The following is a 230686-nucleotide window of genomic DNA, read 5'->3' on the forward strand; positions in this document are numbered from 1 at the left end:
CCGTTGAAACGCGGCTGAAAGTCTATAACAGCGAGATTCGCACGTTACTGCGCAAGGAGCGCCTGCGTTACCGTTCCGCCCCGGAACGTGACAATGGCGCGCGCCAGTTGTCGTTTGCCACTGCCCAAATTCGTGATGATGCGGTAAGCCGTATTCGTGATGAGTTTCAGGAGCTGGAGGTGGATAGCAACGATGAAGAGGGCGTTTATCTTCTCAGCTTTACCCTGAAGGCGACGCAGGTGCGGGAGATCGAGGATTATGCGATCAAGCAGAACCTTACGACCGTGCGCAACCGGGTTAACGAGCTGGGAGTGTCCGAGCCGCTGGTACAGCGCCAGGGTCGCAACCGTATCGTGGTGCAATTACCGGGTGTGCAGGATACCGCTGAGGCCAAACGTATACTGGGCAAGACCGCTAACCTGGAGTTTCGCCTCGAAGCGACAGCTGATGCGAGTTCCAGTTCGACCGAAAGCTTCCCTTTCAAGGAGAACCGGCAGTCTCCGGCGCGCCTCGAGCGGAATATTATTATCAGTGGTGACCGGGTTTCCAATGCCCAGTCCAACTTCGATGAGAATGGCCGCTCGCAGGTGAATATTCGTCTCGATAGTAGCGGTGGTCAGTTAATGAACCGGGCTACCCGTGACAACGTGGGTCGTCGTATGGCGGTGCTCTTTATCGAGCAGAAGCCGACCACCCGCATCGAGACCCAGCAGATTGACGGCAAGTCGGTACAGGTTCGAGTGCCCGGGTTCCGCGAGGAGCGCGAGATTATCAGCCTGGCGACCATCCAAAGCGCCTTGGGGACCAGCTTCCGTATTACTGGCCTTGATGGTGTTGGTGAAGCCTCTGAATTGGCGCTGTTGTTACGAGCAGGAGCCTTGGCGGCCCCGATGTATTTTGTCGAGGAGCGTACGGTCGGGCCCAGCCTGGGTAAAGACAATATTCGCATGGGGGTTAACTCGGTGGTGATTGGTTTCACCCTGGTTCTGATCTTTATGCTGGCCTACTACAGGGTGTTCGGTCTGTTTGCCAATATCGCCCTGACGTTGAACCTCGCTCTGTTGGTCGCCCTGATGTCGATGCTGTCGGCAACGCTGACGCTACCGGGCATTGCCGGTATCGTGCTGACCGTGGGTATGGCCGTGGACGCCAACGTGTTGATTTTCTCCCGTATAAAGGAGGAGATTAAAAATGGTTTGTCGCCACAGCGGGCGATCCATGAGGGCTACGATCGTGCCTTCGTAACCATATTCGATGCCAACATCACCACCTTGCTGGTCGCGGTGATTTTGTACGCGGTAGGAACCGGGCCGGTGAAAGGTTTTGCGGTTACCCTCTCATTGGGCATCATTATCTCCATGTTTACCTCGATCATAGTAACGCGGGCCATGGTAAACCTGAGCTTCGGCGGTCGCCAACTGAAGCGGTTGTGGATCTAGTGGTCGCGGAATAGGGAAAGACACTTATGTCAGCCAATAAAGTAGTTAATTTTATGGGGGCACGGATGATAGCCGTGGCCCTCTCCTCTGTACTGGTGCTGGGATCACTGGCCTCACTGGCCATCAATGGTTTGCAGTTTGGCCTCGATTTTACCGGAGGTACCCTGGTTGAGTTGGGGTATGACCGTGCCGCCGATCTGCAAAAAATCCGTAATGATCTGGATAGTGCCGGTTTCCAGAATGGCGTGGTGCAGGACTACGGCAGTGCCAGCGATGTGTTGATTCGCCTTCCGGGGGACGACCCCAAACTGGGGGACGCCGTTGTCGACTCCCTGCAGGCGGTTTACGAGGGCAAGATTGACCTGCGTCGGGCCGAGTTTGTCGGTCCTCAGGTGGGCGAGGAGCTGCGTGAGCAGGGCGGTCTGGGAATGTTGCTGGCGCTGGCGCTGGTGATGGTCTATATCGCGGTGCGTTTTCAGTACAAGTTTGCCGTTGGTGCCGTGGTAGCGTTGGCCCACGACGTGATCATCACCCTGGGTGTATTCTCCTTGCTGGGTATTGGTTTCGACCTGACGGTGCTGGCAGCGGTGCTATCGGTGATCGGTTACTCGCTTAACGACACCATCGTGGTATCCGACCGGATTCGTGAAAACTTCCGTAAGATGCGTAAGGGAAGCGAAACGGAGATTATTAACTCTTCGCTGACCCAGACCTTTGGTCGTACCATCGTTACCTCCTTGACCACGATGTTGGTGCTAGTCGCCTTGTTCTACTTCGGTGGTGAGATGATTCATGCCTTCGCGCTGGCGCTGATTATCGGTGTCGGAGTAGGTACCTACTCGTCGATCTATGTTGCCGCCAATATTCTGCTGTTCATGGGGCTTACCCGTGAAGACCTTCTGCCGCCGCAGAAGGAGGAGAATGAAGTGGACCAGTTACCCTAGGGGTGACGGGGCTACAGCCGCTGTAGCCCCACCTGTCGTTCTTTGCTATGACCGCCCTTCCAACTGACCCCGTAACCAGCGACTCTGATGATGAGCGGTGGATGGCGCGGGCGCTGGAGCTGGCGCGCAAGGCTGATGCTGCAAATGAGGTGCCGGTGGGCGCGGTCGTCGTGCGCGAGGGGCGTGTCGTGGGGGAGGGATTCAACCAGCCTATCAGCGGCTGTAATCCGATCGCTCATGCCGAGATGCTGGCGCTGCAGGAGGCTGCCCGTTGTGTTGGCAACTATCGCCTGCCGGGTTGCACCCTCTACGTTACCCTGGAACCCTGTACCATGTGCGCGGGAGCCCTCGTGCACAGTCGTATCGATCGTTTAGTCTATGGTGCGACCGAACCCAAAGCCGGAGCGATTGTCAGCGCTGCACGGGTGCTGGAGCTGGATACGATGAATCATCGTATTGAGGTGGCTGGAGGCGTACGAGGGCAGGAGTGTGCGGACTTGATTTCCGGATTTTTCCAGCGCCGGCGCGCAGAAAAGCGCGCTGCACGCGGCAAAAACTGAACGCCCTTTGCTCACTGTGTGAGTTCGGGTTCCTCAGCGATACCGGGTTGGTGGGAGGTTTGCGCGAGCTGGGTAGCTTCGCTCTGGGGGGCTTCGAGCCACTGCAAGATATCGTAGTAACGGCGAATGTTTTGTACGTAGATAACCGGCTCGTTACCCCGCGCATAGCCATAGCGAGTGCTTTTGTACCACTTCTTCTGCGCCAATAGGGGCAAACTCTCCTTGACGTCGATCCAGCGATCCGGATCACCGCCTCTTTGTTGGGTAATAACCCGGGCGTCCTCCAGATGCCCGCGTCCTACATTGTAAGCGGCGAGCGACATCCATGTGCGGTCCGGCTCGGGAATGCGCTCCGGTATGCGGCGCTTGATCTTGGCAAAATAGCGCGCCCCTCCGCTGATGCTTTGCTGGGGATCGAGGCGGTTATCGACCCCCATCTCCTTTGCTGTTGGCAGCGTGAGCATCATCAATCCACGCACCCCGGTGGGGGAGCGAGCCTTGGCGCGCCAGTGTGATTCCTGATAGCCCATCGCAGCGAGCAGCTTCCAGTCCAGCTCCTGCTCCAACGCGGCCTTGATGAAATCTTCGCGGTATTTGGGCAGGCGCCTATCGAGTTGGCGCATGAAAATACCTGCGCCTACGTAATCGAGCTGATTGACGTGACCGTAGAAGCGTTCGTTGAGCTGCGCCAGGATACCCTCTTGCTCCATGCGGGCGAAAAACTGTTCGGCTTTCTCCAGTAAGCTTCGGTCCTCCCCCTTGGCGAAGGCCCAGGCTAGCTGCTCTCCGGGCTGGAAATCAAAGGCGATGCGGGCGTTGGGGAAGTAGATGTAGTTGGTGGCCCAGAGGTTTGAGTCGACCAGGGTGTAGGCGATCTCACCGTCATTGACCATCTGTAACAGGTCCATGCTCTCCAGTTCGTCACTGCTGCGCCATTGGGGTTCAAACTCACCGATCAAAGAGCGCACTCGCTCTTCATGGTGGCTGCCCTGTTCGACCACCAGCTCGCCTTCGGTCAGTTGAGAAAAGTCGGTCGGCTTGGTTAGCGACCGGTTGTAAACCAGATGCAGGTTGATGTTCTTATAGGGGGAGGAGAAGGCGACCCTGCTCTGCCGATCGGGGGTGATACTGAGCCCTGCGGCGGCAAAGGTGACGGGTTGCTCGAATGCGGGCCTGATCAGTGTTTGCAGCAGGATATCGATCGAGTTGATGACCCGTACCTCGAGCTCGACACCCAGTTCATCGGCAAAGCGTCGCGCCAACTCATACTCGAACCCGCTGGGTTCGTCGCGATCGTTGAAATAGGTCGTGGGAGTGTTGCGGGTTAGCATCAGCAGCGTATTCTGCTGCTTGAGCTGCGCCAGTTGGGAGGGTTTATCACAGCCTCCTAGCAGTAGGCCCACCACGGCAGCCGCCGCTAGTGTCCATACTGGTAGGGAGCTAGAACTACGACCTCTTCCCATACTCACCTGCGGCTTAATTGGATACTGGCAACATCATACTGTGTTCGTGCGGCGGGAGGAACCGTGGCTGGTTGTCGGCAGGGGAATGGAGTATGATACGCGCAATTTTTAACCCCCCTGATTGTGCTGGTGATCCTCCGAGTTACGGGGGCTGTGGGTCGCTAATCGCCGCCCTTAACCAGCCGTTTGAGATGCCTGCCAGAGGATAGTTTACCGATGCTTGAGTTGCGTGGCGCACCTGCCCTTTCAGAATTTCGTGCCAATAAACTGCTAACGCTACTACAGGCGCTGGTGCCTGAAGTCTCCGCTGTCTATGCCGAGTATCTTCATTTTGCGGATCTGGATGCGCCTATCTCGGCGCAGCAGCGCGAGGTGCTGGAGAGATTGCTACGCTACGGGCCGGCAATCCCGGCCCATGAACCTAGCGGCCAGCTATTGCTGGTGGTGCCGCGCCCGGGAACCATTTCACCCTGGTCCAGCAAGGCGAGTGATATTGCCCATAACTGCGGGCTTGAGGTCGTGCGTCGTATTGAGCGCGGTATCGCCTACTTTATTGATGCCGATACTCCGCTGAACCCGCAGCAGCAGCAAAGATTGTTGCCTGCCCTGCACGACCGCATGACCGAAGCGGTTTTTGGTGATACCCAGGAGGTCGCGGCGCTGTTCAGTAAGGCAGAGCCTGCGCCGATGGCACGGGTAGATGTGCTCGAGGGGGGGCGTGAGGCGTTGGCCGCGGCGAATCGTTCCCTGGGACTGGCACTGGCCGAAGATGAGATCGATTACCTGGTAGAAAATTTCCAGCGCATGGGGCGCAACCCATCCGATGTTGAGCTGATGATGTTTGCCCAGGCCAACTCCGAGCATTGCCGCCACAAGATTTTTAATGCGAGCTGGGATATTGACGGTCAGGCGCAGGAGAAATCCCTGTTTGCGATGATTCGTAACACCCATCAGCTGCACGGTGAGGGGGTGCTTTCTGCTTACAAGGATAACGCGTCGGTTATCGAGGGCTTCGGTGCCACACGCTTCTTCCCAAATCCAGACACCCGCACCTACGAAGCGTCGGAGGAAGCGGTTCATATTCTGATGAAAGTGGAAACCCACAACCATCCCACTGCTATTGCCCCCTTTTCCGGCGCGGCAACCGGTTCCGGTGGTGAGATTCGCGACGAGGGAGCCACCGGTCGCGGCTCCAAGCCTAAGGCCGGACTAACCGGGTTCACCGTCTCCAATCTTAATATTCCCGGATTTCGACAGCCCTGGGAGGGCAACTATGGCAAGCCGGAGCGTATTGTCTCGGCGCTGGATATCATGGTCGAGGGCCCCATTGGAGGCGCCAGCTTCAATAATGAGTTTGGTCGCCCCAACCTGTGCGGCTACTTCCGCACCTTCGAAGAGCTGGCTCCCGGTGTAAACGGGGTCGAGATGCGCGGTTATCACAAACCCATCATGATTGCGGGTGGCCTCGGGAATATTCGTGCAGACCATGTCGAGAAGGGAGAGATCCCCGTCGGCGCCCAGTTGATCGTACTCGGTGGACCTGCGATGCAGATCGGCCTCGGTGGAGGTGCTGCCTCCTCCATGGCAACCGGGACCAGCAACGCTGACCTGGATTTCGCCTCGGTGCAGCGGGGTAATCCGGAAATGGAACGCCGCTGCCAGGAGGTGATCGACGGCTGCTGGCAGCTGGGTGACGCTAACCCCATCGCCTTTATTCATGATGTGGGAGCGGGCGGTTTATCCAACGCCTTCCCGGAGCTGGTAAATGATGGTGGGCGCGGGGCTAACTTTGAACTGCGTAACGTGCCCAACGACGAGCCCGGCATGAGCCCATTGGCGGTCTGGTGTAACGAGTCCCAGGAGCGTTATGTTATGGCGGTAGCGCCTGACGACCTGGCACGCTTCGTCGAGATCTGCGAGCGCGAGCGTTGTCCCTATGCCGTTATTGGCGAGGCCACCGAAGAGCAGCATCTGCGAGTAGGTGACCGTTATTTTGGAAATAACCCGGTGGATATGCCCCTGTCGGTATTGCTGGGCAAGCCGCCACGTATGCATCGCAGCGTAGAGCGCAAGAGCTTTGTCCCCCAGGAGTTTGATGCCGGGGCGGTGGATCTGGCCGACGCTGCCGAGCGGGTTCTCAAGCTCCCCGGCGTTGCCAGCAAGAGCTTCCTGATCACCATTGGCGACCGCTCTATTACCGGTACCGTTGCCCGAGACCAGATGGTCGGCCCCTGGCAGGTTCCCGTAGCCGATTGCGCCGTGACCGCCACCGACTACTGCGGAGTGACTGGCGAGGCGATGGCGATGGGCGAGCGCACCCCCGTGGCGTTGCTGGATGCGCCGGCTTCCGGGCGCATGGCGATTGCCGAGGCGATCACCAATATTGCGGCCGCCCCCATCGCGGCGCTGGGTGATATCAAACTATCGGCCAACTGGATGGCCGCTGCCGGACACCCGGGAGAGGATGAGAATCTCTATGACGCCGTGCGAGCAGTGGGCATGGAAACCTGTCCCGAGCTGGGTATCTGCGTACCGGTGGGCAAGGATTCGATGTCCATGCGCACCCAGTGGCAGGATGGCGACGAGGATAAATCCGTTACTGCGCCCCTATCCCTGGTGATCTCTGCTTTTGCTCCGGTGCAGGATGTTCGGCGCACACTCACCCCTCAGCTGCGAACGGATCAGGGTGATACCGATCTGATTCTGCTGGATCTGGGTAATGGCCAGAACCGCTTGGGTGGCAGTGCGCTGGCGCAAGTTTACAAAAGCGTGGGCGCCACCCCCGCCGATCTGGACGACAGTGAAGACCTAAAAGCGTTTTTCGCGGTTATTCAGGGCCTCAATGGTGACGGCAAGTTGCTTGCCTACCACGACCGCTCCGATGGGGGCTTGTTTGTTACTTTGGCTGAGATGGCGTTTGCCGGTCGCGCCGGCGTCGAGATCCACCTCGAACGTATCAGTGATAGTCAGGAAGAGTTGGCCGCGGTGTTGTTTAGCGAGGAGCTGGGTGCCGTGATTCAGGTGCGCCAACAGGATACCGAAGCCGTACTGCAGCAGCTCACCGCAGCGGGGTTGGGCGAGCACAGTAGTGTGATTGGTTCTGTTGAAGCCAGCGACAGCCTCAGCTTTTTGTTTGCCGGTGAAACAATACTGGAAAACTCATTGCAGCAGTATCAGCGCTGGTGGGCAGAAACCAGTTATCGTATCCAGTCGATGCGTGACAACAGTGCCTGTGCTCAGCAGGAGTTCGATGCCATTGCCGACCGGGATGATCCGGGGCTGCACGCCGAGTTGAGCTTCGATCTTAATGAGGATGTGACCGCACCCTATGTTAATGCGGGAGCGCGCCCCGAGATCGCGGTGCTGCGGGAGCAGGGCGTTAACGGTCATATTGAGATGGCGGCCGCGTTTGATCGGGCCGGATTCGCCAGTGTGGATCTGCACATGAGCCAGATTTTGAGTGGGCAAGTGGACCTGTCACGCTTCAAGGGTCTGGTGGCCTGCGGTGGCTTCTCCTATGGTGATGTTCTGGGCGCGGGTGAAGGTTGGGCCAAATCAATCCTGTTTAATGAACGCGGCCGACAGCAGTTTGGGGATCTCTTCCAGCGCCCGGATAGCTTCGCGTTAGGCGTTTGTAACGGTTGCCAGATGTTATCTAACCTGCACGAGTTGATTCCGGGGACCGAACACTGGCCTCACTTTGTTCGCAACCGCTCCGAGCAGTTCGAGGCGCGAGTGGCGATGGTTGAGGTTCAATCCAGCCCGTCTATTCTGCTCAAGGGTATGGAGGGATCCAGAATGCCGATCGCGGTGGCCCATGGTGAGGGCTATGCGGAGTTTTCCAGCCCTGAGCAGCTAGCCAGCCTGAACCAGCAGTCGGTGACTGCCCTGCGTTATGTGGATAATTACGGAAATCCCACCGAGCGTTATCCCGCAAACCCCAATGGATCCCCCGAAGGTATTGCGGGTCTGAGCAGTATTGATGGTCGCGTCACGATCATGATGCCGCATCCGGAGCGGGTGTATCGGACCCTGCAAAACTCCTGGGCACCGGACAGTTGGGAAGAGGATGGTGCCTGGTTGCGGATGTTCCGTAACGCCAGGGTTTGGGTCGACTGATGGAGTCGGCCCTACCTTGGGGGCTATCCGTCATGCAAATGCGATCCCGCAAACAACACACCCCGCTTGCAGCGGGGTGTGTTGTTTGGGCTTTTAAGCGGGCGCTGAAGGCTGCAGATTGATCTGTTATCGCAAATCCAGCCTCGATCCTAGTGCGATCTAGCTCAGTTGGTTAAGGATCAGGTAAAGGCTGCTGCACAGGGTAATAAAAGCGGTGCCGAGTAGTAGAATCTCCCTTCTGCTTAACTGGTCGTCCATGGTGTACTCCTTTTGACTGCATCCATGGATCGATTATAGGTGGTTCAGTTTTGTGATCAAGTTCACCTTTGTCTAGTAGCGTCAGTATTTTGTTGTTTCGTATGTAGGAGATCGCCCTTTGTTATGCAGAGGTCAGGGAGCGCTTGCACCGGTTCTGCGGAGCTGTCATCGTGCCCCCATGAGTGGGGTAATCGGGAGTAGTACAGGGTGAATACTTTGTTGTTAAAAATTGTGGTATCGAGTTTGGGGTTGATGCTCGTATTGGGCGCGTCCGGCGCGCGGGCGCAGGCGATTGCCGATCTCTATGCCAGGGTGGATCCCAGTGTGGTCACTATCCGCATCAGCGAACAGGTGATAGACCCCGGAAAAAATGGCCTTATGCGCAGCAGCAGTGGCCTGGGTACTGGTGTGGTGATATCCAGCGATGGGCAGGTGATGACCGCCAATCATGTGGTTGAGCTGGCCGACGCCGTAGTGGTGGAGTTTGCCAGTGGGGAGCTGATCAGTGCCAAGGTTATCTCCGCCAATGCGTCAAGCGATGTGGCGCTGCTGCAGCTGGACTCGTTGCCCAAGTCATTGTCGGTTGCCAAACTAGGTGATTCGGACAAAATTCGTGTGGGAGAGCAGATCTTTGTTATCGGCTCCCCCTACGGCGTTGAGCATACCTTGTCGGTGGGCTATGTGACCGGCCGTCGGGAGATCGGTCGGGTACGAGGGCAGCTGACCCCGGTGGAGTATTTGCAAACCGATGCGGTAATCAACCAGGGCAACTCAGGTGGTCCGATGTTTAACCTGCGCGGCGAAGTGGTGGGTATCGTAAGCCATATCCGCACCCGCTCTGGCGGCAACGAGGGGCTGGGCTTTGCGGCGACCATAAATCTGGCACGCAGCCTGCTTCTCGACGAGCCCAGCTTCTGGGCCGGGGTTGAGGTGATGGTGCTGGGTGAAACCGAAGCCAAGGCGCTTAACGTGCCCCAGAATTTTGGGTTGCTGGTACAGCGCGTGGCGCGAAACTCTCCCGCCTACTTTCTGGGTCTAAAGCATGGCACGCTGCCAGTGAGAATCGGCAAGGAAGATATCCTGCTCGGTGGTGATGTTATCCTGAGTGTAATGGGGGTTCAGCTTACGGAAGACCTGTTGGATTCGTTGGACTCGCCTATTCGCAAGCGCATGTCACAGCTTAGCAAGGGCGATCGAATCGAGATGATGGTGTACCGCGAAGGCGAGGTCATTAAACTGTTCAGCAGTTTCTGAGGGGGAGCGATGCATAAGATTGCGTTCTTTGTCCCGCAAAGCCACCTTGAGGTGGTCAAAGGGGCCCTGTTTGCAGCGGGTGCCGGCACCATTGGAAACTATGGTCATTGTGCCTGGCAAACATCGGGCGAGGGGCAGTTTATGGCGCTGGATGGAGCCGATCCGTTTCTGGGCAAGGTGGGCGAACTGGAGCGAGTCCGCGAATTCAAGGTTGAAATGGTGTGCGCCGACTCCCAAGTGGTGGCTGCCATTGACGCGCTGAAGCGATCGCACCCTTATGAAACCCCTGCTTACGAGGTTTGGCTGCTAGCTGATTACTAGGAGGGGAGGGCAGGCCCTGGTCGCTAGTTGGCGCGCACTGGCCGCAGCAGGGCTTCCGAGCGCATAGCGAAGTGACCCTCCTTGCGGTCGGCGAAGAAGTAGCGCAGCGTTCGGCCGATGGTGGGGAATGCCAGCTCATCCCAGGGGATCTCCTCCTCCAGCAAGAGCTGGGTTAGCAGGCTTTCGCTTCCCGGTGCGTAGTGCTCGTTAGGCATATCCGCCAGATAGAATAGGTGCACCTGGTCAATGTGGGGCAAACTGAACATCGTATAGAGCCGAAGGTTGGTGACCTCAGCACAGGCCTCCTCTTCGGTTTCCCTCGCGGCACCCTCTTCGCAGCTTTCACCGTTCTCCATAAAGCCCGCTGGCAGGGTCCAGTAACCGTAGCGGGGTTCGATGGCGCGCTTGCACAGCAGGACTTTATCTCCATACACCGGGAGGCAACCGGCAACAATCCTCGGGTTCTGGTAGTGGATAACGTTGCAGCTGGAACAAACGTAACGGGGGCGATTATCGCCCTGTGGAATGGTTAGACTTACGGCTGCCCCGCAATCACTGCAAAATTTCATCGCTCCCCCCCTAAATGACTGTGCTGTTCAAGTATAAGGGGTGGTGCGGGAAATGAAACGGATCAATAGCCCCTTTGCGCGCTACCCGGCAAGGTTGGCACCTAGCGAACGGGGCCGAGTGGGTAGATGTTGCTGCCGTTACCAAGGCTGCTGGAGGGGGATCGAATAATGTCCCCGAGAGACGCCAGGGCGTCGTGCATCAGGCCGGAAAGGATAACGCAGCGGCTAATCGGGTTGGTGCTGTGGCGGGTTTTTATCTCGGCTTGAAATTGAACGCTGCGCAGGCGGGGTTGGAGGTGGCTCGGCGCATGGCGGATCTGCTCATCGATCAGCTGTGCCTTGAGTACTTCGAAGCGGCTTGGGTCGGTCTCTGCCAGCTGCAACAGTTCATCAAATGGTGGTATCTCGGTCATAATCGCCCCTAACACCCTGAATGACTCTACCTATTGATACTAGGAAGCATTGATCTGCTTGTATAGGCGCGCAATTGATCGTTTGGTTATAAGCGCACCCTGGGTGGGAGAGACTTTTTTCTATCCTGGGCGCGAAATTGGGGCAGTGATTGAACTCCTCGGCGCTTATCGCAATAATGGTTGACTACTAAACTTGGCTGAACGCTGTTGTATCGGCCGGGAGAATACCTGTGCAAGGTCATGATCGATAAACTCAAAACTCGCATGCAGCAGCATCAGCCCCGCGCCCTGATTGGCGGTACTGTAGGCGATCCGTTGCCAGAGGCTGGAGTGTTAATCCCGTTGTGGGAGCGTGGTGGCGAGCTCGAACTGGTTTTGACCCTGCGCTCCGCCAAGCTTTCCACCCATAGCGGTGAGGTGGCTTTCCCCGGCGGTAAGCGGGATCCGGGGGATCGGAATCTGTGGCATACGGCGCTACGTGAAAGCCACGAAGAGATTGGCCTTGACCCGTCCAGTGTGGCGCGCCTCGGAGAGCTGGGTTCATTGGTCTCGCGTTTTGGCATCAAGGTGACTCCCTTTGTGGGAATGATCCCCTCGGACGCTGAGCTGGAAGCCAACCCCGATGAGCTCGACAGTATTTTTTCGGTGCCACTGGCCTTCTTTCTCGATGACAAACGGTTGCGCACCGACGCTATTTGCTTTCGGCAAGAGACTTACTACGTTCCTGCCTATGAGTATCAGGGATACCAGATATGGGGTTTGACTGCCGTCATGCTGGTGGAGTTGTTGAATGTGGCTCTCGATGCGGATATACCGCTGAATGTTCCCCAATTTAGTACCGACAACCGGCGTCGTTAATACGGTGTCTGATACCCCACCCAATAATTTATAAGGAAGCTTTATGATTTATCAGTTGGGAGAGCGGCAATTGGAAACCGCTACTGACGACTATTTTATTGCTGATACCGCCACCCTGATTGGTTCGGTGAGGCTTGAGGCAAACGCCAGTGTCTGGTTCAACGCCGTAATTCGGGGTGACAACGAACTCATCACCATCGGTGAAAACAGCAATGTGCAAGATGGTTCGGTCCTCCATACAGACCCGGGTTTTCCGCTGATGATAGGGGCTAATGTGACCATCGGTCATAAGGTAATGCTACACGGCTGCGAGATCGGTGAGGGGTCGCTGGTTGGAATTAATGCGGTGGTACTCAATGGTGCCAGAATTGGGCGTAACTGTATTATCGGCGCCAATGCCCTGGTGCCGGAAGGCAAAGAGATACCCGACGGTTCTGTTGTTATGGGCTCCCCCGGTAAGGTGGTTAAACAACTCAGTGACAGCCAGCAGCAGATGTTGGCACTGGGTGCTCGGCACTATGTGGAAAATGCCCGTCGTTATCGCAGGGAGTTGCGCCCGGACTCCCGTTTTCGGCAAGAGGATTCTGTATGAGTGTACGGCCTGTTATGTCCCCCTGCGTCAGTATCTGTGCCCTGAACGAAGAGGATGTCTGTGTGGGCTGTTACCGTACGGACCGGGAGATTGTTCGCTGGCGCGAGATGAGTGATCCCGAGCGCAGAGAGGTCATTGCAAACGCGAATCAGCGTGCATTGGCGATGGGGCGAGGGTTGGATCGTGCCCATTAGGCGCTATCACCTGGCTTGGTACGCAGGTCTCGTTTTCGCTCCATTACTGCTGTTGCAGGGCCTGTGGTTGCGGCGGCGAATCGAGCGCCTACCCGATGCCCAGGGTGATGCAGTGGGGCGCGTTGGTGACCCCACCACAGCGGTGTTGCGTTTGAATGTCGTTGGTGAGTCGCCGGTTGCTGGTGTTGGGGTGGCCAATCACACCGAAGGTTTGGCCTGCCAGGCGGCGCAGCACTTGGCGGGCTTTATAGGCGGGCAGGTCGAATGGTCGGCAGAGGGTCTTAGTGGAAGCAACGCCCAATACTGGGTCAAGCAGTTTGGAGCCCTATCGAGGGAGCCTGTCGCCAACGCCGATGTCATCGTTGTGGTGTTGGGGGTAAACGACACCACCGGGTTGGTGCCACTTGGGCGGTGGCGCCGCGACATCGAGCATTTGATAGACCAGCTTCGGGGACAAGCCGCGTTGCTGGTTTTTTCCGCGGTCCCCCCTGTGGGGCATTTTACCGCGTTGGCGGCTCCCCTGCGGTGGTGGCTTGGGTGGCGGGCGTTGATGCTGGATCATGCGCTGAAGCGTGTAGTTTGCGGTGTACAACCCAATAGCGGAATACGAGTCAGCCACCTCGACTCACAACCGAGCCTGAGGCCGGAGATGCTGGCCCGTGATGGGTTTCACCCATCCGCACGGGGGTATCGTCAGTGGGGGGAGCGGCTGGCCGAGCATATCGTCACTGAAATGCGATCGCCAGACCGGGTTTCATCACCGACGAAAAGGGATGCAGGGTTGTTGGGCTCAAATTGAGAACGCGCAGAGCCATTTCAACTTGCACCTGTAGGGGCAGTCTATCAAACTACGGCACAGCAGCATCGCGGTGGCTTTGTGGCCGGAGCGTAGGAGCCTGTATTAGGTGTGTTGGTTAGAACTGAAGGGTCTTTGAATGAAAAACAATGCAGGACGAGGGCTATTTGCGCCATTACTGATAGCTTCCACGGTGGCCTGGGCGGCAGAGCGGCCGGCCAATACCTATTTTTCAATGGCGGTCACCGAAAACTCCCATAATCACTACGGTGAAAACCTGCTCTACCTGGATTTTTCAGCCACGGCCGAGGATGCGCAACTGCATCCGCGGACGGTAAAGTCAGTTCGTGTCGAGCCGGGGCAGATCGTGGCAGATGGCGTGGCCGATGAGTGGGAATCCTCTGCATTCACTCAGATTAAGCCGCGAGTGATGAACAACTACCCCCTGAGCAATCATCGTGACGCAACCCCGACGGATATTTTTCTAGCCTCTGCCTGGGATGGTGAGTACCTCTATTTTGTCGCGCAGTGGGAAGATGCTAACCGGGACGCCTCCATTAATCGTAATCGCTGGATCTTCAAGGACGGACAGTGGAGTTCCATGGCGCATACTGCTGCGCGGCCCGGAACTGCGGCCGCCACGGCGGTTAATCGCGATGATCTGATGCAGGGTGTTGAAAGTGAAGACCGTGCCTTCTTTATGTTTCCTATTGTTGATCAGCAGGGTAACTTCAAAAGCGGTGGGCAGGGCTGCGGGGGGTATTGCCACGCAAACCTGGCCGTGAGTGGTGACCCGGCTAAGGCGGCGGTCGGTGACGGTTCTGCTGCCATGCATACGACACTGGATGGTGATCTGGCTGACTTGTGGCATTGGACCACTACGCGCCATCTGCCCATGAATACGCTGTGGGATGGTCGCGTGGAGTACGGGCTAGAGAGCTATAACGGCCGCAAGGGCGATGCGGGTAACGAGCCCTTTATCGACAACGCGTTGACCAAACCGTTCCGGCCTCAGTATGTACACCGGGGCGATCTGGAGGCGGGTTCCTATAGTACCCCCGGATTTAGAACAGAATCCCTGCGTGAGGACGAGCTGGTTGCGATTACCGATGAGATGACCTTCGCCGAAGGGGTTTCGCTTCCCTACTATATCGGTACGCCGGGGACGGGCAGTCGAAACGATGTTTTCAGTGCGGCTACCTTCGATACATCGTCGGGACGTTGGACCCTGGAGTTGAAGCGCAAGCTGATCACCGAGGATGCAACCCATGATCGCCAGTTTACGGCTGGGGTTGATGCGCCTGCGCCCGCGGACACCCTCATTGTGCGGGGCGATATCGAACGTGGAAAACGGTTGTTCAGGGAGAAGGCCTGCGCCGCCTGCCATGGCGATGAAGGGGAGGGCTCCTTCAATGGTGAGACCTGGGATTATCCGCGTAATCAACGCACGTCGGCTCAGGCGATTCTGAATGCAGCGTCAATTTTGCGTCCCCATCGACAGGAAAACGTTGTTCATGAACTCAAGAAGTGGGAGGACGAGCCGCCAACAGCCCTCATGCCGTATATCATCCTGAGCCAACAAGAGGCCGAAGATATAGCCGCCTGGCTGCAGACACGCTACATACCCTTTGGGCAATAGAGACAAAAAAAACGCCGTGGTTACGGCGTTTTTTTTGCTTTGCGTTTTCTTTGTTTCTGCTCAGTCGCTTGCCTGTTTTTCCGGGCGAATAAACGTGCTGAACACATACTCAGTCACGTGCGCCACCTCCTGATAGGTTAGCACCTTGTCCCAGGCGGGCATCTCTGAGCCGTGGCTGCCCTGGGATATCAACTTGAACAGCTCTGGGCGGTTGAGTGTTTGCTGGGCCGCAGGGTGGTGAAAGTCACGAGGCTTGGGGAAAATAAAGGTAGAGCGAGGTCCATTCCCGTCTCCCTCTGTGCCGTGGCAGTTGGCGCAGGTGCTGTTGTAGAACGTCTCTCCCCATGCTGTTTTGCCCTCCAGCCCCATGGGCATCTCCAGACTCATGTCCGCAACTTTGGAATCTTTCTCGTCCGGGGTTTCTGTGACGGGGGCGGCGTTAGTGGCCGCTTGGGGGAGCTGGTCAAGGGGCATAAAGGTGCTGCGAATATGATCCACTACGACCTCGATTCGCTCCTGACCCAGGCGATTGATCCAGCTGGTCATCGGGGTGTTGGGGCGTCCGTAGGAGACGGAAAAGATCATCCGTTCGCGACTCAGCTCCTGGGCAGAGGCTAGTGAGGTAAAGTCGCGCGGTGGTACCGCAAGCCCTCCCGTGGCTCGTGACTGACCGTTGCCTTTTTCGCCATGGCAAACAGAACAATAATTTTGGTAGATGTCATGGCCATCCATCGAGTCGGTGGTATGGCTATTGGCAGCGAGCAGCGGTTGGCTGACGCCAAGGCAACCAAAAATGGTCGTTAACAGAAAGGGGAGAGGATACTTCATGTTGTCTCTTTTCGATGTGTCATTTCGAGGTGGGCTTCCCGGCACTCTAGATTACACCCTGCGTCTCTCGATGGGGAGAGCGGGACGGTATTTTTTACAGTAACTTAATTTGCGTGGGGTGCCTGTCACAGGACTATACTCCAAAGCCCGCTGTTTTATGGCATCAGCGACGCCGTTGAGTTGTCTAGAGGCGTATCAGCCTGTATTGTTTGGGGATGTTTCATAGCGTAATTACGGGGGTATTTTCCCTGCTTTATGAATAGTTTTGATCACCTGCTAACTCTGGAGGAGCGCCGCCACCTAAAGCGGCAACAACTGCGTGATTTCCTTTACTGGAGTGCGGTGCTGGTTGTGGTGGTGGTGGTACTGGCTAATATCGCACTGAAGCAGGTACAAAAAATCGAAACCGAGCGGCTTGTACGCTCCTCGCAGGTTGAGTTGCAAGCCTACACCGCTTTCGAGGGGGAGCGGCTGGGCAATCTGGCCAAAGAGGTGGTGGCGTTGTCCCGCGACAACTCTTTGCTGACCTACGTTACCCAGGGGGATGATCAGTCTCGGCGAGCGCTGGAAACCCACTGGGTTGGTGTCGCCTGGTTTGAGGGGCGTTATAGTCAAATTAGCCTGCTTGACCCTTACGGCCTGGAGATGGTTCGGGTTGAATATGACGCTATTGATAACCGAGCCTTTGCTGGCACCCAGCTCGACTATCAGGGGGATAGCTACTTTATCGAGGATGCTGCGACCCTGGAGGTCGGAGAGGTCTATTTTTCGCGAATAGATCTGGCGCAAGGGGATATGATTCCGCAGATCGTGCTACGAGCAATTACCCCGGTGGTTGACCTTTCCGGGCATAGGGACGGGTTGCTGGTGTTATCGCTGCGAGCGGAGCAGATGCTGGGGGGCTTCTACCAGGGCTTGGGGAGTAGTTTTTACAGCAACGCGATGGTCGATGATCGCGGCGAGTATGTCATCGGCAGTCAGGCTATTCCGGCCGAGGGGGGCTTGTCTGATAACCTGAGTGTGGATCATCCCGTTGTGTGGCGCTCCATGCAGGTGCTCGACAGCGGAAGCGTAAAGATACCAAGTGGAATGGTGGTGTTTCAGGCGGGGAACTTCGGCTTTGCCGAGAACTCCCGCAAACGCTACCTGCTTTCTTATATAGCGGATGAAACAGTAGCGTCAGCGACCAGCTATCAGCGTCAGGTAGTACTGGGTGGCGCGGTGGTATTTAGCCTGTTGGCGATGGGCTGGTTCTGGTACATCAGCGGTGGGTTGCTGCACCGTACCATGCGCCGACGTATGCTCGATGTGGTTTCGGGTGTTTTTGAAAGCAATGAAGCGATCTGTATTACCGATGGTGAGGGGCGAATAGAGGCGGTGAATGGTGCCTTTAGCCGCACCACCGGCTACCTCACCGATGAGGTGTTAGGGCGCAAGATCAGTATCCTCAATTCGGGGTATCACGACGCCGATTTTTTTGCGGCCATGTGGAGCTCGCTGAAGGAGCAGGGTTTCTGGAAAGGTGAGGTGATGAATCGCCACAAGAGTGGAGAGGTGTTTCCGGAGCTGCTGTTGATTAGTGCTGTGCGGGGAGTTAAAGGCGATATCGTTAAATACGTCTCCCATTATGTTGATATTACCGAACAAAAGAAGCAGGAGCGTGAGCTAAAGCTTGCTGCCGCGGCCTTTGAGACCAATGTCGGCGTCGTTGTAACCGACCCTGAAGGCGATATTCAGCGCGTCAATAGTGCGTTTTCCCGCATCACCGGCTATACCGCCAAAGAGGTTATTGGTCAAAATCCAAGAATTCTACAGTCCGGCTATCACGATGCCGAGTTTTACCAGCTGATGTGGCAAGCGATACGGGAGAACGGTTACTGGCGGGGGGAGGTGTGGAATCGGCGTAAAAGCGGCGATATTTTCCCGGAATGGATCACGATTACCTCGGTGCGGGACGAAGATGAGGAGATCATCTACTTTGTCTCAACCTTTGAGGATATTACCCGGCGTAAGGAGCTGGAGGCCGAGCTGGAGCGGTTAGCAACCACCGATAGCCTGACCGGTCTTTGGAATCGGCGTCGATTCGAGCAGGAGTTGCGCAAAGAGCTGCATTACACCCAGCGTTATGGTGGAGGTTTTACCTTCGTCATTTTTGATATCGACCACTTTAAACAGGTGAATGATCGTTATGGTCACGATGTGGGGGACGAGGTGATCCAGCGGGTCGCCAACACGGCGTCGGGTATGTTGCGGGCGGTGGACAGTATCGGGCGCTGGGGTGGTGAAGAGTTTGTATTGTTGTTACCAAAATCGAACGAATCCGATGCGGGTATTATCTGCGAGCGATTGCGGGTTGCCATAGAACAGGATACCGGTGAGCCTGGCGTCACCTGTAGCTTCGGAGTTTCCCATTTTATGGAAGGTACTACCGAAGATGGCATCATAAAAAGTGCCGACCAGGCCCTCTACCAAGCGAAAGAGTCGGGGCGTAACCGTGTATGTACCGTATCAGAGGCGGCAGGGGATGGAGAGGGGAGTGAGGCCAGCGCTTGATGTGTTGGCATCCCTTTTGCTTTTCTCTTGGGTTGAGGCTCCCCGGGCAACGTGGGCCTCTTTTACTTTGGGTGTGTTATACAAAAGGCTTGGGATATTGACTGGCTTATAGGGGGCCTGCGGCAATGCAGGCCGGTATGGCAAGGTAGCGTGGAGATAGCAGGGTATCCGTTGGCAACAGCTTTTCAGGAGTAGGCTGAATGATTGAACCTGAACTCGTAGGTGAGCCATTTTTGGTCGCGGCCCAGTCGCAGCGACCGGACGAGGGGTATTGGGATATCGATGAGGCGATCTCAGCCTTGAAAAGCGCACCCCGTGTCGGAACCTATCTGGTGGACGGCAGCTTTCAGGTGGATAGGACCGCATCGCTTCGGTATCGCGATCTCTTCCCCGAAATGATTGATGGTATTGGGCGCTCTCCCAGAGACCCTCTGTACCGTAAATACAAGCTGGCTTCTTTGGAAAAGGGATCGTTGATGCTTCACCTGGAGTGGCTGCCGGAGCAGGTGATGGGAGTCAGTGATTGCAAGTTTTCGTTTGCTCGTACCATCTGTCGGGCGATGGGGCTGGAGGTACTGTTACTGGATCTGCACGGCCCGACATACGAAGTACTGATGCCCGCGTCGGTGGAAGCGATGCTGAGGGGGCTCAGCTTTAAGGCCAAACGGAAAATAGTGGATCGTTTGCGAATGAAGCGAGAGTTTTGCATGCACTCTCAGTTCAATGATCAGCGCGATGAAACCATCACCATTGGTGCCTTTGGTTGGCATTGTCACCGTTGTCCACAGCTTTGCGATGCCTGAAGTCATGAATTATATCGTTCGGCAAGGGTCTATGTGGCTCTCTTAAAAGGAATCTGGAACGCAGTATGAGATACAGATTACTATCGGTGCTGATCGCGATTGCAAGCTTTACCGCTGTGATGGTGGGGGTTTTGTGGCTCAACGACGTTGATCAGCAGGCTCATCGTCAAGACTACCGCAGTCAGATCGTCGAAAGACTCAGTAGAAAGCATGCAATGTTAGAAGCGGCGATTAATCGCCGGGTAGCCTTGGTGCAGGGCTTGGCTGCCTTCGCCAAAACCCAGCTTTATACCCTCACAGACCCTAAGTTCAGAACCTTTGCTACTGAGTTGTACGGGCGTGTGGAGGGGGTGCGTAGCCTCCAGCTGGCGCCGGATGCCGTCGTGACCTACGTCTACCCGGTCATGGGTAACGAAAATGTTATTGGGCATAACTTGCTCGGTGACGTGGTTCGCAAAGACGCGGTGCTGAAGACTATTAAAGAGCGGGCCTTTGTCCTGGCCGGCCCCTTTCCTTTGCTGCAGGGGGGAGAGGGAATAGTTGCCCGCTTGCCGATTTACCATAACCGGCATGGAGAAGAGGCCTTCTGGGGGTTTGCAACCATGGTGCTGGATGTGGAGCCTCTGCTGCAGGAGGCCGGGTTATTGGACGACGAAACCATTCACTACTCTCTTCGTGGTCGAGACGCCACCGGCGCTGAGGGCGAGGTCTTTTTTGGTCCTTTGTCCGTTTTTCAGAAAGAGGCCCTGATTCAAACCGTTGACCTACCTTGGGGAAGTTGGCAGCTGGCGGCCTACCCCAAAGGTGGTTGGCTCGTTGAAGACCCCTTTATGCGTCACCTGCTTCCTCTCGGTGTGCTGGTTGCGACACTGCTCGCGTTGATCGTTTTTGCGTTGCTGGAGGCTCCGAGGCTACTGCGCAGGGAGGTGCAACGACGAACCGCGGAATTGGTCGACACGACCGAGAAGCTTGCTCGGGGAGAGGCGCGTCTCAGCTCCCTGATCAATTCGATTCCTGACATGATCTACTTTAAGGATATTAAAGGGGTTTATCAGGGTTGCAACCAGGCCTTTGCCGACTATGTCGGCCAACCGATTGCTGCGATTATCGGACATACCGACGGGGAACTGTTTCAAGGTCAGCCCGGTAACTATTTTCATGAAATTGACTACGAGCTGCGCCGGGATCAGGAGGCGCGCCGTGACGAGGAGTGGGTTCGGATCGGGCGGCACCAGCGTTTACTGGATACCCTGAAGCTTCCCTATCGCGATGAGCGAGGCGGGGTTCTCGGTTATATAGGGGTTTCCCGGGATAGTACCGAGCATAAAAATAGCGAACTTACCCTGCGTTCCAGCGAGCAACGTTACCGGGAGATGATCGAAGGGCTAAACGCGGTGGTCTATCGAATCAACCTTCCCGACGGAGATGTGGAATATATCAGTCCATCGGTTGGCCGGGTTTTTGGTGTACCCGCTGACGAGTTCCTTAATATTTTTGATGTGATGGACAGGCAGCGATTCTCGGTCAATGGCTTGGAACCAGGCCAGAGCATGAAGGCATTTACCTGGGCGTTCGAGGGAAAACAGAGCCAGGAGGGCGAGCTTCGGATTCTGCATGCTCAGAGCGGTGATATTCGTTACTTGCACCACTTCGATCGAGTTCGATATGACGAAAAAGGTGACCTGCTGGGTATTGATGGGATCTGCGAGGATGTTACCGAAAGCAAGCAGCAAGAGCATCGTATGCGACAGATTGCCGAAGGCGTCTCCGGCAAAATTGGAGAAGACTTTTTTCATTCGCTGCTGAGTTATCTTTCGAGTCTAAGTGGTATGGATATCGCGTTTATCGCGACGGTTAATGAGAATGAGAGCGAGGCCAAGACCCTGGTGTGTTACGAGGATGGCCGTCCGGTGGATAATTTCGTTTACTCGCTTTCGGGCACCCCTTGCCATGATGTGCTGAGCAATGAGGTCTGCTATGTCGAGTCCGACGTGGTTGCACGGTACCCGGAGGATAAACTACTTGAGGATATGGGGCTCGAAAGCTACGTCGGGGCACCGCTGACCGACAGTGAGGGAAAAAACTGTGGGTTGCTGGTTTTGCTCGGTCGAAGCATCATCAAAAAGCCCAAAGAGATCGAATCCCTGCTAAAAATCTTTGCCGTCAGGGCCTCTGCAGAGATGGAGCGCCAGCGGCAGCAGGAGAGTTACAGTAAGGTGCTGCAGGCGGTGGAGCAGAGTCCTGTATCGGTGGTTATTACCAATACCAGTGGCCTCATCGAATACGTTAACCCGGTATTTTGCGAGATCAGCGGCTACAGTCACAGCGAGGTCATCGGTCAAAACCCGAGCATTATTAAATCGGGTAAGCAGGATGAGGCTTTTTACCGGGATATGTGGGCGGATATCGCTGCCGGCCGCGAATGGCATGGTGATATGGTCAACCGTGCCAAGGATGGTCGAGAGTATTGGGAGCATGTATCCATCTTCCCGCTGGTGGATGAGCGTGGAACCCCGACAAACTACGTAGCGTTGAAAGAGGACTTGACCCTGCGCAAACAGCAGGAGTCACGTTTAAAACTGGCAGAAACCGTCTTTGATGTAACCAGTGAGGCGATCATCCTGACCGATGCAGAGAATCGTATCGTCACCGTTAACCCGGCCTTTACCCGCATTACCGGCTATACGGCGGAGGAGGTGGTGGGAAGGGACCCTGGCCTACTCAGCTCGGGTCGTCAAAGTCCTGACTTTTATACCCAGATGCAGGAGGGGTTAGAGCGTTTCGGGCATTGGGAGGGTGAGATCTGGAACCGGCGCAAGAACGGTGAGGTGTATCCCGAGTGGTTATCGATTGTGGTGTTGCGGGAGAAGGACCGGAGCGTTAAATACCACGTCGCGGTCTTTAGCGATATTACCCGTCGTAAGGAAAACGAATCCCTGATCTTTCATCAGGCCAACTACGATGCATTGACCGACCTGCCCAATCGACACCTGTTTTTCACCCTGCTCTCCGATGCCCTGCTTAAAGCATATCGGAACAGCACCCAGGTTGCGGTGCTGATGATCGATCTGGATCGCTTTAAATGGATCAACGATACCCTGGGGCATAACCGGGGGGACGAGTTGTTGCTGGAGGTAAGTCGGCGACTGAAGCTATGCCTTGGGGAGAGTAAACTGTCCCGACTGGGTGGGGATGAGTTCGCGGTGATTCTTCCTAAAATGGGCAATCCTGACAAGATAGCCAAGCTGTCGCGCAAACTGCTCGAACAGGTTGTCGAGCCCTATACCATAAAGGGTGAAGTATGCCATATGACGGCGAGTATCGGCATCGCCCTATTCCCGTCGGATACCAAGCCATCCAACGATCCCGCCGAAACCGTACGTGAGCTATTGAAGCACGCCGAGAGTGCGATGTATCGAGCCAAGGCCGATGGCGGCAACGGGTATCGTTTCTTTACGCCAGAGATGAATGCGCTGGTGGTCCAGCACCGCCAATTGCAAGCGGAGTTGTTCCAGGCGATCGAGCGCAACGAGTTCTGCGTGCACTACCAGCCGATTGTCTCCACAAAGACAGGAAAACTCTCCAGTGCAGAAGCGCTGGTGCGCTGGCAGCATCCGGAGCGAGGAATGCTCTACCCCGATGGGTTTATTCCTTTTGCCGAAGAGAGTGGCCAGATCCTGCGTATCGGGAACTGGGTGTTGCGTGAGGTTTGTCAGCGCATCCAGCAATGGCTGCAGGATGGGTGGCAGCCACTGCGGATCTCGGTTAATGTCTCCCCGCGCCAGTTCCATGATCCGGACACGGCCAAGGAGATCCTGTCGATCTTGAAAAAAGCGGATGTCGCCAGGGATTATATTACCCTTGAGATCACCGAAGGGATGATTCTGGAAGATGACCATCGAGTGCTCGAACTGATGGATAATATTCGCAAACTTGGGGTCAAATTCTCGATTGATGACTTTGGTACTGGATACTCGTCCCTGGGCTACCTGAAGCGATTCCCGGTAGATTATCTGAAAATTGACCGGGCCTTCATCACCCACTTGAGCACCAGTGAAGACGACCGCCAGATCGTGAAAGCGGTGGCGGCTCTGTCGGATGCGCTGGATCTGCAAACCGTTGTGGAGGGGGTGGAAACCCCCGAGCAGTATCAGTTGTTAAGTGGAATGAATGTAGATTATCTGCAGGGCTATTTGTTTAGTAAGCCGGTAGGCGTCTCAGATTTCGAGCAGCTTATGAGAGAGTGGGATGATAAGCGCGCATCGCTCAGCTTTATCATATAGAATCCTCCACTGAATTTTAGGCTTTCAACTCAATAGAACGGGCAGGATAGATATGTTTCTGTTTTGGTTAGTTACGGTGCTGATGGTTGCAGCAGCGCTGGGGTTTATCTTAATACCGCTGATGCGGCCAACAAAAGTTGATGCTGACGCATTGGATGAGTCGGCCGTCAATCTCGCCGTTTACCGTGAGCGCTTGGCTGAGCTGGAAGCGGATCGCGCAGAGGGAAAAATCGACGATAAAGAGTTCTCAAGGCTCCAGTTAGAGCAGCAGCGAGCCCTGCTGGAGGATGCCTCCATGGTATCCGATACCAAGGCTGGCGTTGAGGGTGCGCGTTGGATGTTGCCGGTGTTGGTGTTGCTGCTGTTACCCCTAAGCAGCTACGGCCTCTATTTGAAATTGGGCGCCAGTGATCTACTGACCATGCAACCTGCAGCCGAGGTACAGAGCAATCCCCACGGCGAAGGCAGTATGGAGGGGATGGCGATCACGTTGTTGAAAGAGCTGGAAGAGAATCCGAATAACTCTCAGGGGTGGTTTACCCTGGGGCGGACCTATATCTCGATCGGTCGTTATGAGCAGGCCGCTGACGCTTTCGATCGTGTGAGTCAAATACTTGGCGTCGAGCATGCAGAGATCCTCGCGCAGAAGGCGCAGGCGCTTTACTTTGGCACCGATAACCAGATGACCCCGGAAATTCAGGCGATTATCGATAAGGCTATCGCTGACGATGCCTCTGATCCGGGACTTAACGGGCTACTGGGCATGATCGCCTACGATGGTGGGGATTTTGCCGAGGCGATTATTAGCTGGGAGAAAATGCTGGCCAATATTCGCCCGGGAATGAGCGAGGAGGGCGTTCGTCAGGCGATCGAGATGGCGCGCCAACAACTGGCGAGTAGCGGGGGGGAGATGCCAGCAGTAGCGCCTCAAGGGCAGCCTGCGGCAACGCCTGCTGAATCCCAGGGAGTATTGGGTGATAAGCCCTTAAAGGTACTGGTTGAAATAGACTCGGGCCTTATGGGGCAAGTAGACGGCTCCAATACGGTGTTCGTGGCGCTTAAGCATGCAGAGGGACCCCCTATGCCGATCGCTGCGGTGCGGTTGCGTGCCGATCAACTGCCCACGCTGGTGTCCATTGATGACAGCAATCTTTTGGGTGGCGGTGCTCCGATCGCTGCAGATAAGCCGCTGGTTTTGGCGGTAACACTCTCGAAATCGGGAACCGCCGGTGCTAAATCCGGAGATTTGCGCGGGGTAACGCCCCCCATGACCCTATCCGAGATGGGCAAAAAGGTGATCCAGGTCAATATTAATGCGGTTGTACCCTGATTTATTATGTGAACTGGTTCATGGTTCAATTTTTGCTTAGTTAGATTCGTATGCGACGTTAGCCGAAGTCGCATACGGTTCTCGTCATAAGGTATTAAGTTACCAATGCGATAGTTTGTGTCGGGAACGCCAGCAGAATTACTGCAGCCATTAGGGATAATGTTCGGCGTAACACGAGGCACACTATTATGCGTTTTCATCTAGTCCGTTACTTTCTGTTGACGAGTCTGGTGGCATTTTCCATCGTTGCTGGTAGCTTGGCCTACCTGCAGAACAAAACCGCTCTGGACAACCTGATCACACAGGCAGAAAGTAGTAACGTCAACCTGGCGCGAACTTTTGCCAACTCTCTATGGGCCGAGTTTGAGCCCCTTGTGACCCGTGCCTCGACCCTTTCTCGTGAGCAGCTGCAGGGCGCCCCTGAGCAGCCTCACCTGTATGGCCTTGTGCAAGGCATGATGGCCGGCACTAACGCCCTGAAAGTAAAAGTATTTAATCTTGAAGGTCTGACGGTCTTTTCCACTGAAGCCTCGCAGATAGGTGATGATAAGAGTAAAAACGGTGGCTACCTGTCCGCCGTGGGTGAAAGGGCGGCCAGTGAGCTGACTCACCGTGACACTTTTAGTGCTTTCGAGCAGGTCGTTGAGGATCTGGATGTTATCTCCAGTTATGTTCCCCTGTATGCGGGTGGCAAGTTGGTAGGGGTGTTTGAGATCTATTCGGACATGACACCCCTGATCGACAAAATCGACGAAACGAAATACTTGGTACTGGGTGCCGTTGTTGGCCTCTCTATCTTGCTTTACATCGCGCTGTTCTTGATCGTACTGCGCGCAAATAACATCATTAAGGATCAGGACGCTGCTAATACCAAAGTTCAGGGTCAGCTTGCCAACTCGGACAAAATGGCTTCTCTGGGTCGTATGGTTGCCGGGGTTGCACACGAGCTGAACACACCACTGGCGTTTGTTGGCAGTAACGTGTCCATGATGAAAGAGGTATTGGAGGATATTGAGCTTCCTAATCGTTGGGGGGCCCGTTTAATTGAGCTGACCCAGCAAAGCGATAAGCCCGAGGTTGTGGTTAAGCTTAATAAGCAGCGCTTTAGCTCTGAGATCGAAGCCTACGAGCCTATGGATATGGGCGAAGTCCAGGAACTACTGGATTCTACCCTCAGCGGTGTCGTACAAATGCAGGAGCTGGTGGTTAACTTGAAAAACTTCACTCGTCTTGATCGCGCCAAGGTGAGTGAGTACAACCTGAACGATGCGATTAAGAACGTGTTTTACATCGCCCGCAGCTCCATCGCTACGACGATCGAATTTGAACAGGATTTGGGTGAGATCTACCCCGTATCCTGCATGCCGTCCCAGATCAATCAGGTATTGATGAATTTGATGATCAATGCCGGCCAGGCACTGGGCGATGAGGGCAAGATGACCCTGCGCTCACGTATGGATGGTAATGACGTAGTGATTGATGTGGCCGACAACGGGCCGGGTATCAAGCCCGAAGATCGGGAGCATATCTTTGATGCCTTCTACACCACTAAAGGTGAGGGTGAGGGTACCGGATTAGGGTTGTCTATTTGTAAGGATATTATCACCGAGCATGGTGGTTCTCTTACAGTGGAGACCGCGGTGGGTGAAGGCACATGCTTTACGATTCGCTTGCCCGTAGCGGACCTGCCCAACTAGCAGAGCATCTATGATGACAGGAGTGAGAATATGGTAACTCGACGTGCAAGGATTTTGTTTGTTGATGATGAGCCCAAGATTCTACACGCCCTGAAGTGGCTGTTTCGCAAAGGGTACGATGTTGCGGTCGCCGAAGGTGGACAGGAAGCGCTGGAGCAGGTCAAAAGCTTCAAGCCTGATGTCGTGGTAAGCGATCAGCGTATGCCCGGGATGACCGGCACTCAGTTGTTGAATCAGGTCAAGATGATCTCACCTGGCACCATGCGCTTGCTGCTGACGGGGTATTCAGATTACAAGGCGGTGGTTAACTCCGTGAATGAGGGTGAGATCTACCGCTTTGTTCACAAGCCCTGGGTCAATAGCCAGATTCGCAGTGTGGTGGAAGAGGCGGCCAATACCGCGCTCAATTGCCCCGAGCTGGTTGAGACGCCCGAAGGCGAAGAGGTCGCGCCTGCCCAAGGTGTCTCTGCGGCCGAGCGGGGCAGTATTCTGGTCATTGATGACGACGAGCAGCCCTGCAGTGAGCTGCAGGATGTGTTGGGGGCCACTCATAATCTTCTTTTTGCCCGCTCGCTGGACGAGGCGATGGATCTGCTGGAAAACAATCCGGTTGGAGTCGTGATCTCCGAGGTGACTATCGGGGGTGGAGATGTTACCACGCTTATTAAACTGCTCAAGCGCCATTACCCGGAGATCGTATCGGTTGTGATGACCTCCCAGGAGGACGCCAATATTATCATCGAGCTGATTAATCAGGGGCAGATCTACCGCTTTATGAGTAAGCCGATAAAGGCGGCCCAGTGCCGGATCAATGTTGAGTCTGCACTGCGCAAGCATCGTATGCTCAACCGCAATCCTGAGCTGCAAAAACGTCATAAAGTGGTTGAGGTGCGGAGTGCGCCTGAGGCGGCTGCAAGCGGAGCCGATATGAGCGCAGGATCCGAGAAAGTGGCTGTGCCGAAGGTGAGTCCGGGAATGTTTGACAGCATGCTTAGCCGCGTGCGTCGCCTCGGAGGGCTGTGGCGCTAGTTTTAGGTCCGAGCAATAGAAAGCAAAAAGCCCGGAGAGTCCGGGCTTTTTTGTGGTGGGTTGTTTATTGAGGCTACTTTTTAGCGGGCAGAAGGGCTCCACGTTCCATGCTGGCAGAGACCTGTTCAACCAGCTCTTCCAGTAGCGCCATCTGGTTTTGTGGATCAAAAGCCTCGGAAAGGATCGACCATACCAGTTCCTTGTTGGTGGTTTCGTAGAGGTTAAATTCGAGCTTGAAGACCGTGTAATCTACATAGTAGCCACCGGTTTGGGTGTAAAGTGTCGGGTAGTCGCGATCGAATCCACGGTTGCCTCGATCGTAATAATTGTAAGGTCTGGAGCCGCTAATTTCGGTGCGGGGGGGGATATAATCCTGTCCCTCTTCGGTGCCCACCAGGCGCGATACCATCACGCTGTCTGCTCCAATACGCGCGGCGGTACTGACGACGGCTTCCTTGTTGATGCTGCTTACCTCCGGCTTTCCGCTGGCTTGGTACCAGGCTGTTGCCTTGATTCCGCGGTCAATAAACATCTTGGTAAAGCGGTCTTCTATCATTCTGCGATTGCGCGTCTCTTTGGCCGTTGAGATCACCAGGACGTGCTTCAGTGGGGCGGAGAAGCTGGGGTCTTTCCATTCGGAGGTCATTTGGGAGCTGGCGCATCCGGTTAGCAAGGCGATAGCGCCGATTCCTATGGCAATGAGTATCTGCTTCATAAAATCCATCTCGGTAGTTGTTTGATCTTGCTTGAGTATACTGCCTGACTTCTCAAATACCACCTTGAGGCGAAGAGTTGAGCGCTCTATCTCGTTTGTCGGGAGTAGCTGGCACGGTGTTTGTAGTGATTCAGCCTAGAGTGTTAAAACAGTTGCCTTGAGTGTGACAAGTGCACAAAATATGGACGAAAAGTTATGGCAAGTAAAAGGATGGAGTTAATGAGAACTGTGTTTAGGCGTTTTGTGGTAGGGCTTGGGGTGGCGTGTGTCGCTATGATGGCCTCTTTTGTGGTCGCTGAAGAGAATCTGGCGCTGGGGTATTATCTGCCGATGGCTGAGCAGGGCTCCCCTTATGCCCAGCTTACGATGGGTGAGCTCTATATGCAGGGGGAGGAGATAGCCAGGGATCATGTAGAGGCTTATGCGTGGCTGAAAACGGCGTTAGCCCAGGGGGTGGATGAGGCGGAGCCGTTGCTCGAAGAGCTGGATAAGCAGCTGGTAGGGGAGGCTTTGCAAGCAGCGCAGTTGCGTGCGAGCCAATACATAGAGGCGTACAGCCTTCCCTAGTTATGGGGCTGGCCCCGGCAACAAAAAAGGCCACCTCGGTGAGGTGGCCTTTTTTGTTGGGCGACCCGTTGAGTCGCCCGCCATAAGCAGCTTTACTTGCTCATGAAGTCGATGGCTGCTTTATAGTCATCGTCAGAGCAGTCGCCGCACATTCCGCCGGCAGGCATAGCGCCTTTACCCGCTTTAACGCTGGCCAACATAGCATCCATGCCTTGCGCTGTACGAGCACTCCAGGCTGCAGCATCATGTGCAACCGGGGCGCCGGCTACTCCGGCAGCGTGGCATACCTGGCACGCCTTTTCATAAACAGCTTTTCCGTCAGCTGCGAATACGGAGGTTGACAGCAGCAGAGCTGCAGCGCTAGCAATTACTTTTTTCATCAGATCTACCTTTTCGTTGTAGTTAGCCACACTATTTGGGTGGCGGTTCACTATAGCAGCAAACGTGCCATGCTGCCCTTTTAAGCTAGCCTAGTTCACCATCGTTTGATGACAATCAATATTGGACGATGGTCGAGACCGGGCTAGTTTGCGACGCTAATAGATGCCGCAAAGAGGATGCTCTCAAAGGTGCGTTGCAGGCTTTTGCTGGTAAAGTTATGCATCTCGGACGCCGAGCCCCATTGCACGGTATCGTTGACATTAACTTTGACGGCGGGAGCCGCGACCCATACGGTTTTTGCCCCGGTATTAACCTCAAGATAGCTGTAACCACCGGCTTCCTGTACCGAAAGGACCTTGCCGCGAGTGGCAGATGCCTGGCGAGCCGCTAGTTGTTCGTCGGTCATATAGTTGGACACGAACAGTATCTGATCGAAGGTTTTGCCCAGAGATTTGGAGGTGAAGTTGGTCATCATTGCGCCCTGGCCCCAATAGAGGTTCTCGCCCGCTTTGACGGCTGTCTGGGGCCCTGCGAGCCAGAGCTCCTGACCCTGCGCGTTGCTAACCTGGGCGTAGGTATAACCGCCGGCATTCATCGAGCTAATGACGCTGCCCTGATTGAATCCGGCTGGGATGGAGGGGTGGGCGGCGGGGGTGTCTGTTGCTGCCTGGCCACCGTTCTCCGCCGAGGGTGCAGGGGTGGTATCGATAACAGCAGTAACGGCAAACCACGCAGCGGCGGCGGCAATGAAAATATAGCGTGTCTTAATCATAATAATTCCTGATGGCTGGGTAGCTCCATGGGCCAACTCCCGGAGCGCATTGGCAGTGTCTAGTGTACCATAGGCTGGTCTTTAAACACGGCCTCGGGGGCTTCGTCAGGGGGTCATTTAAGTGGTGAGCCTGATGAAGGAAGCGAGCAGCACAGTATGCAATTAACATACCCTTGCATGCCTATGGCACGCTATTTGAGTGTGTGGTCGCTCAGCAGATACAAAACGGTATTGGAGTGTTTTTTTTGAGTCATCGTTTCCCTTTCCCGGCCGCTCCCTCCTGGTTAGTGCTGGGTACCCTGGCGTTTTTAATGGCGACTCTGCTCGCGGTGGTGTTGGTGGTTAGCCGTATGCCGTTTCCAGGGGAGTTGCTTGCCAATGAGCAGCTATTTCGTACCACCCTGGTATTGCATGTCAATATGGCGGTGCTGATCTGGTTTGGCGCCTTTGTCGGCTATCTATGGAGTGAATCGCGCGACTCTTGGGGGCGCTGGTCTCTAGTGCCTGTTGGACTGGGTAGTGGCGGGGCCTTGCTGCTGCTGGTGGCGGCGACACTGCCCGCCGAGCCGATTTTGAGTAACTATGTTCCGGTTATAGATCACCCGCTTTTTTTGCTGGGTCTTAAGCTCTTTGTTGCGTCCCTCGTGCTGCAAGGTGGGTTGTGGTGCTTAGCGAATCTTCACTGTTGCCATCGCCGGTTCTCGGCGCTCGACATCTGCCTGCTTTCGATCTATCTGCTGCTGCTGTTATCGCTGATAACGGTTGCCGCTGCCGCCTGGAGACTGCCTGGGGAACTGCCTCCGGAGCTGTTTTATGAGTTGCTTTTTTGGGGGGGAGGGCACGTTGCACAGGTGCTCTATGCGCAGCTGTTGATCGCTATTTGGTTGCGTCTGCTGGGCGACTCTGCGCCTGCCGGTTCGGTGATGTTTATCGTTTTGCTGGTACCCGTCGCTGCGGTGCTGCTGTCGCTGTGGCCAGCGTTTACAGTCGACCCCCGTGACGCGGGTTACCGGGACTATTTTACCCAGCTGATGCGCTGGGGGAGTTGGTTGGCGGTGCCCTATGTTGCATGGCACCTGTGGCGGCAAAGAGCGCGCTTTAACTCGATTCTTAAGGTGGTGTTTGCAGGCTCCCTCACGCTCTTTGTGTTGGGGCTGTTGGTGGGTTCTATGATACGGGGGGACAATTTAATGGTCCCCGCTCATTACCATGCGACCACCGGAGCGATTAACCTGGCGTTGATGGGGCTCAGTTATGCCTGGGTCCAGCGAGCCGGGGTGATCACTCTCTGGTCGATGCACCAGCTCCGGCTCTACGCGGTGGGAGTTATGATGATGGTGATGGGTTTGGCGCTATCGGGATATATGGGGGTTAGCCGCAAAGTAACGGCCAAGGGGCATCTTTTGGATGGGTGGTCGGAACAGATGGCGATGACCCTGATGGGGGTGGGCGGATTGACGGCGATCGGGGCTGTTTTCCTGTTTGTGGGAATTTTGTTTCTGCTTTTAAGAAATAAAACGTCACTTTTGAAGTCGTTGGATCGACGTGTGAAGGGTTGAGTGGGAGAGGCAAGAGTGAATAAAAAAACTAATTCAGGCACTTTGGGGTGGCAGCGTCACCGGCCACTATTGCTGCTCGCGGTGATCGGGATGATTGCATTGGTTGCCTTGGCGATAGAGCTTGTACCGGAGAGGTCGGCTACCCCTGCGACCTATAGCGACCCTGCTATTGAGAAGAGCCTCGCAGAGGAGCCGATGGATCTGGAGACTCATGTTCACCTGAAGCAGCTGCAGCTGGCGTTTCAGCAGGCGGTGGCGATGCTCCATGCCAGAGAGTATGAACACGCCATCGTGGCGTTGCACAAAGTGATCGAGATGGAACCGACGATGCCGGAGGCGCACACCAATATGGGGTTCGCCCTGCTCGGGCTGGAGCGGTACGGTGCGGCCAAGGATTTCTTTATCGTGGCGACCGAGCTGGATGAGTTGCAACTGAATGCGTATTACGGCATGGCGCTGGCGTACGCGGGCCTTGAGCTTTACCCGCAGGCGATCGGTTCAATGGTGACCTATGAGCACCGAGCCGAAGATGGGGATAAGTATCTGCTCAATGCCCGACAGCTCATCACCCGCTGGCGTGATGCCGCCGATTGGCGCACGGCAGATGAGCGCTTTATTCAGGAGGTTATTGATCCAACCCTTAATAAGGCGGTGGATGAGGCTATAAAGCTGGCGCAGGATAAGGAGGAGGACCAGAGTGCTAACCCGGTCGACAGCGAAGGGGGCCGGGGATGAGGTTGGTGCGGGTACTGGCTGGGGGGCTTTGCAGCATCTTAATCGGCGTATCGACAGGGTTAAGCGCGCAGGAGTGTATGGATAGCGGGCGTGCCAGCACGCCGGTCGAGCGTTTTGTTATTTTTGATGATGGCACCCTGCGCGATCGCGTTACCGGCCTGTTGTGGCAGCGCTGCGCCGTCGGTCAGAATTGGGATGGAGTGACCTGCATTGAGGCGCCGCGCAAGCAGGTAAAGGGTTGGTTCTCCTGGCACGATGCCAACGATATGATTGCTCGCCTTGAAGACCCAACACAAGAGCAGCAGTGGCGTATGCCCACGATCGCGGAGCTTAAAACATTGATCGAGGCGCGTTGCCAAAAGCCTTCAATAAACCTGGAGCTGTTTCCCAACGCGCCCGCATGGACATTCTGGAGTGCGAGCGAGCTTTCGACCAATCGGGATTTCGTGTGGAGGATCGATTTTAATACCGGCAAACTGGGGACGGAACTGAAGTCCAATTACACCTATTATGTGCGACTGGTGAAGGGGGAGACCCCCAAGCTGGATGGGCGCACGGCGGCTGATCTGGCAACGCCCGAAGAGCAGGAGCTGGCGGTATGGAATGATGGTATCCATGACATAGAGAACCCGGATATCACGTTGTTGCAACGCTATGACCGGGCGACCAATGAGTTTCCGCTGGATTCCCGTGACCAGGTGGATTGGGCGAAGCTGTTGCTCGATGGGGTGATTGAGCCGCGTACGACTCGCGATGGCGATCAGGTGTCGATGGAGGTGTGGGATCACACCATTATCTTCAAGGATACCCAGGGTATGCCCTGGGTACGCTTCCCTCACAAATTACACAGCATGTGGTTAGCCTGTGAAAACTGTCATGATCAGTTTTTCCAAACAAAAACCGGCAGTGTTGATATCAGTATGCAGAGTATTTATACCGGTCAGCACTGCGGTGCCTGCCATGGCAAGGTTGCTTTCAGCCCTAACAGTTGTGAGCGCTGCCATAGCGAGTTGTATCCGGGGGTGCAAAAATGGTGGTAGTCGCGTTGTTTTTGGCACCATGAGCCTATCGCTGGTCATGGCGCCAAAGCAGATCACTCTTCGCGTTTGATGCTTTCCCTAAGAACCTTGAAATAGCCATCATCTTCCCCCACGGCAGCGGGGCGGAATACTGCGATTTTGCTAAAAAACTGATCGACCATGTACACCCTGCCATCTTCGTCAACATCAAGGCCTGCGGGAAGCATGAACTGTCCCGGACCTCCCGAGCCTCCACGTCCTCCGACGAATAGGAGTAGCTGTCCTTCAGGGTTGAATATTTGGAAATTACCGAACGCGGAGTCCGCAACGTAGAGATTGCCATCTTTACCAACGGCAATTCCTTTGGGGCGGGCAAAATTACCTGTCTGGCGGCCAATAGAGCCTACGCTACGGATAAAGCTTCCGTCATCCGGGTTAAAGATCTGGACCCGGAAGTTGGCGCTATCATTGACGTACAGCAGCCCGTCAGAGCCTATTTCAGCATTTTTAGGTAAGTTGAATTCGCCATCCTTTTGCCCTCGAGAGCCTATATCGAACAGGTGGTCGCCACTGGCGACGTCGAAAACTCTGACTCGGTGGTTAGTTGATGATACGCCGGCGGTATCGACGATAAAGAGGCGGCTGCCATCATCGGTAACGGCGATGCCGGTAGGGCGGTCAAACATATCCTCTGTGCCGATGGTCTTGATAAAGGCCCCGTCAGGGTCATACATAAAGGCTTGTTTGTTGGCGCCATCAATTACGTAGAGATTGCCCGCATCGTCCAGATCAATACCAAAGGGCTTGCGTAGCTTCCCTTTGCCTTGGCTGCCAATTTTTCGGTAGCTGTATCCGGGGCGGTCGAACACCAGAACCTCTCTGAGAACGGTGTCGGAAACGTAAACTTGCCCCTTGTGGACGCTGACATCAAAGGGTTTACCTAAACCGGAGCCTGAGCGTCGCTTACCGGTCAACCAGCGCTCCATAGCTTTGTCTTCGTCTTCCTGTTCTACGTTAGTGTTGTTCGTTAGCATCTCTTGCCAATAAAAACGCGGTTCATCGGGGGCCTTCGGGTAAACCGGCTTTTCGAACTCAACCTGTTGTTGCGTAGGGCCGATACTACAGCCCGCCAACAGAGCACTTAAAATAAGAAAAAGGAGTGGGTTCGCTGTGGTCTGGTGATGCATAAAGTAGGAATCCTTTTAATCTTTCGCGTTTGGCACATATTGTAACTTGTTTCAGGATACTAACAGGCCAATTCCATGGCGAGGACTGGCGATTAGGCCGGTTCCATATAGGAGTGAAAATTTGCAATAATTGTACCGGCTGTGCCGGTCATTGTGGGGGCTGTTTTCAGCCTCTGTTGCCGAGTCGCCGCAGCCCAAACGAGAGAAGGTTTAATTTGAACCGTATGCTAACAAAGATAGTTGGAGTTTGCTCATGACTGGGGTCACAACTTGGGTGTATCCTCCGGAGCCTCGGTAAGGAGTGTTTTGCAGTGAGAGGTATCTGTAGTTTGGATTACGCTATAGGCGTTGTAGCTTCGGTTCGAAGAGTAATAGCGCTCGTGTTGAGTGGCGTATGTATCTTCATGTTAGGCACTTCGATAGTGCAAGGTTCAAGCGTCCCGAATTCGCTTGATTTTCATGAGCAAGGACGAGAGCTGTATAACTACCGCTGCTATTACTGCCACGGTTACTCGGGAGATGCCAACACCCTTGCGGCAACCTACATGAATCCACCCCCAAGGGATTTTACAGCGCTATCGCCAGGGGATATGAGTCGCGAGCGAATGATTGAGGTCGTGACCCGCGGCGTGCCCGGAACGGGTATGGTGGGCTTTACCCAATACCTCGATAGTGATGAAGTTGAGTGGGTAGTCGATTTTATTCGCAGTGAGTTTATTGAGTTTAAGCGTGAGAATACCCGTTATCATACCGAAGCCAATGGATGGCCGGATCATAACCGTTATGCCTTAGCGTTTCCCTTTGCCCGCGGCGAGCTGCCTCTGGATATGTCGCAGCAGAAGATGAACAATCAGCAGTTAGCCGGGTATCAGTTGTTTATGACTAGCTGTATCAGCTGCCATGATCGAGCCGTTGTGCGCGATGAGGGCGAAATCTGGAGGCCAAGGAGCATCTCCTACCCCCGTAACAACTTTTCGTTCACCCAGCCGGCTAAGCCTGATGCAATGACGTCGGCCAGTGTTTATGCGCAACATGATCAGTACGCCCCCCTTGACAATCCAACTCCGCAGGAGGCGTTAGGGGAGCAACTGTTTCAGGATAACTGCGCGTTCTGTCATGCTGCCGACGGCAGTGGCAAAAACTGGATTGGGGCGTTTTTGGAGTCGGCGCCCCGTGACCTGACGGATTCGCAGTTTATGCAGACAATGGATGTCGACCGGTTAGCGCAAGTTATTGCAGAGGGGGTCCCCAACACCTCCATGCCGGCCTGGCGTTCGGTGCTCACGCCGGAGCAGATTGAGGCCCTTGTTCACTATATAGGCCGGGCGTTCCACCCGTTAGCCGCGGGAGGGACAAAATGAGAAAACGGCTGCCTGCAGAGCAGGCTCGCCGGGTGATGGCGATATTTTTTGGGGCAGTGGTGGGGGTTGTATTGCTCTCCTACTGGCATTCCCAGCGCATGTTCGAGGGCTACAACGCACCCTTGCCGATGCTGGAATTGAATCGCCTCGATGGATCCACATTGATGGTTGACGAGCTTTACGGGAAGCCGCTGATTATTAATATTTGGGCGACTTGGTGTGAACCCTGCAGGGAGGAGATGCCTGCGCTGCAACGCCTCAAAGACAAGATGGGGGATCGGGTGCAGGTTATCGGCATCTCGGTCGATCAGGATACGAACCTGATTCAGGAGTTTAATCGTCGTTACGGCCTCGATTTTGCCCCCTACTGGGATCCCGATGGTCGTTTGGCTGAGCGTTTGGGGGTTACCCTGTATCCCAGTACGTTGATGGTCAGCGCAGAGGGCGTATGGCTGGACCTGATGGTGGGCGACAGGGAATGGGACTCGGATGAGATGGTAGACTACATCAATGAACTCTACGACGGGACGTGGCAATGACCCAAGAAACTGATAGCCCGGTGTATCTGGGACTTCCCGGTTCGCTAAGAACCCTCAAGGGCAAAGGCTGGCTTTTTGTCTGCTTTCTGATGGTTTTTGTCGGAATCGTTGCCCAGTACGTGCTGCAGCAAAAAGAGGTCCTGTTTAACCAGTTTGCCCACTACTCCGAGCTCCAGCAGACCGAAACCATCCTGATCGAGGCCGATTTGGTGGTTTTTGAAGCCTATACAGACCTCTTTCTTATGGTGGGTAACCCTGGCCGTCAGGAGGTGCTCAACAATGTCCATCAGCACTTTATTGCGCTAAGAGAGAAATATCAGCAACTGGAGATGTTCTTTCCCGACCGGGCAGAGAGCTTTAAGGGCGTCGTGCAGTTACTGGCCGATGCCGTGGTGTCGCCCGACGCCGAACGCTTGATGGTTTTGAAGGAGCGCCTGTCATCCAACAAGCAGGAGCTGGAGGCCTTGCTGCAAGCTAACCGGCAGATGCGGGTGGAGGTGGTGCGAGAGTTCCAGCAGCACAGTAATCAGGTCGCCTGGGAGGCGCTAGGGCTGGGCCTGCTGGGGTTGCTCGGGGCCGGGTTGGTTATTTCACTCTTTTTTGGTCGCATGGCACGGGATATTGGCCAGTTGAAGCGCAGGGTGCAACAGATCACACGAGGTTATCGGGGGGCGGCGCTGGAGATCAAACGCCGGGATGAGTTGGGCGCCTTGATTCGAGGCGTCAACCAGATGGCGAGCCAGTTGCAGCAGCGTGAACAGGAGTTGGAGCTGGAGCGCCGGAATCGATTTAACCGCGAAAAACGCGGCGATATGCAGCAGTTGGTCGCGGGGTTGGTGCACGAGCTGGGGAACCCGGTGGCTGCGGTATCAGGCTTGGCCCAGGCGCTGGTTGAGGAGGACAGTGAAGAGGAGCGACGACTGTATCTCGACCAGATCAACCAGTATGCCGGGCGAATGGTGCGGCTGGTGGAAGATTTGACGCGTATCGGCCAGCCGATGCACAGCAGCTACCATATGGTCGATCTCAACGAGGTCGTTCAACACAGTGCGGGTCTGTTGCGTTATGACGAGCGGTGGCAGGGTATCGATGTGCAGTATGAGCTTGATACCACTATTCCCCCTATGCCGGGACGCAGTGAGCAGCTGGAGCAAGTGGTCATTAACTTGCTGACCAATGCGTTTGATGCTCTGGAGGGAATACCCGATTCTCGAGTCGATATCCGCACCTATCAGCGTGATGGGCAGTGGGCGTGCCTTGAGGTGGAAGACAACGGCTGCGGTATTTCACTCGATCAGGTAGGAAACGTGTTCGATACCGGCTACAGCACCAAGGGCGAGGGGCGAGGTCTTGGCCTGCCCCTGTGCAAAGCCCTGGTGGGCTCGCATCACGGAGAGATCAATATTGAGACCGGAGCCGGGCAGGGGAGTCGTATCCTGATTACCCTGCCGCTGCAACGTGAAGAGGACGAATCGACCGTCGAGGAACCCGCGGCATGAAGGTGACAGACGTCTCTTTCGTTGATGTGTTGCGCAGCATGACGGGGTCCTTGCTGGTGTCGCTGGTGCTGCTCATGCTGTTTGCGGTGACCTTCTTTCATTTCGATGTGCAGATGCGGCGTGAACATTTTAGTCAGGTGGAGTTAACCTCACTTGCGGTGCAGCGCCACTCTATTGTGCGTACCATCACAGCGATTACCCAGGACATGGCGGGTCTGCAGGAGCATCAGTCGCTCTATGGGTTTCGGGACTGGCTCGATCCCCGCTATCGAACCATGATGTCGTTCGAAATGGAGACCCTGTGCAGGATTCGCCGCCAATTTGACCAGTTGCGTATTTTGGACAACAAAGGGCAGGAGCGTATCCGCGTTGACTGCCTGAACGGTTTCCCCCAGTCCGTGGCCGACGATCAGTTACAAAACCAGTCTCGCCGTGATTACTTTAGCAGCGCCCTGGTTTTGGGGCAGGGTGAGGTGTTTATTTCTCCGCTTTCGGTACAGCAGGAGGCCACCACTAACTCTGCTTCCGGCAGGCCGGTGTTGCGCCTCTCGACTCCCCTGACGGCTCCAGATGGTGCTCGCACGGGTATCCTGGTGATCAACTATCTCGCCGATGAGCTGCTCACGTCTGCTCGCAACGATGTGAGCTCCAATCTTAAGCGCTCCCCCCAGGGTGGCTATCTCTATCTGGTCAACAGCTCCGGGGTGACCTATAACAGCCTGCCCAGTGGTTACCCCCGCGCTGCGGACGGCGGCTACAATCTGGCCACACTATTTCCACAGCTCTGGGAGCAAATTGAGCTATCCGAGTCTGGAAGCATTCCGGTGACCCAGGGGCTGTTAAATTTTATTACCTATCGACCCTTGCAACAGGTGGATAGCTATCTTCCCGATTACCCGGAAGATTTGGCGAGTGACAATGAGTACAGCTCCCGAATCGAATGGAAGCTGCTCTCTTTTGTGCCCGACCAGCAGCTTCAGTTTGGAGTTGAGCAGTACATTCTTAAGATGGCGATCATCGTACCTTTGGTACTGCTGATTTTGTTACCGATGCTTTACCAGATTAAGCGTTCCCGGTTGCAGCGCAGCCTGATGATGGCGGAGATGGAGGCGCAGCGCATCTTCCTCCAAACCATGATGGATTCAATGGGCGACGGAGTGGTCGCAGTCGATACCCATGGGAACATGCAGGTGAGTAATGACTCACTCGAGGAGATGTTCTGCTACGCACCTGATGAGTTGGTGGGGCATCCCGCCACCAAGCTGCTCGGCAGGGTGGTCGAACAGGAAGCGGATAGCGCGCTGCAATGGATGGAGCGATTGCTGGAGCGGCATCCCGACGGCAGAGAGTTAATCTGCCGTAACCGCTACTCCGACGAGATTTCGATGGAGGTTAGTGTTCGACCCTTTTCCCAGGGCGATCAGGAGTTTTTCCTGCTGGTTTTTCGCGATATTACCGAGCGTAAGAAGGCGGAAAAAGAGGTCGAAAGTCTCCACCTTAAGTATTGCCATCGTGAAAAAATGGCCGAGGTTGGGTTGCTGGTCGGAGGGATTTTGCATGAGGTGGCCAACCCCATGGCGGCGATTCAGGGTTTGTTGCTGGAGCTGATTTCCGATGATGAGAAGGAGAATCCGCTGCTGGACGAAGATGGTCGCGCCCGTATCCAGTTGATTATCGATCATGTCGATCGCGTCAAGGGGATCAGCCGCGAGGTGTCGAGTTTCCTCAGGCCTGCCAGTTACAGTTTCGAGTTATCGGATCTTAATGGTATTGTGCAGACCACTACACGCTTGATCCGGTTTGATAAACGGTGGCGCGATATCGAGCTGCAGGAGCAACTTGACCCATCCTTGCCGCCGGTCAATGCCATCGCGGACCAGTTGGTTCAGGTGATTATGAACCTGCTGGTGAATGCTGCCGATGCCTGCGGGGGCGCACCTGAACGTAAATCCCAAGTGTGTATCAAGAGTTGTAGTGTTGGTGATATGGCGCTGTTTGAAATTATTGATAATGGCAGTGGTATGTCAGCTGATACGCTGCAACAGATTTTTGAGCCTTTTTACACAACCAAAGCAGATGGTCAGGGCACCGGCTTGGGAATGCCTTTGTGTGAGGGTATTATCAATGATCATGGTGGCAGTCTGGAAGTAGAGTCCAGCCTGGGAGAGGGTACCCAGGTGCGAGTGTATCTGCCATTGGCATCGCTCGATTGAATCTGGCCAAGGAGCCGATTAAATGAAAACACTGAATGTGCTGGTGATCGATGACGAGTTGGCGTTGCGCCATATTTTGGCCAAGGCGATCGAAAAATCCGGACACGTTGTCGATACGGCTGGCAGTGGCACCGAAGCGTTGGAAAAACTCACCTCTGGCGAGTTTGATGTCGCCGTGTCCGATATCCGCATGCCGGATATTACCGGAATTGAAGTGATCACCCGCGCGAGGGAAAAAGGAATTGAGACCTGCTTCTTGATGATGACGGCGTTTGCCTCGGTTAACACGGCAATCGAGGCGATGCGTGCGGGCGCTTACGATTATATGGTCAAGCCGGTACGCAACGACGATGTCATCAACCGGCTTTCGCAGATATCAGATATTCTGGAGTTGCGCAGCGAAAACAAGGTGCTGCGTAACCTGGTGATGGCGACCAACGAAAACCAGTGCCGCATGGTATCCGATGCGATGGCGCGCACAGACCGTTTGGTCAAGAAAGTGGCGGTGACAGACAGTACGGTGATCATCACCGGTGAAAGTGGAACAGGTAAAGGTGTTACGGCGCGTAGTATTCACGAAAACAGCTTGCGCGCCAATGCCCCCTTTATCCCTGTGAACTGCGGGGCTATCCCTGAAAACCTGCTGGAGAGTGAGTTCTTCGGTCACGCAAAAGGGGCGTTTACCGGCGCCCATAAGGTCAAGAAGGGGCTTTTTGTCGAAGCGGACCAGGGTACCATCTTTCTCGACGAGATCGGTGAGCTACCGTTAAATCTACAGGTTAAATTGCTGCATGTGATCGAGGATGGCAGTGTACGGGCCGTGGGCAGCGAGCAGGCGAAAAAGGTCGATGTGCGCATCATTGCCGCCACCAACCGAGACCTTGAAACCATGGTAGCTGAGGGGACCTTCCGTGAAGATCTCTACTTCCGTCTCAATATTTTTAATATCGAGATCCCGCCACTGCGCGAGCGACTGGCCGATATTCCCCTATTGACCGAATTTTTTATTAAACGTGAATCTAAAAAACTGGGACTTGGGGAGCAGATTGAAATTGAACCCGAAGCGCTGGAACTACTCAAAAGCTACGGTTACCAGGGTAATGTGCGAGAGCTGGAAAACATTATCGCCCGCTCTCTTATCCTTTCCGAGGACAACCTGATTCGGGTCACCGACCTGCCGACCCAGGTGATCAAGAGTGGTGGCGCGGCACCTATCAACGGAGAGATGCTGCTGCGCGACCAGGTGCGACAGTTTGAGATCAGGGTGATCAAGCAGGCGATTGATGAAGCCGGTGGCGATCGTCGGGCCGCGGCCAACAAATTGGGCTTGGGGCTATCCAGTCTTTACCGTAAGTTGGAAGGGGCTGAGGAGCAGTGACACTCTCTTGTAGATGTGGGTACCGGTCGTCTTTATGTGAAGTTAAGAGGTTGAATAGTTGATGAATGGTTTTCGATTAATGATGGTGTTGTTGTTTTCGATGCTGGTGACGCCTGTTCTGGCCGAGGAAGCACTGAGCGCGGATGAGCTCGAAGCCCTGTTTCAACAAGCTCAAAAGGTAGAACGCGAAGGGCGCTTTATTGAAGCGATGGGTCTGCTGGAAAAAGCCGCCAAAATGGGGCACCCAGGTGCCCAAAATAGCTATGGTTACATGATGCATAAGTCGGGTTTTTTTGAGCAATCTTTTGCGATGTACCAGAAATCTGCCGATCAGGGTAACAGTGAGGCGATGATGCGGCTGGGGTTACAGTATTTTTCTGGTGAAGGGGTTGAAGTGGATATGGAGAAAGCTCGTACCCTCATCGAACAGGCTGCCCGTGCGGGTAATTTCTACGCTTACAATGCGATATATGAGGCGTATAAACATGGCTCTTTGGGGTACGAGCTCAATGAGGCTCAGGCGCTACGTTGGTTGACGGCGGCGTCCGACGCGGGAAGCGCAACCCATCGTCGGCTGCTTGCGCAGGCATACGAGAATGGGGCGCTGGGTTTGGATGTGGATGTGTCCAGGGCGCTGGACAATTATAAGCAGGCGGCGGCAGCAGGTGACCGGCCTTCGATCCAATATCTATATCGGGTGTATACCGAAGGACTGCTGGAGCAGGTTGTTGATCCGGGGATGGCCGAGCAGTGGAGCCCGAAACCTAAACAGCAGTAGAGGAGTGGTACTATGAAAGTTAGATTGATCGTGTTACGAGCAGCTTCGATCATGCTAGTTTTGGCAATGCCGGTTCAGGCTGCCGATGTCTTTAAAGGGCAGCGTTTGTACGCGCAGGAGTGTGAACGTTGCCATGGTTCCGATGGCAGTGGGGTGATGGCGGGTGGTGTGGACTTTAGCTTGGGAGATGGTCTGAGGGTAAGCAACAAAAGATTGCACGATCACATAGACCGCGGGAAGGGGGGGTGCCCGTCATTCTTCGGGATCCTTGAGTCCGAAGAGATTCTGGATGTGGTTGCATATTTAAGGACACTGTATTGATGCGCAAAACGTTTTTGTTGTTGCTACTTGCCGGACTGGTGGGTTGCTCTGACCCGGAATCAAAGATCGACAATGATGCGAAGGCTGTATCGGATGCACCCTTTCAGATACTGGATAACTTTGGTGTGGGGGAGAATGTATTTGTTCGCTCTTTGGCCGTGGAAAATGCCGCCAACAGTCTCTGGGTGGGAACCTCCGTTGGCGTTAACCAGATATCGCTGGATGATTTCAGTATGACTAATAGCTTCACCCGTGCTGATGGCTTGGCTAATGAGTATGTGTTTGCTATCGGTATCGACGATGACGGTTATAAATGGTTTGGCACCAATGCCGGAGGGATGAGCCGCTATAAAGAGGGTGAACCCTGGCGCACCTTCTTTCCCATGCATGGGTTGGCCGACTACTGGGTTTACTCCTTCGCGAATCATCCCGATGGGGCGCTTTGGGTCGGCACTTGGGCGGGAGTCAATCGTCTTGATCGTACCACCCTAAAGATGCAAACCTACGTCAAGGAGCTAATCAACGAGTGGGTCTATGGTCTCGATGTTGATGCTCAGGGTCGTCTCTGGTTTGGTACCGAGGGGGGCGTTTCACGCTATGATCAGGTCTCCGGCGAGTGGGTGTCCTGGACCCATCAGGATGGCTTGGGTGCAGAAAACGAAGATGCGTTGCCTTTTAGCACCAATACTGGCCTGGGCACCCGTGAGCGGCATGACCTGGGGGTGCTGGCTGCGGGAAAAGAGACCTACAATCCTAACTACGTGTTTACTCTGCAGGTAGCCGATGACCAGAGTGTCTGGGTGGGTACCTGGGGGGGAGGGGTTAGCCAGTTTATTGATGGCCGCTGGAAGAACTACACGACGGATGATGGCTTGATGGGCAATATTGTCTACAGCTTGATACAGGCCAGTGATGGAGCTTTCTGGTTTGGTACCAATTATGGGATCTCTCGCTTTGATGGTGAGAACTGGCAGAATTTTGGTCGCCACCAAGGTTTAAGCAATATCAACGTATACGCATTGGCGGAATCTCCCAACGGTGATATTTGGGCGGGAACTCGCGGTTCGGTGGTTCGTATAGGTCGTAAGCCGGCTGAGGCGCAATAGGTCGCTTTTGAGCGGTATCTCCGTGAACAGCCAAGGCCGCTCACGGGCTAGAAGTAGGAGTTGATGAGGTGAGTTGGAAAATAAAGGCAGGGGTAGCGCTTGGCATGGCCGGATTGGTGGCGATGGTGCTGGTTAATAATAACCGCACTGCTACGGTGCCGGTGCCATCTACAGGTATGAGTGCAGCAAATCTTCCCCAGGGGGCGGCCCTGCCCCCGGGGCATAGGTCCATTGATGCTATCCAGACTCCGGCGACGACGACACCGGTGGATCACCCGACGATTCCCCAGGGTAAGTTTACCCAGTTTGAGATGGGGAACCGGAATGTGAAATCGATCCTCCCGGTGGGTGACTCGGTTTGGGTCGGCTCCTCAGGCGGTGCGCTGCGGTACGACCTGAAAAAAGATGACTACCAGCATTACAATACCCAAAATGGTCTGCTGGCCAACGGCGTGTTTAATATCGCCAGGGTGAACGGCAAAATTGCCGTAGGCACCTATGGAGGGGGGCTCGCCATCCTCGAGGATGAAGCAGAAGGGCGCTGGAAAATCTATAACGTGCCGGAGGGGTTGGGGGACGCCTTTGTCTACGGCACTTTGCAGATGAGCAATGGCGATATCTGGATTGCAACCTGGACCGGTGCCAACCGAATAAAAGGCGGCAATATTGATGATCCCGCTGCATGGGAGGTGTTTACCGTCAAAAACACCGACGGTGGTGTCCCCAACGACTGGGTTTATGGGTTGGCGGAGGGGCTTAACGGGGATCTGTGGATGGCCACTGAGGGTGGTCTGGCACTATACCGCAACGGTAAATGGAAAAACTGGAATCACCAGACCGGGCTAGGCGCGCCTTACGAACAGGTGGAGGCGCAAAACCCCTTTAAGCGGGATCCGGCGCAGTTTTCCGAGCACCATGCCCGGCAGAAGATCGAGATGGGCTTGCAGGGGGTTAGTACGGCCTATAACCCCAATTATATTATCTCCCTTGTGGTCGATAGCGAAGGGGTCGTTTGGGCGGGTACCTGGGGTGCGGGCTTAAGCCGGTTTGATGGAGAAAACTGGACAACGCTCACCATGGATGATGGCCTTCCCAATAATCATATCTTTGCTCTCTATATAGATAGCCGAAAGCGCCTGTGGGTGGGTACCAGCAAAGGCCTTGCCCGCAAAGAGGCCGATGGCAGCTTCAAAGTGTTCACGCGCGCGGATGGATTGTACTCCGATGCCGTATTCTCCATGAGTGAAGAGGCGGATGGAGTCTACTGGGTGGGCAGCTTTGGTGGAATCTCCAGAATTAAGGGGTTGGAGTAACCCCTGAATAGTGTCGTCAGGCGGCGTCCGCTAATAAATCGTGCTATTACTGTAGAGGTGGCCCGACCGCAGTAGCAACCCGCTAATCGATAGAAGGTGCATTCATGCCCCAGCAATCAGATCGTCATGCATCAGGAGAGTCCCATATTCTCTCTCCCCTCAAACAGGTCGGGAAAATCAGCCTGTTGACGGGGCTGTTTGCGGTGATGGGGATCGCCTTGCTGCTGGGTTGGGTGCTCTACAGTCTGCCCCGGGGTTATGAAGAGCTTGGTGTGGAGCTGATGGAAACCCAGCGACACCTGCCCTGGTTAATGTCCCTCACCGCGCTGTTACTAATTGTGGGAGCCGCTGCGACCACCTGGGTTATTAGCCTTTACGCCAGCTTCCGCATTGCAGGCCCCCTGTATCGGTTTGCCCGTAACCTGGAGATCCAGTACCGCCATAGCGGCGAGCCGGTACTCAGCATTCGTCAGGGAGACGCATTGCAAGCGGAGAGTGATGCCCTGATGGCCACTATAGAGGTTCTCCAGCGCTACCGGGAGGGGGTAGCCCGGGATATCAACAGGCTCAACGGGCAGCTCGAGGTTTCCGAGGGCGCGCCTGCTGATATCAAGCCACTCGCGGCAGATCTGCGCCAGCAGATTGACCCGCTACGGGTCTGATACCTGTCGTATCAATCTCCCTGCTAATAGTCCTGCTTGCGGGCTGAATGCTGCCGTGGGGCGTTTGCCCTTTGGGCTCGCTGACTGAAGGCAGTAGATGGAGCGACTATTTTCCCAATCGCTGGAACCGGGTCTCCCGAAACAGGAATCCATATTCTCGAAAACCAGAAATTGACGTCTCATTTTGTCATATTGGGTGGTTAACGTGCCCAATATTGGCAGGGATGTTCTGGGTTGAAGGGATCTGTAACAATGGGCTTGACGAGCGACGCTATATTAACTTGTTGAAAACACAAGAGAAAATTAGCACGCTTTTGATTATTTAAATATTTGAAAGTATGGTTTGTAAAGTTGGCACAGCATTCGCTTTATAGTTAGCGAAGTCGAGAGAAATCTCGCGCAGTTATCAGAATCGATACGCCGTGAAAGAATTAGGAATGAGGATACAAGCCATGTTCAAGTCAATTACAAAAAATGTCGGGCTGGCCGCTCTGGGCGGTGCCCTGTTGGTTGCCAGCGCCGCAAGTTTTGCTGGTATTTCAACCACCAAGCACAACCTGGGTAGCAACGGTACCGGAGACAACTCGTACTCTGGTACTGGAGAGATCTGCGTGTTCTGTCACACACCTCACGGTGCTGACACTGGCGCTCCGGTTCCACTGTGGAACCGTAACCTGCCCACAGGTACTACCTACACTACCTACGATTCACTGGGAACCAGCTCTCTGGACGGTACCATTATCTCCGTAGGTTCTGTCTCTTTGGCCTGTCTCTCCTGTCACGATGGTGGTCAGGCTATGGACTCCATCATCAACGCACCCGGCTCCGGTTTGGCGGGTGATAATACTTGGCAGGCTGGTACCTGGACCGGTAACGACCGTCCACAGGGCATCGCTAACATCGGAACCGATCTGCGGGATGACCATCCGATCGGTATCCAGTACGGCGGTGGTGGTGTAGTACAAAGCACGTGTACCAACGACGGCGCTAACTGTACTGCAACTCTGGGTGATGCGGACTTTTTCCAGCCCCGTATGCGTGTAATCAACACCCAGCCTATCTGGTGGGTAAGCACCGACGGCAACAACGCGACGCGTGAAAAGACCGATATCCAGCTTTATACTCGTAGCGATGCGGCTGCTGCCAACGAAAACGAGCCCTTCGTAGAGTGTGCCAGCTGCCACGATCCGCACACCGATAACACCACTTTCTTGCGGGTAGTGAATACCGACAGTGCTGTATGCCTGGCATGTCATGACAAGTAAGTAGTTGTGAGTTAACAAAAACCGGCCTCGGCCGGTTTTTGTCTTTAGCTTCACCGAAAAGCCGAATTGCAGTAGAGTTCGGCTTTGAGTGCAAACCGTGATCCTGATGTGGGAGGTTGAGAGTGCGTCGAATGGGGATGTTGCGTTCGTTGGGTAGGTGGGTTGCTGCTGCGTTGGCGCTGAGTGCCGGTTCGCTGCACGCACAGGAGTGTGTGTCGGTGGATGCGGACAGTGTATCCCCTGAGGTCTCCAGCATGGCCGTGGTTGACGGTATGCGTATCGGTGATACCGAGTTTCAGGCTTCGGTTCAAATTATGGCGCGGGAGCGGTTCTATCACTTCAATATGCCCGAAGGTGAGGCGGCTCAGTTTCAGCGGGAGGTGATTCAGACCCTGATCGATGCTCGGCTTCTCGCCAAAGAGGCGCAGCGGCGCGGTATGGCGGCAGACCTGGCGTCAGTGGATGCTCAGTTGGAGCAGATGGATGCGGCCAATAGTGAAAACCCCTCCTGGGCAGAGCAGCGTGACCAGGTGCTGGCGTTTCATCTTTGTCGAGCTGAGCGTCAGCAGTTACTGGAGCAGTTGAAGGCCGATGTTGAAGGGTCAATTGAGCTGTCCCGGGATCAAGTAGAAAACTACTACCTATCCCACCCTGACAAATTTACCTCGCCACCCCAGTTTAAGGTTCAGGTTATCGTTATCGGGGTGAATCCCTCAATGCCGAGTGCCACCTGGAAAGAAGCGGAGGAGCAGGCGCAAACGCTTTATATTGCTCTATCGGATGGTGCGGACTTCGCGGAGCTGGCCTCCGAGTTTTCTACCGACGCCTCTGCGTCCAGTGGTGGTGAGATGGGCTACATCCATCAGGGGATGCTCGGTTCGGAGGTAGAGGCTCTGCTGGCGGAGCTCGCGGTTGGCGAGATGGCAAAGCCGATGCGGGTTCTGGAGGGGTGGATGATTATACGTCTGGACGACCGCCTTGAGGCAGAGTTGAACCCGCTGGATAAGGTGTTTGAACGTGCATCGGCGTTAGCCAGTCGAGATGCGCTGGAGGTCGCCTGGGAGCAGCTGGCCGAGACGCTTCGTGCCGGGGTTAAGATTGAGATAGAGGAACAGCGGATGTTGCCGTTGCCCGTGGAAGCGGATATTGACGCTTCGCAAGGATGATCTGTAGGGGCTCCGCGCGGGGAGTCTTTTGCGATGTTGCTGGAGAGTCAGGGATGGTCTTGGTTGGGTGTGTGTCCGTCTTCGGGCTTGTGGATTAATGGTGTTGATAAGGGTGCTGATGTTGATAAACGCCTGTCAACGCCTCCTTGTATTGGGGGCGCTGCTGTTGCTCGCTACTCAGGTGCATGCCGCAGCGATTATTATGACCCAGCCCAGATTCGGCCTTGGAGGCTCGATCGGGCTAAGTTATGACGAGACTCATAATCTCCCGGACGATGGTGATAGCTCTAGCATCAAGCGGGGGTCTACCGATCTGCAGTTGCGGGGAAGGGGGCAGAGTACCGGCTATATCTGGAAACCCTGGTACTCCAGTTTGGTGCTGAACGGCGATCTAACCCTGAATTTTCGCCAGTACACTGGAGATTATGACTCTACAAATACCAGCTTCACGGGTCAGGGGCAGAGTCTTTTTACGCTCTACCCGAGTAGCCGATTCCCTTTTAGCGCTGACTTGAAAGTAGGCGGCTCTGAACTTCAGCGCAGTAATAGTGAAAACGATCAGTTGCGGTCGATCAGCCTGGAGTTGATCCAACGCTACCGCCCTCTAAATTCACCCGATGATTATAATGGCGGCTTATTCGTTCAGCGCCTCGATACCGACCTGAGTGGAAGTCAGGACCTATATCGTATGGAGCTGGGGGCGAATAACGATTGGCGCAGCCACAGCCTGCAGTCGGAATACTATTTTGAGCGGCAGGAGAATAGCGATGATATCGGCATCGATAACAATAACGTTCCCGAAACCGAAGATACCAGTCGCTTCTATAGCCGGCACCGCTTCAGTCCTGATGCCGAATTCTCCGCTGATAGTTTTGTCTCGCTGTTTGACACCGATGAAACCTACCGTAATCGTAAGATCGAGGATCAAAATTGGCAGTTGAATTCAAACCTGGTGTGGCAACCGATCCGCTATAGGCGTTTGCGGGTGACCGGGTTTGGGCGGGCCTCCACCCGCAGTCAGGAGCGTACGGGCGATGGCGGTTTCGATCGCGATACCCTGGATGTTGGTAGTACCCTGAATTACGACATCACTCCCGCGCTTCGGGCTGATGGAGGCGTGGTATTTGGGGGGGAGCGGCAAGAGGGAGATACCAGCAGTACTCACGCCGAAAGGGCGGGGTTATCCTATCGGCCGGCAACAGTTTTGTGGCGAACTTATCAGTATGATTACTATGCACGAGGCTCGGTGAGTAACAATAAAGATGTTAGCGAAACCTACCAGCAGGCGAATGGAGGGATCGGGCACTCGCTGAGTCGAGAGTTTGATTTTAGCTATGCCCGCGACACCAAGATGCAGGTGTGGCAGCAGTATCTGAATGATTACACAAACGACTCTTCTACCGACAGTCGTTCCAGTATTTTGCACCGGATGTCCCTTACATTTCGCCAGGTTGAGCCTGGGGTGTCGAGTTTCTTGCGGCTGACTCTCGAGGATGATCGCGGCCTTAAAGGGGGGGATACTGACCTCAAGTATTCGCAGAGTTTCTATGCGCAGATTAATCGAACTCGCACCCTGACCCGTTACCGCAACTGGTATGCAGACCTTACCCTTGAGGTGCGTGATGAGGAGGAGCATGGAGGGTTGGAGCGCACCGACTACTTTGCAACAGGGTCCGCCGGCTATAGCGATAACCGGGCGTTCAATATTCGGGGCCTGCGTTTTACCTCCACGCTGCGCTTGAATCGAAGTGATACCCTCAGCTCGAATAGCAATACCCGATTCGAAGATGATTTAGATTACGAGGCGCTCTGGGAAAATCTATTGCTATGGCGGGTTGGGCGTCTGGAGCTGGAGGCTGAAACGGAGGTTCGGCGTGTTAGTGGCGGAACCAATTACTCTTTTGGGGTAAGCGCCCGCCGCTACTTCGGCGATTTCTAATTCCCCGATTCCGTTCTCTGGGGATGTTTCCCGATTTTGGGAGCCGCGATAATCTCCCTCACCCCATCTGAACCCTTCGACTAAAGTACCCAACCGGCTGCAACCCATTGTCACCCCTCTATTTTGTGACGGGGTGGTCGTCGATACCCTGGTCAGTAGTGTGAACTGGCACTCATATTGCTTTGTGAGTCTTTCGCAGGAGTACGCCCGCGGTTTGGGGTCGAAGGGAAGCGTTTTTCTTTTCTATACGAGGTATACGCCATCACAGGAGTTGTGACGGTGTAAAGAACAGGAGCCGGCCTTATAGGCCCAGAGAATTTTGACCATGACGATGACACGTAAGAACGCCTTGGGTTTTTTCCGACGTTTGTTACTGGTGCTAATGACAGCAACAGTGATGGGCGGCTGGGTAGCTCCCGCCAACGCTGAGTACGCCGATATTGTAATCAACAACTATTCCGATGATGCGGGTATGCGCCCGGCTATCTTTCCCCATTGGTTTCACCGCATTCGTTTTCGCTGCAAGGTATGCCACGCAGACCTTGGCTTTAAGTTTCAGGCCGGTGGCAACGACATCAATATGCTGAAAATCATTGATGGCCAGTTCTGCGGCGCTTGCCATAACGGCGAGATCGCATGGTCCGTAGAAAACTGCAATCTGTGTCACTCCGGAAAGCCGGGGACTCCGACCCAGGTTCACCAGAGTACCGTGCAGCAGTTGGTTGCGCCCAAGAAAAAAGCGGCCGAGTAACAGGGGTAGTAGACGTGAAAAAATTTAATATTCAGCTGGGTAAATCCCTGCTTATGGTCCCTGCCCTGGCTTTTGCTTTGATGGGTACGGTGCAAGCGGCGGACACCGCCAAAGGTAAAAAGATCGTTGACGCCAACTGTGCCGGTTGTCACAGCGTGGGTGTGATGGGTGCTCCCAAAATTGGCGATAACGCCGATTGGAATAAACGCTTACAGCAGGGCTATGGCATTTTGGTCGACCACGCGGTTAACGGTAAAGGCAATATGCCGGCCAAGGGTGGTAACCCGGCGCTGAGCGCAGGTGACATCGAAGACGCGGTTGCCTATTTTCTGGAAGCCGCCAAGGTGAAGGTGAGCGGAAAGCAGGCCACCAAACCAACGGTTGCCAAGGCTGCCGAGGCCAAGCCTAAAAAAGAGGTAAAAGCGGCACCTAAGGCCGATCCTAAAGTAGCCGCTGCTGGGAAAACGGCTCCTGCCAAGAAGAAAACACTGAAGTCGAACAGTTTTAACCGTCTGATGAAATCTCGCGCCGATTGGAACCCACCACCGGCCGAAGATGGCATTCACGATCCGGAAAACGAGGACAGCTATGCCCTGCAGCCGCCTAAAGAGGCTTTTGAAGGGCTGCCTTCCAACGCCTTCGGTAATCATATTGACTGGGTGAAGGCGCTCGAACAGGGCGATATCAATCCACGTTTTGATCGTATGGACCCTGATAAAAAGCCTTTCGTAATGGACCTCAATATTGTCCGAGAGGTAAAGGGCTCCATGCCTAATGTGGTTTATCCTCACAAGCAGCACACAGAGTGGCTAGACTGCTCCAACTGTCACCCCGCTATCTTTATTCCCAAGAAGGGCGCCAACCAGATCAGCATGGCGTCTATCTTGTTGGGCGAAAAGTGCGGTGTTTGCCACGGTAAGGTCGCCTTCCCGGTGTCCGAGTGCCGTCGCTGTCACTCCCAGAAGAAGAAGTAATTGAAAATGTTTGCCGGCCCTATCACTCTACGTTGGTTGTTACTCCCGCTATTAGCGGGAGCGCTGATGGTCAGTGCTGTTCATATTGCGGCCACAGATAATGATGAAGCCGCTGCCCGACAGAAGCTGCAATTGGTGCAGAATATGATGCAGGGCAGTGAAAAGATTCAGGCGATTGAAGAGAGTGAGAATGGCGGGGCTAAATCATTGTTGTCGATGGCTCGGCAGACGATGCACGCCGCCCAGATCCAGTTGGAGCTGGGCGCCTACAAGCCTGCGGCGCAATTGGCCGATGAAACCCTGAGGCTGCTGTCCGGCGCAACCGGACGTATCACTGCAAAGCCCCAGCAGGTAAGCAGTGGCGAGTACCTCTCGCTACGTGAAAGCATCCTGGCGTTTTTGGGCTCGTTGGAAAACCAGCCCCTGACGCCGATGGTGCAGCAGCATCTGCAGCAGGTTCAGGATCGGCTCGATTTAGCCCAGCAGCAGCGGGCCGCGGGTGAAAGTGTTCAGGCTCAGGAAACCCTGCAGGGCGCCTATACGTCGTTGGTTAACTTCATCTCCGAGATTAAAGACAAGCAGACCGTGGTACACAGTCTAAATTTCGATACGCCGAAAGATGAATACGAGTATGAGCTTCGCCGTTTGAAAAGTTACCAGGCGCTGTTACAGATGACGCGCTCTAGCGGAAAAAGCACCTCTAGCGACGGGAAAATTTCTGAGTACCTGAAACTGGCAGAGCAGCAAAGAGAGCAGGCTCAGAACTTTGCAAACAAGGGCCAAATGGAACAGGCCATCAACAGTCTGGAAGGGGCCGCGAAAGAGATGTCGCGAGCGCTGCGTACGGCTGGCGTTATGGTGCCTTAAACATTCGACCTTTGAATATTCGAGATAACTGATGAACAAGCAAACAACATGTAGATCGTTGATTCAATCGTTGACCCTGATGGCGACGCTGTTTTTCGTCACCATGGGCTCTAATGTGGCGGCCCAGTCATTGATGGTGGCGCAGGCCGGTAGTGATCCCCGCATGGGCTTTGCCAGTAACCTGATCTATCGTTCTACAGCGGCGCAGCAGATCGAAGCCAGCAATGACCCTGAGGCGTCCGAATTACACCAGCAGGCGAAGAGCCTCTACGAAAAGGCGAAAGAGCTTCAAGGTGACGACTCCAAGAAGGCGCTGGATGAAGCCTTGCGGGTGATGTTTCAGGCGGTAAAGTCTGCAGAGCCGGCTGAAGTTCGTGACGCCAAGGCCAAAGCCGATTATGAAAAAAAGCGTGAAAGTGTGCAGGCGTTGTTGAAGGCGTTCGATACCGTGGCCACCGAAAAAGGGGCTAAAGAGATCGCCGTCCAGACCCACAATGAAGTCGACAAACTAATCGTTAGCGCCCAGCAGTTATTTGATCGGGGCCTCTTTACCCAGGGCAAAGGTGTGCTCGAGGGCGCTCTCAACACCATCAAAACCAATATCGAAGGCCTGCGCGGCGGCGATACTTTGGTGCGTAGCCTGAATTTCGCGACCAAAGAGGAGGAGTATCATTACGAGGTTGATCGCAATGATACTCACCAGATGCTGGTCAACGTTTTGCTGAAGGAGAAGCGCGAAAAATCTCCTCGAGTGGCCCAGGCCGTAGATGCCGCTATGGAAATTGCAATGGGGTTTCGGAAACAGGCTGAATCCTTGGCCTCCGATGGCGATTACGCGGAAGCGATCGAACAGCTTGACCTCTCCACCAAAGAGCTGGTGAAAGCGATTCGCCGTGGTGGGGTCTATATTCCCGGATAATCGTCGCTCCCAGGCACCCAGCGCGAAAATCTGTTGCCCTCTGTCAAAAACACTCTGGCAGGGGGCGGGTCAGGATTGACCTCGTACGGCTCCCTGTTTTTTAATGCAACTCCACTTATGGAAAGAGATCAGGAGAGCCCCCGGTGTTGTCGCGCCTCGTCAATTCACTGAACACCCATTTTCACCTCGCCGACCTGATCGCCGCGAAAAATCACTCCGACGATTTCAACTATACTCGCGCCGGTTATATCGCCCGTCGGGTTAGGGTATTGACCTTCTCTTTCGCGCTGCTCGGACTGATGTGGATCCCCGTTGATCTGGCAACCCTGGAAAGAGAGCACGCACTACCGATTATCGTTGCAAGGGTGGCGCTGGCGCTGCTGCTGCTGATGGTTGGGGGTGTCTCCTTCAAGCTGCGTTCCCTCAACCATAATCGCGCTCTGTTAGGCACGTTGTTGCTGGCACTGGGTGGTTTCTATTTTTATGCGCAATGGGTGCTCGGTGATGCCGGCCGTGAAGGGCTGGCCGTCGGCTACTCCTTTTTACCTTTCGTCTATATCGCGACGCTCACCATCTTTCCCCTCAGCTTGCGGGAAGGCTTTGTCGCCGGCGCGCTGGTGGTGGGTTGGCTGATCGCCCATCATCTGGTGCACGGAGAGCTGACGAGTAATGAATCCCTGCTGGATTTCTGGCTTATCTCCCTGCTGATGATGATCGCCTTGTGGGCGCAGGCCAGTTATTTGAATCTATTGTTAAGGCTCTACCGTCAAGCGACCACCGACCCGCTGACCGGGCTTTTTAACCGTGCGATGTTGATGAGCAATATGGAGCTGGCGATCTCGGAAGCGCAACCCGACGAGCATTTTGCCATTGTTATGTTTGATCTCGATTACTTCAAACGCATCAATGACACCCATGGTCATATGACCGGCGACGAGGTGCTGCGCCAGTTCGCTCGGCTGATGAAAACCCACCTGCGCGCTAGCGATGTGCTAGGGCGCTACGGCGGGGAGGAGTTTGTCGCCCTGCTGCGTAACGTCGATGAAGCGACGGCCCGGCAGATGGCCGAGCGCCTGCGCCTGGCCTGCGAGGAGCACCGGGTTAAGGCGGTGTCGGGAGAGATGATTAGTTTCACCACCAGCATCGGTGTGACCCTGAGTGACCCGGGCAATAGCATTCAAAGCCTGCTGGAGAAAGTGGATGACCTGTTGTACGAGGCCAAACACAGTGGCCGTAATCGGGTAACCTTTCTCTCTCTGGCTACGTAGAGTGCGATCCGGATGATTACAGCGCATCAGCGCAAACCTGATCGATAGTTCTTATGCTATCAGGGCTCGTTCATTCCAGTCTGCGTTATTTTGCTGATGCTTTTAAATGGAAAGATGCGCAGGCTAAAAGGGCTCCAACTGTGGTCGAACAGGAGCTGCACGCATCAGATTCAAACGCCTAATCGGATCCAGGGCTATGGGGAGTAAACGATGCGGAAAAGGGCAATAAAAACCCGGGTCCTAGGGTTGATACGTCGAGGCTTTTTGGGTGACTCGGTGATCATCGCTTTCCCTTTGCTGATGCTAACCCGGGCGCTGCAGGTTGATAGCAACTTTGGTGGCCTGACCGATTGCTATTCCTGTTTTTTTTGGGCTGCCTTGCAGAGCGATATCAGTCTCTTTGTTTTGCTGTTGCTGTTTTACGGGGCGGTTCTGCTGACGCCTGTGTTGGCTTTGCGACTGCTTCTAAAACTGGCGATGTTATCGCTGTTGCTGTTGTATGTAGTGGATCTGGTGCTGCTCGACTTGATGGCAATTCGGCTGAATTTTTCGGAGGCGATAAAATACGCTTTCGCGGTTGGCCCGATATACGATATTGCGAAGGCCTATATCAGCGAAAGCAATCCCTGGTTGCTATTGTCTACTGTGTCAGGGGTGGTTCTGGTATCTGTGTTTTTGATCGCTCCAGTCTCTCTTGAACGTTGGCGTACGAACACATTGCTGTTAATGCTTCCGGCGCTTGCCTTGGCTGCGTGGCTACCGTCGAATGTGGGGTATGTTCACTCCTGGGGATATGAGAATGTTCTTAGGGTTAATTTATCAAGTGGCGTTACCGAGCCCTATAGCGCACCCTTTATTGAAGCTCTTGAGCAGAGAAACCGTGACCGCCCTCTCCTTCAGTGTAATAAAACAGATGGGACAGGGGCCGGAAGAAACGTTGTATTGGTGATTCTGGAGTCGTTTTCAGCTTACCATAGCCGTTTCTTTTCGGGGTTAAATGACCTCACCCCTCAGATGGACCGTATTGCCAGAGAGAACCGGGCGCTAACCAATTTTCATGCTAACGGATTTACCACCGAAGCGGGGTTGCTTGCCCTGTTGACCGGCCGAATCTCCCTTCCTGTGGTGGAGGAGAACAGCCTTGGCGCGGGTGTGAGTTTTAAGGGGGGCTTTAATCTGGATCATACCCTTCCCAAGATGCTGAGCAATGAGGGTTACTTCAGCGCATTTCTGACCAGCGGCGATCTAGGTTTTCTTGACAAAGGGAAGTGGTTGAAAAGCATCGGCTTCGACCATGTTGAAGGTCATCAACATCCATTCTATCGGCCCTGGCCCCGCTTTCATTTTCAAGCAGCACCGGACCGGGCGCTATATTTACGCTCTTTACAGGCAATTGAGAAATTAGAGACACGCCCGCGCCCTTTCTTTCTCACCGTAGAGACGGTGAGCACGCACCTTCCGTTTATTAACCCCGAAACGGGAATAAAAACCGAAGCTGCGGCGGTATCCTATGCCGATAAGGCGTTAGGGGAGTTTTACGACCGTATCGTCAAAAGTGGTTTCTTCAAGCGTGGAGGGATGCTATTGATCGTATCGGATCACCGCAGCATGACACCGATTAAATCTGCCGAACTGGAGCGTTTTGGCGAGCGCGCCGAGTCGCTTGTGCCGATGATAATAGTTGATCCTTTGCAGAACTTCACCGGAGAGGATGATGCCCTTGGTCAGCAAACTGATCTGGTAGGGTCTCTACAGTCGCAGGTCGCTGGGGTATCTTGCCAGGGGCGCTTCCAAAGTGATCTGTTTGACCCTTCCAGTAATGCCGATTGTGTGTTCCATAGCTCGGGTGTGGTGCGCGATCGAGTCTCGGTATTGTGTCATGGAGAGCCGGAACAGGTGGTGATTCTTAACGGTGACGACACCGGGTTTGAAGGTAGCGCCCCACCTCAGGCGCTGCGTATTCTGGACTATATTAATGGCGAGAGAGTACGGCGGCTTTCGGGTCGTTACGATAGTCCTTAGACGGCACCATCTATCTGGATGGGATATTAGGTCACAACTCACACTATACCGCCCCCTGGTGGGGGACCTGGTTGATAAAGGGAATACCAAAGAAGGTCATAAAGGAGATCGCAAACACCAGAATCGCCAGCATCGCCGAGTACATCGGTTGCGGGCGGTAGGTGACGCGAAAATGCAGGGTGAAGGCCAGTAGCAGCCAACTGACAAAGGCCCAGGTTTCCAGCGGATCCCAGGACCAGAAACGGCCCCAGGCATCCTGCGCCCAGATCGCCCCGGCGACCAGCATCAGGCTGTCGAACACCAGTGCCAGCAGGATAAAGCGATAGCTCAGTTCATCCAGCGAGGCGTTGCCCGGAAGGCGGGCGAAATCCGGCGCGATAAAGGCACCTTCGCGCAGCAGTACTACCAGCGAGAGCGCAAAACTGACCAGTAGGGCACCCATGAATACCTTGCCGAAGCCGACGTGGACATAGAGCCAGGGGGTCAGATAGCTGGCGGGTAGAATACTGTCGTGGTCGGGGACCGACATCATCCAACCCATCATCATAAAGATCACCGGTAGGACGAAGGCGGCGATGGGACGGATGGCCGCGATGCGCCAGTAGACGATCGAAAAGAACAGGGTCAGGCTCCAGATGTTGCTGGAGAGAATTTCGAACATGGTGTTGAAGGGGCCGTGTCCCAGTCGCTCCCAGCGCAATCCGATGGCGACACTGTGCATCGCCAGGCCACCGAGTATCAACAGCAGCAGGGTGCGGTCGGGGCGTTTGCGAAACACGGTGGAGATGATGGCAAGACAGCCCGCCGCCACGTAGATCAGCACGCAGCCCCACAGGATCCAGGTTTCCAACAACATGTTTATCTTTCTCCCTCTTTGGTGTCCAGGTTCCAGCGACTACTGGTGGTTTTTTGCCACAGGTACCAGCCCAGGCAGAGAATACCGAACAGGCAGGTGGCCAATAACCAGTTCATGGTCCAGTCGTAAAAGACCTCGTAGCCGATCCAGCGCTCAAGCCCAAGAAGTTGCAGCTGTGCCCCCTTCAGGTTGAGGTTTTCACCGGGCTTCAGGATCAGCCTCTGATCATCGAGCCGGAGGATCAATTGGTAGTTATCCGGTACCCTGAACTCGGGTTCGAAAAAGTGGCGCCGTTCATCCAGTACCTCTAACCCCATCCAGATTTGACCCTTTCCATCGGGGCGTGGCCAATCGACCGCCTGACCATCGGGTTGCGTAATCTGGGAGGGAAAACGTAAGGCCACCAATTGTTCACCGGAAGGGTCCCGCCACCGTACCAATGCCGAGAAGCCGATATTGCGTGACAGTGTAAAGCGGTAGCCAGAGACTTTGAGGGGCTTCTGCGAGCCCACCATCAGGCGCTGTTGCTGATCCGGCAGGTACACCTCGCTGGTGGCATCAGTGCGTCCACCGTCAGGCCCGAAGTAGATGGAGAAAGGTCCCTGATAGAAACCCAGCGAGCTGTGGTCCTCAGGGTGAAACCAGCCCTGGGATTTGATGCCGGCGAAGCCGGTAAACTGCTCCCCTTCGGCCAGGGTTACCCAGCCCTTCATATAGGTGGCGCGACTGGCGATTACCAGAAGCATCAGTACCAACAGAGCGATATGGAACAGTAGCAAGGCGATGCTGGAGCGTATCTTTTCCTTGACCAAAATGGCGAACACCAGATTGAGCAACAGCAGGCAGAAGCCCAGTGCCAGAGCCGGGGTCGGGGGGGAATCGAACTGCAAAATGGCGCCCACGCCAGCACCGAAAGCGATCAGTGACAACAGCGTCAGGCGCATAGACCCCAGCCAGTTTAGCAGGCGGTTCATGAGTGTACTTCCCTGATCAACCTAGTGCTCTTCATGGTAATCCTCTTCGCTATTGACCGCCCAGATTGAGGATCGATCCCCAAGACCCCGACGAATCAGGCGAACGGCTTCTCTTGCCGTAATCATGGAGTGATCCTGATTGTTGTATCGGTGGGTCCCGTTGCGGCCAATAAGATAGAGATTATCAATACGGTCGGTATAGCTGCGGATACGATCGAACGACCCATAGCTGCCGAAATAGGCGGGATACGCGTAGGGAACCCGCAATACGTGGTGGTCGGTGATAGCGCTCTCGGTTGCTAGCCCCAGTTTTTCCAGCTCTGCAGTGGCGAGCAGGGCCAACTGGCTATCCTCCAGCGCCCACAGCGCGTCCCCCTGCTGGCAGAAATACTCCATCCCGAGCCATAGCATGCCGGATTGTGCGACCAGATAGGGGCTCCAATTATGGAATAACTGGATGCGGCCAACCTGAACATGAGGTTCTTGAATATAGAGCCAGTTGTCCTCCATCCCCTGTAGTCGCGATTGCTTACCTTGAGTGGGTAAGCTAGTGGGGTCGATCAGTACTCCGACCACAAGCATGTCCCGGTAGCGCAGTCCTTCGGCAACGGCAGTCACCGCCGAAGGCGGCGGCGGTGACAGGGAGGCGATCAGGGTTTTCACCGGCATGGTTGAGATCACAAAGTCGATCTCAATGCGCTGGGATTGGCCATCAGGCCCATGGGCCAGGGTTGCCGCACAGACTTTGTTGCCATCGGTTTCTATTGCGACCACCCGGTGTTGTAATCGCAACTGCGCACCACCCTCTACCGCGCGGTCAGCAACTCGCTGCCACATTTGACCGGGCCCGCGAGCGGGGTAGATAAATTGTTCAATCAGGCTGGTTTCGGTACTGTTCTGTTCGATGGCGCGAGAGCGAAACGGAGACACCAATGCATTGGCAAGCAGGGAGCGGACGGATACGCCCTTGACCCGTTGTGGACCCCAGGATGGATCGATCTCTTGGCAGGGAACGCCCCACACCTTTTCGGTATAGCTTTTAAAAAAGGTGCGATAGAGTTCCCGGCCAAAGCGATTGATGAAAAAATCCTCCAGCGATCGCTCGGGTTTTATCGGGTGCAGTTGGGCTCCCAGATAGCTCACAGCCACTCGCAAAAGGCGCTGAATGCCCAGCTGTCTAAGGGTGTTTAGGCTCAGGCTCAGGGGGTAGTTAAAGAGCTGGCCCAGATAGAGGATGCGCGAGCGGCGCTGGCGCTTCAGCAGCGCTTCGGGACTTGCCGGGGCAGCTGCTGTCTGCAATGGCATCATGTTTTGCCACCACTGCATCACCCATGGGGATTTGGAGAAAAACCGGTGGCCACCGATATCCATAGCGTTGCCGCGATGCTCTATGGTGGCAGACAGCCCACCGACGTAGTCCTGTTGTTCTACCACAATGGGATGGATATCCGTGTGTTGCAGAAGCTCCCAGGCTGCGGTTAAGCCTGCAGGCCCTGCGCCAATAATCAGTGCTTGTTTCTGACTCTTACGCATCGGGTAGCTGTTCACCAACGGCCGGTTTACGGTAGGGGGCGATGAAACGTGAAAACAGTTTTGACTGCACAAAACGAAGGCAAAGGAGTGACAGGCTCTGCGCCAGTGTGGTATCCAATGCGCTCAGGTAGCGTTCCAGTTGCTCTTCGCTAATCACCAGGGAGGGTGCCGCCATCAGTAGTATCTCCCGATTATCCGCGTAATAGGTAAGAATGTCGTGTTGTTGGTACAGCTCCTGAATAACCGCAGCGGTGATCAATTTTTGCAAAAAACGCTCATCATTGGCGACACTCAGCGGCAGTAGTCGAATCAGCGAAGCCAATAGGCCGGGCCCGCCTTGTAATGCTAGCCCTTGCAATGCACCGCAGCCGCGTCGTGCAGAAATTTTTTCGGGGTAACGCTGTAGCAGTTGCTCCAGTCCCTGTTCTAATTGCCCCCCGATCGTCTGTGCTCGTTCGACTAATCCCTCATCTACCAGAGTGTTGATCGCCTCCAGTGCGGTCACGCACTCCTCACCAAAGCCATTATAGGTGCTGCTATGGAGCAGGGCATCGCGCAGGTTACCGTAGGCCGTTTTGAAAACGGGGGTGCGCGTAACGAAAGCAGAGAGGGAGGCTTTTCCTCCACCCAGTGACTTGGAGGTCACCAGTACATCGGGCAGCAAGCGTTCCGCCTGTGCATAGCGCATAAAGTGAAATAGCTCGCCGGTTTTCCCCCATCCGGTGAACACCTCATCGTAGATTAGAACGATACCCTGTTGATCACATAGACTCCGCAACCGGATTAAAAAATTCTCATCGCACTGTTGCAGGGTGCTGGCGCTCATTGGCTCGATAATAATGCCGTAGATATCCGAGCTACCATCGCTTTTCTGGTGGGATTCAACCATTGAGGTGACTGAGTCCAGATCGTTATAGTGAAAGCTGTGACAGCCTGGAATCTCGGGATAACGAAAATGTAACTCGGCCGATGCCGATGCCGAAGCGGCGCCCAGAAGCTTGCCGTGGTAGGAGATGTCCGAGTGCAGCAGCACGGAGCGCCTTCCTTGATGCGCCTTGTAGGCCATTTTTATCGCCCCCTCGACCGCTTCGGCACCCGAATTCGCCAGGTAGCTGATCTCCAGGTCCCCCGGTAGCAAGGCCGCAATATTGTGGCTCAGTGCGGCCAGATAGGGAGAGAAGTAGTTTTTATGAACTTCCATCGCATCTTTTGCTGCGAAGCGCTCTCTTGCCGCGAGAATTCGCGGGTGATTGTGGCCATGGTTGAGTACGCCGATCCCACCAGTAACGTCGAGAATCTGCTTGCCCTGGTGTGTGGTCAGAGTGCAGCCTTTGGCCGAGCGAATCAGCTCCTGACCAAAGCCGAAGCTACTAATCAGCTCCACCTGCCCGGGGTTGATCGTGCGACGGTAGTGTTTCCACACCTCGCTTATTGCCAGGTTTTCGCACTGCTCGACAGAGATCAGTTGGGGAGTGGGGGGCATTGCGTGGGGTTCCGCTAGAAAATGGTGTGGGTGTGCAGAGGCAAGGGTACCGGATCAACGCGCCCGGCGGTAGACCAGAAACTGCTCAGCCAGCTCAGGAGGCAGTGGAGCCTCCTCTAGCCAGTTTGGGGGCTCGTGGCGGCCGAGCCGGGCGAGCAGCGAATCCTGGCTCTGGGCCAGGGCGGCTTGCCGGAACTTGAACAGACTGCGACACACCACCACGTATTCTACCCGGCGCTGACGGCGCAGCTCGTCCAGCCCCGGTTCATCAGGACTCATCCAGCGCAGGATGAAGCTCTCCTCGATCCCCTGCCGGTTGCGGTGGTAGGGGCTGGCGATCACCGGGGTGCCGGTTTTGTAAACCAGCTGTGGGCCCTGAAAGCTGGAAGCCAGCAGGGTGCCACTGTGGGGCGGTTGCTGTTTATACCACTGTGCCAGCGCATCGATACTGCAGGTGCCGGAAGCGTAGGTGTGCGCGTTACCGCTGGGGATGAGCAACCCAATCCAGCTGAGGCAGTGAACGAAAGCCATAGCCAAAACTCCAGTGCGAGCCGTAGAGGTGCGCATGGCGTTCAGGGTAACCAGTACCGCTTCCCACCAGGGCAGCAGCAGTGCGATCTGTACAAACACGATGGCGCGTCCCTTCAGCATCAGAAAGGGCAGGTACACCAGCAGGCACGCGAGGTAGATCATGGCCCGTTGTCGGCTCCGTGAATCCCCCCGGGTCAGGCTCCAGGCGAGAAAGGGAAGTACCCACAGCAGCGGGCCCAGCTCTAGCAGGGCGATCAACCAGGGGGCACTGCTGAAATAGGGCAGTTCCGCCTTCTGGTTCTCCTGCAGCAGCTCAAGAAAAGGGCCCAGCTCCTGCTGAGGGTGGCCCAGCAGCGCCGGGAACAGCAGCAGCAGGGAACCCGCCACTGGCAGGGTGCAGGCGGTCAGGATCAGCAGGCGGGGCAGAACACGGCTTGGTGCAACGTAGGACTCGAACCCTTTAAGCAGCATCAGGATCAGGTAGCCACTGCCCCCTAGCAGCAGGTGGAGGAAGGAGAGGCGGTCATACTCGACCCTGAGCCAGTGAGCCGGGGGGCGTTCCAGCACCAGGCAGAGGGCTAGGCTGATCACCAGGGCAAACCCGAAGGCCTCCGCCTGTGCCAGCGCCTGGCGACGCCTGATAACCCAAAATAGCGCGAAGAGCAGGGCCACCGGCAGCATTAACAGAATAAACTCGACACTCAACCAAATTCCCAGGGCGCAGACGATCCCCAGCAGGCCGGGGTAGGCGGAGGGGGTGTCATCATCCGGCAGGCGCAGCATCAGTCCCAGGTTGGCGAGCACCAGTAACACCAGTAGGCCGTGGTAGTCGATAAAGCCGGTCAGGTGGATCACGCTGATCTCGTTGAGGCTCAATAGCATCGCCACCAGCAGCAGGAAGCTAGCGACTCGGGTGTTGGGGGCGACAATCCAGTAGAGCAGAGGCACAAATAGCAGTTGGATGCCGGGACCGATCACTACTGCCGACCACCCCTCCAGCCCGCGGCGCAGATCCCCGCTCCACTCCCCCAGCCAGGCGCCGGGAAGCAGTAGTAGGTCGAGCGCCCGGCTCCAGTGCATCTCCAGTCCATAGGGGGCGTTGAACCAAGGGGCGCTACGATCGTACCAGTCACCGCTCAGATAGAGCGCCTCCACCTGCAGCAGGCGGCTGTAGGAGTCGGTGTCCCAGTTGCGATACCAGTCGCTATCACCGGGTCCCGGAGCCCAGCCCAGCAGCGCGGCTATCAGGTGGAACAGCACCACAAGCAGGGTGCCGGCCAGTAGCATTGTAGCGGGCGAGTAGTGGCGAGGTGGCGATGGGGAGTCGTGCATGATCGGAAGACGCCGGATGGTTGGGGTAGCGAAGAGAGAGGCTCAGCCGATACCGGCCGGAATCACCCGGCCGGTATCCCGGCTCAGTAGCTGGCGCTGTTGCACATGGAGTTGATCATAAAATCCTTCCCGCCGCAGTTGCTTGCACTCCAGCTGCCGCTGCTGCCAAAGGAGGTGATCTTCAAGCGCGCATTCACGTAGTAGGGAGGGTTGTTGTACCCCTCGTTGTCGTTTTGGCCCTCGTCACCGCCGATCCGCCGGCCCACGAGTGTGCCCACCGGCACCGGCTGGCCCTGGGTACAGTTGAGATTATAATGGCCGGTATCGTCGGCGCGGCAGAGGGCTTCGGGGCCCACATCGCGCAGGTTAACCAGAAAAGCCTTGTTCTTCCAGCCGTGCACCACCGCCACATGGCACCACATGCAGTCGAGGCTCCCTACTTTGTTACGATGGTAGCTGTGAAGGTCACCCCTACCTCCACCATAAAATCCGGTGCGACCGCCACCCGTCGAGTTGTAGGTGCCGGTATCGTGGCATTTTGAGCAGATAGCATTGTCGCCATCGGCCCTCACGCTCCCTCGGGGCCAGGTACCCCGTAGGATAAAGTCGTTGTCCGAGCCGTGGGGGCCCCAGGGGGTGCCGGCGGGCGGCTTGGAATCCGCCGCGGGGTTGTTGGCTCCGTGGCAGTCGGTGCAGTACATGGTCTGGTTGCCGACGTTGTTATCCCAGGGGGGGAGCCAGTTGCTGGCGCTGGCACCGCCACGCTCGGAGGTAGTGCGGCCGGTGGGACCCATCACCGGGTGCCAGCTGCGATGGTTGTTGTTATTGAGATCGGCGCCGCCATCGGTTCCCTGGCTGACCTGGCCCTGATGGTTGCCAGGCGCCTGAAACTCCATCGCCTGGTTGGTGTAGTACGCCATGCTCGCCGGAGTCGTGGCGCGGCGAGTGCCCCCGGCACTGGGGGTGCCTGGAGCTCCCAGTGCCGGGCGGGTGGGGCTTTCGGGCAGGCCGTCGTCGTTGTAGCCATAGTTGGAGTGGCACTTGAGGCAGATCTGGTACTCGGCGGTAACTCGGTCGTTACCGGTACCGTATTTGATCGTGAAACGGATCGGCATGGCGTCAACGGTGCCGAACTTGCGTCCGTTGCTACCGGAGTTATAGACCGGCTCTACTCCCCAGGTGCCGTACAGTACCCCCGAAACCTCGTTGGTGTGGCTGGTGCTGTCGGTGTGGTCGTGGGTGCCCTGGCCCGCGGTGCCGCCGCCATCGCCCTGACTATTGCTGATCATACGGTGGGGGTTGTGGCAATCGGTGCATTCGACGTGGCGGTTACCCAGGTTGTTGTAGCCCAGTTTCACATTGCCATTGCTATCGTCGGGCAGCTCGACATCGCCCTCGAAGAAGTCGGCATTGGTTATGTCGTGGACCTCACTACCGACGCCCTGATCACTATTGGTGATCGGCATTCGACGTAATTTAGTGGTGAATTCGTCCTTGATGTTGGGGGCACTGGTACCGGCCTTGAGGGCATTGGTGTTGGCATCCTCGGTGTGGCACTGGTAGCAGGTCTCCTCGATCGCCGGATTACCACCCTGTTTGGGTTGTTGGGCTGCCGGTATATTATCGGTTCCCTCGCGCAGCAAGCGGCGGGAACCCTCCACGGTATGGGTGTCGTGGCAGTTAAGGCAGGCGGCCTGCCACACGCTGATGTTGCGCGGGAACTCCCGAAGGTCGGCGGACCAGTTGCGATACTGATCTGCGGCGGTGTTGGCTGCGTGAACCGAGTTGGACCAGGTCTGCCCCTTTTTATCGTGACAGGCGAGGCAGACAATATCAGAGTCTTCATCGAAGTCGCCGCCTACCGGAGCGCTCATCTGGAAACGTCGGGTTCGCAAAAATTTTGCGTTGTTGGGATCGGCGCTGGCGGTCAGGCTGGTACCGCTGGGCAGATCCTGCCCGGATATGTGGGGGTCGTGGCAGCTCGTGCACTGGACTTTTCCATCCTTGTCCAACGGAACCAGTGGGCGGTTTCCGGGGCTTGGAATTTGAATATGACTGCCATCGCTGTTGATGGGGTCGCGCAGCTCGCCGTCAGCGGCAGCTAGCCTGCCGCCTGTGCGGCTGGTATCGAAATCAAATGAAATAGGGTGATCGTTGGTTAGATCTGTGCCGAGGTTGCGGGTGAATCCAGATTGGGCCCCTTCACCGTCGGGTACGGTCCCGCCTGCTCCAGTGCCGCTCATGGTAATAGAAACGTCGGTGTTGCCTTCGAGAACGTTGACGTTACCGATTGCCAGAGTGCCGTCATGGCAGGAGAGGCAGAGCTTGGAGGCCCCGCCGGGGTTAGCATCGACATTGGCCTGCATTGAGCTGGAATCGTACTTTATATAGGTCTCGTTGGAGATGTTGCGGTTCCAAAGCGGCCCCTCGGCGCTCAAGTTTGCACCGTGGGGCGTGTGGCAAAAGGCACAGATTTGACTTTCGCTAGTGGCCTTGACCGTTCGCGGGTCAGTTCCCGGAAAGTTGCTCGACAGATTATGCTTGGTGCTGCTGATGTCGGCGCTGCGAGGGATGGTGGTCGAGGGGGCTGCCAGCAAAGCAGCGCTAAACACTAGCGCTGAAATGGCTGCTGACCAGGAACTGAGTTGGGTGCTGTATCGGTTAATCATTCCCGCTTCCTAAATACTGAAAGATGGCAATCCGGCCATTCATCATGTCTGCAATGTAGAGTCTGTCCTGTTGGTCTATCCAGATTCCCGCGGGCAGGTAGAAATGTCCCGCCTCTGCTCCTGTCCCTCCGATAGGCAACAGAAATCGGCCTTGACTGTCAAAAACTAATAGGTGGTCGTAATAGGATTCAATTGCGTAGATGTTGCCTTCACTGTCGCTGGCAATACCTTTGGGGCGAGAAAACTGCCCCCGGTTTATCCCTCGCTCGCCGATGCTTGATATCAGGTCGCCTTGAGTATCAAAGAGTTGAATGCGGGCGTTTAGTGTGTCGGACACATAGAGTGAATTATGCTGGAAAGCCAAATGCGTTGGCGCGTTGAACAGCCCTGGAGCCTCCCCCGCGGAACCGATGGTATCGATCAAGCGACCGTCACTATCAAATAAAACGATATTGTCAGCCTGCGTATCGGCGACGTAGATGGTACCGGTGACAGGGTCTTGGGCTATGCCTGTGGGTCGCTGCAGCACCCCTTTGCCAAAGCGTGAAACCGGTTCGCCCTTGATGGTGAGTTCAAAAACCTCTTTGTGCTCAGCGTCAGTGATGAACAGGGAGCCTCGGTTGGATAGGGTAATACCTACTGGAGTCACAAAGGGAACGGCGCGGTCAGCATTGAACCAGATATCCATGACGCCGGTAGCGGGTTGAAAACTCACCACAGCCTGTTGTCCAACATCGGTTACAAAAATATTACCCTCTGCGTCGGTCACGACACTCTGAGGGCGTTTCAGAATCATTGGTTGGTATTCGTTGCCGACAATACCGGCGATAAATTCCCAGATCGACTGTGCGCTGCTGCTGGCCTGATCCGTTGTATTGTGGAAATTTCGTTCGCCGGTGAGATCTCCGATATACGCGTAGCGAGCTTTGGCCGGTGGCGCGGGCCACATGTTATCCCTGCTGGCAGTGTTGTCCGGCATGTCGAACGTCATTACCCGGGGTTCGGTTGCACAAGCCCCCACCAGCAGGCAGCTGACGATCAGCGCAATAGTGCGAAGAGAGTGCAGCGCCATCGAACGGGTTACCATCGGCCTGGCCCCGAAGTTTCACTATCACCACGGATACCACTTTTTAGCCCCGGAAGCCCTGTGTGACAGCGGTCGCAATGTTCGGTTGACCAGGCGATCTGGCCGTTATGGCACATGCCGCAGAACTTACCGTCGATGATTTCGGCCATGGTGACATCGTTGGCGCCGGCGCGCATCTCAAACCCCAGTTCGTTGTGACAAACTTTGCAGCGAAAGCGGATGCGATGAAACCAGTGGGGGTAGATGACCGGGCGCATCCCCTCGGCTTCTGCTCGCTTGTTAAGCACCACGTCGGCGTATTCCGCCTGCAGCGGCGTGCTGACCAGTAACAGGGTACTCGACATGATAACCGCGCAGAGCAGCGTAAACAGGGAACGCGTCATAGTGGGTTCTCCACTTTGTAGTTTTCCCGGCTTTCACCCTCTTTGTATTGGCCGCCGTAAGAGCCTTTAAACGTGCTGCGTAAAACACTGTGGCAGCGATTGCACTCTGTAAGGGGAAAAGCGACTGCGCCGTGGCATCTGCCGCAATACTCGCCCTGTAAAATAGCGAACATGTTGACCGGTGTGGCATCAACTTCATCGATAAAAATCTTGTTGTGGCAGTTGTTGCAATCGAGCCATTCGGTGTGTTGTCGATGGGGAAATAGCACTAATGGCATCTCCCCGGTTCGATTCATGATGATATCGAGGTCGATCACTCGAATCGTGGTATCCGGGAAAAGGTTGGTGCGGGGCTCGATAAAGCCTCCTCGCAACGCCTCCACCCAGTTTACCTGATTGCCTGGGTTATCAAAGGGAAGCTGTGATAGGGCTTCACCAGGCTGCTGTAGCTCTTGCAGTGTGTCGTTGGAGGGGTCGTGTAGTCCATCGTCTTGCAGGGTTTTCCATAGGTCCGGCTCTGCGGCGGTAACTGTTGTAGCACCAAGGAGCAGCAGAAAAAAAGTTGTGATAACTGTCACGTATGGTGTGGTTATTGCTTGCGTTCGCATGGTTGGTTTGGAAGCGCCCTGCTCATTTTTTGAGGTGATCCCGGTCTGTGGGACGTTTTGTCTTAACGTTACGCAAAAAATATGCCGTTGTAGTGACCGAGTGGTTTGTTAATTATTTTCTACTATAAAGAAAATAACCGGGCAGTGCAGTATTTGGATAGGTTTGGGGTGGGTTCTTTGGTTAGTGGGGTTCAGGGTGCAAAAAGAATGACCGGACAGGGTATAAAGCGGTGGGTGTTGGCTCAGTTTGTTTTGGCTGCGCTGCTGCTGGTCGCTCTATTGGTCTGGCGGGGGACCTCTGCGGTTGAGGGGCATCTCGCCGGAGTTGCCTGTAGCAGTTGTCATCTGACGCAGGACAGCGGTGCGGTCGATCCTGAAATGGCAAAATTGTTGATGAGCGCGCAGGAGAAGATCTGCGAAAGTTGTCACGCCGGCGCCACACTTGCCAGCCATCCCAGCGGGTTTATTCCGTCGGCCCAGCTGGGTGAGGTGTTCCCCCTCGATTGGAAAGGGGAGATGACCTGTAGCACCTGTCATGATGTTCATGGTCAGGCTCGCGGCCTGCTGCGCGTGGCGGAGGCGGGTAAAAAATTCTGTGAGGCTTGTCATAATCCGGAATTTTTCCTGAATATGAGAGATCGAGGGCAGTCGCTGGTTAACTCCGGGCACCTCGATACCCGTCTGGAAGAGATGCAGGCAGGAGATCTCGACCCCTACTCCAGGGCCTGTATCGAATGCCACCGTAAGCAATCCGACCAGTTGGGCGCGGAGCCCGTGACGCTTGGAGGAGGGGGGGTTGTGAAGCACGATTCCAGTCGTTTCAGTCATCCGGTGGGGCGCTCCTATGAGGCGGCGGCATCCTATGGGGGGTACCGGCCGGCTTCACGCTTGCCCTCAATCGTTCCGCTGCCCGGCGGGGTGGTGAGTTGTATCTCGTGTCACGAGGTATATAGTGATCAACATGGTAATTTGGTGAGCTCGAATCAGGGTTCCAAGCTCTGTTTTATGTGTCATGATATCTAGGGTTGAAAAGCATGCGGGTGGCGAGGGAGTATAATGAGAGCTGAAGGGCAAAACCTGCGTCGGCGTCATTATGTCAGTTACCACGTGCAGGGTCGCTTGCTGGGCGCGCTGGTGCTGCTCGAAGTGCTGATGGTGTTGGTTGCGGTCATCTACCTTTATGGTCGTTTTGACGCGCTGTTGGAGACCCAGCTGTACAGCATTCATCGGGCACCCGCCGGTACGTTGGCGTCACAGATGTTTTACGAGTTGGCGGTGACCGTCGTCGCGATGACCGTTGTAAATGCCATCGCTTTGCTGGTGGCCCACCTGATTTGGCAAAACTATGTCGAGCGGGTACTGCTGCAGTTTCGCGCCCAGCTGGAGCGCATGGCGGAGCTCGATTTCCGTCTTCATAGTGATCTTGATTCGGATCTGCATGAGAGTGTCGCTATGTTGGCGCGTTGGCTTGACGCCGAGCGCGCGGTGGCGACCGAGTTGCGCGAGTTGGTGCCATTGCTGGATCGAATCGGGGAGATGACACCCGAGGAGCGAGAGGCGTTGTCGGCGCGACTGGTGAAGGTGGAACGTTTGCTGTCGTTGTAAGGGGCTTGCTCTTAGTTCGAGACCTTGCGGTTGACGTTGGCGGTTTTGATCATGTTGTCCTTTATGAGGACGGTTTCGATGCGGTACTCGTTAACGCTCAGGCAGATATTGTTTTCAGGAATCGACTCCAGCTGCTCCACGATAAGGCCGTTGAGGGTCTTGGGTCCGTCGCTGGGTAGGTCCCAGTCCAGGGTCTTGTTGATTTCACGGATGGTCGCTGTGCCGTCAATGTAGAAGCTTCCGTCGCTGCGGGGGGTGATATCCTGGTTAATATCGGCTACATCGGTGGTGAACTCACCCACAATCTCCTCAAGTATATCGTCCAGGGTTATCATGCCCTGCACATCTCCGTACTCGTCGACCACGAACCCCATGCGGTGCTTCTCTTTCTGGAAGTTGAACATCTGGGTGTGTAGCGGGGTGTTTTCGGGCACGAAGTAGGGGTCGTTTGCCTCTTGTAGCAGGGCGGCTTTGGTTTGTTCCTCGCGCATTAAAAAGCGGGAAAAGTTGCGCATGTGCAACACGCCGATCAGGTTGTTGATGTCGCCCTTGAAGATCGGCATTCGTGTGTGTTGGCAGGCGCGCAGTTGCTCAATGATGGGTTTCAGTTCGTCCTCGATGTCGACACCGTTGATCTCATTGCGCGGGATCATGATATGTTCCACCGACACCTTTTCCAGGTCGAGAATATTGATCAGCATGCCCTGGCGTTTTCGGGGTAGTTTTTGCTTCGATTCGTGCACCACCGTGCGCAACTCATCGGCATTCAGGTGGTGTTCGGTGTTGGTGTGGGGGTTGATGCCGAGTAGGCGCAGAAGAGCGTTGGCAATACCATTTACCAGCCATACCGCAGGGTACAGGACCCACAGTAGCGGAATTAACAGGATGCTGGCGGGGAAGGCGATCCGTTCCGGGTGCAGCGCGGCCAGGGTTTTGGGGGTAACTTCGGCAAAGATAAGAATGATCAGTGTGAGGGCGCCGGTGGCGATGGCGATGCCCGCGTCTCCCCATAGCCGGACCGCAATGACAGTGGCGATGGCGGAGGCAAAAATATTGACGAAGTTATTGCCAATAAGAATGATGCCGATCAGGCGGTCAGGTCGCTCCAGCAGGCGGCTTGCGCGCACGGCACCCGGGTGTCCCTTTTGGCTAAGGTGTTTGAGTCGATAGCGGTTTAGCGCCATCATTCCGGTCTCCGAGCTGGAGAAGAATGCGGAGCAGAGAATTAGCAAGCCCAGGGTGGCAAACAGGTAGCCCAGGGGGATGTCGTTCAAGCGGGAAGTTCCCTTTTCATGTTTCGGGTGGGCAGTGTAGTGAAAATGGGGGCTTTATTGAAGTAGCAGGTCGAGAACAAATTTGCTGCCAAAGTAGGAAAGCATCAGTAGCAAGAAGCCTGTGAGAGTCCAGCGTGCTGCGGTATATCCGCGCCATCCCCACTGGTGGCGGCCCCACAATAGTACCGCATAGACCAGCCAGGCGAAGATAGAGAGTACGGTTTTATGTACCAGGTGCTGGGCAAAAAAGTCCTGTATGTAGATGAGTCCGGTGGCGAGGGAGAGGGTGAGCAGGAGCATGCCGGCCCAGATAAACTCGAACAGCAGCAGATCCATCGTTTGCAGGGGAGGGAAAATACGCCCAAGACCCTTGGGGTGTTTGCTTTTTATTCGATGCTCCTGATAGGACAGGAGTAGTGCTTGCACGGTAGCGATAGTGAGTAGGCTGTAGGCGGTGATCGACAGCAGGATGTGAATAATGGTGGGTGCCTGGGTATTTTTCAGGATCGCTTCGGGGGTGGTGCTGATGGTTGCTAGTAGCACGCACAGTGCGGCGACGGGTATCAGTCCGGCGAACAGGCTTTCTACCGGCTTTTTGAGGCTGCTGACCAATACCACCAGAATGATGGACCAGGAGATCAGGGAGCCAACGTTGAAGAAGCTCAGGTTGATCCCCTGGGGGGTGTGCAGCGTGAAGTAGATGCTGAAGGTCTGGGCGAGCGCTCCGCCGAAGGCGAGCAGCTGCAGGAGAGGCTTCTTAACCGGGCGCGAGTGCAGCAGGGCGGGTATCTGGTAGCCGGCGGCGAATATGTAAAGAGCGATAGCGATGGTGCTGGGGATGATGATGTTCATGGTTGGCCATTGTCTTTTTCAGGTCGCAAGTGTGGCACAACCGCGGCGGGTGGTGAAGCTGGAGAAACGAAAAAACCCCCGGATCTCCTCTGTAGTGAGGCGTTGTTGGCGTTTATCCGGGGTGGATGTCGGAGTGGCGGGGAGTAGCGGGTGTTGGTTTTGGTCTTGTCGTTGGCTTCGGGTATAATGCCCCGTTATTTTTATCTGTTCACACCCAGGTCAGCTCCAATGGCCGCAATAAGGTAGATCGATGTTTGAGAATCTAACAGACCGCCTTTCCCATACGCTGAAAAATGTAACCGGCAAGGCGAAGCTGACCGAAGACAATATCAAGGATACGTTGCGCGAAGTTCGCATGGCGTTGCTGGAAGCAGATGTTGCACTGCCCGTGGTCAAGGATTTTGTAGAGCGAATCCGTCAGCGGGCGGTGGGTCAGGAGGTGCAAAAGAGCCTCAGTCCGGGGCAGATGTTTGTTAAGATCGTCCAGGGCGAGTTGGTTAAGGTCATGGGCGACGCCAACGAAGAGCTGGACCTGGCAACGCGTCCGCCAGCGGTCATTATGATGGCGGGCCTGCAAGGGGCGGGTAAAACCACCTCGGTCGCCAAACTCTCCAAGTGGCTGAGTGAACGCAAGAAAAAATCAGTATTGGTGGTGAGTGCCGACATCTATCGCCCGGCGGCTATCAAGCAGCTTGAAACTCTGGCGTCCGAGGTTGGGGTTAACTTTTTCCCCAGTAGTGCGGACCAGAAGCCGGTCGATATCGCGCAGGGAGCGATCACCGAGGCGCGCAACAAGCATTACGATGTGGTGATTGTCGATACCGCGGGTCGGTTGCATGTCGATACCGAAATGATGACCGAAATCCGCGACCTGCACAGCGCTATCGATCCGGTCGAAACGCTGTTTGTGGTGGATGCCATGACCGGTCAGGATGCGGCCAATACGGCCAAGGCGTTCAATGACACGCTGCCGTTAACCGGTGTTATTCTGACCAAGGCCGATGGCGATGCGCGGGGCGGTGCGGCGCTGTCGGTACGTCATATTACCGGTAAGCCGATCAAATTCCTGGGTATGGGAGAGAAGACCGATGCCCTCGAACCCTTCCATCCGGATCGTATCGCGTCGCGTATTCTGGGTATGGGCGATGTGCTGTCGCTGATCGAGGAGGCCGAGCAGAAGCTTGATAAGCAGAAAGCGGAAGGCCTTGCTCGCAAAATTCAGAAGGGCAAGGGGTTCGATCTCGAAGATTTTCGCGATCAGCTGCAGCAGATGAAGAAGATGGGTGGAATGGCCTCGATGCTGGATAAGTTGCCGGGCATGGGCAATATGGCGGCGGTCGCACAGCAAAAAATGGCGGATGAGAAGCCGTTTATTCAGATGGAGGCGATCATCAACTCGATGACGCCCAAAGAGCGTCGCTTTCCTGATGTGATCAATGGTTCGCGCAAAAAGCGAATAGCTGCCGGTTCCGGAACCCAGATTCAGGATATCAATCGCCTGATCAAGCAGCACAAGCAGATGCAAAAGATGATGAAAAAGGTATCGCGCAAAGGCGGAATGGCCAATTTGATGCGCGGTATGGGGGGCATGAAAGGTGGTCCCGGAGGCATGGGTGGAATGGGTGGTCCCGGCGGAATGATGCCGCCAGGGGGTCGATTCCCCGGTATGTAGGGGTGTTATCGGATTATTTTGTCCGTTATATCCCTGTTATGGGTTTAAAAAGAGTTTGCATTGGCGGGCCTATGCCGTAAAATGTGCGCCCTTTAAGGGCTCCGGTCCGTTCGTTGTTGGTCGAAGAGGCGTCGTGCCTCCTGTTTAACTTTAGGAAATACTGATTCATGGTAACTATTCGTTTGTCGCGTGGCGGCTCCAAAAAGCGCCCGTTCTACCACTTGACCGTGGCCGATTCTCGTAACGCTCGCGATGGTCGTTTTATCGAGCGTGTTGGCTTCTTTAATCCTGTTGCTCGTGGCCAGGAAGAGCGTCTGCGTGTTGATCAAGAGCGTTTTGACTTCTGGGTTTCCCAGGGTGCGACTCCTTCCGAGCGCGTAGCCAAGCTGTTGAAAGACGCTGTTGCTGCCTAACGTGTTGCTAAAACGGGTCTAAATTGTGGCGTCCGTCCAGAAGAAAGAGCAGGTCGTTCTCGGGCGCATAACCACGGTTTACGGGGTTAAGGGTTGGGTTAAGGTGCACTCCTATACCGAGCCAATGGATAATATCCTTAACTATCCCCAGTGGACTCTCAGGCAGCAGGGCCGCTTGCAGACGGTCGAAATTGATCAGGCCCGCCAGCATGGCAAGGGGTTGGTCGTACGCCTCAAGGGGTGTGATGATCGGGAGGTCGCGCGAGCCTATACGGCGAGCGAGATATTGGTCGAACGATCGCAGCTACCGGAACTGGACAGTGGTGAATACTACTGGAATCAGTTGCAGGGGCTGAAGGTTATAGTCGACAGTGAGACCGAAGACGGTAGAGTCGAAGTGTTGCTGTTGGGGAAAGTTGCTCAGCTGATGGAAACCGGCGCCAACGATGTACTGGTGGTGCGGGCTAGCAAAGAGAGTATCGATGAGCGGGAACGCTTGGTGCCCTATTTGCCGGATCAGGTGATCAAAGAAGTAAATCTCGATGAGGGATTTGTCCGGGTCGATTGGGATCCGGAGTTTTAGTTGTGTGGTTTGGAGTTGTTTCACTCTTCCCGGAGATGTTCAAAGCCGTAACGGAGCAGGGCATAACAGGGCGAGCAGTGAAGCAGGGCTTGATCGAGGTGGATCTCTGGAACCCCAGGGATTTTACTCAGGATAAGCACCAAACGGTGGATGATCGCCCTTATGGCGGTGGTCCCGGCATGTTGATGAAAGTTCAACCTCTGCGTGACGCTATCCATGCGGCCAAAGCGGCTGCAGGAACTGAGGCCAAGGTAATCTATCTTTCGCCGCAGGGTCGAAAACTCGACCAGGCAGGTGTGATGGAACTGTCCAGCTACAAACGGCTGGTATTGGTCGCAGGGCGATATGAAGGCATTGATGAGCGGGTTGTCGAAACCGAGATCGATGAGGAGTGGTCCATAGGTGACTTTGTCCTCAGCGGTGGAGAATTGGCAGCCATGACCTTAATCGATGCGGTCTCACGCTTTGTTCCGGGAACCCTCGGTCATGAGGACTCTGCCCAGGAAGATTCGTTTTCAACGGGTCTGCTCGACTGCCCACACTATACTCGTCCCCCTGAGATTGCAGGAAAAAAGGTTCCTGATGTGTTGCTTAGTGGCAATCATCAGATGATCCGGCAGTGGCGATTAACGCAATCGCTGAAACGTACCTGGTTACGGCGCCCGGATCTGCTGCAAGAGCTGGATTTGAATCCAGAGCAGCAAAAGTTGTTGGATGAGGTTATTCGCGATCATCACGGTAAAGAGGCCTAGCCCTTGCTAGCGTGCATTGATCAGGGTGGATTTAATTGCTTTTTAAAGTGGAGTAGACCATGAGCAAGAACAAGATCATCGCTGCGATTGAAGCGGAGCAGATGTCAAAAGAGATCCCTGTATTTGGCCCCGGTGATACCGTTGTCGTACAGGTTAAGGTAAAAGAGGGTACTCGCGAGCGTCTGCAGGCGTTTGAAGGCTTTGTTCTTGGCAAGCGTAACCGCGGCCTGAACTCTGCGTTTACCGTTCGTAAAATATCCAACGGCGTCGGCGTTGAGCGTACTTTCCAGACCTACAGCCCGCTGGTAGATAGCATCACTGTCAAGCGTCGTGGTGACGTTCGTCAGGCCAAGCTTTACTACATGCGTGACCGTACTGGTAAGAAGGCTCGGATCAAGGAAAAGTTGGGTTAACCCATCGCTTCCCGTGATGTGCAAAAAAGGCAGCCTATTGGCTGCCTTTTTTTGTTATGAGGGAGTAAGTTGGAATGAAAACTGCTATCGATTAGGGTTTGCGTTGGGTGAGAGTCTTGATATGGATAGAGGCAGTAATGGATAAAATGGAGAGGTTAGTGCTGATCTTGACTGAGAACCGATGTCGTCAGGCGCTGATGGTGTTGCTTGCACTGGTGGCTGCAGCTTATGGTGCAGCCGATATTGTCGATACCGATGCATGGATGCATCTATCACTCGGGCGTTATCTGCTCGACAATGGAATCCCCGCCGTTGAGCCCTTTGTGTTTACAGCTCCCGAGGAGTCCTTTTTCTATAGTTCATGGCTTTTCGGCGTCTCTACTTACTGGGTTTATCTAGTGGCGGGTATGGCTGGGTTGGTTATTGCCAAGGCAGTGTTGTCAGGCGGGCTGTATGCACTTCTGTACCGCTATGCTCTGGCCCGATCCGGGGGGGCGTGGCTAGCTTTTGTCGTGTTGATGTTATCTTTAGTATGGGTGGCTCCCCGCTTTGTGCTACGCCCTGATTTACTGTTTTTTTTCTTTCTTCTGAGTTCATTGCTGTGTGTCGAACTCTCCCGCGACCGACCCTGGTGGCTACTGGGTTTGCCGCCAATTTTTATCTTGTGGGCCAATACTCACTCGAGTGTCATATTGGGCGTGGTTCCGGTTGGATACGCGGTTCTTTATCACTTTTTTACCAAGCCGCAACAGTCCTGGAGCTTAAAGCGTTGGGGGAGGCATGAACTGCTGCTGGCTTTGGTGCTGCTCGTGACCCTTGGTGCCCCGCTGCTCAATCCCAATGGTGCAGAGCAGTTCCTTTATGGTGCTAACGTGGTGACGTTGGAGTTTTTCAAAGAGGAGATCGGAGAACTGCGGCCACCGACGTGGGAGCGGGAGGCTAGTGTCATCCTTTACGCTTTGGGGGTGTTGTGTCTTCAGCTGGGAATCGTACTGATCGGCTTGCTAAAAAAACGCTTGTCGCCTGCCCGGTTAGCCGATGCGTTGGTGGTGATGCTTTTAGTGGCCCTTTTTTTTTACAGTCGCCGTTTTCAGTATCCTCTGCTGCTGGTATCTCTTCCGATACTGGTGGCGCAACTCTCCTCGATGCAGAGGTTCTCACAGAAATTTACAATTCCGGCCGCAGTGGGTTGGGCTATAGCGGGTATTGCCCTGGCCATCGCAGTAGCGGGGGTGCCGAGCACCCGGCTGGATCAAAGTCTGGAACATACACCGGAGAATGCACTTCAGTGGATGCAGGAGCGTGGTATTAAGGGGGATCTCTTCAACACGTTCAGGTACGGTGGTTATATCGTTTGGCGAGATTACCCCCAGCGCAGGGTGTTTATCGATCCTCGGGGAAAAATACCTGTTCAGTTGATGGAGTCCAATCGCGCTGCCCATACCGATTTTTCCGTGCTAACGCAATTATCTGATCGTTTCGACTTCAACTACGCGCTATTGAGTCGCGCCACTATGGGATTTGATTATCTTGACCCCGAAGTGAATGGGTTTCCCAATAAGGATTGGGCGCTTGTCTACTGGGATGATCAGTCCGTGGTGCTGGCCCGGAGAGGGCGAATGCAAGCATCGCTTGCGCGCTATGAATACGAGCTGTTTTCGCCTGCCTTGTTACAGCACTTGACGACGCGGTACTTTCGGGGCGAGAAGGGCAGGCGGCTTCTGGATGAGGTTATGAGAAATGCCCGTCAGTCCAACAATGTCGATGCGCAGGTCGCCCAGGCTGTATACTTGATTAGCGTTCAGCGTTTTCAGGAAGCGCAGTCGCTGCTGTTTCCTTTATTGTCTAATGCAAATGGCCGAGCCAGAGTCGTGGCGTCCTATATGATGGCGTCAATTTATCGACTACAGGGTGAGTTCGGGGCTGCGCAAACCCTGTATTTGTCGACGTTAGATAGTGTTGCTCACCTTAAGGGGGCGCTTCTGGAGCTGGCAGGCATCAGCGTCGCCCAAGGTAATTACAGGCAAGCGCATCTTTACGTCGACCAACTGCTTGAGAAATACCCGGATAACATCAAGGCGATAGAGACTAAACTGTCGATTTTCAGGGCGAGCGGTGCCGCAGGTAAAGATCCGGAGTATGGACGCTGGGCGCAACAGTTTCAGAAAATGCAGCAGATCGCCAGTATTCTGGATCTTGGTGCAATGGCCTATACACGCGGTGATCTCGACGCTGCTCGAAAGTCGTTTCATGAGGTATTAGTGCTTCAGCCCGATAATGCCCAGGCGAACTTTAATCTGGCGTTAGTGGATGTTCAGGATCAGCGCTTAGGTAGTGCAGCGAGACATTTTTTGAAAGCCGCTCGTAAGGACGATACGCTGGCTTACGGTTATTATCGGGCTGGCGTGATAATGATGGACGAAGGTAATGACGCAGAGGCGATTGGTTTTTTGCAGGAGTACCTTCGTAATGTTGACCAAGGACGTTACGCCCGCGATGCGAGGCGACGTATTCGGCAATTTGATTTAGCCAATGGAGAGATAAAGTAGATGGCGAGCGAACCCTATTCTAGGCAGGCGGACGAACTAGAGCTATCCATTGTCATGCCCTGCCTCAATGAAGCTGAAACACTGGCCATCTGCATCGATAAAGCTAAAGGGTTTCTGCAGCGTTACGGTGTTGATGGTGAGGTAGTTATCGCCGATAACGGCAGTACAGATGGCTCCCAGCAGATAGCGACAGAGCATGGTGCTCGCGTGGTTAATGTGGAAACCAAGGGGTATGGTGCGGCGCTGATGGGCGGAATTCAATCCGCTGAGGGTCGGTTTGTGATCATGGCGGATGCCGATGACAGCTATGATTTTTCTGCTCTGGACCTGTTTGTCGATAAGCTACGCGACGGTTTTGATCTTGTGATGGGAAACCGGTTTCTTGGCGGTATTAAACCGGGCGCCATGCCACCGCTTCATCGCTATTTGGGGAACCCGGTTCTGACCGGTATCGGTAAACTGTTTTTTGGCAGTAAAGCGAGTGATTTCCATTGTGGGTTGCGTGGATTCCGTCGTGAAGCGATTCTTGCGCTTGGGCTTGAAACCAGTGGTATGGAGTTCGCTAGCGAGATGGTGGTTAAGGCGACACTGCATGGTCTAAATGTGGTGGAGGTTCCCACCACGCTTTCTCCCGACGGTCGCAGCCGCGCCCCCCATCTGCGCAGCTGGCGCGACGGCTGGCGCCACCTACGCTTCCTGATGATCTACAGTCCGCGCTGGACCTTTCTCTATCCGGGTATGCTATTGGCTCTGGTGGGGATACTGCTGATGTTATGGTTGATCCCTCAGCCCCGTCAGCTGCTGGGGTTGACGCTGGATATTCACTCACTCCTTTACGCATCGGCCGCTACGCTGCTGGGGTTGCAAGCGGTGAGTTTTGCACTTTTTTCCAAGGTGTTTGCGGTAGGGGCAGGACTGTTGCCGCCCGATGATCGGGTGGTTAATTTTATGCGCCGCTTCACACTCGAAAAAGGTCTGGTGTTGGGACTGTTGCTTTTGCTGGGGGGCATTATCGGTTCCCTGTCGGCGGTGTGGGTCTGGGGGGGGGAGGATCTTAATCCTGCACAGATGATGCGACTTACCATTCCTTCACTAACCGCTTTAGCAGTGGGAGCTCAGTTGATACTTACCAGTTTCTTTCTTGGTATTTTAGGGTTGGCGCACAAATGAGCTGGTTGGAATCGATCCATAAGAAACTAATCTTTGGTGGCCGTGTTGCAGCGTTGGTAGAGGGACTTTCGCCTTTGCTTCCTGAGAATGCTTCAGTGCTGGATGTGGGGTGTGGCGATGGTTTATTGGCCAGGCAGTTGATGGACAAGCGTGGTGATTTGTCCCTGCAAGGCATTGATGTTCTGCTGCGAAAGCAAACCCATATCCCCGTAACCCTCTATGACGGAGATCGCTTTCCCCTTGATGATAACTCGGTCGATGTCGTGATGTTTGTGGATGTTTTACATCATACCGATAACCCACAGGCTCTACTTGCCGAAGCTAACCGGGTAGCTCGAAAAGGGGTTGTGATTAAAGATCATCTTGTTAGTGGGGCTTTTGCGTGGCAGTTGTTATGGTTAATGGATTGGGTCGGTAACTCGCACCAGGGAGTCGCGCTACCCTGTAATTACTGGGAGCCGTCACGTTGGCGACAAGCGTTCGATCAGCTAGACCTGGAAGCGGTTGGCTGGAATACGAGGCTCGGGTTGTATCGCTGGCCGTTAAATTGGATCTTTGAACGCAACTTGCATTTCGTTTGCAGGTTGGAGGCCGATCTCTCCCCTAAGGTAGCCAAAGTCTAGTATGGCGCTACCTCGTTTTGCCCGGTACCTAATTGTAGGTAGTGTCGTTGGTATTAGTGCTGTCCTGTTTCGGGAGCTGCTGGCGCTGCTAATGCCCGCGCAACACACGGGCTATTATCTGTTTACCGTGGTTGTAACCTATGCGGTGGCGATTGTGGCAAGCTACCTGTTGCAGCGTTTGTTTACCTTTAACTATGAGGTGATCGATAGCCATCGGCGAGTATTTGTCAGTTATATAGTGGTGGCACTGATTGGTGGCAGTGTTACTTCGATGCTCTCTGTTGGTGTACGAGCACTACTGCTTGATGTTGGACCTCTGGCCCATTTCGCCGATACGTTGGCCTTTATCGTAGGGGCGCTGGGTGCCTCAGTGGTAACCTACCTACTTAACCTGTTATGGGTATTCCGTCGCACTCATTAGGCACTTTAATGCTGCACTCGATACAATAAAAACTGTCGTTGCAGATGACGTGGTAGGGATATACGTTCAATCCCTTTGGGTGGGCGGTTACGCACGAGTCTGCCCAGCAGCGTCGAGGGAGAGCGAATGATTCGGTCATACCGCCATAGCGCTGAGCGTGGCAATAGAATGTAGCGAACTCGGTGTTTTTTTAGCTCAACATAGCTTTCAGGTGATAAGGCTGAGTTGGCGAGCAGGGACCGGCTGAGGCGAATCCCTCTGGTATCAATATGGTAGGGTGCGGCCAACACCTGATAATTACTCTTGTACGCCAATTCCGGTCCGCTGAAGGTATCGCTCAGAATGGTATCGCTGCCTGGATTCGGGGTGCGCGGTAGATATTGTAGTAGTTCGCTGTAGTGGTAAGGCAGGGGGTTACGATAACTCGCACCGGGGAAGTAATGCCCTGCTATATTCCAGCCGACTACCCAGTGACTGCACAGTACGAGTCCCGCTAGCAGGAGGTAGAAACTGCCAGCCCTGCGTTGCTGGCGTCGTAGCAAATTAATGCACTTGTGCCCAAGAGTCGATAACAGCTCAACCCAGGCGGGCAAGTAGGCAAGTACCATAAAGGGCACGCCACGAGAAGAGTGCAGGCAGTATGCGCTAGTAACACCCATCCAACATAGGTAATAAATCCAGCGTGCACCGGTTTGCTTCCGGGAATAGGCGCGTATGAGTTGGTAAATAACGAAGGGGCCGGTAAACAGGAGCGGCCCAGTTTCAAGGATAAAATTAAACCAGGTAGCAGGAGTGTTGGGGAGAAACGAGGACTCCGCGTAGATGCTGGCAATAAGGCTCTTCACCTCAGCCGACTGTTGGGCACCGTAGGGTGAAATAAGGTAAGGAAACAGTCCGATTAGCATCGCCGATAGTAACGTTGCGGCTAGAATTCCGGCGCCAAAGCGCTTCAACAGACTATTGAGCCGCTTCTGAACGGACTCCGGCGAAAGCAGTAAAATAGTCAACAGGGATGCCAGGGATATTACCAGGTGAAGCAGGGATAGGCGGTCGTAGTCAATCAATACCCACTGTGATGGAGGGCGCTCAATGATCAGTGCCAGCGTGACACCTATCGCCAGGCCAGTCGCAAACCGGCGCAGACCTGCAACCGTAGGGCTGTGTTGGAAAACCCATAGGCCCCCCAGCGTCACCATCGAGGCGAGAACCAAAACAAGCCCTTCAACACTGACCCATAGTTGGATCGCCGATAGTATGCCGGCAACAAATAGAAGCCGAGGGTTACTTTGGACTGCCAGTGAGCGAGCCATCGTGGCCATTACTGCGGCCATTAGCATCAGTTGCGTCGCGTGATGGTCTGGAAATCCGGCAACGAAATTGAGCGCGGTGCCTCGTTGTAAACAAAATAAAACGATCAGTAATAACGAGCCCCACTTACCTAGTAGTGGCCTGAATCCCCAGCATAAAATGGCAGCGGAAAGCAGTTGCAAAGCAGGTGCTAGAAAAATGCCCCAGCCGTGCAGGGCTTGATCAAACGGCCATAACGCGGTGCCGATCCAGGCTCCGGAAATTAACAGCAGGTCCTGTGCGCGAGACCAGTGTAGCTCGGTGCCCACTGGTGGGTTAAATCGGTCGATTGTAGAATCGAACCACGCGCCGGTTTGATGGAGTTCCAGAACCCTGAGTAGATGGGTGTAGCTATCAGGGTCCCATAACAGATCCCAGTTTTCAGTGTCATTGACTGGAGAAACCCCCAGATAAAGGTAGAGCGCCTGAAACAGCGTGGCAATGCCAACTGCCGTCAATGTCAGGTGGAGGGGGCGTCCGGATTGCACAGTTCTAATGTCCAGGGTCATCAATGGGCGTCAGTCTACATTATCCACTAAATGTAGCTGTGATGCTTAGGGAACTCTGCAGTCAACGCCTGAGTGATGTCATCGGGCTCTGGAACGACCACCACGTCTGAGCATGATGAATAAGCATATTATGGCTTATGGCCCAGTGATAGGATCCGGTATAATTGCCGGCAATTCGTTGTGTATTGAATCAGGAGCAGTAGAGTTCATGGCGCAGTTTCAAGGTATAGAAAAAGAGATGGCCGAGTTGATGGTCGAGGTACTCAACCTGGAGGATATCCAGCTTGATGAAATTGATCCTGAGGAGCCGTTGTTTGGTGATGAGGGGCTCGCACTCGATTCCATCGATGCGTTGGAGATCGCGCTGGCGGTATCACAAAATTATGGTATTCAGTTAAAGTCTGATGATCCTGATAATTCGCGTATCTTCGCCAGTCTGCGCACTCTGTGCGCCCATATTGAGCTGCACCGCGCCTGATGTGGAGCGGCTCGGGGAGCTTAGAGCGACGTTGCCCGGCGCACCTTGGCGACGCATCCGTTTGTGGGTACTAACGGGGTTGATGTGAGGCGCTTGTTTGCAGCGTTCGAGGCCACGGACGCAGTACTGCTTACAGGGGCCGGGCTGGGTTCCAGGGTTAGTAGTGCAGCCTTAGTCGCCCAGGCTCAACGGTTTTCCCATAGGCTTCCCGCCACCCACGGGGTCGTTAATCTCTGTCGTCATCATCACAGCTTTTTGGTGACATGGATGGCTGCTATGTTGCGTGGCCAGCAGATGATCTTGCCCTGCGATGAAAGCCCCGAGGTATTGGAAGCGTTGGTGCAGCCCGGTCGTACGCTGTGCCTGGTAAGTGACGGCGCCGATCTTGCGGTGTCCGGTAATCTGCCTCACCTGGTTTTTGACAGCGATGAGCTGGGTGTAGGGGAAGATGTTGTCGGTGCGCCGTTGGTGTTGGATGAGGGCTACTGGACGCGGCCCGATGCCGTGGTGTTGTTTACCTCCGGCTCCACGGGTGCCCCCAGGCCGCAGCCCAAATCACTGCAGCAGCTTTTTTTGCGGGCACAACAAACCGCTACAGCGGTGTTGAATGCCGATCTGGAGCGGGTTGTTGCGACAGTGCCGCTGCAGCATATGTACGGCCTGGAAAATGGCCTGTTACTGCCGCTGGTCGCGGGTTTATGCGCGGTCGATTACCGCCCGTTTTATCCGGCTGATATCGCAGCGGTCGTGACCTCCCGTACCTTGCTGGTGAGTACGCCGGATCATCTGCGCTATTGTGTGCAGAGCAACCAGGAATTTGTCGCGGGCCGCGTATTGAGCGCTACGGCGCCGCTCTCCCAAGAGTTGGCGGCTGCCCTGGAGGCGAGTTGCTCGTGCTCGCTGATAGAGATCTACGGCAGCACTGAAAATGGTGTCATGGCGACTCGTAAAACCGCATCTGAAGCAGCCTGGACGCTGTTGCAAGGGCTCGGCTTGCAGCGCGAGGGAGAGCGGTGCTGGTTAGTCGGTGGAGGGCAGAAGCAGCTTTTATCCGACCGTATAGAGTGCCTCAATGATGGCCGTTTTTTGCTGCAGGGGCGCGATCAGGATCTGGTCAAAATATCGGGTAAGCGCCACTCCTTTTCCGCGCTCACCCGGCTTGTTCAGTCCATAGAGGGGGTAGAGGATGCGGTTGTGTTTACAGAAAATGACGACTACTCCCGTTTGTGCGCACTGGTGGTGTCGAGTGTCAGCGTGGAGCAGGTGCGTGCCGGCTTGCGCCGCAAGGTAGATCCGGTGTTTTTGCCCAGGCCCCTGCTTCGGGTAGAGCGGTTACCTCGCAATAAAGTGGGAAAGCTCCCCCGGAGCGCGTTGTTGGCAGCCTTGGCAGACGCACGAAAGGTGCTCCGTCGCGGCCACAAGGAGGAGTGACCGGTGACGGACAACGAAACCAGTATTGAGATGAAAGTACCCTCCGACCACCCCAGTCTGCCCGGGCATTTTCCCGCGAATCCAGTGGTGCCGGGCGTGGTGATACTCTCCTGTCTACTCGAAGGATACTCCCGTGCGATCTCTGCACCGCTGCGGTTGCAGCAGCTGCCCCGGGTTAAATTCCTGCGCCCCCTGTTGGCCGAGGTGGCGTTTCAGGTCACCTACCGGGAATCCGCAGGAAAACTGAAGTTTAGGGGCACTATCGATGGCGAACCCTTCGTGGTGGGGGTAATGGGGATAAGCCGCGCCGGTGAATAAGGGGGGTACTCGTGCCGGAGGGATTCAGCCGTCGTGGCGAGTCTCTGCGGTGCTGCTCCATCCCATCGGTTTCTATCTTTACAGCCATTATGCTCCCTGGCCTTAACGGGTGGGAATAGACGTTAATGGCACTAAGGTACTTCCGCTGGTGAGGGGGGGTGATTATACTGGGCGTCCGTCCAGATACTTACGACCCTATGCAGCCAATACAGATCACCGCTTATACCGCCAGCAACAGCGCTGGAATCGGTAATCGTCGACTATTGAAGGCGCTGCAGGCCGACGCCAGTGGCTTGGCGGTCAATGATTTCAATGAGCTGCCTACCTACATCGGACGAGTTCGAGAGCTGGATAACTATTCGCTGGGGGCGCAATATCGCGACCTCGATTGTCGCAATAATCATCTGGCCGATCTGTGTCTGCGTCAGGATGGTTTCGAGGAGCAGGTATCCGAGCTACGCCAGGCGGTGGGTGCTACTCGTTTAGGACTTTTTCTCGGTACCAGCACCTCGGGAATCTATGACTTCGAGCAGGCTTATGTGAATCAGGGCAGCGGCGAAGAGGGGACCCGGGCGCCCCTGAACCCCGGAGTGCCCTATATGGGAACCGTGAGCAATTACTCGCTGGTTGATTTCGTGTCCCGTCGCCTGGCTATCACCGGCCCCCAGTTTTGTGTCTCAACCGCCTGCTCCTCCAGCGCCAAGGTGTTTGCGATGGCCCAGCGGATGCTGGAGGCGGGGTGGATCGACGGAGCTGTTGTCGGCGGAGTGGATAGCCTCTGCAACAGTACACTGTACGGGTTTAATTCTCTCTCGCTGATCTCCTCCCATCCCTGTCGTCCCGGAGGCCTGGGGCGCGATGGCATTAATATCGGCGAAGGGGGAGGGTTCATGTTACTGCAGCGCTGCGAATCACCAGAGCAGGGGCCGCTGTGCCTGTTGGGAGTTGGAGAGAGCAGTGATGCGTATCATATCTCCAGCCCTCACCCTGCCGGGGATGGGGCGGTGAGCTCTATGACCCAGGCACTGGACAGTGCCGGATTGCAGGCAACAGATATCGACTACATCAACCTTCATGGCACGGCCACGCCGGTCAATGACGCGGTAGAGGCGTTGGCGGTTAGCCGCGTCTTTGCTCCGGCCCCCCTGTGCAGCTCGACCAAGGGCTGGACCGGACACACCCTCGGCGCAGCGGGGATTACCGAGGCGGTTATCTGTGCGCTGGCGATTGAAAAAGAGCTGGTACCGGGCAGCCTGAATCGAGGCACGCTCGACCCCGAGCTGCCGATAGCGGTGGTGGATGCTACGCGCAAGGGGAATCCGCGGCGAGCGTTGAGTAACTCCTTTGGCTTCGGTGGCAATAACTGCAGTCTGATACTGGGGAGGCCCTGATGCGGCTCTACGTTGAGGGGGTGGGTTTGTGGGCGCCGGGCATGCAGGGCTGGGAACAGGGTTCCGAACGTTTGTGCTCGCTGCCGGGTAGCCTGCTGCAGCCGGTCGAGGCTCCGCGTCCGGAACTACTCTCCTCGCGGGAGCAGCGGCGCAGCGGCAATACCGTTCGCCTCGCGCTGGAGGTCGCGTTGCAGGCGGTGACCGGCGCAGGACTCGGGTCGGCATCAATGGCGTCCGTATTTGCTACCGCTCACGGCGACAGCGATATTCTCAACTACATGTGCCAAACCCTGGCCCGCGCTCCCGAGGCGGTGTCGCCAACCCGCTTTCATAACTCGGTGCACAACGCCGCCGGTGGCTACTGGAGCATCGGCAGGGGGTGTCGTAAACCGTTGAACTGCCTCTCATCAGGGCGCTTTACCGTTGCCAGCGGACTGCTCGACGCTGCCATGCAGCTCTCTGCTGGCGAGCCCAGGGTATTATTGTGCGCCTACGACGTACCAGCCCCTGAACCGCTTCATAGTGGGATGCCGATCGAATATTTTTTTGGCGCCGGGCTGGTGCTCTGTGGGCAGGCCACAGCTGCATCCAAAGCTCGAATTGACCTCAGTACCGTCGCGGCAGATAGCGCATCCCCGATCGCCGACGCACCGCTGCAGCAGTTGCGCGAAGATAATCCTGCCGCTGAGCTATTACCGTTATTGATCGCCCTGGCCCAGGGCAAGGCGGAGGACGTTGTTCTCGCGCTGAACCCGGAGCTGGGCCTAAAGCTTGAGGTGGCACCATGCCCTTGAATGCGTCGGTGCCGATCGAAGCGAGTGAGCTATCACGGCTACTCCCCCATGGGGGAGCAATGTGCCTGTTGCATTCGGTCGATGACTGGGACACTGGGCAGATTCAGTGCACCGCGCGATCCCACCGGGCAGGGGACAATCCTTTGCGCCACGCCGGGCGCCTGGATGGGCATGTGGCCATTGAATACGCCGGACAAGCGATGGCTATTCACGGCTCACTGTTGCAGCGGGATAGACTCAATAGCGAAGGTGGGGCCTTTGTTCCGTCCGCAGGGTATCTGGCAGGGGTTAACCAGTGCGAGGTTTATTGTGAGGATCTTTCAAGGGTAGGGGAGGATCTGGAGATCTGCTGCCGCCAGCTGTTGTCCGACACCAACGGTCACCTGTACGGCTTTGAGGTTAAGGCCGCGGGTCGATTATTGGCCAGCGGACGTGCTACTGTAATTCTGAACCCCGCTCAACGGCACGATCAAGGAATGGCTTTCCAGGGTGAATAGCGTCGATCCACAATCAGGCAGGCAGCTGCGCTCTCAGGCGGATGAGATCGCGGTGGTGATTCCTGCATACAACGAAGCGCGCACCATCGCCTCTATCGTGACCAAGGCAGGGGGCTATGCAGGGCTGGTGATCGTGGTTGACGATGGCAGTACCGACAACACGACCGAGTTGGCGCGTGAGGCTGGTGCCAAGGTGCTATTGCACGACCATCGACAGGGTAAGGCGGCCGCGTTAAGGAGCGGATTTGGCTACGCCCTGGGCCTGGGTGCCGCCGGTGTGATCACCCTCGATGGCGACGGCCAACATAACCCCGACGAAATTCCCCGTTTACTGCGATTGTCACGTTACTATCCCGGCAAGCTGCTGGTTGGCGCTCGTCTGCAAAGTAACGAGCTGGCGCCCCGGGCACGACGCCGCGCCAATCGCATTGCGGATTTCTGGATCTCCTGGGCCGCCGGTGCCCCGTTGCTTGATACGCAATGTGGGTTACGCCTCTACCCGCGCTCCTTGCTGGAACATTTCCATCATGGGCATGGGCTGGGGGGAGGGTTTGTGTTTGAGAGCGCTATCCTGATCGAGTCGGTGCGGGCGGGGTTCGATGTGATCGCTTTACCGATTCGCAGTCACTATGCGATCGACGCCCGTCCCAGCCATTTCCGGCCAATACTGGATATCGCTCTGATTACCTTTATGGTCTCGATGAAGCTGTTGGGCCGAGGGTTTGCGCCACTGGGGTTATGGCGCAGCCTGAGTCGGGTGGCGATTGTGGGCTCAACCCTTGAGTGATTGCTGGACGTAGTAGCGGGCGCGCTCTACCTTATCGATGCAGTTAGGGTACTTCTCGAACTGCTGCTGCACCTTGGCAGCGGTTAACAAGCCCGCCGCCTTTCCCCAGGCTACCGTGCCGTCAAAGCCCTTACTCTGGGCGAAATCCAGCTCCGCATAGGCGGTATCCAGGCCGCTCGCGCATTGACTCGACAGTTGCTGGTTGCCATGGCCTGCACAACCGCTGAGGATCAGGGCAGATAGGGCAGTGATCAGGGCGAAGTAACGTGATGACATAATAATAAACCTCGTGGATGACCGGTTAGCGGGTACCCTTTATACGGGGCGGGCGCAAAGATCCGGGTGCAAGTAGTGGTGCTGGCGGTGTACTCTAAAGCAGCATTTGGCGATTCGAAAGTGAAATTTTCCCAGCATGACAACCGCATCACAGCTATCCGACGGCACCCGTACCTGGATTGATCTCTATCTCGATAGCGCCTGGATGGAGCGAGGCCTCAGCGAGAACTCCCTCTCCTCCTATCGGCGGGATCTGCACGGGTTTGCACTTTGGTGCGCCCGTCAGGGAGAGAGTGATCTGCTCAAGGTTCAACGTGGGCAGCTGTTGGAATACCTCGGCTACCGTCTCTCGCAAGGGTACAAGGCGCGCTCGACCGCGCGCTTGCTCTCCTGTCTGCGTGGCTTTTATCAGTACCTGTTGCGGGAAAAGCACCTGAGCCTCGATCCAACCCTCAATATTGAGTTGCCGAAGCTGGGACGACCGTTGCCAAAAACCCTGACCGAAGAGGATGTAGACGCGTTGCTGGAAGCGCCCGATACGTCCACCGTGCTGGGGCTGAGGGATCGCGCGATGCTGGAGCTGATCTATGCCTGCGGTTTGCGGGTTTCCGAGCTGGTGGGGTTGGAGCTGTCGATGCTCAACCTGCGTGCCGGGGTCGTGCGCATTCTGGGCAAGGGGGGAAAGGAGCGCCTGATACCGATGGGGGAGGAGGCGTTGGAGTGGCTCAGCACCTATCTCAAGGAGGGGCGCCCACAATTGATTGGCGATGGTCAGGGACCCGTATTGTTCCCGAGCTTGCGGGGCAGTTTTATGACCCGCCAGACCTTCTGGCATCGCCTCAAACGCTATGCGATCGACAGTGGCATCACCAAGCCCCTCTCGCCCCATACCCTGCGTCATGCCTTTGCCACTCATCTGCTCAATCACGGCGCCGACCTGCGGGTGGTGCAGTTGTTGCTTGGGCACAGCGATCTTTCGACTACCCAAATCTACACTCATGTCGCCCAGCACCGCCTGCAACAGCTCCATGCCAGCCATCACCCCAGGGGATAGCGGCGGCATCGTTTTTCTGGGTAAAAAAATCGAATCTGTTAGAATAGTTTCCCCTGATCTGCGGTCTAATGCTCTGAGGCTGTGTAAGATCGGCACCTACATCGCAGCGATTACCGACATAGAGGTCCTAAATGAACAAAACAATTTCACTGCTGGGCGGGCTGTTTTTCTGTCTGTTCAGCGTCCAGGGGTTTGCCGATGCGGCGGCCGATGCCAAGGCAGAAGCGGCGATTCGCGCACAAATGCAGCAACTGGATCACAGCATCCAGATAAGCGATGTGACCCCCACGCCTCTCGCAGGAATTTACCTGGTGACCATCGGCAAGTCGGACCTGCTGTATGTTAGCGCCGACGGCAACTATGTGCTTCAGGGTGATCTGCTGAGTGTGGGTGGCAATCAGGTGGTGAATCTGACCGACGCCGTGCGGAGCCAGATTAACGCGGAGCTGCTGGATGGATTTGCCCGTGACAAGCAGATCGTGTTCGCGGCGGAAGGTGAGCAAAAAGCCTCAATTACTGTGTTCACCGATGTCGACTGCACCTACTGTCGCAAGCTGCACTCCGAGGTGCCCCAGCTGAATGCCATGGGAATAGAAGTGCGCTATATGGCGTTCCCCCGTGGCGGTAAAAACAGTCCGGCCTATGCCGTCATGCAAAGCGTTTGGTGCGCCGATGACCCTCTTCAGGCAATGACCGACGCCAAGAGCGGTAAGGATGTGGCGGATAAGAGCTGCGACAATCCGGTACAGGAGGAGTATGAGCTGGGTATTCAGCTCGGCATTCGGGGTACGCCGGCGCTGTTTCTCGATGATGGCACCATGATTCCCGGCTATCGTCCTGCCGAGGCCCTGGCCCAGGACCTGGGTATTCTCTAGCACGACCAGGAGAGCCAGCGTTCAGCCTGGCTCTCTGTCCCCCGCCGACACGCCAAACTCTCCCGTATCAATCCAGTGCTCGACGTTGCGTCGTGCCAGTCCCATCAGGGTGCCCTGGGGGTTGGCGGTGGGCATCGAGGGTAGCAGGCTGGCGTCACTGAGATAGAGTCCGGGGTGACCCGTTACCCGGCCGAAGGAGTCGCACCCACAGCGACGGTGGTTTTCACCGCCAGGACAGCTGGAGGAGAAATGCAGCGCGGTTAGCTGGGGTCGACATTGGATGAGCGGGGGCATCTGCTCCAGTTCCTCTGTATCCGATAGCTTCAGGGGGACTTCAAACCCGGGGAAGAGCGCCTGAGCGCCAGCGGCAAACAGCAGTCTACCCAGTTGGGTGAACCCGCGCTGCAGTAAACGCCAATCTTGCGGGCTAAGGGAATATCGTACGAGGGGAGCGTCACTGCCCGGGGTGTTGCGTATCTGCCCGTCGCTTGGGCTGTGCAGCATAAGGGAGTAGATCGCCAGATTGCTCGCCTGCTCTGTGACCAGGCGAGGGCCCTCCGGGTAGGGTTCGAGCAGCTGCGCAAGTTGTTGTGGTGATGCGATGGCGCAGCCGAAACTGTAGTCGGGGCAGAACTCCTTCACCTGGTGATCACCCATTCCGCTGCTGCTATCGGTCACCGCCTCGTTGAATAGCGCCGCCACCTTGAGGATCGGTTGCATGCGCAGTTGGTTGCCGATGTTGCGTCGCAAGCCGCTGCGCCGCAGTAGGGCGGGTGTCTGCAACGATCCGCATGCGATTACCAGCCTGGGGCTCGAAAGCGTAAACGCCTCATCCCGGGTACTCAGCCTGATACTCCAGCGCCCCTCAGCGTAGCTCATTTTTTCTGCCCTGCAGTCGCTTAACAGGGCGCCCCCGGACGTTGTGAAACGGGGTATCAGGGTGCTGCGCATGGTGCGATAGTGTTTGCGTTGGCTGTCCTGCCACTTATCTCCCTGGGGCAGTGTCAGGCGGGATACCCGCTGCCACTCCCAGCCCAGAGACTCGGCCCCTTGCTGCAAGCGCAGTGATGCGGGGGCGACCGCGATAGGGGGGGCGCTGACGCCAAGCTCCTGCTCGTTTTTCTCTAACCAGGGGGTCAGGCCTTCGCGGCCGAGGATGAGCCCGTACTGCTGCTGCCAATGGGCCAAGAGCGAGGAGGTCGGGCGCAGGTAAAGGGCGCTGTTGATTTCGCTGCCGCCTCCCAGTGTGCGGCCCTCGGCCAATGCAATAGGGGGAGACCCGATGCTCAGGTTGATCCCCTTATGGCGCAGGTGTGGGGACATTTCGGCGAAACTGAACAGCTCACCACGAACCGCCTCAGTCGCACCCTCTTCGATTAGGAGTACCCGATAGCCCGCTTCGGCCAGGCGAGTGGCCGACAGGCAGCCCCCGGGGCCGCTGCCCACCACAATCGCGTCGAAAATTGTGCTTTGCGCCCCATTCACCGACAGGGATGGCCAGCGCTTGTCGGTCTCACAGCTATTGTCGGGGCTGTAATCATGCAGTAAGCACAGGCGCTTCAGGTAGCGGAGCCCCCCCCGCAGGGGCATTACACCCTGCTCCAGCTGGTGGTTGAGTAACCTTTGCAGCTGCGTATCCCCAAGACGTAGGATCGACCGCTGGTGCCTGCCCAGAACCAGTAGGGGGAGTAGTTGCAAGCCTGTTTGAATCGACAGTCGCAGCGTCCAGGGGAGGTTGCCTATCTGTGTATCGGCAAAGGCTACCAGCGACGTTATCTCCTCCTCACTCGGTGTTACCCAGGGGGCGACCAGAGCCGGGCAGAGGGTGCGCAGAAGTGTTTTTTGCTCCATGGAGGGTCGCGTTGCCAGCAAAAGGGTGGTGGTCAGTATATCCCGACTGGCCGGCTGGGATAAGCGTGTTGAAACCTGCGCCCAGGATTGTTTTGCCTGGACTCACGATTTCCTATCATCATCGCGCCCTATTCCCTGTTAATGGTCTCTTAATGCGGTTGTCGGGGGTCGCTGAGACGTTGAATCTCTGTATAATATTCGCCTCATTTATGGCCTTGGGCCAAGACCGTTAGCTGAATCGGGGAAACTGGTTTGAAACCTATCAAAGTGGGTATCTGTGGATTGGGCACCGTTGGTGGTGGCACCTTCAATGTTTTAACCCGCAACGCCGAAGAGATTCGTCGTCGCCTGGGTCGTGAAATTCGGGTGGAGATGATCGGCGCTCGCCGACCTAACCCCGACTGTGATACGGCCAGTGTCCGCACCAGTGCCGACATCTTCGATGTGGCGCGGGATCCCGATGTGGATGTGGTCGTTGAATTGATCGGTGGTTACGATACTGCCCGCGAACTGGTGTTAACCGCGATCAAAAACGGCAAGCATGTGGTCACCGCCAACAAGGCGCTCATTGCTGAGCACGGTAATGAAATTTTCGACGCCGCGGCAGCCAAAGGTGTCAGCGTGGCCTACGAAGCGGGTGTGGCTGGGGGAATCCCGGTGATCAAGGCTGTCCGCGAAGGCTTGTCCGCGAATAAAATCAGTACCATCGCGGGTATTATCAACGGTACCGGCAACTTTATTCTTAGCGAGATGCGCGACAAGGGACGCGATTTCGCCGATGTGCTCGCCGAGGCGCAGGCGCTCGGTTATGCCGAAGCCGACCCCACCTTTGATGTGGAGGGGATCGATGCGGCGCACAAGCTGACGATTCTGGCTGCGATCGCCTTCGGTATTCCCCTGCAGTTTGAGAAGGCCTATACCGAGGGCATTAGCAAGGTAAGCCCTGAAGATGTCAGGTACGCCGAAGCGTTGGGGTATCGGATCAAACACCTGGGCATCGCGCGTCGTCGCGCAGAGGGCATCGAGCTTCGAGTGCATCCAACCCTGATTCCCAGTAGCCGCTTGATCGCCAATGTGGACGGGGTGATGAACGCCGTTATGGTTGACGGGGACGCTGTGGGCCCCACCATGTATTACGGTGCGGGTGCCGGTGCCGAACCTACTGCCTCAGCGGTGGTGGCCGACATTGTCGATGTGGCTCGTAGCTTCGAACACCCTGAATGTGCCGTCACCGGGTTGGGTTTCGGCAGCAATGAGTTGCAGGACCTACCAATATTACCGGTGGATCAGATCGAAAGCGCCTACTACTTGCGCCTTGATGCCAGCGATAAGCCCGGCGTTATGACCACCATAACCGGTGTGCTTAGCCAAGCGGGTATCAACATCGAGGCAATTCTGCAAAAAGAGGTGAGGGCCGATGAGCAGCTGGCCCATATTATTATGCTGACCCATAGCGTGCAGGAGTCCCAGATGAACAGTGCGATCACCGACCTGGAAGCACTGGATGTCGTTAGCGGACAGGTCACCCGCATCCGCATGGATCACCTGGACTAACCCCATACTCTCGCTGGTAGCCCGCATTTACAAGTGGGCGCCAGCCTCCATAGAACGAGCGAACATATCGTGAAATACATCAGCACTCGGGGTCAGTCCCCCGCCCTCAATTTTGAAGACGTATTGCTAACTGGCCTGGCACCCGATGGTGGCCTTTATGTTCCCGAATGCCTGCCTCGCTACACTCCTGAGCAGATCGCCAGTTGGGCGGGTCTCTCCTACGCTGAACTCGCCAAGAAGATCATCGCACCCTTCGTTGCAGAGAGTATTCCGGCGGATGATCTTAGCCGAATTATCGATGAGACTTACGCCGAGTTTAGCCACAGCGCCGTCGCACCCCTGAACCAGATCGCCAGCAACGAGTGGGTTATGGAGCTGTTTCATGGCCCCACCCTGGCGTTTAAGGATTTTGCCTTGCAGCTACTGGGACGCCTGCTTGACTATATTCTAGAGCGTCGCAACGAGCGCGCCGTGATTGTGGGGGCCACCTCTGGAGATACTGGCTCGGCGGCGATCGAAGGCTGTAAACGCTGCGACAACGTCGATATCTTTATTATGCATCCTCACAACCGGGTTTCCGAGGTGCAGCGCAAGCAGATGACCACCATCGCCGGTGACAACATCCATAACCTGGCCATCGAGGGCAACTTTGATGATTGTCAGGCGATGGTGAAGGAGAGTTTTGCCGACCAGTCTTTCCTTGAGGGGAAAGCGCGACTGGTTGCGGTCAACTCCATCAACTGGGCACGGATCATGGCTCAGGTGGTTTACTACTTTGCTGCGGGTATCACCCTGGGCGCACCCCACCGTAGCGTCGCTTTTTCTGTACCGACCGGAAATTTCGGAGATATATTCGCAGGTTACATCGCTCGTAATATGGGGTTACCGATCAGCCAGTTGATCGTGGCCACCAATAGCAACGACATCCTGCACCGGTTTATCAGCAAGAATCACTACGATAAATCTACCCTGGAACACACCCTGTCGCCGAGTATGGATATCATGGTGTCGAGTAATTTCGAGCGCTTGCTGTTCGATCTGTACGGCCGCAACGGTGCCGCGATAGCCGAGCTGATGGATAACTTCAAAACGACGGGTGAGTTGTCGATTGAGGAGCATCGCTGGAACTTTGCCCGCGAACTGTTCGATAGCGCCCGGGTCGACGATGAGCAAACCTGCGAAACCATCAAGCAGGTGTTTGCCCAGAGCGAGTATCTTCTCGATCCCCATACCGCAATCGGCGTGCGGGCCGCGCGCCAGTGTCGCCGCGATCCATCAGTGCCGATGGTGACTCTGGCCACCGCCCATCCGGTTAAATTCCCGGAGCCTGTGGTCAAGGCGGGTTTGCAAGCCCCCGAGCTGCCTTATCACCTGCGTGACCTGTATGAGCGTGAAGAACGTATGAGTGTGCTGAAGAAAGATATCGCTGCGCTGCACGAGTTTATACGTGAGCACAGCCGCGCGCTCTAAAACCGTCCCGCGAGCAAGCAGCAACAAAGCCAGCGTAAATGCTGGCTTTTTTGTGAGGCTTCATAAGGTTTGTCTTCGGAGTACGCATGTGGTGCTGTTTGGCGTTGTTGAGGCCGGGAGGCAGGCTGTTATTGAGTCTGGCCACCCTTGCTCGCCGGCATGGGTTTGGCGATCGGTTGCATCGGTTTATGAGCCGGCACCTGAACCGGCTTTTGAGCTGACCTGTATTTTTCAGTGCCGCAAATTCAGCTTCAATGGCAGCGCTTTGCAGTTGAACCCGCTACACTGCGCCTCTATTTGGAACCACCCTTTAAGCCAACAAGAGCAGCCCCATGGCCCTCAAACCCACCATCTATAAAGTCGATCTTTCCCTCAGCGATATGGATCGGCATCGCTATCAGCAGCAACGATTAACCTTGGCACTGCATCCGTCGGAGACCGAGGAGCGTTTATTGGTGCGCTTGCTGGCCTTCGCTGATCGTTACGGGGAGGGGATCGAGTTTACCCGAGGGATCTCTCAAACGGATGAACCGGATGTTTGGCAGCACTCGCTGGATGGCGTCTTGCAGCAGTGGATCGAGGTGGGGCAGCCGGATGGAGACCGTGTGATCAGCGCCGCTCGTAAGGCGAAGCGGGTGGTTGTCTATGCTTATGGTTCCTCCTGCCGGGTGTGGCAGCAGAAACAGGCTGCCAAGCTGGGGTCGCTGCGCAATCTGGAGTTGTGTGTGGTTCCTTACGAGCCCTTGCAGGCTCTCCTAAAGGGGTTGTCGCGAAATTGCGAGTGCTCGGTAATGATCAGTGATGGTGAATGGATGGTGACCCTGGGGGATGCCAGTGAACAGCTGTCCCCTGAGTGGTTGCAACGCAGTGAGGGGTAGGTAGCAATGGCAGTAGATATTCAGCGCAGGGCGTTGCCCGGGGAGGTCGACCTTTCCGGTTTTTCACCTCTGCTGCAGCGGCTCTACGGCGCGCGCGGTGTCGATAGCGTTGATCAGTTGCAGCGAACCCTGCAACAGTTGCAGGGTTTTGAGGGGCTGAAGGGGATTGATGTCGCCGCTCAGGTGCTGGCCGACGTAGTGCAAGCTGGCGAATCCGTGCTGGTGGTGGGGGATTTCGATGCAGACGGAGCGACCAGTACTGCGCTGGCGGTGTTGGCGCTGCGCGGACTGGGGGCCCAAGCGGTGGACTATCTGGTACCCAATCGTTTTGAGTATGGCTACGGCCTTAGTCCCGAGCTTGTGGTCGAAGCGCAGAAGCTAAATCCTAGTCTGATCCTCACCGTCGACAACGGCATCTCCAGTGTTGAGGGGGTCGCCGAAGCCAATCGGCGGGGTATTCGCGTGGTGGTGACCGACCACCATTTGGCGGGCGATCAGCTGCCGGCCGCCGCTGCTATCGTTAACCCCAATCAGCCAGGGTGCGAGTCGATCACCAAGAACAGCGCCGGAGTCGGGGTGGTGTTTTACGTGCTCTGCGCGCTGCGTGCCGAGCTCGCCCGTCGGGGTTGGTTTGATGGACAGCGCTTGCAGCCGAATTTGGCGGAGTACCTCGATATTGTGGCGCTGGGCACCGTTGCCGATGTGGTAGCCCTGGACCACAATAACCGTATTCTTGTGCACCAGGGGGTTCAGCGGATCCGTGCGGGTGTTTGCCGTCCCGGTATTCGTGCCCTGCTGGAGATTGCGCGGCGTGAGTTATCCAATGTCTGTGCCAGTGATCTGGGGTTTGCGGCGGCACCGCGTTTAAACGCCGCCGGGCGCCTGGATGATATGTCCCTGGGCATCGAGTGTTTGCTGTGTGATGATCCGCTGCAGGCCCAACAGCTGGCCCAACAGCTCGACGCCCTGAATCGGGAGCGGCGCGATATCGAAGCGGGGATGCAGGAGCAGGCGCTGCAGATTCTCTCCGCCACCGAACTCGATGCCAGCGGTGCTCTGCCCAATGCCCTGTGCCTGTTTGATCCCGAGTGGCATCAAGGCGTGATCGGCATTCTGGCCTCCCGTATCAAGGAGCGGGTGCACCGCCCGGTAGTCGCGTTTGCTGATGGTGGTGATGGATTTCTCAAAGGCTCGGCCCGCTCGATCGCGGGCTTCCATATGCGCGATGCGTTGGAGCGGGTCGCCACCCTCAATCCAGGTATGATTCCAAAATTCGGTGGCCACGCCATGGCGGCGGGACTGACTCTTCCTGCTGAACATTACGATGGGTTTGTAGCTTCATTTCAGGCGCTGGCCAACGACTGGCTGGGCGCCGAGCAGTTGCAAGCGCGTTTGCTCAGTGACGGTGAGCTGGGTTCCGCTGAGTTCAGTCTCGAGGTGGCCACGGAGCTGCGCGATGCAGGTCCTTGGGGGCAGGGTTTTCCCGAACCCCGTTTTGATGGTGAGTTTGAGATCCTGGGTCAGAAGCTGGTGGCCGACAAGCACCTGAAATTGGTATTAGCCTTGCCCGATAGCGGTGTCTGTGTCGATGCCATTGCGTTTAACGTTGATCTTGAGTGTTGGCCCGATCCACAGGTAACGCGGGTGCAACTGCTCTTTAAATTGGATATTAACCATTTCCGGGGCCGCCAGAGCGTGCAGTTGATGGTGGAGCATCTGGCGCCCGCCGGTTAAGTACTGCAACTACCACGCACATAGGTACAAAACACAGTGAAAGCGCCGAACTGATCGGTTAAAATGGCGCGCTTTTTGACGACAGAATTCAGCTAAGGGATATCCATGCTCGAAGTAAACCCGATTGTACAGGCTATTAAGGATCTGCAGGCGCGCACCGACGTGCTTAGGGGGTATCTTTGACTACGCTGCCAGAAAGGAGCGTCTGGTAGAGGTAGACCGGGAGCTGGAACAGCCTTCGGTTTGGGATGACCCCGACACGGCGCAGGCGCTGGGGCGCGAACGAGCGGCGCTGGAAGCGGTGGTTGCTACCATCGACAACCTCGATGAGGGGCTGGTTGACGCCCGCGATCTGCTGGACATGGCGGTGGAGGAGGATGACGCCGACACCGTTGCCGACGTTGAAAACGATCTGGGCGATTTAACCAAGCAACTTGAACTGATGGAGTTTCGGCGGATGTTCTCCGGCGAGATGGACCCCAACAACGCGTTTCTCGATATCCAGTCCGGTTCCGGTGGCACCGAAGCCCAGGACTGGGCCAATATCTTGCTGCGTATGTACCTGCGTTGGGGGGAGAGCAAGGGCTTTAAGGTTGAGCTGATCGAAGTCTCCGCTGGCGATGTGGCGGGTATCAAGAGTGCGACCGTGCAGTTTAGCGGTGAATACGCCTTTGGTTGGTTGCGCACGGAAATCGGCGTGCACCGACTGGTGCGTAAGTCCCCCTTCGATTCGGGCAACCGTCGTCACACCTCCTTCGCGGCGGTGTTTGTCTCCCCGGAGATCGACGACAACATCGAAATTGAAATTAATCCATCGGATCTGCGTATCGACACTTACCGCTCCAGCGGTGCCGGTGGCCAGCACGTTAACACGACCGATTCCGCAATCCGTATTACCCACGAACCCTCCGGCATCGTGGTGCAGTGCCAGAATCAGCGTTCCCAGCACCAGAACAAGGATAAGGCGATGCAGCAGCTCAAAGCCAAGCTGTACGAAATGGAGATGCAAAAGCGTAACACCGAAGCCCAGGCGTTGGAGGAGACCAAGTCCGACATCGGTTGGGGCAGCCAGATTCGCTCCTACGTGCTGGATGATCAGCGCATCAAGGACCTGCGTACCGGCGTCCAAACCAGTAATTGCGGCGCGGTGCTGGATGGCGATATTGATGAATTTATCGAAGCCAGCCTGAAAATGGGACTCTAGCTTACAGCCTCCCCAACCCAGCGCTAACTCAATAACGAATAACGTGGCCGGGCCGTTTGTCCGGTAGTTTGTTTAACAGGAAAATGACCATGACCGATGATACTCAAACCGCTCAATCCCAGGCTCTCGAGGAGAACAAGCTGATCGCGCTGCGGCGTGAAAAGCTGGCGGATATTCGTCAGAAACGGGTGGCTTTTCCCAATAATTTTCGCCGCGATGCGCTGGCGGCTGATCTCCAGCAAACTTACCTCGAACAGACTAAAGAGGCGTTGGCCGACGCGGGCATTCGAGTCAAGGTTGCGGGCCGAATCATGCTCAATCGTGGCGCGTTTATGGAGCTTCAGGATGTTTCGGGGCGCATCCAGGTGTACGTTAACCGTAAGGTGCTCGATAAGGAGTTGCTGGCTGAGATCAAGCATTGGGACCTGGGAGATATTATTGGCGCCGAAGGTACCCTGGCTCGCTCCGGTAAGGGTGACCTGTACGTGGATATGGACTCTGTGCAACTGCTCACCAAATCCCTGCGTCCCCTGCCCGATAAGTTCAAAGGGCTTGAGGATACCGAAATGCGTTACCGTCAGCGCTACGTCGACCTGATCATGAATGACGAGTCACGGGCTACCTTTGTGGTGCGCTCCAAGGTGGTGGAAGCGATTCGAACCTTTATGGCCGACAAGCAGTTTATGGAGGTCGAGACACCCATGCTGCAGGTGATCCCCGGTGGCGCGGCGGCCCGTCCCTTCGTGACCCACCACAACGCGCTGGATCTGGATATGTACCTGCGTATCGCGCCGGAGCTTTATCTCAAGCGCCTGGTGGTCGGCGGGTTTGAGCGGGTGTTCGAGATTAACCGTAACTTCCGTAACGAAGGGCTTTCCACCCGCCACAACCCTGAGTTCACTATGATCGAGTTCTATCAGGCCTATGCCGATTATCGCGACCTGATGGATATGACCGAAGAGATGCTGCGCTACGTAGCACAGCGGGTACTGGGTAAAGCCGAGCTCCCCTGCACCATCAAGGATAATGAAGGTAATGTGGTTGAAGAGCGGGTGTACGACTTTGGCAAGCCGTTCGAGCGCCTGAGCATGGTCGATGCAATTCTCCGCTACAACCCCGAACTCAAACGCGAGCAACTGCTCGACTACGATGCTGCCAAACAGGTGGCCGAGGCGCTGCACATCAAGGTGAAGCCGATCTGGGGGTTGGGCAAGCTACAGACCGAGATCTTCGAGGAGACGGCCGAAGAGAAGCTGATTCAGCCGACCTTTATCACCGAGTATCCGGCCGAAGTATCGCCCCTGGCCCGCCGTAACGACGACAACCCAGAGATCACCGACCGCTTTGAGTTTTTCGTCGGTGGTCGCGAAATAGCAAACGGTTTCTCCGAGTTGAACGATGCCGAGGATCAGGCCGAACGTTTCCGCCGTCAGGTAGAGGAGATGGAAGCGGGTGATGATGAAGCGATGCACTACGACGACGACTACGTGCGTGCCCTCGAGTACGGTTTGCCACCAACGGCCGGTGAGGGTATCGGTATCGACCGTTTGGTGATGCTGTTTACCGACTCGGCCTCTATTCGCGATGTGCTGCTATTCCCCCACATGCGTCCTCAGGCATAATAGAAATCCTACGAATACCGCCGTGCCAGGGAGGGTGCGGTCGCGCATAGATCAGGATGACTCATCGCGAGGCCCGCTAAAAATCAGTGGATGAACAGTGTAAAGGGGGAGCGCACTTTGGTTGGTGAAGAGGGCAAGGCTGGCGAAAACCAGGCTGGCGTGAGAGATCTGGTTAAATACCGTGGTCGCAAGACCAGCCGCAGGGGCAGCGAACAGCGTCGTAAGACCATTCTCGAAGCAGCCCTGCGGGTTGCTATTCGTGAGGGTGTGCGGGGCATCCGTCACCGTGCGGTGGCGAAAGAAGCCGACGTGCCACTGTCGGCGACTACCTATTACTTTAAAGATATCAATGACCTGATCAGCGATACCTTTGCGCTCTTCGTCGAGCAGACGATGGCTGAGGTCAACCGTTTCTGGGTTGAACATAGCGCCCAGCTTGAACAGCTTTATAACCAGCTCGATGATTCCGTCGCCAGCCATCGTATCTTCGTGGCCAATATCACCGATATCGGGCAGGCATTTATTCGCATGCAACTCAGCACCCAGCGGGAGCGCCTGCTGGCCGAGCACGCCCTGCATCAGGAAGCCCTGCGCTCCAGCAGCTTGCGCGAGATGGTGCTGGGGTATCGTCAGGATCTGCTGGTTGAGCTGGTGCGCTTTTACCAGCGCCTCGGCACCAGCGAACCGGAACTGGATGCGAACCTGACCAACGCGGTGATCATGGATTGCGAATACCAGTGTCTTCTTCATGGCGAGGCGGAGCAGGACCGGGTGCCGGTGCGGGCGATTTTACACCGCCACTTTTTGCAGACGCTGGGTTTGGCCGAGTAGCCATCGGCTGGATTGCGCGCAAGTGGCCTGCTGAATCGGGCGCTGTCTGCTAGAAATAGAGTACGAGTGTTCAACGGGTTGATCTGCTCCTCAGGGGGCGTTTTACCCAAGAGTGCAGGGTAACAGGGAGAGAGATATGCAGAGTCACGAAGTGGATTACAATATTATTGGCCACGATATGCAGATGGTCGAAGTGGAGCTGGACCCGGCAGAGGCAGTGATCGCCGAGGCCGGGGTCATGACCTATATGGAGCAGGGGATCGCCTTCGAGACCCGCATGGGTGATGGTGCCGACGCGGATCAGGGGATGATGGGCAAGCTGTTTAGCGCCGGCAAGCGCATGATCACAGGGGAATCTCTTTTCTTGACCCATTTTACTAACGAGGGAGAGGGTAAGCAGAAGGTCGCGTTCGCGGCACCCTATCCGGGCTCGGTCATTCCCGTCAACCTCGCCGAAATCGGTGGCCAGTTGACCTGCCAGAAAGACTCCTTTCTCTGTGCGGCCCGTGGCACCAAGGTGGGAATTGCACTGAATAAGCGTATCGGTTCCGGTTTTTTTGGCGGCGAAGGCTTTATCCTGCAAAAGCTGGAGGGCGACGGCATGGTGTTTGTGCACGCCGGGGGTACGGTGATGCGCAAGGAGTTAAACAACGAAATCCTGCGCCTCGATACCGGTTGCCTGGTGGCGTTCTCTCAGGGAATCGAATACGACATAGCCCTCAGTGGCGGCCTCAAGAGCATGCTCTTTGGTGGCGAAGGCATGGTGATGGCAACCCTCAGTGGCACCGGCTCGGTGTGGATTCAGAGCCTGCCGTTTTCGCGTCTGGCTGATCGTATTTTGGCCCATGCGCCTAATGCCGGTGGTTCCAGTAAAGGGGAGAGTTAGTCCGTCGTTGTTTGGCTATCGCGCCGGGCGACGGTGCGAGTGGGCTGCGTGAGTCAATAGGGTACCCCCAGGAGCGGGTAGGTTATTTTATGGGAGTTGGAATGAAGACGTTGTTGTTGGGTGTGGTACTGGGTCTGGTCGCTGGCTTGTGGGTGGGGGTTAACCTGGGTAAGGGGCAGGATATTTGGGAAAACCCTTTTCAGGATAACTCTCTCAAAGGGCGTCTGGAGCAAAGCGGTCGCACCATCGGGGATGCACTCAAAGACAGCGCCGATGCCGTGCGTGACTCGGTGAAGTAGGAGGCTGCCATGGACAGTTCGATAAAGGATAATCGGCCCTTGCAGTTGATTCTGACCGCTCTTGGCACGGTGCTGGTCACCGTAGCCATGCTACATTTTAAGGGCTTTCTGAAACACTCCTCGGTAGAGGACGGTATCGTCTACGAGGGCTTTAGCATGATTTTGAATGTTCCCGAGATGGATCAATACGTCTCTGCCAGGGCCGCCAAGCAGCGGGCCGTCTGTGCACAGGGTTTTTTGATGATCGAGTCGGTCGAGGGGCCGGCCAAAATCGGGTTGCTGGTGGATAGCCAGCGTCGTGCTATACGTTGCGATTTCTGAGCGTAGGAATAACCGGGCGGCGCGGGGTCGGTGGTGGCGGTGGCGTCAGGCTCCCCCCCAGCAACAGCAGCACCTCTTCGATCTCCGGGCGCAGGTGTTCAAATAACCCCAGCCCACGGGGCATTCGCATCAGCGCAAAGATCGATTTGTTGTAGATCGGCATCGACTCCAGCTCAGGAAGGTTAAAACGTTGGGGGCTATGGCCCAAAGCCAGGTGGCGCGCAAGGATCGAAAGATCCACCAGATCGTAGGGCAGCCGACTATCCCGTAGCCAGTGGTTGCGCTGTCGGATAGCATCCACGAAAAGCCCGTCCAGCCCCCAGAATTTGAGCAGTACCACGCCGATATCTCCCCCCACCTCATCGAACATTCGATACACTTCGCTGGGCTCGTTTAACAGATCGGGCTGGTCTTCCAGGTGGACCAGTAGTAACAGGCAACCAATCTCCTGCATGAGCCCTGCCAGCATCGCCTGATCGGGCTCGATCACTGTACTGTGTTTGGCCAGCACCGAGCAGATGGCTGCGGTTCTTAGGCTACGGTGCCAAAGCTCGCGCATATATTGCATAAGCTGCGGGCTGCGGGAGAAAAACAGGTTTTTGATGCTGTAGGTGGTTGCGATGTTGCTGGTCGCGCTGGCCCCCATGCGCTGAATAGCGGTTTTCAGGTCTCGTGCGGGGGTGGGCTGGCGGTAGAGGGGGGAGTCGGCCATCTTCAGCAAGTGACCGCTTAAAGCCGGGTCGCCCAACAGCAGCTGCACCAGATCTTGCAGGTGGTAGTCGCTATGGGCGATGGTTTGGCGAATGCGCAGGGAAACGTCGGGCAGGCAGGGTAACTCCACTTTGCCATCCAGAATTCGTTTGTACAGCGTCAGGTGAAACCCTTTTCCCGTGGCCATCAGCTCCCCCATCGCGACTACTGCCTGGGCTCCGGTCAATTGTAGCCCTCTACCCGGGGTTGTGCATCAGTCGCCGAGTTCGTTTTCCCAGACTACGGTATCCGCCAGTTTGAGATCGAGCAGGTGTCCGTAACGACTCTCCAGCTTATCGCGCTTGATTTTCAGGGTCGGGGTGAGCAGTCCGTTGTCAATGTCCCAGCTCTCGTCAGATACGATCAGGTGATCGAGCTTTTGGTGGCTCTCCAGCTCGGCGTTAACGGCCAGGAGGGTCTTTTTTAGCCCCTGCTCCAGGGCGGAAGTATGTTCTCGCGCCTGTTCATTGAGGACGATAACCGCCACCGGCTGTTTGCGACCCGACCCCATCACACAGACCTGGTCGATATCGTGGTTGCGCGCCAGCTTGCTTTCAATCGGCACCGGGGCGACATATTTGCCTTTGCCGGTTTTGAACTGCTCCTTGACCCGCCCGATGATCTCCCAGGCGCCATCGGCGCGGTGGTTAGCGCGATCGCCGGTGCGGAACCAACCATCGACAAACGCCTCTGCGGTGGCCTCGGGATTGAGGTAATACTCGCGGAACACAGCATCGCCGCGAATCAGTACCTCGCCCTCGTCGGAGAGCTTCATCTCGACGCAGCTCTGGGGTACGCCGATGGTGCCTAGCCGACTCATGGAGAAGGGGTTGTTACCGCAGGAGAGCCCCGAGGTTTCGGTCATTCCCCAGCCCTCTGAAATATGGATATCCAGCGCCGCGTACCAGCGCAGGATCTCGGCCGAGATCGGGGCCGAACCGGAACCGAACAGGCGCGCTCGGTTTAATCCCAGTGCGGTGCGAATCTTGCGCCGCACCAGGGTGTTGAGAAAAGGGATTTTGAGCAGTAGCTGCAGCTTTTTCTGGGGCATCTGTGCCAGCACCTGGCCCTGGAACTTAGTCCACAGGCGGGGTACGGAAACAAACAGCGACGGCTGGGCGTGTTTGACGTCATCGATAAAGGTGTCGAGGGACTCCACAAAGTAGATCTCGACCTGCGAATAGAGAGAGGGCAGCTCAACCACGCAGCGCTCGGTAATATGGGCCAGCGGCAGGTACGACATGGTGCTGTCGTCGGGTTCCGCTGTATATATTTTGGTAAAGGCGCAGGCGGAGGAGGAGATGTTACGGTAACTGAGTACAACCCCCTTGGGTAAACCGGTGGAGCCGGAGGTATAGACCAGGGTTGCGATGTCGTCGGCCTCGGGTTCATGTACCTGTTGCAGCGGCTCGTAGCGGGTTAGCCAGTCGCTCCACTGCTGCTGGCAATCCAGTGTTGGGTAGGGGTAGGCGATGCGCAGCAGCTCTTCGGGTATCGCCTCACGGCCAGCATCCATGCCGTCGAGCTTACCCACGAAGACCGCCCGGGCCTGACTATGCTGGAGTATATGACGGATCGTTTCGGCCCCTGCGGTGGCGTAGATCGGCACACTGACCATACCTGCCATCATGATGGCGAAATCACTGATAAACCACTCGGCGCTGTTTTTCGCGAAGATCGCGATGCGGTCTCCCGTTTCAAATCCCTGAGCTCTTAGGCCATTGGCGATACAGCGTGCCTGATGGTCCACTTCACGCCAGTTGAGCGTTGTCCACTGGCGATTGCTGGGTTGGTGCAGATAGGGCTTGTCGGGGCAGTTGGCGACGTTGTGGGCCAGCTGTGCTAACGGAAGTCGGTAGTCCATAGGATGCTCACTGTTATTTTTATGGTGATCGCACAGGGGCGACGCTCCTCTCATTGCAGCAAAGGATGGGGAGGAGGGCAAGGTTCAGGGGCAAACTATCTATCTGGTGAATGATGGATCAGGGTGCCGTAGTGATAGTCTGCACCGGCTTTGGCTATAATCGGACGCGTCTGCGGCGCAATTGACCACTCAGGAAATCCAAACAATGATGAGATCGACTCAGCTTGAACCGGGTTGGAAGGCGGTGTTGGGAGGGGCGTTCGACGACCCCTATATGGTGAACTTGGAAAACTATTTACTGCAACAGAAGCAGGCGGGTAAAACCATCTATCCAGATGATGGGGAGATCTTCAACGCGTTCAATACCACCCCCTTCGACCAGGTTAAAGTGGTGATTCTGGGGCAAGATCCCTACCACGGCGAGGGACAGGCCCATGGCCTTTGCTTTTCGGTGCGCCCTGAGGTTCGTATCCCTCCTTCGTTGATAAATATTTACAAGGAGCTGGAGCGCGATCTGGGCATCGATCGGGTGGGGCATGGCTACCTGATCTCCTGGGCTCGACAGGGGGTACTGCTGTTGAACTCGGTGCTGACGGTCGAGCAGGCGCAGGCGGCCTCCCATCAAAAACAGGGTTGGGAAACCTTTACCGACCGCGCCATCGCCGAGCTGAACGCCCGGCGTGACGGATTGGTCTTTATGTTGTGGGGTGGCTACGCCCAGCGTAAGGGGGCCTTTATCGATGAACACCGTCATCTGGTGCTCCGCGCTCCTCATCCCTCGCCACTGTCCGCCCATCGCGGGTTTCTGGGGTGTGGCCATTTTTCCGCTGCCAATCGTTGGCTGACGCAACGCCACTGCGAACCCATAGAGTGGCAGTTGCCCCAGAACCCCGATGATTAAACGGGCTCTGCTAAACCTGTCGCAATAGACGACAGGTAGGTGGGAGACCCTATGGTCAAGCTGCACCGCCTCGGGTAGCCTGTAGCACTATCTTTTAAGGGTCTGGACCTGCGATGCTTTACATTCATCACTCCAATTTTGCCGAAATTCACCAGGCCCTGATTGCGGATAAAATTCGCGAAGCCCCGTTGTCCAATCCATTGGCCGATGAGGTGGTGCTGGTGCAGAGCCCAGGTATGGCGCAGTGGCTCAAACTGGGATTGGCTGAAAATCTGGGCATCGCTGCCAACATCCGCTTTCCGCTCCCCTCCAGTTTTATCTGGCAGCTGTTTACCCGCGTCATTGAGGGTATGCCCGAGGAGTCGGCGTTCAATAAGGAGTCGATGGGCTGGGCGTTGATGCACCTGCTGCCCCGGTATCTGTCCGCACCCGAGTTTGCTCCTCTGAGGGGTTACCTCGCGGAGGATCATCGGCAACGCAAACGCTACCAGCTGGCGATGAAGGTGGCGGATATTTTCGATCAGTACCTGGTGTACCGGCCCCAGTGGATTCTTGACTGGGAGCGGGGCGAGCCGGGTACCGATGGGGTAGCGGAGCATCCCTGGCAACCGATCCTGTGGCGTGCCCTGGTCGCATACAACCGCGAGCGCAACAGTAACGGTGCACACCGGGCCAACCTGCAACAGCGCTTTATTGATGCGCTCCCAACGGCTTCGGAGCTTGATCTTCCCGAGCGACTGTTTGTCTTCGGCGTCTCGGCATTGGCGCCGCAATATCTGGAGATACTGCACCACCTGGGCCAGCGCTGTGATGTCCATATTATGCAGCTGAACCCCTGCCGCCATTATTGGGGGGATCTACAGGATTCCGCGCACCTTCGTTGGCAGCAGGTGGTGGAATCCACAGGGGGGGATAATCCGCTGCTCGCCTCCATGGGAAAACTGGGGCGGGACTACCAGGCCCAGTTGCATAGTCTCGATCCTTCGCTCCCAGTGGAGCACGACGAGCGCTTTGTCGCACGGCCCGAGGATAGCCTGCTGGGTATGCTGCAGCGTGATTTGCTGGACCTGAACAACCGGGGAGAGCTACCGCCGGCGACCCCCCTGCCCGATAACAGCCATCATAAAACGCCCCTGCAAGCCGATGATCGTTCGCTGGAATTACACAGCTGCCACAGTCCGATGCGCGAAGTGGAGGTGTTGCACGATCGTCTGCTGGCGCTGTTCGATGCCGATCCTTCGTTGCAACCGAGGGATGTGCTGGTGATGGTCCCCAATATCGACAACTACAGTGCGTCTATTCAGTCCGTGTTTGGTAGCGGCACCGGCAATCGCACCCAGGATATTCCTTGCTCCATCGCGGATCGTGGTGTGCAGCAGGAGAATCCGTTACTGGTCAGTTTTTTCCAGCTACTGGCGGTACCGGGCAGTCGTTTCGAGGTGACAGCTTTGTTGGATATTCTCGAAGTGCCGCAAGTGATGCAGCGCTTCGAGTTGCAGCAGGATGAGTTTGATGAGCTGCGCGACTGGATTCGCGGTAGTGGTATTCGCTGGGGGCTGGACCCGCAACAGCTGCAGCGGGCCGGACTCTACCCCCAGCACCAGAACAGCTGGCGCTTCGGATTGCGGCGGATGTTGCTGGGCATCTCCCGCCGAGAGCGCGAAGGCAGCTTCGCAGGCATCCAGCCCTTTGATGGTATTGAGGGGCTGGGGGCGCAGAAGCTGGGTAAGCTGATCGATTACCTGGAACAGCTCGACCAGCTGCAGCGATCCTTGGCTACCCCGGCCACCGCGCCTGTGTGGCAGCAGCGCTGTCACGATCTGCTACAGGCATTTTATAGCGATGATAGCGATACCGAGTTCAGCTTTCGGGTGATTCGCCGTGCCCTTGATCAGCTGGTGGTCCGGTTGAGATCGGTTGGTTTTGACGAGGAGCTGTCCCCGGAAGTTTTTCTGGAGCATTTGGAAGGCATATTGCAAGATGACGGAGGCTCACACCGGTTCCTGGCAGGGCAAGTCAACTTCTGCACCCTGATGCCGATGCGCTCGATTCCGTTTCGGGTGATCTGCCTACTGGGTATGAACGACGGTGCCTATCCGCGATCGTTGCCCCCGATGGGATTCGACCTGATGGCACTCAAGCCTCGCCTCGGCGATCGCTCCCGGCGGGACGATGACCGCTACCTGTTTCTGGAAGCACTATTGTCTGCTCGGGAAAAACTCTATATCAGCTATGTTGGACGCAGTATCCGCGATAACAGCGATCAGGTGCCATCGGTCCTGGTGACCGAACTGCTGGAATATTGCCAGCAGGGGTTTGTTACCCGCAACGCGCTTGAATTACCTCAGAGTAACAGCGCGAAGGCGTTGCTAGATAGCCTGCAAAGGCAGCACAGCCTGCAGCCGTTCGGGGTGGAAAACTTTATTAGTGATGCGGATGCAACCAACCATGATGTTAGCTACGATCAGCGTTGGTTAAGCGTGGCCCGCACGCTGGATGAACACCATCGGGCAGGCGTTGGCCAGCCGCAGCCGCCTTTTTGTGGCGAGCCTCTTCCTATTCCCGAGGGAGAAGCGCTCAGTGGTAATGTGATAGTAGAACTGCCGGCGTTTAATCGGTTATTCGAAAATAGCGCGCGCTATTTCTTCAACCATCGACTTCGCGTATTTTTCGATGATGTCGAGGCGATGGAGGAGGACGATGAACCCTTCGCCGAAGACTACCTGTTGCGCTATCAGGCCTGTACTGAACTGGTGGAGCAGCAACTGCAAGGCGATAGCACACCGGGATGGGAGCAGAAACTACGTTTGTCCGGGGCGCTGGCCCATGCCGGTTTCGGGCAGGCACAGATGAACGGGTGGGTACAGCGCGCCCAGAACCTGAGTGAACCTCTGCGGGAGTTGCGCTGCGGACCCGAGCACACAAAGCCCCTGGACCTGCAGCTGCCTTCGGGGCGCTTGGTGGGACGAATTGGCAACCTGTTTGCCGGCGACCGTCTGGTGTTGTGGCGGGCCGGTAACCTGCGCGACGCTGACAGCTTGCGCCTGTGGTTGCAGCACCTTGCGTTGAATGCCAGCGGAACACCCACCCAATCCTGCTTTGTCGCCATCGACAACTGTGCCCATCTAGGGGCCATCGATGATCCCCTCTGGGCGCTGGAACACCTCGAGAAACTGATGCAACTCTATCTGCAAGGGCAGCAGCAACCCCTCGATCTACCGTTGAAGTCGGCCATGGCCTGGGTGCGGGCCCACGACAAAGAGGAAGATGAAGAGGCGCGCTGGAATCGGGTAGCCGGTGCCTGGGATGGAGACTTTAATCCCGGAGACTCTGCCGATGACTATTGGTCGCGGGTGTTTCCCAGCCTGGGCGCCCTGCGTACCAGTGAGTTTACATCGTTGTCGGAGCAGGTGTTGCTGCCCATGCTGCAGCAACTTGAGGTTAAGAGATCCAAAGCGGAGAAACGCTCATGAGGGGCAATACCCCGACTCGTCCTCTGGACCCGCGACAGCTTCCGCTGCAGGGCGTCCAGTTGATCGAAGCCAGTGCCGGTACCGGCAAGACCTATACCATCACCTTGCTTTATCTGCGGGCGCTGTTGGCGGTGGGCCGCGACCAACCTTTAAGCTGTGATCAGATTTTGGTGGTGACCTTCACCGAAGCCGCCACGAGCGAGCTACGCGACCGTATACGCCGCCGCATAGTGGAAGCGCGTCAGGTGATACTGAGCGGCCAGTGCGAAGATGCCGCGTTACAGGATATCCTCGCCGCCTCTCCCCTCGATGACCGTGAAAAAACAGGGCGGCTGGAGCAGGCCGCGCGGCAGATGGACGAGGCTGCCATTTACACTATTCACGGTTTTTGCTGGCGAATGCTGACCCGTAATGCCTTCGAAAGTGGCGTCCTGTTTAGCAGCGAATTCACGATGGATGAGCGCCCGCTCAAAGCCCTTGCGGTGAACGACTTCTGGCGCCATAACTTTTATCCCCTCGACGATGAGCTGGTATCTATTGTTCACGGTCTGTGGAAAACACCACAGGAGTTGTTGTCTGATATAAACAATATGATCAGTGCTCATGATACTGAGTTGGTGCCCAAGCTTGAGGGGGCTGATTTGCTATCGTTGCACAGCGCCCACCGGGAGCGGATAGAAGCGTTTAAAGCTGCATGGCTGCAAGCTTGCGAGGATATCCAGAGTTTGATTGGAGCATCGGCAGTAGATAAACGCTCCTACTCCAGTAGATATTTACCAACCTGGTTGCAGGGCGTCAGCGACTGGGCGCTTTCCGCTGAGCTAACGTTACCTAAGAGCCTCGATAGATTTAGTCAGCAGGTGTTGATCGAAAAAACCAAAGAGGGAGGGGAGCCGCCGCGCCACAAATTGTTCGACAGCGTCGATGAACTGCTCATTGAGCAGCCTCCCTACAAAGCGCTGCTACGGGGGCAGGCCATTAAATTTGTGCGCGAGCACCTGCAACGACAGAAAGAGCATCACGCGTTAATGATGCCCGACGATTTGCTGAGTCGTTTCGCCGAAGCGTTGTCCGGTGAACGTGCCCAGGAGTTGGCCCAGCGCATCCGCTCGCTTTATCCGCTGGCGCTCATTGATGAGTTTCAGGATACCGACCCGTTGCAGTATCGTATCTTCAGTGCCCTGTATGACTTCAAACGCGCGAGTGATACCGGGTTGTTGATGATCGGTGATCCCAAGCAGGCGATCTACAGCTTTCGCGGTGCCGACATTTTTACCTATATGCAGGCCCGCGACAGTGCCGCAGGCGCCTACAGTATGGGGACCAACTGGCGCTCGACCCAGGCCATGGTGGATGGGGTCAACGCGCTGTTCGGTTTCTCCCAATCGCCCTTTATCTACGACCAGCAGATCGCCTATGAGCGGGTGAAGGCCGCCGGAAAATCCGATACCGCGCCACTGCTGGTTGAGGGTGCCGTGGTTAGTGGCCTGTGTATCTGGCAACATCCTGCCGGCGATACGGGTGTGGCTGCCGGGGATATTCGTCAGACCTTTGCCCGATCCACGGCGCTGGAGATCAGCCGTCTGCTGGCCCAAGCCTATGCTGGCCGAGCCGTTATCGGCGATCGTGCCCTGCAACCGGGGGATTTCGCGGTACTGGTTCGATCCCGCTTTGAAGCCCGCATCGTGCGAGAAGCGCTGGCGGCCCAGCAGATCGACGCGGTGTTTCTGAGTCGTGATACGGTGTTTGCGACCCCGGTCGCGCGGGATCTTTTTCGGGTGCTGATAGCGGTGAGCGAGCCTACCAACGAGCGCCTCTTTAACGCCGCCCTGGCGACCTCGTTGCTGAACTACAGTGCAGCAGAGCTGGATCAGTTAACCCGTGATGAGGCGCGCTGGGAGTCGATGCAGCAGCTCTTTATCGATGCCCGAGCCCGATGGCAGAAGCAGGGAGTGCTGCCGATGCTGCACCAGTTGATGCGCGAGCTGGGGATTGCCGAGTCGCAGGTGGCAAAAGATGAGGGCGAGCGTAACCTGACCGACCTGCTGCACCTGGGGGAGTTGCTGCAGCAGGCAAGCCTCGAGATGGAGGGCGAGCACGGTTTGTTACGCTGGTTTGTGCAGCAGCTGGCGGCGGAGGGTGAAGGCACCGACGATCAGCAGCTGCGCCTGGAAAGCGACCGCAAGTTGGTAAAGATCGTTACCATTCACAGCAGCAAGGGGTTGGAGTACGGGGTCACTTTTTTGCCCTTTGTCAGCTGCCATAAAGACCGGAAAAGTTCCCACTACCATGAAGCGGGACACCGTTATTGGGACCTGAGCGACAGTAAGTCGGCGCAGGAGAAGGCCGACAAGGAACGCCTTTCGGAAGATCTGCGCTTGCTCTATGTTGCCCTGACCCGCTCGATCTACGCCTGTTATATGGGGGTGGCCAACCAGGGCAGCAAATCCAGTAGCAACCTGCCCGACAGCGCAATCGGGTACCTCCTTAACAGCGCCGGTCAGGGCTCGCTCGCAGAGGATGGGTTGGGCCGTCAGTTGCAACGCCTGCAGCAGTACGCGCAACAGGAGTTCGGCGACAACGGGTTGCAGCTTGCACCGGCACCGCTAGAGGATTGCCCCCCGCCACAGCCTCCGCGTACAGCAGCACCGGTGCTGGCCGCCCGTACCTTTAGCGGCAAGATTACTCGTGACTGGCGTATTGGCAGCTATTCGGGGCTGATTACCTATGGCGCGCCGGCACCGGTCCGGGCAGCCGACCTGCCAGGTTACGACCCGGAGTTGCAACACGAACAGGTGCAGGGTGCTTCCGGGCCCGCGCTGCCAACCGAGATGAGCGCGTTCAACTTTCCCCGTGGAGCCCAGGCGGGTACCTTTCTCCATAGTCTGTTTGAGGAGATGGAATTTGATACGGCCGATGGGGGTGAGCTTCATAGCATGCTGGCGTCCAGGCTGCAGCGGGAGGGTTACGATTCGGCGTGGGTGGAGCCGCTCGGTGATTGGCTACTCAAGGTATTAGCCAGCCCGCTGCCCGATCATGCCGATAGGTTTTCACTGAGCCGCGTGGCGAACAATAAAAAACGGGTCGAGATGGAGTTTCTGCTACCGGTGGCAGGACTCGATGCCCTTGAACTTAATGGGTTGCTAAAGCGCTACGGTCACCTGCCTGTCGGTGCCGTCCCCCCCCTCAGCTTCCAGCGCCTAAAGGGGATGCTCAAGGGTTTTATCGACCTGGTTTTTGAGCACGAGGGGCGCTATTTCGTGCTCGACTATAAATCCAACCACCTCGGAGATCAGCTGCAGGATTATTCCCTCCCGGCCTTGCAGCAGGCGATGCTTGAACACCGTTATGATCTGCAATATGTGATCTACACGCTGGCGCTGCACCGCTACCTGAAAACGCGGTTAGTCGATTACGACTACGAGCAGCACATGGGGGGGTGTTATTACCTGTTCTTGCGCGGCATGGCCGATGGTAGCGGGGAGCAGGGGATCTATTTTGATAAGCCCGACGGCGAACTGATTGCGGCCCTCGATGCACTGTTGGAGACTGGCGATGAGTGATAATGGATTCGAGCAGGCTCGGGATAGTGGTGCAACGGCTAGCGTTAACACGACGCCGGCCTCCAGCTCCTCGCTCGCCTTGTCGCTACAGGCGCTGCGCAGGGAGGGGCGGATCAGCGCCCTCGATTGGCACTTTGCCCGTTTTATGGTTGAACTGAATGGGCAACCCTGTGACGAACTGCTGCTGGCCTCGGTGTTGCTCAATACCGAATTGGCCAAAGGCAATGTCTGTATTGACCTGGGGACGATCGCAGGGGATTGCGGCCTGCCGTTGCGGGAGTGGCCCGATGTGGGTCGCTGGCGTGGGGCGCTGGCCGCGGTTGCGGCGTACACCGATGGTGTGGTGTATGAGGTTAAGGGAAGCTGGCAGCAGGCGGCACAGGATTCTATTTCCCAACCGCTGGTGCTGGATGGCTCACGTCTTTATCTCAATCGTTACTGGCAATATGAGTGTGGTCTGGCGCTGAATCTTCGCAAGCGCGCCATGGCCCCCTCACTGGTTGATGCCGCCTCCTTGCAGGCATCGCTTAAACGCCTCTTTGGCTCGGACAAAATTGAGCTGGATTGGCAGCAGGTGGCCGCGGCTATTAGCGTAACCCGTCGTTTCAGCGTCATCAGTGGCGGGCCGGGGACCGGAAAAACCACCACGGTCACCAAGCTGCTACTGGCGACCGTAGAGCAGTATCGCGAGGCTCATCGAGGCGCTCCGCGAATTCGATTGGCGGCTCCCACCGGTAAAGCAGCGGCGCGGCTTACCGAATCGATCAAACAGGCCAAATCCTCCCTGCAGGCAGACCCGCAGTTGCTGGCTGCCATTCCCGAAGAGGCGTCCACCCTGCATCGATTGTTGGGGTGGCAGGGCGGCGGTGGCCGTTTTCGTCACCATCGGGACAACCCCTTGCTGATCGACCTGCTGGTGCTGGACGAGGCCTCTATGGTGGACCTGCCGATGATGGCACACCTGCTGGAAGCGTTGCCGGACGATGCACGCCTGATTTTGTTAGGGGATCGTGACCAGTTGGCGTCGGTAGAAGCGGGCAGCGTACTGGGCGATATCTGCGGTCAAGGCGTTCCCGCTTATTCAGAGCCCCAGTGGCAGCAGTTGGCGGCACTCTGTTCCGACCCTCGCCTGGCAGAGCCTTCAGCGCAGATGCCCCGTGCACCCATCGCGTCGATCAACGACAGCATCGGCCTGCTACGCCACAGTTACCGCTTTGCCGGTGACAGCGGTATCGGTCGCCTTGCGGTAGCGGTTAACGCTGGCGACGGTCTCCAGGCTCGCCAGCTACTGGACTCCGGCCCCGCTGACCTGAACCGCTTTCAGGTGAGCCAGCAGGACTATCGACAGATGCTGGAACGGGCGGTGGAGGGTTACGCTCCCTACCTGCAACAACTGCAGCATGAAGATGGATTTGATCCGTTGGCGGTGCTTGGCGCCTTCGGTCGTTTTCAGCTCCTGTGCGCTCTGCATCAAGGCGACTATGGCGCAGAGGGGTTAAATCTTCGGGTCGAGCGGGCGCTGCGCCAGCACGGGCTCATTGTCGGGGACGGCCTTTGGTATGTGGGGCGCCCGGTGATGGTAACCCGCAACGATTACGGTATGCGGTTGTTTAACGGCGACATCGGCATCGCCATGCCCGATCCACAGCGCGGCGGAGAGATTCGGATCTGTTTCGAGAGTGCCCAGGGGCAGCTGCGCTGGATTACCCCTGGTCGTTTGCCCCAGCACAGTACTGTTTTTGCGATGACGGTACACAAATCACAGGGCTCGGAGTTTGATCACCCTCTGCTGGTGTTACCGCCGGAGCACTCTGCGTTGATCAGTCGCGAGCTGCTTTATACCGGTATTACCCGAGCGCGCAAACGGCTGGATCTGTTTGTCAGTGATGCGGTACTGGAGCGGGCCCTGCGCACCCGTACCCACCGGGTGTCGGGGTTAGCGGAACGGTTGTGGCGGGAGAAGCACTAGGGAGTTGACGCCCTGCTGGCCGCTTCCGCCGAGATCGAGTTACAGGTAGTTGCCCCAAAGGGTTTCCATCGCCGGTTGCAGGCTGCGGTATTTGCCGTAGGGCTCGACGCCGACGATCTGCAGCCCATCTGTTTCCAGGTCGCGAGGCTGGGGCTTGGCCAGAGGATGACTGTTGGCGGCCACCAAAGCGGTCACTTTGGGTAACTTCATCTCTTTGTTCTGTTCGACAACCACCGCGACCTCGCGGTTGCTTAGGCGCACCAATGAACCACAGGGATAGATACCCACCCGTTTGATAAAGCGCTCCACCAGATGTCGGTCCAGTTTCTGGTCGCCTTCGGTGTAAAGCACTCGCAGGGCGCTGTTAACGGTGCTCTCTTTGCGAAAAGCGGTAGGGCGGGTTATGGCGGTGTAGGTGTCGGCGATGGACATGATGCGTACCGGAATACTGAGTTGGGCACTGCCAACACCATCGGGGTATCCGCTGCCATCGAGACGCTCATGGTGGTAGCGTACCAACGCCAGCCATACGGGGTCGTCGATGCCCTGTTCCCGCAGCAGAGCTTCCCCTTTATCCGGGTGCTGGTGAATCAGCTCCCACTGCTCATCGCTGGGTTTTTCTGCTTGCTGGTGCAGGGCATCCTGCATGGAGATAATGCCGAAGTCGTGGGTCAGGGCACCCGCGATCATCGATACCCGCTCCAGCTGGGTGATGTGTTCGCCTTTAGCGATCACCTCGCAGATCACCGCACAGTGAAGAGCGTGGATCAGGCCGTAGTGGTTATCGTGGTCCATCTGCAGCGCGGCCAATACGGTATCGGAGCGTCGCTGGCACTGCAGCTGAATATCCAGTGCCAGCTGTAGCACCTGATAGCTGAAATCGACGTTTTGCTCTTTTTGCGAGAGATTGAATAACTGGAACAGGCGATTCAACCACTGGCTCACGAGCAGGAAGATGTCCTCATCCTGCTCTTTTCGGTTACGGCTGCTGCTGGTTGCGGCGGGACGGTAGCTGTCGTGGTTCTGGTTGCTTCTGCTAAAGCTGGATCCCGCCGACACGCGATCAACGTATCCTTGCTTGAGCAGGATGCGTTGCTGGCGATCGGTGGTGATCATGCGCCCTTTGCGCAGCAACAGATCTCCGCCGGAATTAAAAATGGACTCGGTGAGGGGGCTACCGATTTCGATATCGCTAACGCTCACTCGAACAAATCGTTGACTCATGGGTATCCAGACAGCAGTCATTAACAGGCGACCAGTATAAGATAAAAATCGAGCGCCGGTCATGTGTTCATTGTTGGACTATAATCCCAGCGATCACTTCTTCAGGGACGAGGAAGTCGTTGTTGAGACGAGGACAAAAACATGACAATCCATGGATGGATGGCAGTGGCGACTCTTTTTATTGGACCCCACGCCTTGCCTTGCTACGGAACGGATACCGATTCAACACGGGTAGCCCCCCGTTGGCAGCAAAAGGAGTACCGCATTTTGCCGCATTCGGTGTGTTACAACTATCGTGTTGGCAGCATCGACTATCGGCGTTGTCGGGTATTGGCCAAGCAGCAGTTTAAGCAGCGCTGCCGAAGCTATGGTGATAAAGTGAAAAACACTCAATATCCCTACAATGCCGCGTATCAGCGCAAGCAGCAGATGTACTGCACCGCAGCCCGCACCTTTAATCCACTGAACTTGTAACCCGATGGGGCAGCGGCGATGAGTCGCTAGGGAGTGGCCAAGGGACTATCCTGGGTCGTTCTCAGCAGTGCGTCGATCTCCGAGCAGGCGTGTCGATAACGGACCAGCGCACGCCATTGTAGCCATAGCAGATAGGAGAACTCGGCGCACAGAGCGAGGCCGCTGAGGGTGGCCGGTAGTAAACCGGCCATGCCCGTGAGCAACAGCAGCAGTGCCGCAAGGTGTAACAGCAGTAGCCGACTCCCCTGTTCGCGGGCGATAAACTCATGCATTTTGGGTAGTTTCCCAAAGGCCTCAAAACAGAGACCGCAACGCTGTTGCAGGTGCAGGTAGAGAAGGAAGGCGCTGATCTTCAGTAGCATGCCGATCACTACGCTTAGAATACCGCCGTAGAGTAACAGCGTAAAAGCCAGGGAGGCGGGTAGCCATCCGTAACGCTCAAGCCAATAGCAGGGTACCGCCACTAGCAGGCTGGTCGCCGCCAGTTGCCAGGCGCGCAGGGTTGCATCGGCAACACGGCGTCGGCGCTGCCCCAGATTCCAAAGTAGCGCTCCGGCCAGTGCCAGAGCATAGAGCGAGAGCAGAATCTCCAGCAGGGGGGACGCACTGATGGCCATGGGCAGGCTGAGCCCGGCTAGTAATGCGATCAGTAGCGGAGCGCTGCTCCACTGGACGACTTTGGGTACCGCCGGGGTGGTGTGGAACATAGGCACCACCTGATAGGCAACCGCGCCGATCAGCAGCAGGCACCAACCAAGAACTCCCCAGAGTGCATGCAGGTCTGTCAATGTTCGGTTAAGGGAAAACTGGGCGGGGAGGTTCCATCCCAGTAGTTGCCATATTCCCAATAGCAGGGTGACGGCTAACGCCAGCAGTGCCCAGCTGGCTTGGCGCAGGCTGGGGTTGTGACCCATGGCGGAGAGTACCGGAGGCAGGTAACTCAACAGCGCCAGTAACAGAGCCGCTGGTAGCAGCACCATGGCCGCCAGCAATGCCCCTTGAGCAGCGTCGCTCCCGAACCACCAGAACCCTCCGCCAAGGGAGAGGGTGCCGCAGCACAGTAGGGGGTGGATCAGCCATGCTCGCCAGCGCGCGTTGGCCACCGCCGGTGCACCAACCACGGGAAGGATCTGGAACAGTGCACCGAACATCACCATTATGATGACCCCCAGGGTGATAAGGTGAGTAATGCTGAATAGGGCCGGGTGCCAGCGATTTCCCAGCAGCTGACCGCTACCCTGATCGGGTATCTGGGTGGGCAGGAGTAGCAGGGCAATACCGGCGAGAATGCCAAACAGGCTGGCGCTGATAAAGAAACGAAAGGGGACCGAAAGCGGAGGGATATGGTCGAAATCGAGGCCCGCGGTATTCATGACCCTAACAGCCACTGGCAGGTACTGGCAGATTCGGTGTCGGAGCTGTTCCATACCAGCAACCAGTATTGGGCTCGCGGGGGAACGGCCCCCAACTGTTGGAGCTGCTCCACGCTCAGTGCGCTGACGGGTATGCAGTGGTAGTTCAGTCCCAGCCGTTTCAGCAAGCTCCACAAGGGGATCGGTTCGCGGTGATGCCACAGTTGCAGCCAATCGCCCTGTTGCAGTTTGGGCAGTTGCTCAACGACTCGCTCCCAGGGGTGCGGCGGTTCAAGCTCACTGAGGTCCAGCTCGATGGCGGCCATGGAGGGGATGCCGCTCAGGCAGATTGCATCAGTTGCAGGGTTGTCCCGGCATCTGGCAGGGAGCGATCCGCCATCGGGTAGAGGATCTGCTCCTCCTTCATATTGTGTTGCTGCATCATGATCATCAGGGTTTCACAGCCGCTGAGAAACGCACTGCGTTCCTGATTGCCAGCGGCCTCGGAAATCTCGGCCAGCAGGGCGCGCATCTGTTGGTGTTCCATCCGCATGACCGCCGTCGGACCTGCCGTCATCCCGGTGGCGGATTCAAAGGCTGGAAACAGGACCTGCTCCTCCATTCCAAAGTGAGCCTGCAGCGCCTCATCAAACTGTTGCCAGGCAGAAATTGCCTCGGGCCATTGGCCGGCATCGGCGTGGTTTTCGGCGCTACTGAACAGTTCGTCGCAGCGGCGATGGTCGGCGCTCATATGGTCGGTGATGGCGGGCATGGGAGACTCCTGATGAATTCAGCTCCATTGTGACCGATCTATGGGGCTGGAAACATGATCCCTATCAAGAACCGTTCTCAATACTCCAGTAGTTTGCCGCCCTTGCGGAAGGCCAGGGAGTGGGTGCCGGCGATCTTGGCGACTGTGTGCCCGGGGCGGGTCATTTTGTCCCGTCGGCGCGCAAAGAGAATGCCCGGGGTCTTGGCGTAAACCGGTACTCGTTGGCTATGGTGGGTATCGGCGTAGGGGTTAACGATCCAGGCTACGCGCTCACCCTCCTCGATAAGATCCCCGACCGCCTTGCAGTACTCCACCAGACCCGCCTGGGGCGCTTTAACGGCGTCCAGTCCGTCCAGTGGGGTGCCCGCGGTCAGCGGCTCGGGTTGTCCGGGGTCGCCCGCGAGCACGCCCTGCTGCTGCAGGAAGCGGTAAATACCGTCGGCATCGCGCGAGGCCAGCTCGGCATCGACATCGGTGCGTCCGCGCAGCTCCACCGTGCAGGCGAAGCATCCGTCGGCGATGGGGTGCTCGGGAAACTGCTCCTGCAGTTGCCACCAGGGGGCGGCATTGGCGTCGTCGAAGGGGGCACCTTCGGTAGACTCTTCCAGTAGCAGCACCGGTGAGGCGATAAAGGCGGCGAGTTTTGCAGCGGTTTGCTGGTGTCGCCGGTTCGCGTAGAGGTGAAGGGTCGCTTCGCTATCGCAGTGCAGGTCGAGCACGATATCTGCCTCCAGCGATAGTTCCAACAGACGTTGTTTGAGCAGCTCAGCTTCCAGCTGCGGGCTGAGGTCGTCGAGGCACTCCCGCAGGGTGGCACGCACCAGGCGCCCATTCTCTGCGGCATCGCTGCCCAGTTTATCCTCCAGCAGAGGGATCGCCATCGGTGCCAGACGGGGGAAGTTACGATTGAAATTGCCGCTGTAATCGAAATCGAAACGGCCAATGGTGTAGCCGTTCAGGTGCTGCCCTAACCCGATAGGGTTGGCCACGGGCACCATAACAATGGTGCCCAACAGTTCGCCGCGCGCCAGTGCGTCGTCGATCAGGGGCTCGAGGTAATGCAGGCAGTGGATGCCTCCCCACTCGTCTGCGTGTAACGCCGCCTGCAAGTAGGTGATGGGTCCTGCGCCACCCTGCCAGCGAATCACCTTGAGTGACCGCTCGCTTCCCAGCGAGGGGGAGAGCAGGGGAATCTGGCTAATCGACTTACTCATGGCAGGGCTCCGGTCAGGGTTGTTCAACGAGCCACTATAATACAGGTAGGGGTTATTGGTAGTGTATAAGCGCCCCGATGCCGCCTATACAAAGGTTTGTTGAACAAATACAGAACTTGCAACGGAACCCATTGTTATTATGAGTCATTCCGAACTTTCCAGCGCCGATCAGTTGCTTCAGCGCCTTAGTGCCATCGATGGTGCGGGTTATAAATCCTACAAGCGCATTGAAGGCCGTTACACCATGAGCGGGTTCGAGTTGAGTGTTGATCATGTTCAGGGGGATCCCTTTGCTGATCCCAGTCGTTGCAGCCTGCACATTGACGAGGAGGCCCTACCTCTTCCCGCAGCGTTGCAACAAACGACCGCTCAGCGGATCGCGGTGGAAGATTTTCTCGGACGGCGCCTGTCAGCCGCGATGCAGAATCATCAAGGGCGCGTGCGCGGGTCGGGCAATAGCGGGGTGATTCGCATGGCGCGCTATGGCCAGCAGGTGCTGCGCCGCAACGCCGTGCTACTCCAGCGTGGCCAGTGCGCTGGCGTAGGTGGCATTGAGATTCGCATCCAGGTGGGTTTACCCGCTAACGGCCGCCGGGTGGCGGCGCGGCAGGCCCAACGCCTGTTGTGTGAAGAGTTGCCGCAGTTGGTGGCGGCGGTACTATTGCCCCTCGACCGCTACTTGCCAGCGTTGCTCCAACACGTGCAGTCGGTGGTGGACCAGCAGCACCTTCGTGCTCAGTTGGCCCCCCGGGGTTTGGTCGCATTCGTGGCCGATGGTGCGATTTTGCCTCGGGCCAGCGGTATTGACGATCGGCCGCTGGCGGGCGCTGTGCCCTGGTATGCTCCCGATAGCCTGGCCGTTGAGCTGGAGCTGGCCGACGCTGGTGTGGTGCGTGGGTTGGGGCTGGCCGAAGGTGTCAGCTTGATCGTGGGGGGCGGGTTTCACGGCAAGTCGACGCTACTGCACGCGCTGGAGCGGGGTGTCTACGATCATCTCCCTGGTGATGGCCGCGAGCGGGTAGTGACCGTCAGCGGCGCGATGAAAGTTCGTGCCGAGGATGGTCGCTCCATCCGCCAGGTGGATATCAGCCCCTTTATCGGCGAGCTACCCGGGGGCCGATCAACCGATGCGTTCGATACCGATAATGCCAGTGGCAGTACCTCCCAGGCCGCCAACATTATTGAGGCGTTGGCCAGCGACAGTCGCTGCCTGCTGCTCGACGAAGACACCTGCGCCACCAATTTCATGATCCGGGATCAGCGTATGCAGGCGCTGGTGAGCGATGCTTGCGAACCCATTACGCCACTGGTTCAGCGAGTAGCGGATCTGTCCCGGGAGGGGGTTTCCGTGGTGTTGGTGATGGGCGGTAGTGGTGACTTTTTCGCCGCCGCCGACCGCGTGCTGATGATGGATCATTATCTGCCACGGGATCTGAGTGTGCGGGCTCGGGAGCTGGCTGATCCCTCCACGACCCTCTGTCGTGGCACGCGGCCCCCGATTCTGGCGGCGGCATCACGGAAACGGCGCCTGCGGGCGGAAGCCATCGCCAACCGCGATAAGGTCAGGGCGTTCGATACCCGTTTGCTACGCCTGGGTTCCGAGGAGATAGACCTGAGCCGGGTAGAACAACTGGTGGATGAGGGGCAGCTGCTGGCGATCGGTTATCTGCTGCAAGCCTTTGCCCGTGGCGAAGGGGTCGGGACCGCGCCTGTGGAACGTGAGCTGGTGGGGGAGTTACGTCAATTACTGGCGCGCACTGCCGAGCAGGGGCTCGACCCCTTGCCTCCCTACATTCAGGGTGTACTGGCGATGCCGCGCTTGCAGGAGCTGATCGCTGCACTCAATCGCCTGCGCACCCTGGGGAGTGCAGGCGATTGAGTGATCCACGGCTCCGTAAATGACAAGGAGCGCGCGTCACTACTTTTGTTGCTGGGCCATCGCCGCCACAGCCGCCAACAGATCCATTTCGACCAACTCGGCCTCGATCAGGCGTGGGCCCCTCTCGGCCATCGCCTCGCCAAACTGTTCGCGGAATTCGGCCACGGTGCGGGCGCTGCTCGCCTTGACCCCCATGCTCCGGGCCAGGCTGACCCAGTCGATGATGGGGTTTTCCAGGTCGAGCAGGCTCCTGGCCTGTTCCGCCTGGCCGCTGGCCCCGGTGCGCATCAGCTCGAGGTTGAGGATGGCGTAGCTGTTGTTCTTGTAGATCACCACGGTGATGTCGAGACTCTCCCGCGCCATGGACCACAGCGACTGCGGGGTGTACATGGCGCCGCCGTCGCCATGGAGGCAGAGCACCTTGCGCTCGGGCGCGGCTAGTGCGGCTCCCACCGCAACGGGCAGTCCCTGGCCGATAGAGCCGCCGGTGACGGTTAGCACCTCGTGGGGTGCGGCACCCTGGGTCATGGGGTAGAAGCCAAAACTGCCGGTGACCGCTTCCTCGGAGACGATACAGTTTTCCGGCATCAGCTCGGCAATGACGGACCCCACCCCCATCGGACACAGTTCCGCGCGGGGTGGAGGGGGCGTAAAGCGTTCGGGCAGGTCGGGGGCCTCGACGGCGCCCAGCAGGTCGGCCAGCTTCTCTAGTGCGTCGTCGATATCCTCATCGACACTGGCCAGTTGCGGTAGTTCGGTGGTTTCTTCGCTCAGGCGGCTGGGCAGGTTGGGGTAGCCAAAGAAGGCCACCGGTGCCTTGGCGCCTACCAATACCAGATTATCCAGCCCCTTGAGTGCCCCCATTGCCATCTCGGCCAGGTAGGGGACGGTATCGGGGCTAAACAGCCCGGCACCTCGCTGCCAGCGGGCGGGAAAGGTTTCACCCAGAATCCGGATCCCCAGCTTTTTGGCAATACGCCCGGCGGCGTTCAAGCCCCGTTTGCGTAGCGCGATCCCCCCCAGTAGCAGGGCGTTATTGCCCCCGCCGCGCAGTCGCTCGGCGATCTCCTCGATGCGACTATTGTCCACAATGGCGCGGGTCGGCGTGGGCAGCGGCTTGGCCTGCTGGCTCACCGGGGTCCAGGCGCAATCGGCGGGGACAACCAGCGAGGTGACCTTGCCGGCCCCCTCCATCGAGGCTTGCACGGCGGCCATCGCACTGCTGGAAAGATCGTCGGCAGATTCGGCAACACGCACCCAGTCATTGACGGTCGAGGCCTGGCCGACGATGTCCGAGGCCAAAGGCGCATCGAATTGGGCGTGAGAGCTGGTGTGGTCACCGATCAGGTTCACCATCGGCGTATGGGCGCGGCGGGCGTTGTGCAGATTGGCCATGGCGTTGGAGAGGCCAGGGCCCAAGTGCAACATGGTTGCAGCAGGCTTGCCGGCGATACGGCCATAGCCATCGGCGGCACCACTGGCGACCCCCTCGAACAACACCAATACCGGGCGCATACCCTCGACCTTGTCCATGGCGGCCACCATCTGCATCTCCGAGGTGCCGGGGTTGGCGAAGCAGACCTCGACACCCGCCTCAATCAGGGAAGCGAGCATCGCCTCCGCACCGTTTTGCTGACTCATGCTGAACTCCTTTTTGTTGCAGTTATTGCGCTTTTTATTCTTGTTGGGCTCGCTTGGGTTGCGCCGGTTTAGGCGTTATCCTCGAGAATCATATCAGCGGCTTTGGCGCCGATCATAATAGTGGGAGCGTTGGTGTTGCCGCCGATCAGGGTCGGCATGATGGAGGCATCCACCACGCGCAGCCCCTCGATGCCATGGACTCGCAGGCGCTGATCCACCACCGCCATCTCATCGCTGCCCATCTTGCAGGTGCCGACGGGATGGTAGACATGGTTGGCTTTTTCACGCAGGAATTCGGCAATCTCCTCGTCGCTTTGCTGGTCGGCGCGGGGAAAGATCTCTTCGGCATTCCACTGTTTTATCGCCGGCTGACTGAGTAACTCGCGGCTGATGCGCACCGCCTTGATCATGGTCGCCAGGTCCTCGGGGTCACTGAGCATATTCAGGTCGATCTTTGGGTCGGCCTGGGGGTCGTTACTGGCCAGGGTCACGCTGCCACGACTCTTGGGACGCAGCAGGCAGTTGTGCAGCGACAGACCGCGTACCAGCAGGTATTTCAGGTTGCGGCCGTGGTCGTCCATGGCCATGGGGATAAACTGCAGCTGCAGGTCCGGCACGCTCTTGTCGGGCTCGGATTTTATGAAACCACCGGTCTCCACGAAGATGGTGCTGAAGAATCCGCGGCGCTGGGTGATGTAACGCCACAGCTCCTTGGTTGCGTACCACCAGCTGGAGGGGTGCAGGCCGAAGGGGCCGGCGGTACGGCTCTTCACCACCGACACCACATCAATGTGCTCCTGCAGGTTCTGGCCCACGCCGGGCAGTTTTTGAATCGGCTCGATGCCGTGCCTGGCGAGCTCTTCGGCAGGACCGATGCCGGAGAGCAGCAGTAGCTGGGGTGAATTGAAGGCACCGCCACTGAGGATTAACTCCTTGTCGGCGTAAAGACAGTGGATTTGGTCCTTGATCTGTACTTCGATACCGGTTGCACGTTTATCCTTAAATAAAATGCGTTGGGCTCGGGCGGCTGTGTGAACGGTCAGGTTGGGGCGATCCATCACCGGGTGCAGGAACCCCCGCGCCGCGCTGCAGCGTTCGCCATTAATCTGGGTGGCCTGATAGGCCCCGATGCCCTCCTGCTCGGCGCCGTTGAAATCGTCGTTGTAGGGGTAACCCGCCTGCTTACCCGCCTCGATAAAGGCCTTGCCGATGGGGTGTTCGGAGCGGCTGTTGGCGACATTGAGTCCGCCGCCGACGCCGTGGTATTGGCTCGCACCGCGCTCCTGGTTCTGGGTGGCGCGGAAGTAGGGCAGCACCTCCTCGTAACTCCAGCCCTCGTTGCCCAGCGAGGCCCAGTGGTCGTAGTCCCACTTATTGCCGCGGATGTAGACCATGGCGTTGACCGAGCTGCTGCCACCGAGCATCTTGCCCCGGGGGCAGAAGATCTCGCGATTGTGCTGGGTCGGTTGAGCCGTCGTGTTGTAGAGCCAGTTGCGGGTTTTGCTTTGCATCAGCGCGATCACCCCCATCGGGGTCTGAACGACGAAGGATTTATCAGTAGGGCCGGCCTCTAGTAGGCAGACTCGGTTGGCCGGGTCGGCAGAGAGTCGGTTGGCAAGCACGGAGCCCGCCGATCCGGCACCGACGATAATGTAGTCGAAGTGGTTGTTGGTCATCAAGGGGCTCCGCGTAACGGCTCAATGGCCGCATTATTGTTATTAGGATACCTGTTATTAGAGTATCTACTCTAGCAGCCCGATCTCTGCTATGTTTGACTTTTCACGAAGCGGATTTGACCTATCACGAATATGGCGGAGGAGAGGGTATGTATCTGGTACGCAGTGGTGCCCTGCAGGGGTTCGAAGCGCTGGTGGCCCGATTCGGAGCCAATCCCGCGGCGTTGCTGGCAGAGCAGGGGCTAAGCAGTGCACTGTTGCGCCAGCCCGACGCCTACCTCGCCTATCCACGGGTTGCCGAGCTCATGGAGCGCGCCGCAGAAAGTTGTGACTACCCCTGGTTTGGTTTTGAGTTGTCACGCCTGCAGCGTCACTCTGTGCTGGGAGAGTTGGTACTGCGTGCCGCCCAGGAACCCACCCGGGCAGCGGCCATCGAGGTGATGCTGCGCCACGTGCACCTGCACGCCAGCGGCATCAGCACCCTTCAACGCAGCTCACCCGGCAGCAGCGCTCGCCAACAGGTAGCGATTGCGTTTGAGTTCAAAAGTCCACGGGGCACCTTGCAGTTGATGCAGCTGAGCCTGGGAGTGCTCCATCGTAGCCTGATGGACCTGTGTGGGGGCCAAAATGACGACTACGAGGTTTGGGTCACCCAGCCCGTTGGGATGGATGGGCGCCATGGTGAACAGCCCTTCGGCCACCCGCCAGTTCTGTTTTCCAAAGAGGTGAATGCGGTGGAGTTTCCAGCGGCCTGGATGGAGGCCGCGCCCCTGCGCGACGAGGAGCATCTGAGCCAGCACCTGCAGCGCCAACTGGATTACCTGGAGTCGGTTTATCCCAACGACCTGTTGTTACAACTGCGCTACTCCATCAGCAATCTGCTACCCAGTGGTGAGTGTTCACTGGATCGCTGCGCCGCCGCACTCGGGCTGCATCCGCGTCTATTGCAAAAGCGTTTGCAGCGGCAGGGCCTGAGTTTTGGTCAGGTGTTGCGTGAATCACGCGAGCAGATCGCCCTGCAACACTTGCAAAACTCATCGATCAGCCTCACCGACCTTGCCCTCAACCTTGGGTTCGCAGAGCTGTCGGTGTTCAGTCGCAGTTTCAAACGCTGGCAGGGGGTATCTCCCCAGGGTTGGCGTAAGCGCTGGAGGGAGGGACGGGGGTAGGGTTGCTTGGGGTGGGTTCACTGCGCAATGGGTCAATGAGCAGGGCGCCTCGAGGGGCCCCCCTCTGAACCGACAAGGCGCTGTTCTCGGTATCGATTAAGGCCCGAAGGGGCGAGACAGGGATGTCGAGCCGTTCCGTGCGGGCAGGAGGCCCGCTGGGAACGCCCGATACCGAAAGCTGCGGCGCAGTGCAGCCGAAGGCCGGTGAAGTGGGGGCGCGCTTTCTTTGCTTCCGTTTCTTTGCCGCGTGCAAAGCAATGAAGTCGCCCGACGGGGCGAGTCCCGTCAACCTTCTTTGCGACGCAAAGCCCAACGCGGCGTAGCCGCTCCCTCCAAGCAAGCACAGAGCTGTCGGGCTAAAGCCCGACCCACCGGTCAGTACCTGACCATTGGATGCCCGCCTACGGGTGTATGACGACAGGGGGCGGCGCAGCGCAACGATGCTCTGCGTGGGGACCCATAGCGTCCCAGCGTTGATGCCTCTATTTTTTCGCCCTATTGGCGCGAAAACGATGGAATTCAAGCGGGTTAAGTGGCACTTTAGCGACGTCCAGCCCAAGTCCGTTGTCGATGACGGCGTATTTCCTCCGGTACTGTGCAAACGCTTAGGATCAGACGACCCCAGTGTTGCAGGGCACCCCTACTTTTGCGCGCAAACACACCCCTCAAAAGGCGATCCCCATGTCAGATAAATATACGGCTAACGCGAGCTCGGAGCTGATGCCGTTCCTCATTGCCAAACTACAGGGGTGGTCGCGTAGCACCATCAAACAGCGCCTGAAAACGGGCTGCGTGACCGTGAACGACCAGCAGGTGACCCGCCATGATCATGGGCTGGTAGAGGGTGACCGGGTGAATGTCGCGGCGTCCTCCCAGGGCATTAGTGCGACACGACCCAAACTCGATATTCTCTATGAGGACAGGGACCTGATCGCCATCAACAAGCCCGCCGGATTGTTGTCGGTGGCGTCCCCCAAGGACAAGGCGCAGCACGCGTTGGGAATATTGCGTGATCAGCTATCGCGCCGCTCCAAACCGGTAAAACTGTGGCCGGTACACCGTATCGATCGTGACACCTCGGGTGTGTTGCTGTTTGCTACCTCCCGCGAGATGCGCGAGGCAGTAATGAAGGGTTGGGAGTCTGCGGAGAAAACCTACCTGGCGATCGTCGAAGGGTGCCCAAAACCTGCGGGAGGCACCATCAACCAACCCCTGCGCCTGGATCCGGTGATCTATCAGATGCACGTCGGAGAGCATCCGGAAGCGAAACGCGCCATTACCCATTTCACGACCGAACGCAGCGAGGGTAAGCGAAGCCTGTTACGGGTAGAGCTGGAAACCGGCCGCCAGCATCAAATACGCGCCCACCTCGCATGGCTCGGGTACCCGGTCGTGGGTGACCAACGCTACGGAACGGAAGGCGGGCGCATGGGACTGCACGCGTTGCGGCTGAGTATCACAAAACCGGGTGCATCCAAACCATTGGTGTTTGAAACCCAGCCACCAGAGGATTTCCTGGCGCTATTGAAGTAGGTGTTTTGGCGGTGTCCTCCTCTTAGCCGGCATCCGGGGGGCGAAACCCGCCAATCCATTTGCAAGGCAAAGCCCCACACCGGCGCAGCGGCTTCCGAACCTGAAGCTATTGGGTACCCGCCTGCGCGGGTACGACAGACAGATATTTTAGAGAGTGGTTTCTATCTAACAGCCTACGCGGGTGCGACAGGAGGGTTTGCGTTGCGTTAATTCGCAGTTCGCTGCAAAGCCAACCCGCAGCGCTGTGCTTGCCTGTGCCAGCAATTTTCCGGTGTTGGGCTGAATCCCGACCCACAGCGTGCCCCCTAAGCCGTCCCGCGGGGCGAGCCCGGCTGAAAAAAAATCGATCCCCCAAAAACCAACAAACCCCGACCCAAAGGTCGGGGTTTGTTGGTTTTTGGGGCGGGTTCTGAACCCCTGAGCGCTGCGATTACAGGTCGTAACCACGCTCATCGTGCAGCACCAGGTCGAGACCTTCGGTCTCTTCGTCGAGGCTGACACGCAGGGGAACGAATGCATTGACCAGCTTCATGATCAGCAGGGTAACGACGGCGGTGTATGTGGCGGTCGCCAGTACGCCGACGGCCTGTACACCCAGCTGGCTGATGATGGTCATGCCCTCGTTCAGTCCTTGGCCGCTGAATACACCCAGCTCGCTAGAGGCGAAGATACCCGCCATTAGCGTGCCTAAAATGCCACCGACGCCGTGCACCGGGAAGACATCGAGGGAGTCGTCGATCTTCCACTTTTGCTTGATCGCCTGGGTCATGTAGTAGCAGACGATACCCGCGCTAATGCCGATAATCAGCGCGCCACCGGGGCCGACATAGCCCGAGGCGGGGGTGATGGTGCCGAGGCCCGCCACCATGCCGGTCACGATACCCAGCACTGAGGGTTTACCGTGCTTGATCCACTCCATCGCCATCCAGGTGAGGGAGCCTGCTGCTGCGGAGATATGGGTTACCAGCATCGCCATGGCGGCGTCACCGTTGGCGGCCAGGGCGCTGCCGGCGTTGAAGCCGAACCAGCCCACCCATAGCATACCGGCACCGGTCACCACCATGGTCATGTTGTGGGGTGGCATAGCGGTGGTGCCAAACCCTTTGCGGTTACCGGCCACCAGGGCAAAGACCAGTGCACCGATACCCGCCGTGACGTGCACTACGGTACCGCCGGCGAAGTCGAGCAGGCCCATTTCAGCCAGCCAGCCGCCACCCCATACCCAGTGGGTAATGGGTACGTAGACCAGTAGCAACCAGGCTCCGCTGAACAGCAACATAGCGGAGAAGCGTATGCGTTCGGCGAAGGCGCCGACGATCAGGGCCGGGGTGATGATGGCAAAGGTCATCTGGAACATGGCGAACAGGGACTCGGGAATATCGCCGGAGAGGGTATTTTCTGCGATGTTGGCGAAGAACACCTGATCCAGTCCGCCGATAAAACCGTTGGCACCGCCTCCATCAGTAAATGCCAGACTGTAGCCGATGATCATCCACAGCAGTGATGCCATACAGGCGATGGCAAAGCACTGCATCAGCACGGACAGCACGTTGCGGGTGCGCACCAGCCCACCGTAGAAAAGCGATAGACCGGGCAGGGTCATAAACAGAACGAGGGCGGTTGCGGTGAGGATCCAGGCGGTGTTGCCACTACTCAGCTCGTCAGCCATCGCGGGTAAAGGGAGCGCACAGAGCGCGACAAGGGTGGCGAGCAGGCCACCGGTTCGTGTGATCGACATCTTTTTCTCCTAAGGCACTTTTGAGGCGCTTCCATGGCTCTTTAGGTTATAGGGGGCGAACCATCAGTGTTCGACCCATGCCGGAACGGGCAGTATGAGTATGGTTATGTCGTCATCGCGCGGTGCGACGCGTCCGGTTCCGGTGATCTGTGGCGTAGCCCTGAGACTATGTTATTACAGAGCCTCCGGGCCGGATTCGCCGGTACGGATGCGGATTACCTGCTCCAGCGCGCTGACAAAGATCTTGCCGTCGCCGATCTTTCCGGTACAGGCAGAGGACTGGATCGCCTCAATCGCTTGCTCCAGTACATCTTCGTCGACAGCGATCTGTAGCTTGACCTTGGGCAGGAAGTCGACAACGTACTCGGCTCCCCGGTACAGCTCGGTGTGGCCCTTTTGACGGCCAAACCCCTTGACCTCCTCGATGGTCATGCCCTTAATGCCGATATCGGACAGGGCGGCGCGAACATCGTCAAGCTTGAACGGCTTGATCACGGCGGTAATCATTTTCATCTGCTGGTTCCCCCAATGGTCTTCAGTGTCTTTTTCAGCGAAATTGCACTCAAATGGTGCTAAATGCACTGATGTGGTGCGGTTTTGGTGCGTTTTCGGTGCATTCTGCGCACGCTGCGCGAACACCGGCTATTCTGGCGCTAGCGACTAAAAAACTCAACCAGCAGTGCTGGGCAAGGCGGGGCAGGCGGGGGATAATGCCCCTTTTTTGAGCCTTGTGATTCCCATGTATCAACTGTTGCACCAACACCCGGATTTTCTGTTGATCGACAAGCGTGCCGGTATCAGCGTGCACCGTGATGACGGTCCCGAGGGGTTGGTGGCACGTATCGCTCGTGAGCAGGGAGAGCAGAAGCTTTATCTGGTGCACCGTCTCGATCGCATCACATCAGGCTTGCTGCTGCTGGCACGCAACCACGAGGCGGCTGCCGGGCTGGCCGCGCTGTTTCGTGAACACCGCATTGAAAAATTCTACCTCGCCCTGTCGGCGCGCAAGCCGACCCGCAAGCAGGGGTTGGTTAGTGGCGATATGAGCCGTGCCCGCCGAGGCAGCTGGAAACTGGATAAAACCCGCGCTAACCCGGCTATCACCCAGTTTTTCAGCGCTTCGGTTGGAGAGAAGCGTCGCCTGTTCTTATTGAAACCCGCTACCGGCAAGACCCACCAGATCCGGGTGGCGATGAAAAGCCTCGGGGCCCCGGTGTTAGGCGACGGGCGCTACGCCGATCGAGCCGAGGCCGACGGTAGTGATCGGGGTTACCTTCATGCCTATGCACTGCGATTTGAATGGCAGGGGGAGTCATTGAGCTTTGTACTACCGCCTGCGTTGGGGGCAGAGTTTCAGCAGCCCGGGTGCCGTGAGCAGATCGCGCAGTGGTCGGCTCCCTGGGAGCTATCATGGCCCAGGATTTCCCCCCGGGCAGAGAAGGCTACAAAAAGCGCCGGCCACCAAAATCGGGGTGAGTAGCAGTTTTTTTACGATATAGACGCCGAATGGCGCCGTGCAGATTGATTGTTGAGAAATAGGCGGGTTATGCTCCCCGAGCCCCAGGCTCACAGATGGATTTCGGGGTGATAGTGAGCCGATATGTGACGATACCCATGATCTCTTTACTAAAAAATGCCAACCTCTTTGCGCCCCAGGCCCTTGGAGTTAAGGACCTGTTGGTCGCCGGTGGCAAAATAAGCGCTATCCTGGATCCATCGGAGACCACAGCCCCGGCGTTGCCAACGGGCTGGAATGTCGAGGTGGTGGATTGCGAGGGCGCCACTGCGTTACCCGGTTTTATCGATGGTCACGCCCATATTACCGGCGGCGGCGGAGAAGCAGGGTTTGCTACCCAGGTGCCACCGGTACCGCTGACGGATTTTACCGGCGTTGGAGTGACGACGGTGGTGGGTTTGTTGGGCACCGATGATACGACTCGTGGCACCGAAAACCTGTTGGCGAGAGTGTACGGTTTGCGCGAGGAGGGGATGTCAGCGTATTGCTGGACGGGTGGTTATCATTATCCCTTGACGACCCTGACCGGAAGCGCCAAAACGGATATCGTCTACCTGGAACCGGTGCTTGGCATCGGTGAGTTTGCGATCAGTGACCATCGTTCGAGCCAGCCGACCTATGAAGAGGTTGTTCGCCTGGCCAGTGAAGCACACGTCGCTGGGCTATTGACCGGAAAAGCCGGTGTTATTCATTTTCATCTGGGGGATGGCGAGCGGCGCCTGGAAATCATTGAACGGGCGATTCGTGAAACAGAGCTGCCCGCCCGGGTATTTAATCCGACCCACGTGAATCGCAACCCAGCGTTGTTCGACGATAGCTGCAAGCTACTCGACCTGGGTGGCTATATAGATATTACGGCCTTCCCCAAAGGATCGGCGGCGCCGGGACTCGAAGCGGTTGATGCGATCGCATTGGCGGTGAATCGTGGCCTGCCCCTGGACCGAATAACCCTGAGCTCGGATGGCGGCGGCTGTTTGCCCTGCTTCGATTCCCATGGCCAGCTGCAGCATATGGATTTCGGTCGCGCGGCGACGCTGCACGAAACCCTGCAAGCAGCGTTGCAAATGGGGTTGGGGATGGAGATTATTGCCCCCATGTTAAGCACTAATGTGGCGAACCTGTTAAGACTTAAGGGCAAGGGACGCATCGCCTGTGGATACGATGCGGATCTGGTGTTGTTAAATGCCAACAATGAAATTACCGATGTGATGGCCAAGGGACACTGGCACAAACGCAATGGAATGACGGTAATACGCGGAACTTTTGAATAGAGGTAGTTATGTGTCCAGCGAAAGTAGATGAGGGCCAGCAACGGGGCTTTGTCATTCCCATCGGCGGAGGGGAAGAGCGTATCAATGACCCGGTGGTTTTGCAGCGCTTTGTCGAGCTCTGTGGCGGAGACGCCGCTCGTATCGCCATCATCCCAACGGCATCCATGCTCGAGGAAACCGGCCCCAATTACGAGGCGGTCTTCGCGGAGCTGGGAGTAGAGAGTGCCGTGTCCCTGCCCATTCGCACCCGTGAAGATGCTGCGTTGCCCGAATATCTGGAGGCATTAGCCAGCGCGACCGGTATTTTTATGACCGGAGGCAATCAGCTGCGTCTCTCGACCATTTTGGGGGGCACAGCGGTTGCCCAAAGTATTCGGAGACTCAACGCCGTTGGCGTTCATGTCGCGGGTACCTCCGCCGGGGCGGCCATTATGCCCGAGCATATGATCGCCGGAGGTCCCTCGGGAGCACTGCCCAATGAGCAGGGGGTTACCTTTGCGCCGGGGATGGGGTTGATCAATAAGGTAATACTGGATCAGCATTTCAGCCAGCGTAACCGGTTGGGCAGGTTATTGACGGCGGTCTCCTATAACCCATTCGCATCAGGCCTTGGCATTTGCGAGGACACGGCGGCCTTTATTGGCCCGGATGACGTATTGGAGGTCGTGGGCAGTGGCAGCATTACTGTCGTGGACCCCTCCGAGCTGGAGCACAGCTCGATGGCCGAAGCGAGCTCCAATGATTCGATCACCCTGATCGGTTTAAAGCTGCACATGCTCAGTCGTGGCGCCAAGTATTGCCTTGCAACCCGCCAGGCGACACCCGCCTAAACCTATCTGTCTCAGACTCATCTGTCTCAGACCTTGCGGCTCGGTAGTGACTATCGGGCCGCAATTTTTTCCCGCTTCGGGCTATCAGGCCGACTTGATAGGGCACCATCCAAGAAAAAAGCTCATGGTTATGGTGGCAATTTAAGCGGGTTTGTTATCTATTTAGTTATCATAAAATGTTTCAAGGAAATGACCCCCCGTCTTGGGTCATGGTATCGGTGGCTGTCAGGATGCTTGAAAGCAATGGAGTGCTCTGGCCAGGAATTAGGAAGTTTCGATGAAAATTATCTCCTCAAATGTGTACGTTGGACCCAATGTATATGCTCATTTCCCGGTCATCCGCCATGTCGTTAACCTGGGTGTTTTGGAGCAGTATCCATCGGTAAAACTGGGGGCAGCGTTTATTCAGGGCCTCATTACGGCGCTACCCGGATTGCAGGAGCACGGGTGCTCCTACGGAGAGCCGGGTGGTTTTATCCGCCGCCTAAAGGAGGATGAGGGCACCTGGATCGCCCATATCTGGGAACACGTGACCCTTGAGCTCCAGTGCATGGCGGGCTCGGAAGTGACTTTTGGCAAGACCCGGGGCACCGGGGTGGAAGGCCAATACAACATGGTTTTTCAGTACAAGCAGCGTGATGTAGGTTTGGAGGCCGCTACGCTGGCGAGGAAACTGTTGGTGTCCTTGATGCCCGCCGACATCAGGGCGCAGGTTGACACCCGAGTGGAGGAATCCTTCGATTTCAGCGAAGAGCTGTCCGATTTTATCCGCTTTGCGCAGCGCAAGGAGTTTGGTCCCAGCACCCAGTCGCTGGTTAATGCGGCGGAGGAGCGGAACATTCCCTGGCTGCGCCTGAACCAATACAGCCTGGTGCAGTTTGGACACGGTAAGTACCAGCAACGCATTCAGGCGACCATCACCAGCCAAACCAACCACATCGCCGTGGAGATCTCCTGCGACAAGGAGGATACCCACAACCTGTTGAACGATCTCGGTTTGCCGGTACCGCAGCAGCGAATGGTGTATTCCGAGAGTCAGGCGTGCAGCGCCGCCAGGCGTGTCGGTTATCCGGTGGTTCTGAAACCCCTCAATGCCAATCATGGTCGCGGCGTCTCGATCAACCTCTCCAGTGACGAGGAGGTCAAAACCGCGTTCTCCCATGCCCGCGAGCATGGCACCAGCCGCGCGGTGTTGGTGGAGTCTTTCCTGACCGGACTCGACCATCGGATGTTGGTGGTGAACGGAGAGTTGGTGGCGGTTGCCAAGCGTGTGCCAGGGCATGTAATAGGTGATGGCAGCAGCACCATCTCCGAGTTGGTGGCACAGGTGAACCAGGATCCACGCCGAGGGGTGGGGCACGAGAAAGTGTTAACCCAGCTGGAGCTCGATGCACAGGCGTTGCGTTTGATGGCCGAGGCCGGTTATACCGAAGCATCGGTGCTGGCGGAGGGCGAACTATTTTATCTGCGCTCGACAGCAAACCTCTCCACTGGAGGCACCGCTATCGATATGACCGACGTCACCCATCCCGACAACATCGCCATGGCCGAGCGGGCCGTGCGGGCAGTCGGTCTTGACGTAGGAGGAGTAGATTTTCTCACCGCCGATATCACCCAATCCTATAAGGAGATTGGCGGCGGAATTGTCGAAGTTAATGCCGCGCCAGGGTTTCGCATGCATGTCGCACCCAGCGAGGGTAAACCCCGGGATGTGGCCGGTAAGGTGATGGAGATGCTGTTTCCGCAAGGCTCGCCGTCTCGCATTCCTATTGCCGGTATCACCGGCACCAACGGCAAAACCACGACGTCGAGGATGCTGGCCCATATCCTCAAAACTGCTGGCCACAATGTCGGTATGACCTCGACCGATGGTGTCTACGTGGATGGCCAGCTGTCGGTGAAGGGGGATATGACCGGTCCCGTATCGTCGCAGATTGTATTGCGTGATCCCTCGGTCGATGTGGCGGTACTGGAGACGGCCCGAGGAGGAATTTTACGCTCGGGCCTGGGTTACCGTGAAAGCGACGTCGCCGCTTGCTTGAACGTGCAGCCTGATCACCTGGGCATGAAAGGGATCGATACCCTGGACCAGCTCGCAGAGATCAAGCGTATTGTAGTGGAGGTCGCCAAAGATACCGCCGTGCTTAATGCCGATGATCCCCAGTGTTTGAAAATGGCCGAGCATACCCAGGCCAAAAACCTCTGTTACGTTACGATGAATACCGGCCACGGACTGGTACGCGAACATATTCGTGCAGGTGGCCGCGCGGTGGTGCTGGAGAGGGGCATTAACGGTGAGATGATCACCATTTTCGACAACGGAGCACATATACCGTTGCTGTGGACCCACCTGATTCCGGCCACTCTCGAGGGCAAGGCTACCCACAACGTACAAAATGCGATGTTTGCTGCTGCGCTGGCCTACAGCCTTGGAAAGTCGAACGAGCATATCCAGCATGGACTGCGTACCTTTAACACGACCTTCTTCCAGGCGCCGGGTCGAATGAATGTGTACGACGAGCATCCATTCCGGGTGATTCTTGACTACGCCCACAACCCCGATGGGGTTCGCTATATGAGCGAGTTGGCCAGCAAGCTGGAGGTGCCGGGTAAGCGAATTGTGGTTATCGCAGGCCCCGGTGACCGTCGGGACGAGGATCTGGAAGGGATTGCCAAAGCGGCAGCGGGTCACTTTGACCTTTATATATGTAAAGCGGATGACGATCGCCGTGGTCGAGGGGTGGATGAGGTACCCAATATTATGGCGGCGGGGCTGCGCGCCCAGGGAATCAGCGACGACAATATATTGGTGATAGCCGATGAAGTCGAAGCGGTCGATGAGGCACTTAATCGGGCGGCTCTTGATGATCTGGTGATCATTTTCGGAGACGCCATTACCCGTTGCTGGAAGCAGATTATCCACTTTAATGGGAAGGCGAGCGCGCCGGTGGAGCCTGAGATGAAACCGTTACAGACCGTGGTGTCGATGCTCGATAGCAATGATCCGGACCCCTTTGTGCTGGAGACGGGGATGAAGATCGTGCGTGATGAGCGGGGTGTACGCGTCGTTTCTGAAGTCGACGAAGAGAGCGATTAAATGAGCGATGGTGATTCTGTATTGAGCCCGGAGCTTATACTGGATGATGTGCGGCGGCTGACGGGCAAGAGCCTGCTGTGGGATAAGCCGGGGTCTATGCTTGATGGTTTTGTTCGCAACATGAGCAAAGATCGTGTTGTGGAGCATTGGCAGACGGTGGTCCGTCACCTTCTCGCCCGCCTTGGATGGCATGCTGAAACGACCTGTTATCGCATCTTTGAGGATGGGGTTAGCCTGGGGGTGAGCGCGCCCCTTGATGCGCTTTATGCCGCTTGCGATATCAACGAAACCGCATGGGAGATCACCTATTCCGAGTTATGCGGGCTACCCCGGGAGGAGAGTCTGGAGTGCGCAATCGAGCGTTTGCGTGGTGCGATTGTCGAGGAGCAGAATCCGGCGTTACTGGAACTGGTTGCCGAGGCCCAACGTCTTGGTGTGCCCTGGTTGAGCGATGATGATGAGTTTTCCCTGGGTTACGGAGCCCACGTCCGGGTATGGCCGGTGCAGGCATTACCCGATCCGGTTGAACTGAAATGGTCGAGCTTTAAACCGATCCCGCTGGCGATGGTGACAGGCACTAACGGCAAATCCACCAGTGTCCGTATCCTGTCGCAGATGATGGCAAAGGCGGGTCGCTGCTGTGGTGTCACTTCAACTGATTTTATTCGTGTCGGGGAGAGCATTCTCGATTACGGAGACTACTCGGGGCCAGGCGGTGCGCGTATGTTATTACGTCATCCCGACACCGAGGTTGCGATTTTGGAGGTGGCTCGCGGAGGTATACTGCGGCGAGGATTACCGGTTGATCGAGTCGATGCGGCGCTGATCACCAATATTGCAGAAGACCACCTGGGCCAATACGGCATCAACACCATTGAGGCGTTGGCGCAAGCCAAGGCGGTGGTGGCCAAGGCCCTTGATGGGGATGGCATGCTGGTGCTCAACGCCGATGATGAACAGTTACTGGCGCTGGCATCGACGCTGCGTGTTCGGTTGTGTTGGTTCTCCCTTGATGACGCCAATCCCATGCTCAAATCCCACCGTGCGCGCGGGGGTGCAACCTGCTTCGTGCACGATGGGCAACTGGTATACAGTGACCCGGGCGAAGGTATCGAGTCGGCGATTATTGCGGTGGATGATATCCCGATGACGCTTAACGGCGCCGCACGCCATAACATTTTGAATGCCTTGGGGGCGATTGGTGTCGCGAAGAGTATGGGGCTCAGCAACAGCGTCATTGCCGAGGCGTTGCAGCAGTTCTCCAGCAGTGTCGAGGATAATCCGGGCCGGGGTAACCAGTTTGAAGTTAATGGCGCGCGGGTGGTGATGGATTTTGCTCATAACGTACACAGTATGCAGGCGATGGCCTCGACCATCGCCCATATGCCAGCATCGCGAAAATTTCTGATGTTGAGTATGGCGGGTGATCGCAGCGATCATGAGATACAGCAATCGACCGAGACAGCGCTGGCAATGAAGCCTGACGTGTTTGTCGTTGCTGAACTGGAGATCTACCTGCGGGGGCGCGAGCCGGGAGAGGTACCGCGTTTGATTGCCCAAGCCGCCGTTAACCAGGGTTTCCCCGAAGACCATATTCGTATCGCCCAAAGCCCGCTTGAGGGGGCGCAACTCATTGTCGGGCAACTGCAACCCGGCGACCTTGCCCTGTTGCTGGCGCTGTCTGATCGGGAGCAGATTATCGAGTTGTTAAATGCCGCGGTGAAGTAACGGAGCCGCCGCAGTGTCGAGGCTGCTATTAGCGGAGATTGGTATTGATGGAAGTAGGTATTGATGGAGATAGGGGTAGTCCCATCAAGGATCTTTAGTAGACCAACAGGCTGCAAGGAAGGGAGATGTCCAAACTTCGATTAATCGTAAAAAAGCTCAAGAAACTGCGTTATGGTCGCGACTACGTGTTGGCCAGGCATCAGGGGCTGCGTTTCATGCTTCGGGCGTCTAACCATGTCGATAGGAAGCTGTTGGGCGGTGGGCGCTATGAAGCGGAGCAGATCAGCAAAGTGATCGGAATCATCAACCAGCGCAAGGTCGATCTCTTTGTAGATATCGGAGCAAATATCGGTGTTTACTCTATCCGCATAGCGAAAGCGTGCCCCGGCCTCGAAAAGGTAGTTGCTATAGAAGCCCAGATAGAAAACTACAATCAGTTGTGTGCAAACATTCGTCTCAATGATCTGGATCGTAGGGTAGATGCGCGCCATGTCGGCGCCAGCGACAAAGCCGGGGTGGTGGAGTTCTTGATTAATAAGGGCAGCAGCACGGGTACATCGAGGATCAAAGACACTGCTCCCAAGGACACCAAAGCCAGAAAATTTAACCTGGATATGGTGAAGGTCGATACGATCGATAACCTGTTGCAGGCGGTGGAGGGGCGCTCTATCTTTTTTAAGATTGATGTTGAAGGCCATGAACGCAATGTACTACTGGGAATGAAAAAGGTGTTGCAGAAAAACCACTGTTTTTTCCAGATAGAAATTTTGGACAGCAACCCACAGCGGGTCACGGAGGGGCTGGGTTTAAAGCCTATTGACCAGGTTGGCGGCGACCTCTATTTTGAATCGTTCCCTGAACCCAGCTGAGGTTTCAATAGGGTGCGCCATTGTTTACTGTTCGAGAGAGATTTCGAAATAATAAACAAGAAAACCATGCTGGCTCCTCTTGTTATTTCATTGCACTCAGGCAAGGGAGGTAAACCCCTATGGCCGACCCTGATGTCGTAGAAAAACTCGATGTTTTTGACCGTGCTCTGGTGGTTATCTATCGCAGTGCCATCACTCTGGCCGCACTCTATTTCCTATTGGCCGCAGGCGTATGGTTCGCCTGGTCTATAGAGCCCCAGCGCCTGGTATTGCTGATGCTGTCGGCCACCATGATGGCGACATCGTTGCACATCTACGCCAAGATAATCCGGTATCTGCTTCTACTCAGTACCCTGTTGGGAATACTGTGGGTTGCGGTAGGGGCGTCCTTAGGGATAGCGGCACATCCTCTGGTGGCAGAAGGCTTGCTGCTGGTGACGGTGTCCGGGGTGGCGTACAAGGAGAGTCACTGCTTTCGTGTTCCGGGCTTGCAGTGGATGCCCCTGCTTTTGTTGGTGTTGGTTCTTCTACGGTATCTGCACAGCCCAGTCTTGGCGCCAGGGGTATCGCTGGTGGCTGCCGTCTTGATGGGTTATCTATCGATTAAAAAGTGGCAGATGCCGCTGTATTTCGATATTGGTGATCGCAGCAAATACCAGAATTAATGCCATAACAGACATTAATTCTGGCTGCGGAGGGTTTAAACCACGCCCTGGCTGCGTAGGTAGTCTTCGTAGGTGCCGTGGAAATCAACGACCCCCGTTGGTGTCAGCTCGATGATTCGGGTGGCCAGCGAGGAGACAAATTCCCGGTCGTGACTGACGAAGACCAATGTACCGGAGTAGTCTTCCAGTGCCTGGTTGAGGGATTCGATCGATTCCATATCAAGGTGGTTAGTAGGCTCATCCATCAACAGGATGTTGGGGCGCTGCAGCATCATTTTGCCGAACAGCATGCGACCCTGCTCACCACCGGAGATCACCTTGACCGATTTCCCGATTTCGTTCTGGGAGAACAGCAGGCGCCCGAGGGTGCCACGAATCGCTTGCTCGTCGTCGCCCTCTTTGCCCCACTGGTTCATCCAGTCAAAGAGCGTTTTGTTGCATTCGAAGTCGGCGGCGTGGTCCTGGGCGTAGTAACCCAGCTGGCTATTCTCGGACCACTTAACGTTACCCGCGCTGGGTTCAAGGTCGCCGAACAGGCAGCGCAACAGCGTCGATTTGCCGATACCGTTGGGGCCAATCACGGCAATTTTTTCCCCGACTTCGACCATCAGGTTAAGGTCGCTGAACAGCTTTTCGTCGTCGTAGGACTTGGCCAGCCCCTCGACCTCGAGTGCGAGGCGGTGCAGCTTTTTCTCCTGCTCGAAACGGATATAGGGGTTCTGGCGACTGGAGGGCTTGATCTCGTCGAGCTGAATCTTGTCGATCTGCTTGGCCCGCGAGGTTGCCTGCTTGGACTTGGAGGCGTTGGCGGAGAAGCGGCTGACGAAGGATTTTAGCTCCGAAATCTGCGCCTTTTTCTTCGCATTTTCGGACAGCAGACGCTCCCGCGCCTGAGTGGACGCGGTCATGTATTGGTCGTAGTTACCCGGGTATAGACGTAGCTCACCGTAGTCCATGTCCGCCATGTGGGTGCAGACACTGTTGAGGAAGTGACGGTCGTGGGAGATGATGATCATGGTGCAGTTGCGCTCGTTGAGCACCCCTTCCAACCAGCGAATGGTGTTGATGTCGAGGTTGTTGGTGGGTTCGTCCAGCAGCATGACATCGGGGTTGGAGAACAGCACCTGAGCCAGCAGTACACGCAGCTTCCAGCCCGGAGCGACCTTGCTCATGGGGCCGAAGTGGAGCTCTTCCTCGATCCCCACTCCCAGCAGCAGTTCACCGGCGCGAGATTCGGCGGTGTAGCCATCCATTTCGGCAAATTCGGATTCCAGCTCGCCGGCGCGGATGCCGTCGGCTTCGGTCATCTCCGGGTTGGCGTAAATGGCGTCACGCTCGGCCTTTACCGCCCACAACTCCTCGTGTCCCATGATCACGGTATCGATGACGCTGAACTCCTCGAAGGCAAACTGATCCTGCTTTAGCTTACCGAGGCGCTCATTGGGGTCTTTGGAGACGTTACCCGCGGTGGGCTCGAGATCGCCACCAAGGATTTTCATAAAGGTCGATTTACCGCAACCGTTAGCGCCGATCAGGCCGTAGCGATTGCCCTCGCCAAATTTGACGGAGACATTTTCAAACAGTGGCTTGGCGCCAAACTGCATGGTGATATTGGCAGTAGTGAGCAATGTAGTAATCCGGGTTAAGGTATTTAAAGAGGAGGTCGTCTCCCTGCTGTGGCGAAGGCTCGGCAGCAGTGAGCAAAAAATAGGCGCGCATTATGCCAATTTAAGTTCTGTGGGGAAAGGGGCGAAGGGCGCCAATTGAGGTTTAGGCCCCGTAGGCAAAGGGGCAAGGGGCCTGATTCCTGGGGTGGGGGTCAGGCGTTGATGTGGTCATTGATGACCCGCAGGAAGTCGGCGCCGTACTTGTCCAGTTTACGCTGGCCCACGCCACTGATGTGGCTAAACTCGGTCAGGCTTTGGGGAACCTCGTAGCACATCTCCTGCAGGGTGCGGTTGCTGAAGATCACATAGGGGGGGACCCCTTGTGTGTCGGCCAACTCACGACGGCATTCGCGCAATGCTTCCCACAGCGCCACATCGATATCGTCCGGCAGGGCGGTTTTGGTCTGCTGTTTGGTCACCTTTTTGAGGGTGTCACGGCGCAGCTGAATACTCTCTTCTCCCCGCAGCAGTGAGCGGCAATGGCTCTCCAGTTGCAAGGCGCCGTAGCCCTCCACGTCGACCCGTAAATAGCCTCGGCCTACCAGTTGACGGAACACCGAACTCCACTGGTTTTTGTCCAGTGCCTTACCGATGCCGAAAGTGGGCAGGCGGTGATGGTCGCACTGGATAATTTTGTCGGTTTCACTGCCGAGCAGCAGGTCGATCAGGTGGTTGACCCCAAACCGCTGGCCGGTGCGATAGGCGGCGCTGAGGGCCATGCGTGCGGCTTCGGTGCCATCCCAGGTATCCACCGGCTCGAGGCAGGTATCGCAGTTGCCGCAGGGCTCGGGCCTGTCGTCGCCAAAATAGGCCAGTAGAGCCTGACGCCGACAACTGGTGATTTCGCAGAGTCCCAGCATTGCGTTGAGACGGTGTTGCTCAACCCGCTTGAACGCTTCGTTACCCTGGGAGTTGGCCATCATCTGGCGCAGTTTGATCACATCCTGCAAGCCGTACACCATCCACGCGTTTGCGGCCTCACCATCGCGTCCGGCACGTCCGGTCTCCTGATAGTAAGCTTCCACGGTCTTGGGTAGGTCGAGATGGGCAACAAAGCGCACATCGGGTTTGTCGATTCCCATGCCGAAGGCGATCGTGGCGACAACAATGACACCCTCTTCGCGCAAGAAGCGGGATTGGTTTTCGGCGCGGGTTTCCGCAGGCAAACCCGCGTGGTAGGGCAGGGCGGTAAATCCCTGCTGCCCCAGCCAGTTTGCTATCTCTTCGGTTTTGCGCCGCGACAGGCAGTAAACGATACCGGCGTCGTTGGCGTGTTCCGCTTTCAGGAAGCGCAGCAGTTGCTGGCGGGCGTTGTGTTTGAGGGCGATGCGATAGCGGATGTTTGGGCGGTCGAAACCGGCGATAAACTGACGCGCCTGCTCGAGCTGTAAACGGGTGACGATCTCGGCGCGGGTGCGCTCATCAGCGGTCGCTGTCAATGCAATACGGGGAATATGAGGAAACTGCTGGTGCAGCAGCGATAGTTGCAGATAGTCGGAGCGAAAATCGTGCCCCCACTGGGAAACGCAATGGGCCTCGTCGATGGCGAACAGCGCGATCCGGGCTTGGGACAGCAGCTGTTGGGTGCGTTCCTGTACCAGTCGCTCGGGGGCGATATACAGCAGGTCGAGCTCGCCGTTGAGCAGTGCCTGCTCGACCGATTGCACGGTGGCAAAGTCGAGGGTGGAGTTGAGAAAACTGGCCCGTACCCCCAGCTCACGCATGGCGCTGACCTGGTCCTGCATCAGGGCGATCAGGGGGGAGATCACCACCCCACAGCCAGGGCGTGCCAGCGCTGGAATCTGGTAGCAGAGCGATTTACCGCCACCGGTGGGCATCAGCACCAGCGCATCGCCACCCTCAATGAGCGTCTGGATGATCTCATCCTGGGGCGGGCGGAAGGCGTCGTAGCCGAAGGTTTTTTTGAGGATGTCGAGGGCAAGGGTCATGGCGGCGCAGTATACCCGAACGGGGCCGCCATGGATCCCCCGCGTCCGAGGATACGGATCAAATTCAGATGGCCTATGAACCCTTCTCAAGGGCGTCGGTATCGGGATGCGCAGGCAGAATCAGAGCTGTAAGCAGCGGTCGGCAACCTGCTCAACATCATCGTTCTGGTGGGTCACCATCAGCAGGGTTTTGCCCCCTGACTTGGCGGTATTTCGGGTCCAGCGGGTGGCGAGCTGGCGGGTATGGGAGTCGAGTTCGGCGAAGGGTTCATCGAGTAATACGATAGCTTCCGGGCGCAGCAGGGTGCGAATGAGGGCGATGCGCTGGCGTTGGCCGCCGGACAGCTCGGGGGGCTTTTTGTTGAGCTGGTCATCGACCTCAAGCTCGGCGGCGGCATGGCGCAGGGCCTGCTCTGGCACTGCGCCGTCAAAGCCCAGGCAGAGGTTTTGCCACACCCCAAGGTGCTCAAACAGATTGTGATCCTGGAACAGCAGGCTCACCGGGCGTGCCTCTGGTGGTAGCGAGTCCAATGACGCTCCCTGCCAGCGGATGCTGCCCTTTCGTGGCGAGAGGAAGCCCGCTATGGCGCTGAGCAAGCTGCTTTTTCCCGCTCCACTGCGGCCCTGAATGGCCAGAATTTGGCCCGCCTCCAGTTGCAGGTCATAGCGCAGGTTACGCCCGTCCCGCTGCAGTAGTAGATGATCGATCTCAAGCATAGGGTGAGGCTCCGGGTAAAGAGGTGCTCGCGCCGCGGTTGTCGGTCTGCGGGGCTGTACGCTGTAGGCGCCCAATGCCCCACAGGCTAAGGCCACAGATTATCAGTAGCAGCAGGGAGGCCAGGCTCGCTTCGGCAATGCGATAGCTGCTGGCGTAGCCGTAGATCAGCCAGGGTAGCGTTGGTTGCGCAGGGTTGCCGAAGATGGCGAAAATCGCGACATCTCCCATCGCCAGCACCAACACCAAGGCAAAGCTGGCAGCAACCACGGGCTGCAGGAAGGGCCACTCTGCGCGCCAGCGTTGCAGCGAGCGCAGTTTCAGGTTTCGCATAAGGGGGTCGTATTGCTGATCGAACTGCAGCAGGCGAGGTTTGAGCTGCTGCACCGCAAAGGGAAGGATCAGCAGGGTATTGAGCAACACGACCCACACCAACCCCCAGCGTTGTAGGTCATGATAGGGTAGCAGCAATACGAACAGGCCCACGGACAGCACCATCGCGGGAGTGACCAGCTGGTGGGTCGCGAGCCACTCCAGCAGCAGTTGACGCCTGGGTTGCCGTGAACGGCTCGCCGCGCGCAGCGGTTGCAGTATCAGGTAGGCGAGGCCGGTCGCTCCCAGGGCGGCACCAGATCCCAGCCCGAGGGTGAGCAGGGTGGGTTGCACCAGCGCCAGATATTGAAGGTTGGGTAACCCCTCCCGCAGTATGGCGGGTACTAATGCCAGCAAGGGCAACAGCAGTACCACCCAGGTACCGAAGTAGAGGGTTTGCATAAGCCGCCGGGTGCCCCTTCGGGGGCGGGGTATCCGCGGTGGGCTCGCGGTATCCAGCGATAGCCAGGCGCTGTTGCCGAAGCGGGCGACCAGCAGAAACAGCCCCCCGGCGATCAACAGCTGGGTCCAGGCCAGGGTGAGGGCTTCGGGGAGGTTAAAGTCGTACTTCAGGGCCTGGTAGATCGCTACTTCGAGAGTGGTGGAACGGGGGCCTCCCCCCAGTGCCAGTACAATGGCGAAGCTGTTGAAGCAGAGAATGAACACCAGCCCTAGCAGCATCGATAAACGGCCGCGCAACATGGGCCATTCGATATGTCGAAGGCGCTGGCCCGGAGACAGTTTGAGTTGGTGAGCCAGTTGCCAGCTGCTGGCGGGAATCGCCTGCAGTTGCAGGTAGATCATGCGCACGGCGAAGGGCAGGTTGAGTAACAGGTGTCCCAGCAGGATGCCGGCCAGTCCATAGAGGTTCCAGGGTTTGCCGGTCAGCAGGCTAAGCAGGGGCGAGAGCAAACCGGCATGCCCGAGCAGGGCGACCAGCCCGGTAATCAGGATCAGGGTCGGCATCACGAAGTAGAGCAAGCACAGTCCCAGGAAGGCGTTTCGCGCCGGCAGCTCGGGCAAATAGTAGAGCGCTCGGGCAATGGGCCAGGCCGGCAGCACCGCCAGCAGAGAGCTGAGCAGCGCCTGCCACAGTGAGAAGCGCAGGATCTGGTGAAAGTAGGGATCTTGCAACAGGTGCCAGTCGGGTCCGCTGTGGCTGAAGCCGATTAGCCCGGCAAAGGCCAGTACGGTGACCAGCAGGGAGGCCCCCAACGCGACCCAGCCCGTCAGCTGTAGCGGGTGAGCAGGTTGGTGCCCTAACGGGAGGCCGCGCTGCGCCATTCCCGTATCCATTGCTGGCGATTATCCGCCACCTCGGTGGGTGAAAAACCGATGCGCTGTGGGGTGATCAGGCGTGAAAACGCCTCCGGCAGCTCGATCCCCTCGGTTACCGGCAGCATCCAGTTGTGGGTCGCGATGATGACCTGCGCCTCGGGGCTGAGGAGAAAGCTGAGAAACTTCCGCGCGCGCTCGGGCTGCTGGCTGTAGCGGCTGATCGCGGCGACCTCGATCTGGGCGACATGGCCTTCGCTAAACAGCGCCGCCTGGTAGCGGTCGATGTTCTCGTTAACCTGATGGTAGGCGGGGGAGCTATTGTAGCTCAAGACGTAATCGGCATCGCCCTGCAGGAACAGGCTATAGGCTTCCCACCAGCCCTTGGTCACGGTCAGGGTATGCGACGCCAGCTGTTGCCAGGCCGCTTCCGACTGGTCGCCATAGACCGCCTTGACCCAGAGCATCAGGCCCTGTCCCGGCGTGCTGGTGCGCGGGTCCTGGTAGATGATGCGTGCATCGGACGCGATCAGTTGGCGCAAAGAGGTCGCCGGATTGGCGATCGACTCGCGATTATAGATAAAGGCGAAATAGCCGTAATCGAAGGGGACGAAGGCCTTGTCGTGCCAATCCAGTTCGGGCTTCAAAGGGGGCAGGGCGAGGCCGTGGGGCTGCACCAGTTGTTCGCGGTGGGCGACCTCGATCAGTGCGTCGTCCAGACCCAAAATCAGGTCGGCGCGGGTATTGCTCCCCTCGATGCGCAGCCGGTTTAGCAGGCTGACGCCATCTTCGGAGGAGACGAATTCGATAGAGCAATCGCAACGCTGCTCGAAGGTTTTCTGCAGCAGCGGCCCCGGCCCCCATTCCGAGACGAAGGAGCTGTAGGTGTAGACTCGCAAGTCCGCAGCCGTTACCGGTAATGCCAGGCTGGCCAGGAGCAAGCTAAGGAATCGCAGCAGGGGGTATTTCATGAATGCCTCGCAGCGGCGAAAGAACGGCACGCGGCGGTCAGGGCTGCGCGACTTATTTCCTCCGCCAGTATTAACTGGATCAGGTTATACGGGTTAAACTCTCAGCCTGATGGCGGTCTGGATCGCCTGATCCTTTTGCCCCGGGCACCCCGATAAGACGTCGGATGATTCTATCGTACTCACTGGAGAGGCGCTATGACAGCGGCAACAGAGCAAGGCGGCTTCGATGATCCGCGCTTCTCCGAGGTGCACGACTATCTGGGCGGTGTTCCCCGCTGGCAGGCCCTGACGCAGGGCAGTAGCAATCGACTCTATCGCGCCCATTATGAGGGCCGGGCCCTTATGCTGCGGCTTAATGCCAGCCCGGAATGGACCCCGGGGGTCTCACGATCGGTTGAAGCGCAGGTATTGGCGCGTATTCAGGGCCACTGCTGGGCGCCACAGGTGCTTCATAACCCCTGGCGACAGGGGTGGTGCCTGATGCGTGATCATGGTGTGCCCCTGCCCGCAGTCGGAACCAACGGCGAAGAGTTCATGGTGACCTCCCTGTTGGCGGCGATTGAACAGTGGCAATCGCTGCAGGGGTTGCCAGTCGAGGAGGATGCACGGCTGTTATCCCGGTATCGGCAACCACTGGGGCGGCACCCTCTATGGAGCGATCTTATCAAGCGCGGTGAACGGGTGCTGAAGGCGTTACCTCTACTGCCCCGCTGCCTGACCCATCACGACCTGCACCGGGGTAACCTGTGCGGCGAACAGGGGCAGTGGGTGGTGCTGGACTGGGAATATGCCGCTTGCGGCAATCCCTGGTTCGATGGCGCCGCGTTGCAGCGCCAGTTCGGGGTGGGTGTTCAACCCATCGCCGAGCTCCCCGCCTGGCGGGGTTTGTCTGTGGCTCGTTGTGAGGAGGGCTTACAAAGCGCACTGTGGCTGGACGAACTGCTGGCCTGCCTCTGGTATGCGGTACGTGATGATGCCTGTGGGGGTGATGAAAACACGCGCGCTCGCGCCGAACTGCTGCTGGCTTCTGCCGGTCCTGCGTAGCGATCGTTAGTTACTGCCCCAGGAACGACAGGGCGATGCCACGTAGCCGCTCTTTTTCCTGGGCGGTGATAAAACTGGCGTCGATGGCATTGATGGTGAACTGGCACAGCTCTGCTTTACTGAGGGTGTGGGCGTTTGCCACCGCCATATAGTTGTCGGTCATATAGCCGCCAAATGGTAGGTAAATCGGCCTTCGGTTGCGGCAACAAACTCCAGCTGATGGCGGATGCAGGTCGGGTAGTCCTCTTCATGGTGACTGACAAATAGCAGTGTACTGTCGCCGAGCAGACCGATCTGGTCGAGGAGTTTCAGCACCATCTGGCGATTGATCTCATCGAGGCCCTGGCAGGGCTCGTCGAGAATCAACAGCGGGGGATGTTTCACCATGGCGCGGGCGATCAGCAGCATGCGTTGCTCGCCGTAGGAGAGTTGCGCGATGGGGGTATTAGCGTGGTGTTCGAGGTGAATCAGGCGCAACCATTCGCGTCCCAGTTGTTTCTGGTGGTCGGAGGGTTTGGAGTAGACACCGATGGTATCGAAAAAACCGGAGATGATCATGTTAAGTGCGCTGATGGGTACCCGATAGTTAAGTTGCAAGCTGGAGGAGACCAGCCCCAGGTGCTGTTTGATCTCCCAGATGCTTTCGCCGCTGCCGCGCTGAATGCCGAACAGGCGAATGTCGTTGGCGTAACTCTGGGGGTGGTCGCCGCTGACCAAACTCAGGAGGGTGGTTTTGCCGCAACCGTTGGGTCCGCGTACCGCCCAGTGCTGGCCGGGGTTCACCTGCCAGTTAAGGCCGTCGATGATGGTTTTTTCGGCGTAACTAACCCGAATATTACTCATGTTTACCAGCGGTTGATCGGCTGGCGGTGGGTTGGTCTCCTGTGCCGGGTCGCGTTCGGGTAATGTGTCGGGAAGCTGGTGGAGATTGTGCAAGGTTTCCAGTGCGCCACCATCGAGCATCTGTTCCCGTGGTCCCTTGGCCAGCAACCTGCATTGCTGCACGTAGGCGATGTGGGTGACTTCGGGCAGTAGTTCACTGAAACGGTTGAGCAGCAGCACCACCGTAACGCCCTTGCTCATCAGGTTGGAGATCAGCTGCTCCAATGCCCGGTGACTCTCTACATCCAACCCGTCGAAGGGTTCATCCAGTACCAACAGGTCCGGCTGGCGCATCAGCGCCCGAGCCAGTAATAACTTGCGAGTCTCCCCCGTGGAGAGCAGGCGAAAGCCACGATCCAGAATCTCATTCATGCCGAGCAGTGTCGCGAGTTCATGCAGGCGACTCTCATTTTGCACCTCCTGCTGAATCAGCTCTCTGACGGGAGTGCCGGTGTCGACCCGGTCCAGAAAGTCGGTGTCGTCCTTGTAGCGCTCTGCTTCCAGCAGCTCCTGCTGTTTTTCGAATGATACATACCCGATTCGTTGTGGTCGCTCGCTCACTTCACCGCTGGCGGGACTGAGGTCGCCGCTTAGGAGTTGTCCGATCAGGCTCTTGCCCGAGCCATTGCCGCCCAGTAACGCCCACTGCTGGCCGGGACCGAGTTCCCAGTGTTCGATCGTCAGGGCGCGGGTTTTGCTTAAGGGGTGCTGGATCCGGTTCAGTTTCATGGTGCGGGTCGACTGGTTTGAAAAAAGGAGGGGTAGTGTGCCGTTTTTTGGGGGACAGGGGTAGGGTAATGGTTGCAGGAGCGGCTCCGCTGCGCGGCGGTTTAGAGGGCGATCTATGCAGCGGGGGCAGCTGATGAATTGCCCGGGTATCAAATCCAAGGCTGTATATTTTTTCAAAGAAGTCAGCTTTGGTAGCCACATTAATAGCGAATCTGACAAAATGGATACTGGCCCCTGAAACCCTGTACCCAAAGGAGATATTCAATGGAAGCCAGTGCAATATTACAACCTGTATTCGTGGTTGGATTACTAACCGCCGTGATGGGTTTGTGGATGGCCGTAACGCGCGTGCCTGCAATGAACAGGATGGGTATTCATCCACAAAAGGCGCAGGACACCAGTAACCTCAAGGAGCTGCTCCCCAAAGAGGTCATGCGCATATCCAACAATTATAATCACCTGTTCGAGCAGCCCACGTTATTCTACGCGGTCGCCATATCCATTGCGGTGCTTGGGCATGTCGATGCATTTTACGTTGGCTGTGCCTGGACCTATGCGGGGCTGCGTATTGTGCACTCGCTGGTACAGGCGACCGTCGATATTGTGTTGTTACGCTTTGGGATCTTTATCCTCTCCTGGGTGGTACTGGGGATTATGCTTATCCGTGAAACCCTGGCGGTGTTTTAGACCGGGTCGTCACTTCCATGGAGGGTTGCAGGCAGCCATTCGATACCGAGCTTCAAGGGCTAAAAAATCGGCCTCCCAGGCGCTGTGCAACCCTCCTGAGTTAGGGCATTGCTACCACAGTGTCATGGAATCCAAAAACAGTTGCTTAAGATCCTCGGCAGACGCCGGTCGCGGCGACAGCTTGGTCACCCGATGCTGGGGCAGCGTGCCGGCCACCAGTTTGTCTACATCCTCGGGGCCGTAACCAACACCGGACAGGCCATTGGGCAGGCCGCAATCACGGATCATCTTGACGATGGCACTAGAGAGCACCTCCCCTGCATCCTCGGGGGCGGCATCGCTGATATCGTTGCCCATCAGCTGCGCACAGTGCAGATGCAGGTGAGGGTTGGTCGGGGCGGTAAAGCGGAACACCGCAGGCGCGTTGAGCACTACGGCCATACCATGGGGCACGGTGGGGTGGTCGGTGATGTAGCCTTCGGGTTTGTAGTCCTTAACCATGCCCGCGACCGGGTAGGACATGCCGTGGGGAAGGTGCACGCCGGAGTTTCCGAAGCCAATACCGGCGTAGGTCGCCGCGAGCATAATTTGTCCCCGGGCCTCTTCATCATCGGGGTTGTTGGTGACACGTACCAGATTGCTGGCGATCATCTCCAGGGTCTTGCAGGCCCAGATATGGCTAATCGGGTTGGCGCCCTGATAGGCGGGGCGTAGCGCCGGGGAGGCCGCAGCAGGGCGCTGGTTGTAGGGCAGTGCGGTGATCGACTCGATGGCGTGGCTAAACTGGTCCAGTGCGGTACAGGCGGCGACCATAGGTGGCATGGTGCGGGTGTTGTCCGGGTCGATAATTCCCATGATAGGGCGCAGGGCACGGTGGGCGATACCGGTCTTGGCTTCCATCTCCAGAAAATCAAAGATCGCGACCCCGGTGGTTTCGCTGCCGGTACCCGCGGTGGTGGGTACGCAGATCATGGGCTTCAATGGCCCCGGTACCGGAGACCCCTTGCCGATCGGGGGGTTAACATACTCCAGCAGGTCGGCAGGGTAGGTGGCGTAGAGGTTAGCGGCTTTGACGGTGTCCATGCTGGAGCCTCCGCCCACGCCAACGTAACCGTCAAAATTGCCGGCGCTGGCGAAGGTGATCGCCTCTTTAAAGGAGAGGTCGGTGGGCTCTACGCTGGTCTGGTCGAACAGCACTGCGTCGAGGCCTGCCGCCTTGAGCGACTCCATCACGGTGACCACCGCGGGGTTGTTGGTCAGGTTGGGGTCGGTGACCACCATTACCCGGCGTGCGCCGAGGTTTTTCATATCCTCACCGATCTCACGGGTGGCCCCGACCCCGTATTTGATGCTGGAGGTATCCATGGTGAAGATATGCTCCATCCTCTGCGTAGTGCTCATAGCCGTTTCCTGTTGTTTGTTGTTGTTAGAGTTCGCCCGCCGGTGACAGGCCTGCGGATGAGTCGTTTCAGCATAGTCCCTTTGCCACCATTGCCCAATAGGCTGAAGGTCGTGGTTTGATGTCGCTTTATTATCGTGAAGCGGGCTAAAAAGAGGCGCTCTCATACTCAGCTGCTATAGTGATATGTGGATTGTTGTCCCTGCGTATTGTAAGTGTATTGCGTGGGGATCTCTTTGAATGTGGTGCTATTTGGCTGGAGGAAACTGCATGGCGGTATCGGTGGCTGTACCCAAGGAGATCAAAAAGGGGGAACGACGTGTAGCGATCATTCCCGAGGTGGCAACGCGCCTGCAGGGACTCGGCGCTAGTCTGGTGTTGCAAAGCGGAGTGGGGATGTCGGCAGGCCATGCCGATGAGCTTTTTGTCGACGCAAAAATTTATAAGGCGGGTAAGAAGGTCATCGAATCAGCAGATGTTTTACTGAAGGTGCTGCCTCCAACCCCCACTGAGGTGGCGGCGATGAAAAAGGGCACGATCTGTGTCAGTTTTATGGCCCCCTTCGCTAACGACGAGGGTATTGTGGCGATGAAGGAGCAGGGTATCACCTCTTTTGCGATGGAGTTGATTCCCCGTATCTCCCGTGCTCAGTCGATGGACGCTTTGACCTCGCAAGCCTCGCTGGCGGGGTATAAGGCGGTGTTGATGGCAGCGTCTATTTCCGGCAAGTTTTTCCCTATGTTGACGACAGCGGCAGGAACCATACGACCCTCCAAGGTGTTGGTGGTCGGAGCCGGAGTGGCAGGGTTGCAGGCGATCGCTACGGCGCGGCGCCTCGGCGCGATTGTGGAAGCCTACGATGTGCGCTCGGCGGCGCGGGAGCAGGTAGAGTCCCTGGGGGCACGCTTTGTTGATACTGGCGTGTCGGCCGATGGACTGGGTGGGTACGCTCGCGAGCTGACCGACGAGGAGAAAACTCGCCAGCAAGAGGTGCTTGCCCAGCGGGTAGCGGCCTCCGATGTGGTGATTACCACGGCGGCGATTCCGGGGCGCCCTTCGCCGCGCATTATCACCAAGGAGATGGTCGAATCGATGCATGCCTGTTCGGTGATCGTCGATATGGCGGCTGAAGGTGGCGGTAACTGTGAATTGACCCAGGTCGATGAGCAGATCGAGCACAACGGGGTGACGGTCTATGGCCCGTTGAATGTCCCCAGTATGCTGGCGATCCACGCCAGTGAGATGTACGCCAAGAATCTGCTGAACTTCTGCAAACTATTGATCAACGAGGGCGAGTTGTCGATCGACTGGGAAGACCAGGTGTTGACCGACAGTTGCCTGACCCATGACGGTGAGATCCGCTTCGAACCGGCGCGGGAACGGATTGAAGGAGAGAAGTCATGATTGAAGGTTGGGCAGCAATCTACATATTTCTATTGGCTGGGTTTACCGGCTACGAGGTCATCGCGCGGGTGCCGGTCATCCTGCACACACCGCTGATGTCGGGTTCCAATTTTATCCACGGTATCGTACTGGTAGGAGCGATGGTTGCGCTGGGGCACGCGAATACATTGGGTCAGCAGCTGGTCGGTTTTATCGCTGTGCTATTGGCGGCAGGTAACGCCGTCGGAGGCTACGTGGTGACCGAACGAATGCTGGAGATGTTCAAGAGCAGCAAGGGGGGTAAGGGCTGATGGTTATTATGATTCAAGCCAGTTACTTCCTGGCAGCGGTGCTCTTTATTCTTGGGCTTAAACAGATGAGTTCGCCGGTAACGGCGCGCCGGGGAATCCTCTGGGCAGGCGTGGGTATGGTGTTGGCGACTCTGGTCACCTTCCTTGATCCGTCGCTGCATGGGGTTTCTAACTACGTATTGATGGTGATTGCGATTGCTGTTGGTGGCGGTTACGCCTGGCAGAAGGGCAAGTCCGTTCCCATGGTGGATATGCCGCAGATGATTGCGCTGTTCAATGGCATGGGTGGTGGCGCGGCCGGAGCGATCGCGGCGGTGGAGCTGTTTGGTGCTATCGACCAAACCCAGGGTATCCCCGGCATCGGGGTGAGCACGATTCTCAGTACCGATGTGGCGATTGTGGCGATCGTGGGTGCGTTTATCGGAACCCTGTCCTTTAGTGGGTCGCTGGTCGCCTGGGCTAAGCTTGATGGTCGTTTCAAGAGGACTTCGCTGGTTCCGCAACAGCATTGGGTCAATCTGATACTACTGGCGGTGGTGGTCTACCTTGGGGTGCGTTTGTTCGACACCGATAGCACCCTGGTTGTATTGCTGTTCTTCGCGCTGGTGCTGGTGCTGGGGGTGTTTGTGACCACCCCGGTGGGTGGCGCCGATATGCCGGTGGCGATCTCCCTCTTTAACGCCCTTACGGGTCTTGCGGTGGGTCTGGAGGGGTACGTACTCGATAACGCTGCAATGATCATTGCCGGTACGGTTGTGGGTTCGGCGGGCACCCTGTTAACCCAGTTGATGGCCAAGGCGATGAACCGCTCGGTATGGAATGTACTGTTTGGAGGTTTCGGTCAGGCCAGTGCGGGCGGAGAGGCGAGCGAGATAGAGGGATCAATGAAGGAGATCCAGAGCCAGGATGCATCGATTATGATGGCCTATGCCAGCCAGGTGATCATCGTGCCGGGCTACGGTATGGCGGTCGCCCAGGCCCAGCATAAGGTGTGGGAGCTGGCTGAGTTGCTGGAAGAGAACAACGTATCGGTCAAGTTTGGTATCCACCCGGTGGCTGGGCGAATGCCGGGGCATATGAACGTGCTGTTGGCAGAGGCCGGTGTGCCTTACGACAAGATATTCGATATGGATGAGATCAATCCCGACTTCCCGTCCGCGACGGTGGCGCTGGTGATCGGTGCCAATGATGTGGTCAATCCCGATGCGCGCAATGACAAGTCGAGCCCGCTCTATGGCATGCCGGTGCTGGATGCGGCTAAAGCGGAGAACGTCATTGTGGTTAAGCGTGGGGCCGGAACCGGCTTTTCAGGTGTTGAGAACGCACTGTTCTATCAGGAGAACACGCAGATGCTCTATGGCGATGGCCAGAAAGTGGTCGGTGACCTGATTCAGTACCTGAAAAAGCTCTGACGCAGATCGTTTCGGTAATCGGTAAACAAAAACGGCAGCCAATGGCTGCCGTTTTTGTTTACCGTAGATGCTATCAAGCGATAGGTGCGGCCTGGCCTGCTAGGCGAACCCTGAACTGTTGCTCCTGCAGCTGAAACTGCTGCTGGATGCTTTGGGTCAGGTGCACGATGGTATCGATTACCTGGGTATGGCCGTCGTCGGTATGGTCCAGTTTGATGCGACAGAGGTCGCCACAGACCAGTCCATCCTCCACGCGCTCGCCTTCGCAGCTGTCCTGAACGGCGTGCTCGCCGAAGCGATGTTGTAATTTTTTCACCATCATCTGGCTCAGGGTGCAGCAGTTTTGCGGGCAGCCTGGGGCTATATCCAGCAGTAATCCCAGAGATTTTTGCGTGCTTTGATGGTTCATGACGGCTCCTACGCTGTCTGACATTTACTTGTACTGATGATTGGGTCGGTGGGCTGTTTCTGCTCTCTGATCTGACCTCTGACCTCCAGCATCTCCTGTTCCCGTTTATGGCTGGAACCCTAAGCGTTGTCGGCGTGCCGATCAAGGAACTTTCTCACAGTTCGTCGGGATCACTACTCGCTGCCGTTGCCTGACACTCGAGTTATGGCGGTGAGTTGCTCGGCACTGTCATCAAGCCCCAGCGTGACCTTCACCCTTCCAAGGCGCGATAACGCATCGCAGTGGGTACCGCCGCAGGGGATACGGATCTCTTTGCCATCGAGGTGAGTATGCCACTCTCTTCGGGCCAGTAGCGGCAGTGGCTCTCGATTAACGCTGATGGGGCTGCCCTGGGATACCCAGTGCCTGAGGCAGGCATTAACGGTGCTTTCGACCCGTCCGATCGTATCGACCAAGCGCTGACGGTCGAAGCCTTTTTTGCGCAGGGATTTTCCAAGCCGATACCGGTCGCGGCTGTTATGGGTATCAATCTGCGAGTGCTCGATGGCCAGGCGGTCGAAGTCGGGGCTACCGTAGGCATCCACGGGTACCGATTTGCGCCAGTAGCTGGCAAGTGCCCGGTTTAGTGCCAGTGACATTAGGTGGCAGGCGCTGTGGGCCTGACTGAGACCTGCTCGGTAATCGGTATCGAGGTGAAGGCTGACCTGATCGCCTTCGCGTAGGGACAGTGTTCCGGGTGCGCAGTCGATGCGGTGAGCGATGCAGAAAATCCAACCCGTTTCGCCTCGTTTGACAGCAATCGCCTGGCCGATACAAAACGGTCCGGCAGGGTCACGGGTCGCGGCAATAAGGCAGTCACTCAGGGGCCAGCGTAAGCTCCCCATCTCAAGAACACCCTGGTCACCAGGTTGGTCGGGCCACTGGTAATCCCGGGGGTGGAAGTTGCTTTGCCCGGTGATCACCCAGCAATGGGTGTCGGATTCGGGGTCGTTGATGATGCGTTGGACCGAGGTCATCAACGCAGGGCGGTAGTAGTCGGTGAGGGTTTCTTCCAAGGGCATCGGTGATCGCGCTCTTATAGGATGGCATTTGCGACGGGTTTGCTAGGCCCCTGCAAGCACTCGCCGCGCCTCCATTAATCCAAGAAACAGGTGGTAACCGGTGCTGCCCGGAAGGTCGTAGGGGTGAGGTTGGTTATCCCGTTGCAGGTATTCATGCCAGCGCCCGTCGGGCTGCAGGTAATGGGCGAAGAGATAATCGAGCTGTTTATAGAGATTGCACAGGTCCTGAGGCTCGCCCTGCAACTGATAACGGATCGCGCGGGCCTTGATGCACTCGGTGACGGGCCAGATTCGTTTACTGGTATCGACCGGCTCACCACTGCGGCTCACTTCATTATAGATGCCGCCCAGCTGGGTATCCAAACCGTGCACCTCTGCCCAGCGATAGAGTGCTTCGGCCTGAGCGCAGCGCGCTGGAGAGTTGCGGCTGATATCGTAGTCCATCAGGAGCCAGTACCACTCGTAATGGTGGCCGGGTTCGATCAGGTGCCCACGCTCCTGGTGGGGGCGCCAATTGTCGTCAAAAAACTCCCCCAGGGTGGAGCTTTCAGCATCAAAGAAGTACCGCTCGAAAAGGTCCAGAATGCTGTTGGCCAGCTGTCGATAGCGACCCTGCTGCCCACCTTTTTCGGTCTGGTAAAGCGCGATAAACGCCTCCAGAAGGTGCATGTGGGGGTTTTGGCGACGGATAGCCGGGCGAGGGTTCCAGTGGGCGTCGGCGGCCTCAAAGAAACCCCCGCTGGCCGGGTCGCGCAGCTTTTGCAGCAGGATGGCGGTGGTATTGGCCGCCATCGAGAGGGCAGTTTCGTCCTTGAATGCCCGGTAGTAGTGGGCGCAGGCGAAGAGGACGAAGGCGTGGCCGTAGGCGTCTTTGGTGGCGTCTTTTACGCGGCCATTGTCATGGGTGCTGAAAAACCAGCCGCCTTGGTCCCGATCGAGGTAGTGGGCGCAGAGAAAATCGAACCCCTGGCGGGCAGCGTCGGCGTCTTCCTGCAGACCTTTGGTCGCGTAGGCGAGGCTGTAGACGAAGATTTGCCGGCACTGCACCAGCAGTCGTTTGGTGTCGACCGGTTGGGGTTGCAGTTGTTGGTTCAGTCGCTCGAAGAAGCCGCCGTGTTGCTGGTCTATGCCGTGCTCGCGCCACATCGGCAGCAAGGCCCCGAACAGATAGTGTTCGATGCGGGCCAACTGCCTGTCGGCAGCATTACCCAGTGGTGAGGAGAAGGAAGTCGTCATAGTTGCCGGGGGCGATTACCGGGGCCAGAGAGTGAAAGCCCATTATAGCGGGGGGGCGGTTGCCAGCGATAGCTCCGGTTTGTCCTTTTATGCGGGTCGATATTCGCTCTAGCGGTGCTTGTGGGCACGGTATTGGGTGGGGGATACCCCCAGTATTTTGCTGAACAGGCGCGAGAAATAGTAGGCGTCGTCGTAGCCAAGCTGGGCCGCCACCTCCTGAATGCTCTTGTCGGAGATATCGAGCTGGTAGCAGGCGTGCTGCATCTTGAGGTGAATGAAATGCTGGATGGGGGAGTATCCTGTGAGCTCTTTATACTTTTTGGAAAAGTGGTACTTGGAGATACTGGCGCTGGCAGCGATGGTATCGAGGTCGAGATGCTGGTGCAGGTTTTCCTGCATCAGACTGTGAATACGGTCGAGGTCGAGGTAGCTGCCCGACTTCAATTTCAGTCGTGGGCGAATCACTAGCGCCACGTAACTGAGCATCTGCGCGATATGGTTGGAAGCATAGATGAAATTATCCAGCTGGTAGCCACCATCGCGCAGACTCATCAGGCTACCAAAGTCGCTGAGGAGCTTCGCCTGCAAACCGGTTTGGAGTACCGGTCCTTCCGCCAGCTGTTGCAGGCGATCCATCATCAAGTCACTGTGCAGTCCGTCAAAATGAAACCAGTAGAGGGTCCAGGGGTCGTTCGGAGCGGATTGATAGATGTGGGATTGCCCTCGAGGGAGGAGGAGGAGTTCGCCCGCGTGAATCCGGTAGTGCTGGCTGCCCAGCCGGGCTTCGCCCGAGCCGTGAGTACAGAACATCAACAGGTTGTCGTCGTGATGACGCCGCTCCATACGGTGGTTGGTGGCGTTGGGATAGTAACCAAAGCCCAGTGGGTAACAGTCCTGGGTCAGTGGGTGTGCGGCCAGTTTTCGCACCAGGAAATCAGGGGTTATAAAACGAATTCCTTCGACTGGGAGCGGCCAGCCAGACGATATATCATTCATAACAGTTTGAAAAATATAGTAATAGTTGATTTCATGTTAGTTTTCTAGGCTAAATTTGTATAGCAAAATAGTCCATCACGCGAGCAATTTAGTCAATCCTTATCCGCTGGGCATCGTGGTACAAATGATGCTGTCTGCAGCTATTCAAAAAGGCGAGGCGATGATCTATAACAAAACAGGATCGGTCGCCGTCTCTACGCCACAGTCTTAGCAATACCGGTATCTCTACCTATAACAACAGCTATAACAACAGCAGTATTCACGATAACGCTACAACCGATGGGTGACCTACGATGACCGCAAACACCATACCCCAGCTGATCAATGGCGAGTGGCAGCAAAGCCTCTGCGCACAGCCACTTCCTGTTACTAACCCGGCGACCCAGGAGGTGCTTTGCACTGTGCCTTTTGCCACGCCCGAGGAGATGGAACTCGCGATCAGTGGCGCCAAGGCCTCGTTCGAACAGTGGCGTGACGTTCCGCCCTCCGAGCGCGCACGCTTTATGATGACCTATCAGGCCCTGCTTAAGGAGCACCACGACGAGCTTGCCGAGATTCTGGCCAAAGAGACCGGCAAAACCTTTGCCGATGCCAAGGGCGATGTATGGCGTGGCATTGAAGTTGCCGAGCAGGCGTGCAATATCCCCAGCATGCTGATGGGTGAGACCGCAGAAAATGTGGCCCGCGCCATCGATACCTATAGCTACCTGCAGCCGTTGGGTGTGTGCGCCGGTATTACCCCCTTTAATTTTCCGGCGATGATTCCACTGTGGATGTTCCCGCTGGCGATCGCATGCGGGAACAGTTTCATTCTCAAGCCTTCCGAACAGGATCCCATGACACCTAACCGCCTCGCCGAGCTGTTCCAGCAGGCGGGTTTCCCCAAGGGGTTACTGCAGGTAGTGCACGGCGGACGTGAGCAGGTAGATACTCTGCTGACCCACCCGGAAGTGCGTGCCATCTCTTTCGTGGGCTCGGTTAATGTCGGCCAGCACGTTTATCGCACCGGTACCGATCACCTTAAGCGGGTACAGGCGATGACGGGAGCCAAGAACCATATGGTGGTGATGCCCGATGCCGATAAGGATCAGGTCATTAACAATCTTGTGGGCGCGTCGGTGGGTGCTGCCGGCCAGCGTTGCATGGCGATCAGTGTTGCAGTATTTGTTGGTGAGGCCGCCAACTGGATTCCTGAGCTCAAGGAAGCCATGGCGAATGTGAAACCGGGTGCGTGGGATGACGGACAGGCGGGTTACGGCCCGCTGATATCGGCCCAGGCCCGTGAGCGTGTGTTGAGCCTGATCGCCCAGGGTAAAGCCGAGGGTGCCGAGTGCCTGCTCGATGGTAGCGATTGTGTGGTGGAGGGATACCCCGATGGTAATTGGGTGGGACCTACCCTGTTCAATAAGGTGACACCTGATATGTCGGTTTACAAAGAGGAGATCTTCGGGCCGGTACTCTGCACCATGGAAGCCGAGAGTCTCGACGAAGCTATCTTGTTGGTGAACAACAGCCCGTTCGGTAACGGAACCTCGATCTTTACCTCATCGGGGCTTTCGGCTCGCCACTTCCAGCATCATATCGATGTGGGCCAGGTGGGTATCAACGTACCGATTCCGGTGCCGCTGCCTTTCTTCTCCTTCACTGGCTGGAAGAACTCCTTCTATGGTGACCAGCACGCCTATGGTAAACAGGCGGTGCGGTTTTACACGGAAACCAAAACCATCACCGCGCGCTGGTTCGACCAGGGCATGAACAGTGGTCCTAATATGACCATCAATCTGGGTTAATGTAACCTGAGGCGGTCCGTCGACTGATGATGGATCGCTGCCATACTAAGCGACAGCCCAATGCAGGGGGGCGCGTCGTATCTGGAGACTGTGATGGATTTTAACCTGAATGAAGATCAGCAGGCCTTTTGTGCCATGGCGAAGCAGTTTGCTGATAGCGAACTGGCCCCCCATGCGGCGCAGTGGGACGCCGAGCAGCTCTTTCCGCTCGATGTGATCAAACGTGCCGGTGAGCTGGGGTTCTGCGGTATTTATTCCCCGGCTGAAAGCGGTGGCATGGGGATGAGCAGACTCGATGCGAGCCTGATCTTTGAGGAGCTGGCGCGAGGTTGTACCTCCACAACGGCGTATCTCACGATCCACAATATGGCCACCTGGATGCTGTGCAGTTTTGCCAACGATGCGACCCGCGAGCACTACTGTGAAGGGCTGGTGAGTGGTGAGTTGTTGGCATCCTATTGCCTAACCGAACCCAATGCGGGTTCCGATGCCGCTTCATTACGCACCAGTGCACGGCGAGAGGGCGATGAGTATGTACTCAATGGCTCCAAGGTGTTCATCTCCGGTGCGGGGTCTACGGATCTGTTGGTGGTGATGGCGCGGACCGGCGAAGCGGGGGCGGCGGGTGTCTCCTGTATAGTGGTTCCAGCGGATGCGTCCGGTATTGTCTACGGACGCAAAGAGGAGAAGATGGGCTGGAACTCACAGCCTACGCGCATGATCACTTTCGAAGAGGTTCGGGTCCCGGTAAGTTATTTACTGGGCTCGGAGGGCGATGGTTTTAAAATCGCCATGAAGGGGCTCGATGGTGGGCGTATTAATATTGCCAGCTGTTCGTTAGGGGTAGCGCAGGCCGCGCTTGAGCAAGCGCAGCGGTATATGCATGAACGCAAGCAGTTCGGTAAAACACTGGCCAGTTTTCAGGCACTTCAGTTCAAGTTGGCGGATATGGCAACCGAGCTGGTGGCTTCAAGGCAGATGGTTCGTTTGGCCGCCTGCAAGCTCGATAGTGGTGACCCCGATGCCACCACCTATAGCGCGATGGCCAAGCGTTTCGCTACCGATCGCTGCTTCGATATCTGCAACGAAGCACTGCAGATTCATGGCGGTTATGGCTATATTCGAGAGTACCCTCTGGAGCGCTTCGTGCGTGATGCGAGGGTGCACCAGATTCTGGAAGGCACCAATGAAATTATGCGTGTCATCATCGGCCGACGCCTGTTGATGGAAGGTGCCGTCGATATTATTCGTTAATGAGGAGAGTTCATGAACGGCATTGCCTATTCCAAGATTACGAAAAAGTTACTGGTTGAGGTGCGTGACCACACCGCATTGATCACCATCAACAACCCGGCGGCCAACACCTGGGATGCTGAGAGTCTGTCGGGCCTGGTGACGCTGGTAGAGGCGTTGAACGCCGACTCCAATATTTACGCGTTGGTCATTACCGGTCAGGGAGAGAAGTTTTTCTCCGCCGGTGCCGACCTCAAGTTGTTTGCCGATGGTGACAAGGCTCGGGCACGGCAGATGGCGCGCTTGTTTGGGCATGCCTTCGAAACCCTGAGCGCATTTCGCGGCGTATCGATCGCGGCGGTTAATGGTTATGCCATGGGGGGAGGACTTGAGTGCGCACTGGCCTGCGATATCCGCATTGCCGAAGAGCAGGCGGTGATGGCGTTGCCGGAAGCGGCCGTGGGGTTGCTACCCTGCGCAGGAGGCACCCAAAATCTGCCTTGGTTGGTGGGCGAAGGCTGGGCGAAGCGGATGATCCTGTGCGGCGACAAAGTCGACGCTGCAACGGCTGAACGTATTGGGTTGGTAGAGCAGGTCGTGCCCCGAGGTGAATCACTTGACGCGGCACTAAAACTAGCCGAAGGCGCCGCCAGGCAGAGCCCCAGCAGCGTTGCAGTATGCAAAACCCTGGTTCAGGCTGCCCGCAGCAACCCGCTGGCACAGGCGTTACCCGTCGAGCGCGAGCTTTTTGTCGACCTGTTTGATACACAGGATCAAAAAGAGGGCGTAAATGCCTTTTTGGAAAAACGTAAACCCGAATGGAAAAATGGTTGAGGGCACCACAACATGACGCACCCTAAGGCAGCCCCCGTATTGTTCAATACTCGTCAGGCGGGCGATTACCAGGTGGCCTTTGCTACCCTTAATGTCGAGAAAGCGCTTAACGCCCTTAGCCTCGAAATGATCGATCTGCTTTATGAGCAACTATTGCATTGGCAACAGGACGACACCGTGGTTTGCGTTGTGCTACAAGGCGCCGGCGAGAAAGCGTTTTGCGCAGGGGGGGATATTCGCCTGCTTTACGAGTCCATGGATAAACCGGATTCTAATGACAAGGGAGAGCCTCCCTACGCGGTCGATTTTTTCAGCCGCGAGTATCGCCTCGATTACCTGATTCACTGTTATGAAAAACCCCTGATTTGCTGGGGGCAGGGGATCGTTATGGGAGGAGGGGTAGGGCTGATGTCCGGGGCCAGTCACCGTATCGTAACCGAGACCACCCGATTGGCGATGCCTGAGATCAGTATTGGCCTGTACCCGGATGTCGGCGGGTCATGGTTTCTTGCCAGGATGCCGGGCCAGGTGGGTAAGTTTCTTGGCCTGACTGCCGCGCCGTTGAACGCCGCCGATGCCCTGTTTGCCGGTTTGGCAGACCGCTTCCTCAATAATTCCGAGCACGGCGCTCTTTGTGATGCGCTCTGTACCGAAAGCTGGAGTTCAGTTAATGAGGATAATCACGATCGGGTGACCCGCTTGTTGCGACGATTTGAGAAGAGTTCTATCCATAACTTGCCCGCCTCGCTATTGCGCAAGCACTATGATCTGATCAACCGACTTATGGATCACAGCACCCTGCAGCAATGTCTCGATGATTGCCTGAAGCTGGAAACCGAGGATCGCTGGTTGCAGCGTGCCGTCAAAACTTTTAGCCATGGTTGTCCGACATCGGTGTATCTGGTGGTTGAACAAATAGCGAGATGTCGTCATTTATCGCTGAAGGAGGTGTTTCAGCAAGAGTTGGTGGTGTCGGTGCAGTGCGCGCTTTTGGGTCAGTTCCGAGAAGGGGTACGTGCGCTATTGATCGATAAAGATAACCAACCGCAGTGGGAACCGGCATCGCTCGATGCGGTGTCGCAGCCCTGGTTGGATCGTTTTTACCAACCGCAATGGGGGCAGGCGATGCACCCATTAGCGGACCTGTAGCCCAGGCCGTACTGCGGGATGATTACCGTTTAACGATAAAAACTGTCTTACGATAAAAACAAGAGGTGCAGCAATGGAAATTGGATTCATCGGTTTGGGCCACATGGGTGGCCCGATGGCAAAAAACCTGGTCGCGGCCGGGCATAGTCTAAAGGTGTTTGATTTGGTGCCCAGCGCGGTACAGTCGTTGGTGGACGCGGGGGCGGCCTCGGTTGCCAGCGCCGCTGAGGCTGCATCAGAAGTGCAGGTTTTGATCTCTATGCTGCCAGCGAGCCAGCATGTTGAAGGGCTGTATCTGGGCGAGTCAGGTCTGTTGAGCACCATCGATCGTAACACCCTGGTGATCGATAGCAGCACCATTGCTCCGGAGTCCGCGCGTAAGGTGGCCAGTGCCGCCGCCGAAAAGGGCATCACCATGATCGATGCCCCGGTTTCGGGTGGGACCGCAGGAGCGGCCGCAGGCACCCTGACTTTTATCGTTGGGGGCAGCAACGCAGCGTTTGAACAGGCGCACCCGCTATTGGAAAAGATGGGTAAGAACATCTTCCATGCTGGCGATAGCGGCGCTGGCCAGGTAGCAAAGATCTGCAACAATATGCTGCTGGCGGTTTTGATGGCAGGCAGCGCGGAGGCGATTCAGTTGGGTGTTGCTAATGGAATGGACCCCAAGGTGTTATCGGACATCATGCAAAAGAGTTCCGGGCGCAACTGGGCGCTGGAGCTCTATAACCCCTATCCGGGTGTGATGGAATCGGTGCCCGCAAGCAACGGCTACCAGGGGGGATTTGGAGTTGATTTAATGGCCAAAGATCTCGGTTTGGCGATGGAGGCCGCGCTGCAAACCCGCAGCTCTACCCCGATGGGTTCGTTGGCGCGCAGCCTGTATGCGATGCACAGTAGCAAGGGCAGCGGAGCGCTGGATTTTTCAAGTATTCAGAAACTGTTCAGCGATATCTGATCCTTTTTAACCGCAATAAAAAAACGGCGCATATTGAGCGCCGTTTTTTTATTGCGGTTAATACGATTACCCCAGTAGCGCCATCGCCGCTTCCATCTCTGCGCTGAGATCTTCGCCTTCGTTCATATCCACTTCCGGGTCGAGCCCCAGTTTTTCAAAGGCTTTAATCTGGCTCCAGTCCAGTTGGGCGAAGGGGTGATCGGTGCCCGCTACCGTTTGCAGCATAGCCACCATTACGATATCGGCGTAGTCCGCCTTGGCACCACCGTCGCGGCTGAAGTTAACCGATTCCTGGGGAACATCGGCGATTTCGGCAGGGAAATCCCATGTGCGCAGGATCTTGCTGCCCAGTATCGGGTGAATCTCTTCGATGACCTGGCGCAGCGTGGCTTCGTCGGGTATCTCGCCGCTGTCCTCGATATGGGTCAGTATCGGCAGCACGCCGATACGGTGCAACAGGCCGGCAAGGGTTGCTTGGTCGGGTGCCAGACGAGTGTATTGGCGGCAAAGCACATGGGATATGCCCGCGATCTCAACACTCTGTTGCCAGGTGTCGCGCATAAACTGATCGACCATATCGTTGGTAGCCTGGAACATCTGCTCCATGGCAAGCCCGGTGGCGAGGTTGCAGGAGTAGGTAATACCCAGCCGACTGACCGCGTTTTGCAGATTGTCGATTTCGCGACTGCCACGCATCAGGGGGGAGTTGACCACCTTGATGATACGAGCACTGATCGCCGCGTCGTTCCCGATGACCGCGCAAATTTTGCGTACATCGACGTTGGGGTCTTCTGCCGCTTCCCTCACCCGCAGGGCAACTTCCGGTAGGGTGGGGAGGGTAAGTTGGTCCTTCTCGATGGCGCTGGTTAGCTGCTCGAGAATACTGGCTGCAAGATCACTCATAGATTAAATCACTGTTGCCTGTTGTCGTTATTGCGTACTGATATTCGGTTCGGTAGCGCTGGAGGTATGAAAGGCTCGATTCAGGCCTCTTCCTGCAGATGCTCCCTGTTAGTTATAGCATAGGGAAGTTCCGCCACCGTGAGAACCTTATTCTCATCGAAAAGCAGTGTTTTGTCTTCGGCGGCGTCATTACGAATGACGGCGAGCAGTTCGCTGTCGCTATCGGTTTTGGCGCAACTAATGACCTCTCCCACGTTGCGACCTGCGTCGTCTTTAATCGGGGCTGGAAGCTGTTCGGGTAGTTCGCTGCTGCGAGCTCGATAAAGACGGTTTTTAGCTTTTCCCAAGTGTTGCATGCGGGCCACGATCTCCTGCCCGGTGTAGCAGCCTTTGCGGAAGCTGATCCCCCCCAGTGCCTGCATATTAAACTGATGAGGAGTGTAAAGTTCGTACGTGGTGCTGTTTACCCAAGCGATACCCTGGCGAATATCGGCCAGTGACCATTGCTCCTGAGGCAGTCGTGGCAGGACGCTTTTCAGCTCACCCCAGAGTTTGTACGCGGCCTCCAGAGGGAGCCACAGTTGGTAACGCAGCTCCTGCTCATCGGTGCAGATGAGTTGGCCACTCAGAAACTCTTCCCATTCGCCGTTTGCGGGGACCGCGGCACCCTGTTGTTGCAGCCACTGTTGGGCCTCGGGACCGACCAGGCCGATACCAGCGGAGCTGTCGCCGGCATTGGCGAGCTTGCTGCGAAAGAAGACGGCAAATTTGTTCAGGTGGGCGATGTTCGTGTCCACGATCGATTCTTGCATCACTAGCCAGTAACCGCTGGCGTTGGGCAGAATGCGGAAGTTGCTCAGCATTCGCCCTTTGGCATTGCAACAGGCACCGAGTGAGCTGGTGTGTGGCTCGAGACGGTTAAGGTCGCAGGTAAGTTGGCCCTGCAGAAACTGCTTGGGGTTACCATCCTGGACCGACAGGATGGACCAGGACGAGAGGTCACAAAACCAGCTGTCGTCGCCGGAAGGGGAGCGTGGGGCGGGCTGCTGTTGCAGGAACTGTTGCCATGGGGTGCTCATTGAGCGCGAACTCCTGATGTCATTGGGAGGTCGATGATAGAACAAAAGCGCCAATGGCAACAGTGACACAGAAGTGGCTATAATAGCCGCCCAATTCGCGTGGACAATCGGAGATCGGTAGATGAAGTCGCAAGAGGAACTCAACCGCCTGTTTTGGCATAGCCGCAGGGGTATGCTAGAGCTGGATGTGCTGCTGGTGCCCTTTTTGAAAGAGGCCTTTAACGATCTGTCCGAGGCGGACCAGGCTCGCTACGAGAAGCTACTGACGAGCGAAGATCAGGATATGTTTGCCTGGTTTATGCGCAAAGAGGTGCCGCAAGACCCGGATCTTGAGCGTATCGTTAATATTATTATCAATCGGGTTCATCCCGGCTAGCGACTAATCCCTTTTCTCCTCTTTGATGGAAGGTGCCGCCATGGATTCGGTAGTACCCTCGGAAAACCGTTTTACCCACCTCAGGGTCGAAGCCAGTAGCTTGATGCTGTATTGGGCGCTGGGCCTTTTTTCGTTGATCTTCGTGCTCTGGCTCATTGCGCCGTTGGTGCCCTGGATAAAGCTGGTAGGTGGCCTGTTGCTATGGGCCCAGCTGATCTGGTGGTTGGGTAAGCACTACCTGCTGTATTTTACCTCAAGTGTGCGGGCTCTTGGCCTTGAGGATGATGGCTGGTGGGTGGAAGCAGGCGATCTGTGTGAGAGCGCAATTTTGACAGGGGAGGCCTGGGTTTCTCCGCTACTGATCGTATTGCAATACCGGGGCGCTGACAGCGGACGCCGCTATCCCGTAGTGTTGTTCGCCGATAGTGCCGACGCTGAGCAGCTGCGCCGCTTGCGTTTAAGGCTGCGATGGCTGGCGCCGGACTCCGATGCCTGCCCGGAGTAGCTGCTGAGCATCCATGATGCTCTGGGGGGTGCCCATCTATTATTGGTGATTTTTCGGTACCAGGATGGTGTCGACCGCTTCGCTGCTGGTGTGGGGGTAGTCCAGGGTGTAGTGGAGTCCGCGGCTTTCCTGACGCTGCTGGGCCGAGCGGATGATCAGGTCCGCGACCACGGCCAGGTTGCGCAACTCGATCAGGTCGTTGCTGACCTTGTAGTTGCTGTAAAACTCGTCAATCTCCTGCAATAACATATCGACCCGGTGTTTGGCCCTCTGCAGGCGTTTGTTGGTACGCACGATGCCAACGTAGTCCCACATAAAACGCCGCAGCTCCTCCCAGTTGTGGGCGATAATGACATCCTCATCCGAATCGGTTACCTGACTTTCATCCCAATCGGGTAGGTCGGGTAGGTCGGGAGAGCTGTGGGCCAGTTGCTGGCGGATATCCTGCGCCGCCGAACGGGCGTAGACGATGCATTCCAGCAGGGAGTTACTGGCCAGCCGATTGGCACCGTGGAGGCCGGTGAAGCTGGTCTCACCAATGGCATAGAGGCCGTCGAGGTCGGTGCGTCCGTGTTGGTCAACAATGACGCCGCCACAGGTGTAGTGGGCGGCAGGAACTACCGGGATCGGTTCGCGGGTGATGTCGATACCGAATCCCAGGCAGCACTCATGCACGGTAGGGAAGTGCTCAAGAATGAAAGCGGCAGGTTTGTGGCTGATATCGAGGTAGAGGCAGTCCACTCCCAGGCGCTTCATCTCATGGTCGATGGCGCGGGCAACGATATCCCGTGGTGCCAGTTCGAGGCGTGGATCGAAGCGCTCCATAAAACTTTTTCCGTCGGGGAGGAGTAACTTGCCACCCTCTCCCCGAACCGCTTCGGTAATCAGGAACGATTTCGCCTGTGGGTGGTAGAGGCACGTTGGGTGGAACTGGTTGAACTCCATATTGGCGACCCGACATCCGGCGCGCCAGGCCATCGCGATTCCATCTCCGCTAGCGCTATCCTGATTGCTGGTATAGAGGTATACCTTACTGGCTCCGCCGGTTGCCAGTATCACGCAGCGAGCCTGAAACAGTTCGACCTGATCGGCCTCTATGTTGAGGACGTAAGCGCCTTTGCAACGTGGATTATCACTGCCCGTATGGCGGTGGGTGACGAGATCGATCGCTACCCGGTTTTCATAGAGCTCCAGGTTGTCGGTTTCGCGGGCTCTTTGAATCAATGTGCTGGCGACAGCATATCCGGTGGCATCTGCGGCATGGATGACGCGTCGGTGGCTGTGGCCACCCTCTTTGGTGAGGTGATAGTTTTGGGGGGCGTCCGGGTCGTCGCTACTGCGAGTGAACGGCACTCCCTGATTGATGAGCCAGTGAATATTTGCGGAGCTGTTGGAAACCGTAAAGCTTACGGCGTCGTCGTGGCAGAGCCCGGCACCCGCTGTCAGCGTATCGGCGGTGTGGTGTTCCACGCTATCGGTGCTGTCGAGGACTGCAGCAATACCCCCCTGGGCTTGGGAGGTGGAGCCTGCCATCAGGTTGGCCTTGCTGAGTACGGCTACCCTTAGGTGGGGTGCCAGTTCCAGTGCCAGGCTGATACCAGCGGCGCCACTGCCTATCACGAGCACGTCGTGGAGGTGTTTTATCGTCATGTGGGGCTCGCTCAAGGGGTCCGTAGTTTGTGTGCAAGGCGAGGGCAAGGGTATAGCGTGGCTGCATGGAGGGCAAGCTTGCTACTCAACAAGCCTGGGCCCATGCTTGATTTAGAGCGAATTGCCCCCATTGTCAGAGGGTGAGCTTTATAACGTTACCTGCGTGAAAAACCTGAGGTTAACGTTTTTTGAACTAACGAACGCTGGCGGGGTCTATCCGCTGGTATTGGCAAAAGATGCTGCGGGTAGCGGCGCACAGCCAGGTGGTCAGTGGGGGAGATGAGTGATCCAGCAACAGGATGAAGATCAGCAATTGGTGGCCCGCGTACAGCAGGGCGACAAGCGCGCGTTTGATCTTCTGGTTATTAAATATCAGCACAAAATCCTGGGTTTGGTGAGCCGCTATGTGTTCGATCATCAGGAGGTGCAGGATGTTACCCAGGAGGCATTTATCAAAGCCTACCGGGCGCTGGGAAAATTTCGCGGCGAAAGCGCGTTCTATACCTGGCTTTACCGCATCGCTATCAATACCGCCAAAAACTATCTGGTATCCCGCAGTCGCAGGCCGCCAGATACCGATGTCGATGCGGATGATGCGGAATATTTCGAAGGGCGCAATCCCCTGCGGGAGCTGGAAAATCCCGAGAATCGGTTGCTTACCAATGAAGTTGAAGAGACTATAAAGCGAGCGATTTCCGGTCTTCCGGAGGACCTTAAAACGGCGCTTACCCTGCGTGAGTTTGAGGGCTTAAGTTATGAAGAGATCGCGGATGTTATGCAGTGCCCGGTGGGCACCGTGCGCTCACGGATTTTCCGCGCGCGGGATGCGATCGACCGGGAGATCAAGCCACTGCTGCGGTGAGGTACGGTTTACGTGAAAATGAATACCCTTATAACAATTCAGGGAACTGGCAGGCCCCTTTGGGGTCAATGTTAAAGAGCAAGTGCACACCGGAGTAGGGATCAACCGGATGGGCTGGTACTAATAACGAAGTTTGAGGTGTTTAATGAGTTCGGATCAACGTTTGCGGGAATCGCTGTCGGCGGTGTGGGATTGCGAGGCTAACGAGCTTGAACTGCATCGGGTATTGGCAGAGGTGCACCAGGATTCGGAACTGCGAGATACAGCCCACCGCTACAAGTTGCTGGGCTCCGTGTTAAAGCAGGAGGCGGTATCCCATGTGTCGATTGATCTTTCGGCATCTATTCGCGATGCGATTGCCGAAGAAACGCCCCACGGCGGTATCGAGAGTGGAAAACGCTATGCACGCTGGATCGGTGGGGTTGGGCGCGTAGCAATCGCAGCCAGCGTCACCGTGGCCGTATTGTTCGGTATGCAGACCTACAATTACAGCGTTAACTCTGCATCAAGCCTGGATTCAGACATCGCACAGGCCCCGGCGGTTATTCATCAATCGGGGGTGGTTCAGTTGACCAACCGTATGGGGGCAAGCAGTCTGCCAGCCGGATTTGACGAGGCGGTGAACGTGCCGACGGCAGCCAAGATTGAGCAGGCCCGCAAGTACGCCGACGCGATCTCTCAGCAGCGCCTGAAGACCTATATGTTGCAACATGCTGAAAATAGCGCCCTGGGTCAGTATCAGGGGATGCTGCCTTTCGCCCGTCTGGTCAATGCTGAAAGTCGTTGATGCGAGACTACTGGTGATTACTCGATCTATAGCCATCGTATGGGTACTCTTGAGTTCTTTGGCGTCAAGCGCCCTGCTGGCGGATAACCACGACAAGAGCAAAATCTGGTTGAGTGCGATGAACGAGGCCTACCGTACCCTCAGTTTTCGCGGCAACCTCGTGTTCCAAAACTCCCAGGGGCTCAACACCCTTTCTATCGTGCGTGATCTTAGCGGTGAACAGCACCGTGCGCGCATGGTCTACCTCGACGGGTCCTATCGGGAGGTCGTTCGAGAAGGCGAGTTGGTGACCTTTCTCAATACGGATCAGGTGCTTCGCTTCGAGCACGATGACACCACGGTCACTCCCGAGCAGTTGCTGGAACGCTTTAGCGCCCTGGGAGACTCTTATCGAAGTGAATTTGTCGGCAGGGATCGGGTGGCTGGTCGAGCGGCTATTCTGGTCAATGTAGTGCCGGGCGATCGCCACCGCTATGGCTATCAGCTATGGCTCGATGAGCAGACCGGATTGTTGTTAAAGTCATTGATGGTGGATGACAAGGGCGCGGTGTTGGAGCGGATGCAGTTTGTCTCTCTGCAGGTGGTTACTGCCATTAAGCCTGAGGAGTTGCGCCTCTCCATTGAGCTGGAACAGGTGCCTGAGGCGCTGGTGACTACTCACCGTATAGAGTCCCGCCTGGAGTTTGATGAAACCGATCGTCCGCTGAATTGGCAGGTGGGTTGGGTGCCCGAGGGCTTTTCCCTGACCAAGCGCGATGAGCGCCGCAGCCCGGTGGGGAAGCATCCTGTCGACTCGCAGATGTATTCCGACGGCCTTGCCAGTTTTTCGTTGTTTGTTGAGCTCGATGAGGAAAATCTGCTCAGCGAGGCTACCGATAGCAATGGTGCCACTACCGCGATCTCCCGGGTTTTTCGTGACCAGCAAGATCTTTACATGGTGACGGTGGTGGGTGAGATCCCGCTGGGTACCGCCGAACGCATCGCGGTATCCATCGCGCCCGCACAGAGGTAGGACGATGGTGGAGGAGCGAGGAGTCGCGGTAGCGGTAGAATCCGGCGCAATCTGGGTTGAAACCCGTCGTCAGTCCAGTTGCGGTCAATGTAGCGCGAAGGCTATGTGCGGCCAGGAGCTGCTGAATAAGCTGGGCCGTACACAGAACTGCAACCTCGTGCGTGCGCTTAATGACTATCCTGTGCGGGTCGGTGATACGGTGACCATCGCCATCCCCGAGCAAGTGATTATCAAGGGGGCGCTGTTGGTGTATCTGGTGCCCCTGTTGTTGATGTTGTTTGCACTGGTCTTGTGCGAATGGCTGCAACTAAGCGAAGGTTGGGTCATGTTGGGATCACTGGCCGGCTTGCTGGGCGGTTTTGGGGTTGTTGCCCTGCGTAGCCGCATGCTGCAGGGCTCGGGAGCGGTTCAACCGCGGGTAGTCCATGTAGGTTTGATGTCGACCGGGCCCTGATAGCAGGCGGTTGGGGTTCAGGAAATTAAGTATCTCTAAGGGTAATCAGGAGTGACAATGAATCGATATCGTTCATCGTTGTGGCGCTGCGTCGCTGTGATCGTCGCGTTGGCATGGTTTTCACAGGCCCGGGCCGCGCAGCTGCCGGAATTTACACAGCTGGTCAAACAGGCGTCTCCGGCAGTGGTTAATATCAGCACCGTGCAGGGTGCAAAAGAAGCAAAGCCGATCATGGGGCCTAACGGGCAACCGTTGCCGGATATTTTTCAGGAATTTTTTGGGCGCCCCCATCCGCGCGCAGAAGGGGGGCAGCCACGTCCGCAGTCGCTGGGATCTGGATTCATTATCTCCAAGGATGGTTACATCCTCACCAATAATCATGTGGTAGACGGTGCGAGCCAGGTGATCGTGCGCCTGAGTGATCGTCGTGAGCTTGAGGCTACGGTCATCGGCGCCGATGAGCGCTCCGATCTGGCGTTACTGAAGATCGATGCAGAGGGACTTCCCGTGGTCAAAATTGGCCATTCTGCGGATCTTGAGCCGGGACAGTGGGTGGTTGCTATCGGATCCCCCTTTGGCTTCGACTATTCGGTCACCGCAGGCATTATCAGTGCGCTGGGGCGAAGCTTGCCCAGCGAAAATTATGTGCCTTTTATTCAGACCGATGTTGCGATCAATCCGGGCAATTCCGGTGGCCCGCTGTTTAATCTGGATGGCGAGGTGATCGGCATAAACTCCCAGATCTTCACCCGCTCCGGTGGCTTTATGGGGCTCTCCTTTGCGATACCGATGGATGTGGCGATGCGGGTGTCGGACCAGCTCAAGGAGCAAGGTTATGTTTCCCGAGGCTGGCTGGGTGTCGTCATCCAGGATGTGAACAAGGACTTGGCGGAGTCTTTCGGGTTGGAAAAGGCTGCAGGCGCCTTGGTGGCCCAGGTGATGCCCGATGGCCCTGGAGACCGCTCGGGCCTGCGCGATGGAGATGTTATTCTTCGCTTTGGCGACAAGAAGATCAACCTGTCATCCGACCTTCCCCATGCTGTGGGAGCGACGCCCCCGGGAGATACCGTCAAGGTGAAGCTGGTTCGTGACAGCAAGCAGATCACGCTGGATGTTACGGTGGGTGAGCTGCCTACCGATCAACGTCAGGCGATGGCGCCGGCTGAGTCGGCCAAGAAGGCTAATCGACTGGGGGTCAAGGTTGTGGCGTTGACCGACGATCAAAAGCGGGAGCTGGAGGTTGGCAATGGGGTGGTGGTGAGCGAAGTGATCGGCGGGCCTGCGCGGACTATTGGTCTCAGGCCCGGAGATGTAATTTCCGATGTGAATAGCCAGGCGGTGGAGTCACCCAGGCAGTTCAGCGCCTTGATCGCAGAGCTTCCATCGGACCGTTCCATCGCCATGCGCATTATTCGCCGTGGTCGTCCTGGATATATCACGTTTAAGCTGCCGCAATAAGCGATAAGCAGACGGGCGTTTTGCGCCCGTCAACGGCCCCGGCTTATCGGTATGCCATCCATAGCGGACAGGGGGGATATGGGGTACACTTGCGCCCTGTTTTTCAGGGGACTCATGGCGGGTCTCCGGCGCTTACCCCACCAAGGCGGTGGCGCTGGTTCAAAATGCGATTTCAGGCTGTCGTTAACCCTTCATCCCGCGCGCTGATTGACGTTGCCAAAACTCGTACTTCGATTCCTGCTTTCTAGTGATACATTGTGACCGACCTTTCTCATATCCGTAATTTCTCCATCATCGCCCATATTGATCACGGCAAATCGACCATTGCCGACCGATTCATTCAACTCTGCGGTGGACTTTCCAATCGTGAAATGGCCGCGCAGGTGCTCGACTCAATGGACATTGAGCGAGAGCGTGGTATCACCATCAAGGCGCAGAGCGTGACCCTCAACTATGAGGCCCGTGACGGTAAAACCTACCAGCTTAATTTTATTGATACCCCCGGACATGTGGATTTTTCTTACGAGGTTTCCCGCTCGTTGGCCGCGTGCGAGGGTGCCCTGTTGGTAGTAGACGCCGGGCAGGGTGTGGAAGCGCAGTCAGTTGCCAACTGCTACACCGCGATTGAGCAAGGTCTGGAGGTGGTCCCCGTTCTCAATAAGATGGACTTGCCCCAAGCCGAACCCGAGCGGGTCGCCCAGGAGATCGAAGAGATCATCGGCCTGGACGCGACAGACGCCGTGCGCTGTAGTGCGAAAAGCGGCTTGGGGGTTGAGGATGTGCTGGAGCGCCTGGTGGCGGAGGTTCCTCCCCCCAAAGGTGATGTGGACGCACCCCTACAGGCTTTGATTATCGATTCCTGGTTTGACAACTACCTGGGCATTGTCTCCCTTGTGCGGGTGGTTCAGGGTTCTTTGCGCAAGGGCGAAAAGATGTTGGTCAAGTCTACCGGCAATTCTCATGTGGTGGACGGGGTTGGTATCTTTACCCCCAAGCGCAAGGAGATCGGTGTCTTGCGGGCGGGAGAAGTGGGGTATGTGATTGCCGGCATCAAGGACATTAAAGGGGCTCCGGTCGGCGATACCTTGACGCACCAGAAAACACCTGATGTGGAGATGCTTCCGGGGTTTCAGCAGGTTAAACCCCAAGTTTATGCCGGTTTGTTTACGGTCAGCTCGGACGACTACGAGTCGTTTCGTGATGCCTTGGGCAAGTTGACCCTGAACGATGCTTCGCTGTTTTATGAACCCGAAAGCTCCGACGCTCTGGGCTTTGGCTTCCGTTGCGGTTTCCTCGGGATGTTGCATATGGAGATCATTCAGGAGCGTCTGGAGCGAGAGTACAACCTCGACCTGATTACCACTGCGCCAACGGTTATGTTTGAGGTGGTGCTGCGTGATGGGACGGTGGCGTTGGTGGATAATCCCTCCAAATTACCGGATCCCGCCTCGATCGAAGAGATGCGCGAGCCGATCGTCGTAGCCAATATCCTGGTGCCCAAAGAGCATTTGGGTAACGTGATCACCCTTTGTATTGAAAAGCGGGGTACCCAGAAAGACCTTCAGTTCACCGGAGGGCAGGTATCCCTGACTTACGAGCTGCCGATGAATGAAGTGGTGCTTGATTTTTTCGATCGTCTAAAATCGGTCAGTCGGGGCTTTGCTTCGCTCGATTACAGCTTTGATCGTTTTCAGGCAGCGCGTCTGGTTCGCCTCGATGTACTAATCAATAGTGAAAAGGTCGATGCCCTGGCCTTGATCGTGCACAAGGATAATGCCCATGGCAAAGGTCGGGTGTTGACCGAGAAGATGAAAGAGCTAATTCCGCGTCAGATGTTCGATGTAGCCATTCAGGCGGCGATCGGTGGGCAGATCGTTGCACGTCAAACCGTCAAGGCGCTGCGTAAAAACGTAACGGCCAAATGTTACGGCGGCGATGTTAGTCGTAAACGAAAGCTGCTCGAAAAGCAGAAAGCGGGTAAGAAACGCATGAAGCAGGTGGGTCGTGTGGAGATCCCACAGGAAGCCTTCCTTGCGGTACTTAAGGTGGACAGTTAAATATGGATATCAATTTTCCGCTGATCTTGGTTATTTTGGTTGCGGTGACAGGGTTGGTGACGCTGCTTGACCGCATGACCCTGGCTCCAGCGCGCCGCACAAAAGCATTGGCCCAGTGTGAAGCCAATGGCCAGATAGAGCTGGCGAACGAGGTGGTGTTGGCTGAAATGAGCAAGGAGCCGGGCTGGGTTGAAACCTGTCGCTCGGTGTTCCCGGTACTGTTGGCAGTACTGGTTTTGCGTTCTTTTCTCTATGAGCCGTTCCAGATTCCTTCGGGTTCTATGAAGCCAACCCTGGAAATTGGCGATTTTATTCTAGTGAATAAATTCAATTATGGGATTCGATTGCCGGTACTGGATACCAAGGTGATCAGTGTCGGCGACCCTCAACGAGGCGATGTGATGGTGTTTCGCGAGCCGCGTAATCCCAGTATCAACTTTATCAAGCGGGTGATTGGCCTACCCGGAGACCGGATTCGCTATCAGGGTAAGACGGTATTGGTCAATGGTCAGCCCCTCGACAAGCGCTTTGTGGCCCGTTTTGAACAAAGCGGCATACCCTACAGCGTGATGGAGGAGTCCCACGGGGATCACCAGTACAGTACTCGTGAAGACGTGACGCCACCTGATCCGCGTACCCAGCGTGAGTGGGTGGTTCCCGAAGGGCACTATTTTATGATGGGTGATAACCGGGATCACAGTAACGATAGTCGTTATTGGGGTTTTGTTCCTGAAGCGAATATAGTAGGTGAAGCGGTCGCTATCTGGATGCACTGGCCGCAGTGGGGAGAGCTCCCCAGCTTCAGGAATAATGGGTCGATCAGGTAGTTGCAGGAGGGATGATGAAATTTTCCAAAACACAGCGGGGTATGAGCAGTTCGGGCTGGATGGCGACACTGGCCATTGGTGGCATGGTGCTGCTGCTGGTGTTCAAGATGGTGCCTTATTATATGGACGATGCGGCGATCGGCCAGCTCCTTGAAAATATATCGAACCGCCAGAACATCGAGGAAGCGAGCGTACGCGAAATAGAAAGTTTCATCAGTAAAGGTATGCAGACCAACTCGATTCGCGACTTCGATAACGACACGATTGAGGTGTACGAAGCCGACGGGTATATGAAGGTCGATATAGTGTATGAGAAAAGGGTAAATATCATCGGTAATGTCGATGTGGTGATGAGTTTCAAACACAACTGGCAAGTAGCGAATCAGTGAAAACCCGATTAGATAAGCTATCGCGTAAGCTGGGTTACAGCTTTGTCGATGAGCAGCTTGCACTGCTTGCACTGACCCATCGCAGCTACGCATCCAGCAATAATGAACGCCTGGAGTTTTTGGGTGACTCGATCGTCAACTTCACTATTGCCGAAGCGCTGTTCAGCAAGTTCCCCCAGGCGAAAGAGGGGCAGTTGAGCCGGCTACGCGCGCGCCTGGTTAAGGGGCAGACTCTGGCCGAGTTGGCGCGGGAGTTTGAGTTAGGTGATTATCTGCGCTTGGGTTCCGGCGAACTCAAAAGTGGCGGCTATCGCCGGGAATCAATTCTGGCGGATACCGTTGAGGCGCTAATCGGCGCAATCTATCTGGACCGGGGAATGGATTGTTGTCGTGAGCGAATTCTCGCTTGGTACCGTTCACGGTTGGATGCGCTATCGCTCGAGGATACCCAGAAGGACCCCAAAACCCGTCTGCAGGAGTTGCTGCAGGCACGGCAAGCAGCGCTGCCTCTTTATGAAGTGCTTAATGTTGAGGGGGAAGCTCACGCGCAAACCTTCAGGGTCCAGTGCGAAGTAGAACTGCTTAGCAAAAAATGCGAAGGCACGGGTAACAGTCGACGGGGAGCGGAACAGCAAGCGGCCCGCCTGGTATTGAAAGAACTGGGGGCTGACCATGAGTGAAAGTAGCGAACTGCGTTGTGGCTTTATTGCGTTGGTGGGAAGACCCAACGTAGGCAAGTCGACGCTGCTAAACCGAGTGCTTGGGCAGAAACTCAGTATAACCTCTCGCCGTCCGCAAACCACGAGACACCAGATTCAGGGCATAAAAACCGAAAATGGTGTACAGGCGATCTATGTCGACACCCCCGGGATGCACAAGGGCGAGCAAAAAGCGATTAACCGCTATATGAATCGCGCCGCGAGTACCGCCATCAAGGATGTCGATCTGGTGGTATTTTTGGTCGATCGTATGCGCTGGACCGACGAAGACCAGATGGTGTTGGAGCGCATTCGTCACAGTCGTTGCCCGGTCATATTGGCCGTCAATAAAGTGGACCGAATCGAAAATAAGCAGGAGTTGATGCCGCATCTGCAGGAGTTATCGGAGCAGCATACCTTTGCCGAGATTATACCGATCTCTGCTCAGTCGGGCCGCAATGTAGATCTGCTGGAAAATGCGGTTAGCCGCCTGCTTCCACCGGGTGACCATTTTTACGATGAGGATCAGCTCACCGACCGCAGCTCGCGTTTTCTTGCCGCTGAGCTGGTGCGCGAGAAAATCATGCGCCAGCTGGGTGATGAGTTGCCCTACCAGATGACGGTGGAGATAGAGGAGTTTCGCCAGCATGAAGCGGTTTTGCATATTAGTGCGCTGATCCTGGTGGAAAAAGCTGGGCAGAAAGCGATCGTTATCGGCGATAAGGGCTCGCGCCTGAAAGTCATCGGCCGTGAAGCGCGATTGGATATGGAACAGCTGTTCGATGCAAAAGTGATGTTAAACCTCTGGGTTAAAGTAAAAGGCGGCTGGTCTGACGATGAGCGAGCATTACGTAGCCTGGGTTATAACGACACCTGATCGGCGGTTTACAGATGGTCGCCGCGCACCAGATTAGCCTCGCCAATGCCTACCTGATTCATAGTCGTCCCTATCGTGAAACCAGCCTGATTGCGGAGCTGCTGACCCAGGAGCAGGGCAGGGTTAGTGTGCTTTTTAAAGGCGTACGAGGAGGTAAGGCGCGCCATAAGGGGGTGTTACAACCCTTCGGGCGCTTGCTGGTGAACTGGCAAGGGCGACATGAGTTAAAGACGGGTACCGATGTCGAGGCCGCCGAGGTTCGCTTTATACTGCAGGGGCATTACCTGTTCAGTGCACTGTACGCCAACGAGTTATTGCTGCGCCTGCTGCAACCTCATGATCCCCACCCGGAGCTGTTTCACCTTTACGAGCTGTTTTTACAGTCGCTCGCTGGAAACGCTGCGCTTGAGCCGACATTAAGGAGCTTTGAGTTGCAGCTGCTCGAACTGTTAGGCTATGGGTTACCACTGGACGTTGAGGCGGCCACGGGCGATCCGCTTGAGGCCGATCGGTGGTATCAATATGATGCTCAGGCTGGATTTTATCCGGTTTTACCGGGCTCTGGGTCGGTGCTTCAGTGCTACAGTGGTGAAATGCTTCTGGCGCTGGCTCAGGGGCAGCTCGACACCCCCGACCAGTTAAGGGCGGCCAAGCGACTTATGCGTCTTGCCCTGGCGCCGCTGCTGGGTGACCGACCGTTGCGCAGTCGGGATCTATTTGGTTAACCACACAGTGCCCGACCCCGACTTTTATTTGAACGATGGGTCTATCTACATAAAGGAGTTCCACATGCTGTCCAAGAATCGTCTGCTATTGGGTGTGAATATCGACCACGTAGCAACCCTGCGTCAGGTGCGTGGGACAGGTTATCCCGATCCGGTGCAGGCGGCAATCGAGGCCGAGCAGGCCGGTGCTGACGGTATCACAGTGCACCTGCGGGAAGACCGCCGCCATATACAGGATCGGGATCTTCAGATGTTGGGAGAGATTTTGCAAACGCGCATGAATCTTGAAATGGCCGTAACGGACGAAATGCTGGCCATCGCCCGGAAAGTCTCTCCTGCCCATGTATGCCTTGTTCCTGAGAAACGTGAAGAGCTCACTACCGAGGGTGGATTGGACGTCATCTCCCAGGAGGAGCGTATACGGGCTGCCTGCGATTCACTGGGCGAGCAGGGAATCCAGGTATCATTGTTTATTGACGCGGATCCAGAACAAATAGCCGCTGCAGTACGTTGCGGGGCTCCCGCGATTGAAATTCATACTGGAGCCTACGCAGACGCCAGGGCAGCGGATATGGATGTCGAATTAAAGCGAGTGATTGAAGGAGCCCGCTTTGCACTCGAACAAGGACTGATCGTGAACGCCGGCCACGGCCTCAATTACGATAATGTTGAAGCGGTCGCCGTCATCTCGGGCCTGAATGAATTGAATATTGGTCACAGTATTATTGCTCGGGCGCTGTTTACCGGACTGGGTCCGGCTGTCGTTGAGATGAAGCGGGTTATGCTCGAAGCCCAGCGGTTCTCGCTTTCGAATCGTTAACGGAGGTCAAGGTTATGGTCGTTGGCATTGGCACCGATATAGTACGCATTGATCGAATCGAACGTTCGCTGCAAAAGTTTGGTACAGGGTTCGCTGAGCGTGTGCTCACGCCTGCAGAACTGGAGGAGTTTAACAAAGCCAATAAGCCAGCCACCTTTCTTGCCAAGCGTTTTGCGGTTAAAGAGGCCGCGTCCAAGGCCTTGGGAACCGGTATTGGTGACGGGGTCTCATTTCAACATATATACGTTGAACACGATGCTCTTGGCGCTCCGCTGCTGCGGCTATGCGAGCGGGCTAAAGAGATCGCTGCCGGGCGCGGGGCAACCGACTATCTGGTGACCCTGTCAGATGAGAAGGACTATGTAGTAGCCTTTGTGGTGTTGTCCACTCGTTGCTGATGCCATTGGATTAAGGCGTCGATTTGCCGCAGTAACTCCTCGCAGGGGGGGCGTAGTAACTCGATGCTGTCTGTGTGGCTGTTGAGCTTCAGTCCCGACTCCATTTCGTGGCAGGCCTGGCGTAAGAGAGGCACGCCGCAGTAGCGGGTCGCGCCGTGCAGCTTGTGTACCGTCTCCAGCAGTTCCGGCAATTGTCCCTGGCTATACTGCTGCTCAATCTGTTGTCGGTCCTGGGGCAAGTTATCCAGTAGCATCTGCAACATCTCTTCGGCTAGATCCTCTTTGCCTGCTGCCAGCCGAATGCCCTCTTGCAGGTCGATTAACCGTGATGGGGGCTGCTCCGGTTGTGAGCCCCGCGATGATTCCGCCATATTGGGCAGCTGCAGTTTGATTCCGGTCCACTTCCGTATCATCTGCTGTAGTTGCGGTTCGCTAATGGGTTTGCTCATATAGTCGTCCATTCCGGCCAGCAGTAGAGCCTTTTTTTCTGCAGCCAGGGCGTGGGCGGTCAAAGCAACGACAGGGGTGCGATGCTCCGCTAGCTCGATATCGCGAATACGTCGTGTGGTATCCAAACCATCCATTTCAGGCATCTGCACATCCATAAAAATAAGGTCGAAGCGGTATTGGCGTACTTTAACGATCGCCTGTTGCCCGCTATCAACGGCGGTTACCTCGACCCCCATGCCCTCAAGTAGCACGCTGACCAGCTTAAGGTTGGCGGCATTGTCATCCACCGCAAGAATATGGGGCGCACGGGTGACCAGTTCTGCGCGCCGAGTTTCGCTGGTAGTGGCCTGTGCCGGCTCCTCAACGGTTCCGAGAATCCACTCTACCGCTTTGTGCAGGCGGGACTTTACCATGGGTTTAACCATGGTTAATGCGCGGGAGGTGGTGTTCAGGATGCGGTTGACCTCATACTCCTTGTTGGTGTCGACCAGTATAAGAAATGCACTCTGGGGCGCCCAGGGTAGCGCTAACAGTTGCCGCAGGCTGCTGGTTGGCAGGTGCTGCTCGTTGTGGCTGAGTACGACCAGGTCGTAGGGAGGCATTCCCGTATCGGTTTGCAGGGCGTTGAGCTGTTGCTCGGATTCCACCGTCGTGAGTTGCAGGTGCATCGCGTTCAGCAGGTGACCACTGGCCTGGCGGGCTAGTTCCTGGGTTTCGAGCAGCAAAGCGCTCTGCTGTGGATAGCGCAGGCTGGGCGTCTTGTCGATACGCTCACTGGATAAGGGTACGTTGATAGTAAACCAAAATGTGGAGCCCTCGCCTTGCTCGCTCTCCAGTCCAATATCTCCACCCATCTGCTGCGCCAGGCGTTTGGATATCACCAGCCCCAACCCCGTGCCGCCTATGCGGCGTGTGGTGGACGTATCGGCCTGGGTAAAAGCCTTGAATAACTCCTTTTGCTGATCGCGAGAAAGACCAATACCGGTGTCGGTAACGCTGATCTTTATAACGGCGGTTTGTTCGCGCTGCTCCTCAAGCATGGCACGTACCGTTATAGAGCCCTGATTGGTGAACTTGATCGCATTGCTGACCAGATTCGTGAGGATCTGTTTGATGCGCAGGGGATCCCCGACGAGATGGGTAGGGGTGTCGGAGTATATCAGGGGGACCAGCTCTAACTGCTTTTCGTGGGCCGATGGGGCAAGGATATTGAGAACCTCATCGACGGTGTCCCCAAGATTCATGGGGATGCTCTCCAGCTCCAGTTTACCGGCTTCAATCTTGGAGAAATCGAGAACATCGTTGATGATCGCCAGTAGCCCTTCCGATGAGCTTTGAATGGTCTGCAGGTACTCCCGTTGACGGTCGTTCAGGCTGGAGCGCAACAGTAGGTTGGTGAAGCCGATAATGCCGTTGAGAGGCGTTCGGATTTCGTGGCTCATATTCGCAAGAAACTCCGATTTTATGCGGCTGGCCTCTAGTGCCTCCTTGCGAGCCATGTCGAGCTCAATGTTTTGGATCTCGATGGTTTCGAGGGTTTCCTGCAGGTCCCGTGTTGATTGCTCGATGTTTTGTTGCATCTCCTCGTGGGCTTGTTGCAGGGAGGAGACCATGGCATTGATCCCTGATTCCAGAGTGCGCAACTCGCCACCGGTGTCCGTATTGATTCGAGTGTCGAGGTTGCCGTTTCGAATATGGGTGACGGCGTTGGAGATCTTTTGTAGCGGACGGGTAATATGCCCACCAATGCGCAGGGCCAGGAAAATGTTAAGCAGCACCCCGACGATGATCAATACGCCACTGCCAAGCAGCGTCTGGTACTGTTTGATCTCTGTGTTGGCGGTTGAGAACTCAATTTCGTGCCACCCTGCCGGCGCCAATAGAGCGGTGCCGTTAATGCTGTTTGATGCAGTAGGCGGGTAAATGGGCGTGATGATGCGAAGCGAACTCTCTCCGTACAGGATTTGCTGCTGACTGCCAAGCGGGCTGGCTTGGGTGTTGACCGCTAGCATGCCGGGACCTGAGTGGATAATCCGGTTCCCGGCAGCGTCATATAGGCTAACGGCACGAACGTCACTTTTTTCCAGCGCGGAGTTGGCGATCTCTTGCAGCTGGGTGGTTTCGTCATCACGGTAACCGAAGCCGACTGTGGCGGTGAACTGTTCCGAAATCGTCTGGCTGCGTTCAAACAGAAGGTTGTCCAGGTCCTTAAGGCGGGTCAGGGTAAAAAAAACGCCCAACATAAGGGTAATCGAAAGCGTGGGCAGCAATGCCATCGCTAATACGCGCTGTTTGATGCCACTATTTTTGCCGGCCAGGAACATCGGTTTTTTTACCCTTCGTACGAGAAAGCTGGTTGGTTCAGAATTCTATTTAGAGAATAAAATAGATCCAATTGATATTCTTATAAATATATAGGTTTTGAGTATTTATGGTGCTTCCAGAAATCACAGTATCATGAGCTCCGTTTTGAGCGAAACTGTCAATTGGTGACTTCGTTCGGTCGATCCGGTCCATTCCCGAAAATGTCGAACAGATAACTGGCAGGAGAGTAGTAAGATGGAGTATCCAACTATTGAGCAGTTAATTGGAGACACGCCGCTGGTGCGCTTGCAGCGCTTACCCGGGAATACCAGCAACAGGGTATTAGTTAAGCTGGAAGGTAACAACCCGGCTGGGTCCGTCAAGGATCGCCCAGCTCTGGGCATGATCCAGCAGGCCGAGGCGCGGGGAGATATTCGGCCGGGAGATACCCTGATTGAGGCCACCAGCGGCAATACCGGCATCGCCCTGGCGATGGCCGCAGCCATTAAAGGGTACCGTATGGTGCTGATCATGCCCGACAACATGAGCGCCGAGCGCCGCTCGGCGATGACGGCCTATGGTGCCGAGCTGCTGTCGGTCACCAAAGAGCAGGGGATGGAGGGTGCCCGGGACCTCGCGTTGGCGATGCAGCAGCGAGGAGAGGGTCGGGTATTGGATCAGTTTGGCAACTTCGATAATCCCGGCGCCCACTATCGGGCTACAGGGCCGGAGATTTGGCACCAGACTGGAGGCGAGATCACCCATTTTGTTAGCTCAATGGGAACCACTGGCACGATCATGGGGGTGTCTAAGTATCTCAAGGAACAAAATCCGGCGGTCGAAATTGTTGGTTTGCAACCTCGGGAAGGTGCTTCTATCCCGGGTATTCGGCGTTGGCCCAAAGCCTACCTGCCCGCTATTTTTAACTCGGAACGGGTCGATCGCGTGATCGACATGGGGCAGGACGATGCGGAGCGTACGATGCGTGCCCTGGCCCAGCAGGAGGGGATCTTCTGTGGGGTTTCCTCAGGAGGGTCGGTAGCTGCTGCCCTGCAGCTATCAAAGGAGGTTGAGAACGCCACCATCGTAGCGATCATCTGCGATCGAGGGGACCGGTATCTATCGACCGGGGTGTTTTCGGGCGCAGCATCTTGATTCTTTGCCAAGGGAGTTACTCACAGGCTCCCTAAACCGGTAGATATCACGTAAAATCGGTCGTTTTAGCCAGCGATCCTAGGGTCGCGACCACCGATGGGGTGATTGTGAAGTTTTTCCAGCAACCGGGGCGAGCCCGGCAGCGGCCGCAAAAGCCGATAGCAGTGACGGTTGAGGGCATGACCCATGACCTTCGAGGTATCGCTCGGCACGAGGGCAAACCCCTTTTTATTGATAACGCCCTTCCCGGGGAGCGAGTGATGGTCCGGGTTGATCGCACCCATGGTCGATATCTCGAGGGGTACGCGGCTCGGATTGATGAAGCTTCCAGTGAGCGTCGAATACCCCGCTGCGAGCATTCTGAGCGCTGCGGTGGTTGTTCGTTGCAGTATCTCGATGAGTTGGCACAACCTGGGCATAAGCAGCAGGCGGTACTGGATCAGCTGGAACGAATCGCCCGCTTGAAACCCCAGCGTGTCGAACCTCCGCTCACCTCACCTGCTTTTGGTTACCGCACCCGTGCTCGCCTGGCGGTCTATTTTCACCGCAAACAGAAACAGTTATTGGTTGGTTTTCGTGAAGCTCGTAGCCGGCAAGTGATTCACCTGAACCAATGCCCGGTATTGGCTCCCGAGCTGGAGTCTTTGATTCAGCCCCTGCAACAGCTGTTATTGGAGATGGATGCAAGAGACCGAGTGTCTCATCTCGAACTTTTGCAGGGTGAGGACGGGCCCGCAGTATTGTTCCGGCACCTGCAGGAGCTGTCAGGAGAAGACCTGCACCGTCTGCAACGGTTTGCAGAAAACCACCTGCAGCAACTCTATCTGCAACCCGGTGACAGTGCTTCTGTGCACTGCTTTTGGCAGCGAGGGGAGGATAGCCAGTTGCGCTATTCGCTACCCCGTTATTCGCTATCATTGGCTTATCAACCGCTGGACTTCACTCAGGTCAATCCTGTGGTAAACGAGGCGATGGTTACCCAGGCGATGGCATGGCTGGCTCCCCAGCCAGGCGAGCTCGTACTGGATCTGTTCTGTGGCTTGGGCAATTTTTCCCTTCCTGCCGCCAAGGGTGGTGCTAACGTTATTGGCGTGGAGGGCAGTGCTGCAATGGTGCAGCGTGCACTGGAAAATGCACGGACTGCGGGGGTAGACGATATCTCTTTCCACGCCCTGGACCTGACCCAGCCCGGTCAGTTGCAGGCTATCTGTGAGCCCGGGGTAGATAAGGTTATTCTTGATCCACCCCGTGCCGGTGCGACAGAGGTGGTGGCAGAAATTTGCCAGCTTGGCCCGGGAAGCATACTCTATGTTTCCTGCGACCCGGCCACTTTGGCGCGAGATGCAGCTCAGCTCAGGGATCGCGGATACAGCCTTGAGCGCCTGTGCACAATGGACATGTTTCCCCAAACCGGACATATCGAATCAATGGCACTTTTTGTGCGATCCGGACACTAACCGTTAGCTTCGCATTTCATCGACCCCATTGCGGGAACTTGCAAACACGGACGTATAATGAAGACGCATTATGGTTAAAGTTAGAGAAGATCATCCTATCCATGAAGATGGTTCCGTCAATATCGACGCCTGGTTGGCGCGTATTGGCCGCGATAAAAATATACGTGATATTGAGCTGATCACCGCGGCGTGCCAAATGTCCTGCGATGCCGCAATGCAGGGGGGCGACCGTCACGATCACTGGCAGGATAGTGACCCTTACCGCATCGGATTGGAGATGGCGGAGATATTGGCAGAGTTAAACCTGGATCAGGAGTCACTGATTGCGGCGATATTGTATCGCGCAGTTCGGGAGGAGAAACTGACCCTGGATCAGGTTGAGCAGCGCTTCGGTACAACGGTGGAAAAACTGATTCGCGGTGTACTGGGTATGGCGGCGATTAGTGCTATCCAGACCCCCGGGCGAGGCTCCGTGCTGGGGCAAGAGCAGGGACAGCTGGAAAACGTGCGCAAGATGCTGGTCTCGATCATCGATGATGTTCGCGTGGCGCTGATTAAACTCGCCGAGCGAACCTGTGCCATTCGAGCGGTAAAGAATCTCGATAAGGACAAACGCTTAAGGCTTGCGCGAGAGGTATTCGAGATCTATGCCCCGCTAGCCCATCGCCTCGGGATTGGTCACATCAAGTGGGAGCTTGAGGACCTGTCCTTTCGTTACCTGAAACCCCAGGACTACAAAAAAATTGCCAAACTGCTGGATGAGCGCCGCCTTGATCGCCAGCAATATATCGACGACGTCATGCGACAGCTGAAAGAGTCCTTGGCTGAGGTGGGGATCGATGCGGAGATCAGCGGTCGGGCCAAACACATCTACAGCATCTGGAGAAAAATGCGTCGTAAGGGGATCGATTTTCGTGACGTCTACGATATTCGAGCCGTGCGGGTGCTGGTTCCACAGCTGCGGGATTGTTACGGGGCGCTGGGTATCGTTCACTCGTTGTGGAGCCATATCCCTCGGGAATTCGATGACTATATAGCGACTCCCAAGGAGAACGGTTATCGATCCTTGCACACAGCCGTGGTCGGTGCAGGGGGAAAAACCCTTGAGGTGCAGATCCGCACCCATGAGATGCACGAAGAGGCAGAGCTGGGTGTATGTGCTCATTGGCGCTACAAGGGTACGGACACCAAGACCACAACGGGTAGCTACGAAGAGAAGATTGCCTGGCTACGGCAGGTCATGGAGTGGCACGAGGATATCGGCGATCTCGACAGTTTGGCCGGGCAGTTGCGTAGCGACATAGAATCGGACCGAATCTATGTATTTACCAAAAATGGCCATGTGGTTGACCTGTCGGTAGGGTCGACCCCGATCGATTTTGCCTACCGTGTGCATACCGAAGTAGGGCATACCTGCAGGGGAGCCAAGGTGGGAGGGCGTATTGTTCCGCTTACCTATACCCTGAAAACCGGCGATCAGGTGGAGGTGCTAACCGCTAAGGGGGGAACCCCCAGCCGGGATTGGCTAAACCCAAACCTTGGCTATGTCACCACGGCCCGAGCGCGCTCCAAGATTATGCACTGGTTTAAGGAGCAGGACCGGGATCAGAATGAGACGGCTGGCCGCCACCAGATAGAACACGAACTCAAGCGCCTGGCGCTGGTGGGTGTTGATTTCGATACACTGGCTCCTGAGTTGAACTATAAGACCGAGGCAGATATGTTCGCGGCAGTCGGTGCGGGGGACTTGCGCCTGGCCCATGTGATTCACGCCGCCCAGCGACAGGTGGGTTACGATGATGAGAAACAGTTTGAGCTGCAACTACGCGCGCCCAAGGCAAAGGTATCCGATGGGGATATTCGTATTCGTGGCGTGGGCAACCTGTTGACCCAAATGGCCGGGTGTTGTCATCCGTTACCGGGAGATCCGATCATCGGTTATATCACCCTGGGTAGAGGGGTGACTATTCACCGGCAGGATTGCCAGCAAGCGCTGTTGTTGCAGGAGAGGGAGTCCAACCGTCTTATTGAAGTCGACTGGGGGGCGCAGCCTGAAAATACCTACGCGGTTAATATTGAGTTGCTAGCTTATGATCGTCCGGGTCTGATTCGCGATATTACGGTGGTGCTGGCGAACGAGAAAGTAAATGTCATTGCGCTCAATACGGCGTCAGATACGAGGGATAACATGGCGCGGATGACCCTGACTATCGAGATCGATGGGCTGGATTCGCTGTCGATGGTGTTGGCTCGAATTAATCAACTACCCAACGTGATTGAAGCATCACGTAGCCGACGGAGTTAGAGGTGTCCAGCTACCGTTTGGAGGATCTTTTGCTGTTGATGGAGCGCCTGCGTGACCCGCAAACAGGTTGCCCCTGGGACCTCCAGCAGACGTTCGCAACCATTGTTCCCTTTACTTTAGAGGAAGCCTACGAAGTCGCCGATGCTATTCGCCGTGACGATTACCCCCATTTGATGGATGAGTTGGGTGACCTTCTGTTTCAGGTGATTTTTTACGCTCAGCTGGGTAAGGAGCAGCAACTTTTTGAGATGGCAGACATCCTCGACAATCTTGTCGCCAAGCTGATTCGTCGCCATCCCCACGTATTTCCAGACGGCACCCTGAACTCCCGCCGAGGTCTCGAACAGGTTATTTCCGACAAGGAGATTAAAGCGACCTGGGAACGTATCAAACGCCAGGAGCGCGCGGCCAAAGCGGGTGCTGATGACGCGAGGGAGGCAGGTCGATGGCTCGACGATATTCCCCTCAGCCTACCGGCGCTCAAACGCGGACAGAAGATACAAAAGAGAGCTTCGCTGGCGGGGTTCGATTGGGACTGCCCTCAACCTGTACTGGGAAAAATCCGCGAAGAGGTGGATGAGCTGGATCACGCTCTTGCCCACGAAAGCAACGCGGCGGCGCTCGAAGAGCTGGGAGACCTGATGTTTGCCTGCGTAAACCTGGCCAGGCATCTAGGCAGTGATGCTGAAACCTTAATGTCGCAAGCCAACGATAAGTTTCAACGTCGGTTTGAGGGAGTAGAAAGGCATCTTGTTAGCAAGGGTGGCTCCTTACAGGCCGCGAGTCTTGAGGAGATGGAAACTCTATGGCAGAGGGTGAAAGAGGCTGAGAAAGCGGTTGATTGATCAGTTTTTAAACGTTAGATTGTGAAACGGTTACTATCGTCCCAACTTGGACGGAGTATAGTGGTGAATGATGTTTAACGTAGCCCTGAGGTAGCAGTATGCCGATCGCCACAAAGGTAAAACGATATCTTCAGGCCAATGGTGCTCGTTTTAAGGTGCACCGTCTCTCCTCTCCGATTCTCTCCATGTGTGCCGCGGTGACTAACCGGGGAATCGAGCCGTCTTCGGTGGCTGTTGCCCGGGTGTTCGAGCATCGTAATGGTCGTGTTTTGGTTGTCTATCCGTTGACTCATCGTATTTGTCGGAACGAAATTACAGCATTGTTGGGGGCGGATGCCAAACGCCTTGATAAACGCGCTATTGCTGCGTTGTTCGATGACTGCTCCCCCGATGCGGTACCCGCCATCGGTGCTCCTTACGGCCTTAAAGTGTTGATCGACTCCGCCCTGTTTGAGAAGAAAACCATCCACTTTCGTGGTGGCTGCCCGCAAACTCTGATCTCTTCCGATCTGGATGAATTTCGCTTTCTTAATCCGGGTGCCCTGGTCGCACGAATCAGCGAAGCCGGATGTACTGATGTCGAATGTCCGTCATCGGCAGGATTGGAAGCGGCCGTAAGCCGCAAGCTAAAATCCTTACAGCGACTACCACCGATGCCGGCGAGCGTGACGCGAATATTGCGCCTGGTAAACGATCCCGATAGTGGGGTATCCGAGCTGGCAGCCCTGGTCGAGACCGATCCCAGTCTGGTTCTTCAGGTGATGCGACACGCTCGTTCAGCATTGTTCGGTTATCGTGGCAAGGTCGATACGGTGCAGGAGGCGATTACGCGGGTGCTGGGATTTGACCTGGTCAGCAATATCGCACTGGGACTTGCTGCGTGCCAGTCATTGCAGATGCCCACCGATGGACCCTTGTCCCTTGCTCGTTATTGGCGCCATTCTCTTTATAGTGCCGAACTCGCAAGACGTTTGGCGCTAAAAGCAGATCCCGCGCTGGGAATTGTTCCGGCGACCGTGTACCTGGGTGGAATGCTGCATCAGTTTGGTCTGGTACTGATGGCGCACCTGTTTCCCCCCGAGTACAGCCTACTTTGCCGATTGGTTGAGCGCGAACCCGAGCGGCCCGTATTTGAACTCGAAAAACGGGTAATGGGGTTCGGTCAGGCCCGGGATATACTGGGATTGGGGTACGGGCGCATTGGCGGCTGGTTACTCGACGAATGGGACATGCCCGGCGAAGTAGTGGGCTGTGCTATGTACCATACGCAGGAGGGATTTCATTATAAGCAGCAACCTTATGTAGCATTGATGCAGTTGGTGAACTATCTGCTGACTCGTAATCAAGTTGAGTACGCGACTTTGGATCAGTTAGACCCCAAGGTCTGCGACCTACTGGGGTTGTCACTGGAATCTGCCCAGGCGGAGTTCGAGCTTTTGTTCGAAACCCGAGAGGCCATTGAGCAGCTTTCTTCTGCCATGGTCGCAAGATAGTCCGATTGTACTGCCTATCCGTGGCAGGTGGCCGCGTAGGCCAAAGTCGTATTAATTCCTCACCGCGAACTTGGGATAATCCGCGTCTCCAGGCGGCTTGTGCTGCCGGACGGACCTGAGTATGCTTGTGGGCCCCTTTTGGGGCGCCAAACGCCCCTCCATCGGCGCATGTGTACGGCTCCTGATTAAGGGCCAAAGGGGCAAATTTTATTTAAGATAGTGGTGAAGGAGTTTTTGCATGCGAGTTATTCTGTTGGGTGCCCCGGGCGCCGGAAAGGGTACACAGGCTCAATTTATTACCGAAAAGTTTGAGGTGCCGCAAATTTCGACCGGAGATATGCTGCGCGCTGCCGTTAAAGCCGAGAGCCCATTGGGGCTGAAGGTTAAAGAGGTTATGGCATCGGGTGGACTGGTCTCTGATGACATTATCATTGACTTGATCAAAGAGCGCATCCAACAGCCCGATTGCGCAAAAGGATTCCTGTTTGATGGTTTTCCCCGCACGATTCCCCAGGCCGAAGCGCTGAGGGAATCCGGCGTCGCGATCGACTTTGTGGTCGAGATCGCAGTAGAGGACAGCGAGATCATCAAACGTATGAGCGGCCGCCGTATGCACGAGTCCAGTGGCAGGGTGTATCACGTTGTCTACAACCCACCCAAAGAGGAGGGCAAGGACGACCTGACCGGCGAAGCACTGATCCAGCGTGAAGATGACAAAGAGGAGACCGTGCGCAAGCGTTTGCAGGTGTATCACAGTCAAACGGCTCCCCTGATCGATTTTTATCAGGGCCTTAAAAGTGCCGATGCACCCCGCTATGTGCGCATTGAAGGCGTAGGCTCTGTCGACGATATTACGAAATCGTTATTCTCTGCCCTAACGTAGAGATTTTTAGCGTTTAAAAAAGCCGGGAGTTATTCCCGGCTTTTTTTTTGCACCTATTTTGTTGTGCTCAGTATTGACCATGGAACGGTAGATATGATTTTTGGGTATACGGCTTTATTGGTGCAAAAAAGTGACTGCAAAGCGCCCTGTGAAGGCTATGCTAACAAGCACTCGGTGATGAATTTGGTAGGTAGCGTCAGACCGATATTATGATCCGTTGATGAGCGGATAGTTTTGACTGCTGAGTCTCTGTGTGTAGTGGCGTGCAAATAAAACGCGCGACCCCTATTAGTATTTTTTGACAAAAAAGGCGAGAAAAATAAAAAAGTAGACGATTCGTTAGGGATATTTTTCACATTGCGATTGAAAAGAACATTTTGCCTATTGACCGTACAATTTTTGTGCTATGTTTTAGCTGGTTCGTTCCACAAATTTTTCAGTTGTTCCAGGAGATCGCGAAATGGCCAGAGGTAGAAAACCCGCCGTAGCAAAAACAACGGCTGCCAAAAAAACGGTAGCGAAAAAAACAACCCGCAAAGTATCAGCCAAGCCGGTAGTGCCTGCCTTTTTAACCAAGGCTCAAGACGCTCTCGCAAAAGTTGAAAAAAATGTAGTCGCGGTTCAGAAACAACTCGACGCAGCACAAAAAAAGGCGACATCGGCCAAGGCCAAATACAGTAAAACGGCCACAGCCGCTAACAAGCGAGCCGCAGGTTCTGCTGCAACGGCCGCGAAGCGTCTCGTTGTAAAGCTCCAGACTGAAAAGGACAAGGTTCGCGCCGCAAAAACAGCGTTGGCAACAGCCGCAGTAAAGGCTTCTATGTTAGCCGCAGAAGATGCTCTAAAAGCTCGTGCAGAATCGTTTAAGAGTAGCCTGGAAGCCAAGGCAGAAAATGATCTGGCTAAAGCTACCAAAGCGTTTGAAAGTAAGTGGAAGCAGGCTCGAGTCAAGTTACATGATGCCAAGATAAAAGCTCATGCAGAGAAGCAGGCAGCGAAACTGAAGCAGGCTGCTAAGAAGGCTGCTGCCAAGTTAAAAGCGATCGAAAAGGCGGAAGCTAGCCGGTTGATGGCGCTGGAGAAGAAAGCTGCAGCAAAAGCAAAAGTCGCAGCCAAAAAGGTAGCGGCGAAAGCGAAAGCGGCAGAAAAGAAAGCTGCAGCGAAGGCTAAGGCGGCAGAAAAGAAAGCTGCAGCGAAGGCTAAGGCGGCAGAAAAGAAAGCTGCTGCGAAGGCTAAGATAGCAGCCAAAAAATTGGCAGCGAAGGCTAAGGTAGCCGCTCGTAAGAAGCCTGCTGCCAAGAAAGCGGCGGCCAAAAAGCCAGCGGCCAAAAAGCCAGCGGCCAAAAAGCCTGCTGCTAAAAAGGCAGTAGTCAAAAAAACTGCTGCAAAGAAAGCTCCGGCAAAGAAAGCGGTAGCAAAAAAGGCACCGGCAAAGAAAGCGGTTGCCAAGAAAGCTGCGGTAAATAAAACAGTAACCAAGAAAGCTACACCAAGTGCGCCTGCGGCTCCCGCTAAATCGGAGTAAGCTTAGGCCGTTAGCCCTCTGGGGTTAATCTTGGTTTTGTTTAAGGGCCCCCTTTTCAGGGGGCCTTTTTTGTTGTCGCCCGCGAGTGTTGCTATAATCGCGGCCCTTTTGTTGATGTTGCGGCCACCTTATGAGCACCTTGCTAGCGTTTGATACAGCCACGGAAGCCTGCTCTGTGGCCCTTGACCTCAATGGTGATATCTCCTCCGAATGGGCGTTGATCCCACGTCAGCACAGTGAGCAGATTCTACCAATGATTGACCGTTTGCTAGCCAGTGCCGGGATCACACTGTCTCAGGTGGATGCTATCGCATTTGGCCGTGGCCCTGGGGCGTTTACAGGGGTTCGTATCGCGACAGCGATTGTACAGGGGCTCGCATTTGCTGCTGATAAACCGGTGGTCCCCGTTTCTACATTGGCCGCGCTGGCACAACAAGCCGTACGTCGTCATCGGGCGCAAAAGATTCTCGCTGCTATTGATGCACGTATGGATGAGGTCTACTGGGCTGGATACGAAGTGGTTGACGATGCGCTTGTTGAGGTTGTCACCGAGCAGGTCTGTGCCCCCGAATTGGTTCAGCTGCCAGCGTGTCGCGATGGTTGGGTAGGCGTTGGCACGGGGTGGGGGTTTAGTGATCGCATCGCCCTGCTGCCGGATCGGGTTGAGGTCGATGTTTACCCTCATGCTGAGGATATTGTACGACTTGCGCAACCGTCTTTTTGTCGGGGAGAGGCGGTAGAGGCCTCTTTGGCATTACCCGTTTACCTGCGTAATCAAGTGGCAAAAAAGCGTCATGAGCGATGAAGTTAGCAGCTGTTTTTTCTCATGCCGTAACCCCGGTACGGCAATTTGCAGCGCGAATGCACTAACCAATATTAGAGCGTAATTATGGACATTTTTCAGGTTATCGTACTTGCGTTTATCCAGGGGGTCAGTGAATTTCTTCCCATATCCAGCTCGGCTCATCTGATTCTACCTTCACAGATTTTTGCCTGGCCGGATCAAGGGCTTGCTTTCGATGTGGCGGTACATCTTGGGTCTCTTGCAGCCGTTGTCATCTATTTCCGCCAGGATCTATGGGGATTGACTCGTGGCTGTCAAAAAGCAATTGTTGCGCGTCAATTTAATCAGGAGTTACGACTTGGATTGATGTTGGTGCTGGCGACAGTGCCAGCGGTTCTCTTTGGTTTGGCAGTGAGTATCAGCGGTTTCGATGAGGCGATGCGTTCGATTGCGGTGATCGCAACGACTACCTTGCTGTTCGGGTTACTGCTGGGTGTGGCGGAGCGCTTTATTCGCGGCAAACCGATGGATGCGATCGGTTGGCGTCAGGCGTTGTTGATAGGGTTAGCACAGGCGCTGGCTATTATCCCCGGGACGTCTCGTTCCGGTATCACCATCACGGCGGCGATGCTGCTCGGTTTTTCCCGTGATGTTGCGGCACGATTTTCATTTCTGTTGTCGATACCGATCATCATTGCCGCCGGTTCGCTGAAAACTCGCGACCTGATCATGCAGGCCGAGCCTGTGCAGTGGTCGGTCTTGTTCGTTGGAGTACTGTTGTCTGGCGTCAGCGCCTGGCTGTGCATTCGCTGGTTTCTTGCCGTGATTAATCGAATTGGTATGTTGCCGTTCGTTATCTATCGAATCGTGCTGGCGGCGGTGCTGTTTGCACTCTACTTCAGCTGAGCACCCAGCATGAGGTCGGCACTGGCAAGGGTTAATCCCGACACGGTTTCTACGGTTCCCAGCTGGCGAATACTGTCGTAAGTGTTGATCGCCTGGTTGGTATTTTGGTAGCTGAGATTGATGCGGGCTATTCCTGCCTCGTCCAGCGATTGCTGCTGTAGTTGGTGATCCGCACCCAGCGACAACAGGGATAGGCGATGGAACTGCTCGTCCATGGCGTCGAGATAGCCGTCGCCATTGCTATCGAGTTTCGCCGCCTGCTCGAAACCGTTGCTGGCCCCATGTTGGTCACCAAACAGCTCCCGCCCCCCATCGATGATCCCATTTTGGTTCCTATCCATGGCAAGAAAGGCGTCATCTCCTGTCACAAAGCTGGTCAGCTCTTTGCTTCCGTCGCCATTGATATCAAACCAGATGCCCTGGCTCACCGAAGTGGTCGCAAAACCGTCGCCCCCAAGGTCGATCGCCAGGGGATCGTTTACCTCAACCTCCTGACTGCTGGCTTGCAGTTGCAGACGTTGGCTAGCCACTACAGCGGTTGTGTGGGTTTCGATTTGAGCGCGAACACCCTCCGTTGCTTGTTGCACGGCGCTCAAGGTATCGGTAGTGGTTTGGCTGGACTGGTCAATAACAGGGGAGGCGTCGATACGTATGCCAAAGGTTTGCGCCAGTATCTGATAGCGCAGCGAGGCGCGAGCATCCATGGCCAGAGATTCAGGCGCAGCTGCATTTGTCGGGGAGTTTACGGGGGCTATTTCCACGAGCATGGACCCAATGATTAATCTTAATGAGGTTTATCGGCGTGGATGGGATAAAATTGAGCTTTCCTTTAGCTCAATTGTTGATAGGCACCCCATAGTGTTGTATCTAGTTGTTATAGCGCAGAATCCTGAGCTGGAAGCGCAGGCTCGGGCGCGTGCCGATGAGCTCGCGCTGCCCTTTTCCGGGAAGTCTCCCATAGACCTCTCCTCCTCCTCTGCGGCGTTGATGTTGGGCGCTGATGGTTGGAGTTTACAGCAGGGCGGAAAAGGCGCTCCAGGGCCCGTGCGGGTGGATTTCGCCGGCGGTGCCGTGGACCATCGACGTCGCTTTGGCGGCGGTAAGGGACAATCCATTGTTCGCGCCCTGGGGCTAAAAGGCAGTTATCGCCCCAGTGTGTTGGATGCGACCGCCGGGCTCGGACGAGATAGTTTTGTGTTCGCGACCCAGGGGTGTGAGGTGACGTTGTTGGAACGTTCGGCGGTGGTTTTCACCCTGTTGTGGGACGGTTTGGAGCGGGGGAAGCGGCAGGCGGAAACTGCTGAGATACTCCAACGCATGCGGTTGCATCGGGAGAGTGCGCTGGATTTTCTGCACAGGGCGGGCAGGGAGCAACGTTTTTGGGATGTGGTTTACCTGGACCCCATGTTCCCCCACCGCACGAAATCGGCCCAGGTGAAAAAGGAGATGCGCGTATTTCGTGATCTGTTAGGGGATGACCTGGATGCCGACGCGCTACTGCCGCTTGCCTGGGAGGTTGCTCGCTACCGGGTTGTGGTCAAGCGCCCGCGCCACGCGCCCTGGTTGGGCGATAGAAAGCCTGACTACAGCCTGGAAGGTAAGTCGGGGCGTTTTGATCTTTACGTTCGAGCGGCGCTCCCCGCCACTACTGATTGCCTTGCGTCACCTGAGTAACACTGTGGCGCACATCGGCGGTTAGCAGTCGTCTCGCATTTCTAGTCATCTCCAGCAGCTGTTCGCTACTGCAAAGGGTTCCATCATCTTGGAGCAGGATCACACCGCGCTGTTGCAGGGTATTGATAAAGTTTCGAAACAACGCCTTATCGAAGAATTCGGGGGCGTTGAGGCCATTGATGATCGAAATGCGCTGTGCCAGATCGCGACATCGATTTTCCAGTTTTTCAGCGCTCACCGGATGATGGAGGCTGCTGCTCAACAAGCTGGCGACGATATAGAAGCGCTCCAGCGTCTGGGCAATAGCTTTTCCTAGCAGGCTCAAAACCACAAAGGCCGTCGAGCTGCTATCGGGTCGCCGGTAGCTATCGGCCTCTGCGATCAGAAGCCCCTGTTCCACCATCGCCTCTAGCCAGCGTTGAATGAGTTGTGGCACCTGCTCCTCATCATAGTGGAGGAATAGTTCAGAGCTGAGGTAGGGATAGATCTGGCGGCTAAAGGCGATCAGCTCCTCCCGGGACACCTCGTGGGCGTTAATGAAATAGTTGGCCAGTAGTGACGGGATGGCGAAAAGGTGCAATATATTATTGCGGTAGTAGGTCATCAGTACGGCGTTGTTGCCTTCGAGGAAAATAATGTCACCCAGTGAATCACTACGGCGCGCAATAAGGCCGAGCTTTTCAACGTATTGAATCAGTTCCCGGGCTTGCATCTGCGGATGCGTAACATGGGGTGCGTAGGGTACCTGATCGAGTAACTTTAGGTAGCTATCCAGTTGAGTTTGCAGCACCTCTTCCCCCAGCGCTTGATTGCGGGTGGAAAGCAGAACCATAGCGATCAGGTTAACCGGGTTAATCGCGGCGGCGCCGTTGATATGGCTGGCAAGCCGTGTTGCCAGATTATTGGTTAGCGGCGAAAACCAGGGTGGTGGCGCTGAGCGCGGGTCGTGGTCAGCATCGCGCCAATCGACCTGCTGGCTATCGAGAAAGGGTTTTAGCTCCAGAGGGGCGCCGAAAGTCACGCGTACCTTGCCGAAAGAGCTGCGCAGCCCACGCAATGTGCGGATAATATCGAGAGGTGATTCCTTTTTCTTGGTTTTACCCCGTAGTTCTCCGAGGTAGGTGTTGCCTTCCAGTACCCGCTCATAACCCACATAGACAGGAATAAAGGTGATAGGTCGCCGATGATCCCGCAGGAAACTACGCAGGGTAATGGCTAACATGCCTGTGCGCGGTTTCAAGGTTCGCCCCGTCCGGCTACGACCGCCTTCAATGAAATATTCCACCGGAAAACCGCGGGTGCAGAGTGTATGCAAGTACTCGTTAAATACAGCGCTGTATAGTGCATTGTCACGAAAGCTGCGGCGCATAAAGAATGCTCCGCAGCGGCGCAACAGGCCACCAATAACAGGCATGTTCAGGTTAATGCCTGCCGCTATATGAGGTGGTGTGAGGCCGTTGTTGTAGAGCAGGTAGGACACCAGTAGGTAGTCCATATGGCTACGGTGGCAGGGGACATAGATGAGGGTGTGCTGACGGCGGGCGTAGTCTTTGACCTGATCCAGGTTCTGGATATCGATACCCTGGTAAATTTTGTTCCAGAACCAACTTAACACCGTTTGCAAAAATCGAATGGCGGAGATGGTGTAGTCGGAAGCGATCTCGTTGGCGTACATGCGGGCGCGCCCTTCGATCTGGTGGGGCTTAAGTCCACTTTCTTTGACCTCTTGCTCGATCGCTTGCTGCACAGCAGGAGTCTTTACCAGGCCGCTGACCAATGTACGGCGGTGGGAGAGATCCGGGCCGACCACCGAGGTACGCTGTTGACGAAAGTGAACCCTGAGTACACGGTTCGCTTTGCGCATAGTGCGTGCCGGGTCTAATCCTTCGTCGACCAGTTCGCGCAGAGAAAGCGGGTCGTTGAAGTGGACCATGGTTTGGCGACCCAGTAGCAGGGTGCTGACAAATTTCCTGAAGCGACCACCCACGCTGTAGTTGTAGGCAAACAGCAGCTTAAGCAGTGATTCCTCTTTGTCGGGAGCCCGCCCCCAGAAGAAGCTGACGGGCACCAGCTGCACATCACGATCCTCATCGTCGGCTACCCATTGCAGCAACCGTTCAAGGCGGTGCGCCGACAGCATGCGGTCCCGTTGCAGAATTAATCCCTTGGCCTGGGAGAGGTAAAAATAGGCACGAGGCTCGTCGACATCGGCTGGTGACATTGGGCGATAGGGCCTGGGAAGTCCGGCCTTGATGCACTGTTTCTCCAGCACTAGCAGATCGCTCAGGGAGCGCTGTGCGAGCACGTAACAGACCGGCCGCTGGTGGTCCAGGTCTTTGAGATTATCGAGGCCATCCAGAGTCGGTCGAACCCAAAGGTTTTGCACGGTTCTTAGTAGGTTAAAGAGGGCACTGGAGGTGAAAAGTTTGTTCATGGGAGGCTGTCGGGGCAGGGGGCAATGGATTCGGGGCGCATTATACGTCCTTTGCAACTGGCAAAGGTTGACCTAGCCTTCAGCTTGGGTCCACTCAACGGTTTGTTCTCCTTGATCCGAGACCTCCATCCAGCTATCAACCGCGTCACTGCCGTCCTCCCAGAATCCGCCGTTACAGCGAACGGGGCGGGCCAGCTGCTGATAGGCTGCCCGTGCGCAGCTGAGGTCATCGTTCCAGGGGGTGGCGCTGGAGTCGAACCAGACACTGGTGAACTGTTTGCCAGCAGCCTTCTCCACCACCATGACCGGAATGCCCTGTCCGTCGTGAAATGCCTGAAACTGATAGCTGTTACCTTTGTGCTGGCCCTCTTCGATCGAGTCGAAGCTGGCATCTAGCCATTGTCGAATTGCGTTGAGGCTGGTGCCCTTGATATAGATTTCGATGTCGGGTTGCAGCATAGATTTAGTCGCCAAAAAAGAGTGTCAGGAAACGTCCCGCGCATAAACGCAGGTAGCCGCTCAGAGTAACCAGAACGCCAGAACCGGCAATAATCATTCCCAGTGTTGCAAACAGTTCCCGGGAAACGGATGGGGCAAGTCGGTGCTCGGCGTAAAGTATAGCCCCCACGCCGACAGAAAACAGAAATACTCCCGCAACGAATATTTGGAAGCTCTGTTGGGGGTTGCGCGCAATCCGGATGAGCCAGGCCCGTAGCTTCTGTTTATTCATTGCTTGAATGGCTTTTTTTCCAGGGGTTCAGGGAGGCTTGGGCAGGAGTTTTTTTACGGAATAACTCCAGCCTGAAATCTGCTCGGGTCGTGAGTGTTTGTAGCAAACCCAGGCGCTCCCGCTGGTCTGGCCTGATATGCCAGTAGTGAGGTGTCATCGCGAGCAGGTCCTGGATCTGTTGCTGGTTCTCGAGGGTAAATTGGAATTCACAGCTCTGTGTCAGGACGCAGTCGAATGCTTCGGGCATCTGCTTGAGCACCTTTTCCTCTTCGTGCAGGCGGACCTCGGTATAGATCGCCTGACGTAACTCCAGTAGGTGATGGCTGCCGGGCGTCACCGCCAGTAGCAGGCCTTCATCGGCCAATATGCGTTGGAATTGTGGCCAGTCAATGCGAGAGAAAATACTGAGTATAAATTCAATGCTGCGGTTGCCCAGTGGGATATTGGCAACCGAGGCGACAGCCCAGTGCACCGCTTTACTGCGACGACAACAGGTACTCACAGCGGACTTGGAGATGTCGAAAGCGAATCCCTTCATAGCCGGGAACTCTTGCTGCAAGGCGGCGGTATACCAACCCTCGCCACAGCCCGCATCAAGCCAGTTGCCACGGGTTGGTGTGGTTTGAGATCCAAGCACTGATAAAACCGCTTGCCGCAATGGCTGGTAGTGTCCGGTATCGAGAAATCGACTTCGGGCTAACACCATTTCTGGACTATCGCCGGGCTGCTTACTCTGCTTACGGTTACTGGGTAGCAAGTTGACATAGCCCTGACGGGCCCGGTCAAAGCTGTGGTTATTGGCGCAGCGCCAGCTGTTGCTTTCCAGGGTCAGAGGTTGTTCGCAGTGGGGGCAGTGCCAGGCGGAGGTCTCTGCTGCGGAGGCGTCAGTAGAGAGCATTATCTGGCCTCCGTCATTAGCCGGCGAAGAATGGTTTGGTAAACCTGGCTAAGCAGGTCCAGGTCGCTCGCCTTAACGCACTCGTTCACTTTGTGGATGGTGGCATTACAGGGGCCCAGTTCGATCACCTGGGCACCGGTGGGCGCGATAAAACGGCCATCGGAAGTCCCTCCGGATGTGGACAGCTGGGTGTCGGTGCCGGTCTCCTCGAGAATGGCCGCTACCGTAGCGTCGACCAACTGACCCTGGTCTGTCAGAAAGGGTTCGCCGAACAGGCGCCATTCGATCTCGTATTCCAGTCCATGCTTGGTTAGCAAGGCTTCCACCCGCTGTTTGAGTTGTGTAGCAGAGGTTTCGGTAGAAAAGCGGAAATTGAACATGACGTGGGCTTCACCTGGAATCACGTTGGTGGCACCGGTTCCGCTCTGGATGTTTGATATCTGGAAGCTGGTGGGGGGGAAGAACTCATTGCCCGGGTCCCACTCGGTTGCAGCCAGCTCATCGAGAAACGGCAGGCTCTGGTGAATCGGGTTACGGGCCAGTTGCGGATAGGCAACATGTCCCTGTATACCCTTGATCCAAAGATCCGCACCGAGGGATCCGCGGCGGCCGTTTTTTACGACATCGCCCAGGGTCGCTGTACTGGAGGGTTCGCCGACAAGGCACCAGTCAATCTGCTCGCCGCGTTGTTGCAGGGCTTCGACGACTTTGCGTGTGCCGTTGATAGCTGGCCCCTCTTCGTCTGCGGTAATCAACAGGGCGATGGAGCCGTTGTGATCGGGGTGCAGTTGCACAAAGCGTTCGCAGGCGGTGGTAAATGCCGCCAGACTGCCTTTCATATCCGCTGCGCCGCGTCCATATAGCATGCCGTCGTGAATTTCGGGCTGGAACGGGTTGGTGTGCCAGTGCTCCAGCGACCCGGTAGGGACAACATCGGTGTGCCCGGCGAACGCAAACAGCGGGCCTTCGGTTCCCCGGCGGAGCCAGATGTTCTCCACCTCGCCGAAGCGCATCCGCTCTACCCGGAAGCCGAGAGGCTCCAGGCGCGAAATCATCATCTGTTGGCAGTCGGCATCCTCGGGGGTAACGGAGGGACGGCGAATCAGATCCATGGCAAACTCTAGGGTGGGGGATAACTCGGACATGCTTGAATTCTGCGTTGTGGCGGGAGGAGAGGCATTCTAACAAAGTGGGTCACATTATACAGGGTATTGCCACAGATCATTGTTGTTGTGGTAAGGTTGGCTCATAGGGAAAAATGGCAGCTGCTGGTAGGGACTATGGGTGCTAAGAATCAGGATGATGAGATCACCAATCGACGAATGAAGGAACGCCTTCCGATACCGGATCTCAGTATCCGGGTTCGACAACGTTCGATTTTTGCCATCGCGTCCGACTGGCGCGCGGCTGCTGGTGTCGATTTTAATCGCTACGGTGTGGCATTGCAGTGCAATGCGCCTTACAAAAAAGGCAACCGGATCTACCTCTCCTTTCGTGGGCCCTATATCTCACTGGATAACGTCGCCGCTCAGGTTGTGAGCTGTGTGCGCAGCGATGACGGCTTTCGAATCGGTGCGGTGTTTCTTTATTGGCAGGATGAGGAGCAGTACGACGTCAATATTGATAATAGCCTGTCGCGTATCGAGCGCATCTACCACGACCAGCACTATTGTATGGCCAGCGCCTGATCCGTGGACTGCCTGCGACTGAACAGTGCTTCTAGTTTGATCTCTTGTTGCGATACTCGCACAGATCTTCGATAGGACAGGCAGTGCACTGGGGAGTGCGCGCTTTACAAACATAGCGGCCGTGCAGAATTAGCCAGTGGTGGGCGTCGAGCAGGAACTCCTCGGGCACCAGGCGCAGTAGCCGCTTTTCGACCTCCAGAACATTTTTTCCCGGTGCGATTCCGGTGCGATTAGATACCCTGAAAATATGGGTATCGACGGCCATTGCGAGCTGTCGAAATGCAGTGTTGAGAACCACGTTTGCGGTTTTTCTGCCGACACCGGGCAGTGCCTCCAGGGCTTCGCGGGAGTCTGGCACTTCGCTATTGTGTTGTTCGAGCAGAATCCTGCAGGTTTTGATCAGGTTTTCAGCCTTACTGTTAAATAGCCCGATTGTCTTGATGTACTCCTTCAGTCCCTCGACCCCTAGTGCAAGAATCGCTTGCGGGGTGTTGGCCACGGGGAACAGTCTTGCGGTGGCTTTATTGACCCCGACATCAGTGGCCTGGGCCGACAGCAATACGGCGACCAGTAATTCGAACGATGAGCTGTAATTGAGCTCGGTTTTAGGCGCAGGGTTGAGGTCGCGCCAGCGCCTGAAAATTTGCTCGCGTTTGGCTCGATTCATGGCGTACCGGGGGCTTCTTCAGCACGGGTTTCATCTGCCAGGCGTAGCGCCTGACGAGATTTTATGCGGCTGTCGATAAGGTTTTTGAGCGCGATAATAAACCCCATGATGACGAACGCCCCCGGTGGTAAAATCGCGAAAAGAAACTTCTGGTAATCGGCGAAAACGACCAGTTCCCAACCTGCAGCGCCAGGCCCCAGTAGTAGTTCCATACCGGAAAAAAGGGTCCCCTTGCCAATCAGTTCACGCAAGGCACCCAGCAGCAGTAACACCAGGGCAAAACCGGTACCCATCATTAATCCATCGAGTGCAGAGGGGAGCACCGGGTTTTTAGCGGCGTAGGCCTCTGCACGTCCGAGGATGGCGCAGTTAGTGACTATCAGGGGGATGAATATCCCCAAAATCTGGTACAGCTCGTAGGTGAACGCCTGCATGAGGAGTTCAACGCAGGTAGTGAGTGAGGCGATAATCATCACAAATGCCGGTAAGCGAATGGCTTCGCTGGTCCGTGAGCGAATAAGGGATACGGCGATATTGGAGCCTGTCATGACGAAAATGGTGGCAATACCCAGTCCTAGCGCATTCACCACCGAGTTAGAGACTCCCAGTAACGGGCACAGGCCCAATAGCTGAACCAGTGCCGGATTGTTATCCCACAGGCCGTTGAGGCTGATCTTTCGGTAGTCGGCGGAGTTCGGCATCAGTTGGCCTTGTGTTGAGTGTGCGCTTGCAGTTGCCGGGTGCCTTCGGCAAAGAGTGCTGTGCGGTGTTCGCGGAAATAGAGCAGGCATCGCTCTACGGCGGCGACAATAGCCCTGGGTGTGATTGTAGCACCCGTGAATTGGTCAAACTGGCCCCCATCTTTTTTCACTGCCCAGTTGGTGGAAGAGGTGTTGTCCAGGGATAATCCCTTAAACTGATGGATCCAGTTTGACACCTTGGTGTCAATGCCATCGCCCAAGCCGGGAGTCTCGCGGTGGGTGATCACCCGCACCGCTGCCAGTTCGCCATTGCTTCGGATTCCAACCAGCAGGCTGATGCGGCCATTGTAGCCGTCCGGGGCCCAGGCCGGAATGATGGCGGCAACCGGTTGTGATTGTTTGAATGCGATATAGGCCTTGTGTCCCGAGTCGAGCCCCAGAAGAGGGAGATCATCGACAATGACCTGGGTTTCCAGCAGGTCGTTGTCATGCTCGCTGGGAGGCAAAATCTCGTTAAGGGCTTTCACCTCGAATGCACGCACCTGCTCTGCAATACGCTCCTGGGTCACCACATAGGTGAGGGCGATCAAGCCAACCGTAAAGATCGAGAAGAGGCCGAGCGATACGCTGTTTCTGGTAATCGATTGTTTGAGCGTGGTCATCGCGGTCAGTCCGGTTTGGCAAGCCCTTTATTGGGCTTCTTGTGGCCGTAGGTGCGCGGCTGGGTGTAGTAATCGATGGTGGGAGCCGCCATGTTCATCAACAGTATTGCGAAGGCGACGCCATCGGGATAGCCCCCCCAGCTGCGAATGACATACACCAAAATGCCAATCATTGCGCCGTATATCAGCTTGCCCCGGGTGCTGACAGCGCTGGTCACGGGGTCGGTGGCAATAAAAAAAGCCCCCATCATGGTAGCGCCGCTGAGTAGGTGGAAAGCGGTTGAGCCCTTACTGGAGGAGTCGTCCCCTGCGTAAAATAGCAGGCTCATGACAGAGAGTGAGAGCAGCATGGCGACCGGCGTGTGCCAGGTAAAAACGCGCTGGTTGAGCAAGAACAGCCCGCCGGCAAAAAAAGCAACGTTGACCCAGATCCAGCCCTGTCCGCCGACACCCCAGAGTACCGGATGACGCTGCCAAAGCTCATCAATGGTTAGGCTCTTGTTTTCCCGCATTAGCTCCAGGGGAGTTGCCAGGGTATAGGCGTCGATCGAGAGCGGCTCGCCAAGGAAAGGGAAAATAGTATGCAGAGCCGCAGAAAATCCTTCAACGCCGGATACGCCCTCCAGCCCCGCCGGCGCTGCCCAGGCGCTCATCTGCGCGGGAAATGAGACCAGCAGCAACACATACCCCAGCATGGCGGGGTTGAAGGGGTTATAGCCCATCCCCCCATAGAGGTGCTTACCGATCACAATCGCGAAGGCTACCCCGATAAGGGTAAGCCACCAGGGGGCGAGAGGGGGTAGGGCCAGGGCGATTAAGATGGCGGTCAGCAGGGCACTGTTGTCGCTGAGGTAAAAAGCGAGGGGGCGTTTTCGCAACAGCAAGACTGCTGCCTCGCATCCAATAGCAACCAGGCCTGCCCAGACGAGATTGATGAGCGTTCCCCAACCAAAGAAAAAACTAAGGGTGAATACAGCGGGCAGTGTCGCCAGAATGACCAACCGCATTAGCCGCGCTGTGGATCCTGGACCGTAGGTATGGGGTGAGCTCATTCGCAACAGCGCCATCGGTGTTAATCTCCGCTTGTATCAGTAGTGGCGTTTTGGAGCGCGAGGATAGCCTGCTGTTGCTCCAGTTCGGCAGCGCGTAGCGCTTGCACAAGCTCCGGGTCATCGCTGTTGGGGTTGCTGGCCAGTGCACACTGCGCTTTTTTGAAGGCTGCTTTTGCCATCGCCTGACGAATTTTCAGGCGCTTGAGTGCTGCGTCATTGTCGATAGGAGAGAGTGGTGGATTGGCTGCCGCTTCGCTATGGGCCACTGCTGTGGCATCAAGCCCTGCATTGAGCTTCTGTTCTGCGCTTTCCAGCGCGGCCTGCAACTGCTTAACCTCTTCTGCCAACCCCTGCTGGTCAGCAGTTTGATTCTGCGCTGCATCGGCGTAGGCTCGTTCGGCTTTCTTCAGGGCTGCGCGCGCCATCGCGGCTTCAATCTTAAGTTTCTTGGCGGCATCACTAAGTGGTTTGCGGGCAGGAGAGGATGCCGTGGATGTGGCAGGTGCTGATGCCACCGGTAGTGCTTTTTCCTGCGCCGCCAAGGCTGCCCGCAGCTGGGCGAGTTCTGCGCTTAAGGTTTCGGTAGGCTCGCCGTTTTGCTCGCTTTTGGCCAGCGCGCGCTCCGCCTTTTTGACCGCTGAGCGCGCCATTGCAAGCTTGATTTTTGCGGCTTTGTCGTCTTCGGCGGGCACTGCGGGTGAGGGTGCCGTGGGCGACTGCAGTGCGTTTAGCTGTGCTTCAAGTTGAGCGATACTCGCCTGAATCTTTTGTTGGTTTGCTGCGTCGGTGTTGTCCAGTTGCCGGCTTAGCTTCTTGATCTCGGCGCTGACTTTTGCGCGTTGAATCTTCAGCGTCTTGGCATCGGTATCGCTGTTGGCTGGCTGAGCTGGCTGGTTTGCTTCCGCCTTGGCGGCTTTCATCCGCGCGGCGCGCTCTGCATTGGCTTTGCGCTTGGCAGCCTTCTCCTCTTCGAGTCTTTGCAGCCGAGCCTCCCGCGCCTCGAAACGCATTTTCGAGTATTCGGCTTTTTGCTGCATCGCTTCATGGGCGCGAATGTCAGCTTTGGACGCGCGGTAGTATTGCACCAGGGGAATGTGGCTTGGGCAGCTATAGGAGCACGCGCCACATTCGATACAATCGAATAGATTGTGGTGACGAAGCTGGCTGTAATCCTTGGCGCGGGCATGCCAGTAGAGCTGCTGGGGTAATAGGTTTACCGGGCAGGCTTCTGCGCAGGCTCCACAACGAATGCAGGCTTGTGCCGGCGGTGGCGCTGGCAGCTCGTTGGCGCTGGCAGCGATAACGCAGTTGACGGTTTTGGTAATGGGGACATTGGGGTGTTGCAAGCTGAACCCCATCATCGGGCCGCCGATAATAAGCCGGTTTAACTGGTTTGGTTCGAGTGCTGCGTAGGCGAGCAGATGATCAACCGGCGTCCCAATCAATACCTCAAGGTTGCCAGGGTTCTGCAATGCTTCTCCGGTCAGGGTGGTGATACGCGAGATCAGGGGGCGACCTTCGATCACCGCATTTTGAATCGCCACCGCAGTGCCGGCATTTTGGCACACAATGCCCAAATCAGCGGGCAGCTCTCCGCTGGGGACTTCGCGCCCGGTCAAGAGCTGGATCAGTTGTTTCTCACCACCGGAGGGATATTTGGTGGGTAGCACCGCGACCTCATAGGGGCGGCCGCGTTCCGAAATCTGTTGGCGAAGCGCGATAATCGCTTCTGGCTTGTTCTCCTCAACGGCGATCAGGACCTCTTCGGGCTTGATAATGGCGCAGAGTATATCGATGCCGTTTACCAGTTTGTCGCTGTGTTCGCGCATTAAAAGATCGTCGGCGGTGATATAGGGCTCGCACTCGGTGCCGTTTATAATCAGGGTGCGAATATCCTGCTCGGTCCGTGCGCTCAGTTTAACGGCCGAGGGAAAACCTGCACCACCGAGGCCTGCGATACCCGCCTCGCGAATACGTGAAAGCAGCTCACTGGAATCCAGTTGATGAAAGTCGTCGCAGGGGTTGAGTTCACACCAGCGCTCTTCGCCGTCGGTATCGATGATGATCGATAGTTCGCTCATAGCCGAGGGGTGAGGAACGGGGTGGGATTCTATTGCGACCACGGTGCCCGAACTGGGGGCGTGCAGGGGCACGCTGACAAAGCCCTTGGCCTCGGCAATTTTTTGCCCTTTTAATACCTTGTCACCCACACCAACCAGTGCCATAGCAGCCGCACCGATATGCTGCTGCAATGGCAGGACGAGTTGGGGGGGTAGCGGGGCGCGTCGGATCGGCGCCTGGTTAGAGAGAGACTTTCTTTGCGGCGGGTGTACTCCGCCGGGAATATCCCATAGGCGACGGCTCATGCGGCGCTCCCCCGACCCGTATCCGTAATAATGAGTCGCTCTGCGGGTGTGGGTAGCTCCCAGCTCCAGTTCTTGATGGTGGTTTCGATGGTCACCATATCGATGCAGTCGACCGGGCAGGGTTCGACGCAGAGTTCGCAGCCGGTGCACTCCGAGGCGATAACCGTGTGCATTAATTTGGCCGCGCCGAGAATTGCATCCACGGGGCAGGCCTGTATGCACTTGGTGCAGCCGATGCACTCATCCTCACGAATAACCGCCAATGTTCTGGCTTTCTCTTCACCATGCTCAGTATCCAGCGGTATGGGTTCGAGATCGAGCAGATCTGCCAGCGAAGCGATAGTGGCTTCGCCGCCGGGGGGGCACTTATTGATCTGTTCGCCCCCGGCGATCGCTTCGGCATAGGGCCGGCAGCCAGCATATCCGCATTGCCCACACTGGGTTTGGGGAAGCAGTTCGTTAATGCGATCGGACAGCGGGTCACCCTCCACCTTGAATCGCACCGCCGCAAATCCAAGCACCGCGCCGAACACTAACGACAGGGTCAACATGGCGAGGATCGAGTAGAGGAGAATGTCCATAGAGTTTCGTGCCCGCCCCGTTACAGCTTGATCAGGCCGGTGAAGCCCATAAATGCCAGCGACATCAGGCCGGCGGTGATCATGCCGATGGCCGCCCCCTGAAAGGGCTGGGGGACATCGGCAGCGGCGAGGCGTTCGCGCATGGCGGAGAAGAGTACCAGCACCAGGGAGAATCCAGCGGCGGCACCAAACCCGTAGGTAGCCGAATCGACGAAGCTGCTGTTCATGCGATTGCTGTTGAGCAGGGCCACACCCAATACGGCGCAGTTGGTGGTGATCAATGGCAAGAATACCCCCAGTACTCGATGCAACAGAGGACTTACCTTTTTCACGACCATCTCGGTGAACTGCACGACGACGGCAATTACCACGATAAAGGTGATGGTTTTGAGGAACTCCAGATGGAGGGGCTTAAGAATATATTCGAAACTGACGTAGCTGCATATAGAGGCGAGAGTAAGCACAAAGGTGGTCGCCAGTGACATACCCATAGCTGTCTCGAGTTTATTCGACACCCCCATAAAAGGGCATAGGCCGAGAAACTGAACCAGCACAAAGTTGTTCACCAGCACGGCGCTGACCAGAATCAGTGTCAGTTCAGTGGCGATCTCTGGCATTACGAAGTTCCGGGTTTTCGCAGGGTGGGTCGGGGCCACCGACCGCCGGGCGGTCAGTGTTTCGAGTGTCGCCTATTATCCGGCAGCACATTATTCCATACAAGGCATATAGCCAGCACTTATAAGTCAAAATAACTATAAGCTTAAAAGCAAACGGGTGTCGCCGAGGTCGCCTTTCGGCACCCCGGCGATGGTTTAGCTGATTCGCATGCCGGGTTGCGCGCCTTCGTGGGGTTCAAGAATCCACAACTCCTTACCTCCGGGGCCCGCTGCCAGCACCATCCCCTCTGATACACCGAACTTCATCTTGCGAGGCTTGAGGTTCGCCACCATGACGGTTAGTTTACCTTCGAGTTGCTCCGGGCTGTAAGCGCTTTTAATGCCAGCAAAGACATTGCGGGTTTCACCGCCGAGATCCAGCGTAAGCTGTAACAGCTTGTCTGCCCCTTCAACATGTTGGGCTTTGGCGATGCGTACGATGCGCAGATCAACTTTTGCGAAGTCGGGGAACTCGATCTCATCTGCGATTGGCTCGCGTGCCAGCTCGCTGTCGGGTTTGGCCTTGGCGGGAGCTGCGTGCTCGGCCTGCTGCTCTCTGGACGCTTCAATCATAGCCTCTACCTTATCGTTTTCTACCCGTGATAACAGCGGCTTGAACTTGTTGATGCTGTGGCCCGCTTGCAGTAGATGCCCGGCATCACTCCAGCTCAGGGGGGCAACATTGAGGAAGGCTTCGGCGTTTTGCACCAGCGCGGGCAGTACCGGCTTGAGGTAGATCATCAGCAGGCGGAACAGGTTGATACCGACCGAGCAGATCTCCGTAACCTCCTGCTGGGTGCCTTCCTGCTTGGCCAGGGCCCATGGCTCCTTCTCTGCGATATAGGCGTTGGCCTTATCGGCCAGGGCCATGATTTCGCGAATGGCGCGGGCATACTCGCGCTGCTCGTAATGGTCGGCAATACGGTCGGAGGCCCCGATAAATTCACCGCTCAGTTCGGCTTCGGCGTCGCTGCTGGCGAGCTGGCCTCCCGCCTTTTTTATGAAACCAGCGCAACGGCTAGCGATATTGACCACCTTTCCGACCAGGTCCGAGTTGACCTTTTGTGAAAAATCTTCAAGGTTGAGGTCGAGGTCGTCGATGCGACTATTCAATTTGCTGGCGAAGTAGTAACGCAGGTATTCCGGATTCAGGTGATCGAGATAGGTTCGCGCAGTAATAAAGGTGCCGCGGGATTTGGACATCTTCTCGTTGTTCACGGTAAGGAATCCGTGGGCGCATACCCGGGTTGGGGTGCGATACCCGGCTCCCTGGAGCATGGCGGGCCAGAACAGGCAGTGAAAGTTGACGATATCCTTACCGATAAAGTGGTAGACCTCGGCCTCACTGCCGGCTTTCCAGTAGTCGTCGAAGTTAAGGTCGTCCCGGCGCTCGCACAGGTTTTTGAAACTCGCCATGTAGCCGATCGGCGCGTCCAGCCACACGTAAAAGTATTTTCCGGGTTCAGCGGGAATTTCGAAGCCGAAGTAGGGGGCATCGCGGGAGATATCCCAGTCCTGAAGTTCGCCGTCAACCCATTCGGCGAGCTTGTTGGCGATCTCATCCTGCAGGGTCCCGCTGCGGGTCCACTGCTGCAAAAACTGCTGGAAATCGGTGAGCTTGAAGAAAAAATGCTCGGAGTCCTTCTCGATCGGTGCGGATCCCGATAGTGCGGAAACCGCATTTTTTAACTCGGTAGGGGAGTAGGTAGCGCCGCAGGCTTCGCAGTTGTCACCGTATTGGCCGCTGGCATTGCAGCGTGGGCAGTCGCCCTTGATGTAGCGGTCTGCGAGGAACATCTGTTTTTCCGGGTCGAAGGCCTGGCGAATGGTGCGGCGCGCGATATGCCCTTTTTCTCGTAACGCGAGATAGATCGATTCGGACAGTTCGCGGTTTTCGTCGGAATGGGTTGAGTAGTAGTTGTCGAACTCCACCAGAAACTCGCCAAAATCGCGTTTGCGCTCGGTATTGATCAGGGCCACCGACGCTTCCGGGGTGATTCCCATCTTTTCCGCGTGCAAACTAATGGCGGTGCCGTGGGCGTCATCGGCGCAGACGTAGGTGCAGTGATGGCCTCTTTGTTTCTGGAAGCGAACCCAAATGTCGGTCTGGATATATTCGACAAGGTGTCCCATATGCAGGGGGCCGTTGGCGTAGGGTAGGGCGCTGGTAACAAGGATGTTGCGGGATTTTTGCGTCATAGGGGCCATCGACAAGTGTCAGGGGAGGGTGAACGTTTTTTAAAGGTGTAACAAAGGAGCGCGATTATAGCCCCTTTTATTGGGTGAATCATCTGCTGTCATTGATCGGCTTATGGGAAGCCGTCCCGCAGCGCGGGGCCTGTGGCCTGCCCGAGGAGGGGAGGGGCGAAGATATTTATCGTTCGCCGCCGATAATTAACAAAAAACTATTGGCTGATCACCGCTCCAAAGCCTTAGAATGTTCGATTGTATAGTCGATGTTGTGGTTGCTGAAGGGCGGCCCGGCCTCGGTTTAAGTTGTTCGGATACTGTTCAGGAGTCAGGTTTGGGGTGGGTTGCCATGGGGGGGAAGCCGTGATGAATAACGATGATCACAAGGCTTATCATCGAATGCTGAATGCCGGGGGATCCATGTGGGAACTCGATGCACCGTCCGAACCTGTGCACCCGGTTTTCGCCCGTGCAGCGCAGGCGGTACCAAACGCCGAGACGTTGACGACCGGTTCGGGAGCCCGTACAGAGCCCCTTCCGCAAGACTTTCTGCCCGAAGGGGTTTATATCGAATGGCTACAGCAGCATTATGGTATACCTCCTGCGTTTACCCTGGAGCAACTGCCCGACTTTAAGTTGTATTGGTTGGAAACCGGCGAAGCGCGTAAGGCGTGGCAAAACAAGTTCAAAAACCATGTGATCTATCAGTGGAAGCGGAAGCAGAGTGAAAGAGAGCAAAACCCTCATCGGACAACAGCTGAAAAGCTTACAGACACAAGCTGGTCAGACTCCCTCGACATCTGATGGAGCCGCAGGCGCAACGGATCTCGAACGCAAACTGACTCCGCAGCAGAAGCAGGAGCTTTCGCAGGCGGTCAATGTCCTGTTTACCCTGCTTGAAGATGCCTTCCCAACCAAGTTTAAGCACGCATTTCGCAGCGCTGAAGATCGTCAGCGCGCACAGCGGGTATGGATGTCATCGCTCAAGGTGTTCCCCCCGCAGCTGATTGTGGAGGTCGCCCGCGAGGCGATCAAAACCAGTAAGTATTTCCCTGACCTGGGCGAGATCTATCGCCTGTGCCGTGCCGCCTATACCCGACATGGGCTGAAGGAGCCGCTGCAGGCTTACTACGAAGCCTGTAATGCCCCGCAACAATCCTTGAGCCATTCATGGAGCCACATAGCGGTCTATCTCGCTGCCCGTGACACCGGTTGGCCAACCCTGCGTGGCGAGGAGCAGCGCACAGCGTTCCCCCTTTACGAACAAAATTATGAGCTGTGGTGCAATCGTGTACTGGAAGGCGAGGATCTGCAGGCAATGGTTGCCGGCGCACTCGAAAATCCTCGTCACGCGGCATTGGCGGCTGAAGTGGAGAATGCAGCCAGCGAGCGACTCCAGCAAAAAATGCAGCAGCAGGGGATCGATCCCACCGCTGGCCGACAAGCCTTTATCGATATGAAGAAAAAAATGGAGCGCTCCTAGAGAGTGTCTTTGCCTGCCCGGATACTAACCCTGACTATGGAGTGACGTTATGCCCGAACTGAGTCGACCGCTTGTAGAGCAAGCCATCCGCAACTATCAGGACCCCTACCTGAAGGGCGATCTTATTGATGCCGGAGCGGTAGAGTCGATTGCAATTGAGGGGGGTGAAGTTAAGGTTTCAATCTGCCTCTCTTACCCTGCCGGTGGTCTATGCAATGGGATTGGGCAACTGGTTTCCAGCGCTATCAGTAACCTTGATGGGGTTACCGATGCTCAGGTCCAGGTGCGTTTTGAGATCCCTTCGCACCCCGGTCAACATAACCTAGAGGCCCTCTCGCGGGTTAAAAACGTGGTTGCGGTCGCATCGGGCAAGGGGGGGGTTGGCAAGTCGACCACCGCGGTCAATCTGGCGCTGGCGTTGAGTGTCGAAGGTGCCCGGGTCGGCGTGTTGGATGCCGATATCTATGGCCCCAGCCTTGGTTTGATGCTTGGTGTTTCCGAGGGTTCTCGCCCCCAGGTGCGCGACCAAAAGTGGTTCGTGCCGATTGAAGCCCAGGGTTTGAAACTAATGTCGATGGCATTTCTGACCGACGATCGCACGCCCGTGGTATGGCGCGGGCCTATGGCCAGCGGCGCGCTACAGCAGCTGATCACACAAACGGAGTGGGGCGAACTCGATTATCTGGTGGTGGATATGCCCCCGGGTACGGGTGATATCCAGTTGACCCTTTCCCAGCAGGTGCCGCTTGCCGGAGCGGTGATCGTTACCACGCCACAGGACCTGGCTCTGCTGGATGCGAAAAAAGGTGTCGAGATGTTCCAGAAGGTGAACGTGCCTGTGTTGGGGATCGTGGAGAATATGGCGGTTCATATATGCAGTCAGTGTGGACATTCCGAGCACCTGTTTGGCGAAGGAGGGGGGACCCATATTGCGGAGCTGTACAACACCGACCTGCTGGCTTCGATGCCGCTATCGATGAGTATTCGCGAGCAGGTGGATAAGGGGCAGCCCACGGTGGCGGCAGAGCCCGATGGCCAACTCGCCACGATCTACCGTGAAGTGGCACGGCAGGTCGGTGCGACCCTGTCTATTCGCACCGCGCTGGCGGTGGCGGCACCTTCGATCTCTATTAGCGAAGACTAGGAGCCAGCGATGCGATACTGCGACAGGGATATCAAGCAACTACTGCAGCAGGAGCGCATCGCAATAGATCCAACGCCTCCTGAGGAGGCGATCAGCGGGGTTAGTGTTGACCTGAGGCTAGGTAATAGCTTTCGGGTGTTTAACGATCATGCGGCCCCCTTCGTGGATCTGAGTGGTCCGCGAGAGGATATTGAGCGGGTTCTCGATTCGATTATGAGTCGGGAGATTTTGCTGGGTGAGGAGGACTCGTTTTTCCTTCATCCTGGCGAACTTGCGCTGGCGGTGACCCTTGAATCGATCACGCTTCCCGACGATATCGTGGGTTGGCTGGATGGCCGCTCATCACTGGCTCGCCTGGGGTTGATGGTTCATGTCACGGCTCATCGGATCGACCCCGGTTGGAGCGGCCAGATCGTGCTGGAGTTTTTCAATGGTGGCAAACTGCCATTGGCACTCAAGCCGGGCATGACCATTGGGGCCATTAACTTCGAAGCCCTGAGTGGCCCGGCGGAAAAGCCTTATAATCGCCGTAAGGATGCCAAGTATCACAACCAAAACGGTGCCGTTGCCAGCCGAATTAATCGCGACGAGGGCTAGGGGGGCAGGTGCTGGACTCCCTGTTGGCGGACCTGCTGCTATTGGCGGGAACTGCATTTCTGGCCGCTACTCTGGTGCCTTTCTCTTCTGAGGCTCTGCTGGCAACCCTGCAACACCGGGGAATTGATCCCGCCGCGCTTTGGATAGCTGCAACGCTCGGCAACACCCTGGGGGCTTGCCTGAATTGGCAGCTGGGCCGCTATCTGCTTCATTTTAGTGACCGGCGCTGGTTCCCTTTTGATACCCAGCAGTTAGAGCGCGCCCAGCTTAGTTTCAATCGCTGGGGGCTGTGGTCTTTGCTGCTGAGCTGGGTGCCGGTGATAGGTGATCCCATCACCTTTGCCGCTGGCGTTATGCGGGTGCGGTTCCTGACCTTTGTGTTGATGGTATTACTGGCCAAGGGGCTCCGTTACGGGGCGGTGATTGGCATCACTGCCGGCGTACTGGCTACTTTTTAAGAGCCTCGCGCTACCTTTTGCGTTCATCCTTTCCTTTGTTGATATGCATCAAACGCTGCACTCGGGGTGTTTGATGCATATCAATGAGAAAAATGCGACTACTGGTCAGACTCTGTCGCACAGTGCTCCGCGTAATAACCCGCGCCGGGGCCCGAACGTTGGAATACAGGCACCCAATGAATGACAAAATCGTCAAATTAGCACCGCATTATTCTGGCCGTCGCAAGGGCAGCGTACTGGATGATCGTGTCGCCGCAGAGATTATGACCACCCGCGTCATGACCGCTTGCGCCGAATGGCCACTTGAGCAGCTGGCCGAGTTCTTCAAGGAGCACAAAATTTCAGGGGCACCAGTCATTGACGCCACGGGTCGTTTGGCCGGTGTTGTCTCCTTGACCGACATTGTGCGCCAACGCATGAGCGATGATTTTTATCGCCCGGAGGAGCGTCTGAGCCCGCAGGGGCAACGCCGGGACGCCGGTGAGAAGTGTGTCAATCAGCTTCAGGTCGCCGACATCATGACCCCGGATGTTTATGATGTCACCATGAACACCCCCTTGCACAAAGTGGCAGCGATCATGGTCAAAGGTAATATTCATCGTGTGCTGGTTACCCACGATAAAAAGGTGGTTGGAATTATCTCGTCGCTGGATATGTTGCGGCAAGAGGTGAGTTAGGGTTTTGATTCGCAATGAGCGGTTCAATGGCTTGGCCGCTCGTTTGTGTTTCACGGCAAGCCGCAACACCCCGGTGTTGCGGCTTTTTTATGTACAGGATGTACGGGCCGTTAGCTGCGCTCCTGCGCAATCGGCGCTTCCCACATCCCTGTCGGTCGTATGCCACGAGAGCCATGGACGGGCCGGTTAGCGCTCCTGCCAAATCGGCACTTCCCACATCCCTGTCGGTCGTATGCCACGAGAGCCATGGACGGGCCGATTAGTGCTCCTGCCAAATCGGCACTTCCCACATCTGTAGGTCGAAGCTTCAGATGGGGCGTTCCGCGCTCCTGCCAGGGAGGATTTCATGTCTTCCGGCGGGTCTTTGTGGCCTATTGGCGCGATTTTCAGATGGCGTAAAAATCAACCAGTCGGTGTGGATTGAGGTGATCTAAATGGCATTTGGGGCTGATGTTTGCTGGCGCAACAAAAAAGTCATTCAGCAGCTTTTTGGGCTTGACGAAGAGTTAAACCCTTGCCGCTTCAGGGGTCACGTATGAGCGATAGTCAGCTTTCAAAGGCAGCGAAATTCACGGCTTTTGCTTTATTGATCTGTGTCAATAAAGCAACCTCTCTTATTCAGTAAATTAGCTGCAACCACAACATATAGTGGTTGATATATATCAACAACACTAAATGTGCGATAGTTGATCTGGCCGTTTTGATCAGATTGTCGCCAGATTCCCGACAGAAAGCAGGTACAGATTAATGATTAAGGATCAGATCCAGATCAACGAGCCGTTGCCCCTGACCATCAAGAAGCGCGATGGCAAGGAGTGTGTATTCGACACCGCCAAGATCTACAAGGCGGTAGAGTTGGCGGGCGAAGCCAGCAAGGAATACGGACCCGAGCAGGCCGTTGAGCTAACCAGGAAGGTTTTGAAGGTTGTTAGCTTCCGCTATACCCGTGAGGTGCCCAGCGTTGAGCAGGTACAGGATGTCGTCGAGCAGGTATTGGCGATGTCAGAGTACTTCCAGACCGCGAAGGCGTACATTCTCTACCGTCAAACTCACAAGCAGATCCGTAGTGATCGTAAGACCTTGCTCGACGTGGAATCTTCCATGGATGAGTACCTCGACCAGCTTGACTGGCGAGTTAAGGCGAACGCTAATCAGGGTTATTCGCTCGGGGGCATGATCCTCAACGTTTCCGGTAAGGTCGTTGCCAACTATTGGTTGAACCATGTCTATCCTCCCGAGATCGGCCAGGCCCACCGTAATGCGGATATGCACGTACACGACCTCGATATGCTCGCCGGCTACTGCGCTGGCTGGTCCCTGCGTACACTGCTGCATGAAGGTTTTAACGGTGTACCCGGTAAAATTGAAGCGGCGGCCCCCAAGCACCTTTCCAGCGCGATCGGGCAGATGGTTAATTTCCTCGGCACCCTGCAAAACGAATGGGCTGGCGCCCAGGCGTTCAGTTCCTTTGACACTTACCTGGCTCCTTTCGTACGCAACGACAAGATGGCCTACGGGGACGTTAAGCAGTGCATTCAGGAGTTCATCTATAACCTGAACGTGCCGTCGCGCTGGGGAACCCAAACTCCGTTCACTAACATTACCCTGGATTGGGTATGTCCTGAGGATCTGCGCGAACAGATTCCGGTGATCGCGGGCCAAGAGATGCCGTTTGCCTATGGCGACCTGGCCGATGAGATGGCGATGATCAATCGCGCGTACATCGAAGTAATGATGGCCGGTGATGCCATGGGGCGTGTATTCACCTTCCCGATCCCGACCTATAACGTGACCAAGGATTTCGATTGGGACAGCGAAAACTCGGATATGTTGTTCGAAATGGCGGCAAAATATGGCCTGCCTTACTTCCAGAACTTCCTCAACTCCGACCTGACACCCAATATGGTTCGTTCCATGTGCTGCCGCTTGCAGCTCGATCTTCGGGAACTGCTCAAGCGGGGTAATGGCCTCTTTGGTTCGGCGGAGCAGACCGGTTCGCTGGGCGTGGTTACCATCAACTGTGCACGCCTTGGGTTCCTGTTCAAGGGCAATCGTGAAGGGCTACTGGCCCGTCTTGACGAGCTGTTGAATCTGGCGCGCAATAGTCTGGAGATCAAGCGTAAGGTGATACAAAGCTATATTGATGCGGGCTTGTTCCCCTACACCAAACGCTATCTGGGTACCCTGCGTAATCATTTCTCCACCATCGGAGTGAATGGTGTCAACGAAATGATCCGTAACTTTACTTCCGATCAACTGGATATCGCCAGTCCTGCCGGGCACCAACTGGCGGTAGATCTGCTGGATCACATCCGTGGACGCATGCAGGAGTTCCAGGAGGAGACCGGTCACCTGTACAACCTGGAGGCGACACCGGCCGAAGGTACGACCTATCGCCTGGCCAAGGAAGATCGCAAGCGCTTTGATGGCATCATTCAGGCGGGTACTGAGGAGAAGCCTTACTATACAAACTCCTCGCAGTTACCCGTTGGTCATACCGACGACCCCTTCGAGGCGCTGGCAATGCAGGACGAACTGCAGTGCAAATACACCGGTGGCACCGTGCTGCACCTGTATATGAACGAGCGGATCTCCTCCACGGACGCGTGCAAGAAGCTGGTGCAGCGTTCACTAACCAATTTCCGTTTGCCCTATATCACCATTACCCCAACCTTCTCTATCTGCCCGACTCACGGCTATCTCAAGGGAGAGCATGAATTCTGCCCGACCTGCGATCAGGAACTTCTGGCAGAGAAGGCCCGGAAGAGTCAAGGCCAGCAAAAGCAGGCCGTTTAACACACAAGGAGCGATACCATGAGCAATGATGTACAGATTAAACTGGAAGAGCACGAACGTCAGCGTTGTGAAGTTTGGACTCGTGTAATGGGCTATCATCGTCCGGTGTCTGCGTTCAATCCGGGTAAGCAATCCGAATACGCAGAGCGCAAGCAGTTTGTAGAACGCCTCCAGTGATTGAGGTTGGCGTTCGCGCCAATGCCACCATACCCCCGGTCCCGCTAAGGATCGGGGGTATGGTGCCTATGAGCAGTGTGGATTTTCCCGATCAGCTCAGCGCGGTACTGTTCTGCCAAGGCTGCAACTGGCGTTGCCACTACTGCCATAACCCCCATTTGATGGCGGTGGATGCCGAAGAGCTGGTCAGCTGGGAAGACGTGCTCGATTTCCTTCGCCAGCGTCAAGGTCTGCTCGACGCCGTTGTTTTTAGTGGTGGCGAACCTTTGCTGCAGCAGAGCCTGGAGGCCGCAATCGATGCAGTGCGTGAGCTGGGTTTCCGGGTTGCGTTGCACACCTCCGGGAGCATTCCGGAACGCTTTGCTCGTATACTTCCAAAAGTTGATTGGGTCGGGCTGGATATCAAAGCCCTGCCAGCGGACTGTCAGTCGGTTACTACGATCGCCAGTAGTGGCGATAAGAGCTGGCAAAGCCTGCGCCTGTTGCTCGACAGCGGGGTGGCTCATGAGGTGCGCACAACGGTTCACTGGAGCCTGATGGGTCCGCAACAGGTGGTGGCGTTAGGTGAACGCCTGGTGTCCGAAGGGGTCGAACGGTTTGTGTTGCAAGACTGTCGTGATGATCACTGCTTGAACCCGGATCTGGGCGAGTCCTGGATCGATCCCCTTGAGTTACAACCGGTGCTGACTCGCCTCAGTGCGAGCTTTACTCATTTCAGTTTTCGCTAAGGGCGGTGACGGATAAATAGTTAAAAACCTATCGCTGCCACTGCAGGTGCAGCGATAGGTTTTTTTATTTATCAGTTGTGGGCGTGCAGTTCTTCGTTGAGCTCGATGGCGGAACGGTTGGTTTTGCACTCCAGGGCGCCACTCAAGGAGTTGCGACGGAACAGTAGGTCGGATTTTCCTGCCAGGGACGATGCCTTAACCGTTTCCACAATGGTGCCCTGATCGTCGAGCAGTTGCACCTTGGATCCGCCGGTTACATAGAGCCCCGCCTCGACTGTGCAACGATCTCCCAGTGGGATACCAAGGCCCGCATTAGCACCCAGCAGACAGCCTTCGCCCACGGAAATTATCACGCTATTGCCTCCCGAGAGGGTGCCCATGGTTGAGCAACCACCGCCGAGGTCGGAGCCCTTGCCGACGATTACACCAGCAGATATGCGGCCTTCGACCATGCTGGTGCCTTCGGTGCCCGCGTTAAAGTTTACGAAGCCTTCGTGCATGATGGTGGTGCCTTCGCCGATATAGGCACCCAGGCGAACCCGTGCGGTATGGGCAATGCGCACTCCGGCCGGTACCACGTAGTTGGTCATCTTGGGGAACTTGTCGACAGAGGATACTTCCAGTAACTCGCCTTTGGCGCGAGCCTGCAGCTGGCGCCGGGGAAGTTCGCTCAGGTCCACAGCGCCCTGGTTGGTCCAGGCGACGTTTGGTAACAGGGGAAAGATGCCGCTGAGATCGGTGCCATGGGGTTTAACGTAGCGGTGGGAGATCAGGTGCAGCTTGAGGTATGCCTCGGGTGTGGTCGTGGGTGAGCTGTCGGTCTCGAGAAAAGTAGCGACGGCAGGCTGCTGACTCTGCACCAGTTCGTCCATGATGGTGGATTGATCATGGAAGTCGGTTTCGGCAATGGCGTCGCGCAGGTCGTTGAGCTGCTCCTGGCTCAATTCGATGCTTTGGTTGCCGCCCTGATAGCCAACGGCATCACCCAGTTTGCGCACCAGGTCCGGACAGGGGGTAAACAGGGGGTTGGGGTAATACACCTCCAGCCACTCGCCCTTGTTGTTTTGGGTGCCAATGCCGATGGCGAAACTGAAAAATGGTTTGCTCATGGTAAGTCCTGTTATCTGGGTGTTTAAAAATCAGGTCAATTGTTAACGCTAGGAAAGCTGTTTAAAAAAATCAGCGTACTGATCGGAGTTAAAGCCCAGTACACGCTGATCACCAACGACCAAAAGAGGGCGTTTTATCAGTGAACTATGCTCGCATATCAGAGATAGGGCACTCTCTTCATTGGTGTTGTCGCGGATAGCTTCGGGTAGCTTGCGCCAGGTAGTGCCTCGACGATTTATTAGCTTATCCCATCCCAGCTGCCGCAGGTGCTCTGCAAATTCGTCCACCGGAACGCCTTCACGTTTATAGTCGTGAAAACGGTACTCGATACCTTGTTGATCCAGCCAGGTGCGCGCTTTTTTCATGGTGTCGCAGCTTTTGATGCCATACAGAGTGATCATATTAGTCGATGCTCAATAGGAACGATTTGATGCGCTCGGCCGCTTCGCGGCACTCCTCAAGGGACGCGACCAGTGCCATGCGAACCCGGTTTGCTCCGGCATTAACCCCATTGATGTCACGGGCCAGGTAGCTGCCGGGCAGTACGGTGATATTTTGCCGGGCGAAAAGCTCGCGGGCAAAACGTTCGTCGTCGTAACCGGCAGGGGTTTTGAACCACAGGTAAAATCCGGCATCGGGCAGCTCGATATCGCAGGTCGAGGCCAGAATCGTGCTGACCTCGTTAAATTTCTGCCGGTACAGACGCCGGTTTGCTAGCACGTGCTCCTCGTCTCGCCACGCCAGGATGCTGGCGCGCTGGTGTTGAAGAGGCATGGCGCAGCCATGATAGGTGCGGTATAGCAGATAGGGGGCGAGTAGGGAGGCGTCGCCCGCGACGAACCCCGAGCGCAGGCCGGGCAGGTTGGATCGCTTGGATAGGCTGTGAAATACAACGCAGCGGTGGAAGTCATCTCGCCCCAGTTGGGCGCAAGCTTGAAGCAGGCCGACTGGCGGTTGCTGCTCGTCGGGATAGATCTCTGAATAGCACTCGTCGGAGGCGATGACAAAGTCGTAACGATCCGCTAACTCGATCAACTTTGTGAGGGTGGACAGGGGGGTTACCGCGCCGGTTGGGTTTCCGGGGGAACACAAAAAAAGCAGTTGGCACTGCTGCCATTGGGATTCGCTGACGGCATCATAATCGGGAAGAAATCGATTCTCCTCCCGGCATGGAAGGTACTGGCAGTCGGCACCGGCGAGAAAGCTTGCGCCTTCGTAAATCTGGTAGAAGGGCGAAGGCATCAGCACCCGTGGCGAGGCTTGTTTGCGGCTGATGACCGCCTGGGTAAAAGAAAAGAGGGCCTCACGGGTACCGTTGACGGGTATCACCTCGGTTGCGGCACTGGGCGCTCTATTGAGCCTGAAGCGCTGCTGTAGCCAGTGAGCAATGGTTTCGCGTAGTTCGGTGAGGCCCAGTGTGGTCGGGTAGTGGCTGAGCCCCTCCAGGTTGGAAGCCAGGTAATCGGTAACGAATGCGGGTGCGCTGTGTTTTGGTTCACCGATCGAGAGTGCGATAGGATCTCGATCGGCGGGGGGCTCGATACCACTTTTGAGCCGGGATAGCTTCTCGAACGGGTAGGGGTGCAGTGCGGCGAGGTCAGGATTCATGGTCATCAACCTAGTGTGAGGTGATCGTGATGGAGTGATTGCGAGATGCATTTTCCTGAGTGTGGGCATCCAGAGCCTCGCGCAGGGTGTCGCAGATCTGCTGACACTGCAGCGGATCTTCAATCAACCGCTGCTGAGCGTCGGTAATGATAAAGACGTCTTCAACCCGTTCGCCCAGGGTGGCGATCTTGGCATTATGGATCGAGAGGTCGAGTTCCATAAAGACCTGCCCGATCAATGCCAGCAATCCAGGCCTGTCGGGGGCCACCACTTCCAAAATCGTACGGTGGATGACCGGGTCATTGCTGATCGTAATTTCGGCCGGATAGCTGAAGTGTTTGAGCTGTCTGGGTGTGCGCCGGCGAACGACCAGCGGGTAATCTTCCGGGTGCTTCAACGCATCGATGAGAGCGCTCTCGATCTCTCTTATGCGACGGGGGTTGTCGCCGATAGGAGAACCGTCAAGCTCCAGAACGATGAAAGTATCGAAGCTGAAGCCGGCGTTGGAGGTGACAATGCGGGCGTCCTGGATGTCCAGATTGAGCTGGTCGATGACTGCGGTACTGGCGGCGAAAAGTTCGTCGCGGTCCGGGGTGTAGATAAATATCTTGGTGCCCCCTTCAAAGGCGCGGTCGGTGGTTTCCCGCATCAGTACCAGGGGGTCGGAGGATGTGTGACGGGCGATATTGAGGGTATGCCAAACGACATCACGCACGGAATGGCGCAGAAAATACTCGTCCCCCAGGGTGTTCCAGACCGAAGCGATCTCGGTCTCCTCCAGTTCGTTGATGAGTTCCGCGTGAGCGTTTGTTTGGGTCTCATCGATCGCTTGTTGGGCTTCGAGGGGATTTTCCAGCCCCCGGCGCAATGCGCGTTGGGTTTGGCTATAGAGGTCGCGCATTAAGGATGCGCGCCAGCTGTTCCATAGGGTTGCATTGGTGGCGTTGATATCGGCAACCGTGAGTATGTAGAGGTAGTCCAGTCGCATCTGGTCGCCGACGGTGTTGGCGAATTCATTGATCACTTCGGGGTCGGAGAGGTCCTGGCGCTGCGCGGTGGTGGACATCAGCAAGTGGGTTTTTACCAGCCAGGAAACCAGCGATGCATCCCATTTGCTCAGGTGGTGGCGTTCACAGAATGCGCGGGCATCCACCGCACCCAGTTCCGAGTGATCGCCGCCCCGCCCCTTGGCGATATCGTGATACAGGGCTGCAATATAGATCAGCTCCGGCTTGGGTAGTTTCTCCATTATCTTGGACGCCACGGGGAAGCGTTCAGCGTTCTCTTTGTAGGTAAATGAACGCAGGAACTTGATCAGCAAAAGCGTGTGCGCGTCCACGGTATAGGTGTGGAAAAGGTCGTGCTGCATCTGGCCTGTAATTTTGCCAAATTCAGGCAGGTAAAGACCCAGCACTCCCCAGCGCAGCATGCGCCTTAGGTTAATAGTGAGTCCGTAGGGTGCGCGCATCAGTTCGATAAAAAGGGTGGTGTTGCTGATGTCGCTGCGGAAGCTGTCGTCGATCAGGTGACGGTGCTCCCGGATCAGGCGAATGGTTGACGCCCTAATCCCAAGGATAAAGGGGTTTTTGGTCATCAGTACGAACATCTCCAGCAGCGCGAAAGGGGTTTGAGCGAAGACCTCCGGATCCATTACTTCGATATAGTTTTTCCGTACCTGAAAGCGACTGTTGAGAGGGATGAGGGTGTCGTCATCATCTACTGACAGGATTACCTCGTCCAGGTGCTGCAGCAACAGATCGTTGAGTTCTGCGAGCCCCATTACGAGCTGGTAATAGCGCTGCATAAACTGCTCAACGGCGAGGCTTTTGTCGCTGTCGCTATATCCGAACAGCTCCGCCAGGGGTTTTTGGTAATCAAATAGCAGGCGGTCCTCCTCACGCCCGGTGATCATATGTAGTCCCCAGCGCACTCGCCACAGGAACGCCTGACCTTCGCTGAGAATCTGGTACTCCGATTCGGTGAGGAACTCCAGTCGCACTAGATCATGGGCGCTTTTGGCCCCGTAATGGCGTCGGGTCACCCACATGATCATCTGCGTGTCACGGAGTCCGCCGGGCGAATTCTTTACGTTGGGCTCAAGGTTGTATTCGGTGTCATTAAATTTACGGTGACGGGTGCGCTGCTCTTCGTATTTCTCTTTCAGAAAGAGTTTGCTCGGCCACATCTTTTCGGGGCTGATGCGTTTGAGCAGCTCCTCACGCAACATTTCCGGGCCCTCAAGTACCCGTGACTCCAGCAGATTGGTGATGATGGTCAGGTCTTTGCTGGCTTCGGCTCCGCACTCCTTGATGGAGCGGACGCTTTGGCCCACTTCCAGGTTGATATCCCATAGCAGGGTCAGAAAGCGTTCGATATTATCGCGATAGCGACCATGGTTTTCCTTGCGCAGCAGGATCAGCAGGTCGATATCGGAGCGAGGGTGGAGCTCGCCGCGACCGTAGCCCCCCACGGCCAGTAGGGCGATATCTCCCTCGGCGCCCCAGTCAAGGTGATTCCATGCCAGTGAAAGTACCTGGTCGATCATCCAGGCGCGGGCGTTGACCAGCATGCGGATGTCCCGCCCTTCCCGGTACCACCGGTCCAGAGTCTCCTGCGCCTGGCGCATGCAACGCTTGTAGGCAGGAATGGGGCTTGAGGAGAGAGTCAGTTCGGCGCGGAACTGCCCTTTGTTGAACAGCTCGTTGGTGAGCTGCTGTTCGTTCAGTGATGCGTACATTGTTTCCCCTGCCTTGCGGGTAGCCCGTGACGTGCGGGTGCGACGCTCATCCTTGAGGGTCGCTAGGGTGTTAACTGTATTCGGGAGCGGTTTCGCCGTTGCGCAGGGTGAGGATTTCGTACCCCTGTGCGGTTACCAAAATAGTGTGTTCCCATTGCGCGGAGAGGCGCTTGTCGCGGGTGGTCACTGTCCAGCCATCTTTGGCGTTGAGCTTGGTGAATTTCTTACCCGCATTGATCATGGGCTCAATGGTAAAAGTCATTCCTTCGCGAAGCTCCATGCCCGTGCCAGACTTGCCGTAGTGGAGTACCTGGGGCTCCTCGTGAAAGAGTTTGCCGATGCCGTGGCCGCAGTACTCCTCGACCACCGAATAGTTGTGACGGTGGGCGTGTTTGGAGATGACCGCACCAATATCCCCGAGCCGCGCTCCGGGCCTTACCTGGTCGATACCAAGAAACATACACTCCCTGCTTATCTGGCACAGGCGCTGGGCGTGCTCTGGCGTTTCGCCAACGTAGAACATCATGCTGGTGTCGCCATGGTAACCGTCTTTGATGACGGTGATGTCGACGTTAAGGATGTCGCCGGTCTTTAGCACCTTGGTGTCGCTTGGGATGCCGTGGCAGATTACGCTATTGAGCGAGGTACAGATCGATTTAGGAAATCCGTGATAGTTCAGCGGAGCCGGCACTGCCTGCTGCACATTGACGATGTAGTCATGGCAGATTCGATCCAGTTCGCCAGTAGTGATGCCTGCCTCAATCGAGGGGGAGATCATGTCCAGTACTTCGGCGGCCAAGCGGCCGGCCACGCGCATCTTTTCAATTTCGGCGGAGGTCTTGATGGTGACGGTCATAGAGCTGCTGCGATTGGTTTCAGTGGGTCGGCAAGCACGAGGGGCCGCCAGGTTGCGGGCTATTCTAGCAAAGCCGCATTGTCTGTATAAGGGGTGGGGAGTGTTATTCCTTATTTCGCCTTCAAAACACCTATAGGGCGCTTAATTTGATTGTTTGGTTTTCGTGGTGACGGAATTGTGGTATAAAGCGCGCGCCGCTGGCAAAACCCTCTATCAGGAGGGCTTGTTCAGACGGTACATAAACTAATCACACACACACCGACACGTGGTTCTGGGTGCCCTTAGGGGTTGGATCATGGGGTGTGTGGAGGCCTAACCCGAGTTCAGGAGAATCCAATGGCTCAAGTTACAATGCGTGAAATGCTCAAAGCGGGCGTTCACTTCGGTCACCAGACCCGTTACTGGAACCCCAAGATGAATAAGTACATCTTCGGTGCCCGTAACAAAATCCATATTATTAACCTCGAGCACACTCTTCCCGCCTTTAATGACGCGTTGAGTTTCGTCGAGCGCCTGGCGCAAGGTAAGAACAAAATTTTGTTTGTGGGCACCAAGCGCGCCGCGAGCAAGGTTGTTCGTGAAGAGGCCAGTCGTGTAGGTATGCCTTTTGTTGACCATCGCTGGTTGGGTGGCATGCTCACTAACTACAAGACTATTCGCCAGTCTATTCGTCGTCTGCGTGAGCTGGAAAGCCAGTCACAGGACGGTACGTTCGAGCACCTGACCAAGAAGGAAGCGCTGATGCGTAGCCGTTCTTTGGAAAAGCTTGATCGTAGCCTGGGTGGAATCAAGGATATGGGCGGCTTGCCTGATGCTTTGTTTGTCATCGACGTAGATCACGAGCGCATCGCGATCAGCGAAGCTAACAAGCTGGGTATTCCGGTTATCGGTATCGTCGATACCAACAGCAACCCCGATGGCGTCGACTACGTTATTCCTGGAAACGACGATGCTATTCGCGCTATCCAGTTGTACGTTAAGTCGGTTTCCGACTCCGTTGCCGAAGGCCGCGCCGCCACTAATGTAGGTAGCGAAGAAGAGTTTGTTGAAGTCGCCGCTCCTGAAGCGCCAGCCGAAGCAGAGCAATCAGCTGAAGGTTAATGCGATCTCTGCATGCCCGAGGGCATGCTTGAAAAAGGGGGCAAGGCCCCCTTTTTCTGATTGAAATTCCGCGGAAGCTGTCAGTTACCCTGGTAAAGGCAGCTTCGGTAAACAGTTAAAACGAATAAGTTGAGGGTATTGATATGGCAGCTGTTTCTGCAACACAGGTGAAGGAACTGCGTGATCGCACAGGTCTCGGCATGATGGAGTGCAAGCGCGCACTGACTGAGGCTGGTGGAGATATCGAAAAAGCGATCGAAGAGATGCGTAAGTCCGGTCAGGCCAAGGCCGCCAAGAAAGCAGGCCGTACGGCTGCTGAAGGTGTTGTGTTGGTGCGTCTTGCCGAAGATGGCACTTCTGGCGTTCTCGTTGAAGTAAACAGCGAAACCGACTTTGCAGCGCGTGACGAAAACTTTCTCGGCTTCGCTGGCCTGGTCGCCGATGCCGCTATCTCTAGCGGTGAGACCGATATGGCCACGCTGGTTGGCGGCGATATTGAGACCGCACGCCTGGCGCTGGTTCAAAAAATTGGTGAGAACATCTCTCCCCGTCGTATCGGCACCCTGGCTGGTGGCGTAGTGGGTGGCTATTTGCACGGTAACAAGCGTATCGCAGTACTGGTTGCCCTCAATGGTGGCGATCAGGAGCTGGCAAAAGATGTTGCTATGCACGTTGCTGCCGTTAACCCACGGGTTGTGAATACCGATGATATGCCTTCTGAGGTTGTTGAGAAGGAGAAGGAGATCATCAAGGCGCAGCCTGATATGGCTGGTAAGCCTGCCGAAATCGTCGAGAAGATGATGTTTGGTCGTATCAAAAAGTTCCTCGCTGAAAACAGCTTGGTCGAGCAGCCTTTCGTCAAAAACCCCGAGGTTACCGTGGGCAAGCTGGTGAAAGACGCCGGTGCAGAGTTGCTGGGCTTTGTTCGCTATGAAGTGGGCGACGGTATCGAGAAGGAAGAGGTGGATTTCGCAGCGGAAGTTGCTGCTCAGCTGAAAGGCTAAGTGACCCATCTTTGATGTTCCAGAAAGTGGCGCCTAGGTGCCACTTTCTGGTTAAGGCAGTCTATACTGCTGGCACTGCTAATTGCCGCTTGATAACCTTTCCCCTATTCCAAGGAACCTCCATATGCCTGCCACTGATCGTCAACCAAAGTACAAGCGTATTCTTCTAAAGCTCAGCGGCGAAGCGCTGATGGGGGATGGAGAGTTTGGTATCGATCCCAAGGTGTTGGATCGGATGGCGTTGGAGATCGGTCAGCTCATTGGTATCGGTGTGCAGGTCGGCATGGTCATTGGTGGCGGTAACCTGTTTCGTGGTGCGGCGCTGAGCGCCGCTGGTATGGACCGGGTGACCGGTGATCATATGGGTATGCTGGCCACGGTGATGAACGCCCTGGCGATGCGTGATGCGCTTGAGCGCTCCAGCATTGCGACCCGCGTGATGTCTGCAATCCCTATGAGTGGTGTTGTTGATCACTATGATCGTCGTGCAGCGTTGCGTTTTTTAACCGGTGGGGATGTTGTCATTTTTTCCGCTGGAACGGGAAACCCGTTTTTTACCACCGACTCGGCAGCCTGTCTTCGTGGTATCGAAGTCGATGCTGACGTGGTGATCAAGGCAACCAAGGTTGATGGGGTCTACGATTCGGATCCTGCGAAGAACCCGCAAGCGATCAAATATGATAGTCTCAGCTACGATGAAGTGCTCGATCAAAAGCTGGGCGTAATGGACCTGACCGCAATCTGTCTGGTGCGCGATCACCAGATGCCTTTGCGTGTCTTCAATATGAATAAACCAGGCGCATTGCTTAACCTCGTGCTGGGTGGCAATGAAGGAACTCTGGTTCGTGGGAGTGAACAATGATTAACGAGATCAAGGCCGACGCCGAGAGTCGCATGAAGAAAAGTGTGGAGTCTCTGGTTGTTGCATTTGCAAAAATTCGTACCGGGCGTGCACACCCCAGTCTGCTTGATGGCATCATGGTTTCCTATTACGGCAGTGATGTGCCGTTGAGCCAGGTGGCCAATATCTCGGTCGAAGATGGCCGCACACTTTCGGTTACTCCCTGGGAGAGAACCATGGTGACAGATATTGAGAAGGCGATCCTGAAGTCCGATCTCGGCCTCAACCCCTCTACTGCCGGCACTGTCATTCGTTTACCCTTGCCCGCGCTGACAGAAGAGACCCGTAAGGGTTTTATCCGTCATGCACGGCAAGAGGCTGAGAACGCTCGGGTCGCGGTCCGTAATATTCGCCGTGATGCGTTAGGCGACGTTAAGGATCTGCTCAAAGAGAAGGAGATCGGCGAAGATGACGACCGTCGTGCCCACGATGATGTGCAGAAGTTGACTGATAAATACATCGCAGAAGTCGATAAGCTGTTGCAGGGCAAAGAAGCGGACCTGTTGGAGATTTAACGCTTCTCCCTGTACTAAGCGCCCGCCGATGCGGGCGTTTTACATATCGCCTCGCACCTTAAATACCGGCGCTCCGGCATCGCCCTGATCTTTTGTCGGATGATGTTGGCCAACGAACCCATAGGCTGATAGTTGCTCGATGCCCCAATCCGACACCACAACCTCTATCAGGATTGCTAACCCCCCGCGTCATGTTGCCATCATCATGGATGGCAACAATCGATGGGCAAAAAAGCGCTTCCTGCCAGGCATTGCCGGTCATCGTGCCGGGGTCGAAGCGGTGCGGCGAGTGATAGAGGCTTGTGGTGATAATGGGGTCGAGGTGTTGACCCTGTTCGCGTTCAGTAGCGAGAACTGGCAGCGACCCGAAGACGAGGTCAGGGGGTTGATGGGGTTGTTTCTGCAGATGCTGAAAAAGGAGACCCGGCGCCTGCATAAGAACCAGATTCGACTGCGTGTACTGGGTGATGTGAGCGGCTTTAGCGAGGAGATTCAGCAGCACATTCGTGAAGCCGAAGCGCTGACGGCGGAGAACTCCAAGGTAACCCTGGCCATTGCAGCCAATTATGGGGGGCAGGGGGATATCACCCAGGCCGCGCAACAATTGGCGACTAAGGTCAAAGCGGGAGAGCTGGAGCCCGAGCAGATCACTCCGCAGCTTTTACAGGAGCACCTGTATACTGCGGACCTACCCTTGCCGGATCTGTGTATCCGCACAGGGGGAGACTACCGAATCAGTAACTTCATGCTATGGCAGTTTGCCTACGCAGAACTCTATTTTACCCCGGCGCTATGGCCTGATTTTGGCGCGCCACAACTGCGTGAGGCGCTGCTCGACTTTAGTGGGCGCCAGCGACGCTATGGTAAATCCAGCGAGCAGATCGAGGGTTAAACGTGCTAAAACAACGAATTATAACGGCTCTGATATTGGCGCCCATCGCGCTCGGTGGTGTGTTCTTCCTGCCACTACAGCTTTTCTCCCTGTTTGTGGGGGGAGTGATACTTATCGGCGCCTGGGAGTGGGCTAACCTGTCTGGATTTCAGTCTCAGCCTGCCCGGGTTGGTTATGCCTTGAGTGTTGCCTTGGCCCTGTTTGGCGCGACTCTGGTGACGGCACCCGCGATCATTCTGTGGCTGGCCCTTGCCTGGTGGGTGGTCGCATTGGGGTTGGTGGTGAGTTACCCCGTATCGGCGTCGTTATGGCGCTCCCCCGCCCTGCGCTTGGCGATAGGGTACCTGGTACTGGTGCCGGCCTGGGTCGGATTGGTGTTGATGAAGGTGCATCCGGATAGCTGGATCCTGATCATGTATGTTTTCTTTTTGGTGTGGGGGGCCGACGTCGGGGCTTACTTTGCCGGCAAGTACCTCGGACGCCATAAACTCGCACCCAGGGTAAGCCCTAAAAAAACCTGGGAAGGGGTGCTGGGAGGGCTTGCAACCGTTGTGGTGGTCGCATTGGTGGCGCAATCCTAT

202 protein-coding genes, 1 pseudogene and 1 riboswitch (2 of these 204 running past the window's edge) are annotated in these 230686 nt (G+C 56.2%); of the genes and pseudogenes, 135 read left to right on the forward strand and 68 right to left on the reverse strand.

The window, feature by feature from the left end:
* The 3 genes in view from secD to tadA are tightly spaced (at most 47 nt apart) and all read left to right on the forward strand, a layout consistent with a single transcriptional unit that may run on beyond the window.
* Positions 1-1439, forward strand: the 3' portion of a protein-coding gene (gene secD, locus ACP3PW_RS12960; protein WP_426417384.1) for a protein translocase subunit SecD. The gene continues 427 nt to the left of window position 1, outside the view; 1439 of the gene's 1866 nt are visible here — the last part of the coding sequence; the start codon falls outside the window, past its left edge; it ends in the stop codon at positions 1437-1439.
* A 26-nt stretch (positions 1440-1465) separates the two neighbouring features.
* Positions 1466-2383 carry a protein translocase subunit SecF gene (gene secF / locus ACP3PW_RS12965; protein ID WP_426417146.1) on the forward strand — a complete coding sequence of 306 codons (918 nt, stop codon included), beginning with the start codon at positions 1466-1468 and terminating at the stop codon, positions 2381-2383.
* Positions 2384-2430: 47 nt separating this feature from the next.
* Positions 2431-2943 (forward strand): tRNA adenosine(34) deaminase TadA, encoded by a 513-nt coding sequence (gene tadA / locus ACP3PW_RS12970; protein WP_426417147.1) that lies wholly within the window; start codon positions 2431-2433, stop codon positions 2941-2943.
* An 11-nt stretch (positions 2944-2954) separates the two neighbouring features.
* On the opposite strand, the gene mltF is transcribed toward tadA, so the two are convergent.
* Complete coding sequence (mltF, locus tag ACP3PW_RS12975) at positions 2955-4349, reverse strand: membrane-bound lytic murein transglycosylase MltF (protein WP_426417148.1); 1395 nt, start codon at positions 4347-4349, stop codon at positions 2955-2957.
* Between the two features lie 273 nt (positions 4350-4622).
* Here mltF and purL point away from each other — a divergent pair, with 273 nt between their 5' ends.
* The 3 genes from purL to ACP3PW_RS12990 all read left to right on the forward strand — a co-directional run bounded on the left by purL (position 4623) and on the right by ACP3PW_RS12990 (position 10358).
* Positions 4623-8525, forward strand: coding sequence for a phosphoribosylformylglycinamidine synthase (gene purL, locus ACP3PW_RS12980; RefSeq protein WP_426417149.1), 3903 nt, complete (start codon positions 4623-4625; stop codon positions 8523-8525).
* Between the two features lie 465 nt (positions 8526-8990).
* Positions 8991-10037 (forward strand): S1C family serine protease, encoded by a 1047-nt coding sequence (locus ACP3PW_RS12985; protein ID WP_426417150.1) that lies wholly within the window; start codon positions 8991-8993, stop codon positions 10035-10037.
* Positions 10038-10046: 9 nt separating this feature from the next.
* Positions 10047-10358 (forward strand): NGG1p interacting factor NIF3, encoded by a 312-nt coding sequence (locus ACP3PW_RS12990; RefSeq protein WP_426417151.1) that lies wholly within the window; start codon positions 10047-10049, stop codon positions 10356-10358.
* A 23-nt stretch (positions 10359-10381) separates the two neighbouring features.
* Here ACP3PW_RS12990 and ACP3PW_RS12995 read toward each other — a convergent pair whose 3' ends face one another.
* Both ACP3PW_RS12995 and ACP3PW_RS13000 read right to left on the reverse strand, forming a co-directional pair.
* Positions 10382-10927, reverse strand: coding sequence for an NUDIX hydrolase (locus tag ACP3PW_RS12995; RefSeq protein WP_426417152.1), 546 nt, complete (start codon positions 10925-10927; stop codon positions 10382-10384).
* Between the two features lie 101 nt (positions 10928-11028).
* Complete coding sequence (locus ACP3PW_RS13000) at positions 11029-11340, reverse strand: DUF3135 domain-containing protein (protein WP_426417153.1); 312 nt, start codon at positions 11338-11340, stop codon at positions 11029-11031.
* A gap of 240 nt (positions 11341-11580) precedes the next feature.
* On the opposite strand from ACP3PW_RS13000, the gene ACP3PW_RS13005 reads away from it, so the two are divergent.
* The 5 genes from ACP3PW_RS13005 to ACP3PW_RS13025 all read left to right on the forward strand — a co-directional run bounded on the left by ACP3PW_RS13005 (position 11581) and on the right by ACP3PW_RS13025 (position 15419).
* On the forward strand, positions 11581-12198 hold the full coding sequence (locus ACP3PW_RS13005; RefSeq protein ID WP_426417154.1) for an NUDIX hydrolase: 618 nt from the start codon (positions 11581-11583) through the stop codon (positions 12196-12198).
* Between the two features lie 43 nt (positions 12199-12241).
* Positions 12242-12790: a gamma carbonic anhydrase family protein gene (locus ACP3PW_RS13010; RefSeq protein WP_426417155.1), complete on the forward strand. Its 549-nt coding sequence runs from the start codon at positions 12242-12244 to the stop codon at positions 12788-12790.
* A complete protein-coding gene (locus tag ACP3PW_RS13015; protein ID WP_426417156.1) occupies positions 12787-12984 on the forward strand; it encodes a DUF1289 domain-containing protein in 198 nt (65 codons plus the stop codon). The genes ACP3PW_RS13010 and ACP3PW_RS13015 overlap by 4 nt, the downstream gene beginning before the upstream one ends.
* A complete protein-coding gene (locus ACP3PW_RS13020; RefSeq protein ID WP_426417157.1) occupies positions 12974-13783 on the forward strand; it encodes an SGNH/GDSL hydrolase family protein in 810 nt (269 codons plus the stop codon). Before ACP3PW_RS13015 ends, ACP3PW_RS13020 begins: the two co-directional genes overlap by 11 nt.
* Positions 13784-13919: 136 nt before the next feature.
* Positions 13920-15419 (forward strand): ethylbenzene dehydrogenase-related protein, encoded by a 1500-nt coding sequence (locus tag ACP3PW_RS13025; RefSeq protein WP_426417158.1) that lies wholly within the window; start codon positions 13920-13922, stop codon positions 15417-15419.
* Positions 15420-15479: 60 nt separating this feature from the next.
* Here ACP3PW_RS13025 and ACP3PW_RS13030 read toward each other — a convergent pair whose 3' ends face one another.
* Entirely contained in the window at positions 15480-16247 is a 768-nt protein-coding gene (locus tag ACP3PW_RS13030; protein WP_426417159.1) for a c-type cytochrome, read from the reverse strand.
* A 255-nt stretch (positions 16248-16502) separates the two neighbouring features.
* On the opposite strand from ACP3PW_RS13030, the gene ACP3PW_RS13035 reads away from it, so the two are divergent.
* The 6 genes from ACP3PW_RS13035 to ACP3PW_RS13060 all read left to right on the forward strand — a co-directional run bounded on the left by ACP3PW_RS13035 (position 16503) and on the right by ACP3PW_RS13060 (position 27942).
* Entirely contained in the window at positions 16503-18800 is a 2298-nt protein-coding gene (locus tag ACP3PW_RS13035) for a diguanylate cyclase (protein WP_426417160.1), read from the forward strand.
* A 200-nt stretch (positions 18801-19000) separates the two neighbouring features.
* A complete protein-coding gene (locus ACP3PW_RS13040; protein ID WP_426417161.1) occupies positions 19001-19603 on the forward strand; it encodes a hypothetical protein in 603 nt (200 codons plus the stop codon).
* Positions 19604-19668: 65 nt separating this feature from the next.
* Positions 19669-23886, forward strand: a complete 4218-nt coding sequence (locus tag ACP3PW_RS13045) for an EAL domain-containing protein (RefSeq protein ID WP_426417162.1) — start codon at positions 19669-19671, stop codon at positions 23884-23886.
* Positions 23887-23938: 52 nt separating this feature from the next.
* On the forward strand, positions 23939-25216 hold the full coding sequence (gene ccmI, locus ACP3PW_RS13050; protein ID WP_426417163.1) for a c-type cytochrome biogenesis protein CcmI: 1278 nt from the start codon (positions 23939-23941) through the stop codon (positions 25214-25216).
* A 188-nt stretch (positions 25217-25404) separates the two neighbouring features.
* The gene (locus ACP3PW_RS13055; RefSeq protein WP_426417164.1) at positions 25405-26913 is read left to right on the forward strand and encodes a sensor histidine kinase; all 1509 of its coding nucleotides are present in this window, start codon (positions 25405-25407) and stop codon (positions 26911-26913) included.
* 30 nt (positions 26914-26943) lie between these two features.
* Positions 26944-27942 carry a response regulator gene (locus ACP3PW_RS13060; protein ID WP_426417165.1) on the forward strand — a complete coding sequence of 333 codons (999 nt, stop codon included), beginning with the start codon at positions 26944-26946 and terminating at the stop codon, positions 27940-27942.
* Between the two features lie 73 nt (positions 27943-28015).
* Here ACP3PW_RS13060 and ACP3PW_RS13065 read toward each other — a convergent pair whose 3' ends face one another.
* Complete coding sequence (locus ACP3PW_RS13065) at positions 28016-28657, reverse strand: hypothetical protein (RefSeq protein ID WP_426417166.1); 642 nt, start codon at positions 28655-28657, stop codon at positions 28016-28018.
* Positions 28658-28876: 219 nt separating this feature from the next.
* On the opposite strand from ACP3PW_RS13065, the gene ACP3PW_RS13070 reads away from it, so the two are divergent.
* A complete protein-coding gene (locus ACP3PW_RS13070) occupies positions 28877-29224 on the forward strand; it encodes a hypothetical protein (RefSeq protein ID WP_426417167.1) in 348 nt (115 codons plus the stop codon).
* A 92-nt stretch (positions 29225-29316) separates the two neighbouring features.
* Here the strand turns inward: ACP3PW_RS13070 and ACP3PW_RS13075 are convergent, their stop codons facing one another.
* The gene (locus ACP3PW_RS13075; RefSeq protein ID WP_426417168.1) at positions 29317-29604 is read right to left on the reverse strand and encodes a c-type cytochrome; all 288 of its coding nucleotides are present in this window, start codon (positions 29602-29604) and stop codon (positions 29317-29319) included.
* Positions 29605-29747: 143 nt separating this feature from the next.
* On the reverse strand, positions 29748-30377 hold the full coding sequence (locus ACP3PW_RS13080; RefSeq protein ID WP_426417169.1) for a hypothetical protein: 630 nt from the start codon (positions 30375-30377) through the stop codon (positions 29748-29750).
* A 245-nt stretch (positions 30378-30622) separates the two neighbouring features.
* On the opposite strand from ACP3PW_RS13080, the gene ACP3PW_RS13085 reads away from it, so the two are divergent.
* The 3 genes from ACP3PW_RS13085 (at position 30623) to ACP3PW_RS13095 (ending at position 33711) form a co-directional block, all read left to right on the forward strand.
* Entirely contained in the window at positions 30623-31936 is a 1314-nt protein-coding gene (locus tag ACP3PW_RS13085; protein WP_426417170.1) for a hypothetical protein, read from the forward strand.
* Between the two features lie 15 nt (positions 31937-31951).
* Complete coding sequence (locus tag ACP3PW_RS13090) at positions 31952-32671, forward strand: tetratricopeptide repeat protein (protein WP_426417171.1); 720 nt, start codon at positions 31952-31954, stop codon at positions 32669-32671.
* A 77-nt stretch (positions 32672-32748) separates the two neighbouring features.
* Positions 32749-33711 carry a DUF1566 domain-containing protein gene (locus tag ACP3PW_RS13095; RefSeq protein WP_426417172.1) on the forward strand — a complete coding sequence of 321 codons (963 nt, stop codon included), beginning with the start codon at positions 32749-32751 and terminating at the stop codon, positions 33709-33711.
* A gap of 53 nt (positions 33712-33764) precedes the next feature.
* On the opposite strand, the gene ACP3PW_RS13100 is transcribed toward ACP3PW_RS13095, so the two are convergent.
* The gene (locus ACP3PW_RS13100; protein ID WP_426417173.1) at positions 33765-34877 is read right to left on the reverse strand and encodes a 6-bladed beta-propeller; all 1113 of its coding nucleotides are present in this window, start codon (positions 34875-34877) and stop codon (positions 33765-33767) included.
* A gap of 404 nt (positions 34878-35281) precedes the next feature.
* Here ACP3PW_RS13100 and ACP3PW_RS13105 point away from each other — a divergent pair, with 404 nt between their 5' ends.
* The 19 genes from ACP3PW_RS13105 to ACP3PW_RS13195 all read left to right on the forward strand — a co-directional run bounded on the left by ACP3PW_RS13105 (position 35282) and on the right by ACP3PW_RS13195 (position 57218).
* Positions 35282-36238, forward strand: coding sequence for a c-type cytochrome (locus tag ACP3PW_RS13105; RefSeq protein ID WP_426417174.1), 957 nt, complete (start codon positions 35282-35284; stop codon positions 36236-36238).
* The gene (locus tag ACP3PW_RS13110) at positions 36235-36777 is read left to right on the forward strand and encodes a TlpA family protein disulfide reductase (RefSeq protein WP_426417175.1); all 543 of its coding nucleotides are present in this window, start codon (positions 36235-36237) and stop codon (positions 36775-36777) included. The genes ACP3PW_RS13105 and ACP3PW_RS13110 overlap by 4 nt, the downstream gene beginning before the upstream one ends.
* Positions 36774-38276: an ATP-binding protein gene (locus tag ACP3PW_RS13115; protein WP_426417176.1), complete on the forward strand. Its 1503-nt coding sequence runs from the start codon at positions 36774-36776 to the stop codon at positions 38274-38276. The genes ACP3PW_RS13110 and ACP3PW_RS13115 overlap by 4 nt, the downstream gene beginning before the upstream one ends.
* Positions 38273-40489 (forward strand): ATP-binding protein, encoded by a 2217-nt coding sequence (locus ACP3PW_RS13120; RefSeq protein ID WP_426417177.1) that lies wholly within the window; start codon positions 38273-38275, stop codon positions 40487-40489. The genes ACP3PW_RS13115 and ACP3PW_RS13120 overlap by 4 nt, the downstream gene beginning before the upstream one ends.
* A gap of 22 nt (positions 40490-40511) precedes the next feature.
* Positions 40512-41867 carry a sigma-54-dependent transcriptional regulator gene (locus ACP3PW_RS13125; RefSeq protein ID WP_426417178.1) on the forward strand — a complete coding sequence of 452 codons (1356 nt, stop codon included), beginning with the start codon at positions 40512-40514 and terminating at the stop codon, positions 41865-41867.
* A 61-nt stretch (positions 41868-41928) separates the two neighbouring features.
* Positions 41929-42645 (forward strand): tetratricopeptide repeat protein, encoded by a 717-nt coding sequence (locus tag ACP3PW_RS13130; RefSeq protein ID WP_426417179.1) that lies wholly within the window; start codon positions 41929-41931, stop codon positions 42643-42645.
* A 12-nt stretch (positions 42646-42657) separates the two neighbouring features.
* A complete protein-coding gene (locus tag ACP3PW_RS13135) occupies positions 42658-42966 on the forward strand; it encodes a c-type cytochrome (RefSeq protein WP_426417180.1) in 309 nt (102 codons plus the stop codon).
* Positions 42966-44072, forward strand: a complete 1107-nt coding sequence (locus tag ACP3PW_RS13140) for a ligand-binding sensor domain-containing protein (protein ID WP_426417181.1) — start codon at positions 42966-42968, stop codon at positions 44070-44072. Before ACP3PW_RS13135 ends, ACP3PW_RS13140 begins: the two co-directional genes overlap by 1 nt.
* Positions 44073-44140: 68 nt before the next feature.
* On the forward strand, positions 44141-45385 hold the full coding sequence (locus tag ACP3PW_RS13145; protein ID WP_426417182.1) for a ligand-binding sensor domain-containing protein: 1245 nt from the start codon (positions 44141-44143) through the stop codon (positions 45383-45385).
* A 104-nt stretch (positions 45386-45489) separates the two neighbouring features.
* The gene (locus ACP3PW_RS13150; RefSeq protein WP_426417183.1) at positions 45490-46047 is read left to right on the forward strand and encodes a hypothetical protein; all 558 of its coding nucleotides are present in this window, start codon (positions 45490-45492) and stop codon (positions 46045-46047) included.
* A 452-nt stretch (positions 46048-46499) separates the two neighbouring features.
* Positions 46500-47312, forward strand: coding sequence for a cytochrome c3 family protein (locus ACP3PW_RS13155; protein WP_426417184.1), 813 nt, complete (start codon positions 46500-46502; stop codon positions 47310-47312).
* 131 nt (positions 47313-47443) lie between these two features.
* Positions 47444-48478 carry a peptidylprolyl isomerase gene (locus tag ACP3PW_RS13160; RefSeq protein WP_426417185.1) on the forward strand — a complete coding sequence of 345 codons (1035 nt, stop codon included), beginning with the start codon at positions 47444-47446 and terminating at the stop codon, positions 48476-48478.
* 112 nt (positions 48479-48590) lie between these two features.
* Positions 48591-50417 carry a hypothetical protein gene (locus ACP3PW_RS13165; protein ID WP_426417186.1) on the forward strand — a complete coding sequence of 609 codons (1827 nt, stop codon included), beginning with the start codon at positions 48591-48593 and terminating at the stop codon, positions 50415-50417.
* 325 nt (positions 50418-50742) lie between these two features.
* Positions 50743-51168: a c(7)-type cytochrome triheme domain-containing protein gene (locus tag ACP3PW_RS13170; RefSeq protein WP_426417187.1), complete on the forward strand. Its 426-nt coding sequence runs from the start codon at positions 50743-50745 to the stop codon at positions 51166-51168.
* Between the two features lie 14 nt (positions 51169-51182).
* Positions 51183-52142: a c(7)-type cytochrome triheme domain-containing protein gene (locus ACP3PW_RS13175; RefSeq protein WP_426417188.1), complete on the forward strand. Its 960-nt coding sequence runs from the start codon at positions 51183-51185 to the stop codon at positions 52140-52142.
* Between the two features lie 66 nt (positions 52143-52208).
* Complete coding sequence (locus ACP3PW_RS13180) at positions 52209-53009, forward strand: hypothetical protein (RefSeq protein ID WP_426417189.1); 801 nt, start codon at positions 52209-52211, stop codon at positions 53007-53009.
* Between the two features lie 31 nt (positions 53010-53040).
* A complete protein-coding gene (locus ACP3PW_RS13185; protein ID WP_426417190.1) occupies positions 53041-53928 on the forward strand; it encodes a hypothetical protein in 888 nt (295 codons plus the stop codon).
* A 143-nt stretch (positions 53929-54071) separates the two neighbouring features.
* Positions 54072-55196: a diguanylate cyclase gene (locus tag ACP3PW_RS13190; protein WP_426417191.1), complete on the forward strand. Its 1125-nt coding sequence runs from the start codon at positions 54072-54074 to the stop codon at positions 55194-55196.
* A gap of 210 nt (positions 55197-55406) precedes the next feature.
* Positions 55407-57218 (forward strand): LTA synthase family protein, encoded by a 1812-nt coding sequence (locus ACP3PW_RS13195; protein ID WP_426417192.1) that lies wholly within the window; start codon positions 55407-55409, stop codon positions 57216-57218.
* A 43-nt stretch (positions 57219-57261) separates the two neighbouring features.
* On the opposite strand, the gene ccsA is transcribed toward ACP3PW_RS13195, so the two are convergent.
* The 9 genes from ccsA to ACP3PW_RS13240 all read right to left on the reverse strand — a co-directional run bounded on the left by ccsA (position 57262) and on the right by ACP3PW_RS13240 (position 68644).
* Entirely contained in the window at positions 57262-58074 is an 813-nt protein-coding gene (gene ccsA / locus ACP3PW_RS13200; RefSeq protein WP_426417193.1) for a cytochrome c biogenesis protein CcsA, read from the reverse strand.
* 2 nt (positions 58075-58076) lie between these two features.
* Positions 58077-59048, reverse strand: a complete 972-nt coding sequence (locus ACP3PW_RS13205; protein ID WP_426417194.1) for a hypothetical protein — start codon at positions 59046-59048, stop codon at positions 58077-58079.
* Between the two features lie 21 nt (positions 59049-59069).
* Positions 59070-60581 (reverse strand): NAD(P)/FAD-dependent oxidoreductase, encoded by a 1512-nt coding sequence (locus ACP3PW_RS13210; RefSeq protein WP_426417195.1) that lies wholly within the window; start codon positions 60579-60581, stop codon positions 59070-59072.
* Complete coding sequence (locus tag ACP3PW_RS13215; RefSeq protein ID WP_426417196.1) at positions 60574-62064, reverse strand: aspartate aminotransferase family protein; 1491 nt, start codon at positions 62062-62064, stop codon at positions 60574-60576. Before ACP3PW_RS13215 ends, ACP3PW_RS13210 begins: the two co-directional genes overlap by 8 nt.
* A 54-nt stretch (positions 62065-62118) precedes the next feature.
* The gene (locus ACP3PW_RS13220; protein ID WP_426417197.1) at positions 62119-63927 is read right to left on the reverse strand and encodes a hypothetical protein; all 1809 of its coding nucleotides are present in this window, start codon (positions 63925-63927) and stop codon (positions 62119-62121) included.
* 83 nt (positions 63928-64010) lie between these two features.
* Positions 64011-66596 carry a multiheme c-type cytochrome gene (locus ACP3PW_RS13225; RefSeq protein ID WP_426417198.1) on the reverse strand — a complete coding sequence of 862 codons (2586 nt, stop codon included), beginning with the start codon at positions 66594-66596 and terminating at the stop codon, positions 64011-64013.
* Positions 66589-67683: a 6-bladed beta-propeller gene (locus tag ACP3PW_RS13230; protein WP_426417199.1), complete on the reverse strand. Its 1095-nt coding sequence runs from the start codon at positions 67681-67683 to the stop codon at positions 66589-66591. Before ACP3PW_RS13230 ends, ACP3PW_RS13225 begins: the two co-directional genes overlap by 8 nt.
* The gene (locus ACP3PW_RS13235; protein WP_426417200.1) at positions 67677-68066 is read right to left on the reverse strand and encodes a cytochrome c3 family protein; all 390 of its coding nucleotides are present in this window, start codon (positions 68064-68066) and stop codon (positions 67677-67679) included. The genes ACP3PW_RS13230 and ACP3PW_RS13235 overlap by 7 nt, the downstream gene beginning before the upstream one ends.
* Entirely contained in the window at positions 68063-68644 is a 582-nt protein-coding gene (locus ACP3PW_RS13240) for a c(7)-type cytochrome triheme domain-containing protein (RefSeq protein ID WP_426417201.1), read from the reverse strand. Before ACP3PW_RS13240 ends, ACP3PW_RS13235 begins: the two co-directional genes overlap by 4 nt.
* Before the next feature lie 237 nt (positions 68645-68881).
* Between ACP3PW_RS13240 and ACP3PW_RS13245 the strand changes: the two genes are divergently transcribed.
* Together ACP3PW_RS13245 and ACP3PW_RS13250 are read left to right on the forward strand one after the other, a co-directional pair.
* The gene (locus tag ACP3PW_RS13245) at positions 68882-69697 is read left to right on the forward strand and encodes a cytochrome c3 family protein (protein ID WP_426417202.1); all 816 of its coding nucleotides are present in this window, start codon (positions 68882-68884) and stop codon (positions 69695-69697) included.
* 33 nt (positions 69698-69730) lie between these two features.
* On the forward strand, positions 69731-70279 hold the full coding sequence (locus ACP3PW_RS13250) for a hypothetical protein (protein WP_426417203.1): 549 nt from the start codon (positions 69731-69733) through the stop codon (positions 70277-70279).
* Positions 70280-70290: 11 nt separating this feature from the next.
* On the opposite strand, the gene ACP3PW_RS13255 is transcribed toward ACP3PW_RS13250, so the two are convergent.
* Complete coding sequence (locus ACP3PW_RS13255) at positions 70291-71553, reverse strand: HlyC/CorC family transporter (protein WP_426417204.1); 1263 nt, start codon at positions 71551-71553, stop codon at positions 70291-70293.
* 54 nt (positions 71554-71607) lie between these two features.
* Positions 71608-72405, reverse strand: coding sequence for a cytochrome C assembly family protein (locus ACP3PW_RS13260; RefSeq protein ID WP_426417205.1), 798 nt, complete (start codon positions 72403-72405; stop codon positions 71608-71610).
* Positions 72406-72655: 250 nt separating this feature from the next.
* Between ACP3PW_RS13260 and ffh the strand changes: the two genes are divergently transcribed.
* From ffh to ACP3PW_RS13305, 9 genes are all read left to right on the forward strand, one after another.
* Positions 72656-74077: a signal recognition particle protein gene (gene ffh / locus ACP3PW_RS13265; protein WP_426417206.1), complete on the forward strand. Its 1422-nt coding sequence runs from the start codon at positions 72656-72658 to the stop codon at positions 74075-74077.
* Between the two features lie 167 nt (positions 74078-74244).
* Complete coding sequence (gene rpsP / locus ACP3PW_RS13270; protein ID WP_426417207.1) at positions 74245-74490, forward strand: 30S ribosomal protein S16; 246 nt, start codon at positions 74245-74247, stop codon at positions 74488-74490.
* A gap of 25 nt (positions 74491-74515) precedes the next feature.
* Positions 74516-75073 carry a ribosome maturation factor RimM gene (rimM, locus tag ACP3PW_RS13275; protein ID WP_426417208.1) on the forward strand — a complete coding sequence of 186 codons (558 nt, stop codon included), beginning with the start codon at positions 74516-74518 and terminating at the stop codon, positions 75071-75073.
* 2 nt (positions 75074-75075) lie between these two features.
* A complete protein-coding gene (gene trmD / locus ACP3PW_RS13280; RefSeq protein ID WP_426417209.1) occupies positions 75076-75825 on the forward strand; it encodes a tRNA (guanosine(37)-N1)-methyltransferase TrmD in 750 nt (249 codons plus the stop codon).
* A gap of 59 nt (positions 75826-75884) precedes the next feature.
* The gene (rplS, locus tag ACP3PW_RS13285) at positions 75885-76238 is read left to right on the forward strand and encodes a 50S ribosomal protein L19 (protein ID WP_426417210.1); all 354 of its coding nucleotides are present in this window, start codon (positions 75885-75887) and stop codon (positions 76236-76238) included.
* Positions 76239-76396: 158 nt separating this feature from the next.
* Positions 76397-78787 (forward strand): tetratricopeptide repeat protein, encoded by a 2391-nt coding sequence (locus ACP3PW_RS13290; RefSeq protein ID WP_426417211.1) that lies wholly within the window; start codon positions 76397-76399, stop codon positions 78785-78787.
* The gene (locus tag ACP3PW_RS13295; protein ID WP_426417212.1) at positions 78788-79957 is read left to right on the forward strand and encodes a glycosyltransferase family 2 protein; all 1170 of its coding nucleotides are present in this window, start codon (positions 78788-78790) and stop codon (positions 79955-79957) included.
* Entirely contained in the window at positions 79954-80580 is a 627-nt protein-coding gene (locus ACP3PW_RS13300; protein ID WP_426417213.1) for a class I SAM-dependent methyltransferase, read from the forward strand. The genes ACP3PW_RS13295 and ACP3PW_RS13300 overlap by 4 nt, the downstream gene beginning before the upstream one ends.
* A gap of 1 nt (position 80581) precedes the next feature.
* Entirely contained in the window at positions 80582-81001 is a 420-nt protein-coding gene (locus ACP3PW_RS13305; protein WP_426417214.1) for a GtrA family protein, read from the forward strand.
* 5 nt (positions 81002-81006) lie between these two features.
* Here ACP3PW_RS13305 and ACP3PW_RS13310 read toward each other — a convergent pair whose 3' ends face one another.
* Positions 81007-82857 carry a hypothetical protein gene (locus ACP3PW_RS13310; protein WP_426417215.1) on the reverse strand — a complete coding sequence of 617 codons (1851 nt, stop codon included), beginning with the start codon at positions 82855-82857 and terminating at the stop codon, positions 81007-81009.
* Positions 82858-83065: 208 nt separating this feature from the next.
* Here ACP3PW_RS13310 and ACP3PW_RS13315 point away from each other — a divergent pair, with 208 nt between their 5' ends.
* From ACP3PW_RS13315 to ACP3PW_RS13345, 7 genes are all read left to right on the forward strand, one after another.
* On the forward strand, positions 83066-83335 hold the full coding sequence (locus ACP3PW_RS13315) for a phosphopantetheine-binding protein (RefSeq protein WP_426417216.1): 270 nt from the start codon (positions 83066-83068) through the stop codon (positions 83333-83335).
* A gap of 267 nt (positions 83336-83602) precedes the next feature.
* Positions 83603-84766: an AMP-binding protein gene (locus tag ACP3PW_RS13320; protein ID WP_426417217.1), complete on the forward strand. Its 1164-nt coding sequence runs from the start codon at positions 83603-83605 to the stop codon at positions 84764-84766.
* A gap of 3 nt (positions 84767-84769) precedes the next feature.
* Positions 84770-85084, forward strand: a complete 315-nt coding sequence (locus ACP3PW_RS13325; RefSeq protein WP_426417218.1) for a hypothetical protein — start codon at positions 84770-84772, stop codon at positions 85082-85084.
* A 197-nt stretch (positions 85085-85281) separates the two neighbouring features.
* Positions 85282-86475, forward strand: coding sequence for a beta-ketoacyl-[acyl-carrier-protein] synthase family protein (locus ACP3PW_RS13330; RefSeq protein ID WP_426417219.1), 1194 nt, complete (start codon positions 85282-85284; stop codon positions 86473-86475).
* Entirely contained in the window at positions 86475-87269 is a 795-nt protein-coding gene (locus ACP3PW_RS13335) for a beta-ketoacyl synthase chain length factor (RefSeq protein WP_426417220.1), read from the forward strand. The genes ACP3PW_RS13330 and ACP3PW_RS13335 overlap by 1 nt, the downstream gene beginning before the upstream one ends.
* Entirely contained in the window at positions 87260-87766 is a 507-nt protein-coding gene (locus ACP3PW_RS13340) for a hypothetical protein (RefSeq protein WP_426417221.1), read from the forward strand. The genes ACP3PW_RS13335 and ACP3PW_RS13340 overlap by 10 nt, the downstream gene beginning before the upstream one ends.
* A complete protein-coding gene (locus ACP3PW_RS13345; protein WP_426417222.1) occupies positions 87759-88553 on the forward strand; it encodes a glycosyltransferase family 2 protein in 795 nt (264 codons plus the stop codon). The genes ACP3PW_RS13340 and ACP3PW_RS13345 overlap by 8 nt, the downstream gene beginning before the upstream one ends.
* Here ACP3PW_RS13345 and ACP3PW_RS13350 read toward each other — a convergent pair.
* On the reverse strand, positions 88539-88829 hold the full coding sequence (locus tag ACP3PW_RS13350) for a hypothetical protein (RefSeq protein WP_426417223.1): 291 nt from the start codon (positions 88827-88829) through the stop codon (positions 88539-88541). The two genes, ACP3PW_RS13345 and ACP3PW_RS13350, sit on opposite strands and share 15 nt — an antisense overlap.
* A 136-nt stretch (positions 88830-88965) precedes the next feature.
* On the opposite strand from ACP3PW_RS13350, the gene xerD reads away from it, so the two are divergent.
* Complete coding sequence (xerD, locus tag ACP3PW_RS13355; RefSeq protein WP_426417224.1) at positions 88966-89883, forward strand: site-specific tyrosine recombinase XerD; 918 nt, start codon at positions 88966-88968, stop codon at positions 89881-89883.
* Positions 89884-90014: 131 nt separating this feature from the next.
* A complete protein-coding gene (locus ACP3PW_RS13360; RefSeq protein ID WP_426417225.1) occupies positions 90015-90758 on the forward strand; it encodes a thioredoxin fold domain-containing protein in 744 nt (247 codons plus the stop codon).
* Between the two features lie 21 nt (positions 90759-90779).
* Here the strand turns inward: ACP3PW_RS13360 and ACP3PW_RS13365 are convergent, their stop codons facing one another.
* Positions 90780-92609, reverse strand: a complete 1830-nt coding sequence (locus ACP3PW_RS13365) for a GMC family oxidoreductase N-terminal domain-containing protein (RefSeq protein ID WP_426417226.1) — start codon at positions 92607-92609, stop codon at positions 90780-90782.
* Between the two features lie 252 nt (positions 92610-92861).
* Between ACP3PW_RS13365 and ACP3PW_RS13370 the strand changes: the two genes are divergently transcribed.
* From ACP3PW_RS13370 to ACP3PW_RS13415, 10 genes are all read left to right on the forward strand, one after another.
* Positions 92862-94163, forward strand: a complete 1302-nt coding sequence (locus tag ACP3PW_RS13370; protein ID WP_426417227.1) for a homoserine dehydrogenase — start codon at positions 92862-92864, stop codon at positions 94161-94163.
* A 69-nt stretch (positions 94164-94232) separates the two neighbouring features.
* On the forward strand, positions 94233-95633 hold the full coding sequence (gene thrC, locus ACP3PW_RS13375) for a threonine synthase (protein ID WP_426417228.1): 1401 nt from the start codon (positions 94233-94235) through the stop codon (positions 95631-95633).
* Positions 95634-95965: 332 nt separating this feature from the next.
* Positions 95966-96511: a YaeQ family protein gene (locus tag ACP3PW_RS13380; protein ID WP_426417229.1), complete on the forward strand. Its 546-nt coding sequence runs from the start codon at positions 95966-95968 to the stop codon at positions 96509-96511.
* Positions 96512-96517: 6 nt separating this feature from the next.
* Positions 96518-98245: a single-stranded-DNA-specific exonuclease RecJ gene (gene recJ / locus ACP3PW_RS13385; RefSeq protein WP_426417230.1), complete on the forward strand. Its 1728-nt coding sequence runs from the start codon at positions 96518-96520 to the stop codon at positions 98243-98245.
* Positions 98246-98350: 105 nt separating this feature from the next.
* Positions 98351-99449 (forward strand): peptide chain release factor 2 gene (prfB, locus tag ACP3PW_RS13390; protein WP_426417231.1). Its coding sequence is split into 2 segments (ribosomal slippage): positions 98351-98425 and positions 98427-99449, totalling 1098 coding nucleotides; the frame shifts between segments, so codons are not numbered across the junction.
* Positions 99450-99538: 89 nt separating this feature from the next.
* On the forward strand, positions 99539-101071 hold the full coding sequence (gene lysS / locus ACP3PW_RS13395) for a lysine--tRNA ligase (protein WP_426417232.1): 1533 nt from the start codon (positions 99539-99541) through the stop codon (positions 101069-101071).
* A gap of 90 nt (positions 101072-101161) precedes the next feature.
* A complete protein-coding gene (locus ACP3PW_RS13400; protein WP_426417233.1) occupies positions 101162-101902 on the forward strand; it encodes a TetR/AcrR family transcriptional regulator in 741 nt (246 codons plus the stop codon).
* A gap of 136 nt (positions 101903-102038) precedes the next feature.
* The gene (locus ACP3PW_RS13405; RefSeq protein WP_426417234.1) at positions 102039-102788 is read left to right on the forward strand and encodes a TIGR00266 family protein; all 750 of its coding nucleotides are present in this window, start codon (positions 102039-102041) and stop codon (positions 102786-102788) included.
* A 101-nt stretch (positions 102789-102889) separates the two neighbouring features.
* Entirely contained in the window at positions 102890-103087 is a 198-nt protein-coding gene (locus tag ACP3PW_RS13410; protein WP_426417235.1) for a hypothetical protein, read from the forward strand.
* 9 nt (positions 103088-103096) lie between these two features.
* Positions 103097-103408 (forward strand): hypothetical protein, encoded by a 312-nt coding sequence (locus ACP3PW_RS13415; RefSeq protein WP_426417236.1) that lies wholly within the window; start codon positions 103097-103099, stop codon positions 103406-103408.
* Here the strand turns inward: ACP3PW_RS13415 and ACP3PW_RS13420 are convergent.
* Positions 103389-104345, reverse strand: a complete 957-nt coding sequence (locus tag ACP3PW_RS13420; protein ID WP_426417237.1) for an HDOD domain-containing protein — start codon at positions 104343-104345, stop codon at positions 103389-103391. The two genes, ACP3PW_RS13415 and ACP3PW_RS13420, sit on opposite strands and share 20 nt — an antisense overlap.
* A gap of 27 nt (positions 104346-104372) precedes the next feature.
* On the reverse strand, positions 104373-106022 hold the full coding sequence (locus tag ACP3PW_RS13425; RefSeq protein WP_426417238.1) for an AMP-binding protein: 1650 nt from the start codon (positions 106020-106022) through the stop codon (positions 104373-104375).
* Between the two features lie 208 nt (positions 106023-106230).
* Here ACP3PW_RS13425 and ung point away from each other — a divergent pair, with 208 nt between their 5' ends.
* The 4 genes from ung (at position 106231) to recD (ending at position 115928) form a co-directional block, all read left to right on the forward strand.
* Entirely contained in the window at positions 106231-106923 is a 693-nt protein-coding gene (gene ung, locus ACP3PW_RS13430) for a uracil-DNA glycosylase (RefSeq protein WP_426417385.1), read from the forward strand.
* Positions 106924-107036: 113 nt separating this feature from the next.
* Positions 107037-110396, forward strand: a complete 3360-nt coding sequence (gene recC / locus ACP3PW_RS13435; protein WP_426417239.1) for an exodeoxyribonuclease V subunit gamma — start codon at positions 107037-107039, stop codon at positions 110394-110396.
* A complete protein-coding gene (gene recB, locus ACP3PW_RS13440; protein ID WP_426417240.1) occupies positions 110393-113959 on the forward strand; it encodes an exodeoxyribonuclease V subunit beta in 3567 nt (1188 codons plus the stop codon). Before recC ends, recB begins: the two co-directional genes overlap by 4 nt.
* A complete protein-coding gene (gene recD / locus ACP3PW_RS13445; RefSeq protein ID WP_426417241.1) occupies positions 113952-115928 on the forward strand; it encodes an exodeoxyribonuclease V subunit alpha in 1977 nt (658 codons plus the stop codon). Before recB ends, recD begins: the two co-directional genes overlap by 8 nt.
* A gap of 39 nt (positions 115929-115967) precedes the next feature.
* Here recD and ACP3PW_RS13450 read toward each other — a convergent pair whose 3' ends face one another.
* Positions 115968-117152, reverse strand: coding sequence for an HD-GYP domain-containing protein (locus ACP3PW_RS13450; protein ID WP_426417242.1), 1185 nt, complete (start codon positions 117150-117152; stop codon positions 115968-115970).
* Between the two features lie 141 nt (positions 117153-117293).
* On the opposite strand from ACP3PW_RS13450, the gene ACP3PW_RS13455 reads away from it, so the two are divergent.
* Entirely contained in the window at positions 117294-117626 is a 333-nt protein-coding gene (locus tag ACP3PW_RS13455; protein ID WP_426417243.1) for a hypothetical protein, read from the forward strand.
* A 26-nt stretch (positions 117627-117652) separates the two neighbouring features.
* Here the strand turns inward: ACP3PW_RS13455 and ACP3PW_RS13460 are convergent, their stop codons facing one another.
* From ACP3PW_RS13460 to ACP3PW_RS13475, 4 genes are all read right to left on the reverse strand, one after another.
* On the reverse strand, positions 117653-119053 hold the full coding sequence (locus tag ACP3PW_RS13460) for a hypothetical protein (RefSeq protein ID WP_426417244.1): 1401 nt from the start codon (positions 119051-119053) through the stop codon (positions 117653-117655).
* Positions 118996-119304 (reverse strand): DUF2249 domain-containing protein, encoded by a 309-nt coding sequence (locus ACP3PW_RS13465; RefSeq protein WP_426417245.1) that lies wholly within the window; start codon positions 119302-119304, stop codon positions 118996-118998. The genes ACP3PW_RS13460 and ACP3PW_RS13465 overlap by 58 nt, the downstream gene beginning before the upstream one ends.
* 14 nt (positions 119305-119318) lie before the next feature.
* Positions 119319-119750 carry a hemerythrin domain-containing protein gene (locus tag ACP3PW_RS13470; RefSeq protein WP_426417246.1) on the reverse strand — a complete coding sequence of 144 codons (432 nt, stop codon included), beginning with the start codon at positions 119748-119750 and terminating at the stop codon, positions 119319-119321.
* Between the two features lie 77 nt (positions 119751-119827).
* Positions 119828-120964, reverse strand: coding sequence for a succinylglutamate desuccinylase/aspartoacylase family protein (locus ACP3PW_RS13475; protein WP_426417247.1), 1137 nt, complete (start codon positions 120962-120964; stop codon positions 119828-119830).
* A 139-nt stretch (positions 120965-121103) separates the two neighbouring features.
* Here ACP3PW_RS13475 and ACP3PW_RS13480 point away from each other — a divergent pair, with 139 nt between their 5' ends.
* A complete protein-coding gene (locus tag ACP3PW_RS13480) occupies positions 121104-122843 on the forward strand; it encodes an ABC-ATPase domain-containing protein (protein ID WP_426417248.1) in 1740 nt (579 codons plus the stop codon).
* 39 nt (positions 122844-122882) lie between these two features.
* Here ACP3PW_RS13480 and ACP3PW_RS13485 read toward each other — a convergent pair whose 3' ends face one another.
* Together ACP3PW_RS13485 and ACP3PW_RS13490 are read right to left on the reverse strand one after the other, a co-directional pair.
* Entirely contained in the window at positions 122883-124484 is a 1602-nt protein-coding gene (locus ACP3PW_RS13485) for an acetolactate synthase large subunit (RefSeq protein ID WP_426417249.1), read from the reverse strand.
* 68 nt (positions 124485-124552) lie between these two features.
* Positions 124553-126160, reverse strand: coding sequence for a GMC family oxidoreductase (locus ACP3PW_RS13490; protein ID WP_426417250.1), 1608 nt, complete (start codon positions 126158-126160; stop codon positions 124553-124555).
* A gap of 149 nt (positions 126161-126309) precedes the next feature.
* Between ACP3PW_RS13490 and ACP3PW_RS13495 the strand changes: the two genes are divergently transcribed.
* The gene (locus ACP3PW_RS13495; RefSeq protein ID WP_426417251.1) at positions 126310-127329 is read left to right on the forward strand and encodes an AraC family transcriptional regulator ligand-binding domain-containing protein; all 1020 of its coding nucleotides are present in this window, start codon (positions 126310-126312) and stop codon (positions 127327-127329) included.
* A 681-nt stretch (positions 127330-128010) separates the two neighbouring features.
* Positions 128011-128862, forward strand: coding sequence for an RluA family pseudouridine synthase (locus ACP3PW_RS13500; protein WP_426417252.1), 852 nt, complete (start codon positions 128011-128013; stop codon positions 128860-128862).
* Positions 128863-129292: 430 nt separating this feature from the next.
* On the opposite strand, the gene ACP3PW_RS13505 is transcribed toward ACP3PW_RS13500, so the two are convergent.
* Both ACP3PW_RS13505 and ACP3PW_RS13510 read right to left on the reverse strand, forming a co-directional pair.
* Positions 129293-130600, reverse strand: a complete 1308-nt coding sequence (locus ACP3PW_RS13505) for an ammonium transporter (protein ID WP_426417253.1) — start codon at positions 130598-130600, stop codon at positions 129293-129295.
* Positions 130601-130774: 174 nt separating this feature from the next.
* Complete coding sequence (locus ACP3PW_RS13510; protein WP_426417254.1) at positions 130775-131113, reverse strand: P-II family nitrogen regulator; 339 nt, start codon at positions 131111-131113, stop codon at positions 130775-130777.
* Between the two features lie 226 nt (positions 131114-131339).
* Between ACP3PW_RS13510 and ACP3PW_RS13515 the strand changes: the two genes are divergently transcribed.
* From ACP3PW_RS13515 to ACP3PW_RS13545, 7 genes are all read left to right on the forward strand, one after another.
* Positions 131340-132080 (forward strand): TIGR01621 family pseudouridine synthase, encoded by a 741-nt coding sequence (locus tag ACP3PW_RS13515; protein WP_426417255.1) that lies wholly within the window; start codon positions 131340-131342, stop codon positions 132078-132080.
* A 104-nt stretch (positions 132081-132184) separates the two neighbouring features.
* Positions 132185-133387 carry a beta-aspartyl-peptidase gene (iadA, locus tag ACP3PW_RS13520; RefSeq protein WP_426417256.1) on the forward strand — a complete coding sequence of 401 codons (1203 nt, stop codon included), beginning with the start codon at positions 132185-132187 and terminating at the stop codon, positions 133385-133387.
* Positions 133388-133395: 8 nt separating this feature from the next.
* Positions 133396-134217, forward strand: coding sequence for a cyanophycinase (locus tag ACP3PW_RS13525; protein WP_426417257.1), 822 nt, complete (start codon positions 133396-133398; stop codon positions 134215-134217).
* 277 nt (positions 134218-134494) lie between these two features.
* The gene (cphA, locus tag ACP3PW_RS13530) at positions 134495-137314 is read left to right on the forward strand and encodes a cyanophycin synthetase (protein ID WP_426417258.1); all 2820 of its coding nucleotides are present in this window, start codon (positions 134495-134497) and stop codon (positions 137312-137314) included.
* Complete coding sequence (locus ACP3PW_RS13535) at positions 137315-139042, forward strand: Mur ligase family protein (RefSeq protein ID WP_426417259.1); 1728 nt, start codon at positions 137315-137317, stop codon at positions 139040-139042.
* 125 nt (positions 139043-139167) lie between these two features.
* Positions 139168-139911, forward strand: a complete 744-nt coding sequence (locus ACP3PW_RS13540) for an FkbM family methyltransferase (RefSeq protein WP_426417260.1) — start codon at positions 139168-139170, stop codon at positions 139909-139911.
* A gap of 119 nt (positions 139912-140030) precedes the next feature.
* A complete protein-coding gene (locus ACP3PW_RS13545) occupies positions 140031-140576 on the forward strand; it encodes a DUF2301 domain-containing membrane protein (RefSeq protein ID WP_426417261.1) in 546 nt (181 codons plus the stop codon).
* A gap of 35 nt (positions 140577-140611) precedes the next feature.
* On the opposite strand, the gene ACP3PW_RS13550 is transcribed toward ACP3PW_RS13545, so the two are convergent.
* The 5 genes from ACP3PW_RS13550 to thiB form a co-directional block, all read right to left on the reverse strand.
* Positions 140612-142204, reverse strand: a complete 1593-nt coding sequence (locus tag ACP3PW_RS13550; protein WP_426417262.1) for an ABC-F family ATPase — start codon at positions 142202-142204, stop codon at positions 140612-140614.
* A gap of 191 nt (positions 142205-142395) precedes the next feature.
* Entirely contained in the window at positions 142396-144192 is a 1797-nt protein-coding gene (gene recQ, locus ACP3PW_RS13555; protein ID WP_426417263.1) for a DNA helicase RecQ, read from the reverse strand.
* Positions 144193-144312: 120 nt separating this feature from the next.
* A complete protein-coding gene (locus ACP3PW_RS13560; RefSeq protein WP_426417264.1) occupies positions 144313-144909 on the reverse strand; it encodes an ATP-binding cassette domain-containing protein in 597 nt (198 codons plus the stop codon).
* The gene (locus tag ACP3PW_RS13565; RefSeq protein ID WP_426417265.1) at positions 144902-146575 is read right to left on the reverse strand and encodes an ABC transporter permease subunit; all 1674 of its coding nucleotides are present in this window, start codon (positions 146573-146575) and stop codon (positions 144902-144904) included. The genes ACP3PW_RS13560 and ACP3PW_RS13565 overlap by 8 nt, the downstream gene beginning before the upstream one ends.
* Positions 146539-147525, reverse strand: a complete 987-nt coding sequence (gene thiB / locus ACP3PW_RS13570) for a thiamine ABC transporter substrate binding subunit (protein WP_426417266.1) — start codon at positions 147523-147525, stop codon at positions 146539-146541. Before thiB ends, ACP3PW_RS13565 begins: the two co-directional genes overlap by 37 nt.
* Positions 147526-147564: 39 nt before the next feature.
* Positions 147565-147687: riboswitch (TPP riboswitch) on the reverse strand.
* A gap of 33 nt (positions 147688-147720) precedes the next feature.
* On the opposite strand from thiB, the gene ACP3PW_RS13575 reads away from it, so the two are divergent.
* On the forward strand, positions 147721-148569 hold the full coding sequence (locus tag ACP3PW_RS13575) for a phosphotransferase (RefSeq protein ID WP_426417267.1): 849 nt from the start codon (positions 147721-147723) through the stop codon (positions 148567-148569).
* 10 nt (positions 148570-148579) lie between these two features.
* On the opposite strand, the gene ACP3PW_RS13580 is transcribed toward ACP3PW_RS13575, so the two are convergent.
* On the reverse strand, positions 148580-148732 hold the full coding sequence (locus ACP3PW_RS13580; RefSeq protein ID WP_426417268.1) for a hypothetical protein: 153 nt from the start codon (positions 148730-148732) through the stop codon (positions 148580-148582).
* Positions 148729-150180, reverse strand: a complete 1452-nt coding sequence (modF, locus tag ACP3PW_RS13585; protein ID WP_426417269.1) for a molybdate ABC transporter ATP-binding protein ModF — start codon at positions 150178-150180, stop codon at positions 148729-148731. The genes ACP3PW_RS13580 and modF overlap by 4 nt, the downstream gene beginning before the upstream one ends.
* Before the next feature lie 264 nt (positions 150181-150444).
* Here modF and ACP3PW_RS13590 point away from each other — a divergent pair, with 264 nt between their 5' ends.
* Complete coding sequence (locus ACP3PW_RS13590) at positions 150445-150867, forward strand: MAPEG family protein (RefSeq protein WP_426417270.1); 423 nt, start codon at positions 150445-150447, stop codon at positions 150865-150867.
* A gap of 111 nt (positions 150868-150978) precedes the next feature.
* Here ACP3PW_RS13590 and ACP3PW_RS13595 read toward each other — a convergent pair whose 3' ends face one another.
* A complete protein-coding gene (locus ACP3PW_RS13595; protein ID WP_426417271.1) occupies positions 150979-152268 on the reverse strand; it encodes a hydroxyacid-oxoacid transhydrogenase in 1290 nt (429 codons plus the stop codon).
* Positions 152269-152536: 268 nt separating this feature from the next.
* Between ACP3PW_RS13595 and ACP3PW_RS13600 the strand changes: the two genes are divergently transcribed.
* Genes ACP3PW_RS13600 through ACP3PW_RS13610 form a run of 3 tightly spaced genes read left to right on the forward strand, consistent with a single transcriptional unit; the run spans position 152537 to position 155372 of the window.
* The gene (locus ACP3PW_RS13600) at positions 152537-153670 is read left to right on the forward strand and encodes a Re/Si-specific NAD(P)(+) transhydrogenase subunit alpha (protein WP_426417272.1); all 1134 of its coding nucleotides are present in this window, start codon (positions 152537-152539) and stop codon (positions 153668-153670) included.
* Positions 153667-153960 carry an NAD(P) transhydrogenase subunit alpha gene (locus tag ACP3PW_RS13605; protein ID WP_426417273.1) on the forward strand — a complete coding sequence of 98 codons (294 nt, stop codon included), beginning with the start codon at positions 153667-153669 and terminating at the stop codon, positions 153958-153960. The genes ACP3PW_RS13600 and ACP3PW_RS13605 overlap by 4 nt, the downstream gene beginning before the upstream one ends.
* On the forward strand, positions 153960-155372 hold the full coding sequence (locus tag ACP3PW_RS13610; protein ID WP_426417274.1) for an NAD(P)(+) transhydrogenase (Re/Si-specific) subunit beta: 1413 nt from the start codon (positions 153960-153962) through the stop codon (positions 155370-155372). Before ACP3PW_RS13605 ends, ACP3PW_RS13610 begins: the two co-directional genes overlap by 1 nt.
* Before the next feature lie 73 nt (positions 155373-155445).
* Here ACP3PW_RS13610 and ACP3PW_RS13615 read toward each other — a convergent pair whose 3' ends face one another.
* The 4 genes from ACP3PW_RS13615 to ACP3PW_RS13630 form a co-directional block, all read right to left on the reverse strand.
* The gene (locus ACP3PW_RS13615; protein WP_426417275.1) at positions 155446-155781 is read right to left on the reverse strand and encodes a hypothetical protein; all 336 of its coding nucleotides are present in this window, start codon (positions 155779-155781) and stop codon (positions 155446-155448) included.
* Between the two features lie 173 nt (positions 155782-155954).
* The gene (locus ACP3PW_RS13620; protein ID WP_426417276.1) at positions 155955-156842 is read right to left on the reverse strand and encodes a hypothetical protein; all 888 of its coding nucleotides are present in this window, start codon (positions 156840-156842) and stop codon (positions 155955-155957) included.
* A 42-nt stretch (positions 156843-156884) separates the two neighbouring features.
* On the reverse strand, positions 156885-158078 hold the full coding sequence (locus tag ACP3PW_RS13625) for an AGE family epimerase/isomerase (RefSeq protein WP_426417277.1): 1194 nt from the start codon (positions 158076-158078) through the stop codon (positions 156885-156887).
* A gap of 108 nt (positions 158079-158186) precedes the next feature.
* Entirely contained in the window at positions 158187-159005 is an 819-nt protein-coding gene (locus ACP3PW_RS13630) for an AraC family transcriptional regulator (RefSeq protein ID WP_426417278.1), read from the reverse strand.
* 362 nt (positions 159006-159367) lie between these two features.
* Here ACP3PW_RS13630 and ACP3PW_RS13635 point away from each other — a divergent pair, with 362 nt between their 5' ends.
* The 5 genes from ACP3PW_RS13635 (at position 159368) to mmsB (ending at position 165038) form a co-directional block, all read left to right on the forward strand.
* The gene (locus tag ACP3PW_RS13635; RefSeq protein WP_426417279.1) at positions 159368-160864 is read left to right on the forward strand and encodes a CoA-acylating methylmalonate-semialdehyde dehydrogenase; all 1497 of its coding nucleotides are present in this window, start codon (positions 159368-159370) and stop codon (positions 160862-160864) included.
* 93 nt (positions 160865-160957) lie between these two features.
* Positions 160958-162118 (forward strand): acyl-CoA dehydrogenase family protein, encoded by a 1161-nt coding sequence (locus ACP3PW_RS13640; RefSeq protein WP_426417280.1) that lies wholly within the window; start codon positions 160958-160960, stop codon positions 162116-162118.
* 12 nt (positions 162119-162130) lie between these two features.
* Entirely contained in the window at positions 162131-162931 is an 801-nt protein-coding gene (locus ACP3PW_RS13645) for an enoyl-CoA hydratase (protein WP_426417281.1), read from the forward strand.
* A gap of 12 nt (positions 162932-162943) precedes the next feature.
* Positions 162944-164080 (forward strand): enoyl-CoA hydratase/isomerase family protein, encoded by a 1137-nt coding sequence (locus ACP3PW_RS13650; protein ID WP_426417282.1) that lies wholly within the window; start codon positions 162944-162946, stop codon positions 164078-164080.
* Between the two features lie 73 nt (positions 164081-164153).
* Positions 164154-165038 (forward strand): 3-hydroxyisobutyrate dehydrogenase, encoded by an 885-nt coding sequence (mmsB, locus tag ACP3PW_RS13655; protein ID WP_426417283.1) that lies wholly within the window; start codon positions 164154-164156, stop codon positions 165036-165038.
* A 66-nt stretch (positions 165039-165104) separates the two neighbouring features.
* Here mmsB and ACP3PW_RS13660 read toward each other — a convergent pair whose 3' ends face one another.
* Both ACP3PW_RS13660 and ACP3PW_RS13665 read right to left on the reverse strand, forming a co-directional pair.
* On the reverse strand, positions 165105-165941 hold the full coding sequence (locus ACP3PW_RS13660) for an HDOD domain-containing protein (protein ID WP_426417284.1): 837 nt from the start codon (positions 165939-165941) through the stop codon (positions 165105-165107).
* 80 nt (positions 165942-166021) lie between these two features.
* Positions 166022-167020, reverse strand: a complete 999-nt coding sequence (locus tag ACP3PW_RS13665) for a YgfZ/GcvT domain-containing protein (RefSeq protein ID WP_426417285.1) — start codon at positions 167018-167020, stop codon at positions 166022-166024.
* A 121-nt stretch (positions 167021-167141) separates the two neighbouring features.
* On the opposite strand from ACP3PW_RS13665, the gene ACP3PW_RS13670 reads away from it, so the two are divergent.
* Together ACP3PW_RS13670 and ACP3PW_RS13675 are read left to right on the forward strand one after the other, a co-directional pair.
* Complete coding sequence (locus ACP3PW_RS13670) at positions 167142-167396, forward strand: succinate dehydrogenase assembly factor 2 (RefSeq protein WP_426417286.1); 255 nt, start codon at positions 167142-167144, stop codon at positions 167394-167396.
* Between the two features lie 40 nt (positions 167397-167436).
* Positions 167437-167901 (forward strand): protein YgfX, encoded by a 465-nt coding sequence (locus ACP3PW_RS13675; RefSeq protein WP_426417287.1) that lies wholly within the window; start codon positions 167437-167439, stop codon positions 167899-167901.
* 39 nt (positions 167902-167940) lie between these two features.
* Here the strand turns inward: ACP3PW_RS13675 and nadB are convergent, their stop codons facing one another.
* A complete protein-coding gene (nadB, locus tag ACP3PW_RS13680) occupies positions 167941-169551 on the reverse strand; it encodes an L-aspartate oxidase (protein WP_426417288.1) in 1611 nt (536 codons plus the stop codon).
* Positions 169552-169834: 283 nt separating this feature from the next.
* On the opposite strand from nadB, the gene rpoE reads away from it, so the two are divergent.
* From rpoE to acpS, 13 genes are all read left to right on the forward strand, one after another.
* On the forward strand, positions 169835-170413 hold the full coding sequence (rpoE, locus tag ACP3PW_RS13685; protein ID WP_426417289.1) for an RNA polymerase sigma factor RpoE: 579 nt from the start codon (positions 169835-169837) through the stop codon (positions 170411-170413).
* Between the two features lie 145 nt (positions 170414-170558).
* Positions 170559-171200, forward strand: a complete 642-nt coding sequence (locus ACP3PW_RS13690) for a sigma-E factor negative regulatory protein (RefSeq protein ID WP_426417290.1) — start codon at positions 170559-170561, stop codon at positions 171198-171200.
* A gap of 13 nt (positions 171201-171213) precedes the next feature.
* The gene (locus ACP3PW_RS13695; protein ID WP_426417291.1) at positions 171214-172212 is read left to right on the forward strand and encodes a MucB/RseB C-terminal domain-containing protein; all 999 of its coding nucleotides are present in this window, start codon (positions 171214-171216) and stop codon (positions 172210-172212) included.
* Positions 172213-172216: 4 nt separating this feature from the next.
* Positions 172217-172666, forward strand: a complete 450-nt coding sequence (locus ACP3PW_RS13700; RefSeq protein WP_426417292.1) for a SoxR reducing system RseC family protein — start codon at positions 172217-172219, stop codon at positions 172664-172666.
* A 57-nt stretch (positions 172667-172723) separates the two neighbouring features.
* The gene (locus ACP3PW_RS13705; RefSeq protein ID WP_426417293.1) at positions 172724-174124 is read left to right on the forward strand and encodes a DegQ family serine endoprotease; all 1401 of its coding nucleotides are present in this window, start codon (positions 172724-172726) and stop codon (positions 174122-174124) included.
* Positions 174125-174381: 257 nt separating this feature from the next.
* Positions 174382-176181, forward strand: coding sequence for a translation elongation factor 4 (lepA, locus tag ACP3PW_RS13710; protein WP_426417294.1), 1800 nt, complete (start codon positions 174382-174384; stop codon positions 176179-176181).
* Positions 176182-176189: 8 nt separating this feature from the next.
* A complete protein-coding gene (lepB, locus tag ACP3PW_RS13715; protein WP_426417386.1) occupies positions 176190-177008 on the forward strand; it encodes a signal peptidase I in 819 nt (272 codons plus the stop codon).
* Between the two features lie 14 nt (positions 177009-177022).
* Positions 177023-177397 (forward strand): DUF4845 domain-containing protein, encoded by a 375-nt coding sequence (locus tag ACP3PW_RS13720; protein WP_426417295.1) that lies wholly within the window; start codon positions 177023-177025, stop codon positions 177395-177397.
* Positions 177394-178077 (forward strand): ribonuclease III, encoded by a 684-nt coding sequence (gene rnc, locus ACP3PW_RS13725; protein ID WP_426417296.1) that lies wholly within the window; start codon positions 177394-177396, stop codon positions 178075-178077. The genes ACP3PW_RS13720 and rnc overlap by 4 nt, the downstream gene beginning before the upstream one ends.
* A complete protein-coding gene (gene era / locus ACP3PW_RS13730; protein WP_426417297.1) occupies positions 178070-178972 on the forward strand; it encodes a GTPase Era in 903 nt (300 codons plus the stop codon). The genes rnc and era overlap by 8 nt, the downstream gene beginning before the upstream one ends.
* A gap of 14 nt (positions 178973-178986) precedes the next feature.
* Complete coding sequence (gene recO / locus ACP3PW_RS13735; RefSeq protein ID WP_426417298.1) at positions 178987-179697, forward strand: DNA repair protein RecO; 711 nt, start codon at positions 178987-178989, stop codon at positions 179695-179697.
* Between the two features lie 64 nt (positions 179698-179761).
* Positions 179762-180517, forward strand: coding sequence for a pyridoxine 5'-phosphate synthase (pdxJ, locus tag ACP3PW_RS13740; protein WP_426417299.1), 756 nt, complete (start codon positions 179762-179764; stop codon positions 180515-180517).
* A gap of 14 nt (positions 180518-180531) precedes the next feature.
* Positions 180532-180915, forward strand: a complete 384-nt coding sequence (acpS, locus tag ACP3PW_RS13745) for a holo-ACP synthase (RefSeq protein ID WP_426417300.1) — start codon at positions 180532-180534, stop codon at positions 180913-180915.
* Here acpS and ACP3PW_RS13750 read toward each other — a convergent pair.
* The gene (locus ACP3PW_RS13750; RefSeq protein ID WP_426417301.1) at positions 180876-183689 is read right to left on the reverse strand and encodes an ATP-binding protein; all 2814 of its coding nucleotides are present in this window, start codon (positions 183687-183689) and stop codon (positions 180876-180878) included. The genes acpS and ACP3PW_RS13750 overlap by 40 nt on opposite strands.
* A 235-nt stretch (positions 183690-183924) precedes the next feature.
* Between ACP3PW_RS13750 and cysM the strand changes: the two genes are divergently transcribed.
* The 9 genes from cysM (at position 183925) to ACP3PW_RS13795 (ending at position 195022) form a co-directional block, all read left to right on the forward strand.
* Positions 183925-184824 carry a cysteine synthase CysM gene (cysM, locus tag ACP3PW_RS13755; RefSeq protein WP_426417302.1) on the forward strand — a complete coding sequence of 300 codons (900 nt, stop codon included), beginning with the start codon at positions 183925-183927 and terminating at the stop codon, positions 184822-184824.
* Between the two features lie 107 nt (positions 184825-184931).
* The gene (gene rlmD, locus ACP3PW_RS13760; RefSeq protein ID WP_426417303.1) at positions 184932-186281 is read left to right on the forward strand and encodes a 23S rRNA (uracil(1939)-C(5))-methyltransferase RlmD; all 1350 of its coding nucleotides are present in this window, start codon (positions 184932-184934) and stop codon (positions 186279-186281) included.
* Positions 186282-186351: 70 nt separating this feature from the next.
* Complete coding sequence (relA, locus tag ACP3PW_RS13765; RefSeq protein WP_426417304.1) at positions 186352-188586, forward strand: GTP diphosphokinase; 2235 nt, start codon at positions 186352-186354, stop codon at positions 188584-188586.
* Positions 188587-188588: 2 nt separating this feature from the next.
* Entirely contained in the window at positions 188589-189431 is an 843-nt protein-coding gene (gene mazG / locus ACP3PW_RS13770) for a nucleoside triphosphate pyrophosphohydrolase (protein ID WP_426417305.1), read from the forward strand.
* A 98-nt stretch (positions 189432-189529) separates the two neighbouring features.
* Complete coding sequence (locus tag ACP3PW_RS13775; RefSeq protein WP_426417306.1) at positions 189530-190924, forward strand: HDOD domain-containing protein; 1395 nt, start codon at positions 189530-189532, stop codon at positions 190922-190924.
* Positions 190925-191162: 238 nt separating this feature from the next.
* Positions 191163-191807 carry an adenylate kinase gene (adk, locus tag ACP3PW_RS13780; protein WP_426417307.1) on the forward strand — a complete coding sequence of 215 codons (645 nt, stop codon included), beginning with the start codon at positions 191163-191165 and terminating at the stop codon, positions 191805-191807.
* Positions 191808-192267: 460 nt separating this feature from the next.
* The gene (locus ACP3PW_RS13785) at positions 192268-193332 is read left to right on the forward strand and encodes a hypothetical protein (RefSeq protein ID WP_426417308.1); all 1065 of its coding nucleotides are present in this window, start codon (positions 192268-192270) and stop codon (positions 193330-193332) included.
* 130 nt (positions 193333-193462) lie between these two features.
* Complete coding sequence (gene tsaB, locus ACP3PW_RS13790) at positions 193463-194137, forward strand: tRNA (adenosine(37)-N6)-threonylcarbamoyltransferase complex dimerization subunit type 1 TsaB (protein WP_426417309.1); 675 nt, start codon at positions 193463-193465, stop codon at positions 194135-194137.
* A gap of 84 nt (positions 194138-194221) precedes the next feature.
* The gene (locus ACP3PW_RS13795; RefSeq protein ID WP_426417310.1) at positions 194222-195022 is read left to right on the forward strand and encodes an undecaprenyl-diphosphate phosphatase; all 801 of its coding nucleotides are present in this window, start codon (positions 194222-194224) and stop codon (positions 195020-195022) included.
* Here ACP3PW_RS13795 and ACP3PW_RS13800 read toward each other — a convergent pair.
* Positions 195010-195726: a hypothetical protein gene (locus ACP3PW_RS13800; protein WP_426417311.1), complete on the reverse strand. Its 717-nt coding sequence runs from the start codon at positions 195724-195726 to the stop codon at positions 195010-195012. The two genes, ACP3PW_RS13795 and ACP3PW_RS13800, sit on opposite strands and share 13 nt — an antisense overlap.
* Here ACP3PW_RS13800 and ACP3PW_RS13805 point away from each other — a divergent pair.
* Positions 195725-196696, forward strand: coding sequence for a class I SAM-dependent methyltransferase (locus ACP3PW_RS13805; RefSeq protein WP_426417312.1), 972 nt, complete (start codon positions 195725-195727; stop codon positions 196694-196696). The two genes, ACP3PW_RS13800 and ACP3PW_RS13805, sit on opposite strands and share 2 nt — an antisense overlap.
* Here ACP3PW_RS13805 and plsB read toward each other — a convergent pair.
* From plsB to dapE, 5 genes are all read right to left on the reverse strand, one after another.
* A complete protein-coding gene (gene plsB / locus ACP3PW_RS13810) occupies positions 196668-199130 on the reverse strand; it encodes a glycerol-3-phosphate 1-O-acyltransferase PlsB (RefSeq protein WP_426417313.1) in 2463 nt (820 codons plus the stop codon). The genes ACP3PW_RS13805 and plsB overlap by 29 nt on opposite strands.
* A 72-nt stretch (positions 199131-199202) precedes the next feature.
* The gene (locus ACP3PW_RS13815) at positions 199203-199589 is read right to left on the reverse strand and encodes a hypothetical protein (RefSeq protein WP_426417314.1); all 387 of its coding nucleotides are present in this window, start codon (positions 199587-199589) and stop codon (positions 199203-199205) included.
* Positions 199590-199593: 4 nt separating this feature from the next.
* Positions 199594-199860 carry a hypothetical protein gene (locus ACP3PW_RS13820; protein WP_426417315.1) on the reverse strand — a complete coding sequence of 89 codons (267 nt, stop codon included), beginning with the start codon at positions 199858-199860 and terminating at the stop codon, positions 199594-199596.
* Positions 199853-200758: a putative RNA methyltransferase gene (locus ACP3PW_RS13825; RefSeq protein ID WP_426417316.1), complete on the reverse strand. Its 906-nt coding sequence runs from the start codon at positions 200756-200758 to the stop codon at positions 199853-199855. The genes ACP3PW_RS13820 and ACP3PW_RS13825 overlap by 8 nt, the downstream gene beginning before the upstream one ends.
* The gene (gene dapE / locus ACP3PW_RS13830; RefSeq protein WP_426417317.1) at positions 200758-201903 is read right to left on the reverse strand and encodes a succinyl-diaminopimelate desuccinylase; all 1146 of its coding nucleotides are present in this window, start codon (positions 201901-201903) and stop codon (positions 200758-200760) included. Before dapE ends, ACP3PW_RS13825 begins: the two co-directional genes overlap by 1 nt.
* A gap of 135 nt (positions 201904-202038) precedes the next feature.
* Between dapE and ACP3PW_RS13835 the strand changes: the two genes are divergently transcribed.
* Complete coding sequence (locus ACP3PW_RS13835; protein ID WP_426417318.1) at positions 202039-202446, forward strand: hypothetical protein; 408 nt, start codon at positions 202039-202041, stop codon at positions 202444-202446.
* Positions 202447-202477: 31 nt separating this feature from the next.
* Here the strand turns inward: ACP3PW_RS13835 and nth are convergent, their stop codons facing one another.
* The 8 genes from nth to metG form a co-directional block, all read right to left on the reverse strand.
* Positions 202478-203113: an endonuclease III gene (nth, locus tag ACP3PW_RS13840; protein WP_426417319.1), complete on the reverse strand. Its 636-nt coding sequence runs from the start codon at positions 203111-203113 to the stop codon at positions 202478-202480.
* The gene (locus ACP3PW_RS13845) at positions 203110-203814 is read right to left on the reverse strand and encodes an electron transport complex subunit E (RefSeq protein ID WP_426417320.1); all 705 of its coding nucleotides are present in this window, start codon (positions 203812-203814) and stop codon (positions 203110-203112) included. Before ACP3PW_RS13845 ends, nth begins: the two co-directional genes overlap by 4 nt.
* Positions 203814-204476, reverse strand: coding sequence for an electron transport complex subunit RsxG (gene rsxG, locus ACP3PW_RS13850; RefSeq protein ID WP_426417321.1), 663 nt, complete (start codon positions 204474-204476; stop codon positions 203814-203816). The genes ACP3PW_RS13845 and rsxG overlap by 1 nt, the downstream gene beginning before the upstream one ends.
* 5 nt (positions 204477-204481) lie before the next feature.
* Positions 204482-205543: an electron transport complex subunit RsxD gene (gene rsxD / locus ACP3PW_RS13855; RefSeq protein WP_426417322.1), complete on the reverse strand. Its 1062-nt coding sequence runs from the start codon at positions 205541-205543 to the stop codon at positions 204482-204484.
* 5 nt (positions 205544-205548) lie between these two features.
* Positions 205549-207894, reverse strand: coding sequence for an electron transport complex subunit RsxC (gene rsxC, locus ACP3PW_RS13860; protein ID WP_426417323.1), 2346 nt, complete (start codon positions 207892-207894; stop codon positions 205549-205551).
* Positions 207891-208475 (reverse strand): electron transport complex subunit RsxB, encoded by a 585-nt coding sequence (gene rsxB / locus ACP3PW_RS13865; RefSeq protein WP_426417324.1) that lies wholly within the window; start codon positions 208473-208475, stop codon positions 207891-207893. The genes rsxC and rsxB overlap by 4 nt, the downstream gene beginning before the upstream one ends.
* Before the next feature lie 20 nt (positions 208476-208495).
* Entirely contained in the window at positions 208496-209092 is a 597-nt protein-coding gene (gene rsxA / locus ACP3PW_RS13870; RefSeq protein WP_426417325.1) for an electron transport complex subunit RsxA, read from the reverse strand.
* Positions 209093-209287: 195 nt separating this feature from the next.
* A complete protein-coding gene (metG, locus tag ACP3PW_RS13875) occupies positions 209288-211330 on the reverse strand; it encodes a methionine--tRNA ligase (protein ID WP_426417326.1) in 2043 nt (680 codons plus the stop codon).
* Positions 211331-211687: 357 nt separating this feature from the next.
* Here metG and ACP3PW_RS13880 point away from each other — a divergent pair, with 357 nt between their 5' ends.
* From ACP3PW_RS13880 to ACP3PW_RS13915, 8 genes and pseudogenes are all read left to right on the forward strand, one after another.
* A complete protein-coding gene (locus ACP3PW_RS13880) occupies positions 211688-212125 on the forward strand; it encodes a DnaT-like ssDNA-binding domain-containing protein (protein WP_426417327.1) in 438 nt (145 codons plus the stop codon).
* Positions 212046-212804 carry a replication protein P gene (locus ACP3PW_RS13885; RefSeq protein ID WP_426417328.1) on the forward strand — a complete coding sequence of 253 codons (759 nt, stop codon included), beginning with the start codon at positions 212046-212048 and terminating at the stop codon, positions 212802-212804. The genes ACP3PW_RS13880 and ACP3PW_RS13885 overlap by 80 nt, the downstream gene beginning before the upstream one ends.
* A gap of 49 nt (positions 212805-212853) precedes the next feature.
* Entirely contained in the window at positions 212854-213948 is a 1095-nt protein-coding gene (apbC, locus tag ACP3PW_RS13890) for an iron-sulfur cluster carrier protein ApbC (protein WP_426417329.1), read from the forward strand.
* A 9-nt stretch (positions 213949-213957) separates the two neighbouring features.
* Positions 213958-214545, forward strand: a complete 588-nt coding sequence (gene dcd / locus ACP3PW_RS13895; protein ID WP_426417330.1) for a dCTP deaminase — start codon at positions 213958-213960, stop codon at positions 214543-214545.
* A gap of 8 nt (positions 214546-214553) precedes the next feature.
* A complete protein-coding gene (locus ACP3PW_RS13900; RefSeq protein WP_426417331.1) occupies positions 214554-215003 on the forward strand; it encodes a YqaA family protein in 450 nt (149 codons plus the stop codon).
* A gap of 176 nt (positions 215004-215179) precedes the next feature.
* Entirely contained in the window at positions 215180-215680 is a 501-nt protein-coding gene (locus tag ACP3PW_RS13905) for a CBS domain-containing protein (protein WP_426417332.1), read from the forward strand.
* Positions 215681-216427: 747 nt separating this feature from the next.
* Positions 216428-218653, forward strand: a pseudogene (locus tag ACP3PW_RS13910) (ribonucleoside triphosphate reductase).
* A 59-nt stretch (positions 218654-218712) separates the two neighbouring features.
* Positions 218713-219381 (forward strand): anaerobic ribonucleoside-triphosphate reductase activating protein, encoded by a 669-nt coding sequence (locus ACP3PW_RS13915; RefSeq protein WP_426417333.1) that lies wholly within the window; start codon positions 218713-218715, stop codon positions 219379-219381.
* A gap of 71 nt (positions 219382-219452) precedes the next feature.
* Here ACP3PW_RS13915 and dapD read toward each other — a convergent pair whose 3' ends face one another.
* The 5 genes from dapD to map form a co-directional block, all read right to left on the reverse strand.
* The gene (gene dapD / locus ACP3PW_RS13920) at positions 219453-220490 is read right to left on the reverse strand and encodes a 2,3,4,5-tetrahydropyridine-2,6-dicarboxylate N-succinyltransferase (protein WP_426417334.1); all 1038 of its coding nucleotides are present in this window, start codon (positions 220488-220490) and stop codon (positions 219453-219455) included.
* Positions 220491-220538: 48 nt separating this feature from the next.
* The gene (locus ACP3PW_RS13925) at positions 220539-220892 is read right to left on the reverse strand and encodes an ArsC family reductase (RefSeq protein WP_426417335.1); all 354 of its coding nucleotides are present in this window, start codon (positions 220890-220892) and stop codon (positions 220539-220541) included.
* 1 nt (position 220893) lies between these two features.
* A complete protein-coding gene (gene dapC / locus ACP3PW_RS13930; RefSeq protein ID WP_426417336.1) occupies positions 220894-222099 on the reverse strand; it encodes a succinyldiaminopimelate transaminase in 1206 nt (401 codons plus the stop codon).
* Between the two features lie 10 nt (positions 222100-222109).
* The gene (locus tag ACP3PW_RS13935) at positions 222110-224836 is read right to left on the reverse strand and encodes a [protein-PII] uridylyltransferase (RefSeq protein ID WP_426417337.1); all 2727 of its coding nucleotides are present in this window, start codon (positions 224834-224836) and stop codon (positions 222110-222112) included.
* 70 nt (positions 224837-224906) lie between these two features.
* Positions 224907-225692, reverse strand: a complete 786-nt coding sequence (gene map / locus ACP3PW_RS13940; protein ID WP_426417338.1) for a type I methionyl aminopeptidase — start codon at positions 225690-225692, stop codon at positions 224907-224909.
* Between the two features lie 336 nt (positions 225693-226028).
* Between map and rpsB the strand changes: the two genes are divergently transcribed.
* The 6 genes from rpsB to ACP3PW_RS13970 all read left to right on the forward strand — a co-directional run.
* Positions 226029-226793: a 30S ribosomal protein S2 gene (gene rpsB, locus ACP3PW_RS13945; protein WP_426417339.1), complete on the forward strand. Its 765-nt coding sequence runs from the start codon at positions 226029-226031 to the stop codon at positions 226791-226793.
* Positions 226794-226936: 143 nt separating this feature from the next.
* Complete coding sequence (gene tsf, locus ACP3PW_RS13950) at positions 226937-227797, forward strand: translation elongation factor Ts (protein WP_426417340.1); 861 nt, start codon at positions 226937-226939, stop codon at positions 227795-227797.
* Between the two features lie 124 nt (positions 227798-227921).
* The gene (gene pyrH, locus ACP3PW_RS13955) at positions 227922-228659 is read left to right on the forward strand and encodes a UMP kinase (RefSeq protein WP_426417341.1); all 738 of its coding nucleotides are present in this window, start codon (positions 227922-227924) and stop codon (positions 228657-228659) included.
* A complete protein-coding gene (frr, locus tag ACP3PW_RS13960) occupies positions 228656-229213 on the forward strand; it encodes a ribosome recycling factor (protein WP_426417342.1) in 558 nt (185 codons plus the stop codon). The genes pyrH and frr overlap by 4 nt, the downstream gene beginning before the upstream one ends.
* Before the next feature lie 139 nt (positions 229214-229352).
* Positions 229353-230105, forward strand: a complete 753-nt coding sequence (uppS, locus tag ACP3PW_RS13965) for a polyprenyl diphosphate synthase (protein ID WP_426417343.1) — start codon at positions 229353-229355, stop codon at positions 230103-230105.
* A 2-nt stretch (positions 230106-230107) separates the two neighbouring features.
* Positions 230108-230686: the 5' portion of a phosphatidate cytidylyltransferase gene (locus tag ACP3PW_RS13970; RefSeq protein ID WP_426417344.1), read on the forward strand. The gene runs 219 nt beyond the window's last position; 579 of the gene's 798 nt are visible here — the first part of the coding sequence; its start codon is at positions 230108-230110; the stop codon falls past the right edge of the window.

It is taken from the genome of Aestuariirhabdus sp. LZHN29 (assembly GCF_049985285.1).
Taxonomy (GTDB): domain Bacteria; phylum Pseudomonadota; class Gammaproteobacteria; order Pseudomonadales; family Aestuariirhabdaceae; genus Aestuariirhabdus.

Bases quoted from the DNA above. Each gene is read 5' to 3' on its own strand.
- secF (WP_426417146.1), top strand. From the start codon at position 1,466: ATGTCAGCCAATAAAGTAGTTAATTTTATGGGGGCACGGATGATAGCC.
- tadA (WP_426417147.1), top strand. From the start codon at position 2,431: ATGACCGCCCTTCCAACTGACCCCGTAACCAGCGACTCTGATGATGAG.
- purL (WP_426417149.1), top strand. From the start codon at position 4,623: ATGCTTGAGTTGCGTGGCGCACCTGCCCTTTCAGAATTTCGTGCCAAT.
- ACP3PW_RS12990 (WP_426417151.1), top strand. From the start codon at position 10,047: ATGCATAAGATTGCGTTCTTTGTCCCGCAAAGCCACCTTGAGGTGGTC.
- ACP3PW_RS12995 (WP_426417152.1), bottom strand. From the start codon at position 10,927: ATGAAATTTTGCAGTGATTGCGGGGCAGCCGTAAGTCTAACCATTCCA.
- ACP3PW_RS13000 (WP_426417153.1), bottom strand. From the start codon at position 11,340: ATGACCGAGATACCACCATTTGATGAACTGTTGCAGCTGGCAGAGACC.
- ACP3PW_RS13005 (WP_426417154.1), top strand. From the start codon at position 11,581: ATGATCGATAAACTCAAAACTCGCATGCAGCAGCATCAGCCCCGCGCC.
- ACP3PW_RS13010 (WP_426417155.1), top strand. From the start codon at position 12,242: ATGATTTATCAGTTGGGAGAGCGGCAATTGGAAACCGCTACTGACGAC.
- ACP3PW_RS13015 (WP_426417156.1), top strand. From the start codon at position 12,787: ATGAGTGTACGGCCTGTTATGTCCCCCTGCGTCAGTATCTGTGCCCTG.
- ACP3PW_RS13025 (WP_426417158.1), top strand. From the start codon at position 13,920: ATGAAAAACAATGCAGGACGAGGGCTATTTGCGCCATTACTGATAGCT.
- ACP3PW_RS13030 (WP_426417159.1), bottom strand. From the start codon at position 16,247: ATGAAGTATCCTCTCCCCTTTCTGTTAACGACCATTTTTGGTTGCCTT.
- ACP3PW_RS13035 (WP_426417160.1), top strand. From the start codon at position 16,503: ATGAATAGTTTTGATCACCTGCTAACTCTGGAGGAGCGCCGCCACCTA.
- ACP3PW_RS13040 (WP_426417161.1), top strand. From the start codon at position 19,001: ATGATTGAACCTGAACTCGTAGGTGAGCCATTTTTGGTCGCGGCCCAG.
- ACP3PW_RS13045 (WP_426417162.1), top strand. From the start codon at position 19,669: ATGAGATACAGATTACTATCGGTGCTGATCGCGATTGCAAGCTTTACC.
- ccmI (WP_426417163.1), top strand. From the start codon at position 23,939: ATGTTTCTGTTTTGGTTAGTTACGGTGCTGATGGTTGCAGCAGCGCTG.
- ACP3PW_RS13055 (WP_426417164.1), top strand. From the start codon at position 25,405: ATGCGTTTTCATCTAGTCCGTTACTTTCTGTTGACGAGTCTGGTGGCA.
- ACP3PW_RS13060 (WP_426417165.1), top strand. From the start codon at position 26,944: ATGGTAACTCGACGTGCAAGGATTTTGTTTGTTGATGATGAGCCCAAG.
- ACP3PW_RS13065 (WP_426417166.1), bottom strand. From the start codon at position 28,657: ATGAAGCAGATACTCATTGCCATAGGAATCGGCGCTATCGCCTTGCTA.
- ACP3PW_RS13070 (WP_426417167.1), top strand. From the start codon at position 28,877: ATGAGAACTGTGTTTAGGCGTTTTGTGGTAGGGCTTGGGGTGGCGTGT.
- ACP3PW_RS13075 (WP_426417168.1), bottom strand. From the start codon at position 29,604: ATGAAAAAAGTAATTGCTAGCGCTGCAGCTCTGCTGCTGTCAACCTCC.
- ACP3PW_RS13080 (WP_426417169.1), bottom strand. From the start codon at position 30,377: ATGATTAAGACACGCTATATTTTCATTGCCGCCGCCGCTGCGTGGTTT.
- ACP3PW_RS13095 (WP_426417172.1), top strand. From the start codon at position 32,749: ATGGATAGCGGGCGTGCCAGCACGCCGGTCGAGCGTTTTGTTATTTTT.
- ACP3PW_RS13100 (WP_426417173.1), bottom strand. From the start codon at position 34,877: ATGCATCACCAGACCACAGCGAACCCACTCCTTTTTCTTATTTTAAGT.
- ACP3PW_RS13105 (WP_426417174.1), top strand. From the start codon at position 35,282: ATGTTAGGCACTTCGATAGTGCAAGGTTCAAGCGTCCCGAATTCGCTT.
- ACP3PW_RS13110 (WP_426417175.1), top strand. From the start codon at position 36,235: ATGAGAAAACGGCTGCCTGCAGAGCAGGCTCGCCGGGTGATGGCGATA.
- ACP3PW_RS13115 (WP_426417176.1), top strand. From the start codon at position 36,774: ATGACCCAAGAAACTGATAGCCCGGTGTATCTGGGACTTCCCGGTTCG.
- ACP3PW_RS13120 (WP_426417177.1), top strand. From the start codon at position 38,273: ATGAAGGTGACAGACGTCTCTTTCGTTGATGTGTTGCGCAGCATGACG.
- ACP3PW_RS13125 (WP_426417178.1), top strand. From the start codon at position 40,512: ATGAAAACACTGAATGTGCTGGTGATCGATGACGAGTTGGCGTTGCGC.
- ACP3PW_RS13130 (WP_426417179.1), top strand. From the start codon at position 41,929: ATGAATGGTTTTCGATTAATGATGGTGTTGTTGTTTTCGATGCTGGTG.
- ACP3PW_RS13135 (WP_426417180.1), top strand. From the start codon at position 42,658: ATGAAAGTTAGATTGATCGTGTTACGAGCAGCTTCGATCATGCTAGTT.
- ACP3PW_RS13140 (WP_426417181.1), top strand. From the start codon at position 42,966: ATGCGCAAAACGTTTTTGTTGTTGCTACTTGCCGGACTGGTGGGTTGC.
- ACP3PW_RS13150 (WP_426417183.1), top strand. From the start codon at position 45,490: ATGCCCCAGCAATCAGATCGTCATGCATCAGGAGAGTCCCATATTCTC.
- ACP3PW_RS13155 (WP_426417184.1), top strand. From the start codon at position 46,500: ATGTTCAAGTCAATTACAAAAAATGTCGGGCTGGCCGCTCTGGGCGGT.
- ACP3PW_RS13160 (WP_426417185.1), top strand. From the start codon at position 47,444: ATGGGGATGTTGCGTTCGTTGGGTAGGTGGGTTGCTGCTGCGTTGGCG.
- ACP3PW_RS13170 (WP_426417187.1), top strand. From the start codon at position 50,743: ATGACGATGACACGTAAGAACGCCTTGGGTTTTTTCCGACGTTTGTTA.
- ACP3PW_RS13180 (WP_426417189.1), top strand. From the start codon at position 52,209: ATGGTCAGTGCTGTTCATATTGCGGCCACAGATAATGATGAAGCCGCT.
- ACP3PW_RS13185 (WP_426417190.1), top strand. From the start codon at position 53,041: ATGAACAAGCAAACAACATGTAGATCGTTGATTCAATCGTTGACCCTG.
- ACP3PW_RS13195 (WP_426417192.1), top strand. From the start codon at position 55,407: ATGCGGAAAAGGGCAATAAAAACCCGGGTCCTAGGGTTGATACGTCGA.
- ccsA (WP_426417193.1), bottom strand. From the start codon at position 58,074: ATGTTGTTGGAAACCTGGATCCTGTGGGGCTGCGTGCTGATCTACGTG.
- ACP3PW_RS13205 (WP_426417194.1), bottom strand. From the start codon at position 59,048: ATGAACCGCCTGCTAAACTGGCTGGGGTCTATGCGCCTGACGCTGTTG.
- ACP3PW_RS13210 (WP_426417195.1), bottom strand. From the start codon at position 60,581: ATGCGTAAGAGTCAGAAACAAGCACTGATTATTGGCGCAGGGCCTGCA.
- ACP3PW_RS13215 (WP_426417196.1), bottom strand. From the start codon at position 62,064: ATGCCCCCCACTCCCCAACTGATCTCTGTCGAGCAGTGCGAAAACCTG.
- ACP3PW_RS13220 (WP_426417197.1), bottom strand. From the start codon at position 63,927: ATGCACGACTCCCCATCGCCACCTCGCCACTACTCGCCCGCTACAATG.
- ACP3PW_RS13225 (WP_426417198.1), bottom strand. From the start codon at position 66,596: ATGATTAACCGATACAGCACCCAACTCAGTTCCTGGTCAGCAGCCATT.
- ACP3PW_RS13230 (WP_426417199.1), bottom strand. From the start codon at position 67,683: ATGGTAACCCGTTCGATGGCGCTGCACTCTCTTCGCACTATTGCGCTG.
- ACP3PW_RS13235 (WP_426417200.1), bottom strand. From the start codon at position 68,066: ATGACGCGTTCCCTGTTTACGCTGCTCTGCGCGGTTATCATGTCGAGT.
- ACP3PW_RS13245 (WP_426417202.1), top strand. From the start codon at position 68,882: ATGACCGGACAGGGTATAAAGCGGTGGGTGTTGGCTCAGTTTGTTTTG.
- ACP3PW_RS13250 (WP_426417203.1), top strand. From the start codon at position 69,731: ATGAGAGCTGAAGGGCAAAACCTGCGTCGGCGTCATTATGTCAGTTAC.
- ACP3PW_RS13260 (WP_426417205.1), bottom strand. From the start codon at position 72,405: ATGAACATCATCATCCCCAGCACCATCGCTATCGCTCTTTACATATTC.
- ffh (WP_426417206.1), top strand. From the start codon at position 72,656: ATGTTTGAGAATCTAACAGACCGCCTTTCCCATACGCTGAAAAATGTA.
- rpsP (WP_426417207.1), top strand. From the start codon at position 74,245: ATGGTAACTATTCGTTTGTCGCGTGGCGGCTCCAAAAAGCGCCCGTTC.
- rplS (WP_426417210.1), top strand. From the start codon at position 75,885: ATGAGCAAGAACAAGATCATCGCTGCGATTGAAGCGGAGCAGATGTCA.
- ACP3PW_RS13295 (WP_426417212.1), top strand. From the start codon at position 78,788: ATGGCGAGCGAACCCTATTCTAGGCAGGCGGACGAACTAGAGCTATCC.
- ACP3PW_RS13300 (WP_426417213.1), top strand. From the start codon at position 79,954: ATGAGCTGGTTGGAATCGATCCATAAGAAACTAATCTTTGGTGGCCGT.
- ACP3PW_RS13305 (WP_426417214.1), top strand. From the start codon at position 80,582: ATGGCGCTACCTCGTTTTGCCCGGTACCTAATTGTAGGTAGTGTCGTT.
- ACP3PW_RS13310 (WP_426417215.1), bottom strand. From the start codon at position 82,857: ATGACCCTGGACATTAGAACTGTGCAATCCGGACGCCCCCTCCACCTG.
- ACP3PW_RS13315 (WP_426417216.1), top strand. From the start codon at position 83,066: ATGGCGCAGTTTCAAGGTATAGAAAAAGAGATGGCCGAGTTGATGGTC.
- ACP3PW_RS13320 (WP_426417217.1), top strand. From the start codon at position 83,603: ATGGCTGCTATGTTGCGTGGCCAGCAGATGATCTTGCCCTGCGATGAA.
- ACP3PW_RS13330 (WP_426417219.1), top strand. From the start codon at position 85,282: ATGCAGCCAATACAGATCACCGCTTATACCGCCAGCAACAGCGCTGGA.
- ACP3PW_RS13335 (WP_426417220.1), top strand. From the start codon at position 86,475: ATGCGGCTCTACGTTGAGGGGGTGGGTTTGTGGGCGCCGGGCATGCAG.
- ACP3PW_RS13340 (WP_426417221.1), top strand. From the start codon at position 87,260: ATGCCCTTGAATGCGTCGGTGCCGATCGAAGCGAGTGAGCTATCACGG.
- ACP3PW_RS13350 (WP_426417223.1), bottom strand. From the start codon at position 88,829: ATGTCATCACGTTACTTCGCCCTGATCACTGCCCTATCTGCCCTGATC.
- xerD (WP_426417224.1), top strand. From the start codon at position 88,966: ATGACAACCGCATCACAGCTATCCGACGGCACCCGTACCTGGATTGAT.
- ACP3PW_RS13360 (WP_426417225.1), top strand. From the start codon at position 90,015: ATGAACAAAACAATTTCACTGCTGGGCGGGCTGTTTTTCTGTCTGTTC.
- ACP3PW_RS13365 (WP_426417226.1), bottom strand. From the start codon at position 92,609: ATGGAGCAAAAAACACTTCTGCGCACCCTCTGCCCGGCTCTGGTCGCC.
- ACP3PW_RS13380 (WP_426417229.1), top strand. From the start codon at position 95,966: ATGGCCCTCAAACCCACCATCTATAAAGTCGATCTTTCCCTCAGCGAT.
- recJ (WP_426417230.1), top strand. From the start codon at position 96,518: ATGGCAGTAGATATTCAGCGCAGGGCGTTGCCCGGGGAGGTCGACCTT.
- lysS (WP_426417232.1), top strand. From the start codon at position 99,539: ATGACCGATGATACTCAAACCGCTCAATCCCAGGCTCTCGAGGAGAAC.
- ACP3PW_RS13400 (WP_426417233.1), top strand. From the start codon at position 101,162: ATGAACAGTGTAAAGGGGGAGCGCACTTTGGTTGGTGAAGAGGGCAAG.
- ACP3PW_RS13405 (WP_426417234.1), top strand. From the start codon at position 102,039: ATGCAGAGTCACGAAGTGGATTACAATATTATTGGCCACGATATGCAG.
- ACP3PW_RS13410 (WP_426417235.1), top strand. From the start codon at position 102,890: ATGAAGACGTTGTTGTTGGGTGTGGTACTGGGTCTGGTCGCTGGCTTG.
- ACP3PW_RS13415 (WP_426417236.1), top strand. From the start codon at position 103,097: ATGGACAGTTCGATAAAGGATAATCGGCCCTTGCAGTTGATTCTGACC.
- ACP3PW_RS13425 (WP_426417238.1), bottom strand. From the start codon at position 106,022: ATGGACTACCGACTTCCGTTAGCACAGCTGGCCCACAACGTCGCCAAC.
- ung (WP_426417385.1), top strand. From the start codon at position 106,231: ATGAGATCGACTCAGCTTGAACCGGGTTGGAAGGCGGTGTTGGGAGGG.
- recC (WP_426417239.1), top strand. From the start codon at position 107,037: ATGCTTTACATTCATCACTCCAATTTTGCCGAAATTCACCAGGCCCTG.
- recB (WP_426417240.1), top strand. From the start codon at position 110,393: ATGAGGGGCAATACCCCGACTCGTCCTCTGGACCCGCGACAGCTTCCG.
- recD (WP_426417241.1), top strand. From the start codon at position 113,952: ATGAGTGATAATGGATTCGAGCAGGCTCGGGATAGTGGTGCAACGGCT.
- ACP3PW_RS13450 (WP_426417242.1), bottom strand. From the start codon at position 117,152: ATGAGTCAACGATTTGTTCGAGTGAGCGTTAGCGATATCGAAATCGGT.
- ACP3PW_RS13455 (WP_426417243.1), top strand. From the start codon at position 117,294: ATGACAATCCATGGATGGATGGCAGTGGCGACTCTTTTTATTGGACCC.
- ACP3PW_RS13460 (WP_426417244.1), bottom strand. From the start codon at position 119,053: ATGGAACAGCTCCGACACCGAATCTGCCAGTACCTGCCAGTGGCTGTT.
- ACP3PW_RS13465 (WP_426417245.1), bottom strand. From the start codon at position 119,304: ATGGCCGCCATCGAGCTGGACCTCAGTGAGCTTGAACCGCCGCACCCC.
- ACP3PW_RS13470 (WP_426417246.1), bottom strand. From the start codon at position 119,750: ATGCCCGCCATCACCGACCATATGAGCGCCGACCATCGCCGCTGCGAC.
- ACP3PW_RS13475 (WP_426417247.1), bottom strand. From the start codon at position 120,964: ATGAGTAAGTCGATTAGCCAGATTCCCCTGCTCTCCCCCTCGCTGGGA.
- ACP3PW_RS13480 (WP_426417248.1), top strand. From the start codon at position 121,104: ATGAGTCATTCCGAACTTTCCAGCGCCGATCAGTTGCTTCAGCGCCTT.
- ACP3PW_RS13485 (WP_426417249.1), bottom strand. From the start codon at position 124,484: ATGAGTCAGCAAAACGGTGCGGAGGCGATGCTCGCTTCCCTGATTGAG.
- ACP3PW_RS13490 (WP_426417250.1), bottom strand. From the start codon at position 126,160: ATGACCAACAACCACTTCGACTACATTATCGTCGGTGCCGGATCGGCG.
- ACP3PW_RS13495 (WP_426417251.1), top strand. From the start codon at position 126,310: ATGTATCTGGTACGCAGTGGTGCCCTGCAGGGGTTCGAAGCGCTGGTG.
- ACP3PW_RS13500 (WP_426417252.1), top strand. From the start codon at position 128,011: ATGTCAGATAAATATACGGCTAACGCGAGCTCGGAGCTGATGCCGTTC.
- ACP3PW_RS13505 (WP_426417253.1), bottom strand. From the start codon at position 130,600: ATGTCGATCACACGAACCGGTGGCCTGCTCGCCACCCTTGTCGCGCTC.
- ACP3PW_RS13510 (WP_426417254.1), bottom strand. From the start codon at position 131,113: ATGAAAATGATTACCGCCGTGATCAAGCCGTTCAAGCTTGACGATGTT.
- ACP3PW_RS13515 (WP_426417255.1), top strand. From the start codon at position 131,340: ATGTATCAACTGTTGCACCAACACCCGGATTTTCTGTTGATCGACAAG.
- ACP3PW_RS13525 (WP_426417257.1), top strand. From the start codon at position 133,396: ATGTGTCCAGCGAAAGTAGATGAGGGCCAGCAACGGGGCTTTGTCATT.
- cphA (WP_426417258.1), top strand. From the start codon at position 134,495: ATGAAAATTATCTCCTCAAATGTGTACGTTGGACCCAATGTATATGCT.
- ACP3PW_RS13535 (WP_426417259.1), top strand. From the start codon at position 137,315: ATGAGCGATGGTGATTCTGTATTGAGCCCGGAGCTTATACTGGATGAT.
- ACP3PW_RS13540 (WP_426417260.1), top strand. From the start codon at position 139,168: ATGTCCAAACTTCGATTAATCGTAAAAAAGCTCAAGAAACTGCGTTAT.
- ACP3PW_RS13545 (WP_426417261.1), top strand. From the start codon at position 140,031: ATGGCCGACCCTGATGTCGTAGAAAAACTCGATGTTTTTGACCGTGCT.
- recQ (WP_426417263.1), bottom strand. From the start codon at position 144,192: ATGACCCTTGCCCTCGACATCCTCAAAAAAACCTTCGGCTACGACGCC.
- ACP3PW_RS13560 (WP_426417264.1), bottom strand. From the start codon at position 144,909: ATGCTTGAGATCGATCATCTACTACTGCAGCGGGACGGGCGTAACCTG.
- ACP3PW_RS13565 (WP_426417265.1), bottom strand. From the start codon at position 146,575: ATGGATACGGGAATGGCGCAGCGCGGCCTCCCGTTAGGGCACCAACCT.
- thiB (WP_426417266.1), bottom strand. From the start codon at position 147,525: ATGAAATACCCCCTGCTGCGATTCCTTAGCTTGCTCCTGGCCAGCCTG.
- ACP3PW_RS13575 (WP_426417267.1), top strand. From the start codon at position 147,721: ATGACAGCGGCAACAGAGCAAGGCGGCTTCGATGATCCGCGCTTCTCC.
- ACP3PW_RS13580 (WP_426417268.1), bottom strand. From the start codon at position 148,732: ATGACCGACAACTATATGGCGGTGGCAAACGCCCACACCCTCAGTAAA.
- modF (WP_426417269.1), bottom strand. From the start codon at position 150,180: ATGAAACTGAACCGGATCCAGCACCCCTTAAGCAAAACCCGCGCCCTG.
- ACP3PW_RS13590 (WP_426417270.1), top strand. From the start codon at position 150,445: ATGGAAGCCAGTGCAATATTACAACCTGTATTCGTGGTTGGATTACTA.
- ACP3PW_RS13595 (WP_426417271.1), bottom strand. From the start codon at position 152,268: ATGAGCACTACGCAGAGGATGGAGCATATCTTCACCATGGATACCTCC.
- ACP3PW_RS13600 (WP_426417272.1), top strand. From the start codon at position 152,537: ATGGCGGTATCGGTGGCTGTACCCAAGGAGATCAAAAAGGGGGAACGA.
- ACP3PW_RS13605 (WP_426417273.1), top strand. From the start codon at position 153,667: ATGATTGAAGGTTGGGCAGCAATCTACATATTTCTATTGGCTGGGTTT.
- ACP3PW_RS13610 (WP_426417274.1), top strand. From the start codon at position 153,960: ATGGTTATTATGATTCAAGCCAGTTACTTCCTGGCAGCGGTGCTCTTT.
- ACP3PW_RS13615 (WP_426417275.1), bottom strand. From the start codon at position 155,781: ATGAACCATCAAAGCACGCAAAAATCTCTGGGATTACTGCTGGATATA.
- ACP3PW_RS13620 (WP_426417276.1), bottom strand. From the start codon at position 156,842: ATGCCCTTGGAAGAAACCCTCACCGACTACTACCGCCCTGCGTTGATG.
- ACP3PW_RS13625 (WP_426417277.1), bottom strand. From the start codon at position 158,078: ATGACGACTTCCTTCTCCTCACCACTGGGTAATGCTGCCGACAGGCAG.
- ACP3PW_RS13635 (WP_426417279.1), top strand. From the start codon at position 159,368: ATGACCGCAAACACCATACCCCAGCTGATCAATGGCGAGTGGCAGCAA.
- ACP3PW_RS13640 (WP_426417280.1), top strand. From the start codon at position 160,958: ATGGATTTTAACCTGAATGAAGATCAGCAGGCCTTTTGTGCCATGGCG.
- ACP3PW_RS13645 (WP_426417281.1), top strand. From the start codon at position 162,131: ATGAACGGCATTGCCTATTCCAAGATTACGAAAAAGTTACTGGTTGAG.
- ACP3PW_RS13650 (WP_426417282.1), top strand. From the start codon at position 162,944: ATGACGCACCCTAAGGCAGCCCCCGTATTGTTCAATACTCGTCAGGCG.
- mmsB (WP_426417283.1), top strand. From the start codon at position 164,154: ATGGAAATTGGATTCATCGGTTTGGGCCACATGGGTGGCCCGATGGCA.
- ACP3PW_RS13660 (WP_426417284.1), bottom strand. From the start codon at position 165,941: ATGAGTGATCTTGCAGCCAGTATTCTCGAGCAGCTAACCAGCGCCATC.
- ACP3PW_RS13665 (WP_426417285.1), bottom strand. From the start codon at position 167,020: ATGAGCACCCCATGGCAACAGTTCCTGCAACAGCAGCCCGCCCCACGC.
- ACP3PW_RS13670 (WP_426417286.1), top strand. From the start codon at position 167,142: ATGAAGTCGCAAGAGGAACTCAACCGCCTGTTTTGGCATAGCCGCAGG.
- ACP3PW_RS13675 (WP_426417287.1), top strand. From the start codon at position 167,437: ATGGATTCGGTAGTACCCTCGGAAAACCGTTTTACCCACCTCAGGGTC.
- nadB (WP_426417288.1), bottom strand. From the start codon at position 169,551: ATGACGATAAAACACCTCCACGACGTGCTCGTGATAGGCAGTGGCGCC.
- ACP3PW_RS13690 (WP_426417290.1), top strand. From the start codon at position 170,559: ATGAGTTCGGATCAACGTTTGCGGGAATCGCTGTCGGCGGTGTGGGAT.
- ACP3PW_RS13700 (WP_426417292.1), top strand. From the start codon at position 172,217: ATGGTGGAGGAGCGAGGAGTCGCGGTAGCGGTAGAATCCGGCGCAATC.
- ACP3PW_RS13705 (WP_426417293.1), top strand. From the start codon at position 172,724: ATGAATCGATATCGTTCATCGTTGTGGCGCTGCGTCGCTGTGATCGTC.
- ACP3PW_RS13720 (WP_426417295.1), top strand. From the start codon at position 177,023: ATGAAATTTTCCAAAACACAGCGGGGTATGAGCAGTTCGGGCTGGATG.
- era (WP_426417297.1), top strand. From the start codon at position 178,070: ATGAGTGAAAGTAGCGAACTGCGTTGTGGCTTTATTGCGTTGGTGGGA.
- recO (WP_426417298.1), top strand. From the start codon at position 178,987: ATGGTCGCCGCGCACCAGATTAGCCTCGCCAATGCCTACCTGATTCAT.
- pdxJ (WP_426417299.1), top strand. From the start codon at position 179,762: ATGCTGTCCAAGAATCGTCTGCTATTGGGTGTGAATATCGACCACGTA.
- acpS (WP_426417300.1), top strand. From the start codon at position 180,532: ATGGTCGTTGGCATTGGCACCGATATAGTACGCATTGATCGAATCGAA.
- ACP3PW_RS13750 (WP_426417301.1), bottom strand. From the start codon at position 183,689: ATGTTCCTGGCCGGCAAAAATAGTGGCATCAAACAGCGCGTATTAGCG.
- cysM (WP_426417302.1), top strand. From the start codon at position 183,925: ATGGAGTATCCAACTATTGAGCAGTTAATTGGAGACACGCCGCTGGTG.
- relA (WP_426417304.1), top strand. From the start codon at position 186,352: ATGGTTAAAGTTAGAGAAGATCATCCTATCCATGAAGATGGTTCCGTC.
- ACP3PW_RS13775 (WP_426417306.1), top strand. From the start codon at position 189,530: ATGCCGATCGCCACAAAGGTAAAACGATATCTTCAGGCCAATGGTGCT.
- adk (WP_426417307.1), top strand. From the start codon at position 191,163: ATGCGAGTTATTCTGTTGGGTGCCCCGGGCGCCGGAAAGGGTACACAG.
- ACP3PW_RS13785 (WP_426417308.1), top strand. From the start codon at position 192,268: ATGGCCAGAGGTAGAAAACCCGCCGTAGCAAAAACAACGGCTGCCAAA.
- tsaB (WP_426417309.1), top strand. From the start codon at position 193,463: ATGAGCACCTTGCTAGCGTTTGATACAGCCACGGAAGCCTGCTCTGTG.
- ACP3PW_RS13795 (WP_426417310.1), top strand. From the start codon at position 194,222: ATGGACATTTTTCAGGTTATCGTACTTGCGTTTATCCAGGGGGTCAGT.
- ACP3PW_RS13805 (WP_426417312.1), top strand. From the start codon at position 195,725: ATGGCCAGAGATTCAGGCGCAGCTGCATTTGTCGGGGAGTTTACGGGG.
- ACP3PW_RS13800 (WP_426417311.1), bottom strand. From the start codon at position 195,726: ATGGATGCTCGCGCCTCGCTGCGCTATCAGATACTGGCGCAAACCTTT.
- plsB (WP_426417313.1), bottom strand. From the start codon at position 199,130: ATGAACAAACTTTTCACCTCCAGTGCCCTCTTTAACCTACTAAGAACC.
- ACP3PW_RS13815 (WP_426417314.1), bottom strand. From the start codon at position 199,589: ATGCTGCAACCCGACATCGAAATCTATATCAAGGGCACCAGCCTCAAC.
- ACP3PW_RS13820 (WP_426417315.1), bottom strand. From the start codon at position 199,860: ATGAATAAACAGAAGCTACGGGCCTGGCTCATCCGGATTGCGCGCAAC.
- ACP3PW_RS13825 (WP_426417316.1), bottom strand. From the start codon at position 200,758: ATGCTCTCTACTGACGCCTCCGCAGCAGAGACCTCCGCCTGGCACTGC.
- dapE (WP_426417317.1), bottom strand. From the start codon at position 201,903: ATGTCCGAGTTATCCCCCACCCTAGAGTTTGCCATGGATCTGATTCGC.
- ACP3PW_RS13835 (WP_426417318.1), top strand. From the start codon at position 202,039: ATGGGTGCTAAGAATCAGGATGATGAGATCACCAATCGACGAATGAAG.
- nth (WP_426417319.1), bottom strand. From the start codon at position 203,113: ATGAATCGAGCCAAACGCGAGCAAATTTTCAGGCGCTGGCGCGACCTC.
- ACP3PW_RS13845 (WP_426417320.1), bottom strand. From the start codon at position 203,814: ATGCCGAACTCCGCCGACTACCGAAAGATCAGCCTCAACGGCCTGTGG.
- rsxG (WP_426417321.1), bottom strand. From the start codon at position 204,476: ATGACCACGCTCAAACAATCGATTACCAGAAACAGCGTATCGCTCGGC.
- rsxD (WP_426417322.1), bottom strand. From the start codon at position 205,543: ATGGCGCTGTTGCGAATGAGCTCACCCCATACCTACGGTCCAGGATCC.
- rsxC (WP_426417323.1), bottom strand. From the start codon at position 207,894: ATGAGCCGTCGCCTATGGGATATTCCCGGCGGAGTACACCCGCCGCAA.
- rsxB (WP_426417324.1), bottom strand. From the start codon at position 208,475: ATGGACATTCTCCTCTACTCGATCCTCGCCATGTTGACCCTGTCGTTA.
- rsxA (WP_426417325.1), bottom strand. From the start codon at position 209,092: ATGCCAGAGATCGCCACTGAACTGACACTGATTCTGGTCAGCGCCGTG.
- metG (WP_426417326.1), bottom strand. From the start codon at position 211,330: ATGACGCAAAAATCCCGCAACATCCTTGTTACCAGCGCCCTACCCTAC.
- ACP3PW_RS13880 (WP_426417327.1), top strand. From the start codon at position 211,688: ATGAATAACGATGATCACAAGGCTTATCATCGAATGCTGAATGCCGGG.
- apbC (WP_426417329.1), top strand. From the start codon at position 212,854: ATGCCCGAACTGAGTCGACCGCTTGTAGAGCAAGCCATCCGCAACTAT.
- dcd (WP_426417330.1), top strand. From the start codon at position 213,958: ATGCGATACTGCGACAGGGATATCAAGCAACTACTGCAGCAGGAGCGC.
- ACP3PW_RS13905 (WP_426417332.1), top strand. From the start codon at position 215,180: ATGAATGACAAAATCGTCAAATTAGCACCGCATTATTCTGGCCGTCGC.
- ACP3PW_RS13915 (WP_426417333.1), top strand. From the start codon at position 218,713: ATGGTGCCTATGAGCAGTGTGGATTTTCCCGATCAGCTCAGCGCGGTA.
- dapD (WP_426417334.1), bottom strand. From the start codon at position 220,490: ATGAGCAAACCATTTTTCAGTTTCGCCATCGGCATTGGCACCCAAAAC.
- ACP3PW_RS13925 (WP_426417335.1), bottom strand. From the start codon at position 220,892: ATGATCACTCTGTATGGCATCAAAAGCTGCGACACCATGAAAAAAGCG.
- dapC (WP_426417336.1), bottom strand. From the start codon at position 222,099: ATGAATCCTGACCTCGCCGCACTGCACCCCTACCCGTTCGAGAAGCTA.
- ACP3PW_RS13935 (WP_426417337.1), bottom strand. From the start codon at position 224,836: ATGTACGCATCACTGAACGAACAGCAGCTCACCAACGAGCTGTTCAAC.
- map (WP_426417338.1), bottom strand. From the start codon at position 225,692: ATGACCGTCACCATCAAGACCTCCGCCGAAATTGAAAAGATGCGCGTG.
- rpsB (WP_426417339.1), top strand. From the start codon at position 226,029: ATGGCTCAAGTTACAATGCGTGAAATGCTCAAAGCGGGCGTTCACTTC.
- tsf (WP_426417340.1), top strand. From the start codon at position 226,937: ATGGCAGCTGTTTCTGCAACACAGGTGAAGGAACTGCGTGATCGCACA.
- pyrH (WP_426417341.1), top strand. From the start codon at position 227,922: ATGCCTGCCACTGATCGTCAACCAAAGTACAAGCGTATTCTTCTAAAG.
- frr (WP_426417342.1), top strand. From the start codon at position 228,656: ATGATTAACGAGATCAAGGCCGACGCCGAGAGTCGCATGAAGAAAAGT.
- uppS (WP_426417343.1), top strand. From the start codon at position 229,353: ATGCCCCAATCCGACACCACAACCTCTATCAGGATTGCTAACCCCCCG.